152 protein-coding genes, 1 pseudogene and 2 riboswitches (1 of these 155 running past the window's edge) are annotated in these 180,986 nt (G+C 41.1%); of the genes and pseudogenes, 128 read left to right on the top strand and 25 right to left on the bottom strand.

The features are described 5' to 3' along the window. Positions 1-452: 452 nt before the first annotated feature. Together J4G36_RS11625 and J4G36_RS11620 are read right to left on the bottom strand one after the other, a co-directional pair. Positions 453-791 (bottom strand): hypothetical protein, encoded by a 339-nt coding sequence (locus J4G36_RS11625; protein WP_210470346.1) that lies wholly within the window; start codon positions 789-791, stop codon positions 453-455. Positions 792-971: 180 nt separating this feature from the next. Continuing rightward, a complete protein-coding gene (locus J4G36_RS11620; RefSeq protein WP_210470345.1) occupies positions 972-2,324 on the bottom strand; it encodes a YjiH family protein in 1,353 nt (450 codons plus the stop codon). Positions 2,325-2,535: 211 nt separating this feature from the next. Between J4G36_RS11620 and fabG the strand changes: the two genes are divergently transcribed. Further along, entirely contained in the window at positions 2,536-3,273 is a 738-nt protein-coding gene (fabG, locus tag J4G36_RS11615) for a 3-oxoacyl-ACP reductase FabG (protein WP_210470344.1), read from the top strand. 54 nt (positions 3,274-3,327) lie between these two features. On the opposite strand, the gene bshB2 is transcribed toward fabG, so the two are convergent. The 4 genes from bshB2 to J4G36_RS11595 all read right to left on the bottom strand — a co-directional run bounded on the left by bshB2 (position 3,328) and on the right by J4G36_RS11595 (position 5,639). Beyond that, entirely contained in the window at positions 3,328-4,008 is a 681-nt protein-coding gene (bshB2, locus tag J4G36_RS11610; protein ID WP_210470533.1) for a bacillithiol biosynthesis deacetylase BshB2, read from the bottom strand. A 17-nt stretch (positions 4,009-4,025) separates the two neighbouring features. After that, entirely contained in the window at positions 4,026-4,376 is a 351-nt protein-coding gene (locus tag J4G36_RS11605; RefSeq protein WP_210470343.1) for a YojF family protein, read from the bottom strand. Between the two features lie 105 nt (positions 4,377-4,481). Further along, positions 4,482-5,312, bottom strand: coding sequence for a bifunctional hydroxymethylpyrimidine kinase/phosphomethylpyrimidine kinase (thiD, locus tag J4G36_RS11600; protein ID WP_210470342.1), 831 nt, complete (start codon positions 5,310-5,312; stop codon positions 4,482-4,484). A 60-nt stretch (positions 5,313-5,372) separates the two neighbouring features. Beyond that, the gene (locus tag J4G36_RS11595) at positions 5,373-5,639 is read right to left on the bottom strand and encodes a hypothetical protein (protein ID WP_210470341.1); all 267 of its coding nucleotides are present in this window, start codon (positions 5,637-5,639) and stop codon (positions 5,373-5,375) included. Between the two features lie 103 nt (positions 5,640-5,742). Here J4G36_RS11595 and J4G36_RS11590 point away from each other — a divergent pair, with 103 nt between their 5' ends. The 15 genes and pseudogenes from J4G36_RS11590 (at position 5,743) to J4G36_RS11520 (ending at position 21,281) form a co-directional block, all read left to right on the top strand. Further along, on the top strand, positions 5,743-6,495 hold the full coding sequence (locus J4G36_RS11590) for a DUF4230 domain-containing protein (RefSeq protein WP_210470340.1): 753 nt from the start codon (positions 5,743-5,745) through the stop codon (positions 6,493-6,495). Positions 6,496-6,500: 5 nt separating this feature from the next. Beyond that, entirely contained in the window at positions 6,501-6,710 is a 210-nt protein-coding gene (locus tag J4G36_RS11585; protein WP_210470339.1) for a uracil-DNA glycosylase, read from the top strand. 219 nt (positions 6,711-6,929) lie between these two features. Beyond that, a complete protein-coding gene (locus J4G36_RS11580; protein WP_210470338.1) occupies positions 6,930-7,646 on the top strand; it encodes a hypothetical protein in 717 nt (238 codons plus the stop codon). 746 nt (positions 7,647-8,392) lie between these two features. Next, positions 8,393-9,331 carry a tyrosine-type recombinase/integrase gene (locus tag J4G36_RS11575; RefSeq protein ID WP_210470337.1) on the top strand — a complete coding sequence of 313 codons (939 nt, stop codon included), beginning with the start codon at positions 8,393-8,395 and terminating at the stop codon, positions 9,329-9,331. Between the two features lie 7 nt (positions 9,332-9,338). Beyond that, complete coding sequence (locus J4G36_RS11570) at positions 9,339-11,777, top strand: tyrosine-type recombinase/integrase (protein WP_210470336.1); 2,439 nt, start codon at positions 9,339-9,341, stop codon at positions 11,775-11,777. A 9-nt stretch (positions 11,778-11,786) separates the two neighbouring features. Further along, a complete protein-coding gene (locus J4G36_RS11565) occupies positions 11,787-13,340 on the top strand; it encodes a tyrosine-type recombinase/integrase (RefSeq protein WP_210470335.1) in 1,554 nt (517 codons plus the stop codon). Positions 13,341-13,347: 7 nt separating this feature from the next. Beyond that, a complete protein-coding gene (locus tag J4G36_RS11560) occupies positions 13,348-13,821 on the top strand; it encodes a DUF6262 family protein (RefSeq protein WP_210470334.1) in 474 nt (157 codons plus the stop codon). A gap of 650 nt (positions 13,822-14,471) precedes the next feature. Continuing rightward, positions 14,472-14,960: a GNAT family N-acetyltransferase gene (locus tag J4G36_RS11555; RefSeq protein WP_210470333.1), complete on the top strand. Its 489-nt coding sequence runs from the start codon at positions 14,472-14,474 to the stop codon at positions 14,958-14,960. 171 nt (positions 14,961-15,131) lie between these two features. Then, positions 15,132-15,806 (top strand): ABC transporter ATP-binding protein, encoded by a 675-nt coding sequence (locus J4G36_RS11550; RefSeq protein WP_210470332.1) that lies wholly within the window; start codon positions 15,132-15,134, stop codon positions 15,804-15,806. 62 nt (positions 15,807-15,868) lie between these two features. Further along, positions 15,869-18,244, top strand: coding sequence for an ABC transporter permease (locus J4G36_RS11545; protein WP_210470331.1), 2,376 nt, complete (start codon positions 15,869-15,871; stop codon positions 18,242-18,244). A 573-nt stretch (positions 18,245-18,817) separates the two neighbouring features. After that, a complete protein-coding gene (locus J4G36_RS11540; protein WP_210470327.1) occupies positions 18,818-19,045 on the top strand; it encodes a hypothetical protein in 228 nt (75 codons plus the stop codon). Positions 19,046-19,258: 213 nt separating this feature from the next. Beyond that, the gene (locus tag J4G36_RS11535) at positions 19,259-19,972 is read left to right on the top strand and encodes a uracil-DNA glycosylase (protein WP_210470325.1); all 714 of its coding nucleotides are present in this window, start codon (positions 19,259-19,261) and stop codon (positions 19,970-19,972) included. A 70-nt stretch (positions 19,973-20,042) separates the two neighbouring features. Further along, a pseudogene (ung, locus tag J4G36_RS11530) lies at positions 20,043-20,549 on the top strand (uracil-DNA glycosylase); the annotation flags it as partial. Between the two features lie 66 nt (positions 20,550-20,615). Beyond that, positions 20,616-20,876: a YwdI family protein gene (locus J4G36_RS11525; RefSeq protein ID WP_210470321.1), complete on the top strand. Its 261-nt coding sequence runs from the start codon at positions 20,616-20,618 to the stop codon at positions 20,874-20,876. A 24-nt stretch (positions 20,877-20,900) separates the two neighbouring features. Then, entirely contained in the window at positions 20,901-21,281 is a 381-nt protein-coding gene (locus J4G36_RS11520) for a DUF423 domain-containing protein (RefSeq protein ID WP_210470319.1), read from the top strand. Positions 21,282-21,321: 40 nt separating this feature from the next. Here J4G36_RS11520 and J4G36_RS11515 read toward each other — a convergent pair whose 3' ends face one another. Together J4G36_RS11515 and J4G36_RS11510 are read right to left on the bottom strand one after the other, a co-directional pair. After that, positions 21,322-21,729 (bottom strand): spore coat protein GerQ, encoded by a 408-nt coding sequence (locus tag J4G36_RS11515; RefSeq protein WP_210470317.1) that lies wholly within the window; start codon positions 21,727-21,729, stop codon positions 21,322-21,324. A gap of 53 nt (positions 21,730-21,782) precedes the next feature. Further along, on the bottom strand, positions 21,783-22,202 hold the full coding sequence (locus J4G36_RS11510; protein ID WP_210470315.1) for a cell wall hydrolase: 420 nt from the start codon (positions 22,200-22,202) through the stop codon (positions 21,783-21,785). A gap of 99 nt (positions 22,203-22,301) precedes the next feature. Here J4G36_RS11510 and J4G36_RS11505 point away from each other — a divergent pair, with 99 nt between their 5' ends. Continuing rightward, positions 22,302-23,162 (top strand): aminopeptidase, encoded by an 861-nt coding sequence (locus tag J4G36_RS11505; protein ID WP_210470313.1) that lies wholly within the window; start codon positions 22,302-22,304, stop codon positions 23,160-23,162. 307 nt (positions 23,163-23,469) lie between these two features. Here J4G36_RS11505 and hemQ read toward each other — a convergent pair whose 3' ends face one another. Beyond that, positions 23,470-24,219 carry a hydrogen peroxide-dependent heme synthase gene (hemQ, locus tag J4G36_RS11500; protein WP_210470311.1) on the bottom strand — a complete coding sequence of 250 codons (750 nt, stop codon included), beginning with the start codon at positions 24,217-24,219 and terminating at the stop codon, positions 23,470-23,472. Between the two features lie 177 nt (positions 24,220-24,396). On the opposite strand from hemQ, the gene pta reads away from it, so the two are divergent. Then, complete coding sequence (gene pta, locus J4G36_RS11495; RefSeq protein WP_210470309.1) at positions 24,397-25,368, top strand: phosphate acetyltransferase; 972 nt, start codon at positions 24,397-24,399, stop codon at positions 25,366-25,368. A gap of 15 nt (positions 25,369-25,383) precedes the next feature. Further along, positions 25,384-26,223 carry an octanoyl-[GcvH]:protein N-octanoyltransferase gene (gene lipL / locus J4G36_RS11490; protein ID WP_210470302.1) on the top strand — a complete coding sequence of 280 codons (840 nt, stop codon included), beginning with the start codon at positions 25,384-25,386 and terminating at the stop codon, positions 26,221-26,223. 25 nt (positions 26,224-26,248) lie between these two features. Here the strand turns inward: lipL and J4G36_RS11485 are convergent, their stop codons facing one another. Continuing rightward, a complete protein-coding gene (locus tag J4G36_RS11485) occupies positions 26,249-26,881 on the bottom strand; it encodes an RsfA family transcriptional regulator (RefSeq protein WP_210470300.1) in 633 nt (210 codons plus the stop codon). 171 nt (positions 26,882-27,052) lie between these two features. Here J4G36_RS11485 and J4G36_RS11480 point away from each other — a divergent pair, with 171 nt between their 5' ends. Then, positions 27,053-28,351 (top strand): HD domain-containing protein, encoded by a 1,299-nt coding sequence (locus J4G36_RS11480; protein ID WP_210470297.1) that lies wholly within the window; start codon positions 27,053-27,055, stop codon positions 28,349-28,351. Positions 28,352-28,365: 14 nt separating this feature from the next. Further along, positions 28,366-28,869, top strand: coding sequence for a YwgA family protein (locus J4G36_RS11475; protein ID WP_210470295.1), 504 nt, complete (start codon positions 28,366-28,368; stop codon positions 28,867-28,869). 207 nt (positions 28,870-29,076) lie between these two features. Here the strand turns inward: J4G36_RS11475 and J4G36_RS11470 are convergent, their stop codons facing one another. Next, entirely contained in the window at positions 29,077-29,262 is a 186-nt protein-coding gene (locus J4G36_RS11470; RefSeq protein ID WP_210470293.1) for a 2-hydroxymuconate tautomerase, read from the bottom strand. Positions 29,263-29,328: 66 nt separating this feature from the next. Between J4G36_RS11470 and J4G36_RS11465 the strand changes: the two genes are divergently transcribed. Then, on the top strand, positions 29,329-29,844 hold the full coding sequence (locus J4G36_RS11465; protein WP_210470286.1) for a YwhD family protein: 516 nt from the start codon (positions 29,329-29,331) through the stop codon (positions 29,842-29,844). A gap of 278 nt (positions 29,845-30,122) precedes the next feature. Here J4G36_RS11465 and J4G36_RS11460 read toward each other — a convergent pair whose 3' ends face one another. Then, entirely contained in the window at positions 30,123-32,171 is a 2,049-nt protein-coding gene (locus J4G36_RS11460) for a transglycosylase domain-containing protein (RefSeq protein WP_210470284.1), read from the bottom strand. Positions 32,172-32,316: 145 nt separating this feature from the next. Here J4G36_RS11460 and J4G36_RS11455 point away from each other — a divergent pair, with 145 nt between their 5' ends. The 20 genes from J4G36_RS11455 (at position 32,317) to J4G36_RS11360 (ending at position 52,160) form a co-directional block, all read left to right on the top strand. After that, positions 32,317-32,772, top strand: coding sequence for a YwiB family protein (locus J4G36_RS11455; RefSeq protein ID WP_210470282.1), 456 nt, complete (start codon positions 32,317-32,319; stop codon positions 32,770-32,772). Continuing rightward, positions 32,769-34,433: an arginine--tRNA ligase gene (gene argS / locus J4G36_RS11450; protein ID WP_210470281.1), complete on the top strand. Its 1,665-nt coding sequence runs from the start codon at positions 32,769-32,771 to the stop codon at positions 34,431-34,433. The genes J4G36_RS11455 and argS overlap by 4 nt, the downstream gene beginning before the upstream one ends. Before the next feature lie 201 nt (positions 34,434-34,634). Continuing rightward, entirely contained in the window at positions 34,635-35,219 is a 585-nt protein-coding gene (locus J4G36_RS11445; RefSeq protein WP_210470279.1) for a class D sortase, read from the top strand. Between the two features lie 90 nt (positions 35,220-35,309). After that, a riboswitch (cobalamin riboswitch) is annotated at positions 35,310-35,498 on the top strand. A gap of 161 nt (positions 35,499-35,659) precedes the next feature. Continuing rightward, a complete protein-coding gene (locus J4G36_RS11440; RefSeq protein ID WP_210470277.1) occupies positions 35,660-37,681 on the top strand; it encodes an LPXTG cell wall anchor domain-containing protein in 2,022 nt (673 codons plus the stop codon). Between the two features lie 25 nt (positions 37,682-37,706). Then, a complete protein-coding gene (locus J4G36_RS11435; RefSeq protein WP_210470276.1) occupies positions 37,707-38,636 on the top strand; it encodes a DUF4430 domain-containing protein in 930 nt (309 codons plus the stop codon). 88 nt (positions 38,637-38,724) lie between these two features. Beyond that, positions 38,725-39,603 (top strand): energy-coupling factor transporter transmembrane component T, encoded by an 879-nt coding sequence (locus J4G36_RS11430; RefSeq protein ID WP_368668773.1) that lies wholly within the window; start codon positions 38,725-38,727, stop codon positions 39,601-39,603. Beyond that, positions 39,585-41,270, top strand: coding sequence for an ABC transporter ATP-binding protein (locus J4G36_RS11425; RefSeq protein ID WP_210470272.1), 1,686 nt, complete (start codon positions 39,585-39,587; stop codon positions 41,268-41,270). Before J4G36_RS11430 ends, J4G36_RS11425 begins: the two co-directional genes overlap by 19 nt. Then, a complete protein-coding gene (locus J4G36_RS11420; protein WP_210470270.1) occupies positions 41,243-41,962 on the top strand; it encodes an ECF transporter S component in 720 nt (239 codons plus the stop codon). The genes J4G36_RS11425 and J4G36_RS11420 overlap by 28 nt, the downstream gene beginning before the upstream one ends. Positions 41,963-42,365: 403 nt before the next feature. Further along, positions 42,366-42,550, top strand: a riboswitch (cobalamin riboswitch). Positions 42,551-42,668: 118 nt separating this feature from the next. Beyond that, the gene (locus tag J4G36_RS11415; RefSeq protein WP_210470261.1) at positions 42,669-43,646 is read left to right on the top strand and encodes an ABC transporter substrate-binding protein; all 978 of its coding nucleotides are present in this window, start codon (positions 42,669-42,671) and stop codon (positions 43,644-43,646) included. Positions 43,647-43,692: 46 nt separating this feature from the next. Then, positions 43,693-44,634: a FecCD family ABC transporter permease gene (locus J4G36_RS11410; RefSeq protein ID WP_483315899.1), complete on the top strand. Its 942-nt coding sequence runs from the start codon at positions 43,693-43,695 to the stop codon at positions 44,632-44,634. Position 44,635: 1 nt separating this feature from the next. Next, complete coding sequence (locus J4G36_RS11405; RefSeq protein ID WP_210470257.1) at positions 44,636-46,108, top strand: heme ABC transporter ATP-binding protein; 1,473 nt, start codon at positions 44,636-44,638, stop codon at positions 46,106-46,108. Beyond that, a complete protein-coding gene (gene cbiB / locus J4G36_RS11400; RefSeq protein WP_210470255.1) occupies positions 46,096-47,064 on the top strand; it encodes an adenosylcobinamide-phosphate synthase CbiB in 969 nt (322 codons plus the stop codon). The genes J4G36_RS11405 and cbiB overlap by 13 nt, the downstream gene beginning before the upstream one ends. Further along, on the top strand, positions 47,051-48,130 hold the full coding sequence (locus tag J4G36_RS11395) for a pyridoxal phosphate-dependent aminotransferase (protein WP_210470253.1): 1,080 nt from the start codon (positions 47,051-47,053) through the stop codon (positions 48,128-48,130). Before cbiB ends, J4G36_RS11395 begins: the two co-directional genes overlap by 14 nt. Then, positions 48,112-48,702: a bifunctional adenosylcobinamide kinase/adenosylcobinamide-phosphate guanylyltransferase gene (locus tag J4G36_RS11390; RefSeq protein ID WP_210470251.1), complete on the top strand. Its 591-nt coding sequence runs from the start codon at positions 48,112-48,114 to the stop codon at positions 48,700-48,702. Before J4G36_RS11395 ends, J4G36_RS11390 begins: the two co-directional genes overlap by 19 nt. A gap of 15 nt (positions 48,703-48,717) precedes the next feature. Beyond that, positions 48,718-49,482 carry an adenosylcobinamide-GDP ribazoletransferase gene (cobS, locus tag J4G36_RS11385; RefSeq protein WP_210470248.1) on the top strand — a complete coding sequence of 255 codons (765 nt, stop codon included), beginning with the start codon at positions 48,718-48,720 and terminating at the stop codon, positions 49,480-49,482. Then, positions 49,455-50,072, top strand: a complete 618-nt coding sequence (locus tag J4G36_RS11380; protein WP_210470246.1) for a histidine phosphatase family protein — start codon at positions 49,455-49,457, stop codon at positions 50,070-50,072. The genes cobS and J4G36_RS11380 overlap by 28 nt, the downstream gene beginning before the upstream one ends. After that, positions 50,012-50,404, top strand: a complete 393-nt coding sequence (locus J4G36_RS11375) for a bifunctional adenosylcobinamide kinase/adenosylcobinamide-phosphate guanylyltransferase (protein ID WP_210470244.1) — start codon at positions 50,012-50,014, stop codon at positions 50,402-50,404. The genes J4G36_RS11380 and J4G36_RS11375 overlap by 61 nt, the downstream gene beginning before the upstream one ends. A gap of 3 nt (positions 50,405-50,407) precedes the next feature. Further along, entirely contained in the window at positions 50,408-50,995 is a 588-nt protein-coding gene (locus J4G36_RS11370) for a cob(I)yrinic acid a,c-diamide adenosyltransferase (protein ID WP_210470242.1), read from the top strand. Between the two features lie 2 nt (positions 50,996-50,997). Next, positions 50,998-51,483: an ECF transporter S component gene (locus J4G36_RS11365; protein ID WP_210470240.1), complete on the top strand. Its 486-nt coding sequence runs from the start codon at positions 50,998-51,000 to the stop codon at positions 51,481-51,483. Further along, positions 51,480-52,160, top strand: a complete 681-nt coding sequence (locus J4G36_RS11360) for a hypothetical protein (protein WP_210470231.1) — start codon at positions 51,480-51,482, stop codon at positions 52,158-52,160. The genes J4G36_RS11365 and J4G36_RS11360 overlap by 4 nt, the downstream gene beginning before the upstream one ends. Positions 52,161-52,211: 51 nt before the next feature. Here J4G36_RS11360 and hpaB read toward each other — a convergent pair whose 3' ends face one another. After that, on the bottom strand, positions 52,212-53,666 hold the full coding sequence (gene hpaB, locus J4G36_RS11355; RefSeq protein WP_210470229.1) for a 4-hydroxyphenylacetate 3-monooxygenase, oxygenase component: 1,455 nt from the start codon (positions 53,664-53,666) through the stop codon (positions 52,212-52,214). Positions 53,667-54,001: 335 nt separating this feature from the next. Between hpaB and J4G36_RS11350 the strand changes: the two genes are divergently transcribed. The 10 genes from J4G36_RS11350 to J4G36_RS11305 all read left to right on the top strand — a co-directional run bounded on the left by J4G36_RS11350 (position 54,002) and on the right by J4G36_RS11305 (position 67,758). Then, a complete protein-coding gene (locus tag J4G36_RS11350) occupies positions 54,002-56,152 on the top strand; it encodes a (Fe-S)-binding protein (protein ID WP_210470227.1) in 2,151 nt (716 codons plus the stop codon). Between the two features lie 165 nt (positions 56,153-56,317). Beyond that, positions 56,318-57,514 (top strand): acetyl-CoA C-acetyltransferase, encoded by a 1,197-nt coding sequence (locus J4G36_RS11345; RefSeq protein WP_210470226.1) that lies wholly within the window; start codon positions 56,318-56,320, stop codon positions 57,512-57,514. 15 nt (positions 57,515-57,529) lie between these two features. Continuing rightward, positions 57,530-58,378 (top strand): 3-hydroxybutyryl-CoA dehydrogenase, encoded by an 849-nt coding sequence (locus J4G36_RS11340; protein WP_210470223.1) that lies wholly within the window; start codon positions 57,530-57,532, stop codon positions 58,376-58,378. Between the two features lie 33 nt (positions 58,379-58,411). Then, positions 58,412-59,548 (top strand): acyl-CoA dehydrogenase, encoded by a 1,137-nt coding sequence (locus tag J4G36_RS11335; protein WP_210470220.1) that lies wholly within the window; start codon positions 58,412-58,414, stop codon positions 59,546-59,548. Between the two features lie 190 nt (positions 59,549-59,738). Beyond that, on the top strand, positions 59,739-60,881 hold the full coding sequence (locus J4G36_RS11330; protein ID WP_210470218.1) for an acyl-CoA dehydrogenase: 1,143 nt from the start codon (positions 59,739-59,741) through the stop codon (positions 60,879-60,881). A 163-nt stretch (positions 60,882-61,044) separates the two neighbouring features. Next, positions 61,045-61,698, top strand: coding sequence for a TetR/AcrR family transcriptional regulator (locus J4G36_RS11325; RefSeq protein WP_210470216.1), 654 nt, complete (start codon positions 61,045-61,047; stop codon positions 61,696-61,698). Positions 61,699-61,702: 4 nt separating this feature from the next. Continuing rightward, complete coding sequence (icmF, locus tag J4G36_RS11320) at positions 61,703-64,960, top strand: fused isobutyryl-CoA mutase/GTPase IcmF (RefSeq protein WP_210470214.1); 3,258 nt, start codon at positions 61,703-61,705, stop codon at positions 64,958-64,960. Between the two features lie 128 nt (positions 64,961-65,088). Continuing rightward, positions 65,089-65,253, top strand: a complete 165-nt coding sequence (locus J4G36_RS11315; protein WP_210470213.1) for a hypothetical protein — start codon at positions 65,089-65,091, stop codon at positions 65,251-65,253. Positions 65,254-65,455: 202 nt separating this feature from the next. Then, complete coding sequence (gene rpoE / locus J4G36_RS11310) at positions 65,456-66,019, top strand: DNA-directed RNA polymerase subunit delta (RefSeq protein ID WP_210470211.1); 564 nt, start codon at positions 65,456-65,458, stop codon at positions 66,017-66,019. Between the two features lie 149 nt (positions 66,020-66,168). Then, on the top strand, positions 66,169-67,758 hold the full coding sequence (locus tag J4G36_RS11305) for a CTP synthase (protein ID WP_210470203.1): 1,590 nt from the start codon (positions 66,169-66,171) through the stop codon (positions 67,756-67,758). A 269-nt stretch (positions 67,759-68,027) separates the two neighbouring features. Here J4G36_RS11305 and J4G36_RS11300 read toward each other — a convergent pair whose 3' ends face one another. Further along, positions 68,028-68,540, bottom strand: coding sequence for a DUF2529 family protein (locus J4G36_RS11300; RefSeq protein WP_210470195.1), 513 nt, complete (start codon positions 68,538-68,540; stop codon positions 68,028-68,030). 219 nt (positions 68,541-68,759) lie between these two features. Here J4G36_RS11300 and J4G36_RS11295 point away from each other — a divergent pair, with 219 nt between their 5' ends. The 38 genes from J4G36_RS11295 (at position 68,760) to J4G36_RS11110 (ending at position 100,602) form a co-directional block, all read left to right on the top strand. Further along, on the top strand, positions 68,760-69,119 hold the full coding sequence (locus J4G36_RS11295; protein WP_368668754.1) for a response regulator: 360 nt from the start codon (positions 68,760-68,762) through the stop codon (positions 69,117-69,119). 122 nt (positions 69,120-69,241) lie between these two features. Beyond that, the gene (locus J4G36_RS11290; protein WP_210470192.1) at positions 69,242-70,099 is read left to right on the top strand and encodes a class II fructose-bisphosphate aldolase; all 858 of its coding nucleotides are present in this window, start codon (positions 69,242-69,244) and stop codon (positions 70,097-70,099) included. 81 nt (positions 70,100-70,180) lie between these two features. Then, the gene (gene fsa, locus J4G36_RS11285; RefSeq protein ID WP_210470190.1) at positions 70,181-70,828 is read left to right on the top strand and encodes a fructose-6-phosphate aldolase; all 648 of its coding nucleotides are present in this window, start codon (positions 70,181-70,183) and stop codon (positions 70,826-70,828) included. Between the two features lie 17 nt (positions 70,829-70,845). Further along, positions 70,846-72,123, top strand: a complete 1,278-nt coding sequence (locus J4G36_RS11280; protein ID WP_210470187.1) for a UDP-N-acetylglucosamine 1-carboxyvinyltransferase — start codon at positions 70,846-70,848, stop codon at positions 72,121-72,123. A 93-nt stretch (positions 72,124-72,216) separates the two neighbouring features. Then, positions 72,217-73,182: a class II fructose-bisphosphatase gene (gene glpX / locus J4G36_RS11275; protein WP_210470185.1), complete on the top strand. Its 966-nt coding sequence runs from the start codon at positions 72,217-72,219 to the stop codon at positions 73,180-73,182. A 135-nt stretch (positions 73,183-73,317) separates the two neighbouring features. After that, complete coding sequence (gene rho / locus J4G36_RS11270; RefSeq protein WP_210470183.1) at positions 73,318-74,601, top strand: transcription termination factor Rho; 1,284 nt, start codon at positions 73,318-73,320, stop codon at positions 74,599-74,601. A 576-nt stretch (positions 74,602-75,177) separates the two neighbouring features. Continuing rightward, complete coding sequence (gene rpmE / locus J4G36_RS11265) at positions 75,178-75,408, top strand: 50S ribosomal protein L31 (protein ID WP_210470181.1); 231 nt, start codon at positions 75,178-75,180, stop codon at positions 75,406-75,408. Positions 75,409-75,698: 290 nt separating this feature from the next. Then, on the top strand, positions 75,699-76,301 hold the full coding sequence (locus J4G36_RS11260) for a thymidine kinase (protein ID WP_210470179.1): 603 nt from the start codon (positions 75,699-75,701) through the stop codon (positions 76,299-76,301). A 143-nt stretch (positions 76,302-76,444) separates the two neighbouring features. Further along, complete coding sequence (gene prfA / locus J4G36_RS11255; protein ID WP_210470178.1) at positions 76,445-77,521, top strand: peptide chain release factor 1; 1,077 nt, start codon at positions 76,445-76,447, stop codon at positions 77,519-77,521. After that, a complete protein-coding gene (gene prmC, locus J4G36_RS11250; protein ID WP_210470176.1) occupies positions 77,514-78,368 on the top strand; it encodes a peptide chain release factor N(5)-glutamine methyltransferase in 855 nt (284 codons plus the stop codon). The genes prfA and prmC overlap by 8 nt, the downstream gene beginning before the upstream one ends. 43 nt (positions 78,369-78,411) lie before the next feature. Then, positions 78,412-78,981, top strand: coding sequence for a stage II sporulation protein R (locus tag J4G36_RS11245; protein WP_210470174.1), 570 nt, complete (start codon positions 78,412-78,414; stop codon positions 78,979-78,981). Between the two features lie 59 nt (positions 78,982-79,040). Next, positions 79,041-80,066: an L-threonylcarbamoyladenylate synthase gene (locus J4G36_RS11240; protein ID WP_210470173.1), complete on the top strand. Its 1,026-nt coding sequence runs from the start codon at positions 79,041-79,043 to the stop codon at positions 80,064-80,066. Positions 80,067-80,130: 64 nt separating this feature from the next. Further along, positions 80,131-80,631 (top strand): manganese efflux pump MntP, encoded by a 501-nt coding sequence (locus tag J4G36_RS11235; RefSeq protein ID WP_210470164.1) that lies wholly within the window; start codon positions 80,131-80,133, stop codon positions 80,629-80,631. A 57-nt stretch (positions 80,632-80,688) separates the two neighbouring features. Next, positions 80,689-81,144: a low molecular weight protein arginine phosphatase gene (locus J4G36_RS11230; RefSeq protein WP_210470161.1), complete on the top strand. Its 456-nt coding sequence runs from the start codon at positions 80,689-80,691 to the stop codon at positions 81,142-81,144. A gap of 307 nt (positions 81,145-81,451) precedes the next feature. After that, positions 81,452-81,889 carry a ribose 5-phosphate isomerase B gene (rpiB, locus tag J4G36_RS11225; protein WP_210470159.1) on the top strand — a complete coding sequence of 146 codons (438 nt, stop codon included), beginning with the start codon at positions 81,452-81,454 and terminating at the stop codon, positions 81,887-81,889. A gap of 18 nt (positions 81,890-81,907) precedes the next feature. Continuing rightward, positions 81,908-82,489 (top strand): TIGR01440 family protein, encoded by a 582-nt coding sequence (locus tag J4G36_RS11220; RefSeq protein WP_210470157.1) that lies wholly within the window; start codon positions 81,908-81,910, stop codon positions 82,487-82,489. A gap of 15 nt (positions 82,490-82,504) precedes the next feature. Next, entirely contained in the window at positions 82,505-83,773 is a 1,269-nt protein-coding gene (locus J4G36_RS11215) for a serine hydroxymethyltransferase (protein WP_210470155.1), read from the top strand. Positions 83,774-83,980: 207 nt separating this feature from the next. After that, a complete protein-coding gene (gene upp, locus J4G36_RS11210) occupies positions 83,981-84,610 on the top strand; it encodes a uracil phosphoribosyltransferase (RefSeq protein ID WP_210470153.1) in 630 nt (209 codons plus the stop codon). 22 nt (positions 84,611-84,632) lie between these two features. After that, positions 84,633-85,733 carry a non-hydrolyzing UDP-N-acetylglucosamine 2-epimerase gene (gene wecB, locus J4G36_RS11205; RefSeq protein ID WP_483315898.1) on the top strand — a complete coding sequence of 367 codons (1,101 nt, stop codon included), beginning with the start codon at positions 84,633-84,635 and terminating at the stop codon, positions 85,731-85,733. A 747-nt stretch (positions 85,734-86,480) separates the two neighbouring features. After that, positions 86,481-86,852 (top strand): ATP synthase subunit I, encoded by a 372-nt coding sequence (locus J4G36_RS11200; protein ID WP_210470151.1) that lies wholly within the window; start codon positions 86,481-86,483, stop codon positions 86,850-86,852. Positions 86,853-86,903: 51 nt separating this feature from the next. Further along, positions 86,904-87,623, top strand: coding sequence for a F0F1 ATP synthase subunit A (atpB, locus tag J4G36_RS11195; RefSeq protein ID WP_210470149.1), 720 nt, complete (start codon positions 86,904-86,906; stop codon positions 87,621-87,623). Positions 87,624-87,705: 82 nt separating this feature from the next. Beyond that, positions 87,706-87,930, top strand: coding sequence for a F0F1 ATP synthase subunit C (gene atpE, locus J4G36_RS11190; protein ID WP_210470147.1), 225 nt, complete (start codon positions 87,706-87,708; stop codon positions 87,928-87,930). Between the two features lie 195 nt (positions 87,931-88,125). Then, positions 88,126-88,632 carry a F0F1 ATP synthase subunit B gene (atpF, locus tag J4G36_RS11185; RefSeq protein WP_246880585.1) on the top strand — a complete coding sequence of 169 codons (507 nt, stop codon included), beginning with the start codon at positions 88,126-88,128 and terminating at the stop codon, positions 88,630-88,632. After that, entirely contained in the window at positions 88,629-89,168 is a 540-nt protein-coding gene (locus J4G36_RS11180) for a F0F1 ATP synthase subunit delta (protein WP_210470146.1), read from the top strand. The genes atpF and J4G36_RS11180 overlap by 4 nt, the downstream gene beginning before the upstream one ends. Positions 89,169-89,193: 25 nt before the next feature. Continuing rightward, entirely contained in the window at positions 89,194-90,702 is a 1,509-nt protein-coding gene (atpA, locus tag J4G36_RS11175) for a F0F1 ATP synthase subunit alpha (protein WP_210470143.1), read from the top strand. A 38-nt stretch (positions 90,703-90,740) separates the two neighbouring features. Beyond that, positions 90,741-91,595, top strand: coding sequence for an ATP synthase F1 subunit gamma (atpG, locus tag J4G36_RS11170; RefSeq protein ID WP_210470141.1), 855 nt, complete (start codon positions 90,741-90,743; stop codon positions 91,593-91,595). Between the two features lie 222 nt (positions 91,596-91,817). Next, on the top strand, positions 91,818-93,233 hold the full coding sequence (atpD, locus tag J4G36_RS11165; RefSeq protein ID WP_210470139.1) for a F0F1 ATP synthase subunit beta: 1,416 nt from the start codon (positions 91,818-91,820) through the stop codon (positions 93,231-93,233). Positions 93,234-93,254: 21 nt separating this feature from the next. Beyond that, entirely contained in the window at positions 93,255-93,659 is a 405-nt protein-coding gene (locus J4G36_RS11160; RefSeq protein ID WP_210470137.1) for a F0F1 ATP synthase subunit epsilon, read from the top strand. A 77-nt stretch (positions 93,660-93,736) separates the two neighbouring features. Continuing rightward, positions 93,737-93,973, top strand: coding sequence for a DUF1146 family protein (locus J4G36_RS11155; RefSeq protein WP_210470135.1), 237 nt, complete (start codon positions 93,737-93,739; stop codon positions 93,971-93,973). Between the two features lie 373 nt (positions 93,974-94,346). Continuing rightward, positions 94,347-95,651 carry a UDP-N-acetylglucosamine 1-carboxyvinyltransferase gene (murA, locus tag J4G36_RS11150; protein ID WP_210470126.1) on the top strand — a complete coding sequence of 435 codons (1,305 nt, stop codon included), beginning with the start codon at positions 94,347-94,349 and terminating at the stop codon, positions 95,649-95,651. A gap of 124 nt (positions 95,652-95,775) precedes the next feature. Then, a complete protein-coding gene (gene spoIID, locus J4G36_RS11145; RefSeq protein ID WP_210470117.1) occupies positions 95,776-96,732 on the top strand; it encodes a stage II sporulation protein D in 957 nt (318 codons plus the stop codon). A 30-nt stretch (positions 96,733-96,762) separates the two neighbouring features. After that, entirely contained in the window at positions 96,763-97,422 is a 660-nt protein-coding gene (locus J4G36_RS11140; protein ID WP_210470115.1) for a M23 family metallopeptidase, read from the top strand. A 180-nt stretch (positions 97,423-97,602) separates the two neighbouring features. Further along, positions 97,603-97,872, top strand: a complete 270-nt coding sequence (locus J4G36_RS11135) for a sporulation transcriptional regulator SpoIIID (protein ID WP_210470107.1) — start codon at positions 97,603-97,605, stop codon at positions 97,870-97,872. A 183-nt stretch (positions 97,873-98,055) separates the two neighbouring features. After that, positions 98,056-99,048 carry a rod shape-determining protein gene (gene mreB / locus J4G36_RS11130; RefSeq protein WP_210470105.1) on the top strand — a complete coding sequence of 331 codons (993 nt, stop codon included), beginning with the start codon at positions 98,056-98,058 and terminating at the stop codon, positions 99,046-99,048. A 62-nt stretch (positions 99,049-99,110) separates the two neighbouring features. Beyond that, positions 99,111-99,428 (top strand): DNA-directed RNA polymerase subunit beta, encoded by a 318-nt coding sequence (locus J4G36_RS11125; protein ID WP_210470103.1) that lies wholly within the window; start codon positions 99,111-99,113, stop codon positions 99,426-99,428. Between the two features lie 17 nt (positions 99,429-99,445). Continuing rightward, positions 99,446-99,883, top strand: a complete 438-nt coding sequence (gene fabZ / locus J4G36_RS11120) for a 3-hydroxyacyl-ACP dehydratase FabZ (protein WP_210470100.1) — start codon at positions 99,446-99,448, stop codon at positions 99,881-99,883. 126 nt (positions 99,884-100,009) lie between these two features. Further along, a complete protein-coding gene (locus J4G36_RS11115) occupies positions 100,010-100,339 on the top strand; it encodes a hypothetical protein (RefSeq protein WP_210470098.1) in 330 nt (109 codons plus the stop codon). Positions 100,340-100,386: 47 nt separating this feature from the next. Next, positions 100,387-100,602 (top strand): hypothetical protein, encoded by a 216-nt coding sequence (locus tag J4G36_RS11110; RefSeq protein ID WP_210470096.1) that lies wholly within the window; start codon positions 100,387-100,389, stop codon positions 100,600-100,602. A gap of 349 nt (positions 100,603-100,951) precedes the next feature. Here J4G36_RS11110 and J4G36_RS11105 read toward each other — a convergent pair whose 3' ends face one another. Continuing rightward, positions 100,952-101,392 (bottom strand): YwpF family protein, encoded by a 441-nt coding sequence (locus tag J4G36_RS11105; protein WP_210470094.1) that lies wholly within the window; start codon positions 101,390-101,392, stop codon positions 100,952-100,954. Between the two features lie 275 nt (positions 101,393-101,667). Here J4G36_RS11105 and J4G36_RS11100 point away from each other — a divergent pair, with 275 nt between their 5' ends. Both J4G36_RS11100 and J4G36_RS11095 read left to right on the top strand, forming a co-directional pair. Beyond that, positions 101,668-102,105 carry a single-stranded DNA-binding protein gene (locus tag J4G36_RS11100; RefSeq protein ID WP_210470092.1) on the top strand — a complete coding sequence of 146 codons (438 nt, stop codon included), beginning with the start codon at positions 101,668-101,670 and terminating at the stop codon, positions 102,103-102,105. Positions 102,106-102,341: 236 nt separating this feature from the next. Next, positions 102,342-102,500, top strand: coding sequence for a hypothetical protein (locus J4G36_RS11095; RefSeq protein WP_210470090.1), 159 nt, complete (start codon positions 102,342-102,344; stop codon positions 102,498-102,500). Between the two features lie 46 nt (positions 102,501-102,546). On the opposite strand, the gene J4G36_RS11090 is transcribed toward J4G36_RS11095, so the two are convergent. Further along, positions 102,547-105,288, bottom strand: coding sequence for a DEAD/DEAH box helicase (locus J4G36_RS11090; protein ID WP_210470089.1), 2,742 nt, complete (start codon positions 105,286-105,288; stop codon positions 102,547-102,549). Further along, complete coding sequence (locus J4G36_RS11085; protein ID WP_210470087.1) at positions 105,285-106,868, bottom strand: hypothetical protein; 1,584 nt, start codon at positions 106,866-106,868, stop codon at positions 105,285-105,287. Before J4G36_RS11085 ends, J4G36_RS11090 begins: the two co-directional genes overlap by 4 nt. Positions 106,869-107,108: 240 nt before the next feature. Between J4G36_RS11085 and J4G36_RS11080 the strand changes: the two genes are divergently transcribed. The 8 genes from J4G36_RS11080 to J4G36_RS11045 all read left to right on the top strand — a co-directional run bounded on the left by J4G36_RS11080 (position 107,109) and on the right by J4G36_RS11045 (position 126,412). Then, on the top strand, positions 107,109-107,570 hold the full coding sequence (locus tag J4G36_RS11080) for a transcriptional regulator (RefSeq protein ID WP_210470085.1): 462 nt from the start codon (positions 107,109-107,111) through the stop codon (positions 107,568-107,570). A gap of 392 nt (positions 107,571-107,962) precedes the next feature. After that, positions 107,963-108,652 carry a hypothetical protein gene (locus J4G36_RS11075; protein ID WP_210470083.1) on the top strand — a complete coding sequence of 230 codons (690 nt, stop codon included), beginning with the start codon at positions 107,963-107,965 and terminating at the stop codon, positions 108,650-108,652. Then, a complete protein-coding gene (locus tag J4G36_RS11070) occupies positions 108,652-109,956 on the top strand; it encodes an efflux RND transporter periplasmic adaptor subunit (protein WP_210470081.1) in 1,305 nt (434 codons plus the stop codon). Before J4G36_RS11075 ends, J4G36_RS11070 begins: the two co-directional genes overlap by 1 nt. 228 nt (positions 109,957-110,184) lie before the next feature. Next, complete coding sequence (locus J4G36_RS11065; RefSeq protein WP_210470078.1) at positions 110,185-114,192, top strand: S8 family serine peptidase; 4,008 nt, start codon at positions 110,185-110,187, stop codon at positions 114,190-114,192. Positions 114,193-114,282: 90 nt separating this feature from the next. Further along, positions 114,283-116,088 (top strand): cell wall-binding repeat-containing protein, encoded by a 1,806-nt coding sequence (locus J4G36_RS11060; RefSeq protein WP_210470076.1) that lies wholly within the window; start codon positions 114,283-114,285, stop codon positions 116,086-116,088. A 181-nt stretch (positions 116,089-116,269) separates the two neighbouring features. Then, complete coding sequence (locus tag J4G36_RS18760; RefSeq protein ID WP_210470074.1) at positions 116,270-120,217, top strand: S8 family serine peptidase; 3,948 nt, start codon at positions 116,270-116,272, stop codon at positions 120,215-120,217. A 355-nt stretch (positions 120,218-120,572) separates the two neighbouring features. After that, the gene (locus J4G36_RS11050; RefSeq protein WP_246880581.1) at positions 120,573-125,261 is read left to right on the top strand and encodes a S8 family serine peptidase; all 4,689 of its coding nucleotides are present in this window, start codon (positions 120,573-120,575) and stop codon (positions 125,259-125,261) included. 242 nt (positions 125,262-125,503) lie between these two features. Next, entirely contained in the window at positions 125,504-126,412 is a 909-nt protein-coding gene (locus J4G36_RS11045; RefSeq protein ID WP_210470070.1) for a DMT family transporter, read from the top strand. A gap of 198 nt (positions 126,413-126,610) precedes the next feature. Here J4G36_RS11045 and J4G36_RS11040 read toward each other — a convergent pair whose 3' ends face one another. After that, entirely contained in the window at positions 126,611-126,754 is a 144-nt protein-coding gene (locus J4G36_RS11040) for a hypothetical protein (protein WP_210470069.1), read from the bottom strand. Positions 126,755-126,847: 93 nt separating this feature from the next. Here J4G36_RS11040 and J4G36_RS11035 point away from each other — a divergent pair, with 93 nt between their 5' ends. Beyond that, a complete protein-coding gene (locus tag J4G36_RS11035; RefSeq protein WP_210470067.1) occupies positions 126,848-127,798 on the top strand; it encodes a nuclease-related domain-containing protein in 951 nt (316 codons plus the stop codon). 2 nt (positions 127,799-127,800) lie between these two features. On the opposite strand, the gene J4G36_RS18715 is transcribed toward J4G36_RS11035, so the two are convergent. Next, a complete protein-coding gene (locus J4G36_RS18715; RefSeq protein ID WP_256439584.1) occupies positions 127,801-127,935 on the bottom strand; it encodes a hypothetical protein in 135 nt (44 codons plus the stop codon). 95 nt (positions 127,936-128,030) lie between these two features. On the opposite strand from J4G36_RS18715, the gene J4G36_RS11030 reads away from it, so the two are divergent. The 8 genes from J4G36_RS11030 to J4G36_RS10995 all read left to right on the top strand — a co-directional run bounded on the left by J4G36_RS11030 (position 128,031) and on the right by J4G36_RS10995 (position 148,682). Continuing rightward, on the top strand, positions 128,031-129,635 hold the full coding sequence (locus J4G36_RS11030; RefSeq protein WP_210470065.1) for a gamma-glutamyltransferase family protein: 1,605 nt from the start codon (positions 128,031-128,033) through the stop codon (positions 129,633-129,635). Further along, complete coding sequence (locus tag J4G36_RS11025) at positions 129,629-129,904, top strand: YhdT family protein (RefSeq protein ID WP_210470063.1); 276 nt, start codon at positions 129,629-129,631, stop codon at positions 129,902-129,904. Before J4G36_RS11030 ends, J4G36_RS11025 begins: the two co-directional genes overlap by 7 nt. Next, the gene (gene panF / locus J4G36_RS11020) at positions 129,901-131,343 is read left to right on the top strand and encodes a sodium/pantothenate symporter (protein WP_210470061.1); all 1,443 of its coding nucleotides are present in this window, start codon (positions 129,901-129,903) and stop codon (positions 131,341-131,343) included. Before J4G36_RS11025 ends, panF begins: the two co-directional genes overlap by 4 nt. Positions 131,344-131,428: 85 nt before the next feature. After that, entirely contained in the window at positions 131,429-132,406 is a 978-nt protein-coding gene (locus tag J4G36_RS11015; protein WP_210470052.1) for a nuclease-related domain-containing protein, read from the top strand. A gap of 462 nt (positions 132,407-132,868) precedes the next feature. Then, on the top strand, positions 132,869-134,065 hold the full coding sequence (locus tag J4G36_RS11010) for an aminotransferase class I/II-fold pyridoxal phosphate-dependent enzyme (protein WP_210470045.1): 1,197 nt from the start codon (positions 132,869-132,871) through the stop codon (positions 134,063-134,065). A 1,126-nt stretch (positions 134,066-135,191) separates the two neighbouring features. Then, complete coding sequence (locus J4G36_RS11005; RefSeq protein WP_210470043.1) at positions 135,192-140,843, top strand: S8 family serine peptidase; 5,652 nt, start codon at positions 135,192-135,194, stop codon at positions 140,841-140,843. A gap of 1,197 nt (positions 140,844-142,040) precedes the next feature. Beyond that, entirely contained in the window at positions 142,041-147,695 is a 5,655-nt protein-coding gene (locus tag J4G36_RS11000) for a S8 family serine peptidase (protein ID WP_210470042.1), read from the top strand. Positions 147,696-148,007: 312 nt separating this feature from the next. Beyond that, a complete protein-coding gene (locus tag J4G36_RS10995) occupies positions 148,008-148,682 on the top strand; it encodes an N-acetylmuramoyl-L-alanine amidase (RefSeq protein WP_210470041.1) in 675 nt (224 codons plus the stop codon). A gap of 516 nt (positions 148,683-149,198) precedes the next feature. Here J4G36_RS10995 and J4G36_RS10990 read toward each other — a convergent pair. From J4G36_RS10990 to J4G36_RS10965, 6 genes are all read right to left on the bottom strand, one after another. Continuing rightward, positions 149,199-150,278: a C40 family peptidase gene (locus J4G36_RS10990; protein WP_210470040.1), complete on the bottom strand. Its 1,080-nt coding sequence runs from the start codon at positions 150,276-150,278 to the stop codon at positions 149,199-149,201. A gap of 120 nt (positions 150,279-150,398) precedes the next feature. Next, complete coding sequence (locus tag J4G36_RS10985) at positions 150,399-151,484, bottom strand: CapA family protein (protein ID WP_210470039.1); 1,086 nt, start codon at positions 151,482-151,484, stop codon at positions 150,399-150,401. Between the two features lie 29 nt (positions 151,485-151,513). Continuing rightward, positions 151,514-152,671: a CDP-glycerol glycerophosphotransferase family protein gene (locus J4G36_RS10980; RefSeq protein ID WP_210470038.1), complete on the bottom strand. Its 1,158-nt coding sequence runs from the start codon at positions 152,669-152,671 to the stop codon at positions 151,514-151,516. 338 nt (positions 152,672-153,009) lie between these two features. Beyond that, positions 153,010-155,007 carry an N-acetylmuramoyl-L-alanine amidase family protein gene (locus J4G36_RS10975; protein WP_210470037.1) on the bottom strand — a complete coding sequence of 666 codons (1,998 nt, stop codon included), beginning with the start codon at positions 155,005-155,007 and terminating at the stop codon, positions 153,010-153,012. Between the two features lie 199 nt (positions 155,008-155,206). Continuing rightward, positions 155,207-156,388, bottom strand: a complete 1,182-nt coding sequence (locus J4G36_RS10970; RefSeq protein WP_210470036.1) for an O-antigen ligase family protein — start codon at positions 156,386-156,388, stop codon at positions 155,207-155,209. Positions 156,389-156,524: 136 nt separating this feature from the next. Continuing rightward, the gene (locus J4G36_RS10965) at positions 156,525-158,651 is read right to left on the bottom strand and encodes a bifunctional glycosyltransferase/CDP-glycerol:glycerophosphate glycerophosphotransferase (RefSeq protein ID WP_210470035.1); all 2,127 of its coding nucleotides are present in this window, start codon (positions 158,649-158,651) and stop codon (positions 156,525-156,527) included. A 219-nt stretch (positions 158,652-158,870) separates the two neighbouring features. On the opposite strand from J4G36_RS10965, the gene J4G36_RS10960 reads away from it, so the two are divergent. From J4G36_RS10960 to J4G36_RS10870, 19 genes are all read left to right on the top strand, one after another. Further along, entirely contained in the window at positions 158,871-161,807 is a 2,937-nt protein-coding gene (locus J4G36_RS10960) for a CDP-glycerol glycerophosphotransferase family protein (RefSeq protein WP_210470034.1), read from the top strand. Positions 161,808-161,943: 136 nt separating this feature from the next. Next, complete coding sequence (locus J4G36_RS10955; RefSeq protein WP_368668753.1) at positions 161,944-162,987, top strand: acyltransferase family protein; 1,044 nt, start codon at positions 161,944-161,946, stop codon at positions 162,985-162,987. A 170-nt stretch (positions 162,988-163,157) separates the two neighbouring features. After that, complete coding sequence (locus J4G36_RS10950; protein WP_246880482.1) at positions 163,158-165,545, top strand: SH3 domain-containing protein; 2,388 nt, start codon at positions 163,158-163,160, stop codon at positions 165,543-165,545. A gap of 202 nt (positions 165,546-165,747) precedes the next feature. Further along, positions 165,748-166,146, top strand: coding sequence for a glycerol-3-phosphate cytidylyltransferase (tagD, locus tag J4G36_RS10945; protein WP_210470031.1), 399 nt, complete (start codon positions 165,748-165,750; stop codon positions 166,144-166,146). A 172-nt stretch (positions 166,147-166,318) separates the two neighbouring features. Continuing rightward, positions 166,319-167,497 carry a CDP-glycerol glycerophosphotransferase family protein gene (locus tag J4G36_RS10940; RefSeq protein ID WP_210470030.1) on the top strand — a complete coding sequence of 393 codons (1,179 nt, stop codon included), beginning with the start codon at positions 166,319-166,321 and terminating at the stop codon, positions 167,495-167,497. Between the two features lie 28 nt (positions 167,498-167,525). Beyond that, positions 167,526-168,332 (top strand): ABC transporter permease, encoded by an 807-nt coding sequence (locus tag J4G36_RS10935; protein ID WP_210470029.1) that lies wholly within the window; start codon positions 167,526-167,528, stop codon positions 168,330-168,332. An 18-nt stretch (positions 168,333-168,350) separates the two neighbouring features. Continuing rightward, a complete protein-coding gene (tagH, locus tag J4G36_RS10930; protein WP_210470028.1) occupies positions 168,351-169,160 on the top strand; it encodes a teichoic acids export ABC transporter ATP-binding subunit TagH in 810 nt (269 codons plus the stop codon). A 358-nt stretch (positions 169,161-169,518) separates the two neighbouring features. Further along, a complete protein-coding gene (locus J4G36_RS10925) occupies positions 169,519-170,598 on the top strand; it encodes a Gfo/Idh/MocA family protein (RefSeq protein ID WP_210470027.1) in 1,080 nt (359 codons plus the stop codon). After that, a complete protein-coding gene (locus J4G36_RS10920; protein ID WP_210470026.1) occupies positions 170,546-171,874 on the top strand; it encodes a nucleotide sugar dehydrogenase in 1,329 nt (442 codons plus the stop codon). Before J4G36_RS10925 ends, J4G36_RS10920 begins: the two co-directional genes overlap by 53 nt. A 1-nt stretch (position 171,875) precedes the next feature. Next, the gene (locus tag J4G36_RS18710; protein WP_210470025.1) at positions 171,876-172,289 is read left to right on the top strand and encodes a lipopolysaccharide biosynthesis protein; all 414 of its coding nucleotides are present in this window, start codon (positions 171,876-171,878) and stop codon (positions 172,287-172,289) included. Further along, positions 172,189-173,181 carry an oligosaccharide flippase family protein gene (locus J4G36_RS18540; RefSeq protein WP_256439582.1) on the top strand — a complete coding sequence of 331 codons (993 nt, stop codon included), beginning with the start codon at positions 172,189-172,191 and terminating at the stop codon, positions 173,179-173,181. The genes J4G36_RS18710 and J4G36_RS18540 overlap by 101 nt, the downstream gene beginning before the upstream one ends. Next, entirely contained in the window at positions 173,178-174,380 is a 1,203-nt protein-coding gene (locus tag J4G36_RS10905; RefSeq protein WP_210470023.1) for a glycosyltransferase, read from the top strand. The genes J4G36_RS18540 and J4G36_RS10905 overlap by 4 nt, the downstream gene beginning before the upstream one ends. Continuing rightward, entirely contained in the window at positions 174,381-175,529 is a 1,149-nt protein-coding gene (locus J4G36_RS10900) for a glycosyltransferase family 4 protein (RefSeq protein ID WP_210470022.1), read from the top strand. Beyond that, on the top strand, positions 175,526-176,629 hold the full coding sequence (locus J4G36_RS10895) for a DegT/DnrJ/EryC1/StrS family aminotransferase (RefSeq protein ID WP_210470021.1): 1,104 nt from the start codon (positions 175,526-175,528) through the stop codon (positions 176,627-176,629). Before J4G36_RS10900 ends, J4G36_RS10895 begins: the two co-directional genes overlap by 4 nt. After that, positions 176,626-177,696: a non-hydrolyzing UDP-N-acetylglucosamine 2-epimerase gene (gene wecB / locus J4G36_RS10890; protein WP_210470020.1), complete on the top strand. Its 1,071-nt coding sequence runs from the start codon at positions 176,626-176,628 to the stop codon at positions 177,694-177,696. Before J4G36_RS10895 ends, wecB (J4G36_RS10890) begins: the two co-directional genes overlap by 4 nt. A gap of 48 nt (positions 177,697-177,744) precedes the next feature. Next, positions 177,745-178,452, top strand: coding sequence for an acyltransferase (locus J4G36_RS10885; RefSeq protein ID WP_210470019.1), 708 nt, complete (start codon positions 177,745-177,747; stop codon positions 178,450-178,452). A gap of 12 nt (positions 178,453-178,464) precedes the next feature. Beyond that, a complete protein-coding gene (locus J4G36_RS10880) occupies positions 178,465-179,700 on the top strand; it encodes a glycosyltransferase family 4 protein (protein WP_210470018.1) in 1,236 nt (411 codons plus the stop codon). A 34-nt stretch (positions 179,701-179,734) separates the two neighbouring features. Beyond that, positions 179,735-180,721, top strand: a complete 987-nt coding sequence (locus tag J4G36_RS10875; RefSeq protein WP_210470017.1) for an NAD(P)-binding domain-containing protein — start codon at positions 179,735-179,737, stop codon at positions 180,719-180,721. Beyond that, on the top strand, positions 180,657-180,986 hold the 5' portion of the coding sequence (locus J4G36_RS10870; protein WP_210470016.1) for a sugar transferase. The gene runs 345 nt beyond the window's last position; 330 of the gene's 675 nt are visible here — the first part of the coding sequence; it begins with the start codon at positions 180,657-180,659; the stop codon falls past the right edge of the window. The genes J4G36_RS10875 and J4G36_RS10870 overlap by 65 nt, the downstream gene beginning before the upstream one ends.

Here is a 180,986-nt window from a genome sequence, read left to right as displayed (position 1 = left end):
TGAAATGGATTTTACTCATAGTATTTTCCCGCTCCTTCAAGTTAAGTCTAGTATAGCGGGTTTTTTCCATAGAAAAAACCCCGAAAGGGGTCTTTTTTAAAGTGTCCGCTTTTCGGGGTTCAGTTCAAAGCACTCACGGTTTTTTATTTTTGGCGAAACGACCAAAGCGAGCCTTCAAACGACTAATGCCACTCTCAAAAAGACCAAAGCCTGCGCTAAACGACTAATACCACTCTCGAAACGACCAAAGCGCACCCAAAAACGCCCAAAGTGGCTTTCAAAACGACCAAAACACACTTCTACGAACAATCCCAAAACTGATAACATGCTTTTCTTCACTTAAATCGCGCCTTCATTCCATAAAATTGAAATAAAAAAGACCTAGCTAGTCATTCAGCAAGGTCTTCATGCAATATATCAAGGCTCTTAAAAAGAACCGTCTCATTAAGTTATTAAATCGCTAGGAAAGTAGTTACAACCATAGCAAGCGCAAGCACGCGTGCAAAGTGTTGTTTAATTTCAATCGTTAAATGTCGTGCCTTAATGGTCAGCCGAACATCTAATTTATCACCAAGTTGTTGCAGTTGATGTCCTAATGCAATGATTAGAAATCCTACAATCAAGTTAACCCAACTACTAACCCCAACAGCCATATAAATCAGGCTCGCAGCCATATACACGACACCAATCATCGTTGTCAGATGTCCTACACCCTTTAGCAAGATAAACATCATTTGGCTAAAGCTGATCCGTTCATTTCGTGTTTCCAAGTTCTCATTTAGTAAATACACTAAATAAATATCCCCTCTCTAATTGTGTTTTCCTTATAGTGGTTCCAAAGGAAGGCTATACATACAGCATACACTAAGTTTTCTCGTTGTGCACACAATTAGATTTCTTTACAGGGATATAGAACTACATTAGTAATGAAAAAAGTACCTGAATAATGAATCATTCAGGTACTCGAAATGTCAAAACAACAAATGCGCAACACCCGCTACAATTGGCAATGCAATCAGCGTACGCAATAAGAAAATCATGACTAAATCCAAGAAATTCACAGGTATTTTAGAACCCAATAGCAATCCGCCAACTTCCGCCATGAAAATAAGTTGTGTAACGGAAATCGTCGCAACTACGAACAATGTGAGTTCAGAAGTGATCATGCCTTCTGCTAAAATCGCTGGCAAGAACATATCCGTAAATCCGACTACCATAAGTTGCGCGGCATCCGCAGCTTCAGGAATGCCAAGAACCGATAAGATGGGTTCGAATGGCTTACCAAGAATCGTAAACACAGCCGTATATTCGGCCAAAATGAGCGCGACCGTACCAAACGCCATTACAACAGGAATAACGCCAATCCACATATCCAGTACGTTTTTAAAGCCGTCCGCAAACGTCTTGCCGAATGAGCGATTTGTCTCTGCCTTCGTCAATGCATTTTCCAATCCGTGAGAGAAAGAATTATACCCCTCAGGTAATTTTTCCTCATCGCCAGTAAATGGGCGCCCATCGATATACTCGTCTTTTTTACCTCCAAGCGGGTAAATCCGCGGCATGATAAATGCTAGGATTAGACCAGTTAAAATAACGGTCCCGTAAAACTGCAAGAAGTAAGAGCTTAACCCAACGTAATCAATAATGACAATCGAAAACGTAATCGAAACAACCGAAAATGTCGTACCAATAATCGCTGCTTCTTTTTTCGTATAATGACCTTCTTCATATTGCTTCGATGTCAATAAAACACCAATCGTGCCGTCACCAATCCATGATGTCAATGCATCAATGGAAGAACGACCTGGAAGTTTGAAAACAGGGCGCATGACTTTTACCATCATCGTCCCGAAAAACTCAAGCAAACCAAAATTCAGAAGAAGTGGCAATAGCAATCCTGCAAATAAGAAAATCGTGAACAGAAATGTAACAAGTCCATCTTCACTAAGAAGAAGTCCACCCGTGTTCTCATTCCAAATCCACTCTGGCCCAATTTGTAAGACGACAAGTAAAGCAAGCACTGCGCCGATAATTCGCGTAATCACCCAAAAAATCGATACGCTAAATAAATTTGTGATGAACGATGTATCTTCTTCATCTTTACCTTTCATTAGAAAATAGATAGAACCCAATGCAGCGATAATGAGAATCACCGTAGCAGTCCAAGGCATAATCGGTGCAATGTAACCCGAAAGAATATCGGCTAACGTCGCAATCGGAACTTTCCAATCCTCCGTAAGTTTTATCGGGATCATAAATAATAAGATTCCAAGAATAGATGGAATTAAGAATAATAACCATGTTGATAAACTATATTTCTTCATTTCAAAAATCGCCCCTAGTTGTAGTTTCTCGTTTGTATATTAATACAATATAACTGCTTTATATGCATAAGTAAAGAGTGAAAATATGTAAGCGGTTACAACATTTATTCTAACAGATAGTATAAGTAAGTGTGTAGTATTTACGGAAGATTGACTAGTCTCAAAACTTGACGTATTGTGAAACTAATAGGCAAGCAATGGGGGAATGTAAATGAAATTAAAAGATAAAATTGCTTTAATAACCGGTGGGGCAAATGGTATCGGGAAAGTAACGGCAAAAAGATTCCTTGAAGAAGGCGCAACAGTCGTAATCAGCGACGTAAATGAAGAAGCCGGGAATGAATCAGTAAACGAGCTTCAACAATACGGTAAGATATCTTTCATTCAAGCGGATGTATCAAAATCTGAAGATGTCGTATCGATGGTCCAAAAAATCGTAAGCAAGCATCAAACAATTGATATTCTCATTAATAATGCAGGAATTACAATTGATGGTTTTTTAACAAGTATGGACGAGGAATCTTGGGAGAGAGTAATCGCGGTTAACTTATCAGGTGTTTTTAATTGCACAAAAGCAGTCGTTCCTGTCATGATGGCCCATCAATCAGGCGTGATCTTAAATGCTTCATCAGTCGTCGGCATTCATGGAAATATTGGCCAAACGAATTATGCCGCAACGAAAGCCGGCGTTATCGGAATGACAAAAAGTTGGGCAAAAGAATTCGGTCCCAAAGGAATTCGAGTGAATGCCATTGCACCAGGATTCATCGCGACAGAAATGACAGCGAAAGTTCCACCAAAAGTCATCGAATTAATGAAAGCCCAAACGCCGTTGAGAAAACTTGGACAACCAGAAGATATTGCAGCGGGTTACCTGTATCTAGCTTCAGATGATGCAAGTTTCATCAATGGAACGATTCTCACGATTGACGGAGGATTAATTATGTGAATAAAAAACCGTAAAAGCGTGTCGCAACGCTCTTACGGTTTTTTTACATAGCTATTATTCAAAATCCTTATCCCATTTATAAGAGAAGAATCTTTCATAACGAACCCATTTCATGCGCTCTGGATCTTTCGCTGCAAGCTTTTCATCCAATTCTTTCATCATCCATACAGTTTGAGATTCATGCGCGCGCAATGCGGCAAGTTTCTGTTCAATCGTATCTTGGATGTCATGAATAATATCGGGTGTGCCTAGTTCTGCTTCCGTATTATTCGCGAATGCAACTGCATAAAGCTTCGGACGTTTTGCCTCATCCATCCGGCGAATGGCTCGAACAACCGCACGTGCGCTTGCTTCATGGTCAGGGTGAACAGAATAGCCAGGATAAAACGAAATGACGAGTGACGGATTCGTTTCCTCGATTAAATCTTCAACGAGTTTAACCATTTTCTCATCATCTTCAAACTCTATTGTTTTATCCCGAAAACCCATTAGTCTTAAATCATCAAGTCCCATCGCTTTGCACGCTTTTTCAAGTTCAGCTTTGCGAATTTGTGGCAATGTTTCCCGTGTCGCAAATTGTGGATTCCCCAAATTACGACCCATTTCTCCTAAAGTTAGACAGGCGTATGTAACGGGAACCCCCATTTTACGATACGCTGCGATTGACCCTGAAATTCCGAACGCTTCATCGTCTGGATGGGGAAGGACAATAAGTACGTGGCGTTCTTTGTTAATCATGAATTTGTTCCTCCTTAATATGTGAACGGTGTTTCGCTTATATGCAAGGCAACCGAAAGTTTCCCTTCATGATCAAGCCCCGCGAGTAACAGTCGGTCATGTTCGTCGACTGTATAATGTGTAATTCCTTGTGCATAAATCCAACCAGAGGGAAGTTTCAAGCCGACCCGATGCGGAGAATCTCCAACAATCTTTCCGAGCTCGAATTTAATAACGATATTGCGAATAAATGCCCCGGCATTTAAAAAACCTTCTTTAAAATGGCTTGCATACGACCCATTTGTCGTTTCTAAATGGATGTAAACATCTTTATTTGCGAAGGATGTGAGTAACTCCTGTACATGTTCTTGGTTCACAATTTCCATAATATATCCTCCTAAACGAAAATCACAACTCTACTTAGTATATAGATAAACGCACGATATGATAAAGAAAACGACCTCGGAATCGGGGTCGTTTATTTGAAAGTATTAAACTTCTGTTGTCGTAATCTCAGGTCCGCCGAATTTGTTTTTCGCACCATGATAGACAGGGCCGACATATTCATTCAGTTGCCAACCATTCGCGATCGCAGCTGAAACGAATTTCTTAGCCTCAGCGACAGCTTCTTTCACTTCAAGTCCATTTGCAAGATTTGCTGTAATAGAAGCGGCAAGCGTACATCCTGCACCGTGGTTATAATGGTTCTCGCTCTTTTCTGCTTCAAGCAGTGTAAAAGTTTCACCATCAAAAAGTAAATCCGCTGCAGCATCATGCTTAATGCTTTTTCCGCCTTTGATGAAGACATTTTTTGCACCATGCGCATGAATTTTCTTCGCAACCTCTTTCATATCTTCGATGGTCTTCGGCGTTTTCATACCTGCCAGTTGCCCAGCTTCAAATAGATTTGGCGTGACAACAAGTGCATTTGGAAGTAGATGTTCGATCATCGCATCGACCGTTCCGGGATTCAGCACTTCATCTTCACCTTTACAAACCATAACCGGGTCGATCACAACTTTAGAAAGTCCGGCTTCTTTTATCGCGTTACCCGCGGTTTCAATTACTTCTTCAGTGCTAAGCATACCTGTTTTAATCGCGTCGATTCCTGTCGATAAGGCCGTCGCAATTTGCGCTTTTAGCACGTCTACAGGTAGCGAGTAGACATTGTGGCTCCAATTCGTTGGATCCATCGTGACCACGACAGTCAATGCCGTCATACCGTATGTACCGTGTTCTTGAAAAGTTTTTAGGTCAGCTTGAATACCTGCGCCGCCTGAAGTATCTGATCCTGCTATAGTCAAAATCTTTTTCAATGTCATTTTTGATGTCCCCTTTTATTGGAATGGAATCAACCTTCATTTTATCAAATTAATCGCAAACTACAAATTTCGGATATCATCCGCGGTGATTAGTTTAAACAAAACGTAACTAAATACAGTAGATGTGAGGAAAAAGATACCAGCGCTTAACCAATGTCCATAGAAAAGTAAAGCTGTGGAAAGCCCGATGAGCGCGATTATTCCGAGCACAATGAAAGCCAAAAAGACTGTAAATCCGGCACTCTTCGATCGTTCAGTAATATGTTCGCCATTTTTCGCAGCTTCGGTAACTTTAGTCAATTTATTCCGCATATTCATATCGGACATGTCGAATCCCTCCAAAGATAGTTTAGCATGATTTTCTAGTTGTTGAAACGTCGAATTTGCTATAATGTGAGGAGAATAGATTTAGATGAAAAGGAGGGCACTTATGTCGAAAAATGAAAGAATGGATGAAATTGAACGGCTTTTGAATGAAATAAAAGCAAGTGAAGAAGAAACAGCCGTCACAGTAGAAGAAACAGGAAATCATCAATCAGGCTTTTGGAAAGTCGGAAAAATATTCTTTTCGGTCTGGAAAAAATCTTTTTTGATCATAGCCCTTCTGATTCTCACGTTAATCATCGCGTTGCCCTTTGCGACGTTTTATTTCTTAAAAACTGGGAGCACATTCAAGGAAGAAAAAGGTGTGTTTTTGGAGCAAATAAAAGACCTGAATGAGCTCGCGACAGCAGAAGCATATACCAAAGTGATTATCGAACGCCAAGACAATACATTATTTGGTAAAGACATCGGATTGAATCTTCCTGGTACGAAACGACAACTCTTAGTCGTTATTCCTGGTGCTGTGAAAGCTGGCGTGGATATGTCCGGCATATCGAAAGACGATATCGTTTTCAATGAAGTAAAGAAAACGGCAAAATTGACAGTTCCGCATGCAACTTTTTTGGGCGGTCCCGAAATATTCTTCGATAACGTCGAAATTTATTCCTATGAAGGTTTATTCCGTGAAAAAGCCAATATCAAAGAAGCCTATGAATTAGCCGAGGAAGCTAAAAAGCTAATACTAGAAGAAACGGCAGGACAAGGTGTTTTGCAAATGGCAGAAAAAACCGCTGAAAAGACATTGCGAGAACTGTTTTTATTCGCCGGCTATGACGTGACGATCGAATTCAAGGAGTGACTGAGTTGAGCAGTATGATTTTCGAAAATGATTGGGATGAAGTTTTGCTTGAAGAATTTACAAAACCGTATTATGCAAAGCTTCACCAGTTTTTGATAAAAGAATACGCTGAGGAAACGATTTATCCCCAGCAAGAAGATTTATGGACCGCTTTCAAATTAACACCGTTCAAAGACGTAAAAGTCGTCATTCTCGGACAAGTTATATGTACTTAGTACAAATGATTGACAAAGTATACTATAGTAATTGGAATTTTATCCTTATATATAAGGGTCCAGCTATCGTGAATAAGAGGACTAGGAGATATTGAGCTAAAGGGCAGATTAGTGTGGAAGGATACCCCATAAAACCAAATTATAAAATAAAGAGGAGATATATCATATTAAGCCGAATATACCTATATAAACTCTTTTTTGAAATTGGAGGGATAATAGATGAGAGCTCAACTTTATTTGTATGATTCACTGCGATTTAAGTACAAGGAACCTTATAGATTATATATTGATACATATACAAAAAGAATAGCCCCAGTATTTGATAACATTGAAGAGGAAGCAAACCAAATTGCAAATGAACATTACAGAGGAATGGGTGCATATTTCAATCCCGATTATCATGATGAAGGAGATTTCGCTGATGCCGCTTTGGAAAAAGGATTAGAGCATTACGAAGGGTTATCCCTAATTCGATATAATACTGAATTAATGTGGATTTCTACAATGTATCAGTTTTGGGAACAGCAAGTAAGAAAATTTTTATTTGAAGAAATATCTCGTACGCATAAAATGTACGACAAAAAAAATAATGAAATCACTTTTAAAAGTTTCTGTACCAGAGGTATAGGTGAAATAAAGGAAACATTTTTAGAATTCAATTACAATTTAGAATCGCTTACTATATGGTCTGATATTGATGAATTAAGATTATTAGCAAATGTGATTAAACACGGAGATGGGCAATCAGCGTCACAATTGGAGCAGTTGAAACCCAGTTTTTTTACAAGCCAAATATCAAATTCAAATTTATTAGAGCTATATAAAAGCACATTAACAGAAATAGTCTTAAATATTGATGAATCAGACTTTTCAAGATATGGCGATGCTCTAATGAAATTTTGGGACGAACTTCCCGAAAGGTTGTATTCAAAATAATGAGCTGTCATTGAGGCAACTTTACTTATTGTGCTAACGGGGGTTAGTTGAAGACATGTTGTAAATAAAGTGTATAACGAGTTTGGTTTATATAACAGAGTATTGCTAAACTATCAGTGAATGCTGCACAGTGCCTTCAATTATATTGGGGGCATTTTTTAATTTCTGAAGGATACGATTATCTCACGACATTCGTTCTTTTGGAGACACTGTTTATAAATGTTCCATAAAGACAAGTACAACGCAATAATAGAAGGTGTTACAGAAACGACAACAGCCCCCCAAAAGTTTAGGTTGGAGAAGGACTGTAGAAACACGATGTTTAACGATGGTTTTCCAATCACCAATATTTTGCAGAAAAACTACACCATTTACTATAGTCAATACACACGATACCATTGACTATAAAACGTTGATATATCAATGGTTGCTATATCGTGAGTAGTGTAATATATTTGAGGTAAGCCACTTAGTTAAATCTAAGAGGACTTACCTCTTTTTTTATTGGGGGAGAGTATATGTATAAGGTACAAAAAATCACCTTATTAACAATTGAGGGAGAGCAGTTAGAAAGGTATCACCTCTTAAAGAACAATATACCGATGTTTAGGGTGAATGGATTTCTTGATAGTGCGGGAAGGAACTCAATCAATACAGGAAAACAATATGCTTATAGACTTCGTAAGTATTTTGACTTCTTGGAAAGTAGGGGGAGAACGTACACGAAGGCGACTGTAAAAGATATTTTGAAATTCGTTGATTCGTTATTGTTTGATACGGGGGATGCCTTCTACATAGGAAGTGGAAGGGTGACTTATAACACTATTGGTCACTATCTTACCGTAATCAAAGAATTTTATAAGTATCTTGAAGATGAAGCTGATATAGATATAAAAGTTCATGTGAAAAGAGAAAAGAGATCGGGTAACAGATCTTATCTTTATGGGCAAATATGGAGCATGGAAATATCAAAAATACTTGAGAAGAGAATAACAAGAACAAAAAGTACAAGGGAATATGATAAATGGTATACGGAAGAGGAGAAAGAGGCTCTGCTCTCTAATTTCAGAACGTTGCGTGATCTTTCTGTATTTTTGCTAACACTGGAAGGTCTAAGAATAGATGAAGTATTAAGTTTGCGGGAAATTGATTATGATCCTATGACACAGGAAGTAAGCCTTTATCAATCAAAAGGTAAGCAGAAAGGAGACGTTGGGGCAAGTGTACTTTTATCTTCAAGATCAGTTAAAGCAATAGACGATTATCTTTACAATGAAAGAGACGTTGTGTTGATGTTATTGGCAGAAAAGAAATCAGAGTGGGAGTGGGAGTACCCCGAGAAGTTATTTATTAATTTAAGGGATGATGCGTATTTGGGTAAGCCGCTAACTTATAGAAACTTTGAAAAGATATTGAAAAGAGTTGGCGGGAAAGCGGGAATGGATCCAAGCAGAATCAGAACTCACAGCGGAAGAAGCACGAAAACGATGGAGTTGTTACATCATCAAGTGGAACATCCAGAAGATAATATTACGGATGAACACATACGCCAATTAATGCGTTGGTCAAATGGTAATAGCATTCAACCATATATTAATCAACATGATAAAAGGTTAGCAATTGAGTCCGCCAAGAAAATTCATAAACGAAAAAAGGAAGGGATGAAGGATGGACAACAGGACTAAGCTAAAAATGGATCAGATCAATTCCACTTTACAGGAAATACGAGAACATATGGATAAATCAGTTTCATTAGAAAAACCGCTAACAAAGCATTATCAGTATTTAAAATTCATCGAAGTCTACCTTATTTCATGCGTAGGAGAAGAAGAGTTTGTTAAATATCTTAAAAAAATTGTTTTAAAGTCTTTGGAGGCAGGATCCATTGAAAGTTCAAGAAAACTGAATTTTACATCCCTTTGTAGGGTTGCTTTTAACTCCTCGGCAAATGTTAAGAGATACATGTTGAATCCTTATCCCCATTTATCCAAAGTTCTTTCGGAAGTGATTGACGATGTTAAGAATGAGGAGAAGTACAACAGTGAAACGATTATAAAGATGTGTAAGGAAAAGATTAATAATCGAGAATCGTTGAATGTTCCTCTGAAATTATACAAGGAAAATGTAGATTGGAGGTATTTACATTTTGCGGAAAACATAGTATTGCCAAGCGTTGGTGAGTCCGAGTTTTGTCTCTATGTGAAGGAGTTTCTATTGAGAGAGCTAAAAAAGGGAAACATTAAAAATTATACCCCTTCGGAGGCATTTCGTTTGTTGTTAGAAGAAGGTCGGTCCAACAAGGGTGGCACTATCACCAAACACAAAGACAGATATCCCAAAATTACTAAAGCAGTTGAACAAGCCATAGAAAGCATTATAAGCATAGGTACTCAGGGAAAAAGAAAAGTAGTAAAAGCTCATCTACAAAATAAGATAAATGAATTCAATAAAATATCGTCAATAGAATTTTTAAAGCATTGCCGAAAGGTTCTTCTTGAACAATTTCATGAGCGAAGAAGGAAAATTAACAAGGTTGGTTTTTTTAAAATTCTATTCCAAGAGGAGTCGTTGACAAGGAATTGCCCCGGTAGAATCATCGCTCCATTTCTTATACATGTTAAGGAATTGAATGAGTTATTGGAAACTGAAATCCTTGGGCAAATTAAATACTTGGGAAGTTGGAACGAGCAATCTATGAAACTTGAAAAGGATGAATGGATTATTTATTTTAAACGTGGTTTATCATTACACAGCATAAAAATCAATTTTACATTAGTACAATCCCCTAAATTAAGAGAGGAGTTAAAGATGTATCTCTTTGATAGTTACAATGCTGGTAATTCATACGCTACATATAAAGATTTTAGTAATATGATTAGGGGATTGAAAATACTTCAAGAGAAATTTAATATAGGTAAAATAGCGGATTTTAATAGGTTTCATGTTGCTTATTTATTTCAATACTTGGAATACGAATCCGAGTATTCTGTTTTAAGCATAAAAAAAACGATTGGTGCTTTATCTAAGTTCGCAGAGTATGTTCTTGACAAGAAAAGTTATGGCTTCAAACCAAAAGAAAATGTCTTTAAAACAATTTCAATCCATAATGCGGAAGCAATGTCTAAGAATACGGAATTCATCCCAGATGAAGTTATTAATCAGTTGCAACTGCATGTTGATGAATTAGATCCAGTTTATAGGTTAATGTACGAAATCTTTTCGTATACAGGCTTACGCCCAAAAGAGGTAATAGAATTAGAGATTGATTGCTTTGAAATCAGCAAAGAGCATGCTGGATATGTAAAGATGAACTATATTCCTCATAAAATCCTAAAAGCAAGAAGAATGCGTGGACTAAGTGATGATGATTTTGTTTATATCCCCATGGAAATTTACGAGAAAATAAAAGAACGCATATCTGAAAGCAAAGATATTTATGTGAAACATGGTTTGAAATATCTTTTTGCACGCAGGAGTAATCACGGTGTTTTCATTCCTAAAACAAGGGATTTCTGTCTGGCTATAAACAGGCTTATAAAAGCCCACCATATTTGCGACATAGAAGGAAGGCTATGGCATTTTACAGCAAAACAAGTGAGAAAGACAGTGGCTGTAAATCTTATTGAAAATGATGCCACACCGCAAGAAGTTGCAAACCAATTGGGGCACTTAACTCAAAGTACAACTGAAAAGTATTACATTGAAGTAAAGAAGGCGAAGTTGGCTGATCTGAATACTGAGTTTTTCAAAAAGAAATTCGAATTAAATGTTGGGAAAGAAAATTTAGATTTATACGGCGAGGAAGAGAGAAGACAGCTTTATGTAGATTTTTGCTTAAATAAAAGAGAAGTAGAACTTGGTACTTGTACAAAGCATCATAGTGAAGGGCCATGCGGAACAAGGGTTGGTGCTTCCAGTTGTGCAGTTTGTCCAAAACTATGTACTGGGAAGGCATACTTAGACAAATGGGACGGGCTTAAAGAATCACAAATTCAAATAATTGATGAATTGCATAGGGTCTACGAGGAGAATGGGATTGATGATTACCAAGATTTTATAGAATATAAAAAAGAAACTACATTACTAAAAAGGTACAATACGGTTGTTCAAGAAATAATCAATTTTGGGTGAGGTGTTGTGATGTTAGCGAATAATTTACCAAATGCAAAAATTGTGCAACAAGAAGAAATGAAAGAAATTACCGAGCTCAAGAAGATTTTGCTCATTCATTCAAAAAGTTGTAGTTTTGAAGACGAAAAGTGGGTTTTGGATAACTCACTCAAAAAACAAAGCGTAGCAAAGGGGGTAAAAACTTTATATTTTACATCTATCCCATTAAAACACAGGGAAGTCGTTAAAATATTTGCACTCGTTAGGCTCTCATCGAATAAGAGTGTTCGAACAATCGCAACCAATATCCACGGCATCTCGAAATTCTTTAACTATTTATTGGAAGAGTTAGGGGATCTACCATTGGAGAAGGTGAATAAAAAAGTCATTTACGATATTCAAGAGTATCTGGACTCTCTTCCAATTGCCCATAGAACTAAAGAATCTATATGGACAGGAATGTCTTCCTTTTGTCTAACCCTTGCAGGTTACGAGAAAATCCCGCATATTCGATTTGGAAGCAATCCGTACTCAATTCCGAGACATAAAAGAACGACTAAGAGCAAATATATCGAAGAGGGTATTTTGAAGCAATTAGATATTATTTTCGAAGATGAAAAAATTCCTTTAGTTTATAGAACTGCATATTGGATTTGCAGGCTTATTCCAAATCGTATAACAGAAGTTGCTTCTATGCGTTTTGGATGTATAAAGCCATATATGCAGGAAAGGGTCATTTCCATACCTACCTTCAAACAAAATGGTGGTCATCTGGAGCCAGAGATTAAGCAAATAGCCGTAAAAGAAGAGGGGAAGGGCGAATATCTTTTAAACCTCATTAGAAGGCAAGAAGAAGCGTCTAAGGCTATTCAGAGGCATATGGAGGGCGAGGACAAGAATTATCTATTTACCTATTTTAGTTCGCAATACATTCCTACCCAAAATAAGTATAAAGAATTGGTAGGGAACATTAATAAAATAGCGATTTTAAAAGAAGGTACTTTTAATCACATGATTAAGGTAATGTGCAAAAGATATAATGTATTAGACGAAAAGGGAGAACCAGTTAACTTGTCCTCCCACATGTTCAGGCATAATGCAATTACCGATAGGCTTTATGAAGGGTTTAGGATTATTGATATAATGGCTATGACAAATCATAAATCTTCCGAAATGATTACAGGAAGTTATGTTCATGTACAAGAGGATGAATTGCGAAAGAAGTCGGAGAAAATTTTAAATGAAGATAAATCAGAAGTTCTTTTTAGAGGGAAAATTATCAATACGGAGAACCCGACAAAAGCAGCCCAGATATTGCGAAGACCTTTTGCACATAAAATCGGCAGACTTGGTTTATGTAGCGATATAAGAAATTGTCCAAGTGAAATGTTTGAATGTTTATCATGTAAGAATTTTGTTCCTAATGCGGATGAATTAGATCATTTTGTGGATCAGGTAGAACAATGGGAAACGAAATTAAACATGTTTAAGAATCATCCATTCATGAAAGAGAATGCTGAATATAATTTAAAACTTCATAGAAATATAGTGGAAAAGATTGTTGGAACAATTGAAGGGGTGTAACAAATCTATGAAAAAGAGAGATATTCCTGCCGGCCTGAAAGAATTACAGATGGCTAAACGTGCCGAGACTGCTAATAAGGTGCAGGAAGCAATTGATGACATTCAGAATGACGGTGGAGTTGTTACGAAAAAAAGGCTAATTGAATTAACCGGACTTTCAAATTCAACCTTCAGTAAAGACCATGTTTTAAAGGTGTTAAAGGTAAATAAGGTTTGTCAATTCAAGGTTAGTAAGAAAAAAGAAATAGATCACAAAATTGTCGTAACGGATCAATTATACAGGAAGATTGAAAAGCTGGAACAGGAGAAGAATTTGCTACAGTCTAAAATACAGGACAAAGACATTGCAATTGATAAAATCAAGAAAGATTACCAAACACTTAATGAGAATTATATGTTAATCCTTGGGAAGATCCATCTGCTCATGAAGAAAATCGAGATGCTTGATATTGACCTGGGCATTGATTTGGATAACTTGTAACTTTGGCATTCACCTTTTATAATGCGTTACCAAATCCAAATCTGTTTGTCTATGGGAATTAGGAGACGCATGTTGTAATGAAAAAGGGGTTCAGATGTACACTGGAACCGTAGATAACAACCGGTTAGCAAAGATTTCATAGAAAACTATGTTATTGCTCTTACATCTATTTAAAAGCAATACCGAATTGTAGAAAAAGTAAATACCATTTGGGAAACCATTAACGAGATTGAAAGCAAGATCGTTTCAGAAAAATAAATAATTCAACCATCAGAAAGAGGATAAGTATAAGGCTAACGGGTTCTCGTCAGATGAACAAACAAGCAAATACCAATTTCGCATTAGAATAACATCATATTAGAGGATCAATTGGCACTGCAGTTCGCAGTGTTTTTTTTATAAAACACGAAAGTTCGTTTTTGACGAAATGATAAAAAACCTTCCAATTCATAATCGGACAAGCTGCTCACTTATAAAAAACTGAGAATTTTAACTTGTATTGAAATTAGTGAGTGTTGACGGTATAATGAAATTATTTGATTATTGAACTAACGGGGCATTTTAGTTCAATAAGGAGTATTATCCAAATATATAAAAATTCGGATTATTGACATGCTATAATATAGAAAAAAGCCAAGGGGTATTGTACGATGACTGTTAAATTTCAAGAAGTTTTGGAATCAGAAAAATCTATCTTGCGTAACTTTTACTCACTGTATCTTCATGAGCTATCGAATTTTACCACGAATTTGGATATTGCAGAAGATGGTGTTTTTCATTTTGAGGAATTGGATAAACTCTGGGAAGTAGATGGATTATCCCCCTATTTTATAATGTTGGATGATAAAATTATCGGTTTTATATTACTATTAGAACGTCCAATCTTGAAAAAAAGCAATGATTATGGAATAAATGACTTGTTCATACTTAATAAGCATAAAGGTAAAGGATTGGCTGTGCAGGTTGTAAAAAAATTATTTGAAGAGAAACCAGGGCAATATATTGTAATGCAAGTTGTTGAAAATAAGCGTGCGGTTGCATTTTGGAAAAAAGTTTATAATGAATTAAATATTGAGACTCAAGAAAAACAAGACCTAATTGAGGATGAGCTATGTCTAATTCAAACATTTAAGGTTTAATTCAACAAAAGGGTGCGTTTCTTCAAAAAAATCGCACCCTTTTTTATTGAAGTATAGGGCACAAGAGTTGAAGAAGAATGATTATATAAAATAACAGCCTTATCAACTTACTTGATAAGGCAAAGGTTCACATGTAAAAGTAAAATTATCTAAAGTTGAGGGGGAAGTTAAATGTTAGTAGTAAATAACATAGAAAAAAGTTTATTACATAATAACGAGGGGTTTTTATTCCGAAATGTTTCATTATCTGTACAATCAGCAGAATGGATAAGTATTGTAGGACCTTCGGGATCAGGAAAAACAACATTATTAAACTGTATTGCGGGTATTTATAAAGTTGATGAAGGAACGATTGAATTGGATGCTAGTCCAATTCATAATTTGTCGGATAGTCAGAAATCAGACATTAGAAGATTACAAATCGGATTTGTATTTCAGGATTTTAAATTATTACCATACTATAGTGTTTTAGAAAATGTCATCCTACCACTATCGAAAGATAAAAAAAGTGACCAGTTAAAACAAAAAGCTGCACTTTTATTAGAACAAGTGGGGATTAATAAAAGCTATTATAATAGATTGCCATCGAGTTTATCCGGTGGAGAAAAGCAAAGAGTCGCTATTGCAAGGGCATTGATAAGTGACCCGAAGTTAATCATATGTGATGAACCGACTGGTAATTTAGATAACGATAATAAAATACAAGTACTACATATTCTGACGAAATTAAAAGAAAAGGGCCATTCTATTATTGTAGTTACACATGATGAGGAAGTTGCTAATGAGGGCAATAGAATATACGAATTGAAGAATAGTTCGTTAAATGAAGTGGAGAATAAATTATGATCTCTATGAGCTGGAAGAGGATTCGTAATCAAAAGTACAAATCTCTAATGACTCTAGTCGCTATGATCGCAATCATTCTCCTAACATCATATGGTATACAAACTTCAAAGGAAACAAATTCAATCGTCACTGAGAATTTAGAAAATTACAGTAGAGGAAGCTATGATATATTAGTTCGACCTGAAGGTGCACGAACCACTATAGAAGAGAGTTTAAAGACTGTTGAAGAAAATTACATAGGGGATGGAACAGGGGGCATCTCTATTTCTGAATGGGAAACTATTAAAGGACACCCAGAAATAGAAATTGCTGCACCAGTTGCGTCTTTAGGATATTTTACAAGTAGCACAGCTTCTATACGCTTACCTGCTTTCGACTACCCTGCACATTTTGAGTACAAATTTTTCACTAGTGATGGAGTTAATCAATATCCCGTGACTGCAAGCCATGGGTTTTACTACTTACAAGTTTTGCTTAATGGAAATTATCAATATGCAGATACTTACTTTGACGTTAGTAAAGAACATCGTATGTTCGACAGTGGGTTAGATATTTCTTTTCCTCAGAGCTATAACTTATTAACAGCGATAGATGCAGAGAGTGAGCGTTTACTTACAGGAATTGACTTTTCAGATCTATTTAGAGAACTATCGGCTGAAGAAAAACGGGACATAGATGTCTTTTCTAATTACAGAGATAACGCACCTGTGGTTCCTATTTTGCAACGAGAAAACTTTCAAATTCCTCTGTCACTACAGGTATCTGTAGAAAGATTAGACTTGTCCCTTGATGGGCTTTATGAAAGATATGACATATCAAAAAATGAATCCATTACGTCAAATATTTTTTCTGAAGAAGAAAAAATGAAAGAATTTGAAAATGATTTGATGTCGTCGCAAAGTCTTAGCCAGGATACTTACGAACTTGACTTAACTAATTATCAAAGCCCTTTTGATGGTCAGCATTTAGCGGTAGACGAAGATTTCAATTTGAAAGTTTCAAGTCAAGAAGAAGGCGGTACTCTATACAATGATTCAGGAAAGTACTATACCGCTTCAAAGATTGATTACACATTTAAAGATAATAAGATACATATAAATATTGTTGAAGAGGGATCACCACCCGATTATAAAGAAGTAGAGGAGTCAGGGAAAAGCTATTTATATGATTGGGAAGCTCCTTTTATGATTTGGCAAATGGGGAAATTTACGGCCGAAGAAGAGAATAACTCCCTTACTTCAAGTCCATTAGGAATATATAGCACAAATGAGGTGAAGACCTTAGACAATACGGTTATAACGTCAACAATTAGCCCTGGTAGTTTTATAGTTGCACCTACTGCCGGCGTAACAACTTTAGAAGCAGCTAGTCTTATAAAAGGCGATCAACCAATTGATGCAATTAGAATTAAATTAAATAATATTACTGCATATGATGAAAAGGCTCAAGATCGAATTGAAGCGTTAGCTACTGACCTATCTAATGAAGGTTATGTAGTAGATATTGTTGCTGGATCCTCTTTTAAAAGTGCAAATATGATTGTTGAAGGTATTGGTGAAGTTACTTCACCATGGACTACACTAGGCGTATCGCAGCTATTATCCAATGCTTGGGATATAGATACTGCTCTTAGCATAAGTTTATTTATTCTGTTTGGTGTGTTCTGGTTTTTTAGTCATCTCGGTTTTGAGCGTAATCGTTTAGACAAAGAAAATGATATTTTGACTTTTCTTGGGTGGCAAAAGAGAAGTATACGAGTCAAAAACATGACAGAGCAGCTAATTCTAGTATTAATATCTATTCTAATCAGTACTGTAATCGCACTCGTTTTAGGATTAAGTACTCTAGCATTTATAGTAATAGGAAGTTTCATGCTTATAAGCATCTTCCTTATCGCTGTTGTATTTTACTTGAATCCTGGTCAAAGTACTCGTTCAAAAATGTATAGGTTTTTCGCCAGTATTCAACATTATAAATCGTTATTGATACCTACGATGCTAGTTTTAATGTTAGCAGTTTGTATAACACAACTACAAATATCGTCAATTTACGAACTATGGGTCAAATCCACAGAAACAACATTAGGGACGTTTATTTTAAAAGAAGGGTTATATATTCGGTTACTCATAGTGATTGCCACTATCTTTTTAAGTATATCCGTTTTGGTAGAAGCGATCCAAGGAATTATCCTGGCACGTCAGGATGAATTTAATATGTATTTTGTAATTGGTTGGACTAAAAAAATGATAAAAATTCACTTTCTTAAAGAAGTGGCAATATGGGCAACTTTATCGTTATCCATTGGTATCATAGTGAGCACTATCGTTGCAATTCTATTAGACATATCATTATTAGGCATTGTTATAGGTGTCATTACCTCAAGTACCATTTACTTAATTATTGTATTAGCAACAGTTAATTTTAGAAAATATCGCTAAACTGACAATAAGAAAACTAAAATTGTAAAAAAGAAATTAGTTATATGTACTAAGTCTGGTTATGTTAATTAAACTATCGGGTGCATTATTTCAATTAGAATGAGGGAAATGCTGAACATTTTATTTAGCACTTTTTATCGTTTATATATAATATTATCGGACCTATACACTTGCCTAGTGATCCCGGGCCGTTATGCGGGTGTATCTTTTTATCTTTGGTTAACATGTTTAGTATGTCAATTTGTAACCCTACACCAGCCATTGTACTCCTACCAGTTAATATGCGATTTGATCACCAATTCATTACAAAAACGCCGACAAACCCTAATACAACAATAAAAAGAAGGGACCAAAACCATTGCGGTTTATTGTCCCTTTTCGTATGTCTTTTAACGTTTTGCCCCCCAAGAGAACGGGTTAGTATAAGGCTTGTCCTCTTTATCTGTATAATGTACAGTAATAAAATGATAGGTTCGAATACACGCCTAATGTTGAACAAATGGTGGAAAAGGCAGGAATGTTAGTTTTATACACGAAGACTATGGAGCCTTATCCAAGTTTGTCCATAGTAATATGAGTATAGAAAACTTCTATTTATATGAGTCTAATAATAAAACCGATTACTACACAGAAGAGGTAGATAATTCCAACAACGGTACAGTTAAAGGTGATATACTTTATTGTTTCTATCAAATTATTGCCAAGCATTGTTCGGAATTAAATGTTTTTAACGAACCGATAGAACTGTTCAATAATGAATTCTTTTTATTTGTATCAATGGATTCGGTTACAGGAAAGTAAAAACCTAATGTAGATGTGGGAATAAGTTTAATCAAACATCTTACTGGCATTGATATAACAAAAGAAGAGGATGATTTAGAACATGAGGTATTGGTAATGTTTGTTGATGCGATGTATTGGCTTTAAATGACAGTTGGACTGAGTTGGAAGATTTAATCAGTCAGATGGAAAGTGAATTGAAAAATCTTTAATTTTTGGAAGTGAGGTGGATAGATGATACTGCCAAAAGAAGTTCACTCCTCTTGGGATTCTTTTATTACTGAGGAGATTTTAGCTGAATTGAAAGTGATAGAAAATGAAATAGGAAACAATTTCAACCCAAGTGATCCAGATAAACTTTTAAGGTTTTTGTCTGTGGATGTAGATAATGTAAAAGTCATTTGGCTTGGTCAAGATGTTTATCCAGCTAAAGGTGTAGCGACAGGTAGGTCGTTTGAGGTTGGAGGTCTAAATGATTGGTTAGAACCTTTTCGTCAGGTTTCTTTAAAAAATATTGTTCGATTGATTTATAAAAATTATACAGGGATTAGTGATTATAAGGACATAAAAAAGTTTAGTGAAATTCAAAAGGAAATTAAGAATGGATCTTTCCAAATAAAACCGCCAAACAATATATTCGATTCACTAGAAAATCAGGGAGTTTTATTCTTAAACACTTCATTTACATGCGAAGTGGGGGAGGCTAATAGTCATAAAATAATATGGAGGGCATTCTCAAAAAAGGTGTTGAACTACATCTCTACCAAAAACCCAGATATTAAGTGGTTTTTATGGGGAAAAGAAGCAATTTCCACCAAAGAAGATATTCCCGAAGGTGTGTTTTTTGAAAGCAGGCATCCGATGATGTGTAGTGAGAAATATCAGGATGATTTTCTTAAATTTGACGGATTTAAAGCCACTATGAGTGAAATTAACTGGCTTGGCTGACATATCGTGGGTATCAATCATACAACGTCCATGTAGGACAAGGGTTCTATAATCGTGTGTGCTATTTAATGTTCATATAAGCTCTGATCCTTACCACGGACCTGGACAAGCGCACGGCCTAAGCTTTTCCGTAAAACCAGAAGTGAAAATACCGCCTAGTTTACGAAATATGTATAAAGAACTCGCAGAAGATATAGGGTGTCCCATTCCGCAAATTGGCACGCTTACTGGCTGGGCTAAACAGGGTGTTCTTATGCTCAATACCGTCTTAACAGTCAGAGAAGGGGAAGCGCATTCGCACAGAAAGAAAGGGTGGGAAGTGTTTACCGATGAAGTCATCCGGAAGTTATCGGAAAGAGAAGAACCTATTGTGTTCATCCTTTGGGGAAGACCTGCGCAGGAAAAGAAAAAACTAATTGATGTTTCGAAACATGCCATTATCGAATCCTTTCATCCAAGCCCATTAAGCGCAAGTCGTGGCTTTCTAGGCAGCAAACCCTATTCAAAAGCAAATACCATATTAAAGTCTTGGCATGAAGAGCCGATTGATTGGTGTCGAACAAGCGACATTCTTTAAATCGCATAGACCGCGTGATAAGGTAAAGTAACAAGATATTGACGACAGACAAAGGGATGATAATAAATGATTTCCTACAACCAAATTTTTCTTGAAATGGAGCGGCAACTTTCAGCCGCCAAGAAAACTGAAGATGAACGTGAAATGAGGGAAGCCCTTGCAGCAATTAGGTCACTTTGCGAAGTTGCGCTTGGGGGAAAACCTAGAAATGACGACTATGTAATTCCCAAAATGCATACACCACAAACAGTGCAACCCATCCAATCACTTGATGCTCAGCCGATGATTGAAGAAGGAGCGAACGGCGGCTCGATATTCGATTTTTAACTTAGATAGAAAGTGGGAATAGATATGCCATTTTTCATTATAGCCGGCGCGGTGAACGCGGCAATCGCAGTCATGCTCGGCGCATTCGGTGCGCATGCTTTAAAAGAGAAACTATCCGAACATTATTTAGCTATTTGGGAAACTGCGGTGCAATATCAAATGTTTCACGCAATCGGCTTAATAGCCATCGGGATTTTGATGAGTTCATCATTAATCGGTCCGGTTCCTCAACTAACATGGGCGGGTTTGCTACTCCTTGCGGGAATTATTATTTTCTCAGGTAGCTTATATATATTGAGCCTGTCGGGTATTGGAATTCTCGGTGCTATCACACCAATTGGCGGCGTCGCATTCATTATTGGATGGATTATGCTCATCATCGCAGCATTAAAAATATCAAATTAAAAAACTTCCGCTAGCCATTAACTGGCAAGCGGAAGTTTTTTCATACTTGACGAGATTGCATCGTTTGAGGGAAATATTCTACTTGGCCTTCAAACTCTGCATAATCAAAGTAAATCATTGGGAAAAGGAATTGGTGACCTGTCGCAGCTTCATTGATAATGACGTGATCTCGACCCGCCGCTTCCACGGACCCAGCAATATTCCTCACGTTCAATTCCTCTCCGATTGTATGTGCAAAGGAAAAGTGGAACACCCCGGGGTTACCGATATTTAACCGTAAAATATTCTCAATGTACGATTGTTCTCCCATAGGAAGATTCGTCGGCCTGCCGCTTGGTATCGTCACCGGGGGCGGAACCATTTGTTGTTGCATTGGTTGCATCTGCTGCATGTTCGGGTTTTGCATATTCGGTTGTTGAAAATTGGGGTTCCAATAATATTGGACCATTCATTCATCCTTTCATTGTATGAATAAAACAGGTGAAAGCCTCGTTGACATCGTTAAACGGTTGGACAATCACTTACTAGTGGAGAGTAAAAGCAGTGCGACTTGTAACGGCCTGTATTCCACTGACCATACCACTGGGCTGGACAAGAACCTGTAGGCATGAAAAACCATAACGACCGGCTAGCAGGATGAAAACGTTCGCCTGCGATAACTCGTCTGGCAAGCGCGATATCTTCCGGACGCGCACGTTGGTAGAAGTAACCCTTTGTTGTTGCTTCAAAGCCGCCGGGGCGCTGAAATACCATTTGTTCCAGGGTGCGAATGTCGTTAAAGTCTAGGCAATCACCAAGCACACGGTTGACACCAACATTCCCAACCATTAGCATGCCCTCCATACCATCTCCTTCCGCTTCGGCACGCATAAGCCGGGCAAGTAGTTCAACCTCTGCCTCATTGTACGCAATCACTGCCAAAGAAAAACCTCCTCACGTAAACGATATGCAAAGATTGCTTTAAAGATGACAGAAAAGCATGAACCCCTATGGTAAACTACAGGGAAAGGGGGATTTCTAATGCGCATAGAAAACATCATTCCAGACTTTTTAGAAGTATATGATACAAACCAAGATATTAGAATGACTGATTTAGAAATGTATATAAACAAGCACCCAAGTATATTTGATCAATACTTTCCGAATCACTGTCCAAAAACGGAAGAACGTCTACAACTGGCAATTAGTAAATATCCGACCCAAATGGACGCCATCCGTAGAATATCAGAACAGCTGCCAAGTATGATTAAAAAAATAGAAGCTTTGTTCAATAAAACCTTCAACATAGACCTAAACCTAGCACTTTCCTACAAACTGATTGTCGGCACATTCGGTTCGAACGCATTCGTCACACAAGATAATAAACGAGAAATCTACTTCGCAGTCGAGAAATTATCTGCCGACATCGAACACCTAAAAGTAATTGTCGCGCACGAAATCGGTCACGTCGCCCATTTTTCATTCGCATCAAACCAAGACATGAACTGGACAACAGTCGATTGGTTGAACGGACTTACAACACTATACACAGAAGGCGTTGCGACGTATTTATCTAAGAAGACTGTTCCAAATCTCAACGCATCCGTGTACTTTACATACGACGCGGAAGGGGATTCGTGGGTGGAATGTTACGAAAAGAATAAAATTGAAGTAAAAAGACGTTTTTTAGAAGATGTTTCCGGTGGTTGGGACATGGCCAAAGAAAAAGAGTGGTTTCGACTGTCCGGCGGTAGCTATTTCGACCACAACCGCCTTGGTTATTTACTAGGAACCGATTATGTAGAACACCTCGTCGACCGGATAGGGGAGGAAAAAGCACTGACGTTTTGGGTTGGGAATGACTTAAAGGAAGATATTTCGGCGTGGTTACGCGCTAAATAACTTGTGAAAACCATCAGGGGGGATTTGCTTGCAGTGTGACGGGTTTTCCTTGCAGTTCACAGTGTTTTGCTTGCACTAGTATGCCATTTGCTAGCACTTAAAAGAATTTGCTTGCAAGTCGGGACCTTGTACCCGCACGAAAAATGTTGCTCAAGCAACTTAGTGTATAAAATATCTATGTCCAGTGGAATTAGTTGATTGAAGCGGAGGGGTCGACTCCCGCGGGAAGCGGCCCCCGCAACGGAAATCAACGATACATATAAAAAACGAGTACTTGAATAATGAATTCAAGTACCCGCTCATATAATTAAATCTTGAAAAACTCAGTAGTCTTATCGCCATCTAAAATCGTGCCTACGAAAAACGATCCGAATTCAGCATAACGTGCGCTTACCTCATCAAAACGCATTTCATAAATAATCTTCTTAAACTGAAGCACGTCATCCGAGAACAACGTAACACCCCACTCATAATCGTCGAAACCGACAGACCCTGAAATGATTTGTTTAATCTTCCCAGCATAACTACGACCAATCATACCATGGTCATACATCAATTTTTTACGCGTGTCCATATCAAGCATGTACCAGTTATCATCACCGTCGCGCTTCTTATCCATCGGGTAGAAACAGATATACTGGCTGCGTGGCAATTCCGGATACAAACGGCCGCGAACATACGGGTTTTGATACGGATCTTCATCTGACTCGCCAGCAAGATAATTAGACAACTCAACAACTGAAACATAAGAATATGCCGGGATTGTAAAGTCCGCAATCGCAAGCTTATTAAACTCCGCCTCAAGTTCTTGTAATTCATCCATTGTCGGACGCAAAATCATCAGCATGAAATCTGCTTTTTGCCCAACAACTGTATAGAAAGCATGGCTGCCTGTTTTTTCATCATGTGCTTTTTGGAGTTTATCCAGATATTGATGAAACTCATCAATTACTGTTTGACGTTCTTCATTTGAAAGTATTTTCCAAGACGGCCAATCCATCGTGCGAAGATCGTGTAATGCGTACCATCCATCGAGCGTAACTGCTGCTTCATTCAAAATAATTCAGACTCCTTCATAAAGAATTTTGTTGCTAAAAACAGTTTAGCACAATTGAATAGAAAACTACCTGCCGAGCGGTCTTTGTCATGAATTTGACATGAGTGAGTTGCTGTATAACGTCAGCCAATTCGTGTATGCTATAGGTGTAAGATAAGCTTGAAAGGTGGACTATTCATGACTGATTTATTCAGTGAAATTCAAGAAAGTTTAAAAGGAACCGAAAAAACAATCGTATTGCCAGAGGGAAATGACGTACGCGTCCTACAAGCAGCAGCACGTTTACAAAGCGAAGGACTTGTGAAGCCGATTTTACTTGGCAACGAAGATGAAGTAAGAAGTGTTGCTACTACAGCCGCTATCAATATAGAAAACATCTCAATTATTGACCCTGCTACAGCGCCGTATTTCGACGAACTCGTTGATCAATTCGTCGAACGCCGACAAGGCAAAAACACAATCGAGCAGGCAAGAGAACTTCTTCAAACAGTGAATTATTTCGGAACGATGCTGGTCCATTCAGGTCGTGCTGATGGACTTGTTAGCGGTGCCGTGCATTCCACAGCAGATACAGTTCGCCCTGCACTCCAAATCATCCGAACAAAGCCAGGAATCTCTAGAACAAGTGGGGCTTTCATCATGATGAAAGGCGATGAAAGACTCGTCTTTGCAGATTGCGCAATCACCGTTGCGCCGAATTCGCAAGAACTAGCAGAAATTGCAGTGGCTAGTGCGAAAACAGCTCGTTCATTTGGGATAAATCCTCGTGTTGCGATGCTGTCATTTTCAACAAAAGGTTCAGCTGTGACGGAAGAAACAACAAAAGTTGCCGATGCAGTAGCGATTGCAAAGGACATCGATCCAGAGCTAGCAATTGACGGAGAATTCCAGTTTGACGCGGCATACGTACCAGAAGTCGCGCGCACAAAAGCACCCGATTCACAGATTCAGGGCGATGCAAACGTATTTGTTTTCCCTTCACTCGAAGCAGGTAACATCGGATACAAACTAACGGAAAGACTTGGTGGATACGAGGCAATCGGACCAGTATTACAAGGGTTAAACGCACCTGTCAATGACTTATCTCGCGGTTGTTCCGCAGATGACGTGTACAAACTAAGCCTGCTAACCGCAGCCCAAAGTCTTTAATCAGGAGCAAAAGTGATGTCATCATACGAATCTTTTTTACGCATCCCCGAATGGCGATTTATGGATGAATCAATCAGCGCAAAGAAACGTTCCGCGCTCGAATCATTCGCCGCGGATGATACGCTTTGCCATCTCGTTGGACAACAGATGAGCATTCCCGCGGTTCGAACTTGGGTTCACGATCATACAGTCGTCCTCGGGATTCAAGATCATCGGCTTCCGAACATTTCGGAAGCCACATCAATATTAGAAAACGCAGGTTATCAATCAATTGTCCGGAATTCCGGTGGTCTTGCGGTCGTCTTGGATGAAGGGGTTTTAAATATTTCAATGATCCTTTCCGAACAAAACACCTCGATTGATATTTCGACAGGTTATGAAATTATGCTTGAATTCGTTAAACTGTTATTTCCAGAAGCGGAAGGTCGAATACAAGCCTATGAAATTGTCGGCTCTTATTGTCCGGGCTCCTATGATCTTAGTATCGATGGACTAAAATTCGCGGGAATTTCACAACGAAGACTTCGACAAGGAATTGCCGTCCAAGTGTATCTATGTATTGAAGGAAGCGGTGCTGAACGCGCGGAGTTAATCCGCGAACTATATGATGTCGGGTTAAACGGTCAAGACACAAAGTTTGTTTACCCAACTATAAAACCAGAAGTGATGGCATCTCTCTCTGAACTCCTTAATCTCCAACTGACAGTTAGTGAGGTCAATATGCGTGTTCAGATGTTACTGCGTTCACTTTCTGAAAATGTTACAACAGGCGGTTTTCATGACGATGAAATTGAAATGTACGAGTTTTATTTAAAACGAGTCGTCGAACGTAATAAAAAAATGCTCATAACGTAATTTCTTGCAAAAAAACCACCAATCACTAGCTGATTGGTGGTTCTTTTGATACTAGATTTCCGTTTTGTTCCATTTGGAAAACAGGCGCGGTACGTTCATCTTCACCGTCAAGCGTGACAAGTCTGCGTGCGCGGTTCATAATTTGAACGAATGCTTCATAATCGGAGCGAAGCGTTTCATTCTCGTTTTTAAGCTTGTTGATTTCCTTTTCTAGCTGTTTGATCGTGTCATTTGCTGCTTTTGCTGTTTGACGCCAACGGAACGATTCGCTATCTCCCGCACCCGAATGATGAAGACGTACAAGGTAGGCGATGACCGTATCTAGCGTTAAGGCTGATAGTGGAACCGATACCCTATTATCCTCGTTACTACCTTGCGTAGGGGTGTATAATTGCTGACCGCGTCTCTTAAAATCTTTACCAAGCATACGAATCGCTTGTTTTCTTTCTTTCTTGGCATCTTCGAGTTCTACTTCATAATCGCGCCGAACGACTGCATTCCATCTAAAGCCGCAAGCAGCTGCCGTACGATTTAAAGCATCACCGACTTCTTCAAAAGCGCTTAATTGAGTACTGCCTTCACGAACGTGTCGAAGAACCGTCTCTGCCAATAAAACATCATTATCTTCCATCCAAGCATCCTGCCTAACTTTCACCATAGTAGTGCCTCCTGCCATGTTCATAGTCTCTTTCTATTGATAGTGTGTACATCCATTCACTATTTTATTCACACATTGCCTTCACATTTAAAAGTTTCTTATTTCGTTTCATGCTTTCGGTGCCATCTTTTTTTGAGTACAATAGAATAAGGGAGTCACGGAGGTGTAAAAATGGACTACAAAAATGAAAAGTTAATTGAAGAAAAAGTGTTTAAGGATCCGGTTCATCGCTATATTCATGTTCGCGATAGAGTTATCTGGGATGTGATCGGAACACGTGAATTCCAACGGCTTCGAAGAATCAAACAACTCGGGACAACGTATCTTGTTTTCCACGGGGCCGAACATAGCCGGTTTCATCATTCGCTTGGTGTCTATGAAATCGTTCGTCGCATCGTAGACGATGGGTTTAGCGGTCGACCGGAATGGGATGATGAAGAACGGCTCGTCACGCTTTGTGCAGCACTTTTACATGATTTGGGACATGGTCCATATTCACACGCATTTGAAAATGTCTTCGATCTTGATCACGAAAAGTTTACACAAGCGATTATACTCGGGGATACCGAAGTAAACGCGGTATTGAAGCGCGTATCACCGTCCTTTCCCAAAAAGATTGCGGATGTCATTGGAAAAACATATCCCGACAAACTTGTCGTTAGTTTAATCTCGAGTCAAATCGATGCCGATCGTATGGATTATTTACAAAGGGATGCTTATTTCACAGGCGTGTCTTACGGTCATTTTGACATGGAACGAATATTGCGGGTGATGCGTCCGTCAGAAGACCAGGCCGTCGTGAAATCAAGCGGAATGCATGCGGTGGAGGACTATATCATGAGCCGCTACCAAATGTATTGGCAAGTTTATTTTCATCCCGTTTCAAGAAGTGCGGAAGTGATTTTAACGAAAATCCTTCATCGTGCTAAATATTTATTTGAAACTGGGTATGAATTCAAGCAAAAACCGGTTCACTTTCAAACGTTTTTCGATAAAACATTACGATTGGAAGACTATATCGCACTTGATGAAGGCGTAATGACAACTTATTTTCAAATGTGGACAAATGAAACGGATTCGATACTCGCCGATTTAAGTATGCGTTTCCTCAACCGGCGCCTTTTTCAATACGTTGAATTTAACCCGGCTGTGGAATACGAAAAAATGCATGAAATCAAAGAACTTTTTATAGCGGCAGGAATCGATCCAGAGTATTATCTTGTGGTAGACTCATCATCAGATTTGCCGTATGACTTTTATCGACCAGGAGAAGAAAATGAACGGCTTCCGATATTTTTGAAAATGCCAAACGGCGAATTAAGTGAAATATCACGTTCATCGGATATCGTCGACGCAATTTCAGGAAAACGCAGGACCGATCATAAACTTTATTTTCCAGAGGATTTGCTAGAAGCGGGCAAAGCAGAAAATCCGTTGTATCATAAAATTTTACAGATGTTGAAAAACTAGAAAGGGTGGACAACTTGTTGCAAGAACACGCGAAAATCGTGCAATTTATTTCATTGGCGGAAGAAGTTACCGGACGAAAAAAGCTCCAAAAAATGATTTACATCGCAAAAAAGATGGATTTCCCTTTCTCGGAGAAATTCGAACTACATATGTACGGCCCCTATTCGGAGGAATTAACCTTGCGAGTAGAAGAATTATGCGAAATGGGTTTTCTCAACGAACAACGCATTGACAAAGGATCCTATGTACAATACCAATATGATGTATCCGGCGAGGGAGAGCGGTTTTTAGAAACAGCTGACAAAGTTCCCGACAGCCTTTCCGATTTCATTCAAAAAATGCAAGTGAAGAGTTCACGATTTCTAGAGCTGGTCTCCACGCTATTATATTTCGACCACTTCGAGAAAAAAGAACAAATTGAAAAAGTTCAAGTCGTGAAGAATAAGTTGAAGTTTTCAGAAGAAGAAATAGCAGATGCATTTGTGTTTTTAAAGGACCTGGAGTTAATTTCAAATTAAAAGGCTGGCTACCGAAGATGAAATGTCTCGGTGCCAGCTTTTTTCAATGCAATGTCTAGCTTCGGGCGCCAGATACTCGGGTCATAAGCCGTTCTAACAAGGAAGAATTGAACTGCATTCTTCCCGGGCCTAAAGAACGCCACGCCGTTAGATCATCTTATGCCTGTCGCATCTGAGCGGGCGCCCTACGCTTTTCTTTAGAATATATCACGCATCAACAGGACGTTTTCCAGCTACGGAGTAATCATTCTTCGACATTTCTTCGATGAACACTACAACATTCTCAGCTGGTGCACCCGTCGTTTCTGAAACAGCTTCTGTAACTTTTTCGCATAGCGCACGTTTTTGCTCATCAGTACGACCTTCAAACATTTTTACAGTCACATATGGCATTTTCTTTTCCCTCCTTCAAAGTATCCAGTATACTAATGATATTATCAGAGTTGGAGGGGTAAACAAATGGGGAATGAACAAAAGCCAAAGCCGAAAATTGGGTTTACAATCATAAAAGATGATCCGACTGACGGTCACAAAGGATTCGGAATTGGATCATTGTCATTGGAAAATGTATCGCCGGTAATAATCGACGTTGAAGAAGAAGTCGCAACGATTGAAATTGGCGCGATGCATGCGAGAAGCCCGCTCGAACGAGGCATTCGATTTTTACCAACACGTGAAGAGTCCGCGAACGGAAAAGCATACTGGCTAATTTGGGTGACGATTGATTATAAAGAAGAAGGTCCATATTATTCGGGCGTAACGGCATGCGAAATGGTAATCGACCGATCCATCCGCCGGGGTTATAAAAACTTCGTTGACCATATGAATCGCATGGATCGCTCTATGAAGGGGAAAATCATGGTAGATGACATGGACGACACTTCGAAACGCGTCCTGGCAGACTTTTTAAAAGAACATAACGAAGAAATTTGGAATCGCAGTAACGCGGAATTACATGACGGGTTGCGCGTATAATCGTCAAAGTTTTGAACCGTTATCGACGTTTTTCAGGTAACTTTCGTCAGTTATAGTTGAATGTCCGGTTAAAAGTAAGTACACTTATTAATAGCTTGCGAATGTAAGCTAGGACTACCAAATTAGTTATCGTGTATACATGGAGAGTCAAACCAACCCAAGCTTGATTTTCTGTGTGTATAACCGGTTCTAATAGGTAAAAAAAGCTTCCTTTCCCTTGATATCAGGGAGAGGAAGCTTTTTTAATATGTCGTTGAGTGAGAAACGACTAAAGCGCATTAATCAAAAAACGAAAAGGGGAATAGATTGAATCCGCCATCTTCTTTGCTATTTCGTTTTTCTTGCAACGATTTATCCGTGCATAACTTTTGCGGCATATCTTTTTCTTTCACATAGACGAGCCGCTGCTTCTCGCACTCCGTTACAGCAAGACCACCCGTTTCTATATCGATAATAACGCCGTTCACGCCATCAGGTGGAATAAATGCCTCAACCGGCTTTCCGCTATGCGCCGCCTCCATAAATTCAATCCATATTTTTTTAGACGCAGCTTTATCCTCCGCACTTTCCAACCTAAAGTCAACATCATAACCCGTCCAAATTCCTGCCGCCAATGAAGGTGAGTAGCCGATTAGATGTTGATCCCAAAGTGTCGTGCCCGACTTTGCTGCATAGGTTCTGGTCATTTTGGGGCGCATCGACAACCCAGTCGCCGATGAATAATCATTGAAGACAGGATCGAACATCCCGGTCATGAGATGCGTTAGAACGAATGCGTCTTGTTCAGAAAGTACACGTTTAATTTTTTTGGTCGGTTTTTCATAGACAACTTTGCCTTCTGCATCTGTAATGGAGTTAATCGTCGTCGCTTTTATATCCAATCCACTCGCAGCAATTCGACTGAATGCATTCGTGATTTTTAACAATGATACTTCTGTCGTGCCAAGGGCAGTCGCAGGCGCAGAAGCTAATTCAACATCTAATCCAAGTCGATTTGCCATGCCTTGATAGTTTTTTTCGCCGACTTCTTCCCAAGTTTTAACTGCATACACATTATCAGAAATGGCCAAAGCTTGAGCAAGCGAAATGGGATGAGACGCAAACTTACCATTCACATTTTTCGGTTCGTAAGTTTTTTTATCATCATACGTGAAAATCGTTCTTTCAGGAAGCAAAAACGTCAGTGGATTAAACCCGTTTTCCAAGGCGGCGGCATACAATATCGGCTTCATCGCTGAACCAGGTTGGCGTTTCGCCTGAGTTGCTCGATTAAAGGGGCTTTCATTATAATCCACGCCGCCGACAATTGAAGTTATGCCACCACTTTCAGGTTCAATGGAGATAAAGCCGACTTGAAGTCCGCTCTTGGGCATCCATTTCGCAATCACATCTTCGGCCGTTCGTTGATGATGCTGATCGAGTGTCGTTCGAATTGTCCATCCGCCTTCAGCAGGAGAGCGACCTTTCTCTGAGAGGATTTTTTCAGCTTCTCGCCACACTTCATCTAGAAAATACGGCGCAACTCGTTTGGCGTCAATCCATTCTTCAGCTTTCAATGCAATAGGAACTTCCATCGCGCGCTTTGCCTGATCTTCAGTGATGAAACCTTGATTTCTCATTAAAGCCAAAATAAGTTCTTTCCGTTCATTCGAATTATTGGGATGGTCAACTGGCGAATATACTGAGGGACCTTTTGCAATCGCAGTGATGACTGCAGACTCTTCTAAAGTCAAATCCTTCGCGGACTTACCAAAATAATACTTACTCGCAGCTTCCACACCATACATCCCATGACCGAAATAGACTGTGTTTAAATAACCTTCCAAAATCGTATCCTTGTCATAAAATAACTCCAACCGATAAGCATATAGTGCTTCATTAATCTTGCGCGTCCATGTTTTTGCATGTGTCAAATAGAGATTTCGGGCATACTGTTGAGTAATCGAGCTTGCACCTTCAGCTTTTCTTCTCGTTTTGACATCTTTCAAAATTGCACCAGCAATTCGTTTGAAATCAAACCCGTGATGCTCATAAAAGTTCCGATCTTCAGTTGCAATAACGGCATCCAATACAAAAGGTGAAATTTCATCCAAACCAACCCAATACCGTCGCTCAGCCGTGAACTTATCGCCAATTTGATGGTCATTATTATCTAAAAAAACCGAGGCTTTCGGAACACTAAGCGACGGCGCGCCAGTTATTTGCGCATAGAGTCGAAGTGAACCATATAATGTGAGTAAAGCTGTAAGCATTGTCAAAGTTAGTAATGAAATCCTGCGCCAAAAAAGACGTCTATTTTTCTTTTTTACATAAACTGTACGTCGCATAATATCCCCCGTTCCGACTATCTTGTTCTTTGTAGTATGCAACGCAAATCAATAGATTAAACGGAACGAATTACATTAATTAATAATAATGACTGCCTTAATTGGAATATTGGACAGAAAAACGCTATAATAAGAAGATATTTTTATGAAGAAGGTGAACGAGGTGGAATCGAAAAAGATAGGTCAACCTGTACGCATTCGGCTTCATTCATCAATCCGACATCCAGGACAGGAAATCGAGAAACATGAATTAACAGCAAAGGGTCGATTAATAGAAAAAGCCAATTCCTTCTATTTGAAATACGATGAAGATCATAATGGGGAAAACATCCAAACCACATTAAAAATGAGCGAACGAGATGCACTCATTATGCGAAGCGGCGCGGTAAAAATGCGACTCCCTTTTGATACAGAACAAAACAGGGTTGGTGAATACGGCAACGGTCCTGCAACATTTGCGTTACAAGTGAAAACGAATCATCTTGAATTTATAGAGGAAGCCAATGGTGGTCAATTCAAAGTTCAATATGAATTACATACAGAAGGATCGCTTCTCGGAACTTACAAATTAAACATCACCTATACGGAGGGAACAAAATGAACGCAGTCGAGCAAATCCAACAAAAAGTGAAATCAGCCATACACGAAGCAATCCTTCAGGCAAAACTAACAGAAGAAAATATACCATCCATCATGCTAGAAACGCCGAGAAATAAAGAGAACGGCGACTACGCAACAAATATCGCGATGCAACTCACAAAGATTGCGAAAAAGCCGCCTCGTGCAATTGCAGAAGCCATCGTTGAACATATCGATAAAGAAAGTGGATCTATTGAGTCCATCGATATTGCAGGCCCAGGCTTTATTAACATCACATTGAAAAAAGATTATTTACAAGAAGTCGTGAAAACTGTTCTTGACCAAGGCGCGTCTTATGGCCGTAGTAACTCTGGAAACGGGGAGAAAATTCAAGTCGAGTTCGTATCCGCAAATCCAACAGGTGATCTTCACTTAGGTCACGCGCGCGGTGCGTCAGTCGGGGATTCCCTATGTAACGTCCTTGACTTTGCGGGCTACGATGTCGAAAGGGAATATTATATCAACGACGCGGGCAGTCAAATCGATAATCTAGCGCTATCCGTTGAAGCACGTTACTTCCAAGCGCTTGGAGAAGAAAAAGAACTTCCAGAAGACGGCTATCACGGGCAAGATATTATCGATATTGCTGGAAAGCTAGTTGAAGACTTCGGCGACAAATATAAAAATATGCCAGAAGAAGAACGCTATGCATTTTTCCGTGAATACGGGTTGAAATATGAACTTGAAAAGCTTAAAACAGACTTGGAAAACTTCCGCGTGCCATTCGATAACTGGTTTTCAGAATCCACATTATACGGAAGCGGAAAAATTGAAAGCGCGATGAACAAACTTCGTGAGAACGGTCATATCTTTGAAGAAGATGGTGCCACTTGGTTCCGTTCGACGACATTTGGCGATGACAAAGACCGTGTGTTAATAAAAAAAGACGGCTCTTTCACATATATCACGCCTGATATCGCTTATCATGAAGACAAAATCCAACGTGGTTTTGAAAAACTGATTAACATTTGGGGCGCAGACCACCACGGTTATATTCCGCGAATGATGGCAGCGATCGAAGCATTAGGATACGGAAAAGATAAATTAGAAGTAATCGTTGCCCAAATGGTGCATCTATACAAAGACGGAGAGCGTATGATGATGAGTAAACGTACTGGAAAAGCTGTTACTTTACGCGAGCTTGTCGAAGATGTCGGCCTTGACGCCGTTCGTTATTTCTTCGTGATGCGTTCCGGCGATACACAAATGGATTTCGACCTCGATCTAGCAGTTTCCGAGTCCAATGAAAACCCAGTGTACTATGCACAATACGCACATGCGAGAATCTCTTCAATTCTTCGTCAATCAAAAGAATTGGAACTGAATCCATCTGCAGAAGGCGCTGCATTATTAACGGCAGAACGCGAAATTGATTTGTTGAAAAAAATTGGAGACTTCCCGCAAGTCATAGCGGACGCAGCGAGAATGCGCGCACCACACCGCGTAGCAACCTATATTCAAGAACTAGCAGCAGCATTCCATTCATTCTACAACGCTGAAAAAGTCTTGGATTCTGCTAACCGCGAATTGTCTGAAGCGCGTCTAGCACTAATCACAGCAACACGCACAACCATCGCGAACGCCCTAAAACTAATCGGCGTATCAGCACCAGAAAAAATGTAATCACTCTTACCACCACACCCGAGAAATTGTTGATGACAGTTTCTTGGGTGTTTTTTTGAAATTAAATAGTTAAATGAGTAATGGATAGTTCGGGAAGATTATGGTACTTTTAAATTTACGGTGAGTGTAGGTTGACGTAGAAAAAAGTCATTATTCTAGTATAAATTTTACTAGGTTTGTTGATTAAAAAGTACAAGGGGGATGTCATTGAGAAAGCTTTTATCGATACTACTAATAGTCGTTGGTGGGGGCTTTTGCCTTTTTGCAGCTTGGCAATTTGGAGACTCGTACTTTCAGCAAGATAAAATGTTGAAAGAAGCAAAAGCATTTGTTTCAGATGAAATCATCTCACGTGATGAATTAACACCTGAAAATACTGACGCTTATAACGACCTAATCGAAGGTGACTCAATCGGTATTTTATACATCCCGCGACTGGACCGTGAAATTCCAATTATTGAAGGAACCCATGAAGACGAATTAGCCAAAGGTGTCGGCCATTTCAGCAGCACAGCCTTACCCGGTCAAAACGACCAAATCCTATTGTCAGGACACCGGGATACGGTATTCCGCCAATTCGGGGAACTCGAACACGGCGACGAAATCCATGTCAAAATGAAAAACGGTACATTCGTCTACACAATTTTCGATACAGACATCGTCGACGCCGATGATCGCACAGTCATCCGTTCAACAGCCCCTGATGAAATTCTAACATTATCCACTTGCTATCCATTTTCGTATATAGGTAGCGCACCGGATCGATACATTATCTATGCGAAATAACACGGTGGCTTTTCACTGTAATTTGCTAATGTGCGTTTGCATTTATCTAATTATTCTTATATGCTTACATGGAACGTGGTAACTTATGACAATTAAATAGTAGATTTTGGTTCTTTTGCGTAAAGCAAAAGATTAAAAAGGAATCAGGTGAAAAACCTGAACGGTCCGGCCACTGTAAATGGAATGCGCTCTCTAGATTTAGCCACTGGTGAATAACTGGGAAGGCAGAGAAAGCGATGAACCATAAGTCAGGAGACTTGCCAAAGTCAGTATGCAAATAAACACCTTCCAGGAAAAAGGTATGCATCGTGTAGAATTCAATTCGTCTATTATGATTGAACATACATAGGCTCTATCTCTTTTTCTGGAGGTAGGCCTTTTTTATTTGCATAAAATCAGTAGTTGGCATAAAGGATACTTAAAAAGGGGAGAAAGAAAAGATGGATTTGCAACGATTGTTAAGGTCTGGATTATCGTTTTTATTAATCTTGGGATTAGCTGTGTCACCAATAACCGTAGTTTCTGCAAATGAAAACAATGAGCAGGACATTAATACGGAAAAAACAGTTGAGGATTATGCTGAACTGACACAAAATGCAATTGATTTGGCAAGCGCTAACATCATTGAAGCAGGCGTCCATAGCGAATGGGAAGCAATAGGACTAGCGCAGGCTGGGAAAACCGTTCCAACAAATTACACAGATACATTCAAACAAAACATTGAAGACCAAATAACAAAAGGTCTTGAAAATGGTCGATTTAAAATAACGGATAGCGAACGTCTCGCTATGGCGGCGGTCGCAATTGGAAAAGATCCTCGGGATGTTTATGGACATAATCTAATCGAATTGATTTACAACAGTCCAGACCGCGAACTTTGGGATGGTTCGGTGGAAGATACACTCACGTACCAGGGAAATAACGGCATAATATTTGCTTTAACAGCGTTAGATACAAAACATTTTTCAATTCAAGAAGGTGCCAAATGGACACGTGAAAAGTTAGTTGCGGAACTTTTGGGCAATCAAATTGAAAATGGTGCTTGGAGTTTGTTTACATCATCTACAGGCGCGGCGAGTTACGATATCACAGCGATGGCTTTAATTGGATTAGCGCCATACAATAATCAGCCTGCAGTGAAAGAAGCGATTAATAAAGCGGTTTCATTTTTATCTGAAAAACAAGGCGATACTGGCGGATTTAATGATCCATGGAATGGCGGCATTTCTGTAGAGACGACGGCTCAAGTAATTATTGGATTAACTGCGAATGATATTGATCCGCTTGGTGAACTGTTTACGAAAAATGGCATTAACCTAATGGATAACTTACTAAGCTTCCAGGCTAAAGATGGTGGATTTAAACATTTAATAGATGATACGAGGTCCAATGGAATGGCGACTGAGCAAGCTCTACAAGCCCTTGTCGCTTACAACTATTATGTAAATGGCCAAGGTAGACTTTATGACTTTACTGATAAAGTTATAGAACCGGAGCCAGAACCTGAGCCTGAGCCTGAGCCGGAACCGGAACCAGAACCAGAACCAACACCGGAGCCGGACCTTGAAAAAGTGATAAAGATCGGCAATGTTGTAGAAGTGTTTAAAGGTCAGAAAATTATCATTGAAGACAGTTCAACAACCCTTCAAATGCCGAAAGACCTGCCCGATGGGACAACATTGCAAGTCACGATGCCTTCGAAAGAGAAACAATCGCATGAAGGACTAACATTAGTTGGGGATTGGTTTGACTTCAATATTCAATATGCAGAAGGCGCAACAAAGGGGTCAGAAAGCTTTCAACTAAGCTTCGGGATTGACGACGGAGTAGACAGTTCGAAGACAGGAATATACATCTTTAATGAGCAGTCCAAACAATGGGGAAATGTAGCGGGTTGGGGAAATGCAAAAAACGGCGTGATTACGATTGAAGTCGATCACTTTTCAACCTATGGCGCTTTTATGGATGTGGAAGGGCCAACCAATGTTCAAATAACTGAGAAGGAAGTGACAGTTGAAAGTATCTCATTTAATCTGTCTGCAAATGATCCTTCTGGTATTAAGGAATATAGAGTTTCTCGAGATGGAGAAGAAATTGCTGTACTGATTGGCGCCGAAAAAGAATTCAGCGATATTCAATTAAAAACAAATCAGTCATATGAATATACGATTATCGCAGTAGATAATGTAGGAAACGAATCTGAGGAAGTAAAGTTGGCGGTCTCGACACTTCCTGAAGGTGGAAAAACTGAACCAGAAAACGAAGCTGACAAAAAAGAAACTCAAGTAGTTAAAAAAGAAAAGACTGAGGATAAGTCGCCAACAGTGAACGAAAAAACTGCTCAAAGTGGAAAAGACAAACTACCGAAAACTGCAACGAACACATTTACTTATTTATTGGTTGGGCTAGCGCTAGTATCGGTTGGTGGAATAACATTATTTATCCGAAGAAAAGCAGTCTAATTATGAAATGAAAGGTAGGTTCTCCATGAATGATTATCTAAAGAAAATTGTCGTGATAGTCTTTGCCTTAATGATTGTAATCGGCTTAAGTGGATGCGGTACTTCTTTGCAGAAACCATCAGGCTTAGAAAAATCCGCAGATCAAATGTCTGTTGAAAAAGAAGAAAAGCAGCTAGCGAGTGCCGATGAAACTGATGAAAAACAAGTACCAGATGATGAGGAAGCGAACCCTGTAGAAAATACAGAAGGTGCGGAAGTTGCGGTGTCCGAAGACGATATCGATATTGAAGTTGAAAAACAACCGGATAAAGTTGAATCATCTGTAAAAAGTTCTGAGAAAAACAATTCAACAATATCAAATGAAAAATCGGTGAAAACTACATCGGAAAGTTCATTAACATCTACAAAAAAATCGAGTAATCATGGTTCAAAAGTGTCGAATAAAACGTCGGTTTCTACATCTCCAAAGTCTGACAAAGAAACAAAAAAAGAAGCAAAAAAAGAGCCGAAGAAAGAAACTAAGAAAGAAACAAAGAAAGAACCAAAAGAAGAAGAGAAAACTGACGTAGATGAGGAACCACCACCGGTTAATCATAAAAGTAAAATTGTTCATTCAATCGTCATTTCTGGAAATGAAGTTCCATTGCCGCCGACAGAAATGGAAATTGAGGAATATGATACGGTACTGCAAGCCTTAATCAGCATTACGATGGAGAAGAAAATTCATATGGACTACCGCGGCGGTCAAGGGGCAACTGCTTATGTCCAAGGGATGGGGAATGTCTATGAATTTGATCGAGGTCAAGGCAGCGGCTGGATGTACCGTGTAAACGGAATTTTTCCTGACCGCGGTGCCGGAGTGGTTCCATTACTGGATGGAGACCGGGTTGAATGGCTTTACACAACGAATTTGGGCGTGGACTTAGGTGCAGATCTAAAACCTTTTAGACGCTAAATTACGATTTGAGTTTAATTATGCGATCTGTCGTTTTCTAACTTCAGGTCGCGTTTTAAGTTAATGAAATAAAAGAGGTGAATATCCAATAGAAACAGGTTATCACTCCTATCATCCAATTGTCCTTTTTAGTTATTATTTATCGATTGGAGTACTACTACTTTACTTCAATCATCCCTTGTTTTTACTTGTCGCACTCATCATTCTGGTTGCTGTGAATATTTCACATGATAAAGGAAGGGAATTGAAAAAATGGATTCCGATGCTCCTAACTATGAGTAGCTTTATTATTTTATTGAATCCATTTTTGGTTTCAAGAGGCACGAATATCTTGTTTTATTTTCGGGGGAAACAAGTGACGCTAGAAGCAAGCATGTACGGGATAGTGATGGCTTTATCAATTGTCGCGATTATAATAATGTTTATTTCTTTTAATATCATTTTAAACGGCAACAAGTTTTTATATATTTTTTCGCGTGTTTTACCTAAACTTGCATTTTTATCTATGCTAGCCATCCGTTTTGTCCCGCTCTTACGAATGCGCTTAACAGAAATCGCTGATGTTCAACGCGTTCGAGGAATCGATATAAAAACGGGATCGATTAGAAAACGAACGAAAAGCGGGATGGTCCTATTGCAAATTCTATTGACCTGGTCGCTGGAAGAAGCGTTAGAGACAGCGAATTCCATGCAAGCAAGGGGCTATGGCACGGGAAAACGTAGCACGTATTTGCCTTTTCGTTGGGGGAAACAAGATATCGGATGGGGGTTATTAATTATATCTCTTTTTATCGCATGCTTAATAGGCGGTCTATTAGGCTATGGGAAGATTTATATTTATCCTGAGCTGGGTACATTGCGATTGTATCCATTGGATTGGATATTGCTACTATTTTTAATCATTTTAGCTACCTTTCCATTGATTGTTGAAGGGAGAGAACGAATTCGATGGAAGTCATTAAAATAGAAAATCTTAAGTTTCAATTTCCGGATGCGACTGAGTGGGCGTTGCAAAATATTAACCTGACAATAAAAGAAGGTGAGTTCATCGTTATCTGTGGACCAAGTGGATGTGGCAAAACAACGCTACTGCGTTTATTGAAAAATGAACTGGCCCCAGTCGGTAATCAAAAAGGTGAAATTTACTATCAAGGTTTACCATTAACAGAATGGAATAGAAAAAAATTGATAGAAGAAATTGGGTTTGTATCCCAAGATCCCGAAAACCAAATTGTCATGAATGAAGTGATGCAAGAGATTGTTTTTGGATTAGAAAACCTGGGATATTCGAATTTTGAGATGAGAAAACGGGTCGCTGAATTGGTACACTTTTTTGGAATGAAGGACATGTTAGGGGCGAAACCTTCAGAGTTGTCGGGCGGTCAAAAACAAATGCTGAATTTGCTTTCAACGCTTCTGTTAAAACCAAAAGTTCTATTGTTGGATGAACCCACCTCACAACTAGATCCGATTGCAGCAAGAGAATTGCTGACGACGCTAGAACGACTTAATAAAGAAATGGGTATTACAATTATTATTGTGGAGCATCGCCTCGAACAACTATTTTCAATAGCGGATCGAATATTGTTTATGCAAGCGGGTCTGATTAAGTACAGTGGTAGCAGTCGAAAAGTGATTGAAGACATATATCAAAGAGAAGACGAGCATTTCATCTCTTATTTGCCAACATTGGCTAGGTTGTATATGGAAAGAACGGATACGATAACACATAAGGAAATCCCGCTAACAGTTAAAGACAGCAGGGATTGGATTGCTGGACTTCCTGAATTAATGGATCGTTCACATTCAACTGATAACAGCAAGACGATTTCACCCAAAAGAACCATTGCCGTAGACCTCCAAAATGTGTTTTATCAATATCGACGTGAAAACCCACTCGTTTTGAAAAAACTATCCCTATCTATATTTGAAGGTGAATTTTTTGCCCTCATTGGCGGAAACGGATCCGGAAAAACAACGGTATTAAAAACTTGTATCGGCAGTGTGAAACCACAAAGAGGAAAAGTATTTCTTCAAGGGGAAAATATTCATAAGCCGCGTGCAAAAGTGAATTTTGATCGTATTGCTTATCTTCCGCAAAATCCAAAAACCTATTTTGTTTACGATACAATCGAACAAGAGATGCAAGAAGCGGTCATTCGGCATGAAGTTCCAAATGGCGCAGCTAAAATCGAGGAACTTCTTCAAACTTTCGATATCGAACATTTACGTGGACGGCATCCCCATGATTGCTCCGGCGGGGAAATTCAAAAAGCCGCGCTTGCTTGCATGTTGATTGAATCTCCAACTCTTTTACTTATCGATGAGCCGACAAAAGGACTCGATTCAGCTTCGAAAAATCAACTGTCAACAATCTTGAAGGAATTACATAACGCTGGAATGACGATTATTATGGTTACGCATGATATAGAATTTGCCGCTCGAAATGTGGAAAAGTGCGCAATGATTTTCAATGGTGAAATTACGGTGAGTGGAACACCGAAGGAATTATTTAAAGACAATTACTTTTACACAACAACCATCAATCGAGCAACCCGCGTCAGTGAAACTAGAGAAGCCCTTACACTTGAGAAGGCTTTGGCAAAATGGCCATTAACAATAAGCGTTACCTAGCCATTGTCTCGATTGTTATTTTCGTTTTACTTGTCTTGTCCATTGCAGTATTTCACTACAACGCTTATTTGCTGCTCAGTTTTCTAATCATTAGCATGATCATGATTCCATTTTTTGTTCGATTTGAAATGCGAAATGTGGCTGTTCGGGAAATCGTTATTTTAGCCATGCTAGCCGCAATCGCTGCGGTAGGCCGTGTTCCTTTTGCAGGATTGCCAAGTGTTCAGCCTACTTCATTCGTCATTATTATGGCTGGTTTAGTTTTCGGTGCGGAATCAGGTTTTATCGTCGGTGCAGTTGCTGCAATCGTATCGAATATATTTCTCGGACAAGGTCCATGGACGCCTTGGCAAATGTATGCATGGGGTATGATGGGAATGAGTGCTGGTCTGTTGCGAAATGCTTGGTGGATGACTAAGCTTTGGGGCAAGTGCGTTTTTGGATTTATTTGGGGATATGTATTCGGGTGGTTTATGAATTTATGGATTATCGTCGGCAACTTGGAAAATATGACACGAGAAACCTTTATTGGAATTTATATGGCAAGTATTTATTTTGATCTAGCACATAGTGTCAGTAATGTATTTTTCATCATTGTTTTTGGTGCAAGTTGGTTAAAAATTTTACAACGTTTTCAGAGAAAATATGGTCTCTTGGAAACTAAGTTAGAGACGAAAATGGAAACAAATTAAACAAGATATAGATACAAGCGGCAGTCCAGCATTTATTAGGTGGTTATTTTCAATCTGTGTTACAAATTTATTTTGTTATTTACGTGTACGGCACTTTATTTATAAGTAATCTCTGTTGATTGGAGTGGAGAGCGGCGACTCCAGTGGGATTAGCGTGACAGGTTAGACCCCGCAGGAGCACGGTTTTCGCGACGAGGAGGCTAACCGCACGCCCCACGGAACGCGTCCGCTCGTAACGGAAATCAACATAGCTTATATGGTATTGATTAAAATGGAATACATAACGATCTAAGATGAGAAAAAATTTGCTTAACATAGTACCTACAAAAACTTGACGCAAGCAGTTCGTCACATTATCTCGACACGCTAGAAATTTATAAGTATACTAAAGGGTGAACTTAACTAACAGACCAAACATAAAGGTGCCTCGCTGTAACGAACGAGGTTAAAAGGGAAGTCGGTTTAATGCCGACGCGGTCCCGCCACTGTAAGTGTGAGCAATTCGCAGGAACGTCACTGGTAAATTCCGGGAAGACGCGAAACGCTGTGAACACGAGCCAGGAGACCTGCCTTTATGAAATCTGCCGAAACCTACGAGGAATAGGATTGGTGAAAATCTGCCCATTTGGCCATTAGATTTTTACTGATGACTTTCCTCCGTAGCAATACGGGGGATTTTTATTTGGAAATAATGGAGGAAAATAGAATGAAGAACTTATGGAAGTTAATGCTTACATCGATTTTGGCAGTATTTTTGCTCGCTGCATGTGGAGGAAATGCGGTCGATGATAAACCGAAAGAAAACGAATCCAACACAGAAAATGTAGCTGGAGAAGAAGTAGAAGCAGAATTCCCAGTTACATTGAAGGACGCTGTGGGCAATGAAGTAAAGATTGAAGTAGCGCCAACAAAAATTGTTTCTATGATTCCAAGTAACACAGAGATTTTATTTGGTCTTGATTTAGCGGATGAAATTGTCGGTGTGAGTGATTACGATGATTATCCGGCAGAAGCTGCTGAAAAAGATAAAATCGGTGCAATGGAATTTAATGTTGAAGCAATCATCGCTATGAATCCAGATATCGTTTTCGGACATGAATCAGCATACGGAATGTCTGAAGAAGGGTATCAGCAAATTCGAGATGCGGGAATTTCTGTATTTGTTGTGAAAGATGCGTTGAACTTTGAAGAAACGTACGAAACGATTGAAACAATCGGTAAAGCAACAGGGAAAACAAAAGAAGCAACTGAAATTATCGATAATATGAAAACAAAAGTAGATGAAGTCGTCGCAAAAGTAAAAGACGTCGATACGAAAAAAACGGTATTTGTTGAAACGTCACCGGCTCCTGAAATTTACACGCCAGGTGCGAAAACATTTGCACAAGAATTACTCGACTTAGTCGGCGCAGAAAATATTGCAGCAGACCAAGAAGGTTGGGTTCAAATGGATCCAGAAGAAATTATTAAACGTAACCCAGACGTCATTGTCGTTATGTACGATTACATAGACACTGCCGTTGAAGATGTTTACGCACGTGATGGCTTCGGCACAATTACAGCGATCAAAGAAAAAGCAGTCGTTCAAGTAGATGAAAACATCACAAGCCGCCAAGGTCCGCGTCTTGCTGAAGGACTTGAAGCTTATGCAAAGGCAATTTATCCAGAGGTTTTCGGTGAATAAATCAAGCGTTGCCTACATCGTATCCATCGCCACACTTGTTGTGGCGATGTGGCTCGGTGTATCAATCGGTACGGTGGATATCCCTTTAAGTACTTTATGGAATAGGGAAGCGGACGAAATCGCGACAAACATCCTATGGAAAATCCGTATGCCGAGGGTTTTATTGGCAGGACTTGTTGGTGCATCATTGGCGATTGCCGGTGCAGCATTCCAAGGACTTTTGAAGAACCCACTTGCAGATCCTTACACACTCGGAGTGTCATCCGGCGCCTCGGTTGGTGCTGTGATGACACTTTTTTTCAGTTTATCCATCCCGGTTCTAGGCAACTATACGCTACCGGTTTTCAGTATGATTGGCGCCGCGCTAACGATGTTTCTTGTGTTAGGGTTTGCGCGACTCGTTGACAGAGCGATGAAAATGGAAACCATAATATTAACAGGAATTATTTTTGGCTCATTTCTGGGGTCTGTATTATCCCTCATGATTGCCCTTACAGGCGAAGAATTACGGCAGATTATTGGTTGGCTTCTCGGCAGCGTTTCAATGCGTGGCTGGAACTACATCACAATGATTCTGCCTTTTGTCATCATCGGATCGACCATACTTTGGTTCAACCGTCGGGAATTAAATGCAATGTTATTCGGCGAAGAACGTGCGCATCACCTCGGCGTTAACGTCAAACGACGGAAATTCATGATCTTAATCGGCGGGTCAATTCTAACCGGATCAGCCGTTGCCGTATCAGGAACGATTGGGTTTATCGGTTTAGTAGTTCCACATATGACGAGACTCATGTGGGGAACGGATCACCGTCATTTATTAACATTATCCTTTATGAACGGCGCTTCTTTACTCATCATTTGCGATTTAGTCGCGCGCACCATCATTTCGCCAACAGAACTACCAGTCGGCGTCATTACCGCATTTATCGGTGCACCGGTCTTTGCATTCATCTTTTACCGTCAAAGAAGAAGAGGAGCGATGTAATATGTTACAAGTTGAAAACCTATCAGGCGGCTACGGCGATGAGTTAGTCGTAAACTCTGTCTCCTTCGACGTGAAAAGAGGCGAAGTGCTCGGCATTTTAGGACCGAACGGCAGCGGTAAGTCTACATTATTAAAAATAATATCGGGCATTTTATCTGCCGCGGGCGGTTCGGTAACGATTGACGGAAAAAAGGCATCCGATTACACGCAAAAGGAATTCGCTCGAAAAGTAGCGGTCTTGCCCCAACTTCATGCCCATGCATTTTCTCATTCAGTACGAGAAACAGTTGAACTTGGAAGATATCCGCACCAAACAGGAATCTTTTCATCTTGGTCAAATGAAGACGAAAGGGCCGTTACGGAAGCGATGAAAAGCACAGCTGTCACGCGCTATGAAAACCAGTCCATTGAATTATTGTCGGGAGGGGAACAGCAACGCGTTTTCGTCGCCCAGGCACTCGCCCAAGTCGCTCCGATTTTATTATTGGACGAACCGACAAACCACTTGGATATTGCCCATCAACAACAACTGATGGACACAATACGAAAAGAAGCGGTCGGAAAAGGACTTACCGTTATCTCAGTATTCCACGACATTAACTTAGCTGCATTATATTGTGATCGACTATTACTTATGGACAACGGCAAGATTTCAACAATTGGCCCGCCGCAAGAAGTCGTAAAAGAACAATCGATAGAAACCGTTTATCATGCGCGCGTAAAAACACAGCCGCATCCGGAATTGCCAAAGCCGCAAATCACATTACTTCCGGATGTTAATAGTGAAAAAATAGTTGCAAAAGTGACCAGAGAGAATTTTTTCAGCTCAGAAGAATTTGTCGTTTTCCGAGCCAGTCAACCGCTAAAAACTGTATCATCAGCAGTTCATAATGCGGGCATGGGGTGGTATCGGACTTTTGTAAACCGTCATGTGGACAGTACTTATAACCACGATGATGTGAAAAGCGAAATGGCAACGTATCTAGAAACAAAGGGGTTTCCATTAACTGAAACCGTGGCAATGATGACAGCCGTTACGACAGAACACGTTGAAATAGGCGAATATGCGGGCGACTTCGGAAAAGTATATATTGCAGTGACTGCTGGAATCGGCAATGCAGTCGATGTATCGCAAGCCATCACACGCGATGAAACACCAAAAGTAGGCACAATCAATACATGGGTCATCATCAATGGACAATTACCGGATGAAGCATTTATTCAAGCGATGATCACCGCAACTGAATCAAAGTCAAAAGCGCTTCAAGTAGAAAACATAAAAGATCCTTTAACCGAAACGATAGCAACTGGAACGTCTACAGACAGTATCCTTATCGCAGCTACTCAACAAGGAAAAATGCTTCCATACGCGGGTCCAATTACGGAACTAGGCAAACTCATCGCACAAGGAGTCTTCGATTGCACCGTGAAAGCGATTCAAGCGTATAAGAAAGCGAAAGGATGGTCAACTTGATACCGGCGCACTTCATAGCCATTGCAATTGGTTTTTTTCTGGATCGCCTCATTGGTGATCCACCGAAATGGCCACATCCCGTCCGTTGGATTGGCACGCTAATTACTCAACTGACGACTCGGTTCAATAAAGGGAAAAACCGTACGTTAAAAGGCGCAATCACGCTTATAATTACTGTGATTGTTGTTTTTTCGATTGTATTCGTCCTTGTCGAATTTGCATATTCTCTCCATTTATTGGTGGGCATTGCGATAGAGAGTCTTCTAATCGCCGTCGGTCTCGCACAAAAAAGCTTGAGAGATGCTGCAATGGACGTTTACAATCCACTTATCGCAGGTGAAATCTCCGATGCGCGGACAAAACTATCTTGGATTGTCGGCCGAGATACCGATAAGCTTGATGAAAGTGAAATTTCACGAGCAACGATTGAAACGGTATCGGAAAACATTGCAGATGGGGTCACATCGCCGCTTTTTTGGGCATTCTTATTCGGTGCACCGGGATTATGGTTGTATAAAGCAGTCAATACATTGGATTCAATGATTGGCTATAAAGATGAGCGTTATGAGAAATTCGGCAAGTTTTCAGCACGCGCTGATGATTTACTTAACTTCATTCCAGCACGAATCACCGGACTATTATTGATTCTTTATGCACCAAATAAAAGCCAGCTCCCATTTCTGAAACGATTTTCAGGTTGGCTAAAAGATGCCCGTCGACACCCAAGTCCGAATAGCGGATACTTGGAAGCAGCCACTGCCTGGCAACTAGGCGTTTCACTAGGCGGAAAAGCAACGTATCGGGGGAGGAATTCAGAGCGGCCAAAGCTCGGACCCGCTCTGGTTCCATTGGATGCGACGCATATAAAAGCATCTATATTTGAACTACATGTCATTTCGTTCTTTTTTTGGTTTATAGGTACAGTCTTAGGAGTGATGATCTATGCAATTACCTGAACATGGCGCAAATCCATTTAAACTATACAAAAAACTCGGTGTCATTCCGCCGGATAATGTGTTGGACTTTAGTGAAAATGTCAATCCAGCAGGTCCGCCGAGTAGCGTCAAAAAAATATGGGCCGATTTGTTGGGTCGAATAAATCAATATCCTGATCCTGAAGGGGAGCCGTTTTTAACGGCCGCTGAAAACTTCCATCAAATTGACAGGAAATCTTTGATCTTAGGAAACGGAGCAGCGGAACTATTATCACTGATTGCTGAAAGGTACAGAGGAAAAAGCGCAGTGATTGTCCATCCGACTTTTTCAGAATATGAGGCAACATTGAAAGCGAAAAACGTTGAAATCGTTCGTGTTCTATCCACTGAAGAAAGTGGATTCAAATTACCGATGAATGACATTCAACAAGCAATGGAAAATGCATCCGTACTCTATTTATGTACACCAAATAATCCGACAGGAATCTTACCTGGGCGGGAAGAACTGATCAAACTAGTTCGTCACGGCGCGAAAGTGAACTGCGAAATCGTCCTAGACGAAGCATTTATCGATTTTATAGATGAATCGCTATCATTCATATCAGGGATAAAAGAATTTCCACACGTAATCATCGTCCGTTCGATGACGAAAATGTATTCCATTCCTGGAATACGTCTCGGTTATGCCGTCGCAAATCCAACCATTATTTCAGAAATCAAAGCACATACTCCGCATTGGAATGTGAACGGCATTGCGGCGCAAATCGGCGCATTATGTTTGGGCGAAGCTGAGTACCGAGAAAAGTCGATTCGACAGAGCGATGCCCAACGAAGCAGTTTGAAAGTGTTTCTTGAAATGAACGGTTGTACAGTGACTGATTCCGTCGTGAACTTTCTTTCATTCAAACCAGGCGGGAACCGAACAACACGTCAACTCCATGAAGATTTATTACATAGAGGAATCGTCCTTCGACATTCAGAGAACTTCTACGGCATGGACGGTGAGTGGTTGAGAATCGGCATGAAGAACCCTGAAGAAATGGCTGTCTTAAAAGAGGAGTTGGCAAAATGGTTCGCGGAAAACTGACGTTCATAAGCGGTGGTGTTCGAAGCGGGAAAAGTGCTTTTGCCGAAAAGATACTCGTCGAACAAGCTGAAAGTTGCGATGGCCGGCTCATCTATATTGCATCCGGAACTGTGACGGACGCTGAAATGGGGCTACGCATAAAAACCCATCGACAAGACCGCGCTGAAAATAACTGGTTGACGATTGAACAACCGGTGAAGTTGGAAGAAGTCATTCCATTCATTCGGGAAAATGATTTCGTCCTCTGGGATTGTTTAACAACTTGGCTGGCGAATGAATTGTATGCTGGGTGGGAAACAGGGACGTCTTGTATCGAAGAAACAGGTTGCATGGAGCGGAAAGGAACGCAACTCTACAAAACAATCGATTCGATTTTATTAAAAGCCAGAGAGTTCGTCATCGTATCAAACGAAATACTCGATGATTTACGGCCAATCGATAAGGAAACAGAAACCTATCGTAAATGGTTAGGCCAACTTCATCAAAACATCGTGAAAAAAGCAAGCAATGCCATCGAAATGGAATTTGGTGTGGCCACATATTGGAAGTCGTCTCAACAACTCAAATCTTAAGCGCGGAGGATGAATATGAACGGGATTTTACTGGCACTTCAATTTTTCACTGTGCTTCCGATACGAAAAGAGTTGCCGCTTGGTCGAAAAGAAGTGACGGCGATGTACATAGCGCTTCCCTTTGTCGGTGCGACAATCGGACTCCTGATGTACGGTGTTTCTGAACTACTATTAAGCGGACTTTCGACAGGCACATTCCTCGCCGCTGTATGCATCGTGTTGACGGGAATCCTACTAACAGGCGGTTTGCATTTCGACGGATGGACCGACACCGGGGACGCATTCTTTTCCTATCAAGACAGGGAAAAACGTCTTGAAATTATGGAAGATCCAAGAATTGGCGCGTTCGGTACAATGGCGCTACTATTCCTTATCCTAATAAAAATTGCGCTGTTTAACGAAATCTTGGAAAAAGGTATCGCGTATTTTATATTGTTTCTCGCCATCCCTTTTCTTGCACGTGTTGGGATGACTATTTACTTTTCTAAGACACCTACCGCCAAAAGTTCAGGGCTCGCGTACTTTTTTCAAGAAAAACTTCATTCGAAAATCGTGGTCATCGTGTCATCACTAAGTGGAATCGCTATCTTAATCGCAGTCTGGCTTATGGTTGAAAGTGTTATCGTTCCACTTCTCTTATTCATCCTGTTGGCAATCGGAATTTTACGCTTTCGTCACTGGTCCTTAAAACATTTCGGGGGCGTAACAGGCGATTTATCAGGCGCATTTATTGAAGGGATGGAGGTCATTTTATGGATTGCGGTGTTACTGTTCATTTAATCCGTCATCTTCCCACACTTGGCAATCAAAAACGGCAGTACATTGGTTGGACAGACGAATCGATTTTACCAACCGACGAACCGGGTTCAGCGAGGCTGCCTCGGAAACCTACAATCGTTTATGGTAGCGACTTACTGCGCTGTCGTGAAAGCGCAGCACTGTATTTTCCTGAAGCGGTTTATGAAACTGACAAGCGGTTCCGTGAAAGTCATTTCGGTGCTTGGGAAGGAAAAACGTATGAAATGTTGAAAGATAACATGACGTATCGTTCTTGGATAGATGATCCTTATGAAAACAAACCTCCGAATGGGGAAAGTTTACAGGAAGTGAACAGACGAGTACTTGCTGCACTTACAGAATTACTTGAAGAACAATCGGAGTACTTTATCGTCACTCATGGCGGTCCAATCCGGTTGATGTTAACGCAGTTTTCACCTAAAAAACAAGACTTTTGGTTCTGGAGGATTCCACATGGATCGATTTGGTCATTGAAATGGAATCATCGTAACGACTTTGTGGAGGGGAAAAAATGCACGTCATTATCGGCGGTGCCCATAACGGGAAACGAGCGTTTGTTCAAAAATTACTAAGTAAGCAGCATGCAGAAGGCGTAAGTTGGCATGAGGGAGAAGTACCAGCGCCCGGAAAGCATGCCGTTGTCATAGCGGGACTAGAAAATTGGTTGGCGCAATGTGAATTAAGTGAAGAAAAAGCTATTGATCAGATAGTAGAAGCGGTAGAAAATCGTCCAGCTATTGTTATTTTAACCGATATTAGTCGCGGCATTGTGCCGATGGAGGCTGAACTTCGAAAACTACGTGATACATGCGGCAGAGTGTATCAACGACTATTCGCAGAAGCGAGTGAAGTAACAAAGGTTTGGTACGGCATTCCGCAAAACATAAAGAAAAGGGGAGAATAGAAGATGAAGATTTACACAAAAACTGGGGACAAAGGCAAAACAAGTTTAATAGGTGGACGTGTCGACAAAGACGATCTTCGCGTTGAAGCCTATGGCACAATGGATGAACTAAACTCATTCGTAGGAAAGGCAATGACGGAACTCGATCCAACTAAATTTGCAGATTTACTTGAAGACCTTGAAGCGATTCAAAATGAGTTATTCGACGGGGGCGGAGATCTTTCAAACGTCATGAAAGAACGCCATTATAAATTAACGGAAGAACCAATTGAAGTGCTGGAGAAGCGAATTGATGATTTAATGAATGAGGCACCGCCACTTGAAAAGTTCATTTTACCAGGCGGATCTCCTGCGGCTGCATCGCTACACATTGCGCGCACAGTTACTAGACGCGCTGAACGTCAAACGGTGACTTTGATGAAAGCGGAGGTAGATGTATCACCAGTTGTCAGTCGCTATTTAAATCGACTTTCCGATTACTTTTTCGTCGCAGCTCGCATCGCAAACTCACGCATCAACATTCCGGATAATGAATATGTACGTAGTGCGAAGGTATTTCGAACAGAGAATACCGATAAGAAAAAGGATTAAAAATGAAACTTAAACATCTAACACTAACCGCCATGTTTACTGCCTTATGTGCAGTTGGCGGGTTAGTGAAAATCCCGCTAGGCATCGGTTCAACTGCACTCGATTCTGCCCCGGCCCTTCTAGCGGCAGCATTTTTACCACCCATTTTTTCAGGAACCGCGGCACTTTTGGGTCATACGGCATCGGCTATGTATGCAGGATTTCCGCTCGGTCCTTTTCATCTGCTCATTGCACTTGAAATGTTCATCATCGTCTGGATTTTCGCGCGCCTTCATAAAGCAAAAAAGAACGTATTGAAATGGATTGTTTTTATCGGCGCAAACGGCTTACTCGCACCATTACCATTTTACTTTCTTATATCACCGGCATTCTTCATAGGCGCAGTACCAGCCATTTTCATCGCGACAGTGATAAATGCCGTGATCGCAGCAATTATATTCCCGGCACTAAAACATGTGAAAGGCAAAGGATTAGGTGGATTTCAATGAGAAACGCAATGGATATCGGCAATGGTTTTATGCTTACAACTGACAATTCAGGCGGCATCGGTGAAAAAGCAGGGGATTATGTATCAGTTCCAGACAATGTAACCGCATATTTTGCCGCCCGAGTCGCCTTACTAGAACAATGGGCAGCAAATGCCGAGCCTGTCACCGTATTGATTCATAATTTTAGCGGAAGCAAAAGCTGGGAAAAATACGTCCAAGGTGTAGAGGATTTATTCCGAGAGGCAGGCCTAAAAAAAACAACAATTACAGGTAGTTCAGAAACAAACATGGACCTGATCCAATCAGCTGTTGCGGTGACCATGATTGGGAAGAAAAATCCCGCGCCAAATCATGACGATATCCAATGGTTCACCTACGGAATCCCTCTCGTAGGCAGTGAAGTAACCGAACAAGCCCATAAAATAGCCAGCCTTCGAAAAATTCGTGAAGCAATGGACATCGGAATGATAGATAAACTATGGCCAGTAGGTTCCCGTGGGATTCTAGCAGAGGCACGAGAATTGACACAAAATGATAACCTGTCCGTTGAATCAATTGTTGATGTAGAAAAATCCGCCGGTCCCGCGACGGTCGTCATCGTCGGAATCCCCACATCCCAAATCCAAAATGCCTATGCACATTTTGGAGAGTTTTTTTATGAGCTACATATGAAATAACTCATTCTTCTTCAACTACACATGCGGTAGTTGAAGAAGAATGTAAGATATTCACTTACTCTTCTTTTTTAAATTTAAGAAATTGGTCACTGCCTTTACATATTCACTTTTTGGATATTTTTTATATAAATCGCTTGCTAAGCGAATGGGGTCGCCAAAAAAGTATCGCTCATATTGAGTTTGTCTCGTTCCAAATGAACTCATTGTTAGATCCCAAGCTAAACGAAATATTTTTACTCGTTCCTCTGCGGTCTTCGTGGCGCCTTTAAGATATAAATTTAAGTCAGTTCCAATAATAGATTGAAATGCTTTTTCAGTTGGCAACGTAACCATTCCACTTGCCCCGATTAGTTGGACAATTTCAATGAAACGAGGATAGATTTTAGGGAATATATTACTCGCAACTTGAAGCGGAAATATTTCTGGTCGCATATAACCCCATTCATCTAATTTTGCGTTGTTTTCCGATTTCTCCAACAAGGCTTTCATCGTTTCTAGTCCAATGATAATTTCTGACATCTTCTCTTGGATATGTTGATACTCGCCAATTTTAATCGTTTCGATCAGAAGTTCAGCGATACCCAGGACGAACTCCGTTTTCACAATTTGTCTGATTAACACCTGGTGCTTCGTAAAGGGATGGAAAGAGCTTTGAATTGGAAATTCTTCAGCTACCTTCGCATTGTTGTAATAAAACACTCGATTCCAAGGGACTAATACATTGTCAAAGACAATGATAGAATCCGTTTCTTCGAACCGCGAGCTTAAGGGATGATTAAAAGAAGATTGACCCCCGATGAATGTATCCCTACAAATAAACTTTATTCCTTTCGTGTTGGCAGGGATAGAAAAAGCGAAAGCTTGATCTTCATTAAATAGAAATTTCCCAACGCTAAATACTAAAACTTCATCTGTTAAACCACCCTGTGTAGCCAGAAGACGGGCACCTTTTATAATAATTCCTTCCTCATTTTTATCAACAACTTTTGCGGCAATGGGCTCTTCGCTATTTTCAAAGTAGATAGGAGAGCGATTCACTTGTGGAGAAATAAAGGTATGCGTAAAAGACAGATCATTTTCCCTGGCCAATTCATAAAACGTCTGTAAATTACTTGGAAAACAGTTTTCTTTATTTTTTAAAAAGGTTACTGAAGAAGCAAAACTCATTAAAACCGTGTTCAAATAATCCGGGCTTCGTCCCATGATCCCCCCTGAATACCTAGCCCAACGTTCAATCATCTTCCTTCTTCTGATTAAGTCCTCTTTCGTTTTTGGTTGCAAATAGGAAAGACCAATAGCCTCTCCCGATACTGGTGAAATAAATGTCATCTCGTCTTTTATTTTTGGGTCATGTTGCAAATCATATAAAGCCGCTTTTGACTGAATAAGTCCTTTAAAGGCAGGGTGTTTAGAGAGCAGTCCCTCAATTTTTTCACCATCGAACCAAATTTCATTCTTTAGCCGATTTAAACGGTTAATATAATCTTTACCAGTGATAGCCCCCATACTTCACCCCCTTAATTTAATCGATCTATCTATAAATATGCGAAGATAACAAGTATCAACACTGTAAATCCTGTATGCTTTTATTACGATATCTAAAATTAACTTATGAGAATAGCGCATGCTGATATTCCATCTTTACCCAAAGCGTTGATCCTAGTTTGCTCTACAAGAAAACATCCAGTATAAAATCAGAATCACATAATTTTTTCAATATTACCATTGACTGAATGCTCATTCATTATTATACTGAAAATAGATTATCGACATTAGCCTATTTTTCTACTACACTATTCACAACGTTAAAAGTTTCACTATTTTGAAAGGGGAGAAAACAATTGGACCCATTGCTCATTGCGAACTGGATTTTATTCCTCGCTGTCGTAGCCTATGCGTTAGCACTATTCACGCATTTAATTAAAACAAGAATACAATTTATCAAACTCGGAAGAAAAACAGAGTTCGATGAGAATGTTAGAGAACGTCTACGCAACATCTGGATCTATGTTTTCGGACAAAAGAAATTACTGAAAGACAAAAAGAGCGGAATCATCCACGTCCTGTTCTTCTACGGATTCTTGATGGTACAATTCGGGGCGATTGACCTTATTTGGAAAGGACTGAAACCAGGTTCGCATTTACCATTCGGACCGGTCTACGGATTCTTCACGTTCTTCCAAGAAATCGTCGTCTTTATGATTTTAATCGCCGTAGTATGGGCCTTCCACCGCCGTTACGTTGAAAAACTCGTTCGTCTAAAACGCGGTTGGAAATCAGGACTCGTGCTCATTTTCATTGGCGGATTAATGCTTTCGACACTATTAGCGAACGGCATGAATATGATTTGGCAAGGAAATGCATTAACGTGGACGGAGCCAATGGCATCTTCCATCGCATTCATTTTCGGCGGAATTCCAACTGTCGCCGCTGCAAGCGTTTTCTTTGTTGCTTGGTGGATTCACTTACTCATTCTATTAACATTCTTGATCTATGTACCACAATCAAAACACGCGCACTTAATTGCAGGTCCTGCAAACGTTTACTTTCACCGTCTTGATAACGTTGGAAGACTGATTCCAATCGATTTCTCAGCGCTGGAAGAAGAAACAGAAAACGAAGAAGACATGCCAGCACTCGGCGTAGGGAAAATTACAGACTTCACGCAGCTACAAATGATCGACTTTTACGCTTGTGTTGAATGTGGACGCTGTACGAATATGTGTCCTGCAACCGGAACTGGAAAAATGTTATCGCCGATGGACTTGATCACAAAGCTTCGCGATAACTTAACAAATCACGGTGCGCTTGTGACGAAACAAAAGCCTTGGGTGCCCGCACCGATGTTTGCCGAAACAAAAGGAAACCAAATCGCCATGGCTGCTGGACTTGAAGGCGCTACCATGGACGAAATTTATAACCCGTCACTCATCGGCGATGTCATTACCGAAGAAGAAATTTGGGCGTGCACAACTTGCCGTAACTGTGAAGACCAATGTCCAGTGATGAACGAACATGTCGACAAAATTATCGACCTACGTCGTCACCTCGTCATGGTCGAAGGGAAAATGGATCCAGATGCACAACGCGCGATGACAAACATCGAGCGCCAAGGAAATCCATGGGGCTTGAACCGTAAAGAAAAGGAAAACTGGAGAGATTCAAGACCGGACCTTCATATTCCGACTGTTAAAGAGATGAAAAAAGCGGACGAGGAATTCGAGTACCTATTCTGGGTTGGATCAATGGGCGCATTCGACAATCGTTCACAAAAAATCGCTCTGTCATTCGCACATTTGTTAAACAAAGCCGGTATCAAGTTCGCAATTCTTGGCAATAAAGAAAAGAACTCTGGAGATACACCGAGACGCCTTGGAAACGAGTTTTTATTCCAAGAACTTGCCGAATCAAATATTAAAGAATTCGAAAAAGCTGGCGTGACAAAAATTATTACAACAGACCCGCATGCATACAATATTTTCAAGAATGAATACCCGGATTTCGGATTCAAAGCAGAAGTGATTCACCATACCGAATTGCTTTTCGACTTAGTCCAAAACGGAACACTGAAACCTGTTCACCCGATCAATGAAACAATCACGTTCCATGATTCCTGTTACTTAGGCCGTTACAACGACGTCTATGACCCGCCTCGTGAAATTCTGAGAGCAATTCCAGGCGTCGAATTAGTCGAAATGAAACGCAACCGTCAAGACGGCATGTGCTGTGGCGCGGGCGGCGGACTCATGTGGATGGAAGAAGATACAGGACATCGCGTGAACGTAGCACGAACAGAACAAGCCATCGAAGTGAACCCGGGCATTATTTCTTCAGGTTGTCCATATTGCTTAACGATGTTGTCAGACGGCACGAAAGCGAAAGAAGTCGAAGATACAATCGGCACATACGATATCGCGGAACTGCTCGAGCGTTCAATTTTTGGCGAGGACTTCGTAGCAGCAACTGAAGAAGTCGATTCAGTTTTACAATAATAATAGACTATTGCGGCTAGTAAAAAGATACGATATACTAAGAGTAATTGGATGGGAGTGGAACTCACTCCCACTTTTCTTGAAATGTTGTCGAGCGAGCGTTCAGTCGCTGTAATTTCACAGTAAATGAAAGCGTTAACAAATAATGCAAGGGAGGCGTTCAACTTGAATAAAACAGTCATACTTGATGGAGCAAGAACGGCATTCGGAAGATTCGGAGGGGCCCTATCCACTCTTTCGGCAAGTGATCTCGGGGGAGTCGCCATAAAAGAAGCGTTAACTCGTTCCGGCGTGAAGGAAGATGAAGTCGATGAAGTCATTATAGGAACGGTATTGCAAGCTGGCCAAGGACAAATTCCTTCCAGGCAAGCAGCCACAAAAGCGGGACTTCCGTGGCGCACAAAAACAGAAACCATTAACAAAGTATGCGCCTCAGGAATGCGTAGCGTCACACTTGGCGACCAACTCATCCGTCTTGGCGATGAAGAGGTAATCGTTGCAGGCGGCATGGAATCCATGTCGAACGCACCGTATTATTTACCAAAAGCGCGATTCGGTTTAAAAATGGGCGATGCACCGCTCATCGACGGTATGGTTTTTGACGGACTTTCCTGTTCGTTTTCACCAGATAACGTCCATATGGGCACCTATGGCAATAAAACCGCGGATGAGTTTTCGCTTGGTCGCGAAACACAAGACGAATGGGCGCTACGCAGTCATGAACGCGCACTAACCGCAATTGACGATGGTTTATTCGCGGAAGAAATTGTTCCCGTTGAAATCACGCAGCGCCGCGGCGACCCGTTAAAAGTCGACACAGACGAAGCACCGCGTCGTGATACGTCCCTAGAAACACTCGCAAAACTGCGACCGGCATTCGGAAAAGATGGAACAATTACCGCAGGAAATGCACCTGGCATAAATGACGGCGCATGTGCACTCGTATTAATGAATGAAGAACGCGCAGAAAGAGAAGGCAAAAATGTGCTCGCAACAATTATCGGTCATGCAGAAGTCGCAATCGAGCCAGCAGACTTTCCGCAAACACCAGGGCTTGTCATTAATAAGATTTTGGAAAAAACAGGAAAAACCCTGGAAGAAATCGACCTTTTTGAAATCAATGAAGCCTTTGCAGCCGTTGCGCTCGCAAGTTCCAAAATCGCAAAACTCGATCCGGAAAAAGTAAATGTCAACGGAGGCGCAGTCGCGTTAGGTCACCCGATTGGGGCTAGTGGCGCGCGCATTATTTTAACACTTGCTTATGAACTTAAACGACGCGGCGGAGGAATCGGCATTGCCTCGATTTGTTCGGGCGGCGGTCAAGGTGACGCGATTATGATTGAAGTTCCGAAGTCGAAATAATACGGGGGAATTAAAATGAAAATCCAAAAGGTAATGGTAATCGGCGCTGGGCAAATGGGCGGGGGAATCGCTCAAGTATGCGCCCAGGCGGGATACGATGTGTTATTAAATGATATTAAAGAAGAATCCTATATAAAAGGACTTGCGGTCATCTCAAAAAACCTTTCACGAAATGTGGAAAAAGGACGCATGTCGGAAGAAGAAAAAACAGCAGTTCTCGGACGCATCACGAAATCGTTAAATCTACAAGATGCCAAGCATGCAGATATCGTGATCGAAGCAGCAGTTGAAAACATGGAAGTCAAACGGTCGATTTTCGAAAAACTTGATGAAATCGCGCTAGAACGTGCGATTCTTGCATCGAATACATCATCACTTCCGATTACAGAAATTGCAGCCGCAACCAATCGACCTGAAAAAGTAATCGGCATGCACTTCATGAACCCGGTACCTGTGATGAAACTTGTTGAAATTATTCGCGGACTGGCAACAGATGATGAGGTTTACGAAGCAGTCGAAACGATGACAAAAAAATTATCGAAAGTGCCAGTCGAAGTGAATGATTTCCCGGGATTCGTCGCAAACCGCATACTCATGCCAATGATCAATGAAGCAATTTATACACTCTACGAAGGCGTCGCGACAAAAGAAGCCATCGATGACGTGATGAAACTCGGCATGAACCACCCAATGGGGCCGCTGCAATTAGCGGATTTCATCGGACTCGATACATGCTTATACATTATGGAAACATTGCACGAAGGATTCGGCGATTCAAAATACCGCCCATGCCCATTGCTGAGAAAATACGTAAAAGCTGGTTGGCTCGGGAAGAAAACAGGCAGAGGATTTTACCAGTACTAAATTAGATTCTAAATTTAAAGGGGCAAGAATGCGATGGATTTAACACTTACTGATGAGCAGAAAATGATGCGTGACATGGTACGAAATTTCGCGAAAACTGAAATTGAGCCTTTCATTCCCAAAATGGAAGCTGGCGAATTTCCGCGTGAAATTTTAACGAAAATGGGCGCACTGGGCCTCATGGGAATTACGGTTCCCGAACAATACGGTGGTTCCGAGATGGATTTTGTTTCTTATATTCTAGCCATCGAAGAACTATCCAAAGTAAGCGCGGTTGTAGGAGTTATCCTATCGGTCCATACATCAGTTGGAACAAATCCAATCATGTACTTTGGGAATGAAGAGCAGAAGAACAGATACTTGCCGAAAATGGCGAGCGGGGAATATCTCGGCGCCTTTTGCTTAACGGAGTCATCTTCAGGGTCAGATGCAGGTGCACTTAAAACGCGTGCAGTCAAAGACGGCGACAATTATGTATTAAATGGGTCGAAAATGTTCATTACAAACGGCGGGGAAGCCGACGTTTACATCGTCTTCGCCTCGACAAGTCCCGCTGATAAAACATATGGCATCACCGCGTTCATCGTCGATAAAGATACACCGGGACTCATTATCGGTAAAGAAGAAAAGAAAATGGGATTACATGGTTCTCGCACCGTTGAATTAGTCTTCGACAATATGAAAGTTCCGGTAGAAAACAAGCTTGGTAAAGAGGGCGAAGGATTCAAAATCGCCATGGCAAATCTCGACGTCGGCCGAATCGGAATCGCTGCACAGGCACTGGGAATCGCAACTGCCTCACTTGATGCCGCCACCGATTACGCAAGAGAACGCGTCCAATTCGGAAAACCAATCGCGAGCCAACAAGGAATCGGTTTTAAACTAGCCGATATGGCAACCGCAGTCGAAGGTGCACGCTTACTCGTTTATCGAGCAGCTCAACTACGCGCTGAAGGCTTGCCTTGCGGAAAAGAAGCCTCAATGGCCAAACTATTCGCATCGAAAGCGGCTGTTGACGGATCGATTGAAGCGGTCCAAATATTCGGCGGCTACGGCTATACAAAAGATTATCCAGTCGAACGTTACTTCCGCGACGCCAAAGTAACCGAAATATACGAAGGTACCAGCGAAATCCAACGAATTGTCATTTCCAAGCATTTAACGAGGTAGGGATAAGGTCACAACTTGCAAGCAAAGTATTGGTTAGTGCAAGCAAACAGTGCTGGACTGCAAGCAAACACTCCAAAGCTGCAAGCAAACTCGACCGAACTGCAAGCAAATCCCAATCGACCAAACCGCTAGCCTATTTTCATAGAATCACCAATTAAATTAACTCAAAAAAAACAAGGTGGGAAATATAATGAATTTTAAATTATCCGAAGAACATGAAATGATTCGAAAAATGGTCCGCGATTTCGCAGAAAAAGAAGTGGCACCAACTGCTGCAGAACGCGATGAAGAAGAACGGTTCGATATGGTTTTATTCGAAAAAATGGCGGAACTCGGCCTAACAGGAATTCCTTGGCCAGAAGAATACGGCGGAATCGGTAGCGATTATCTGGCGTATGTCATAGCTGTTGAAGAACTATCACGCGTCTGTGCATCCGTCGGTGTTACGCTTTCCGCGCATACCTCACTTGCAGGCTGGCCGGTATTTAAATACGGGACTGAAGAACAGAAACAAAAATACCTTCGTCCCATGGCGGAAGGAACAAAAATTGGCGCATACGGATTAACTGAACCAAGATCCGGTTCCGACGCAGGTGCAATGGGAACGACTGCGAAACTTGACGGTGATGACTATGTGATTAACGGTTCGAAGATCTTCATCACGAACGGCGGCATCGCAGACATTTATATCGTTTTTGCCATTACCAATCAAGAAGAAGGAAAGCGTCCGGAAACAAGTGCTTTCATCGTAGAAAAAGACTTCCCTGGATTCTCAGTCGGCAAAAAAGAGAAAAAGCTAGGCATTCGTTCATCACCAACAACTGAAATCATGTTCGACAACTGCCGCGTACCGAAAGAAAACCTACTAGGCAAACTCGGTGAAGGATTTGTCATCGCCATGAAAACACTAGACGGCGGAAGAAACGGCATCGCAGCGCAAGCGGTTGGTATTGCACAAGGGGCCCTCGACGCTTCAGTCGATTACGCCAAAGAACGTAAGCAATTCGGAAAACCAATCGCAGATAACCAAGGCATCGGTTTCAAACTAGCCGATATGGCCACATCAATCGAAGCGTCCAGATTACTAACGCATCAAGCGGCTTGGCTAGAATCGAACAACTTGCCATATGGAAAAGAATCAGCAATGGCTAAACTAATGGCTGGAGACACGGCGATGAAAGTGACAACAGAAGCAGTCCAAGTTTTCGGTGGATACGGCTACACAAAAGACTATCCAGTCGAACGCTTCATGCGCGACGCAAAAATCACACAAATCTACGAAGGCACCCAAGAAATCCAACGCCTCGTCATCTCCCGCATGCTAACTAAATGATAAAAGTTACTGAAAAAACGTTCTTAATAAAATGAAATATCCAGTTGATCGTAGTGGAGGGGGCGACTCCAGCGGGAAAAGCTAGAAAGCGTCCCCCCGGAACGGAAATCAACGTTTTAAACGACACTTTTTCAACTGCCTTCAAACCAATCGGGGGTTTATTATGGAAACAAAACGTCAAATAAAATCATCCGTCAAAGACGAAAGTCTCATCGAAATGAGACGCGAACAAATGATACGCGGTGCAGTCAAACTCTTTAAAGAAAAAGGGTTTCACCGCACAACAACGCGTGAAATTGCAAAAGAAGCGGGTTTCAGCATCGGCACGCTCTACGAATACATTCGAACAAAAGAAGACGTATTATTTCTCGTCTGCGACAGCATCTACAACGAAGTAAACGATCGACTATACGTTCTAGCAAAAGAAGAAGGAACCGTCAAAGGACTTCGCTCAGCCATCCAACAATATTTCGAACTCATCGACGACATGTCAGACGAGTTCGTCGTCATGTACCAAGAATCTAAATCTTTGCCGAAAGACGCACTTCAATATGTATTGAAAAAAGAAATGGAAATGGTCGCTTTATTTGAAAATATTTTGCAGTCTTGCGTGGAGTTAGGGGAACTTCGCATTAACCAAGACGACATTCAAATCGCGGCGCACCACATCGTCGTTCAAGGCCAGATGTGGGCATTCCGGAGATGGGCTTTACAGAAAAACTATACAATCGAAAAGTTCATCGAAATTCAAACAGAACAAATTTTCAAGGGGATTGTGGGAACAGGGAATATTCACGAAGAAGGAAAGGGTGTTTAACTATATGGCTACAATCGAAGTATATAAACCGAAACACCATGTCAGAATGGTAACGGCATCGAGCTTATTTGACGGTCACGATGCATCCATCAATATCATGCGCAGAATCTTGCAAGCAAGCGGCGCAGAAGTCATTCACCTCGGGCATAATCGCTCAGTTGAAGAAGTCGTCAATGCAGCTATTCAAGAAAATGTTCAAGCAATCGCGATGTCGTCTTACCAAGGCGGCCACGTCGAATACTTCAAATATATGTATGATTTGCTAGCAGAAAAAGGGGCACCGCATATCCGCATTTACGCGGGCGGGGGCGGCGTGATCATTCCGAAAGAAATTAAGGAACTGCATGAATACGGAATCGCATGGATTTTCTCGCCCGAAGACGGTCGGAAAATGGGTCTTCAAGGCATGATTAACCGGATGATGGAAGAATGTGATTTTGAAACCGCGAATGATTGCAAAATCGAGGATTTGGAAAGCGTCACAACAGAAAATCCAGAAGTGCTCTCAAAACTCATTACGTATGCAGAAGAAACGTACGACAAAGACGATGAAACTGCAAAAGCTTTCTTGAAAAAAGCGAAAGAACTATCGAAGAACACACCTGTTTTCGGAATCACGGGTACGGGCGGAGCTGGAAAAAGTTCATTGACAGACGAATTGATTCGTAGATTTTTGCATGAGCTACCAGACAAAAAAGTGGCGATTCTATCGATTGACCCGACGAAACAAAAAACGGGCGGCGCACTGCTCGGAGACCGGATTCGGATGAATTCTATTTTTAATAAACGCGTATTCATGCGCAGTTTGGCAACAAGAGGATCACGTTCGGAACTATCCGGTGCGATGCAACATGTACTTGATATCGTCAAAGTCGCGGGGTACGACTTGATTATTATCGAAACAAGCGGTATTGGCCAAGGGGACGCCGATATTGCCGACATATCTGATGCATCGATGTATGTCATGACAAGCGAATTCGGCGCACCGACACAGCTTGAAAAAATCGACATGATTGACTACGCCGATTTAATCGCGATCAATAAATTCGAACGTAAAGGCTCTGAAGACGCAATGCGACAAGTCCAAAAACAATATCAACGCAGCCGGATGCTATTCGATCAAGAGCTGGACAAAATGCCGGTTTACGGAACAATTGCGAGTCAGTTCAATGATAAAGGAACCAACTCTTTATTCGCAGCGATTGTCCGCGTTTTGAATGAAACCTACAACCTTGATTGGACAACGTCTTATGACGATCTTGCGAAAGCGCAAAAAGAAAATGTCATTATTCCAGTAGACCGTATGCATTATCTGCGGGAAATTTCTGATGCGGTTCGCGGCTACCACCGAAAATCTGGCGTTCAAGAAGATTTGGCGCGAAAACTATTTCAATTAGAAGGTACGATTAATCTTGTAAAAGAAAAATCACCTGAGGATGGATTAGTCGAATCGCTTCAATTCCTGGCTGACAGTGTCCGTGAGGAATTAACGCCTGAATCGAAAAAAATTCTAGCAAACTGGGAGACATTGAAAGAGGCTTATGCAGGCGAAGAGTTCGTGACGAAAGTGCGCGATCGAGAAATTCGTACATTACTACGCACAACTAGTCTTGCTGGACTTAAAATACCGAAAATCGCGCTTCCAAAATATAAAGATTACGGCGAAATTCTCCGCTGGGTTTACCGTGAAAACGTACCGGGTTCTTTCCCATATACGGCTGGTGTATTCCCGTTTAAACGCGAAGGTGAAGATCCAAAACGGCAATTCGCTGGCGAAGGTACGCCGGAACGCACAAACCGCCGTTTTCACTATTTGTCGAAAGACGATGACGCGAAACGACTTTCGACAGCATTCGATTCCGTGACGCTTTACGGAGAAGACCCGGATGAGCGCCCGGATATTTACGGGAAAGTTGGCGAATCGGGCGTCAGCATTTGTACGCTTGAAGACATGAAAAAGTTATACGATGGCTTCGATTTATGCGCGCCTTCGACATCTGTCTCAATGACGATTAACGGGCCAGCACCGATTATATTAGCGATGTTCATGAATACAGCTATCGATCAGCAAGTTCGTATTAAAGAAGAAGAATTGGGTCGACCGTTGTCGATTGAAGAGTTTACGGAAGTGAAAGACGGCACGATGCAAGTCGTTCGCGGAACTGTTCAAGCGGATATTTTGAAAGAAGATCAAGGTCAAAACACTTGTATCTTCTCGACAGAATTTGCGCTTCGACTCATGGGCGATATTCAACAGTATTTCATCGATAAGAAAGTACAGAACTATTATTCAGTGTCGATTTCGGGTTACCACATCGCGGAAGCGGGCGCGAATCCAATTTCACAACTCGCATTCACATTGGCAAATGGTTTCACATACGTGGAGTATTACTTGAGCCGCGGCATGAACATCAATGATTTTGCACCGAATCTATCATTCTTCTTCTCGAATGGACTAGATCCGGAGTATACGGTCATCGGCCGTGTCGCCAGAAGGATTTGGGCAGTTGCCATGCGTGAAAAATACGGTGCCAATGACCGTAGCCAAAAATTGAAATACCATGTGCAAACATCGGGCCGCAGTTTGCACGCACAAGAAATCGATTTCAACGATATTCGTACTACGCTACAAGCGTTAATGGCGTTGCAAGATAATTGCAACTCGCTTCATACGAACGCATACGACGAAGCAATCACGACGCCGACCGAAGAATCCGTTCGACGGGCAATGGCCATTCAAATGATTATCACGAAAGAACATGGCCTGTCGAAAAATGAAAACCCGCTCCAAGGCGCATATATTATTGACGAATTAACCGACCTTGTCGAAGAAGCGGTTCTTACAGAATTCGACCGACTAAATGACCGTGGCGGCGTACTTGGATCGATGGAAACACAGTACCAACGTGGTAAAATTCAAGAAGAGTCTATGTATTATGAAATGAAGAAACATACTGGAGAGCTTCCAATCATCGGCGTAAACACCTATTTAAATCCGAATCCGCCGTCTGAAGAGGATATCGACAATATGGAAATCGCCAGAGCGACGAAAGAAGAAAAGGAAACGCAAATTATTAATCTACGCGCATTCCAACAAAAACACGCAAGTAAAACAGAAAAAGCACTGGAACAGTTACAACAAGTGGCGGTATCAGGCGGAAATATTTTTGCTGAATTAATGGAAACGGTCAAAGTTGCCAGTCTCGGTCAAATTACCAATGCACTTTATGAAGTTGGCGGGCAATACCGTCGAAATATGTAATAATACTTGGAAAAATAAATCCATGGAGCGAGTATATCTCTGTGGATTTTTTCCAATTACTGTGGGACAATAGAGAGTAACCAAAATGAGAATATGTCGTGAGTAAACGGGAAGGAAGAGGTGGCAAAATGAAAGTGTATCAACACATAATAATCATTATTGCACTCACCCTGTTTACAGTATTCTTTTATAAAGAAGGTCTTGGCGCGATTGCATTTTTACTAGCAGCTTTTTATTTGACTTCGCTTTTTATTCGAGAATTTAAACGCTCCAAGAAAGATAAGAAAGCGTAGGCCATTTGACGTTTTCTTTACGAAGAAAAATGCATGTGGTATAATCATCTAGATAAAGTTTACTTCAGGAGGACTGATAATTTGGTCCTTTTTTTAGAGCTTAAGCTGGATTACAAGCTAAATAATTGTATATAATAGTATGTAAAGTGGAAAAAGAGGAGAGAGTAAGATTACTCTAGCCTTCAGAGAGGGTGTGCATTGCATGAATATCCGTGAAATGACGAAAGAACAGTTAGCAGAAGAATCGATTATCGATATTGCATATGCGGTATTGGCTGAAAAAAATGAGAACTTGACATTAAGACAGTTAATGGATGAGGTTCGCAAACTAAATGGTATTACAGTTAGATCTATGGCTGAAAAACTACCAAGAGTAAATACAGATATTAATATTGACGGACGATTTCTATCAATTGACGACATTCGTTGGGGACTGCGCGAATGGTATCCGGTCGATCAATTAGAAGTAGAAACAGCGCCAGTTGTACGTACGCGTAGAAAACGAAAAGCTGTTGATGATGAGGATGACCTCGATTTAGATGACGATGAAGAAGTGGTGGACGAAGACGGATTCGATCTAATCGATCTTGAAGAAGACGAAGACGATGATGAGGAAGAGGGCGAACTACTCGTAGCCGATGAGGCAGAAGCTGAAATCGATGTCGACGTAGATTTACTTGAAGAAGACGAAGAAGATATTCTTCCAGAAGATCTCTTAATCGATGATGAAGATGACGAAGAAGATGAAGAAGAAGAAGAGGAATAATCCTGCTTGACTTCAGCGCAAAATCACGATAAGATTCTACTGGGCTCCTGAAAAAGGACAAATGACTCAGAGTATATGCGCTCCTACTGCGAAACGTTGCAGCGGGGCGCTTTTTTATTTTTACTAGACTAAATTCGGAGGAATTGAATATGACAAAATATATTTTTGTAACAGGTGGAGTTGTTTCTTCACTCGGAAAAGGAATCACGGCAGCATCACTCGGTCGCTTGCTGAAAAATCACGGACTGCAAGTGACTATTCAAAAATTCGATCCATATATCAACGTCGACCCGGGAACAATGAGCCCGTATCAACATGGAGAAGTCTTCGTGACAGAAGACGGTGCAGAAACGGATCTCGATGTCGGCCATTACGAACGCTTTATTGATATTAATCTAAACAAATACTCCAACGTAACAATGGGGAAAGTCTATTCTTCCGTACTGAAAAAAGAACGCCGCGGCGATTACAACGGTGCGACTGTTCAAGTAATTCCTCATATTACAAATGAAATAAAAGAACGCATTCTCGCATCTGGAAAAAACACCAATGCAGACGTCGTCATCACGGAAGTCGGCGGAAGTGTCGGGGATATTGAGTCTCTTCCAATTCTAGAAGCAATCCGTCAAATGAAAACGGACTTCAATAAGAATGACATCATGTACATTCACTGTACACTGATTCCATATATGAAAGCGGCAGGTGAAATGAAAACGAAGCCGACACAACATAGCGTTAAAGAACTGCGCAGTCTCGGAATTCAACCAGACGTCATCGTCGTTCGTTCTGAACAAACTGTTCCTCAAGAAATGAAAGATAAAATTGCGCTATTCTGTAGTGTGCGTCCGGAAGAAGTCATTGAAGCAGTAGACGCGGATATCCTTTATAGAATGCCACTCATGCTGAAAGAACAAAAAATGGACGATATTGTCATCGATCACCTCCAACTGAAAGCTGGGAAAGCGGACATGTCCGACCTGCACGCACTCATCGACTTAGTGAGTTCGGTTTCGAAAAAGGTACAAGTTGCCCTTGTCGGAAAATATGTCGAGCTCCCAGACGCTTATATTTCAGCGGTCGAAGCTCTTTCACATGCAGGTTATCCATTCGCTACGGAAGTAGAAGTGAAGTGGGTTGATTCGGAAAAAGTGACATCTGAAAATGTTGCTGAGCTTTTAGGCGACGTAGATGGAATCGTAGTTCCAGGTGGATTTGGTGATCGCGGAATCGACGGGAAAATCGAAGCCATCACATATGCGAGAGAAAACAAAGTGCCATTTTTCGGAATTGCACTCGGCATGCAACTGGCAACCGTTGAATATGCACGTAATGTGGTCGGCTTGAAGGATGCACATTCAACTGAATTTAATCCAGAAACGAGCCACGCAATTGTACAAAAAGACGCAGACCAAAATGGTACGATGCGTCTCGGCGTATCCCCATGTAAATTGGAGAAAGGAACAAAAGTGGGCGTGGCATACGGCGCAGAGTTAATCTACGAACGTCACCGTAACCGCCACGAGTTCAACAATGAATATCGTGAACAACTCGAAGAAGCAGGCATGATTTTCTCTGGAAACAGCCCAGACGGTCAATTTGTCGAAACCATTGAGCTTGGAGATCATCCATTCTTCGTCGCATGCCAATTCCACCCAGAATTCGCATCACGCCCAACACGTCCGCAACCACTAATCAGCGCGTTCGTCGAAGCAACGTTATCACATCAATCGGGTAAATAAGTTCCAACAGTTCAATTCTTCTCCACTGATTACTAGTTTAAAAAAAGCTACACGAGAATGGAAAACAACCCATTCCGTGTAGCTTTTTCTAATTGCGAATTAAAATCATGGTGAAACGACTAAAGTAGACCTCCGAACGACCAATAATGGTGGTGAAACGACCAAAGCCGCGGTGAAACGACCAATGTGCGCATCCAAACGACCAAACCCTACCTCCGTACGACCAATAATGATTCTGAAACGACCAAAGCCGATATTCTAGAACCAACCTAATCCTCCAACACCATCTCATCATAAGAAATCTTCACAGCTTCATAAATAAACAACGCGGCCAACGCCTGTGGCTCGACGATTCGCTCGCCGTCTTCACCCGGTAATAAACCGCGCGTAAGCCTAGTAGAAATATATGTAGTCGCCAATTCCGCAAGGTCATTATCTTCCGCATTCACAGATGAAACAGCCGCAAAAGGAATAAACGCATCAGCAAGTGTCCGTGCAAGCAATAAAGCCTCTTCATTCTGGTGTGATCGAGTTACAATCCATACACGATCCTGAGACTCAATTTTCATTCCAGGTTCATAAGCAATCGCACCGACCAATTTGTCGACGCCTTCCGTAGCGACAAGCTGAACAGCCTTCATTTCACCAAAGCAAGCTAAAATAACGCGACCTTCTCCAATCGTCGCTTGCGCGAGAAGGCGGGCAGTCTCTTCAATGGAATCTTCATTATTTCCTATAATTCGTTGCAATAAACCACTAATTTGTGTCGTTAACATCTTCATGCGAAGCACCTCCATCCCCATTATAGAGACAAATTCGGGTAATTGTAAAATGAAGCCTAGCAGGAATGTAAATTTTTCCAACTGCGAACATATCAACAAATTTTTAATTTTCTGTGTATAATTCAAGATAAATAGAGGGTATTTGATACTAGATGTCAAATACTACTTATGAATCTAAACATATAAAATATATACATGTATAGAAAGGAGACCGATTATGTGAGAAGTATCTTAATTGTAGTTGATCAACCTGGAATTCGATTATTACTTGGAGAGTTGTTTCGAAAAGAAAACTACTCAGTTAGACTAGCGAAAAACGGTGTAGAAGCATTTATAAAAATTGAAGCCGAACAACCCGATTGTGTACTCCTGGATATGAAAATGGCAGGCATTGACGGAATGGAAGTATTAAAAAAGATAAAAAAGAAGTGGCCGGCAGTCCCTGTTATTATGATGACTGCATATGGCGAATTGGAAAAAATCGAAGAAGTACTCGCTTTAGGCGCAGAAAAATATTTTACAAAACCGTTTGATATCTATGAAGTTCGCGATACCGTCAATGAGATAATTACTGGTTAATAAACTGGGCAGTGGCAAACACTGCCTGATTTTGATATGATAATAAGCGTATGTAGGATTACATTTACATAATAAATAAACAAACAAATTAAAATGTTTATTATTCTGAAGGAGGAATTATCATGGCACTTGTTTCGATGAAAGAAATGATGATTAAAGGTAAAAAAGAAGGCTATGCAATTGGTCAGTTCAACCTGAACAACTTAGAATATACGCAAGCAATATTACAGGCGGCTGAAGCAGAAAAATCCCCTGTTATTCTTGGGGTTTCAGAAGGCGCGGCTCGTTACATGGGCGGTTTCACAACAGTAGTAAACATGGTGAAAGGACTTATGCACGATTATGAAATCACAGTTCCAGTTGCGATCCATTTAGATCACGGAACTAGCTTTGAAAGTTGTAAAGCAGCTATCGACGCTGGATTTACTTCTGTCATGATTGACGCATCATCCAAGCCACTTGATGAAAATATTGCAATTACAAATACGGTTGTTGAATATGCACATGAACGCGGCGTATCTGTCGAAGCTGAACTTGGAGTTGTTGGCGGAGAAGAAGATGACATCATCGCAGACGGCGTAATCTATGCAGATCCAGCTGAATGTAAAGAACTTGTTGAAAAAACAAATATTGACTGTCTCGCTCCAGCACTTGGATCCGTTCATGGTCCTTACAAAGGAGAGCCGAACTTAGGTTTCGAAGAAATGGAAACTATTTCAAGTCAGTCTGACTTACCACTAGTTTTACACGGCGGAACAGGCATCCCGCTTAAAGATATTCAACGTGCGATTTCACTTGGTACTGCGAAAATTAACGTGAATACAGAAAACCAAATTCAAGGAACAAAAGCGGTTCGTGATTTCCTAGCATCGGATGCAGAAGCTTATGATCCAAGAAAATACCTAGCACCAATGCGTGAAGCAATCAAAGAAACAGTTATCGGGAAAATGCGCGAATTCGGAAGTTCACAAAAAGCATAATGTAACGTAAAGAGGAGAAGCATTCCGCACAACACGGTGAATGCATTCTCCTTCTTTAACATTGACTTGGAGGAATAACTTATGAAGTTTTTTATCGATACAGCAAATTTTGAAGAGATTCAAGAAGCACATAGCTGGGGAATCATTTCTGGAGTTACGACAAACCCATCATTAGTAGCAAAAGAAGACGTTCCTTTTCATGAAAGACTGCGCCAAATCACGGAACTCGTTGATAGTTCTGTAAGTGCAGAAGTTATTTCACTAGATGCTGAAGGCATGTTGAAAGAAGGACGCGAACTTGCCAAAATCGCTCCGAATATTACAGTAAAACTTCCAATGACGCCTGAGGGCTTAAAAGCGTGTTCAGTATTTGCCGCAGAGGGTATTAAAACAAACGTAACACTGATTTTCAGTGCAAATCAAGCACTACTTGCAGCCCGTGCAGGTGCTACGTACGTGTCTCCGTTCCTAGGCAGACTCGATGATATCGGATCAGACGGTATGGACTTAGTCGAAACAATCGCAAATATCTTTGTGATTCACGACATAAAATCAGAAATCATTGCAGCCTCCATCCGCAGTCCTCAACATATTACAGATGCGGCACTAGCAGGTGCGCATATTGCAACAACACCTTTTAATGTACTAAAACAACTATTCAACCATCCATTAACTGACAAAGGAATCGAAGCATTTCTTGCGGATTGGGAAAGTAGAAAGAATAAGTAATGCCAAAGGGGAGCAACATGGACGTTTATAAAATCAAAGGCGGTAAACCGCTTCAAGGTACAATTTCGGTAAGTGGAGCGAAGAATAGCGCGGTCGCGCTCATTCCAGCATCTATCTTGGCAGATTCACCCGTCACACTCGAAGGGTTACCGGAAATCTCTGACGTGCTGACTTTGCAAGCGCTTCTCGAAGATATTGGCGGGAAAGTGATTCTCGACGGCAAAACAATGGTCATTGATCCAACCGAAATTATTTCAATGCCATTACCAAACGGGAATGTGAAAAAGCTTCGTGCTTCGTACTATTTAATGGGTGCGATGCTCGGGCGTTTTAAGCATGCCGCGATTGGATTGCCAGGCGGATGTCACCTCGGCCCTCGTCCGATTGATCAACATATTAAAGGATTCGAAGCGCTTGGGGCAACAGTCACCAATGAACACGGTGCGATTTATCTGCGAGCGAAAGAATTGCGCGGCGCCAAAATTTATTTGGACGTCGTCAGTGTCGGTGCTACCATTAATATTATGTTGGCAGCCGTTCTGGCAAAAGGACGGACGACGATTGAGAACGCAGCGAAAGAACCGGAAATCGTTGATGTGGCGACATTATTATCCAATATGGGTGCGAAAATTAAAGGAGCCGGAACGAATATTATTCGCATCGACGGTGTTGAAAAATTGCATGGTACGCGCCACACGATTATTCCGGACCGCATTGAAGCCGGGACATTTATGATTATGGCAGCTGCGGCTGGAGACGGTGTGACCATCGACAACGTCATTCCTTTTCACCTAGAAGCGTTAACATCGAAGCTTCGTGAAATGGGTGTGGATATCGTTGAAAAAGATGAACAGATTTTCATTCCAAAAACAGAAAAACTGCAAGCGGTCGATGTGAAGACGCTCGTATATCCTGGTTTCCCAACGGATTTACAGCAACCTTTTTCAGTGCTCCTAACGCAAGCAGTTGGTTCGTCCATGATTACCGATACTGTATATTCCGCAAGGTTCAAACATATTGATGAAATTGGACGGATGAATGCAATCGCACGTGTCGAAGGTAGCTCGGCGATTTTGTCCGGCCCGACCCCATTAGAAGCAGCAACCGTTCGTGCATCAGATCTTCGAGCAGGGGCGGCCCTCGTACTCGCGGGTTTATTGGCAGACGGTGAGACTGAAATTCGGGAGATTCAACACATTGAACGCGGATATAGTTCTCTTATTAAAAAATTACAAGGACTTGGCGCTGAAATCAGTAAGGTGAAAATCTCTGAAAGTGTCTCACTTCGCGAATAAATTACAAGAGTAGTTATGTTATAATTAAACCGTTCAGTAATGTAAAACGTTGTTTATTTTACAGGTGGAATCGAAAATCGGGGGGAACCATACATGGAACGCAGTTTATCGATGGAATTAGTCAGGGTTACTGAAGCAGCCGGCGTAGCAGCAGCACGCTGGATGGGGCGCGGATTGAAAAATGAGGCAGACGATGCAGCAACAACTGCAATGCGAATGGTCTTTGACACAATTCCAATGCAAGGCGTCGTCGTGATCGGCGAAGGTGAAATGGATGAAGCACCTATGCTTTATATCGGTGAAGAACTTGGCATGGGAAATGGCCCGCTTGTTGACGTCGCGGTTGACCCACTCGAAGGAACGAACATCGTTGCATCGGGCGGTTGGAATGCGCTTGCAGTTTTAGCAATTGCGGACCAAGGCAATCTTCTAAATGCTCCGGACATGTATATGGACAAAATTGCAGTCGGTCCGGAAGCGGTTGGCAAAATTGATATTGATGCTTCAGTCACAGATAACTTGTTTGCAGTCGCAAAAGCTAAAAACAAAGATATCGAAGACGTTGTCGCCACGGTATTAAGTAGAGATCGTCATTTAGCGATTATTGAAGAAATTCGCGCTGCAGGTGCGCGCATTAAACTCATCACAGATGGCGATGTAGCCGGTGCCATTAATACTGCGTTTGACGGAACGGGTGTCGATATTTTATTCGGCCATGGCGGTGCTCCAGAAGGTGTAATTTCGGCTGTAGCGCTCAAATGTTTAGGCGGAGAAATTCAAGGTCGCCTCGTACCTTCCAATCAAGCTGAAATTGATCGATGCAACAGAATGGGTATCGATTTGAAAAAAGTGCTGTACATGAATGACCTGGTGAAAGGCGACGATGCAATTTTCGCCGCAACAGGTGTAACAGATGGGGAGTTACTTCGCGGTGTTCGGTTCAAAGGTTCTTACAGTGAAACACACTCAGTCGTAATGCGTTCCAAATCAGGAACTGTGCGCTTCGTAGAAGGTCGTCATAGTATGAAAAAGAAACCTCACCTCGTTATGCAAAACTAATGAATCTTGCTTTTCATGGACTAGCTTCTGCCAGGTCCTCGCCTTGGCAGAAGCTCCCAACATGATTTAGCATTGCTTTCCTAAATAAAACCTCGAAAAATTAAACTCAAAAACTAAAAGAGTGGTGCCAATAAAATGAAAATATTAACGATGTCGGCGCTTGAAAATATGACTTTAAAAGAGTTATATGAACATGCCCGTGAATTTAAAATTGCTTACTATGCAAAAATGTCCAAAAAGGAATTGATTTTTGCGATTTTGAAATTAAGAGCAGAAAAAGAAGGCTTTTTCTTTATGGAAGGCGTTCTTGAAATTATTCAATCGGAAGGATACGGGTTTTTAAGACCAATCAATTACTCATCCAGTTCCGAAGATATTTATATTTCTGCTTCACAAATACGTCGCTTCGACCTTCGTAATGGCGACAAAGTTGCTGGCAAAGTCAGACCGCCAAAAGAATCGGAACGTTACTATGGTTTACTACAAGTTGAGGCAGTTAACGGAGAAGATCCGGAAGATTCACGAAATCGAGTTCACTTCCCGGCACTTACCCCACTTTACCCTGATCGCCATATTAAACTAGAAACAGATCCAACAAAACTATCAACGAGAATTATGGATTTAGTCGCCCCCGTAGGTTTTGGTCAACGCGGATTGATTGTCGCACCGCCGAAAGCCGGGAAAACACTACTCTTAAAAGAGATTGCAAACTCCATTGCAACCAATTATCCTGATACAGAACTTATTGTTCTATTGATAGATGAACGACCGGAAGAAGTAACAGATATCGAACGTTCTGTGAAAGCGGACGTTGTTAGCTCAACATTCGATGAGCTTCCGGAAAACCATATTAAAGTTGCAGAACTTGTTCTGGAACGTGCAATGCGACTGGTCGAACATAAAAAAGATGTTGTGATTCTAATGGACTCGATTACAAGACTAGCACGTGCTTACAACCTAGTCATTCCACCAAGCGGCCGAACATTATCCGGAGGAATTGACCCAGCGGCATTCCACCGACCAAAACGATTTTTCGGTGCCGCAAGAAACTTGGAAGAAGGCGGCAGTTTAACAATCTTGGCAACTGCGCTTATTGACACGGGATCAAGAATGGACGATGTCATTTACGAAGAGTTCAAAGGAACAGGTAACCTAGAACTTCACCTTGACCGCAATCTCGCAGAACGCCGTATTTTCCCGGCGCTCGACATTCGCCGTTCAGGAACACGAAAAGAAGAACTACTCTTACCGAAAGACCAACTCGAAAAGTTCTGGGCTATCCGGAAAACATTCTCCGACGCACCAGACTTTGTCGACCGCTTCCTAAGAAAGCTTCGCCAAACAAAAACAAACGAAGAGTTTTTCGAAAAACTAAACTCAGAAATGAAAGCCCACCGCAATGGGAAAGGGTTATTATAAAAATAATTGGTCCCAGCTCAGGTAATGAGCTGGGGCTTTTTTGAATTAATTGATACTACTGAAAAAATCTCTATTACATTTCAGTGATATAAACCGTCGTTTTGCATTCTGGGCGGACGAGTTCCACGAAAATCGACTAATTTCATTAAAATAAGTGTTGTTTTATCTGTTGTGTAGGATGAGAATCGTTTTTCATACAGGTATAAGGTCCCAACTTGCAAGCAAATCTGTTTAAGTGCAAGCAAAACACTCCCAACTGCAAGCAAAACCCGGCGAAGTGCAAGCAAACTAGCAACAACACTATTCTATCAGGCTTATTGCGGGAGGCATCCACAAGTGCGGAAAGATACAGTTCAATCTTTCCCTAGCGCAGAAACGTTATTCAAGGAAAAATCTTATTTTTGATTTGATTTAAACCGTCAAAACAATAGTGTTGCACGACCAAGTAAAATTTGATATACTAACTTAAGTTTCAATAAAACGATCTGCTGCATATACGGCTGACTATCGGGTCGTGTAAGGCATCAGTCTAATATATTCTGTTCCAGATGGTTCAGAGCGAGAGGAGATAGACCGATGAAAGCAGGAATTCACCCAGAATACAAATTAGCGACCGTTACTTGTTCATGTGGAAACACATTTGAAACAGGCTCTGTAAAAGAGGATATTCGCGTTGAAGTATGTTCAGAATGTCACCCATTCTACACTGGTCGTCAGAAGTTTGCACAAGCAGACGGACGTGTCGACCGCTTTAACAAGAAATATGGCCTCAAAGAAGAAGGACGCGAAGAAGAAGAGGAAGCTTAAGCTTTCAGTAAATACCCGTCATGGTGCAACAGCGCCGGGCGGGTATTTTTCATTTTCGCTTTATTGGTCGTTTCGGGATGTGCATTAGTCGTTTGCACGCCGTTATGGTCGTATCGACATCGACTATAGTCGTTTCGAGGTGTGCTTTGGTCGTTTCGCCCAAAAACCCTCTAACATATTTCACGAATAAAATAAAGACGTCAAATTTAGTCGTTTTTCGGGTATGATAAAGATTCACTTACAAATAATTGCACGATACATAAAACGTTTCATGAGAAAGGTGATTAACTATGTACCAAGCAGTACAAGGCGGATGGATTGAAGTCATCTGCGGAAGCATGTTTTCAGGAAAATCTGAGGAACTAATTCGCCGCGTCAAACGGGCGCAATTCGCGAAACAAAAAATAGCTGTCTTCAAGCCGGAAATTGATGACCGATACAGCGACGAAGCCGTTGTCAGCCATAACGGCACGACGGTCATCGCGAATCCTGTCGCGAGCTCATCTCATATCGATGAATTCGACAAATCCCCGTACGACATCATTGCCATCGATGAAGCGCAGTTTTTCGATGAAGAAATTGTCGACACGGTTATGAAACTGGCTGATGAAGGTTTTCGAGTGATTATCGCAGGCCTCGATCAAGACTTCCGCGGAGAACCATTTGGCCCGATGCCACGTTTAATGGCTGTCGCGGAACATGTGACAAAACTTCAAGCGGTTTGCACGCAATGCGGTTCTCCAGCAAGTCGCACGCAACGGCTCATTAACGGCGTGCCAGCAGGTTATGATGATCCTGTTATTCTGGTCGGCGCAAAAGAAGCGTATGAAGCAAGATGCCGTAAACATCATGAAGTTCCACACGGCATTTCCGAAGCAGTTGCCCAAATTTAATATAAATCCTGTGAAATGAAATGTGAGACGCCGTGATGCGTTTCACATTTTTTAATCGCCATCTAGTAGGGAAAAAACTGTATTAAACGAAGGAATTCCCGTACAATGAACATACAAAATAGACATAAAATGAGGTGTGCCCAATGTTTGAACGACTTCAAGCAGTAGAAGATCGCTATGACCAATTAAACGAATTACTCAGTGACCCTGAAATCGTCAGTGACATATCAAAACTTCGCGATTATTCAAAAGAACAATCAGGTATCCAAGAAACGGTTGACGCGTACCGCCAATACAAGCGCGTAAAGGGAGAATTTAAAGACGCCAAAGAAATGTTGAACGAATCCCTTGATGAAGAAATGAGAGAACTCGTGAAACTGGAACTTTCGGAACTTGAAGACCAAGTCGAAGAGCTCGAAGCGCAGTTAAAAGTGCTGTTAATTCCCAAAGATCCAAACGATGAGAAAAACGTTATTATGGAAATCCGCGGCGCAGCGGGTGGTGATGAAGCGGCTTTATTCGCAGGTAATTTGTTCCGTATGTACAGTCGTTATGCGGAAATGAACCATTGGAAAACGGAAGTTATCGAGTCTTCGCCGACAGAACTTGGTGGTTTTAAAGAAATTATTTTCATGATAAACGGAAATGGTGCTTACTCAAAATTGAAATTTGAAAATGGAGCGCACCGTGTTCAACGCGTGCCAGAAACAGAATCCGGCGGAAGAACACATACATCGACTGCGACTGTGGCAGTCTTACCAGAAGCCGAAGATGTCGATATTGAAATACTCCGAGAAGATTTGAAAATCGATACGTACCGTTCAAGTGGTGCGGGTGGTCAGCATGTTAACACGACAGACTCTGCTGTTCGTATTACGCACTTACCGACGGGAATCACCGTATCCATGCAAGATGAAAAATCACAAATTAAAAACCGTGAAAAAGCGATGAAAGTATTAAAAGCGCGTGTCTATGATGCAGCACAACAAGAAGCGCAAGCTGAATATGCTGCAAGCCGTAAATCGGCGGTTGGAACAGGCGACCGTTCAGAAAGAATCCGGACATATAATTACCCACAAAACCGGGTAACGGATCACCGAATTGGCTTGACCATTCAAAAGCTCGACCAAATTATCGAAGGAAATCTAGATGAAATTATCGAAGCACTAACAATAGAAGAACAAGCGCATCATCTAGAAAGTTTAAATTCAAATGACTGAACGAATTTTCGAAGCCCGAAATAGGGCCATATCTTTATTAGAAGAAAAAGGCCTGGATTCGGGAGCGGTGCGTTTCGTCCTCGAATACGTAACAAACAAAAACCACGCCGCCTTACTTTCAGACCTTCGGGAACAACTGACCGAAGAACAACAAAAATTGTTTTGGCGTAAAATTGACGAACTCTTAGATGGAAAACCTGTTCAATACGTTTTAGGAACCGAAAGTTTTTACGGAAGACAATTCGAAGTGAATGAAAATGTGCTCATTCCGCGTCCTGAAACCGAAGAGCTAATTTACGGTGCACTTGAACGCGTCAGGAATTTATTCACCAATAAAAACGTAACAATGGCCGACATCGGTACAGGTAGCGGGGCAATCGCGATCACATTCAAAAAAGAATGGCCAGAAGCAATTGTTACCGCGACCGATATCAGTAAAGAAGCGCTCGCTGTCGCCAAAAGAAATGCCGAACAGCTCGGTGCAGACATCACATTCGAAGAAGGAGATATGACTGCCCCGATTAAACACTCGAACTGGGACGTCATTTTATCCAACCCGCCCTATATCGCTCGCGTTGAAGCTGAGTCGATGTCGGAATCCGTATTGGCTTTCGAACCGCATCGCGCTTTATTCGCGGAAGAGGAGGGGCTTTTCTTTTATAAAAAACTTGCAGAAAATCTACCAAAACTTATGAACAAACCGGCATTAATCGGATTAGAAATCGGGTACCAGCAAGGCCCGGCTGTGCATAAGTTATTTACAGACGCTTTTCCCAACGCCAAAGTCGAAACGGTAAAAGATATCAACGGAAAAAATCGTTTACTATTTTGTGAGATTTATGAATAAAAAAGAACTTCCCCGGCAACAATGCGTTTAAGGGGGAATCGATATGTTACAAGATTACGAGATTAAACAAAAAACAACGAAAATTGAACGTGTGATACCGTTCGCGGAATTTATACTAATCCTAATTATGATTCAGTGCATCCTCGCATTATTCACAGGTGCGGAGGCAGCGGAAGATACGATTCGTTTCAGAATGCTCGCTCACTCAAATAGTACGGCCGATCAAGCGATAAAAGAAGAAATTCAACTGCAAATTCAACCGCTTGTTGAATTTGCAGTCAATACATCAACTTCGAAAAAAGAGCTTGGCGAGAACTTGGCCGCTTTAGAATCAACCATTCTCCAAATTGCTTCGTCAATCGCGGGCGACAAAGCGGTCACATTAGAACGTAAAGAAGCTTTATTCCCAGCAAAAAGATCCGGCTTCGTTATTCATCCACAATCCGAATATGACGCCTATCTATTAACAATTGGGAGTGGACGTGGGGATAACTGGTGGTGCGCTTTATTCCCGAAAATTTGTTTTGTGGATGAAGCAGAAAAGAAAGAAAAGAAAGAAGAGGAAAAAGTCACTTTTTTCGTCTGGGAGTGGATAACTGGACTGTTTGCTTAAGGTTACTCACAATAAATGTGGATAAATCAAATAAACTGTGAATAAATGAGGTTTAAAAGATGAAGACGACAATAATAACTGTGGATAGAAATCTGGATAACATAAAAAACTATGAACAAGCTGTGGACATTTTGAAAAGTGGGGGAGTCGTCGCCTTTCCGACCGAAACGGTTTACGGACTCGGCGCAATCGCTACAGATGAAAAAGCGGTTGATAAAATATTCAAAGCGAAGGGACGACCTTCCGATAATCCACTTATCGTACATATTGGAAACAAAGATGAAGTTGCGCAGTATGCAACTGAAATTCCGGAAAAAGCACACAAGCTCATGGATGCATTTTGGCCCGGCCCACTGACACTCATTTTCAACGCGATACCGAACATCATCGCGGAAAATGTAACACCAGGCGTAAAAACAGTCGGAATTCGAATGCCCGATCATCCTGTCGCGCTTGACCTTCTTCGCGCATTAAAAGCACCGCTCGCTGCACCTAGCGCAAATCGAAGCGGAAAACCAAGTCCCACTGAAGCGTTCCATGTAAAAGAAGATCTCGACGGACTCATACCGCTCATTTTAGACGGTGGTCCTACTGGCGTCGGGCTTGAATCCACAGTAATTGATATGACTGTTCAGCCTCCGGTTATTTTAAGGCCTGGGGGAGCGACACGAGAAATGATTGAAGAAGTGATTGGCTTCGTCGCAGTAGCCGATGAAAAAGCACCGGAAAACACCCCGCGCGCCCCTGGCATGAAATACCGCCATTATGCACCTGAAGCGCCTCTGTACATCATCGAATCCGATAAAGAAAAAATAGAGCATGCCGTTAAAATGCTTCAAAAAGAACATAAAAAAACGGCCGTCATTGGACCGGATAGCTTGCGCGTTTCAAACGCAGATTGGTATTTCGCAATCGGTTCAAGTGACAGCACGGAAGAAATGGCCGTAAATTTATATAAAGCGCTTCGCCAATGCGACTTGATCGATGCGGATATCATTCTCGCAGTCGAAACGGACTTGGTCGGAGTCGGCGCCGCATTTATGAATCGACTCGAAAAAGCTTCAGAAGGAAAACGATTTATCTAATAACTAGAATACGTAAATTTCTCCCGCATACGATTACTATATGCGGTATGCGGGAGGTTTTACATTGAACGAATTGATTGCTGCCAGTATCACAACACTCGATATCATCGTCGTATATGTTTTATTGGAAGTAAAAGAAGGAAAGTTCGCTTTAGTGATTTGGACGGCTCTCCTAAATATGTTATTGCCTTTCCTCGGATTTCTGACCGGGGAATTTTCGGCAGGCTTTTTCTCCGGCTTCAGCCACTTACTGTCCGGGGTCCTCCTCGGGTTGATCGGTCTTCATATGTTATTGGAAGATAATGATACGAAAACTTCACGAAAATTACCCCCGGGAATCCTTGCACTTGCTGTCAGCATCGATGCGTTTTCAGTAAGTGTTTCGTTTGGCATGCTCCATTTGAATAAAATCCTATTTATTTTAGCGTCTGGAATATTTGCATGCGTATTCGCTTATATCGCACTTACATTTAAAAATCGCCTTGGGATTAAAAGTGGGAAACGAATCCGTCAATTTGCGGGGATTGCGTTAATCATTATGGGAATTGTTTCGGCTATGCAATAAATTCGCCCGTTCCTTAAAAATCGGCTATTCTTATAGTAAGAAGGAGGGCATTCAACGATGAATATTTATTTATTATGCACAGGTAATACATGTAGAAGTCCAATGGCAGAGGCAATTCTGCGTTCAAAAAACATAGCGAATGTATCCGTTCGATCTGCCGGCATCCATGCACAAGATGGATATCCAATCGCAAATAATGCAAAAACGCTTATTGAAGAAGCGGACATGCCCTATACGAACCAATCCAGAACGCTATCCCGCGAAGACGTGGAATGGGCAGATTACATATTGACAATGACCGAATCACATAAAAGCGTTTTACATCATTTGTTCCCGGAAAATCGAGAAAAGATATACACATTAAAAGGTTTCATATCCCCCGGCACAAACGAAGATGTCCACGATCCATTCGGTGGCAACCTAGAAACTTATCGCGAAACGTTTAATGAGTTGACACAACTCATGGACCAACTTGAGAAGAAATTGCTTGAGGAAGATAGTGAACGTGGATAAATTTAAGGCGTACTTGGATAATCTATTATTCGAGTACTTTTTTTATTTGGTACTTTGATTTCTGCTGGCGGGCAGCTAAAGCATCGATTTTCTCACAGGTATTAGGTCCCGACTTGCAAGCAAAATAGAAATAACGACTTTTATACAAAACCCACCTTCATTAAATGGATTCCACTTCATACTGATAAATAAAGCAATTAATCATCCCAATTTCACAAGGAGTTCAAAAGATAGTATTATCTTAATAACATTTCTCGTCGAAAAATGTTAGAATAAATAATGAATATATGAAGAAAAGAGGGGCGCCATGAAAATCGCAATATCTTCTGACCACGGAGGCAATCGCCTGCGACAAGAAATAATGGATTTATTGACCGAACGCGGGGTAGAATTTGAAGACTTCGGACCAAAAAACGATGATTCAGTCGACTATCCGGACTACGCTACGCCTGTTTGTGAAGGTGTCGTAGAAGGACGATTCAACCGCGGCATTCTCATTTGTGGAACAGGCATTGGCATGTCAATCGCTGCCAACAAAATAAAAGGCATTCGTTGCGCACTCGTCCACGACGTTTTTAGCGCAAAAGCAACACGCGGACACAACGACACAAACGTGTTAGCGATGGGTGAACGCGTCGTAGGAGCAGGGCATGCGAAAGAAATTGTTTCAGCATGGCTTGATACATCCTTCGAAGGTGGCCGCCACGCAGTACGAATCGAAAAATTAATGAAGCTAGAAGACTAAAACGAGGAGGGGAAGTACGTGGACGCGCTAAATTTATGGAAACTTCAGTTGGAAGAACTGCTATCCGAAATCTCCGATCAGGTATATCTCGAACCAGGTGGATTTTTTGTGGTCGGTTGCTCAACATCCGAAGTCGCTGGAAAACGCATTGGAACGGCTGGTGCTATGGAAGTCGCCGAAAACTTATACGAACCCTTAATAAAGTTCGCCGATAGACACCACCTACACCTTGCGTTTCAAGGATGCGAACATATTAATCGCGCACTGACCATTGAACGAAAATCGGCAAAGGTATTTAATCTGGAACCTGTAACCGTCATTCCAGCACCGCATGCTGGAGGTTCAATGTCAGCATACGCCTACGAGCAAATGTCCGATCCCGTCGTCGTTGAAGGAATTGAAGCACAAGCCGGTATTGATATCGGGCAAACATTGATTGGTATGCATTTAAAACGCGTCGCCATACCGATTCGAACATCTATCGAAAAAATTGGCAATGCAGTCATCACAATTGCAACGACTCGTCCAAAACTAATCGGTGGAGAACGGGCAATTTATTCCAAAATAGAGCCTGAAGAAGACGAGAATATTACAACCTAAAAAGGGGACTAACTAATGGGACACGTTAAAACGCAAACACTTACAGCTGAACTAAATCACGTAAAAGAAGACGAAGTAATCTACAACGCAATCATGGCGGAAAGAGGTCGTCAACAAGCCAATATCGAACTGATTGCATCCGAAAACTTCGTCACTGAAGCAGTGATGGAAGCACAAGGATCAGTACTAACGAATAAATACGCAGAAGGTTATCCGGGCCGACGTTATTATGGTGGTTGTGAACATGTTGACGTTGTGGAAGAAGTTGCAATCAATCGCCTGAAAGAAATTTTCGGCGCTGAATATGCAAACGTCCAACCGCACTCCGGTGCACAAGCGAATATGGCTGTTTATTTCGCGGCATTAGAGCCAGGAGACACAATTCTCGGTATGAACCTTTCACACGGTGGTCACTTAACGCATGGTAGCCCGGTTAACTTCTCCGGAAAACTATACAACTTCGTAGAATACGGCGTTAGTAAAGAAGACGAGCAAATCGACTATGAAGATGTACGTCAAAAAGCGCTTGAACATAAACCGAAAATGATCGTTGCGGGCGCAAGTGCTTATTCAAGAACAATCGACTTTGCGAAATTCCGTGAAATTGCTGATGAAGTTGGCGCATACCTATTCGTTGACATGGCGCATATTGCAGGTCTTGTTGCGGCTGGCGAACATCCGAACCCAGTTCCACACGCACACTTTGTAACATCAACGACGCATAAAACATTACGCGGACCACGTGGAGGTATCATCCTAAGTACTGAAGAGTTTGGCAGAAAATTGAACTCATCTGTATTCCCAGGCGTTCAAGGCGGCCCATTAATGCACGTAATCGCTGCAAAAGCAGTCGCATTCGGCGAAGTACAGAAGCCTGAGTTTAAAGCCTATGCAAAACAAGTGAAGAAAAACGCTGCAGCACTTGGTGAAGCACTGATCGCAGAAGGCATCGACATTGTTTCAGGTGGAACAGATAACCACTTGCTTCTATTGAACCTTCGTTCACTAGGAATTACTGGAAAACTTGCAGAAGCTGTACTTGATGAAGTAGGAATTACAGTAAACAAAAACACAATTCCATTCGACACTGAAGGTCCTTTCATCACATCAGGTATCCGTATCGGTACACCTGCAGTCACAACGCGCGGTTTTGGAGAAGATGAGATGAAAGAAATCGCATCCATCATCGCGAACCTTTTAAAAAATCACGAAGACGAAAACGTGAAAAAAGAAGCCCGTGAGCGTGTTACGGCATTGACGAACAAATTCCCTTTATATGCATAATTAACAATAAGCCACTTTCCTAGAAAGTGGCCTATTTTCTGACCTCTTGAAAATTTGTTATATTTAAAATAAAACCGATGAGTCTACGCCAGTAAATAAAAGTGGATTGATTCGCAAGGGGAAATAGATCAAAGTTTAGATACTTATGTGTTAGGATATAACCAATTCTGTTATACTAAATTGGATATTTTAAAAGGAGCGATTCAGATGCCAAAAGTACATGTTTTAGATCATCCATTAATTCAACACAAATTAACCTACATACGAGATATAAATACGGGAACAAAAGAGTTCCGTGAGCTAGTTGACGAAGTTGCAACGCTCATGGCTTATGAAATCACACGTGATCTGCCATTGATGGAAAAAGAGATTGAAACACCTGTCCAAAAAGGCATGTCTAACGTATTAGCAGGAAAAAAACTCGGAATTGTTCCTATTTTACGTGCAGGTCTTGGCATGGTCGAAGGAATTCTGAACTTAATTCCGGCGGCGAAAGTAGGGCATATCGGACTTTACCGAGATCCAGAAACACTTCTTCCGGTAGAATATTACGTAAAACTTCCTTCAGACATTTCAGAACGTGACCTAATTCTAGTCGACCCGATGTTGGCAACAGGCGGCTCTGCAATTGAAGCAGTCAACTCCTTGAAAAAGCGCGGCGCAAAGAAAATTCGTTTCATGTGTTTAATCGCAGCTCCTGAAGGCGTAAAAGCAATGACCGATGCACATCCTGACGTTGACATTTACATCGCGGCACTTGATGAAAAATTGGATGAAAAAGGCTATATCGTTCCAGGACTCGGCGATGCAGGCGACAGATTATTTGGAACGAAATAATTTGAAAAAGAAATGGAAAGTCATGACTATTTTTGGCACGCGACCAGAAGCGATTAAAATGGCGCCGCTCGTATTGGAACTTGAAAAACATCCAGAAGACATCGAGTCCATTGTGACAGTGACAGCCCAACATCGTGAAATGCTCGACCAAGTCCTTGAAACATTCAAGATTTCGCCGGACTACGATTTAAATATCATGAAAAACCGCCAGACGCTCATAGACGTTGCAACGAGAGGGCTCGAAGGACTCGATGCGATCATGAAAGAAGCGGGGCCGGATATCGTTTTAGTTCACGGCGATACGTCAACAACATTTATCGGCAGTCTTGCGGCTTTCTACAATCAAATCGCAGTCGGGCATGTCGAAGCTGGACTGCGCACATGGAATAAGCACTCGCCTTATCCAGAAGAGATGAACCGTCAACTGACTGGCGTGCTGGCTGATTTGCATTTCTCGCCCACTGAAAAATCGGCAGAAAATCTAATCGCTGAAGGCAAACCGGAAGAGCGGATCTACATCACTGGAAATACAGCAATCGATGCACTCCAAACGACAGTGCGCGAAAACTACTCGCATCCGATACTCGAAAGTCTCGGCGACGATAAGTTAATTTTATTAACAGCCCATCGACGAGAAAATCTTGGGGAACCGATGCGCAATATGTTCCGTGCGATCAATCGTTTGCTCGACAAACACGACGACATTCAAGTGGTCTACCCAGTTCATTTAAATCCAGTCGTCCGTGAAATTGCTGATGAAATACTAGGGAACAACCGGCGTATCCATCTCATACAGCCACTCGAAGTGATCGATTTCCATAATTTCGCAGCAGCTTCGCATATCATATTGACCGACTCGGGCGGCATACAAGAAGAAGCGCCATCACTCGGCAAACCAGTCATCGTGCTTCGCGACACAACCGAACGCCCAGAAGGCATCGATGCGGGCACTTTGAAACTCGCAGGAACTGACGAAGAAACCATCTTCTCACTAACAGATGAACTTCTAACAAACCCTGACGAATACAACGAAATGGCCCAGGCCTCAAACCCATACGGCGACGGACACGCTTCCGAAAGAATCGTCGAAGCATTGAAGAAATACTTAACTTCATTAGAATGAAATCAAAGAAGGCAACTTTCCTCTAGAGGAATTGCCTTCTTTTTCTAATTAAATCAAGATATCCGCACATTTTGCGTATATATCCGACACATCGCTTTGGATATCCCTCATATAAAACTTTATATCCGACAATGCTATATAGATATCCGTACTTTCCACACAGATATCCGCTAAACAGGACTATCCGACTAACTTATTCCATCTAAATAACTTTCCCATACAGTGGAAGTAGTTGATTGAAGTAAACGCGTCAAAATCCTCCCACTCTACCATTACCGGCAATAGAAAAAACATAGAAAAAGCAACTTTTCTCCTAGTATAAAGTCGAAACCCCGCTCCAAATGTATGAAAATGTAAGTTGGTGGATACGCTATACACATTAGTTTTTCAAATTTGTCTTTTGTTTGACAAAGTGTTTTGTGAACTGAAAAAGTCGCGGGAATCAATTGACATCAATTTTTAGCTACTGTATGATTACTAAGGGTAAGAATGATAGTTGTTTCATACATATGAAACTTGATTTACCGGATTTATCGAATGCAAATTCTATCATCTTTTCACCAAATTTCGATTCTGCAACCCATCATTAGTAAATGTGGGGACATGGCAGTTCACTCGCAACTCTAATAGGTTCCAATATTTTCGGAGTCTACGCCGGTTAAAGGCAGGACAGCGAAACGGGAACCACCCCGCAATTCTAAGAGCTAATTCCAAAAACAGTAAAACAAAACAGGAGATTAAACAGTTATGCAAACATTGCAGGAAATCCATAAAAGGCAGAGAAGAGCTCTCTATTTCTTACTGGCTTTTTTCGTACTTGGATGGGCATTTACTGAATGGAAAACTGTTTTCGCAGGACTAATACTTGGTTCACTCTTTGGATTGTATAACTTTTGGATACTCGTCCGACGGTATGAGAAGTTTGAACAAGCCGTTATGGAAGGGAAAAAGCGCATATCACTTGGGACTGCGATGCGTTTCGCATCTGGTATTGCGGTAGCGGCAATTGCAACTGCAATGCCCGAACAGTTCGACCTGATCAGTGCGGTTATTGGATTCGGAATACCGTACCTCCTGTTATTAGGAGAAAGGATCATTTACCACGTACGACATCAATGAAGCTTATCAGTAGAAGCTTAAATCCGAATGGACAAGGGAGGTGAACGAAACATGGACCATGGAAATCCGTTATGGACAGCAGACCTTTTCGGGATTACATTAAGATTTAATCTATCGAACGTTTTGATGGTCTTCATAACATGTGCAATTGTATTCTTAATCGCAATTCTCGCAACTCGCAAATTAGAAGTTAAACCGACGGGAATGCAAAATTTCTTTGAATGGATCATGGATTTCGTCAAAGGGATTATAAGGAACAATATGGACTGGAAAACAGGTGGACGTTTTCACGTACTAGGAATTACGCTCATTTTATTCTTATTCGTGTCGAACGTACTCGGACTACCTTTCGCTATCGTTTGGAAAGGTGACCTATGGTGGAAATCACCAACCGCCGATCCGATGGTCACGATGACGCTTGCAGTAATGATTATTGTGTTAACACAATATTACGGTTTGAAGGCAAAAGGTGCGAAAGGTTACGGGAAAGATTATTTACAACCGCTTCCGTTTTTATTGCCACTTAACATTGTCGGTGAAGTTGCCAGTACGATGACACTCGGTCTTCGTCTTTACGGTAACATTTACGCAGGTGAAATTCTAATCGGATTACTTGCAGGACTTGCAACATCTAGTATCTTTGGCTTTGTAGGAGCAATTATTCCTTCAATCGCTTGGATGGGCTTCTCCATATTTGTTGGTGGAATCCAGTCGTTTATCTTCGTTATGTTAACAATGGTCTATATGTCTAACAAAGTTAGAACGGACTAGTAAACATATATAGCTTATATGGTTAGAGTTATTGACTTTGACCGGAACAAATAAAACAAGAAACTTTAGGAGGAAATATACTATGGTAGGTTCAGTTGGTCTATTAGCAGCAGCAATCGCAATTGGTTTAGGAGCACTTGGAGCAGGTTTAGGTGCAGGTCTAGTTGTTTCAAAAACACAAGAAGGAATCGCACGTCAACCAGAAGCACGTGGCGTTCTTCAAACAAACATGTTTATCGGGGTAGCACTTGTTGAAGTTGTTCCGATTTTCGCAGCAGTAATCGCGTTTATCGTTATGAACCGCTAATTATAGGTACAATTACAATGGCGAAGAGCGGACATCATTTCCTTCGCCATTGCTTTATGTCAATAAATAATCAAATGATAAAACTTGGATAGAAAGTCCATATTCAAAGAGACAAGTGCTCTTGAAGGGAGTGAAACAATCGTGTTTTTTGATACCTTCGTCCTCTTAGCTAACACTACAGCTGAAGCAGGATTTTTGCAGAAATTAAACGACCCAAACGGTTTAAACCTTGGTGATATTATTGCAACGGTAACAATGTTCCTTCTACTCATGCTTCTATTAAAGAAATTTGCATGGGGTCCACTTATGGGCATCATGGATCAACGTGCCGAAATGATCGCAACTGAAATTGAAGCGGCTGAAAAAAGTCGTCTTGAATCACAAAGCCTTCTTGAAGAGCAGCGCAATCTGTTGAAAGAGGCACGCAATGACGCTCAGGCGATTGTTGAAAATGCCCGTGAACAAGGTGAAACGCAACGTGAAGACATCATCATGGCAGCGCGAAACGAAGTCGCGCGTTTGAAGGATGCAGCAGCACAAGAAATTGCATCTGAGAAAGAAAAAGCTGTTGCGGCAGTCCGTGAAGAATTCGTATCCCTCTCAGTTCTTGCAGCGTCTAAAGTACTTGGAAAAGAACTTTCCGAAGAAGATAACCGCGCATTAATTGAAGAGACGATTGCGAAGGCAGGCGATGCACGGTGAGTAAGTCCATAGTAGCTAATCGCTATGCCCAAGCACTTTACGAACTAGCAGTAAAAAAGGGACAGACTTCAATTGTTCAAGAAGAACTTCTTGAAATACAGAAAGCGTTCCTTGCGAATCCAGGTCTTGGAGAATTGCTTGAAAATCCAAGGTTCCCTTTCGCTAAAAAGAAAGCGCTACTTACAACACTGTTCAAGGATGCAAATTCACTTATCCAAGACACATTGTTCGTACTGCTCGAAAAGAAACGTTTAAATGAAATTAATAACTTCGTCGACGAATTCGTTGACTTTGTGAACGACGCAGCAGGAATCGCGGAGGCAACAGTGTATTCAACACGTCCGCTAACCGAAAGCGAAAGCGCGGCGATTTCATCCACTTTTGCAAGAAAAGTCGGAAGAATATCACTGCGGATTAACAACATCATTGATCCAACTCTAATCGGGGGCATTCGTGTCCAAATTGGAAACCGTATCTTTGACAATAGCCTAGTGAACAAACTAGAGCGCTTGAAACGAGATATGATTGGATCGTAAATTTGAAATTTGAGGGGTGACATACATGAGCATCAAAGCTGAAGAAATCAGCGTTCTCATAAAACAGCAGATTGAAAATTATCAATCTGAGATGGAAGTAAGTGACGTTGGTACAGTTATCGCAATCGGTGACGGTATCGCACGTGCTCATGGCCTCGATGACGTCATGGCTGGAGAACTTTTGGAGTTCTCTAACGGTGTTATGGGTATGGCACAAAACTTGGAAGCGAACAACGTAGGTATCGTTATCCTTGGACCATACACAGACATTAAAGAAGGCGATGATGTACGTCGTACGGGCCGTATTATGGAAGTACCTGTTGGTGAAGCATTAATTGGCCGTGTTGTAAATCCGTTGGGGCAACCTGTGGATGGACTTGGTCCAATCGCAACAACTAAAACTCGTCCAATCGAAAGTCCAGCACAAGGAGTCATGGCGCGTAAATCCGTTCATGAACCACTTCAAACTGGTATTAAAGCAATTGACGCACTCGTACCAATCGGTCGCGGACAGCGTGAGTTAATTATCGGAGACCGTCAAACAGGTAAAACGACTGTTGCGATTGATACGATTCTTAACCAAGCTGACCAAGATATGATTTGTATTTATGTGGCAATTGGACAAAAAGAATCGACTGTTCGTGGCGTAGTTGAAACGCTACGTAAAAACGGTGCACTTGATTACACAATCGTAGTAACAGCCTCGGCATCAGAACCGGCTCCATTACTATACCTTGCACCATATACAGGAATCACTATGGCAGAGGAATTCATGTTTGACGGCAAGCATGTGCTAATTGTTTATGATGACCTATCTAAACAAGCAGCGGCATACCGTGAACTTTCCTTACTACTTCGTCGTCCTCCGGGTCGTGAAGCATACCCAGGTGACGTATTCTACTTGCACTCACGTCTTCTTGAACGTGCAGCTAAGCTGAACGATTCACTCGGCGGAGGTTCAATTACGGCACTTCCATTCGTTGAAACACAAGCCGGAGATATTTCCGCTTATATTCCAACAAACGTAATCTCGATTACGGATGGACAAATTTTCTTACAATCTGACCTATTCTTCTCGGGCGTACGCCCTGCTATTAACGCAGGACTTTCAGTATCTCGTGTTGGTGGATCAGCACAAATTAAAGCAATGAAAAAAGTTGCGGGTACACTACGTCTTGACCTAGCTGCTTTCCGTGAACTTGAAGCGTTCTCTCAATTCGGTTCATCCCTTGATGCGTCAACGCAAGCAAGACTTGACCGTGGAGTTCGTACAGTTGAAATTTTGAAACAAGATTTAAACAAACCAGTTCCAGTTGAAATCCAAGTTGTTGCATTGTATGCACTAACTCGCGGATTCCTAGACGATGTTCCTGTTAAAGATATTTTACGTTTTGAGTCTGAAATCGCAGCATGGCTCGAGTCAAACCACACAAACGTTTTAGAGCATATCCGTCAAACGAAGGATCTTCCAACAGATGAAGAGATGGCAGCAGCTATCAACGAATTCAAAACGAAATTCGCAATTTCTGAGTAAGACGATTTACTATAAAACAAAAAGGTGGTGAATGACCAATGGGATCATTACGCGATATTGAAAACCGCATAAAATCTACGAAGAAAACGAGTCAGATAACACGCGCAATGCAAATGGTATCTGCTTCGAAACTAAACCGTGCTGAACTTAAAGCAAGAGCATTCGTTCCATACATGGAGAAAATCAAAGAAGTTGCTGGTGCAATCGCTGCAGGAACGGATGCAGAACATCCAATGCTCGTAAATCGTCCAGTAAAGAAAACCGCATATGTTGTCATCACAGCAGACCGTGGACTTTGCGGGGCGTATAACAGTAATATTATACGAGCAGTTTCCAAAGCAATCGAAACACGCCATGCGTCAAAAGACGAAGCAATTATTTTTGCTATCGGACGAATCGGCTCTGAGTTTTTCTTGAATCGTGGATATAATGTAATCGACAGTGTAATCGGATTATCCGACCACCCGTCATTCGCCGAAATTAAAGAAATCGCTAATAAAGCTGTTGGTATGTTCGCGGATGGTACATATGATGAAATTTATATGTACTACACCCATTACATTAACGTCATTTCCAACAAAGTAAAAGAAGGGAAAGTGCTCCCACTTACCGATATTGCCCAAGAAGGATCATCAACTTCTTACGAATTCGAGCCATCCGGCGAAGCAATTCTAAAAGTACTGCTACCGCAATACGCGGAAAGCTTAATCTTTGGCGCATTACTCGAAAGTAAAGCAAGTGAACATGCTTCAAGTATGACAGCGATGCAAAGCGCAACCGATAACGCAGGCGAATTAATTGATTCATTAACGCTTCAATTTAACCGCGCACGTCAAGCAGCAATTACACAAGAAATCACAGAGATAATTGGAGGAGTGGCCGCGCTAGAGTAGGAAGGAAAATCGAACTTTGATTTTCCCGCTCTGAAAAAGTCGGCAAGGAAAGTTTGAACTATAACTTTCCCGCTCGAAAAAGTCGGCTTTTGGACTTTTTTGACCTTAGAGCGCGGACTTTTTTGCTCTGAGCAATGGAACATTAAGGAAATCATTGTTCAACTTCCTTCCAGCGCTCCACCCTTCATCAGCACGGCATATAGTAAGACAGGAGGAAACAAAATGAACAAAGGACATGTTCTTCAAGTAATGGGTCCAGTTGTCGACGTCAAATTTGATAACGCACAATTGCCTCAAATCTATAACGCATTGACTGTTACAATTGAGCGTCCGAACTCAGAGCCTGAAGTATTAACACTTGAAGTTGCACTTCACCTTGGCGATGATGCAGTTCGTACAATTGCGATGTCATCTACAGATGGACTTAAACGTGGAGCCGAAGTACTTGACCAAGGAGCTGCTATTTCAGTTCCTGTGGGGGATGTAACACTTGGCCGCGTATTTAACGTACTCGGTGAAACGATTGACCTTGCGGAAGAAATTCCAGCGAGTGAACGTCGCGACCCGATTCACCGTAGTGCACCAACTTTTGAAGAACTATCTACAGAAGTTGAAATCCTTGAAACGGGCATTAAAGTCGTTGACTTATTAGCTCCGTATATTAAAGGTGGTAAAATCGGTCTCTTCGGTGGAGCTGGTGTAGGTAAAACAGTTCTAATCCAAGAATTGATTAACAACATCGCACTCGAACACGGTGGAATTTCCGTATTCGCAGGTGTTGGAGAACGTACACGTGAAGGAAATGACCTTTTCTTCGAAATGACGGACTCTGGTGTTATTAAAAATACAGCAATGGTATTCGGTCAAATGAACGAACCACCTGGCGCACGTATGCGTGTTGCACTAACAGGATTGACGATGGCAGAATACTTCCGTGACGAACAAGGTGCGGACGTACTTCTATTCATCGACAATATTTACCGTTATACGCAAGCAGGATCTGAAGTATCGGCGCTTCTTGGCCGTATGCCATCAGCAGTTGGATATCAGCCAACACTTGCAACGGAAATGGGTCTTTTACAAGAACGAATCACTTCAACAAATAAAGGTTCAGTAACGTCAATCCAAGCAATCTATGTACCAGCGGATGACTATACGGATCCAGCTCCAGCAACGACGTTCGCTCACCTTGACGCGACGACGAACCTTGAGCGTAAACTTTCTGAAATGGGAATCTACCCAGCGGTTGACCCGCTCGCATCAACATCACGTGCACTAAGCGCGGAAATTGTTGGCGCAGAACACTATAGCGTAGCACGTGAGGTTCAATCAACACTGCAACGTTATGCTGAATTACAAGATATAATCGCAATCCTAGGTATGGATGAATTAGGCGAAGAGGACAAACTTGTTGTTGGTCGCGCACGTCGTATTCAATTCTTCCTATCACAAAACTTCCACGTAGCTGAACAGTTCACTGGACAACCAGGATCATACGTACCAGTAGCGGAAACGATTAAAGGATTTAAAGAAATCCTTGACGGTAAATTCGATCATATTCCAGAAGATGCATTCCGTCTTGTTGGACGTATTGAAGAAGTTATCGAAAAAGCGAAAGCTATGGGTATCGAAGTCTAAGAAGGGACCAGGAGGGAAAAAATGAAAACTGTAAAAATTCATATCGTGACTCCCGACGGCCCTGTTGTTGAAACTGAAGCGGACATGGTTATCGCAATGACAGAAACAGGCGAATTGGGAATTCTTCCAGGCCATATTGCAACTGTCGCACCGCTTCAAATCGGCGGGCTTCGTATTAAAAAAGGTAATGACACCAAAATCATTGCTGTTCACGGCGGATTTATTGAGATTCGTCCTGAAATTATTACAGTTCTTGCTCAAAGTGCTGAAACTGCTGAAACCATCGACCTTGCAAGAGCTAAGCATGCTGCAAAGCGGGCTGAAATTGCGCTACAAGCGAAGAAAGATGAAGCAAGCTTTTTGAGTGCTGAACTACAACTGAAACGAGCAATTAATAGAATTAATGCTGCAGAAAACAGATTTTAATGTAATATGATGAATACTCGGACAGAGGAAGTAGTTTCTTCTGTCCTTTTCTTTGAGTAACGAAAGGAGTCAAGATTATGGATGGCATGTTCGGTTACCAACCATTACTTGCAATCGTTTCCCACATATTTTTTATTGGGGTTTCTTTTTATGCACTTCAAGCAATATTGCCGGAAAAGATTATTCGAAAAAACAAAGTGTTCCAAGCGCAAATTTTATTTATATTTTTAAGTATAATGATCGGATCTTCCGTATCAAATTTCTTTCTTGAGATATCCTATTGGTCAGGAAGAATTCCTACGATGTTTCGATAACATTCGACTAATTTATAAATAATTTTGGTATACTATTCTAGTCGGTACTTGTTATCGCCGCATGTACATTGGCTTAAGACACTGTACATGTACATGGGGCGATGGCATGTAAAACCGTCAATGTTTAAAAAGCATATTGCAGGGAATTAAACAAACAGCTAACCTGTGCAGAAAGTATAAATTAACGGTGACACAAAAATTCAAATAAATACATACGATAGACTACATCAAGATAGTTATTTCGTAACTTGTAAATAAAGGTCGAACGCTGTAAACTTATGTGAGTTTTTGTTATTACTATACAACACTTTAATTAAAATATAAGCGCGGTTTTATGATTAAAAAGCACAATTTAAAGTCGGAGGGACTAATTATGGATAAGATTATTATAAACGGGGGACGGGTTCTAAAAGGAACTGTCCGCGTTGAAGGCGCGAAAAATGCTGTTTTGCCAGTATTGGCAGCTGCACTTCTCGCATCGGAAGGCGTTAACGTCATTCGGGATGTACCAAATCTGTCGGATGTCGGTACAATCAGTTCGGTTTTAAAAAGCTTAAACGCAAATGTTGAAGCTAAACCAGAAAGAAACGAAGTCATCATTGATTCATCGGGGACGTTGTCAAGCGAGGCCCAATTTGAATATGTACGTAAAATGAGAGCTTCAATTCTTGTCATGGGTCCAATTCTTGCACGAAACGGTTTTGCACGTGTCGCATTACCTGGTGGATGTGCGATTGGTTCACGTCCAATTGATCAGCACTTAAAAGGTTTCGAAGCAATGGGCGCAGAAATTTCATTCGGTCACGGTTATGTTGAAGCAAAAGCTGAAAATGGTCTAAACGGTGCGAAAATTTATCTTGACTTCCCAAGCGTCGGTGCAACAGAAAACATCATGACTGCCGCAGCCCTAGCAAAAGGCACGACAGTAATTGAAAACGCAGCGAAAGAACCGGAAATTGTAAACTTAGCGAACTTTATTAATGAAATGGGCGGTAAAGTTATCGGTGCTGGAACCGATATGATTCGTATTGAAGGCGTAACGAAATTATACGGTACTACACATCATATTATCCCGGATCGTATCGAAACAGGCACATTCATGGTAGCTGCCGCAATTACTGGCGGAGACGTTATTATTGAAAATGCTGTCCCAGAACATAACGCGGCACTTATTTCGAAAATGGGTGAAATGGGCGTCAACATCATAGAATTGGATGAAGGCGTTCGCGTTCACGCGGAGTACCCGCTTAAATCAGTCAACTTAAAAACTATGCCGCACCCAGGTTTCCCGACAGATATGCAATCGCAAATGATGGCGCTTATGCTAACTGCTACTGGAACTGGCGTCATTACGGAAACAGTTTTTGAAAACCGCTTTATGCACGTAGAAGAATTTCGTCGCATGAATGCAACTGTGAAGATTGAAGGTAAATCGGTTATTTTAGAAGGCCCTTCAAAGCTACAGGGCGCAGAAGTAGCTGCAACAGACCTAAGAGCTGCAGCAGCACTTATCCTTGCTGGATTAGCCGCAGATGGCGTTACACGCGTCACAGATCTGATTCACCTAGACCGCGGATATGTTGACTTCCATAAAAAGCTCGAAGCATTAGGGGCCGATATTGAGCGCGTCTCATCTGAAGAAGAAGTTGAAAGCAAAACTGAGCAAGAACTCGTATAACGAACTGTGAAATTTGAAATACGAAGGGTCATCGATGATATTATCGATGGCCCTTTTGTAATTTAATCGTATAAAACCACCGATGGGACATGCATAAAAAGGAGGGTATTTCATATAATCGACTATGACAAAATTATGGGCGAGTTCAATATTATTACTCATTGTAATGTTCATTATTCCAGTAATTTTACTAAGAGGACCGGGTGCTGAGCCACAGAAGGAGGAGAAAAAAATAGAACAATCTTGTCCGATCGACATCAAAGTTGTCGGGGAGGACGAGCCATTAGCGCTTGAGGAATATGTAAAAGGCGTCGTTGCAGGGGAAATGCCAATCGGTTTTCATCCGGAAGCATTAAAAGCGCAATCGATTGCAGCAAGGACATACGCACTCAAAACGACAAACTTTGGTGAAATCCCAATTGCCCGTGATGTCTCCGCTCAAGTATATAAATCACAAGAAGAGCGGAAAAAACAGTGGGGGAAAAAGTTTAAAGAAAATGAAAAGAAACTTGCAGCTGCAGTTGAAGCGACAGCTGGCGATGTTTTGCTTTATAACGATGAATTGATATCAGCGATGTTTTTTTCGACTTCGAATGGCCAGACAGAAGCCGCAGAAAACTTTAGTGGCAGTGACGTGCCTTATTTGCAGAGTGTCGACAGTCCTGGCGATAAGGAAGTTGCGCCTACATTCGAAGTGAAAACAGAATTACCGCTAAACAAATGGAACGAAGCACTCGGGATTGAGTGGAATGCGGATATGTTCAAATCTCTTCAACTCGTGAGAAATCCAACAGGACGCGTTCAACGCGTAGCAACAGCTGGATTCGAATCGAATGGACGTGAAATAAGAGAAATACTTGGACTTAGGTCTACGGATTTCGATATTGCATTCGATGTTACGAACGAAATCGTCATCATTAAAACGCTCGGGTATGGCCATGGCGTCGGCATGAGCCAGTACGGCGCGGAGGCATTTGCACAGGATAAGTGGACGGCAGATAAAATTGTTCAACACTATTATACTGGTACAGTAATAAAAAATTTGATTAACCTTGAGAATGTATGTTTAAAAGCACCTTAACTTGCAAACAATAGCAGTGAGGTGATGATTATGCGAGAAGAAAAAACGAAATCTCCTTCTCAAGCGAATAAACGTAAACAAACAAAGAGTTGGTTTTGGCCTGCTATCTATTCGGGTATCGCAATCGTATTTGTAGGGATGATCTGGGGGTACACTGCACTAATAAAAGATTCCCCGGGTAAAACAGACACTGCGAAAGCTCCGGATAATAGCGAAGTAGTCGTGGATGTTAACGCATCAAAGGAATCTTTCAAATATCCTTTTTCTGAAGAACTCCTTAATGATGTGGCCATTCTACAAGATTACTATGACATGGAAGCCGACGAAACCATGCGCGAAAATGCACTACTTGTCTTTAATCAGTCATACGTAACGAATTCCGGCGTCTCTATTTCGATAGACGGAAAACCGTTCGAAGTGCTCGCAGCAATGAGTGGTGTCGTCGAAGAAGTGGTTACAGATGTCTTCAGCGGGGATAGTGTCGTCCTCAAACACGCGGATGGCATGCAAACTGTCTATAGTTCAATGACCGGTGTTCTAGTAAAAGAGGGCGATGAAGTAGCTCAAGGCGAACCACTCGCAATGACGACACAAAACGAATGGAATCCAGCAGCCGGTGTGCATCTTCTATTTGAAATCCACGTCGACGGCGAACCGGTCAATCCAGGTAAGCATTTAGCATTCAAGTAAACATTTAAACGGAAAAAAGCCACTCTTCGGAGTGGTTTTTTTAATTTTCTAAATTTATTTTTAAAAAAAGTCCTTGAAACAGCCATAAACCAAGCCTTCTCGCACGAAACGCGAGCATAACGCCCTAATCTATCGCATACAGTAAGACAGGATTCGGAGTCGATAGGAAAGGAAGAGGGCGTGCACGAGCAAATACGGAGGCGATGCGTGCGCCTCGGGGAGCTATTGCTGGAAACTGAGGTTACCGTGCGAGGACTAGCGAAAGTAACGGGGTATTCGAAAAGCACTGTGCACAAGGACTTGACAGAACGATTGCCAAACATCGATGTAGGATTGGCGGAAGAAGTTGCAAAAATACTTGCATATCATAAATCTGTCAGACATTTAAGAGGCGGTGAGGCAACCAGGCTTAAGTGGATGAATGAGGCAAAAAAAATTGAAGAGGAATAAGTGAAGGAGCGGAGCCAGATCCGAATTGAGGCGCCGCTTTTTTTAATTAAGAACGAGATTTCAATATAAGAAGAAATTAGTTCTTAAGTATGTTCATTTTCCACTTACTATGGTAAAATCATGAATTAAGAGCGTAAAAATGGAAGAGAAAATGCCACGCAGTTGGAAGGGGAAGCGGGAATAATGTTTGCAAAAGATATTGGGATTGACCTTGGTACGGCTAACGTCCTAATTCACTTGAAAGGAAAAGGGATTGTTTTAAACGAACCGTCAGTTGTCGCGTTAGATAAAAGAAATAATAAAGTGCTTGCTGTCGGCGAAGAAGCCTTTCAAATGGTCGGAAGAACACCAGGCAATATCACGGTTATTCGTCCTTTAAAAGACGGCGTAATCGCAGACTTCGATGTGACAGAAGCAATGCTCAGTCATTTCATCGATAAGCTTAACGTTAAAGGCTTTTTTACTAAACCTAGAATACTTGTCTGTTGCCCGACGAATATTACAAGTGTTGAACAAAAAGCGATTCGCGAGGCAGTCGAAAAGTCCGGCGGCAAGAAAGTATTTTTAGAAGAAGAACCAAAAGTTGCCGCAATCGGTGCTGGAATGGATATTTTTCAGCCAAGTGGTAATATGGTAATTGATATCGGCGGCGGAACAACCGATGTAGCTGTTTTATCGATGGGTGATATCGTCACATCCGAATCTATTAACATCGCCGGAGACACATTAGACAACGACATAATCCAATACGTCAAAAACCAATATAAATTGCTTATAGGACTGCGCACTGCGGAAGACATTAAATTTAACGTGGGCACGGTTTTCCAAGGATCACGTAATGAAAAGATAGACATTCGCGGCCGCGATATGGTTTCTGGACTTCCACGCACAGCGACAATCGATTCTGAAGAAATTAGAATTGCCTTGAAAGAATCTATGTATCTTATCGTCCAAGCGGCACGCAATGTCCTTGAGAGAACGCCACCCGAACTTTCTGCCGACATTATAGACCGCGGCATATTCTTAACCGGCGGCGGCGCACTGATTCACGGGATTGACCAACTATTAGCTGAAGAATTAAAAGTACCCGTATTTGTTTCAGATAATCCACTCGATTGTGTTGCAAGAGGGACAGGCATTTTATTAGAAAACATTCAAAAAAGTTCAAAGAAGTAATCATTCTACATAAAAAAATGAGTTGGCAATTATGCAATTCGTTTGTATAGGGAGTACTGACAATGGGTAATTTTAATTTTCGACGTTTACTAAAATTAGATTCAAATAAAACTGACGAGCCAAGCGTTGAAACCAGTTCAAGAAGAGAACTAAGAAAGGCTAAACGTGGTGAAGCCACCGAACCTAAAAAAACTTTATGGGTTCAAATACGGATGATTCCGATTTGGCTACGTCTAATATTGATCATTTTACTAATGGCTATTGTTGCCGTAATCGGATTGCGAATCGGCTATAGCTATATTGGCGACGGGAATCCTGAGGATGTACTCAAAAAAGAAACATGGACACATATTGTTGATATCATTAAAGGAAAAGAATAAATTTGCAGGAGGATCACATGCTTACAGTACAACAAATTCAAGCGATTTTACCACATCGGTATCCATTTTTGATGATCGATAAAATTCTAGAAGTTGAAGAAGGCAAACGTGCCGTCGGTATAAAAAACGTCACAATTAATGAAGACTTTTTCAACGGGCATTTTCCAGGCTACCCGGTAATGCCAGGCGTTCTCATTGTTGAAGCGCTTGCGCAAGTAGGTGCTGTTGCTCTATTGAAGAAAGAAGAAAATAAAGGCCGTCTTGCATTTTTTGCGGGCATCGACAATTGCCGTTTTAAACGTCAAGTAGGTCCTGGCGACACATTGACACTCGAAGTTGAAATTACGCGACTGCGCGGTCAAATGGGCAAGGGGAAAGCAATCGCAAAAGTCGGCGATGAAATTGCTTGTGAAACCGAAATCCTATTTGCACTCGGCCCAGTTGTTGAAAAGTAGTATGTCTTAATCGTCAAATAAAAATCAATATAAAAAATAATGGATAGTTCCCTTTTTTTCGTACAACCTACAAAGACCATACAGATTCGTGTGGTAAACGGCTTGTGGAAAGGAGGGAATCTTTTCATGTTGAAAAAAACGATACCATTTTTTCTGATATCGGCGCTCGTACTAGGTGGCTGTAATATGAACGACAGGAACGATACAGTGCCTAATAATAACGAAACACCGATGCAGGACAATATGCAAGATCGTGATAGAAACTGGACTCCTAATGCCAACGATAATAATGAAGGCGGAATGGATCTAGATGGGATTGACGAACAAAACGGTAATGGTGGAAACAACGGGTTCATCAATGGCGACAACGGCGATAATGGCGTCAATAATGGAAACGGAGCACCGAACGACACAATTATCGATGAAGAAATGGATAGAAACGGAAACAACCGCTAACCGCAAGCCGCAAACATCGCCTCGAAAATCCGAGGCGGTGTTTTTCTATGAAAAAATGGGAAACGACCAAAGTACGCCTCCAAACGACTAAAGCGGACCCTTATGCGACTAATGCCGCCATCGAAACGACCAAAGCGCACCCCAAAACGACCAAAGCCGTATTTTTTATACATCAACAAGTCCAAGAAATTCAAAAGAGCGCTTTAATTGTCGAAGCCGGAACAACCTACAATCACAACACTCAGCGACTTGTACAATCTTGACAGCTCCCCAAACAACCATTGCTGCCGGCAAAAGACTAAAACTCAAACGACCAAAGTACGCCTCTAAACGACCAAAGCGGACCCTTATGCGACTAATGCCGCCATCGATGAGACCAAAGCGCACCCGCAAACGACCAAAGCCGTATTATTTATACATCAACAAGTCCAAGAAAACATTATAGTGCTTTAATTGTCGAAGCCGGAACAACCTACAATCGCAAAACATACCGACTTGTACAATCTTGACAGCTCACCAAACAACGAAAGCAGCCGGCAAAAGACTAAAACCTTTCCACAAAAAACATAAAAAAATGCCACCCTTTCACAGGGCAGCACCACAACATTAAATTCATTCATCTTCCGAAAGGTCTCGCTTCAACCGCGGCCGCGATCGCATATCCGATTCAAAACGCTCAAGCAATGTTTGGCCTTCTAAGCCTTCCCCGATCAACTCCTCCAACAAGTGCTCGGCATATTGCGTACGCGCTCGTTTTAATCTACCTTTCAACAAAACTGAAATATTATTTCCGATTTGTTTCACCGCACTCACAGCTACGCGAAAACCGGCGGGTTCATTTTCTGGGTAAGAAATGACGACTTTTGCTTCGAGCAACTCGTCTGTACCTTGAAAGGATTCAAAAAACGCCTTATGCTTTTCCTCGATAAACATCTCAAGAATCCACATCCGGTGGCTATTCTCTTGATTTATAATAATTCCATCAATAAGCGGGAAATCTATAACTTGTTCATCGTGCAAGATTCCAACTGACAACATCTTAAATGTTTTCATCATGCGCACCACCTTCAAATTTCCTTTGATTATACCATATTTCTTGACTTGGAATAAATAATCAACAAACCTGCCAAAGTTAATTTATCCAAAAATCGACACCATGGGGAAAAATGCATACCACTGTCGTTTCGTGGAAAAAACAATCACATTTCATATCTTAAAAAAATGAAAATCACCGTGAAAACCTTATCAAAAGTGAAAAACCAGCTTTTGCTAAAAATCGACGCGGTGTCGTATTATCAAATTAATTCAAAAAGAAAGGAGGGCATTGGGTGAATCAAGTCGCACTTGTAGGGCGCATAACAAAAGATCCCATCTTGCGAAAATTATCTCAAGATCGGGTCCAGACAAGTATTATCATCGCAATAAATCGCAACTATAAAAACACGAAAGGAGAAATCGAAGCGGATTTCATATTATGTTCTTTATTCGGCCGACTTGCGGAAAATACAGCAAAGCATTGTGGAAAAGGTTCGTTAATCGGTCTAAGTGGTCGGATCCAGTCGAGAACGTATGAAAGAGAAGATCAAAGTCGTGTTTTTGTCACAGAAGTGATTGGAGATGAAGTTAGGTTTCTATCAACAAAATCCAGATTGAATAATGATTTATACGCAAACTCAACTGTGTCGAAACAACAGGAAGTTGCTGAATCAGAAACAAATCACTTTGAACTACCTGTACAAGAAAGCAAAGAACTACCAATCATGTAATACAAGGGGGGATTGACCGGATTACAAACCGGAGCTGAAAACTACAATTATATGAATAGCTGTGAAGGAATCTACTTAAACGTTTGAAAAGGCCTTTTGGGGGATCGGCCTTTCGGTTATACGGAAAAATATCATAGGGAAAAACTTAATTGCTAATTAAAAAACCGCGTGTCGGTGCCTGAGAGATGACTGCCTTTCAGGTGCCGTATCCGCGGAACTAAAAAGGAGATGTTGTGATGAACAAAATTGAAAAGGAAGTTGTGAGAATGGAGCTACAAATTAGCGAATTAATTCGAGTCGTGGCGTATTTAAACGAACGAATAAAAAGGATTGAGGACAACAATACAGGAAAAGAAATTATCAGGAAAGTGCCGATTGTACAAAAGATAACGTAAAAATCCCAGAGTAGAAACATTTCAACTCTGGGACAAAAATATATGGTTATCCAAATGATAGTAAATCATCAAGTTCTCGGTCAGATAGCTCAGTCAACCACTGGCTAGATTGAATTAAATCAGCAGATAAAGCCGCTTTTTCGGCAAGCATCTTATCAATCTTTTCCTCAATCGTTCCAATCGTCACGAACTTATGAACATGCACGAACTTGGTTTGCCCAATTCGATACGCGCGGTCTGTTGCTTGATTTTCCACCGCGGGATTCCACCAACGATCCGCATGCAAAACGTGATTGGCAGCGGTCAAATTCAACCCAGTTCCACCTGCACGAAGTGATAATATGAAAACGGGAAATTCACCGTTTTGAAAAGCATCGACTAAATTATCACGTTGTCCTTTCGGCATGCTTCCAGTCAAGAAAGGAACGTCAATCCCATGGAGTTCAGACAAACAATGCTGGATGAGTTTTCCCATCCCGATATACTGTGTGAAAATAATGCATTGTTCTCCGTTTTCCGCGATATTACCAGCCATTGACACGATACCGCTCAATTTGTCAGAACGTGCAACTAATTGCGCAGCAGGACCATGTGGCTCTTTCAAAAACAGCGCGGGGTGATTACATAATTGTTTCAACCGGCTAAGCATCGTCAAAATAAGTCCTTTTTTCTCAAAACCAGTCAATGTCTGCAATTTAAACTTGGTCTCATCAAGGAAACTTTCATATAAAGCGGCTTGTTCAGTCGTTAAAGGAACATATTCGTTTTGCTCCAACTTCTTCGGTAGATTCAATAATAAATCCGGATCATTTTTTGTTCGACGCAATAAGAAAGGTCGGATTTTCGCACGAAGCTTTTGTTTATCGCGCTCAGAATCATCTCGCTCAATCGGAACGATAAAGTTATCCGTAAACGTCCGGAAATTTCCGAAATACCCTTTATGAACAAAATCAAAAATCGCCCACAGCTCAGACAAGCGGTTTTCAATCGGCGTACCCGTTAACGCAATATGATGTTGCCCGTGCAACTTGCGAATCATACGCGATTGTCTCGTTTGCATATTCTTGATATTTTGAGCTTCGTCAAGTGTGATACTCGTAAACTCAGTCTCGGCAAGCATCTCGCCATCTTGGGAAGCTGTGCCATAGGTCGTTAAAATAACATCAGGACGCAACTCAGCAATCAGCTCGGTAAACGCTTCGTCTTTCTCGCGGGACGGTCCGTAATGCGTATGGACAGAAAGCGACGGCGCAAAACGTTCAATTTCTTTTTGCCAGTTACCAAGCACACTTGTGGGACAAATGATGAGCGAAGGCTTTTCAGAGTCGGGACGCGCATGGACATTCAACAAATATGCGATAAGCTGCACCGTTTTCCCAAGCCCCATATCATCGGCAAGAACAGCTCCGAACTGATTATCGCGCATGAAAATGAGCCAATCATATCCTTCGACTTGATAAGGACGAAGCTCTGCATGTAGCTGCTCAGAAACACCAGCAGACGGCAACCCTTTTTTATCCGCAAGTATTTCCATATAGACTTTCAATGATTTTTGCATTGAAAATTCAAATAGCGGATCTTCTTCGTCTTCATCGCTTTCAATCGGAACTATTTCCTCGGGGATGTCATGGAATAAAAGATCTTTTACAGTCCACTCACCAGAATCGGCACGGTCCATAATATCTTTAATCTTTTTCAGCCAAAGCGGGTCAATATGAAACCACTCATCACCCGATCGAATATACTCGCGATTTTCTTCAACAAGCTTTTGGAAGGCATCGCGACCAATCTCTTGGCCACCAAGCGCGAAATTCCAGTCGAAATTAAGAACTTCGTCGAGATTTGTAGCCGAGTTATAAGACTGGACACTTGCACTTGTACGAACCCTCATTTTAGATTCCGTAATCGATTTTAACCAAGCTGGTAAAATGATTGTGTAATTAAAGGACTGTAATAACGGCAAATCTTCTTGAATAAACAATCGGACCTCAGAATCATGGATAGGTACCGACAAGAAGCTACCATCGGACTCAATGTCAACAGAACGCAGAAAAGAAATCATTTCAGACTGTTTTTCAGCAATTTCTTCTGCGTATTCTGCCCATCGGTCAGGAAGTGCTTCCGCAACAGGAAGATTTCTTTTTCGAACGGCCGGCGTCCAGTGTCGTTCACGTTCGCCGACTACGACCGTTTCAAGCATCCATTCAGCAGAGTCCGAATCTTCTTCGGGCTCCGTTAGGCGGAAAGCTACGCGCACAGGAATCGTCGATACTGACTCTCCCGGCCAACCATATTTCCGCAAATGGGGAAGAAGTGTCGGCAATTGTTCAGGACTTAGCGAAGAATCGATGAGTCTTCCATATACAGCCGATTGAATAATTTGCACGGCCGCATCCGTTAGGGAAATCTCATCCGTATTAAAATGGATGCCCGTTTCATTCGTCTCGACATAGTTCCAGATTTTAGGATTGCGCCAAGCATCAGCAGCTTCTCGAATCGATTGAAGTGTCTGGTCATCTTCTTTCGTTTGTCCTTCAAATTTCACATACGGATGGGATTCTGGAAATGACAACAGCAATTGGTCGGCTCTCAGATGTAGTTGATCATCATTGATTTCGGTCAGTAAACCAAAAAATGTCCGTTCATCGTTAAAAAACAAATAGGAAACAAGCTCATCTGGATCGATGTGATAACCGTTACTATCTACTGCAGAAACGGCGTATGTGTTTCCGTCAATCGGTTTTATTCCTATACGGAGAAGGTGTTCCAATGTAAAAGTTTCACTCATAAGTACAAATTCCCTTTCTCCATTTCTTCCATAAGTGCACGAAGGCGGCGGTTTTTCTCGCGCACTGTATCAATATAGCGGTTCCAAAATTCATGTTTACCGCTCTTTTTACTGCCGTTCTTCATTTTTCTAAATAAATTCACGGCACGGCGATAACTTTGTCGGTTGCGTTCCTTCACAAAATTCGTTGCATACACGTGAAGAAGCGGAAGGACGGCCGCGGGATCTTCGGCCAACGCAATTTTCAAGCCGCCCGCTTCAGCAACTTCATAAACAACACGATAGCGGTGCATCAAAGCAGCCCATTCTCGGAAGCGACTACGTTCGACAAGGAAATCGGCATAAACATCAACGCCGATTTCGCCGTAATACGTGAACATTTTTTCACGCTCATCCTCTGGGAAATCCGCTGCTTCTAACAACCCGTCAATCTTTCGAACAAAGGCGGCTCGTTGTGAAAGTGATACCTTATGCACTAAATAATCGCCAATAAACGGAAGCAACGCCGACATGATAACAGCAAGAGAATCCATATTATCATCCCGTTCTGCCAGATACGCTAACGGCAACCATTTCGATAAGTCCTCCATCGTAATATCTTTCGAAAGCTCTTCTAATTTATCCTTCCGCCCTTGGATGACATAGAAAAAGGCGACTAAAGTTGGCGCATCGGGAGAATCACTATTCTCAAGTAGCTCCAATTCATGTTCTCTAGTAAATTTATCGGCAAATAACTGTTGCCAAAACAGTTGATAAACACGGAAACGTTCGTCAAAAAGTCCCTCGTAGTTTAAAGCAAATTCTCTAACGAACACTTTCAACTGATCGTGAAATGGGTCTGTTTCGAAAAGCCTTGGTTTTGATGAAATGGATTTAACGCCATCAGCTAGTTTTCCAAGTTGATCGGTCAACCAGTTCTTGACGTACCACTTCCCGTAAGTGAAATTGGAGCCGCTACCTCCTAGATGGAAATAAATATAAGGCCAAGCAGCTTCAAGCGCATGCAACCTATAATAAACATCAAATAACGGTTTCCATTCATACTCAAAAGGTGATAAAGAACGTGATTTCTGGTCTATCAACTCGAATTTATGGATAAAGACCGCTGGATTTTCATTTAAACTTATGATTCGAATCGGGTTCATTAAACGTGATAAGACGTCACTCCATGCTTCGGGAGTGCGATCTGTGATTTTAAAAGCCATTTGTTCCGTTTCCATCCTCCTCCAATCGTGCATCCATTCAGTTAAGGAATTAAATTGCAGATATAAATGGAAGATAACTGCAACCCGATGCGCACACCACTCAGGTTCGTCGCAAGTACATGTAGTGACCAAGTTGCTAAACGATAAAGTCACTTCATCAAAATCATCGGTTCCAGTAACTTCTGCGTGAACGGTTAATATTGAAGAATCATACGAATAGGATTCAACAGAACCACTTCGAACCAGTGTTACCGCTTTTTGAATTTCTAATGCTTCTTCTGGTTTATCAGCTCGGAATGAATGTTTAATTTCATTCATAAAATTATTTAATTCGGCTTCGTGCAAGTAGGATACACGTTCAACTGTCATGTGCATCAATCCACGCTCCTCAAAAATGCATTCCCTCTAGTATAACGCTTTTTGCTCCAATACGTAAATGATTAAATTCGAATTCTTTTTACTAATTTATTTTTCGTCTTGAAATTCACCTAGACACTCTAACTGGTTTCTCGTAAAAGGAGGAATAGAAATATTCGTATAAACAATTCACATTTACCGTCGCAATGTGATAGAATGATAGTAATAATCAGAATACTTAACGAGGAGGGAGAATAAATGCTATCAGTTCAACGTATGACGCCGTTTTTTACAAGGAAAGAAGAATTCCGATTACGTCTCGTATTTGCATATCAATACTTTTCAATTGTAAAAGGAGACGAATTATTTCACTTTATACCGACAGAAGGAAAAGAAATCGTTATTAATATGAAAAGCCTTCAAGTAGAAAATCTTGGCGAAGTGTTTGTCTTCCAACGGGGAAACCGATTTATTCGCTTGCCACTCTATCAATTACTTCTGATATCAGATATTCATGAGCACCTAAAAAATATTATGGAAGGGAGCCTCGATGTAGGCATGGAGATAGAAGTAGAAATACCCGAAGAAGTGCTTGTGGAATCCAAGGAATTAATTGAGAGTCTAGAAACGGAAAACCGGCGCCGAATGATCGACTACGCATTAGAAACGAATGATTTGATACTTTTTAATGAACTAACGGAAGGAATGCAGCAAACTTGAATATGAAAGCATAAAGAACACCCATCGTAGTCTAAACGATAGGTGTTCTTATTTTAATTGCTATATAATAGAAGTTCATTAGATTATAAAAGCTTGGAGAATAAAAACGGCAATGGCAATCCCTGTTAAGCCAAACAGAAAGTCTGTCCAAGTAAATGTCTCGTTATCGAACTCATTTATTTTTTCCATTTTCAACACTCCTTTGTCGATTTCCCGGGAAATCTGCAAGATTTTGTCTAGTAATAACATCCTTATAGATATAATAGACAGAAATCACCAAAACTAAACCTGAAACCGGGGATAAAGTAACTTTTTGGCATTAAAAGTTACAATTGACGGAGTGTTTGGTAGTATAAAGAATAATGATAGATTCTTAGGAAGGGATTGTAGTTATGTTCTTTAATTTTACTTTTCGGCAGTACTTAACTAGTCCACATCGCTTAGCCGATGATCTTCAAACTTCAACAATTCGTGGATTTAGAAAACGAATCATTTTCGTTTTTCTAGCGGGGCTACTATTGTTCGGAGCCCGAAACTGGTGGGGAATGGGGACGGAATCACTAACGCCTTTAGTCGCAACAATGACGACCGCAGATTTCACATTAGCAAGATTCGCATCATTCATCGGTTCGCTCATTTGGTCAATCATCTACATATCGTTTCACTTTTTAGGATTCGCATACATAATTCATTTTTTGATGAAAATCCCTTATAAAAAGATTCTACCGTTACAGCTCCTTGTAACAGGGTTGCTATTGGCAGAAAAAGCACTTATTTTTCTAGTATTCTTGGCGAAGGGCGCTACAGCCAACTACTCGTTTCTATCATTTGGCCCATTAGCTGCCACTTATCTAGAATCACGTTACCTGATATTATTTTTAAATCAATTAACCCTAACAACCGCGGTTATAATCGCGCTCCAATATAGCTTTATTCGCGCTTTTACGGACGAACCAAAAGGTAAATCACTATTATGGACGTTAATAGGAATCCATCTAGTACTCGCTTTATTGACAGCATCAGTTGGATTTATTCCGTTGGAAAACTTATTTGACTTGATCTTTGATGGAGGTGGCGTCTAATGAGTAAATTAGGGAACATCACCGTTGCCGTCGTGATTAGTTCATTTTTAGCATTCAATTTCTATTTGTTATTCAATAAAGAAAGTAAAATTAGTAAATCTCTATATGTTAGCGAGTTTGAAAGAGTAACCGCTGGAGATTACACTGAAGAAATGCCGAAAGAAGGACTTATATCGCCCCAAGAAATAGCGACGGTGTATGTCGGAAACGAAGACGAAGTCGAAAGTTGGCTTATTTCAGAAGGCGATAAGATCAATATTGGAGACGAACTTGCATTATTGAATACAGAGCGTTCCGATGAGGAAAGCGAACTTTTAAACACGAAACAGCAAGCGCTTCTTCAACAAAGAAGTGAAATCGAGGCATTGATCAGGGATTTGAATACTTCAAAATCCCAGGTGGGAACAGGCAGTACATCAAATGTAGACCGCGGCGAAAATGTAACTGAAGTTGAAGGCGGCGCAAAGATCGAACTTGATTTTAAGGTAGATTTCACTGTCGATGTGACGCAAGAAGGTTCATACGCACAAGCGCACGCAGCTGCAGAACAACAATTAGCGGAGATTGCGAAAGAACTTACCGTTGTGGAGGCACAACTGGCACAAGATTCTTCAAATACCGCAATCATAAGCCCGGTATCAGGAGTTGTCTCCAATGTCATTCGACACGGTTCGAAATTGGCCGTTGATATTTATAGCACTGAAAAAATTGTCACAACGTACGCTAAAGATCATGAGTGGCAATTGATTGAAGAAGGCGACCGTGTAACGATTCAAGGTAAAGGTCTTGATGGAATCATAGAAGGCATTGTCCTCTCCGTGTCAGAATTACCTGCCACTGACAATGAACTAATCGATACGTATAAGAAAATTGACGACGAAAAGACCGTTAATCCACTCGCATATTATGAAGTACAGATCACAACGCCCGAGGAACTCGGGGCAACACCATACGGACATAATGTTAATACCACGATTATCATTGACGAAGTGTCAGGCGCAGTTGCTGTTAATGAAGATTGGGTCAGTCGTTCCGACAAAAAATCAGCAAAAGCAAGGATCATCGACAAATCCGGCAAAGCAGTCACCTCTAAACTTACGACACCGTTCATTGAAGATACGCGTATTATTGTTACAGAAGGCCTCGCATCTGGACAAGTTGTTTTTCCGATGCCAAAGCCAACCCACGATATCCATAAAGGCAATCCAACAGTTATTCTAAAAATGCCGACGGATATCCCAACGAAAAAAGAATGGAAATCATTGACTTGGAAGGAATATTTAAAATACATGATTCTGAATTAATGAAGGGAAGACCACTGCAGTTTAGTGGTCTTTTTTATTTAAATTTATATAATTCGTCGTTATGGACCTTTAGTCTTTTGCATTACGACCTTTGAAACTTATTGGTTAAAAAGGACCATCTTGGCAAAATTATCTAAATAGTGACCATTTTATACTTAATTGTGGTAAATTAATAGTGTCGCACTATTCAGTTGAGTGTGCGAACTATATCAAAAGGGGATATGTAAATTGCAAAAAAGTAACAGGATCGTAAAGTTTTTAAGCGCATTTTTGTCATTTGCCTTAGTGCTTTCGTTGCTCGTGCCTTATGCATCTGCAACGACAAATACTACAGCGAATCCGTTTAAATCGGATAGGCAAAACGAAAGCATTATTCAACAAAAAATGGCAATTACCGAACAATTACAATTGCTTAAACAAGCTCCTAGACTACATAAAGACTTGGAGAATTTGAAAGGCGAAGAGAACGTAGATGTTATTATTATGCTCTCTGAAAAGCCGGTTGCGCTAGAGCAAGGAATTAAAGAGCTTGCTGGAAAGAAATTTACAAGCTCAAATGCAAAAGCAGCAAAATCAAAAGTACAAGCGCAACATAAACTCCTTAAAAAAGAAATGTCTGCAAAAAAGATTACCTTCAAAGAAGGATTTTCTTACAGTACGGTTTTGAATGGTTTTTCAGCTAGCGTAAAAGCGAATGACCTTAACAAACTTCTAGAAATTGAGGGTGTCACTTTAGTAGAGCCTGATTCAGAAGTTCATGCTTACGAAGACACATCTGCAACTTCGACAAGCGAAAATGGTTTAGCAATGGATACAAGTATTTCATTCCTAGGAGTTGAAGACATTTGGAATGAAGGATTCGAAGGGGAAGGCATTAAAGTTGCTGTCCTTGACACTGGAATCGACTACGAACATCCTGAGTTCGATGGAATTTACAAAGGCGGTTTTAACTTCGTACCGCATACAGGAAGTGATTACGCAGCGCCGCGCGCAGATGATGATCCATATGAAACGACACCATCTGAGCGTCCAGCTAGCAAACCTGAATTTAACGCAAACGGTAGCTCGTTCTATACATCTCATGGTACGCACGTAGCGGGTACAATTGCTGCAATCGGTGCCAATGGATACGGGATTAAAGGAATTGCTCCCAAAGTAGACTTATACGCTTACCGTGTCCTAGGGGCTTATGGTAGCGGATCAAATGCAGGCGTTATTGCAGGCATTAACAAAGCTGTTGAAGAAGGAATGGACGTTATTAACCTTTCTCTTGGCGGCGGTTCTAACGATTCTACAACAGCAGATACAATTGCAATCAACAACGCAATGCTTGCTGGAACAGTTTCAGTTTTAGCGACTGGAAACTCTGGTCCTAATCGTGGAACAATCGGAACGCCGGCTGCAGCAGCTCTTGGAATTGCAGTTGGAAACACGACAAATCCTGAAACGACACACAATGGTACTGTTTCAGTTGAAGCTGGTAGCTTTGAATTGTCAAAAGACTTGAAATTCATGGGTACAACATATGGTACTGATTTAGCTGAACAGCTAGCAGGTGAATTTGACCTTGTTTCAGTTCCTGGCGTTGGTGCCGTAAAAGATTTTGATGGTATTGATGTTAATGGTAAAGTTGCGCTAATTTCACGCGGGGAGATTGCATTTGTTGATAAAATTGCAAATGCCAAAAAAGAAGGCGCAGTTGCAACGATTATTCACAACTCTTCAAACGGATCAAACGCACCAGGCATTTCAGATGTTTTCCTTGGGGATGACTTTGAATTCCTTCCGACAATTGATATGTCTTACACGGATGGAGCTGCAATTCGTGCTGCACTTGCAGATGCGGATGGAACGGTTACATTTGGTGAATTTGGCAGTGAATCTTCATCAGGCGACGCAGTAAACAGTTCAAGTTCACGCGGACCTACAAAGCCGCATTTCGATATTAAACCGGATGTTTCCGCACCAGGAACGAACATTATGTCATCAGTTCCTCGTTATGGAAAAGAAATTCCAGATGCAGACTATTCAACAGCATTTGAGCGTTTCACAGGTACATCAATGGCAACGCCTCACATTGCAGGAGTTGCAGCATTAATCATGAATGCGAATCCAGAATGGGATGCATTCGATGTTAAAGTAGCATTATCTAATACTGCAAAAGTACTCGACACTGAAAAGTTCGATGTATTTGCACAAGGACCTGGACGTGTTCAGCCATATAAGGCGGCATTCCCAGCAGCACTTGCATATGCAGAAGATACAGTAGTTACTGATGGTAACGAAGTTGCGAACGTTAAAGGGACTGTCACATTTGGTCACCATCCAGAAGTAGTGGACGGCGATGTTTCTTCTACGAAACAAATCCGTGTTGAAAATCTATCTGGAAATTCTAGCGACTACGATGTAACAGTTGAAGTAACAAAAGCATTCGGTGACGCTAAAGTAACTGTTGATACAACTTCCTTCACATTGGAAGATGAGAAACTACTAAACGTTACGCTAGAAGCGCCACAAGCTGTCGCGCCGACAGGAAGCGAGCTTCTTGGCTACATTCATATTACTGATGGTGTAACGGATCTTTCATTACCATTTGCGGTTGATTTCTCCCCCGCAGTTCCTGAAGCGGTAACGGATTATCATCTAACTGAAACAGATCTATCATTTAATGGTGATGGGGTTAAAGATGAAGGAGAACTGAAATTTACATTAAGAAACATCGTATTAACAAACTACATTGAGTTATTTGATATTCAAAATCAAGATGCCGGAGAATATGGAGATGGCTACATTGGCTATCTACATGCTAGTGACTATTTATTCCCTGATAGCTACACGCTTCCGATTGATGGACAATATGTACCTTGGGGTGGAAATCAACTTGAGCAAATCCCGGACGGTATTTACACTGTCGATTTCACAGCGCAAAACGCTGGTGCAGGCCCTTCTGTACTCCAGTACTGGGATGGACCACTCTTCGTTAAGAGCACATCCGCTGAAATTGTTTCAGCAGAAGAGCATGTTGCTGATGACTCAACATATGAGTTTACAGGTAATCTTGTAGACAAATATATTGAGTATCAAACAGTGCTTGAACAATTTGGACTTGGATATAACTTAAACACAAAACTTCAAACAACATTTGAAGCAAAAGATGAAGCTGGTAACGTAGTATCAAATGGTCCAGTAAATCTTGCACAAAATGGTACGTTTGGTTTTGATGTGACGGGACTTCAAGACGGCAACAACAATGTAACTATTTCTGTTATCGATGCTGCAGGTAATAGTGCTGAGGCAACGTTTGTAGTCTCGTACGAAGCACCTGAAGAACCAGGTGAACCGGAAGATCCAGAAAAAATGAGCAGAATCTCAGGTATTGACCGTTATCAAACGGCACTTGAAATCAGTTCCGAAGGTTGGGAATCAGCAGAAACGGTAATCATTGCACGTGGAAATGATTTCGCTGACGCATTAGCTGGTGTTCCATTAGCACATGCATTTGAAGCACCAATTCTTCTAACGCTAACTGATGAACTGTCAGATAATGTACTTGCAGAAATCGAACGCCTAGGTGCAACACAAGCAATCGTACTAGGTGGAAATGCTGCTGTAAGTGAAAATGTGTCAAAAGAGCTTGTGAATGCGAACATTCATGTAACACGTGCTGGTGGAGACGACAGATTCGCTACAGCGGCAGCAATTGCGGAACTGATTGCTCCAGATGGCGCGGATGAAGTTGTTATTGCGAATGGTATGGATTTCCCAGACGCACTATCTGTTGCATCACATGCGGCACAAGCAGGAACGCCGATTCTATTAACATTAAAAGGCTCTGTACCTGCAGAAACACAGGAAGCGCTTGAATCACTTGGCACTACAAAAACAGTTGTTGTCGGCGGAACATCAGTCGTTTCAGACGCTGTTGCAAGCGAACTTCCAAGTGCGAACCGTCTAGGTGGAATCGATCGTTACGAAACAAATACTTTAATTGCAGAGTACTATAACGTTGACAACGATCACTTATACGTAGCAACTGGAAAAGATTACGCTGATGCATTAACTGGTGCAGTATTAGCTGCTAATACAAATAGCGGAGTACTTCTTGTACACGCAATCGTTCCAGAATTTACATCAAGCTATATCACTAAGAATGAAGTTCAACGTCTAACAATCTTCGGTGGGGAAAATGCGGTAAGTGAAAAAGTATACAGCGAGTTAGAAAGACTGATTGATTAATAGTAGATAGGTTGAGATAGAGCCCAAATTTCTTAGGAAATTGGGCTCTATTTTTTAAAAAATTAATAATTGATAGAGGAGAGATATAAAATGCAACCTAAAAGACTAATGAAGTTTCTAAGTGCTTTTTTATCAATGGCTCTAGTGTTTTCATTGTTAACACCAATCGCGTTAGCAACATCTTCTACGTTAGTGCAATCAACTGAACAGGTTTCTGAAATTGTTAAACAGAAAGCGAATCATGCAAAAGCCCTTGATGGAGCCAGTGGTAATTCTGAGTATGCAAACGAGTCTGGAATTATTGACTACGAAATCGATAGTAGAGATATAGCATTTAATCGAGAAGGGTCAACGGAATCCGCTCAAATTACATTTACACTTGAAGATTATTTCGGAATTCACTGGATTGAAGTATTCGATTATTTGAATCCTGAAGGTGGTACATATGGCGATGGTTACCTAGGCTATATTTATGCAGACTATGAAATCGATCCAGGTTCTTACAAACTTGATTTTAATGGATTGTATATGCCATGGGACTTAGATGCTGTTGAGGAACTACTTTTACCTGATGGTGTATACGGTTTTGATTTCTTAGGGGAGAATTTGTCAGGTGAAGAAGAGGAATCTACTGCTTCACTCGGACCTGTATTCATAAAAAGTACATCAGCAGATATTGTTGCAGAAGAAGGGCATGTTGCCGAAGATTCAACGTATAAGTTTACAGGTAGGCTTGTAGACAAATATATCGAATATCAAAAGGAACTTGTAAAACATGATCTGGGTTTCAATATCAACACTAAACTTCAAACAACATTTGAAGCAAAAGACGCGGCCGGTAACCTAGTATCAAGCGGATCTGTAAATCTAGCACAAGATGGTACATTTTCTTTCGACGTAACTGAACTTCAAGACGGTGACAACAAAGTAACCATTTACGTAGAAGACGCAGCGGGCAACAGTGCGAACGCAGCGTTCACGGTTTCGTATGAAACTCCTGAAGAACCAAAAGAAAAAATAAGCAGAATATCAGGTCTCGACCGCTATCAAACGGCACTTGAAATCAGTTCCGAAGGTTGGGAAACAGCAGAAACGGTAATCATTGCTCGCGGCAACGACTTTGCTGACGCATTAGCTGGTGGTCCACTTGCACATGTACTAGAAGCACCAATTCTTCTAACGTTAACGAATGAATTAACAGATGATGTCCTTGCAGAAATCGAACGTCTAGGCGCGATGCAAGCAATTGTGCTCGGCGGAAACGCGGCTGTTAGTAAAGAAGTTGAAAATGAGTTAGTAAACGCGAAGCTCAGTGTCACGCGTGCTGGTGGGAACGATAGATTCGCTACAGCGGCAGCAATTGCGGAACTGATTGCTCCAGAAGGCGCGGATGAAGTTGTTGTTGCGAATGGCTTGGACTTCCCAGACGCACTATCTGTTGCATCACATGCGGCACAAGCAGGAACGCCGATTCTATTAACATTAAAAGATTCTGTACCTGCTGAAACACAAGAAGTGCTTGAAAGTCTTGGCGCAACGAAAACAATCGTAGTCGGCGGGCACGCAGTTATTTCTGAAGCTGTCGAGAGCTTACTTCCAAGCGCGAATCGTCTAGGTGGAATCGATCGTTACGAAACAAATACTATAATTGCGGAACACTATAACGTCGACAATAATCACCTATACGTAGCAACTGGAAAAGATTACGCAGATGCATTAACTGGTTCAGTATTAGCTGCAAAAACAAATAGCGGGGTACTTCTTGTACATGCAATTGTTCCAGATTTCGTATCTAGCTATATCACTGAGAATGAAGTTCAATATCTAACAGTATTCGGTGGGGAAAACGCGGTAAAGGCAGAAGTATACAACGAATTAGAAAGACTGATTGATTAATAGTAGAAAAGTATTCAATGAGTTGTATCTTTAGATCTAATCCTTGAGAAAAAATCCAGCTATAAAGAATCGTTTCGACAAAATTATTCAAATATTTCCCGTTGTATAGTTAATTGTGTTAATATGTAATTGTTGCGCAATTTAGTAAGGTGTGCGAACTATATCAAAAGGGGATATGAAATTGCAAAAAAGTAACCAGATTGTTAGATTTTTAAGTATGTTTTTATCATTTGTTTTGGTACTTTCGATACTCGTGCCTTCTGCATCAGCCAGAACGGACAGTCCAAGCGAAAGCATGCTTCAGCAAAAACAGGCAGTTGCAAATCAATTACAATTGCTTAAACAAACTCCTAGACTACATAAAGATTTGGAGAATGTTAAAGATGAAGAGAGTGTAGAAGTTATTATTCTGCTTTCTGAAAAACCAGTTGCGCTAGAACAAGGAATTAAAGCGCTTGCTAAACAGGACTTATCAAGTTCAGAACAAGCAGCTGTTAAAACAAAGGTAGAATCTCAACAGGTATTTGTTCAGAAAGAAATGAAAACGAAAGGGATCTCATTTAAAAAGGGACATTCATATAGCACAGTGTTAAACGGCTTCTCAACAACGGTTAAAGGGGAAGATCTTCCAAAACTTCTAGAAATTGAAGGCGTACAGCTTGTTGAACCAGTTGTAGAAGTCCATGCACTTGAAGATCTGTCAACAAATATAGATGGACAAGTCAGTCCGGCCATGGATACTAGTCATTCATTCCTTGGCATTGAAAGAATTTGGGACAAAGGATTTAAAGGGAAAGGAGTTAAAGTAGGCGTAATTGATTCCGGAATTGATTATCATCACCCTGCATTTGAAAACATTTATAAAGGTGGTAATAACTTTATTCCTCCTGCAGGTTACACAGTACCACGTGAATTTAACGATCCATATGAAACAATGCCATCTGAAAGACCGGATGGAGTGCCTGAGTATAATGGGAATGGTTCATCGTTTTTCACATCACACGGTACCCATGTAGCCGGTATAATTGCAGCACTCGGGAACAATGATTATGGTATTTCAGGACTAGCTCCGGAAGTTGAATTGTACGCTTATCGCGTTCTTGGTGCTTACGGTTCCGGCTCAAATGCTGGCGTTATTGCAGGCATCAATAAAGCTGTAGTCGATGGAATGGATATCATCAATCTATCTCTGGGAAGCGCATCTGATTCGTCAACTTTAGCGGATGCAATCGCTGTTAATAACGCGATGCTAGCGGGAACTGTAGCAGTGTCAGCGACGGGTAACTCAGGTCCTAATCGCGGAACAATCGGATCACCGGCAACTGCAGCACTTGGGATTGCTGTTGCAAATACAACAATCCCTGAAGCACAATTCGATGCGAAAGTGTCTGTAGAGGCGGCGGATTATGAACTAACATCTAGTATTGCACTAATGGGAACAACGTTTGGAATAGAACTTGAAACTCAACTTTCAGGAGATTTTGAAGTCGTGGCTGTTCCGGGAGTTGGAAAGCCTTCGGATTATGAAGGTTTAGACCTAGACGGAAAAGTAGCATTGATTTCACGTGGCGAAATCGCATTTGTCGATAAGATTGCAGCAGCAAAAGATGCTGGAGCAGTTGCAACGCTCATTCACAACAACAGCGGAACAGGGCCATCGAATGTTTTCCTCGGGGATGATTTCGAATTCATTCCATCATTCGATATGTCTCGAACAGAAGGCGATGCACTACGCGCAGCCCTTGCATCGAACGAAGGGACAGTTTCATTTTCGAAATTTAATGTTGAGTATACAGCGGGAGATGAGGTAAACACTTCAAGTTCACGTGGACCGTCAACTCCACATTTTGATATTAAGCCTGATGTATCAGCACCAGGAACAAACATTATGTCGACAATTCCGATGTACGGAAAAGAAAATCCGGATGCGGACTATTCAAAAGCGTTCACACGTAAAACAGGAACTTCAATGGCAACACCGCAGGTCGCGGGGATTGCGGCACTAATTTTGAATGCAAATCCTGATTGGAATCCATTCGATGTAAAAGTTGCGCTCTCCAATACAGCGAAAGTGTTGGATACTGATAAGTACGACGTCTTCGCGCAAGGTTCTGGACGTGTCCAGCCGTATGAAGCGGCATTTCCAAATACACTTGCTTATGCGTTAGACACAGTCGAGTCTAGTGGTGTTGAAGTTGCGAACAAAAAAGGAACAATCACATTCGGCCATTTCCCTGAATTAGCAGATGGCGATATTTCTTCAACGAAGCAAATTAACGTGAAAAACCTTTCTGGAAACGTAAGTGATTATACAGTTTCCGTTGAAGTAACTAAATCATTTGGCGATGCCAAAGTAACGGTCGATAAGCCGGCGTTCACGTTGAACGACGAGCAGTTACTAAACGTAACGCTCAGCGCATCACAAGTCGAAGCGCCTGAGGGCAGTGAAATTCTTGGTTACATTCACATTTCGGATGGAGAAACAAGTTTATCATTACCATTCGCAGCTGATCTATCAGAGAAATTCCAAGACATAAAGAATTTCCGTTTGTCAGAAACAGATCTATCCTTTAATGGCGATGGAATTAAAGATGAAGGAGAAATTAAATTCACCTTAAATACCGAGCTTTCGACAAACATAATTACATTATGGGATTATCAGAATCCGGAAGGCGGAAGCAACGGAGACGGCACTCTTGGCTATTTACATGAGGGGTACATGATGTACCCTGGCGAAATTAGTATTCCAATTAATGGCCTATATACGCCGGTGAGTACTAATAAACGCGAACAAATCCCTGAAGGTGTTTATTCTGTAGATTTCTCAGCCTTCGTTATTGACGGTGGAACTTTCTGGTTTGCTTCGGCGACGGATGGTCCATTTTTCGTGAAGAGTACACCCGCAGAAATCGTAGCGGCAGAAGAACATGTCGCTGTAGACTCGAAATATGAGTTTACAGGTAAACTTGTAGATAAATATATTGATTACAAAACAGTTCTTGCAGACTATGATTTAGATTACGACTTGAATACAAAACTTCAAACAACATTTGAAGCGAAAGATGAAACTGGTAACGTTATATCAAGTGGTCCAGTAACTCTTGCACAAGACGGAACATTTGCATTCGACGTAACTAGACTAAAAGATGGTGAAAACGAAGTTACCATTTTTGTTGAAGACGCTGCGGGCAATTCTGCAGACTCAACATTTGTGATTTCGTATGATGCACCGGAAGAGCCAAAAGAAAAAATGAGCAGAATTTCAGGTATCGACCGCTTCCAAACAGCACTTGAAATCAGCTCTGAAGGTTGGGACTCAGCCGACACGGTAATCATTGCACGTGGAAATGACTTCGCTGATGCATTAGCCGGGGTTCCACTGGCACATGCGCAAGAAGCACCAATTCTTCTAACGTTAACGAATGAATTATCAGATGGTGTCCTAAAAGAAATCGAACGCCTAGGAGCAACAGAAGCAATTATCCTAGGTGGAAAATCAGCTGTAAGTGAAGCAGCTCAGGAAGAACTTGAAAAGGCAGATATCACTGTAACGCGTGCAAGCGGAGTTGACAGATTTGCGACAGCTGCAGCAATTGCAGATTTGGTTGCACCAAATGGTTCTGACGAAGTCGTCATTGCCAATGGCCTAGATTTCCCGGATGCATTATCTGTTGCATCACATGCTGCAAAAGTTGGAACGCCGATTCTGTTAACGCAAAAAAATTCCGTGCCTGTGGAAACGGCGATTGCGATTGGTAAGCTGGGCGTGAAAGAAACGGTCGTAGTTGGTGGAAAAGCAGTTGTTTCTGACACTGTTACAAAGAAACTTCCAAACGTGAACCGCTTAGGTGGATACGATCGTTACGAAACTAACACGCTGATTGCAGAGTATTATAACGTTGACAACAAACACCTCTATGTAGCAACTGGAACAGCTTACGCAGACGCACTAACTGGTGCAGTTTTAGCTGCTAACACGGATAGCGCAGTACTTCTAGTACACGCAATCGTTCCAGAATACACATCAAGCTACATCACGAAGAATGAAGTTCATCGTCTAACAATCTTCGGTGGAGAAAGTGCAGTAAGTGCGAAAGTATACAAAGAGTTAGAAAAGTTGATTGATTAATTAATAACAGAAAATAATCAGAGTCCAATTCCCAATGGGAATTGGACTTCTTTTTTTCGGACATTTGATGAATTGAGGAAAGAATAGACGAAAATATATGCCGCAAACTAGAAGGAACTACAAAGTTCGCGTTATTTATCGTCGGTTTTTCTTTTTAACTTCTAATGCGAACCTAACTATAGACCTATTTTAAATTAAGAATAAAACTAGTTCAATAAGGGCATAAAGATGCATTTTTTGAAATTATAGGAATACTTTTGCCTATTCTATTAACATTAATTTATCTTATGTTATGATTCTAGTGTTGCATAATTTAAACTAATGCGAATAGAAGGCAAAAGGGGACTGAGAATTGATGAGAAAAATTTTCAAGAAGTATTGTAGTACTTTGCTAGCATTCGTCATGGTTCTTTCTTTATTGACACCGATTTCATCTGTGTCGGCAATGAAAACAGAACCATTTAAAGCGGAAGAGCAAAATGAAAGTGTATTACAACAAAAATTGGCAATCGCAGAACAGCTACGATTGACTGAACAGGCTCCGACATTACATAAGGGTCTAGAAGAATTAAAAGGGAAGCAAGAAGTGGATGTGATAATCCATCTTTCTGAAAAACCTGTATCACTTGAAAAAGGGATTAAGGAAGTAGCAGGAGGAAAATTTACTAAAGCTGATGAAAAGTCAGTAAAAGCTCTCGTTGTTAGACAACAGAACGTACTGAAAAAAGAAATGAAAGCAAATGGAATTAATTTTAAAGAAAGCTTTAGTTATGGCACTGTATTAAATGGATTCGCAGCAACAGTTAAAGCGGATGATCTCGAGAAAATACTCGGAATTGAAGGTGTTACACTTGTTGAACCAGACGCTGAAGTCCATGCATATGAAGACAATTCAGCATCTTCGGACGGAAAAGTCAGTCCAACAATGGATACAAGTACTTCATTCCTCGGTATTGAACCGCTTTGGGCTGAAGGCTATGAAGGCCAGGGAATCAAAGTCGCAGTTCTCGATACGGGAATCGATGCGCATCACCCTGATTTCGCGGGGATTTATAAAGGCGGAAAGAACTTTATTCCAAACTCATCAACCTATTCGAAAACGCGTGCTGATGATGACGCATCTGAAACATTGCCATCGGAACGACCAGCAAGTACGCCAGAATTCAATGCCAACGGAAGTTCGTTCTACACATCCCACGGGACGCACGTGGCAGGAACAATCGCAGCAATCGGCAATAACGAATTTGGTATTAAAGGAATCGCGCCAAAAGTAGACCTCTACGCATACCGCGTACTCGGCGCTTATGGTAGCGGATCGACTTCGGGCATCATCGCTGCAATCGAAGAAGCGGTTATCCAAGAAATGGATGTTATCAACCTTTCTTTAGGTGGCGGATCTAACACTGAAACAGATGCGGGTTCGTTTGCGATTAATAACGCAATGCTCGCTGGAGTTATTTCAGTAATCGCAACGGGCAACTCTGGTCCGAAACGCGAAACGATGGGAACGCCGTCAACTGCACCATTTGGCATTGCAGTTGGAAACACGACAAACCCAGAAAAAATGTATAACGTAAATGTTTCAGTCGAAGCGGGAAATTACAACCTTTCTTCACAATTGAACCTAATGTCAACAACGTATGGTACAGATCTATCACAACAACTTGCAGGTGAGTTCGACCTCGTGGCTGTACCGGGAATTGGTAAACCGGCTGACTTTGACGGACTTGACGTCGACGGAAAAGTTGCGTTAATTGCCCGCGGAGAAATCGCATTCGTTGAAAAAATTGAAAACGCTAGAGCGAATGGTGCTGTGGCAACAATTATTCACAACTCTCATAACGGATCAAACACGCCAGGTATTTCCAATGTCTTTTTGGGTAACGACTTTGCATTCCTTCCGACTGTAGATATGTCATATACAGATGGAGTAGCAATTCGCACAGCACTCGAAGGCGCAGACGGAGCTGTAACATTTACAAATGTTCAATCGACAACTACTAAAGGCGACGAAGTAAATGACTCGAGTTCACGCGGACCTTCCGTGCCGAACTTTGACATCAAACCAGACGTCAGTGCACCAGGAACAAATATCATGTCAACAATCCCGATGTACAAAGCGGATTTCCCGGATGTGACTTATGAGCATGCGTATACAAGAAAAACGGGTACGTCTATGGCGACACCACACATCGCAGGGATTGCAGCACTTGTACAACAAGCAAACCCTGATTGGAACGCGTTCGACGTCAAAGTTGCGCTATCCAACACAGCTAAAATTTTAGACACAGATAAATATGATGTATTCGCACAAGGCGCGGGTCGTGTAAATGCATACGCGGCAGCACATGCGAATGTTCTGGCTTATGCAGTGGACGAAGCATTACCAGATAGTCAAAGTGGTAAAATAGAAAATTTAAAAGGAACCGTCACTTTCGGTCCGCAATCACTTAAAGAAAACCTTACTGTTACCAAAGAAATACTCGTTAAAGACCTTAAAAAGGTCGGTGGAAACTTCGACGTGTCAGTTGACGTAACAAAAGGATTCGCAGACGCAGCAGTGACAGTAGACAAATCTTCATTCACATTAGACGGGGAAGAAGTAATCACTGTGACGCTAACAGCTTCACTAAACGAAAATACGAAACCTGGCGATGAAATTCTAGGATACATCCACATCAACGGTGGCGATTCCGAACTTTCATTACCATTCGCAGCAGATTTCGGTGGAGTCGCAGCGGCAACTATCGAAGGTATGAGCATCTCAGAAACTGATCTCTCATTCGACGGTGATGGCTACAAAGATTCTGCAACACTAGCATTTAAACTAACAGGCGATGTTCAAGCGAATTTCATCGAACTTTGGGATATTATGAATCCAAAGGGTGGTCAATATGGCGATGGGTACATCGGTTATATTCATGCGGGAGCATCACTGGGCGCAGGATCCTACACGCTGAATGTCGCGGGGCAATATAAACCATGGTCCTCGAATCCAGCAACAACAATTCCTGACGGTTTATACACAATTAACTTTAAAGCGGCTACGGCTGCAGGTTCAATTGGTGATTATGCAGGTCCAATCGTAGTTAAATCTTCTCCAGGTACCATTGAAAGTGCAGTCGAAGGCACAAAAGTTACTGGTAAAGTCATAGATAAATACGTAGACTATCAGACTGAACTTGTGAAATACGGGCTTGGATTCAATATTAATACGAAACTAACAGCAACATCTGAAGTGACAAACGATGGGGAAACAGTTTCAACACCTATCACTCTTGAACAAGACGGTTCATTCACATTTGATATTGGCAATCAAACACCGGATAACGTAGTCGTTAAATACGTTGACGCAGCTGGCAATAAAGCCGAAAAAATTGTAATCGGTGATGTCGAAGAACCAGAAGTGCCAGGTGAGGGAATTGAAATTACACCGCTCGATCCGGTTCCAAGTGAGCCAATCGCAGCGGACAATCCCTATGTAGAATCATTCGGTTTTGACAGCATCGCAATCTCGCCAAATGAAGACGGAAAAGGCGATGTCTCAAATTTCTCTTATGAATTTAAACAAGCGCCAAATTCATCAGTCTATATCAACGTCTTCGATCCTACGCAACCAACAGCGGGCAGATACGGCGATGGTATTATAGGCGACATACACTGGGATTATAATAGAGCTCAGAGTGCAACAGGAACGTTTGATGGAGTATTTACCGATGCCGATTCATTTGATAAAAAACAATTAAAAGACGGCGTTTACGGTATGGAGCTTTACTCATTTTCAAAAGACTACCGCACGATGAACGCATGGGTTAAACCGTTTTTCGTTAAATCAACAGCACCAGAAATCACATTCGAAGCTGACGACAAAACGATAACAGGTTCTATCAACGACCAGTTCATCGGATTCAAATCTGTTGTAGAAGAAGGATTTGAACAAGAATACGACGTCAACAACTATTTAGTTGTCACAGCTTACGTTAAAAATGCGGATGGTGAGCTAACAGAAAATGCAATCACACTTGAACAAGACGGAACATTCACTTCAACACTTGAAGGCGTTTCCGGATTAAGTAAAGTAACAGTAGTTGCACAAGATATTGCACAAAACGACGCTCAAGAAACAGTATCAGTTGAAGGCGAAGAACCTGTAGTGCCTGAAAAAATGAGCAGAATTTCCGGTAGCGATCGTTATCAAACGGCATTAGAAATCAGTTCTGAAGGTTGGGAATCAGCAGAAACTGTCATAATCGCTCGAGGCAACGATTTCGCTGATGCACTAGCTGGTGTTCCATTGGCATATGCAATGGAAGCACCAATTCTTCTAACACTAACTAATGAATTGTCAGAAGATGTGCTTGCAGAAATTGAACGCCTAGGTGCAACAGAAGCAATTATTCTAGGTGGAAAAGCAGCTGTAAGTGAAGATGTTCAAGTAGAACTTGTAAATGCAGATATCACTGTAACGCGTGCGAGCGGGAAAGACAGATTCGCAACAGCTGCAGCAATTGCAGATTTGGTTGCCCCAAATGGTTCTGACGAAGTAGCCATTGCTAATGGGATGGATTTCCCAGATGCGCTATCTGTTGCATCACATGCAGCAGAAGCAGGCACACCAATTCTATTAACACTCAAAGATACTTTACCTGCAGCAACAACTGAAGCACTTGAAAAACTAGGTGCAACGAATACAGTTGTAGTCGGTGGTACGGCAGTTGTTTCTGCTACAGTAGCAAACGCACTTCCAAGCATGAATCGTCTAGGCGGCCTTGACCGTTACGAAACAAACACTTTAATCGCAAAACATTATGGTGTTGATAATGACCACCTTTACGTAGCAACTGGAAAAGATTATGCGGACGCACTAACCGGAGCAGTATTAGCTGCTAACACGAATAGCGCAGTACTTCTAGTACATGCGGTTGTTCCGGATTATGTATCAAGCTATATTACTAATCAAGACGTTCAACGTTTAACAATCTTCGGTGGAGAAAATGCAGTGAATGCAGAAGTATACAAAGAGTTAGAAAGATTGGTTGATTAATAACAAAAAATAATGAGAGTCCAATTCCCCTTGGGAAATGGACTCCTTTTTTCTGAAGATTACGCTACTGGTACGTTTATTCTGATTGGGAAAAATTCAGACTACCACACACATAAAACGAACAATTGCTCACTTGTTGGCTACATAGTCTGGTAAGATGTATACTTAAGTCTTTCATCATTCACTGTTTGGATTTGAAATACGGAATTATTATATTGAATTAAGGAGGCGACTCACCCTCAATGTGGAAAATATATGCACTACTCACAACAGCAATGCTCATTTGGGGTTTGAACTTACCTCTCCTCAAGTATCTTCTCCTTTATGTAGATCCTGTAACAATGACAGCTTTTCGACTATTACTTGCGGGTATAGCCGTATTCGTCATTTTATTTGGATTCAAATTAGTTCGTCTACCAACGAAAGTTGAATGGAAATACATCGTACTAGGAGCACTTTTAAACGTAGTCCTTCATCATTACTTCCTAAACATGGGACTATTCCGAACCAGTGGGACGAATGCTGGACTTATACTTGGTACCGGACCAGTTTTGACAGCAGTATCCGTCTCATTACTCCTTCGAAATTATCCATCTAAAATACAGTGGATTGGTTTCGTTCTCGGTCTCGTAGGCGTTGGCTCTGTTGTTCTTGCAGGCGGTGGGAGCACAGGGCTCGCAATAGGTGACGTTTTCGTGTTCATTTCAATTATGGCGCAAGTACTTTCATTTCTAGTCATTTCAAAAGCGGCCAAAACACTTGATCCACGCTTATTGACCGCGTATATGATGGTTGTCGGAAGTATTGTTTTACTAATCATCGCTGTCATTCAAGAACCGGGTGAAGTGAAGGCGTTCGCGGAAGTACCAAGAATCTTTTGGTTAGGATTTGCTGCAAGCGGAATTATCGGAACGGCCGTGGGACATATGCTGTACAATTATTCAGTCGGAAAAGTCGGTCCAGCCAAAGCCGGCATATTTATTAATTTTAATACAATGTTCTCCTTAATGGGATCTGCCTTGTTCCTAGGCGAAATCATCACCAGTCGCCACCTAATCGGCCTTTTCATCATCATCGCCGGCGTAATCTTAGGTTCAGGCGCCGCAGAAGATTTATGGAAACAACGAAAGAAACAAAAAAACCCTTCCTAATTCGAAGATAGAAACCACTGGTTGGTAATCAATAACAACCAGTGGGCTATTATGCAAACTACCTAATACACATAGGTGCTAAAGTACTTTATTTGTTGAAGCCGGAACAAAATACGATGGCAAAACTTATCATTGCGTATAAACTATCCAACATCATCAAACAACCAAAACAGCCGTCGAGACGACTAAAAAGCCACCCTAAACGACCAAAGCAGGAAGCAAACGACCAAAGTCGCTCCCGAAACGACTAAAGCGATCATCCAAACGCCCAAAGCGGTGTCCCATAACATCTAAAAACCCCCACAATCCAATTTCAACCCCATTTACTCCACGAAAATTCACTTATCCCTCCAATAAACCCTCCAAAAATCAACCTTCATCCACACTATAGGCAGCACCAGCCCTATTTGGTATTCTTACAGTAGAGGTGATGTCATGATTTACAAAAACAGGGGAAAACCAAACGATCTCCTAGGATTAACCGCACTAAAAAATCGTCTTCATTCAAACCCCAAAAGCATGAGAGAGGTATCTGATCAGCTAAATCGAGCGAAAGCTGGTTATGAAGGCGAAGTTAATTTCGACAAGCATTTACGAGAATTCATGCCCAAGTATCCGCATGCAATTCTTCATGATGTGTACCTGAACTATGGCGGCGTCTATTTTCAAATGGATTCAATCCTCATCACACCGGCAACCATCATCATTTTTGAAGTGAAAAATTTTGTCGGGAAGTTGATATTTATGGGGAATCCCGACAGGTTTGTACGCAAACTGCATACCGGTGAGGGAAAACCGATGGAAAGTCCGATTGCACAATTAGACAGGAAGGAATATTTCCTCAAAGAATGGCTCGGCAAACGTGGAATTCAAGCGTATATTCAGGGCGTCGTCGTTCTGGCCGTCGAGAATGAACTTCAACTCGACTCCACGCCGAAAAAACCAATCATTTTTGCATACCAAGTTCCAAATTACTTGTATTCGCTCCCTTTACAAGCCGGAGAGTTAAGCGCCATGCGTATTAAACACATAGCGACGGATATGAAACGACGTCATTCAGACTACAATCCGTTCCCAATGATTAGAACATGGGACATATCACCAGAAGATTTCAAACGGGGGGTTCAATGTCAAAGCTGCAAATTATTCGGCATGCAGTGGAAGAACCAAAGATGGAATTGTCCCAAATGTAAAAGTTTCAGCCTAGATAGCCATATCGCGACAACTAAAGATTGGTTCTATCTAATTGACAATAAAATAACAAATCGTCAATTCCGTAACTTCGCATTGATCGAAAACCAACAAGTTGCCAAACGACTCCTAAAAAGAGCCGGATTGCAACTACACGGTAAACGCAGGACGAGCTATTATGTATTGAAAATCTAAATTTAACGCCAAACGACCAAAGTCGATCCCCAAACGCCTAAAGCTGCACTCGAAACGACCATAGTAGATTCCCAAACGCCCAATGCCGTATCCCAAACGACCAAACCCGCCAACCAAACGACCAAACCCCATCCCAAATTTCCCGCCCCACACCCCCAGCTCTTTCTGTATAATGAAAGACAACTACATAAATCAAAATCACACAATCAAGCATAAAAACGGAGGAATCAAAATGGATTACCTATATAACCCGTACCCTTCAATCAAACACACCGCCTTCGCGAAAAACGGCATGGTTGCAACATCACAACCACTCGCCGCACAAGCAGGAATTGAAATCATGCGTAAAGGCGGAAACGCGATCGATGCTGCAATCGCAACAGCCGCGGCACTCACCGTTGTTGAACCGACATCCAATGGGATCGGCGGCGATGCATTTGCCCTCGTTTGGGTAAACAACAAACTTCACGGCCTAAATGCATCCGGTCCATCACCAGATGCCCTAACAATCGACGCCGTCACCGCAGCTGGTCACGAAAAAATGCCAACTCACGGTCTAACGCCAATCACGGTCCCAGGCATCCCGGCAGCTTGGGCGGAACTAGCGAAAAAGTTCGGGAAACTATCGCTAAAAGAATCACTCGCACCTGCAATTCGCTATGCCGAGGAAGGTTACCCACTCACACCAATTCTCGGTAAGTACTGGAAACTAGCATACAAAAGATTTAAGAGTTCATTCACAACAGAAGAATTCAACGCTTGGTTCGAAACATTTGCACCTGACGGCCGTGCGCCGGAAATTGGCGAAGTGTGGAAATCACCAGATCACGCCGAAACCTTGCGTTCCATTGCCGAGACAAATGCAGATTCCTTCTACAAAGGGGAAATCGCCGATAAAATCGACGACTTCATGGTAAAGCACGGTGGATATTTAAGAAAATCAGATTTAGAAAAGTATAAAGTCGAATGGGTAGAACCGATTTCGACAAATTACCGCGGCTATGATGTATGGGAAATCCCACCGAATGGCCAAGGCATGGTAACGCTCATGGCGCTTAATATTTATTCCAAATTAAGCCCGGCAATCCCAGAAAATACGAAAACGCTTCATGAACAAATTGAGGCTATGAAACTAGCATTCATCGACGGAAAAGCGTTCATTACCGAAGAAAACGAAATGCCAATCGATGTCGAGCATTTACTGTCCGATGAATACGCCGAAAAACGCGCAGAAAAAATCACAAACGAAGCATCAATTCCAGAGCCATACGAACTGCCAAAAGGCGGCACGGTTTACCTGGCGACAGCGGACGGGGAAGGCAATATGGTCTCTTTCATCCAGTCCAATTACATGGGGTTCGGTTCCGGCATCGTCATTCCGGGTACAGGAATCGCGCTCCAGAACCGCGGTGCAGATTTCTCGCTTGATCCAACATATCCAAATGCGTTAAAACCAGGAAAACGGTCCTTTAACACGATTATCCCAGGCTTCCTGACAAAAAATGGACAGGCAATCGGGCCGTTTGGTGTCATGGGTGGTTACATGCAGCCGCAAGGACATTTCCAAATGATTGTAAACACCATTGATTATCGATTAAATCCGCAAGCCGCGCTTGATTCACCGAGATGGCAGTGGATTGAAGGAAATACCGTTCACGTCGAACCGAATTTCCCAAACCATTTAGCGCAAGCACTAACGAGATTAGGTCACGATATTAAGCCAACTCTCGATAACGGTTCATTTGGACGAGGCCAAATCATATGGCGTAATCCGGAAACGGGTGTATTATCAGGAGGAACTGAAACAAGAACAGATGGAGCGATTGTCTTATGGTAAATAAAAGCAATACAGATTGGCGGTTCAAAATTGCGCATCGTGAAGCACTTATCGGCGTCGGACTCGCAATTTTCAACTTCATATGGTGGTTCGGATTCGCCTACGGACTCGGATCACGTCCAGTGGAAGAGTACACGTATGTTTTCGGACTCCCGGCATGGTTTTTCTACAGTTGCGTTGTCGGATTTGTCTTAATCTCAATACTCGTGATAATCATTACAAAGTTCTTCCTCACAGAAGTACCTTTTGAGGAGGAAGACGAATTATGAACATAAGCGTAATTGCGCCATTAATCATCCTAATCATTGCGATTTTCGCAATCGGTTTGATTTCATCTAGAAAAATGCAATCGGACAAAGGTTTCCTGCAAAATTATTTCCTAGGCGGCCGCGAACTCGGCGGTTTCGTCCTAGCGATGACAATGGTTGCCACATACGGAAGCGCATCGAGTTTCCTCGGAGGTCCCGGTACCGCCTATACGGTCGGATTTGGTTGGGTCTTACTCGCCATGACTCAAGTCGTCACGGGATATTTCGTACTTCTAATTCTAGGAAAGAAATTCGCAATACTAGCACGAAAATACAATGCAGTAACGATGATTGACTTCTTAAAAGTTCGCTATAACAGCCCAGCTGTCGCGATTTTATCAGCAGTTGCCATTATTATATTTTTATTTTCTGCTATGACTGCGCAGTGGGTCGGTGGCGGTCGTCTCATCGAATCGCTCACCGGACTTAAATACACATCCGCGCTCTTCATTTTCGCGATTTCAGTCCTCGTATATGTCGTCATCGGCGGTTTCCGCGCGGTTGCGGTAACGGATGCCGTACAAGGAGCAATCATGGTCATCGGAACGCTAGTGTTACTCATTGGCGTCATTATCGCAGGCGGCGGCGTGCCAACCATCATGCAAGATTTGTTGAATGAAAACCCGCGTCTCGTCACGCCATTCGGTGCGGATGGAAGTCTAACAGCGGCCTACGTTTCCTCTTTCTGGATATTAGTCGGTGTCGGCGTCGTCGCGCTCCCGCAAATGGCCGTGCGCGCAATGAGTTACAAAAACTCTCGCTCCATGCACCGCGCACTTATCATCGGAACGCTCGTCACGGGATTCATTATGCTAAACATGCATTTAATCGGGATTTTCGCACGTCCTGTTTTACCAGGAATCGACGTCGGCGACAAAGTAATTCCGCTGCTGGCGCTCGAAGTATTACCGCCATGGCTTGCGGGTCTCGTTCTAGCAGCCCCAATGGCAGCCATCATGTCGACTGTGGATTCACTACTTTTGCTTGTTAGTTCAGCAATTGTCAAAGATGTCTATTTGAACTTTATCAAACCAGACGCGAAAGAGAAAACCGTTAAATGGATGAGTTTCGGCGTAACAGCAATTCTCGGAATCATCGTATTCCTACTTGCATTACAGCCACCTGAACTCTTAATATTCTTGAATTTATTCTCATTCGGAGGACTCGAAGCCGCCTTCATCTGGCCAGTCGTCATGGGCCTCTATTGGAAATACGGCAACAAATACGGCGCAATCGCCTCGATGATTACAGGAATGGTTACCTACATCGCGCTCCATTTTTACAACGAAGCAAATGGATTCTTATTCGGCGTACACACCGTCACATTCCCAATTGTCTTCTCGTTCGTCGCGTATGTAGCCTTCAGCTTGCTAATTAAAAAGAAAGAATTTGTGTACTAAATCAGGACTCTCTTCTATAGAGAGTCTTTTTTGATATTGCTAGAGTAATTTGATATTATTTAAGTGAACATTCAGAAAAGGAGGCTTGTATATTCACACTAAACGAAATCCACCGAACGAACTTATTCTATTGCAGCGGTTACTAGCAAGGATTTCCGAAGACCACCCACAGCACAAAACAATTAGTGAAAAGTTGTACCAAGTAAATGCCGGATATTCCGGCGAAGTTGACGTTGATCGAATTCTTCCCGAAATCGGTCTCCCCCAAGACGTCATTGTAATCAAGGGCATCACGATAGAAATCCTCCCCAATTTCTTCGCCCAACTAGACACCCTAATTCTAACCCGAAAAAGAATCATTTTATTGGAAATTAAAAAATATGCGGGTACTGTCATTTTTGATGTTGAATCAGGCAAAACAATGAAAGTTTCTATGAATGGTGAAGTCGAAAAATTCGACTGCATCCTACATCAACTCGATCGAGCCGCCCACGGACTTAAAAGCTGGCTTGAGAAACGGCAAGTTCATATTCCAATAGAACCAATTCTAGTCATGGCCAATCAGCGAACGATAATAGAAGAAATACCAAAACCCTTCACAGTGAAATACGGCAAGCAATTGCCAAAATATATTCGTGAATTACCAAAAACAGCTGACATCCTGACCCAGCAACAAATTAACAATCTTGCCAATCAGTTCCAAAGCAGTCAAATCCATTGGAGGCGAAAGACAGCATGCGAACTATATAAAGTTCCTCCGGCGGACTTAGAAATCGGCATACTTTGTCTTAATTGTAATGTAAAAATGAAAAGGGTTCGTGGCCGCACATGGCTTTGCGAACCATGCAAAAAATTGAGCAATGCCTCAATCGGACAAGCAGTCGCCGATTGGTTCCTTCTAATCAGCCCAACTATCACGAATAAACAACTAATGTACTTTTTGGAATTAAAATCGAATACCGCAGCCAGCAAACTATTCAAAAAGCTATACCTAACTCGAACTGGAAAGCCGCCAAAGACCATATATACATGGAACTATAAAATGCCGATATACAAACAGTAGAAGAAATAGATTTGTTAAATGTAGCCGTCTAGAATGCTAGGCGGCCTCTTTACGGTTAATTTTGGGGAGAAGGAAATGCTTTCGCTAAAGAAAGAAACATTCTCCCGAAAGAAGGAAACGCTTCACCGGTAGAAGGAAACGTTCTCGTCAAAGAAGGAAACACTTTCTTCAGAAGGAAACGTTTCTGGCGGAGAAAGCAACGTTCTCCTGAAAGAAGGAAACGTTTTCGTCAAAGAAGGAAACACTCTCTCGAGAAGGAAACGTTTCCGGCGAAGAAAGCAACGTTCTCCCGAAAGAAGGAAACGCTTCACCGTTAGAAGCAAACGTTTTCGTCAAAGAAGGAAACACTCTCTCCAGAAGGATACACCACACAAAATTCCGTCTACCATTCATACCAAATATTCTATAAACTATACTTAAGTAAGCGACCAAAATAGTCGCTTCGTAAAAGGGGGAAGTGTATTGACGTTATCAGCTAGCACACGGATTCAGGCAATTGAATTATCCGGAATTCGAAAAGTCGCAAACATGCTTAGCAACTATCCGAATGCCATTAATCTCACGATCGGCCAACCCGATTTTACAACGCCCGAGTTAATCAAAGACGCTGGAATTGAAGCAATTCGAAACAATAAAACGACGTACACGCCAAATATAGGCATCTTGGAATTGCGTCAAGCGATCAGTGATTTCTTCACCAATAAATACGGATTTACTTACAACCCACAAACAGAAATTATTGTGACAGCAGGGGCAAGTGGAGGGATGGATGCAACATTTCGCGCGATTTTGAACGAAGGAGACGAAATAATCATACCCGCGCCCATTTTTGCCGGCTATGATCCGCTTATTTCATTAACAGGGGCGAAGGCAGTCTATTTGGATACGACAAAAACGAACTTCATACCAGATCCAACCCAACTCGAAGCGCTAATAACACCGAAAACGAAAGCAGTGGTCTTTAGCTTCCCATCAAATCCAACGGGCGTGATTATTCCAAAACGAACAATGGATGAACTTGTCGAAGTTCTCACCAGACATGATATCTTCATCGTTTCAGACGAAATCTATAGTGAAAATACATTTGAAGGCGAACATATTTCATTTGCTCAGTACCCACAACTGAAAGAAAAACTTTTCCTAATTCATGGTCTGTCAAAATCACATTCGATGACTGGATGGCGCGTCGGCTTTCTATTAACCGACGAAAAGTGGATGAAACACGCCGTGAAAGCCCATGCGCATAATACGCTTTGCGTCAATGCGCCCGCTCAACACGCGGCAACAATCGCGCTTACAAAATGCCAAGACACACCGACAACAATGAATAAAGAATATATCAAACGCCGAGACCTCGTTTACAATCGTCTAATATTCATGGGACTCGAAACCGTCAAACCGAACGGCGCATTTTACATTTTTCCATCGATTAAAGAATTCAATATGTCGTCCGAACAATTTGCCCTCACGCTCCTAAAAGAAGCTGATATTGCAGTTGTCCCAGGCAGCGCATTCACGCCGCTCGGTGAAGGATACATCCGAATTTCATACGCCTACGCCTACGACCAACTCGAAATTGCAATGAATCGCCTGGAAAATTGGATTACAAATTGGCGAAAAAACGAACGCCACATCGTACCAGATCCACCGCTTATTTGAAGTTTAATACCCACACACCCCAGCAATTTCAAACTGGGGTATTTTTTTATGTATGACGGGGGAAACGACCAAAAGGCTACCCAACCGACCAAACACACCCCTCAAACGACCAAAGTGGCTACCAAAACGACCAACCTAAAAGGTACCTGTGCATGGTTGATTTATGACAATTCGATACAGTGTATAAATAACCATTAAATATTTTATGGATTCAGGTATGACTGGTTCCTAGTATCGCGTTATGCAATTGTAGTGTATAATCTGAATCGTGTCTTGCACAGGTACCTAAAAGTGACACCTAAAAGGGGCATCCAAAAGGGGCATCCAAAAGTGACACCTAAAAGGTTTTCACGATGTCAAATCTCGTAGGAATCGCAAGAAATATACACTATATTTTCCAGTGGATTTCCAAATGAGTTTTTACTATCTAAAAAATGATAGGATTTATGGCACTGGTATAAATCTAAGAGTTTAGCTTGATTTAATTTGAATCGTTGAATCATAAATTTATTAATAATTAGAAGCCGAAGTAACTCAGAAAATCCAGTAAAGACCACATTCCAATGGTCTTTTTTTGTTGGCATTAAACTATGAAAGCCTCGCCTAATGAAATGGGAAACTCACAGACCTTTAGCTTAGGAACAACGCCTAAAGCGCACAAACCCAACAAAGTCACGATTAGTTGATAGTCCTATTGGCTAAAAAACATGCCATATTTGTTTTATTACTGCAATAAAAGTCGAATTATTAGTCTAATAATACTGATTTAACAAAATAATCCATGAATTGTATTGACTTATGAATATATGTTATTTAAGCTCTAGTTGGTCAGAGAATAGATTTTAGTAGAAAAAGGAGGGTAAGTCCATCTGGTAAAGAAATTGTAGAAAGGAGGGAAATTAGAGACTTAAACTTCGAAATTCTTTGATCCATTAAAAATTAGGTAGTAGCATAAAATTGACCAACACCTCGAGAACCTTACTATCAAGCTTGCTAAAGGTTTTAGGTGTTTTTTTGTGCGCTTTTATCTAATTAAATTCGAAAATAAAAGCTACTAACTAAAAAATGAACACAACTTGCACCAACATTTTCGACTCACAGTTACTGTAAAAGGGAGGAAATTTTATTGGGGAACAAAAAACGCGCTCAGAAAAGGGCGTTTAGCATATTCGCTACTTTTCTTATGGTTCTTTCATTAATCACACCCGGATTTGCTGCAGCGGAGTCATCAAGTGGGAAAATACATCAATCAGTAAATGAAACTCAAGCAACACCTAAAGAAAAAATGAGTAAACGTTTATTAAGTGAATTCGAAAAACAAGAGAAAATAACCTTTCTTGTAAAGTTTAAAGAGAAATCAGATTCGGCAAAAGTTGCGAAAGAAGCTCGGACAAAAGCACAAAAGAATAACTTGTCCATGCATGATATGAAATTTCAACAGCGTTCGGCTGTCGTATCGGACCTGAAGTCCGTTTCTATCGAAGCACAGCAAGGCGTTGTCGAGTATTTGGAAGGCGAGATGGATAGCGGCAACGTTGATAAATTTGATTCATTCTTCGTTGTAAACGGAATGGCAGTAACGGCGACAAAAGAGGTTGCGGAGAAAATTGCAGCTTTTGCGGAAGTTGAAAAAATCTTACCAAACGAAGAACGTCAATTACAGGAAACAACTGTAAAAACTGATGCGGTTGCACCGAAATCAGAACTTGCAAACGTTGAATGGAACGTCGAACGTGTCAATGCACCAGCAGCTTGGGATCTTGGAATTGATGGTTCCGGAACTGTAGTAGCAATTCTAGACACGGGCGTTCAGTGGGATCACCCAGCTTTAAGAGAAAAATACCGTGGATATAATCCAGGGACGGGTTCAGTAGATCACACCTATAGTTGGTTTGACGCTTCAACTGGAGAAGCAACGCCATATGATGATCACGGGCACGGAACGCATGTAACCGGAACAATGGTTGGTAGCGAACCAGACGGATCCAATCAGGTTGGCGTAGCGCCTGGTGCTGAGTGGATCACAGCAAAAGTCTTTAATTCAGCGGGAAGTACGAATGACTTGATATTATTGAACGCTGGAGATTGGGTTATGGCTCCGGGCGGCGATGTAAACATGGCTCCGGACGTTGTCAATAACTCTTGGGCTGGCGGACCAGGTTTAGATGAATGGTATCGCGACATGGTAATTGCTTGGAGAGCGGCAGAAATTTTTCCTGAGTTTTCGGCTGGGAATATTACGTCAATGAATCCAGGTGGACCAGGATCAGTTGCTGCACCAGCAAACTATCCTGAAGCCTTTGCCACAGGTGCAACTGATGTAAATAACGAGGTTGCTAACTTCTCATTAAGGGGACCTTCTCCTTACGGTGAGATTAAACCAGATATCTCAGCACCTGGGGAAAATATTCGTTCAACTGTACCAGGAAATGGCTATGAAGGCGGTTGGAACGGGACTTCAATGTCAGGACCGGCAGTAGCGGCCGTTGCGGCATTGTTGCGTCAAGTAAATGCCGACATAACCGTAGATGATATGGAACAAATTTTATTGGATACAGCGACTCCTTTAACGGATTCCGATTATCCTGAATCACCAAACCATGGCTATGGATATGGACTTGTCGATGCATATGAAGCAGTATTGGCCATTCAAAATGGCCTTGGAACGCTAAAAGGGCAGGTCATGGTAGAGGGTGAAGATACAGAGGAACCCATATTTGAACATGAACCACTAGCGGAAATATATGCAGGGAAGGATTTAGACTTATCCGTCTTTGTAAAAGACAATGTCAGTATTACTGGCGTTCAAGTGATGTACAAAACAGGTGATGATTGGACGACTGTCGATGCTACACGTGAATCCGGAGACCATAAGTCGGGAGAGTACGCGGTAACAATTCCGGGGGCTGACATCGCAACACCATCATTCACATATAAATGGGTCATTAATGACTTCGGCAATAACATAGTTGAAAGCAGTGAGTATTCAATCGAAGTGAAAGATGGTATTACGCTTGGCTATTTTGAAAACTTTGATGCAAGTCACAATCCAGTGGGCTGGTATTCCGAGGGATCCAACGATGCTTGGGAATGGGGAGCGCCAACTTCTGGACCGGGTGAAGCATATTCTGGTATAAACGCTTATGCAACAAATCTAGCTGGAAACTACAATAGCAGTATGAATGCAACACTCATGATGCCGCCAGTTGATTTGCCAGAAGGGCCATCTTACTTGCAGTTCAATCACTGGCATGACTTTGAAGAATCATCACAAGGTAGGGCTTGGGATTTTGGACATGTCATGATTTCCACGGACGGAAAAAAATGGACAGACCTAGAAATGTTCCAAGGTTTATCAGATGGTTGGTTAACGATGGAGATTGACTTATCGGAATATAGTGGACGCGTCTACCTAGGCTTCAATATGTTCTCTGATGGAAGCAATCAAAAAGACGGCTGGTATATTGACGATGTAGGTTTATCAGAGACATCTATATATGGTGATGACAATGAAGCGCCAGTCATCAACCATGAAGCACCACAAGAAGTTTATTCTGAAGTGGATATACGATTACAAGCAGATGTAACAGATAACTTGAGAATCGATTATGTTAATCTCCACTATAAAGATACAAACGGCGATTGGCAGGAAGTTCAAGCGACACAAGATTCAGGAGGGATAAAAAGTGGGACTTTCTCTGGCGTGTTTCCCGGAGACCAAGTTGCTGGCGAATCAATCACCTATTACTTCGAAGCAAGTGACTTCGGTGGAAACGTTATCGCAACCGAGGCGTACACGGTAGAAGTGAAATCAGGTGTCGGCATCGGGTATTTCGAAGATTTTGAAGGATTGGCTTCCGGCTGGTATTCATTCGGAGACCACGATACTTGGACAATGGGCGTTCCGACTTCGGGTCCAAACAGTGCAGCCTCCGGTGAAAATGTCTATGCAACCAATCTGACAGGTAGCTATCTATACGATATGAACGCGACACTAGTTATGCCTCCACTCAATTTGCCAGAAGGAGATGTCTTCCTAACGTTCAAAAATTGGAATGACTTCGAATTGGGGCCAACAGGTATAGCTTGGGATTACGGACATGTCGTGATTTCCACGGATCAGGAAAATTGGGAAAGATTACAAAAGTTCCAAGGGTATACACCTGATTGGGAAGATGTTGAAATCGACCTTTCCGCATACAGCGGTCAGCGCGTCTATGTCGGTTTTGAAGCATTTTCCGATGGCGGCATTGAGCGACCTGGTTGGTATATTGATGATGTCGGGCTTACCAACACATCGACTCAATCAGCTACTGCAAAAACAGTCGCTAATGCAGCTTCCAATAAACTTGGAATTGAATTAGGAAAAGAAAAAGTAGAAGTAGGCGTTGAAAAAGGAAATACAGCACCAACAACCCTTCCAATTCGCGCACAAGTTAGCGTTCTCGAAACCGGAAGAAGTGTTTATTCAAATCCGGCAGACGGTTCCTATAAGTTAATGCTTCAAGTAGGAGATTTCACAGTTGAAGCTGGCGCTTATGGATATGAAACAAAACAACAAACCGTATCCATCGCGGACGGCGAAGAAACACTCGCTAATTTCACTTTAGATGAGCTGCCAAAGGGCACTATAACTGGACAAGTGACAAACAGTGAAAATGGCAACACAATCGCGGATGCAACACTTCTATTGATCGAAGATGCAAATATTCAACCAGTCGAGACAGATGAAAACGGAAACTTCTCACTAACTGCGTATGAAGGAACCTATACGCTAAGAGTAATGGCGCTTAATTTCCACAGTCAAGAAGTCGAAATCACCATCGGTTCAGACCCATCTGAAGTTAACCTGGAACTAGACCCGTATTATATTTATCCAGGTGGCGAGATTGGCTATGACGATGGAACTGGTGAAAACGCACGTGTTTTCAATAATGTAGGAGATGGTTGGGCAGTTAAAATGTCCCTGCCTGAAGGAACAGATTCCGCCATTGTAACAGACGGTGTATTCCGTTTCTGGGATACAGAATGGCCAGTACCAGGCGGAACTGAATTCGCGGTCGAAGTTTGGGATGCAGGTCCTAACGGCATGCCAGGACAGAAACTAGCAGGTCCAATTGACGGCACGGCATTACGTGACGGCACATGGACAATTGTAAATCTTAGGGATCACAACATCGTTGTCGATGGCGATTTCTATATGGTTTACATCCAAACTAAGCTGTTTCCAAATGCACCGGGTTTAGCAATGGATGAAAGCAGTCCAAACGCAAACCGTAGCTATCAATTTGTTAGCGGGGCATGGTCAGCTACACCACCCCAAGAAGGAAACTACATGATTCGTGCGCGCATAGGTTCAGAAATCACCCCGCCAATCATCGCAAATCCGGCAAACGGTGACTTTACGAATGAAGAAGCAGTAACAGTCGAAGGAACAGCTTCACCAAACACGACAATTCAACTGAACAACAACAGTGAAGAAGTCGCGACAGCTGAAATTGGTGATGAAGGAACATTCTCATTCGAGACAATCTTAACAGAAGGCGAAAACGAATTAGTTGCGAAAACATTATTTAACGGAGAAGAGGCTGGCTCATCCGAACCAGTGACGATCACGCTAGATACAGTAAAGCCGACATTAACAATTGCGAACCCAGTAGACGGAGATGTCACAAAACGTGAATCGGTTACTGTTGAAGGAACCGTAGCAGACGAAAATCTAGACTACGTCGAAGTAAACGGATCGAAAGTAGCTGTTAATGAAGGTAACTACTCGAAACGAATTCTTCTAGACGCAGGCGCGAATGAAATCACAGTCGTCGCACACGACTTAGCTGGAAACACAGAGACGAAATCAGTCACAGTCACAGCGAAGTGGCATGCACCGACAATCGAGAATCTACAACCATCAGCGAATCAAACAGTCAATCCTGGCGATGAAGTAGACATTTCATTCACAAGTGATGCGGAAGGCGGAACAGCAAGCTTCACTGTACAAATTCCAGCACAAGCGAATATACAGTCATCAACAAGCTTGCCAATCGAAGAAGTCTCACCAGGCGTTTACAGCACAACATGGGTTGTTCCGAACATCACTGTTGACGGAGCAGTCATCGTTGTCGAACTGACAGACGCTGCGGGCAATACGACGAGACAAGAAGCAGACGGCAGAATTACAGTCGAATCAATCGATGACGGCGGCGGTGCCAATGAAGGCGACGTTGGTTGGTTCCACAAAGACGGTAAAACGTATTATCTAGATTCAGACGGTAAAAAAGTCAAAGGTTGGTACGAAGTTCTGTCCAAATGGTACTTCTTTGACAACAAAGGCGTCATGCAAACGGGCATGGTAAAAATAAAAGGCGACACTTACTATCTCGGTGATAACGGCGTCAGACAGACTGGTTGGGTGGATTACGAATCGAACAGATATTACTTCAACATCCACAACGGCATCATGAAAACCGGCTGGATTTTCGTTGAAGGCGATGCCTACTACGCCGACAACAAAGGCGTTATACAAACCGGCATGTTGAAAATCAAAGGCGACACTTACTATTTCAACGATGACGGCGTTAGACAATCCGGTTGGGTAGATCATCAATCGAACAGATATTTCTTCAACCACAACAACGGTGCCATGCAAGTCGGTTGGATTTACGACAGTGGAAACACGTACTACACCGACAACAAAGGCGTCATGCAAACGGGTTGGGTGAAAATTAAAGGGAAAATGTATCACTTCGATAGTGATGGCGTACTAATCGGAACAGCTTAAAACAGAAAAAGAGACTATGCCAAAGTGGCATAGTCTTTTTTCATTCATTACCAATACAACCGCGAAACGACCAAACCCACCCCTCAAACGACCAAAGAGGCTACCAAAACGACCAACCTAAAAGGTACCTGTGCATGGTTGATTTATGACAATTCGACCCAGTGTATAAATAGCCATTAAATAATTTGTGAATCAATGTACGACTCGTTCCTGGTATCGCATTATGCAATTGTAGTGTATAATCTGAATTGCCTCTTGCACAGGTACCTCACCCCCTGTAGCTCTCCCTCAAACCCCCTCAAAAAAAGCATCCCAATTAACACTCAACCCAACCTACAAAAAAGCAAAAAATCACCATATTACGCGCTGTCAAATCACGTAATAATCACAAGAACACACACTAATTTTTCATGCGGATTTCAATAAATCCCACGTTATTTTACAATTGCTACGAAAATATAACTTCCAGTAATCTGTGAAATATCAAAATGAATAGGTTATAAGATACCGACCATTGACTAGGACTTTAGGGTTGAAAAAAAATCCTCAAGCGACCCATTAACAATAATTCCCAATGAAAATAAACCCAACAAATCCAATAAAGACCTACACATTATGATCTTTTCAGCAAGTAAAACCCCGAAAACCAAAATCCATAAAATGGAAACAACCACAGTCTTACTGTCTAGGGACAACGTCTAAATGCCGTAAACACAACATTTTCGGTATTTTCACATGGTTCTTTTCTCTATAAAAACACGTTATATTTGTTATATTACTGCAATAAAAGTCGAATAGTTAGTTAAAAAATACTGATTTGTCCAAATAGTCTACGAATATCATTGACTTATATAGATATGTATTTTAAGCTTTGGTTGGTCAAAGAAGAGAGTTTAGTAGAAAAAGGGGGGTAACATGCAACTGGTAAAGAAAATGTAGAAAGGAGGAAAATCAGAGAGGAGAAATTCAAAATTCTTTGATCCGTTAAAAATTAGATAATACCATAAAATTGACCGACACCCGAGAACCTCACCTATCAAACTAGCTTAGGATTTTAGGTGTTTTTCTGTGCGCTTTTATCTAATTGAAAACGAGCACACGAGCTACCAACTCACTAGCAACTCAAAAAAACTTACCAACAAACAATAAACAGACACAACAGTCTCACAATCATTGTAAAAAAGGGAGGAAATCTTATTGAGGAACAAAAATCGTGCTCAGAAAAGGGCATTTAGTATATTCGCCACTTTTCTTATGGTTCTTTCATTAATCACGCCCGGATTTGCATCAGCAGCGTCACCAAGTGGGAAATTGCATCAGTCTGTAAACGAAACCCAAGCTACTGCAAAAGAAAAAGTGGGCAAACGTTTACTAAGCGAATTCGAAAAACAAGAAAAAACAACATTTCTCGTAAAGTTTAAAGAGTCATCAGATTCGGCAAAAGTTGCAAAAGAAGCCCGGAAAAATGCAAGCAAGAATAAATTGTCCGCGCATGACGCGAAATTTCAACAGCGCTCAGCTGTTGTGTCGGATCTAAAATCCGTTTCAATTGAATCACAACAAGGCGTTGTCGAGTATTTGGAAAGCGAAATGGCGAGCGGCAATGTTGATGAATTCAATTCATATTTTATCGTCAACGGAATGGCAGTAACAGCAACAAAAGAAGTTGCAGAGAATATTGCAGCTTTTGCGGAAGTTGAAAAAATCTTACCAAACGAAGAACGTCAATTACATGAAACGATTGTAAAAGCTGATGAAGTTGCACCACAATCAGAACTTGCAAACGTCGAGTGGAACGTCGAACGTGTGAAAGCACCTGAGACTTGGGCGCTCGGCATTGACGGATCGGGAACTGTAGTTGCAAGTCTAGACACGGGTGTTCAGTGGGATCACCCAGCATTAAAAGAAAAATACCGCGGCTATGATGCAAGCACTGGCACAGCAAATCACCAGTATAGCTGGTTTGACGCTTCAACTGGACAAGCTGTACCATTTGATGACCACGGACATGGAACGCATGTAACCGGAACAATGGTCGGTGGCGAACCAAATGGATCGAACCAGGTAGGGGTAGCGCCAGGTGCCAAATGGATTGCAACAAAAGTATTTAACGCAGCGGGCAGCACGACCGATGCGATTTTATTGAACGCTGCACAATGGATTATCGCACCGGGCGGCGATGTGAACATGGCGCCTGACGTTGTAAACAACTCATGGGGCGGTGGACCAGGTCTCGATGAATGGTATCGCGACACGGTTAGAGCTTGGCGCGCAGCAGAAATCTTCCCTGAATTCTCAGCTGGGAATACAACGCTGTCAAATCCAGGCGGACCAGGATCAGTTGCTGTACCGGCAAACTATCCTGAATCCTTTGCAACAGGTGCAACAGATATCAACAACAAAGTAGCAAGTTTCTCGCTGAGAGGACCTTCTCCATATGGCGAGATTAAACCGGATATCATAGCGCCTGGCGTAAATATTCGTTCAAGCGTACCAGGTGGCGGTTATGAAGGCGGATGGAACGGAACGTCAATGTCTGGCCCTGCAGTAGCGGCGGTCGCAGCATTGTTACGTCAAGTCAATGCCGACATATCCGTTGATGAAATGGAACAAATCTTACTGGATACAACGACTCCTTTAACAGATTCCCAATATCCTGAGTCGCCAAACCACGCGTATGGATACGGACTTGTCGATGCGTATGAAGCGGTATCGTCAATCCTTGATGGGCTTGGAACGTTAACAGGACAAGTTATGGTAGACGGTGAAGATGCTGAAGCGCCAACATTTGAACATAGCGCACCGGCTGAAACATACGAGGGCATGGACCTTAACTTATCCATCTTTGTCAGCGATAACGTCAGCGTTACCGGCGTTCAACTGATGTACAAAGACGGTAATGATTGGACAACTGTAGATGCAACACGTAAATCAGGAGACTATAAGTCTGGTGATTACGCAGTTAAAGTTGCAGGTGGAGACGTCACGGGTCCTTCATTCACATACAAATGGGTGATAAATGACTACGGACAAAACACAGTTGAAAGTGACGAGTACGTAGTTGAAGTTAAAGGTGGCATCACAACTGGCTATTTCGAAAACTTCGATGCTAGTTACGCACCAATTGGATGGTATTCCGAGGGAGCAAATGATGCGTGGCAATGGGGCGCACCAACTTCCGGACCAGGTGAAGCCTATTCAGGTGAAAACGTTTATGCGACAAATCTAGCTGGAACTTACAATAGCAGCATGAACGCAACGCTTGTTATGCCTCCAGTAGATCTACCAGAAGGGCCTTCCTTCTTGCAGTTCAAAAACTGGCATAACTTTGAAGAATCAACAGCAGGAAGAGCATGGGATTATGGCCATGTCGTCATTTCCACAGACGGCGAGAATTGGACAAACCTAGAAATGTTCCAAGGCCTGTCAGATGGTTGGCAAGCAACTGAAATTGACCTATCAGAATACAGTGGACGGGTCTACCTTGGTTTCCATACGTTCTCCGATGGAAGCGTCGTACGAGAAGGTTGGTATATTGACGATGTAGCTTTAGCCGAAACTTCGCAATACAGCGATGACAGCGAAGCACCAGTCATTAACCACACAGCACCCGGACAAGTTTATTCTGAAATGGATTTAGTACTGAAAGCAAACGTAACCGATAATTTGAGAATTTCTTACGTGAATCTTCATTACAAAGATGCAGACGGCGCTTGGCAAGAAGTTCAAGCGACACAAGAATCCGGAAATGAATTAAGTGGAACATTCAGCGCAACAATTCCTGGAGATCAAATTACCGGCGAATCAATCACTTACTACTTCGAAACAAGTGACTACGGTGGGAACGTCGTAGCAACTGAAGAACATACAGTCGAAGTAATACCAGGTATCACAGTCGGGTACTTTGAAGACTTTGAAAGCTCACCGTCGGGTTGGTATTCATTCGGAGCGAACAACACTTGGGCAATGGGCGTTCCGACATCCGGTCCAAACGGGGCAGCATCCGGTGAAAATGTTTATGCAACAAACCTAGCAGGCGACTATCTAGCGAATATGAACGCAACACTAGTTATGCCTGCAATCGATTTGCCTGAAGGAGATGCCTTCCTGACATTCAAGAACTGGCATAACTTCGAGCAATCTACATCGGGCACAGCTTGGGATTACGGTCATGTCGTGATTTCCACGGATCAAGTAACCTGGAATCGACTACAAAAATTCCAAGGCGTGACAACAGAATGGACGGATATAGAAATCGACCTTTCCGCATATAGCGGTCAACGCGTCTATGTCGGTTTCGAAGCATTCTCTGATGGCAGCGTCGTCCGACCGGGTTGGTATATTGATGATGTAGGTCTTTCCAACACATCAAGTCAAACAACAGCCTCGTCAATGAGCGTTATCAAGGCATCTGCCAATAAATTGGGAATTGAATTAGGAAAAGAAAAAGTAGGCATTGAAAAAGGAAAAGAAAATACAGCACCAACAGCACTTCCAATTCGCGCACAAGTTACTGTTCTCGAAAACGGAAGAACTGTCTTTACGAATCCGGCTGACGGATCCTATAGACTTACACTCCCAGTTGGAGAGTTCACAGTGGAAGCAGGAGCCTACGGATACGAAACGAAACAACAAACTGTATCCATCGCGGACGGCGAAGAAACACTTGCTAATTTCACATTAGATGAGCTGGATCAAGGCACTGTCACTGGACAAGTTACAAACAGTGAAACAGGCAACGCAATCGCAGATGCAACACTTCTACTAATCGAAGATGCAAATGTTCAACCAGTAGAAACAGATGCAGATGGAAACTTCTCACTGACTGCGTACGAAGGAAGCTATACGCTAAAAGTAATGGCGCTTAATTTCCACAGTCAAGAAGTTGAAATCACCATCGGTTCCGATCCGACAGAAGTCAATGTCGAGCTTGATCCGTATTACACGTATCCAGGCGGCGAAATTGGCTATGACGATGGAACTGGTGAAAACGCACGTGCTTTCTACGATGCAGGAAATGGTTGGGCAGTTAAAATGTCTCTACCTGAAGGAAGAGATTCTGCAATCGTAACGGACGGCGTATTCCGTTTCTGGGATACAGAATGGCCAGTACCAGGCGGAACTGAATTTGCAGTCGAAGTATGGGATGCAGGTGCAGATGGCATGCCTGGCACGAAATTAGCAGGTCCAATCGACGGCACGGCATTACGTGACGGCACATGGACAACGGTAGACCTAAGAGATCACAACATCATTGTCGATGGCGATTTCTACATGGTTTACATTCAAACAAGAGCAAATCCGAATACACCAGGTCTTGCAACGGATGAAGACAGTCCGAACGCAAAACGCAGTTACCAGTTTGTTAGCGGTACTTGGTCAGCAGCACCAGCAGAAGAAGGGAACTACATGATCCGTGCACGCGTGGATTATGAAATCACGACTCCGGTCATTACGACACCAGAAGAAAGCTATATCACGAATGAAGAAACAGTCACAATCGAAGGAGAAGCATCACCAACAACAACAATCCAGCTGAACAACAACGGCGAAGAAGTCGCGACAGCTGAAATTGGTGACGATGGCGCATTCTCAATCGAGACAAACTTAACAGAAGGCGATAACGAATTTGTGGCCACAACACTATTTAACGGAGATGCAGCTGGCTCATCCGAACCAGTAACCATCACGCTAGATACAGTTAAGCCGACATTAACAATCACGAATCCAGTAGACGGAGACGTCACGAACCGTGAATCAGTCACTGTTGAAGGAACTGCAGCAGACGAAAATCTCGACTACGTCGAAGTGAACGGATCGAAAGTAGCTGTTAACGAAGGCAACTACTCGAAACGAATTCTTCTAGACGCAGGCGCGAATGAAATCACAGTCGTCGCATACGACCTAGCTGGAAACACTGAGACGAAATCAGTTACGGTTACAGCAAAGTGGAATGCACCGACAATCGAAAATCTACAACCATCAGCCAATCAAACAGTCAATCCTGGCGATGAAGTAGACATTTCATTCACAAGTGATGCAGAAGGCGGAACAGCAAGCTTTACTGTACAAATTCCGGCACAATTGAATTTACAGTCTTCAACAAGCTTGCCAATCGAAGAAGTATCACCAGGCGTTTACAGCACAACATGGGTTGTTCCGAATATCACTGTTGACGGAGCAGTCATCGTTGTAGAATTAACAGACGCAGCTGGCAATACAACAAGACAAGAAGCAGACGGCAGAATTACAGTCGAATCGATTGATGACGGCGGCGGTGCCAATGAAGGCGACGTTGGTTGGTTCCACAAAGACGGTAAAACGTATTATCTAGATTCAGACGGTAAAAAAGTCAAAGGCTGGTATGAAATCCTGTCTAAATGGTACTTCTTTAACAACCAAGGCGTTATGCAAACGGGTATGGTAAAAGTAAAAGGCGACACTTACTATCTCGGCGATAACGGCGTCAGACAGACTGGTTGGGTGGAGTATGAATCGAACAAATACTACTTCAACATCCACAACGGCACCATGCAAACCGGCTGGATTTTCGTTGATGGCGATGCGTACTACGCCGACAACAAAGGCGTTATACAAACCGGCATGTTGAAAATCAAAGGCGACACTTACTATTTCAACGATGACGGCGTTAGACAATCCGGTTGGGTAGATCATCAGTCGAACAGATATTTCTTCAACCACAACAACGGTGCAATGCAAGTCGGTTGGATTTACGACAGTGGAAACACTTACTACACCGACAACAAAGGCGTTATGCAAACGGGTTGGGTGAAGATTAAAGGGAAAATGTATCACTTCGATAGCGATGGTGTACTAATCGGAACAGCTTAAAACAGAAAAGGAGACTATGCCAAAACGGCATAGTCTCCTTTTTCATTTTTTACCAATAAAACAACGAAACGACCAAAGCCGCCGCTCAAACGCCCAATCCACCCGTCGAAACGACTAAAGCCCGCTTCCAAACGACCAAAGCGCCCGTCTAGCCGACCAAACCCACCCTCACGAATAACCCCAGAGACGAATCCACACTAAATCTTGTCTAGTTTCCAGACAACGTTGTATAGTTAAAGTTAATTGTGATATTCCTACCTAAGTTGCAAAAAGGTTCATTAAAACAGTTAATAGAAAGGACTCAGATAGTAAATGAAGAAAACCCTATATACTGTTTTAATCACACTGTTATTAATCATCATGGGCTGCTCTCATGAAATCGTACCAAGTAAAGAAGTAGAAATACTTGCTTATCCGATAACAGAAACGAGCCTACCAACGATTAATTACCTTCTTCCACTGAAAAATTCTGAAGAGAGAACCACACCAATCACAAAAGTAATGATTCATTTTACAAGTAATGCAGCTGAAAATCCTGTGGACCCTTATAACGCTAACGATGTTCGTGAAATCTTCATCGATTACGGCGTTTCAGCCCATTATATAATCGGAAGAGAAGGCGAAATCTATCTTCTGGTACCAGAGAATCGCATTGCCTATCACGCGGGGAAAGGTAATTTAAAGAACTTTCCACACTATGAAGATCAGCTAAATAAGTATTCAATTGGAATCGAAATGATGGCAATTGGAACAAAAGAAGAAATGAGTTCAATTTTACCTACCGAGGATTATGAATTAATTCCCGAGTCACATATTGGATTCACCGAAGCACAGTACGAAACTCTACATAATTTAATCACTGACATAGTTAAAAGATACCCAGCAGTAAAGAATGATAGAGAACATATAATTGGTCACGATGAATATGCACCCGACCGAAAATCCGATCCCGGCTCATTATTCGAGTGGGCAAAAATTGGATTTTGACTGGGGAAGGATTTGCACCTACAATTTACCGTGTAAATCCTTCCACGCCAGCATCGCACACCTCGAAACGACCAAACCCACCATCAAAGCGGCCAAAGTGGTTCCCTAAACGATCAACACCATCGTCTAAACGACTAAAGCCATATTTTTATACATGAATAGGTTCAAGAAAACAAAAAAATGCTTTTAATTGTTGAAGCCGGTACATACTATGCGCGCAAAACTTATCCACTTGTGCATACTTCCCAACGCCACTAAACAATAAAATTGCCGGCGAAAAGACCAAAACCCACTTCAAACGACTAATGAGTGTACCCAAACGACCAAAGCCTACTCCAAACGACTAATGAGTGTACCCAAACGACCAAAGCCTACTCCAAACGACTAATGAGTGTACTCAAACGACCAAAGCATACGCTGAAACGACCAAACCCACAACCCACCCCACAAATAAACCACAAAAAAAGGCCCACAAACGGAATCACCCGTCCATGAACCTCTATAACCTTCACTTAATCAATCAGCAACACTATAAAATCGCTTATAACTATCAAACTTATCTTTCCAATAGGCATCATTTACATTATTAATCGCAATACCTTTAGAACCCGCATGAATGAAGTTCCCGTTTCCTAAATAAACGCCCAAATGAGAAATACCCTTTTGGTATGTATTTTTAAAGAATACCAAATCACCCGGTTGTGGATTGTCGATATAAAACGATCTGCTGAAATAGCCAATCGAATTCGTACGCGTCATGGAAACGCCTGCTTTATTATAAACATAGTGAATGAACCCGCTGCAGTCGAACCCGCTAGGTGTCTGGCCGCCCCATACATAAGGAACACCGCGCAAAGATTGCGCTGTAGCTATAACGTTTGGATAAGCACTAATACCCGAAGCAGATGCAGGAGGTGTAGTCGGTTTAGGATTCGAAACCTTATCCGTACCGCCGTTCAACTTAAGTTTTTGACCGACATGAATGATATGTGACGTAATGCCGTTCGCTCTCATAATCTCGCTAATTGGCACACCAAAACGTGCACTAATATGCGAAAGCGTATCGCCGCGCACAACTGTATACGTCGTCGCCTTAGTAGAAGGGGCCGCCGGTTTAGCAGGCGCTGTCACATTAGGTTTTGTTTGTGCAGGCGGAGTCGTTCCAGCCTTTGCATTCTCAACCTTCAACACTTGTCCGATACTAAGGACATTGACATTTCTAATATTATTCAACGACGCCAACTTCGCAACGGTCGTTTTATGAGCTGAAGCAATCGCGCCAAGCGTATCGCCACGTTTAACCGTGTACGTACTGCTCGTCGTCGCAACAGGCGCTGAAGCAGCTGGTGCCTTCGGCGTAGTTATTGCCGTCGAACCCGCAGTCACAACAAGTTTTTGATTCGGGAAGATTATATCCCCATTTAAATTATTCCAAGCTTTTATATTATTAACAGAAACATTATGATTCAAGGCAATCTTCCATAGGGAGTCACCAGATTTTACTTTGTATGTATCTGTTGAAGCATCCGCGTCACCAACAGCAATCATCGTTGCAAGGGCAGTAGTTGCCATTACAGAAAAAACGGTTTTTTTCAATCATGTTCCCCCTCATAAATTTTCCGATATCTCTATCATTCTCTCATTCTACCTCAAAAGGAAAATTTAACAAGAACATTTTCATTACAATTATATTACAAATAGTGTGAGTTCGACAGCTTACTCCGCGAATAGGACAGCATTCATATGATCGATGACCCAATCATTCGATACAATCTTTTCCGCCTCGACACTCTTCAGCGGCACAACTCGAAACACACCCTTCGCATCTTTCACAACAGCCGTCGGAAAAAAGGAAGGTTCACTAATTGTAATTGGGGAAACCGCATTCGATGGATTCTTTTCCACAGTTAAACGCGCAATGCCGCCGATATCCGTATACTCAAACTTTTGCCCTGAAAAGAAATTCCCTAACGAATAAAAAACATGCGTCGAATTACCATTTTCGCCTTCCAACAAATCGAACTGCTGCAACACATGAGGATGATGGCCGAAAATAATATCTCCACCCGCATCCGCAATCACCTGTGCCAGGTCCTTCTGCGTTTGGTTGGGAGAAAGCTCGTACTCATTTCCCCAATGCATCGAAACAACCGCAACATCCACCAACTTTTTCATCGCTTTAACCTCACGTGAAATACGCTTCGGATCAATTCGCGCAACCAAATAATCTTTCCCCTCAGGCGTCGGAATCCCGTTCGTCCCATACGTATACGCTAAAAAACCAATCGTAATGTCATTTACGGTCATAATCCGCAGCTCGTCTTGATCCTCAAAGGACGTATACGCACCGACATAAGGCATGTCATAAGATTTAATGTTTTCAATCGCCGCCAACGTCCCTTTTTCCCCACGGTCCAACGTATGATTATTTGCAATCGAAACCATATCCACACCAACATCTTGCAACCCTTTAATGATATGCGCTGGACTATTAAAAGCCGGATACCCACTATAGTCGAAAATATCCCCCGCAGGCATCGACTCCTGATTGGCCAATAAAAAATCAATTGACTCCAGAGAATCCTTTACTTCCGCGAATGAATAGGCATAATCATCGTATGTGAATAGCGGATTATGCAATAATATGTCCCCGATCATGCCGATGGTCATTCGGGAGGGAGGGGTGTGGTAAGACACTTCGGTTGTCGCCTTTCCAGAAAAATCATCCGGTACAGAAACCACTTCTTTATCAGAACAGCCAACTAAAAACAAAAGAACTAAGAACAATATTATCCTTTTCATTTGATTGCCCCCCTTTAGATAGATATTTATTATTTCTTTAAATAATCAACCAGCTCACGCGCAGATCTTCCCGCAGAATAGCGATTCCATCGACTAGAAAACGCAGCAATCTCTTCTAGATCAAAATCATCCTGGCGAATTAATTCGATAATCTCATCCGTCGATTGCACAATGGGTCCCGGAACGACTTCGTCATAAGAAGACCAAAAGCCGCTTTCTTCCTCATAAGACTCCAAATCATACGGAAAAAAGATCTGTGGACGATTCAATAACGCAAACTCATACGGCATCGACGAATAATCAGAGAGTAAATAATCCGTCACCAACAACAAATGATTGACATTTCGATACGCCGAAACATCAAGTACACCAGCCAACCCAGTGTCCACAAAATTCATTTTAACAGCCGGATGCATGCGTATTAACAACAAATACTCAGGTCCTAGCTCGGCTGTCATTTTCTCAACCTCAAGTCCAATTTCCTGACCTTCCAACTCATCACGGCGAAACGTAGGTGCATATAAAATAACCTTCTTCGATGCAATCTCCGGATAGGCAGCATAGACCTCGCTAATCGCAGTAGACTTTGCCGCTTCATCAAAGAAAAAATCCGTCCGTGGAATCCCGGTCTTCAAAAATTGCTCATCTTTTATATTAAAAGCCTTTTTAAAAACAGGTATCATCGCATCAGATCCGACAACAACCTTGTCAAACCGCGCATACACTTTCTTGAATCGTTTCTGTGCAGAAACAGTCCGGTCATAAAAAGTCGGATCTTCCATTCCAAACCTTTTCACAGCCCCCGCAGCATGCCAAAGTTGAATACACTCAACACCAGTCTTAAAATTCATCACACTTAAAAATGCAAAATAATTATCAACAAAAACATGCCGAGCTGTCGCCAAATGATAAATACTCTTCACATACTGAATTATATTCAAGCTATCAAAAGAAATGATTCGTCGCGCATCTATATCCAACTGACCAAACGAATAATTACTTTTACGTGACCGCAAAATCACCACATCAGCCGATTGCTGACGAAGAACCTCACGCGCCACATAATCGACGTTATCCCCAAAACTAGAAACAAAAACGAACTTGTTCCGAATGGGGAAGAGCTTAGCAATCGCGAAGACTGATTTTGTTAGAAACAAATAGGTAGCGATTAGGAATTCTTTAAACAAATAGACACCTTCTTAAAATATTAATGAACGTATTTAGTATACCAGATGGGACTATCCAAATAGTCAAAAACCTCAACAACACCCATTCCAACCTTCATTTCGGTCCCTTTATTTAGGCACCATCTATAAGTACCTCTTTGTAGGTACCTGTGCAAGACACTACTCAGATAATACACTACAATTGCATAAAGTAGAAAGGGGGTATCGACTGTATAACACTTTGTCGATACCCCCTTGATTGTTTATCCAGCGCCGTGAATTGTCATAAATGAACCTTGCACAGGTACCGCTAAAAGGTACCGCTAAAAAGAGGCCCCTCTAAAAGGTACCTCTAAAAGTTACCTAAAATAATCCAATGCGCCAAGCATAATTCCCTCAGCAGCTAATTGCCTATATTTACTTTGTTTCAACTTTGCTGCATCACTTGGGTTATCGATAAATCCAACTTCTAAAAGAGCGCTCGGAACTTTCGTTTCTCGAATGACATGAAAATTACCTTCAGCAACTCTTCGATAGGACATATTCATTTTACTAACCACATTGTTTTGCAATGCGTGCGCAAGTCGCATGCTATTCGCTTTTTCGTACTTGCCATACCAGAAAGTTTCGACACCCTGTGTAGCGCCGTTAAACGAATTTCCATGAATGCTGATGAAAATATCGGCATTTGAACTGTTCGCTATTTCAGCTCTTCCTGCTAATGAAACAAATACGTCCGTTGTTCTAGTCATGACGACACTAAAGCCGGCACTTTCCAATAAGTTCTTTGTTCGAAGAGCGATATCCAAGTTCAGTTCCTTCTCAACAAGACCTAATGCTTGTGCACCGGGATCCGAACCGCCGTGACCAGGATCTAAGACTATCTTCTTCCCGGTAACATTAACGACATGACTCTTATGAATATATCCTGTACTAGGTTTTCCGTTCACGTAAACCGTCGCTTCATACCAACTATCGGTAAATGTGCGATAAATGAGCGCTCTACCAAACGAATAGCTTTTCAAGGTTGAAGCCGAAGTAGATGCCTTTGAATAAACCCGTGTCGGACTATTAACTGCAACTCCTCTAACGGTTACTTGGTTAGTCACAATATTTTCAACATCATTACGATTAATATACCCTTTTCGAGCCTTTCCGTTCACATAAACCGTCGCCTCGTACCAAGCGCTATTATATGGACGATAAAGAAGAATATGTCCTTGAGAATATGATTTCAAAACGGATGAGTTCGTTGATGTAGAACTATATACAGAAACAACTTTAGAAACAGCCAATCCTCTTATAGGAGCCTGAGTTACAGGTAATTCAGGACCGACATCATTCACATGAATATACCCAGTCCGCGCTTGACCGTTAATAATAACTGTCGCTTGATGCCACTGAGAAGAAAAAGTGCGATAAATTAGCTTAGCTCCGCGATTATAACTCTTAAGAACACCGTTGTTTTGCGTGGGACTTTGATAAACATGCACCGGTTGAACGGCCGCGTACCCGACAAGTCGCTTTTGCTCGATTAGGAGATCCACGTCATTCAGATGAATATACCCAGTTTGCGGTTTTCCACTTATGTAGACTGTAGCAATATACCAATCAGCAGTATGTGATTTAAATTTAAGGATGTGTCCTTGTTTATAAGCTTTCAAAACAGAAGACCCCGTTGACATCCCAGAGTAGATTTTTGTCGAACTTTTGAGAGCCACACCTTGTAAAGTAGGAGTGGAAGCTACCGCTAAGGAAGTCATGCGTTTTTCGACTTGTTGATCTTCTGCTTCAGGTATCGAAGGCATTGATGTATCAATTTCTTCTTCTAGATTTATCTCTTCTTCTTCAAGTAAGTTCTCTTCGTGCTGAATTTCAAGCTCGGTATTATCGGTCGAATCGGTTGAATCGCCTGGTTCATCGATAATTACGTTGTCTTCACTGTCAATTTCTTCAAGATCGGTTTCTTCATGATCCTCTAAAATAATCCCCTCATTATCCCTTTTTTGTAGAAACGCTTCTACATCATCGGGATTGACGATATGAACGTTTTGAACAAAACCAACTATCGAGGAATTGGCTTCATCATCAGGAATTTTAGGAATAAATAGAACCTGTGAGTACCCCTCTTGTGAATTAAGCAATTCAACAGAAGTGGAATCGGGAATATAAGCCAATACTTTCTCAGCACGCTCATCTTCGTAAAGTGCAATTTGTCCACCTTTTTCTGATGCATACAACAAGACTTCCGTAGGTTCTTCGACCAATTCATCTTCCGCGAAAGATACAGCAGGAAATAGTTGTATAAGTAAGGCAAAAATCATTATATAAATACTTGTTTTTAAATATCGATCCATTCATAATCCTCCATAAAAGTAATATTGCAATGTTAACGCTAGACAGAAAACTCTTAATGAAATAGTGGTTCTTTTCTCCTTTTTAAAGCTCCCTTCGAGTAATAGTCTATTATACTACAAGAATCTCACTTTTTGGGAGGGAAATTATAATCTTAGTAATTGAAGGATTTATTGATAATCAAACAAAAAAGCGACCCTATTAGAGTCGCTTTTCATTACTATTAAAATTCATCAGTAGCGTTTTATTGACAAACAAAGCAATTATGATCCAACACAACATAGAAATTAGTTCGAATTTATAAATGAGATGTCCTTCGAATATTTGTAAGAAAAGTATGCCGACAAAATAGGCGAATAAAATCTTATAACTATGATCAATCGTGTCTCTTTTAACTTTCATCGCAACATATGCAATTGCCAAAAGCAGTGCGGACATTAATAGCAAACCAATAATTCCAGATTGATAAAATAATTGTACGTAAAAGTTATGTAAATAACCGTTAAATTCGCCGTGTTGAGTGTTATTTCCAAGGCCCGTCCAAATGTTTCCGGAATTGGTAACGTCCTCAAGGGACTCTTTCCAAACCCGGTCTCTCCCTGAGAAAAACCTTTTCCCGGTATACTTTTCCGTTAATGCATTCAATTTCATCCCTATAGTTGTGCCTTTCGCTTTTAAATAAAACAATGTAAAGGCTTGGCTACCGACAATGAGTAGTGCGATGAACGGAAAAACGAATCTATGCGATTTCTTCACGACTAGGTAAATAAAGACTGAAACTAGAAATGCCAGCATCGCTGCACGCGAAGTGGCAACCATGAAAAGTGCATAGAGTAAAAACAAGGTATTATAAATGTTTATGATTCTAAGAATCCAATTCGATTCTCTAAAATTAATAATACAAAAAAACAACAATAAAAATGCGATAATACCGTTTGAATTCGCATTCGTTAAACTCATATGTGTGAGGATCCTAGGCAAGAATAGTAGATTTACATATAAGAACACAAAAATAATCGATGCTGGATAGAAAAGGACTTTATTTTTAAACGTGCCTATGAAAAGAAAAACTGCAAAAATAATGGCTAAATAAATCATATAAGCAGGCTTCAAAGGAACCCGCGCAGTAATGTTTGCAATATAATACATAAAGAAAAGTGCAGAAAGAGCAGCGATTAACAGTGAATTTTTCGTGATGATTATTTCTCGATTAAAAATTAAATAGTAGATTAAAATGGCCGTCAAAATAATGAGTGGTCCAATTAAAGCTTCTTTATCCATAAATCGAAACGGTGTAAATTGCATGCCCATAATGAAAAGACTAGAAAAAATAATGCCATTGAAAACAAGTTTAACTTTTAAATTTCGATTCCGCGTTTGCATCTTCATCCTCCGTTATCTCTGAATCTTGTAAATGTTATAAACAAGAATACACTAAAAAAGTCCATTGGTAAATGCTAGGAAAAGCATAGGTAAAAGAAAAAAAGTATGGAAGCAACCAACTTCCATACTTTGGTGATTATTTAAAAACGGCCTTTACGGTATTCTCAGAAGCCTTCCCATCATCCCACTTACAAAATCGTTCATAAAAAGCATCATATCTAGTCGCGTAATCTTTTTGGACATTTTGAATATCGGAGATTGCATGAATAACTTCTTCTGTATTACGAAGCAGAGGACCCGGGACTTCTGTTTCAATATCAAGATAAAATCCTCTAAGCTTATCCCGGTAATTTTCTAAATCGTAAGTATAAAAAAGAATTGGTCGTTTTAAATTCGCAAAATCAAAAAATACGGAAGAATAATCCGTTATCAAAACATCCGAAACTAAGTAAAGTTCGGCAATGTCATCATAACTTGAAAAGTCGTAAACAAAACCGCTATATTCCGATATGTCCAATTGATTGGCAATGAAATAGTGCATTCTGAGTAAGACGATATAGTCATCACCGAGTTCGGCCTGTAACTTATCGAGTTCAAGCTGAAGTGTAAATTTGTATTTACCGGCTGAATAGAACTCATCATCCCGCCAAGTAGGCGCATACAAAACAACCTTTTTATCTGTTGGAATTCGCATAGAAACTTTCAGTTCATTTATATTGTCTGGATTATTTTTTGTATATAAAATGTCATTTCGAGGATAACCAAACTCTAGCATTTCTTTATCGTATTTAAACGCACTGCGGAATATTGCAGATGAATATGCATTTGGTGAACTTAAGTAATCCCATCTTCTAGATTGTCTATAAAAATTCGATTTATATTTTGGGTCAGCGGAATACACGTCAACCATATCAAACACTAATTGTTTTAAGGGAGTCCCATGCCAAGTCTGTAAATACACATTGCCTTCTCTTTTATTTAAAGTGATCGGAAGCCGTGAATTACTCACCCAGTACTTAGCTCGAGCTAGGTAATAAAAATACTTTAAACTAAATCTTTTTACTTGAGACGCATTGCCAGGGATATTCTTCTTCTCATTAAATATCCAAACGTAGTTGTAGTCCATTTTATTTTCAATCATGTATTCGTAAATATACTTGGGGCTATCTGAATAAGATTTCCCTAAAAAGCTCTCAAAAACAACTGTTTTTTTCTTTAAAGGCATCTTCATAAAGAGGGAACGGTATAGTTGAATATAAAGTCGTCTACGCCCTTTTAAAGCTGTTTTAAGATTACGAAGTCGCTGATGTTTTAAGTTTACTTTTTTATAATGTATTAGGTTACCTGTTTGAATCGCTTTGATCTCTTTTTTTGTTCGAGATGGACTTTTCTGAACAAGATTGGAATTCAATCTCACCATTGCGTCACTTAAAACAGAGAAAACCTCATCTACATTTTGATTGTTTCTGAAGTAGGCGACAATTTGCCTACGATAAAAGTTGAATAATTGACGATCCAAAAACAAATTAACCTTTTCATCACTAGAGTAATTATCTTTTAAATGCATATACACATGAGTAAAGTCATTAATTCGCCCCGGCATGCCAGTTTGAAGGAGAGAGGGGTTCGAAATAGGATCGTTACGCCTTCTTTTAAAGTAGATGCTCTCTTTTGTATAGGGAACTTCCTGAACAATTGAGAATGCATGAACCAAAAATGATAAATCCGAATAATTCTCTACGTCTTCGGAAAACCTTATATTGTTATCTGCCAAAAAACGTTTGGTAAATAAACGGTTCAAAACGGAATTGTTTCGAATTAATCTGTATTTCCTGTTTGTATATATTTTAATATCCTGGTTGTCTTGGTCGTTGCTAATAGCAGCATGTTCTAGACTAACGTTTGCCCTCATCAGTCTTCCGGATATTAAATCAAAGTTATGAATGTTTTCAATCAGTATCTGTAAAGTGCTTGGAGCCAAATAGTCATCACTATCAAGAAAGTAAATATAATCCCCGGTAGCCATGTTAATGCCGAAATTCCGCACAGCACCTACACCATGTCTATCGGTGAAGTGGTGTGCTTTAATTCGATGATCATTTTTCATGTAATTCTCGATAATTTCTTTGCTATTATCTTCACTATTATCGTTCAGTAAAAGCAGTTCGAAGTTTTGATATGTTTGTTGAAGCACAGATTGAATACTATGAACCAAAAATTCCTCGGTGTTATAAATAGGCATTATTATTGAAATAGATTTCATGGTGATTCTCCTTGTACATAAATTATTGATACATGTAGAATGAAGAGTTGAATTTAGTATTGTAGGCGAAAAAACAATTTTTATGGTATTCTTCTATGAGTAAAATAAAAGTGGATTAAGTATATCATTAGTATTTAATAATTAAAAAACATGATCAGTGAATCAATTTAATGTAGAGTAATTGGTATTTCTGTGTTGGGGAATTATAGGAGGATGAACATGATAGGCAGACGCAGCATAGTACATATAGCAAAAAAAGTACTAAGAATCATGAACAACCAAGTTCGTCATTTGACAATCGGTGATATTAAAGTGTCTTCACTAGATTTTAATGGCAATTTGATGCAAGTAAGATTAACAGGTCGCGGAGTGAAAAATAACGATAGCAATTATAGATTTGTTGTGAAAGACATGTATAACTCGAATAAGACTTATAAATTTAACTGCACGCTCACTGAGGAGAATGTGTTAACTACTGAAGTAAATTTGACGGAAATAACTAGCTTATTGGAAAAAGAAATAGGCAAATGGAGTTTTTTCATAGCTATAAATAACTTTGAAATTCGTCTATCGACTGAAGCTAAAGCCCAGATTGACCTACAAAAACATTCTATCATAGAAAATAATCATGAACTAACAATTCAACCATACATCACTAAATACGGAAACATAAGTATAACATCGTTGAAAGTTGATGAATCTGGACATTTAAATGAAATGAATGACGTGTTAAACAGCTTTACTTCAAAAAAAATCACAAACCATGTGAAAAAGATTTCCAATAGTGACGAAGGTATACTAATTGAAGGTTCGGCTAAGGTTGAGAAGGAATTGCAAAAGTATGTTTCGTTAGTAGTAAAAAAACGTGCGTCAACCTTGCAATATGAATTCCCAATCAGATGGCTAAATGAAGATTCATGGCAATCAAAAGTGGATATTCATGTGCTTGAGTCGCTAAAAGGTATTTATGACTATTATTTACTGTTAGCCGATAAACGAACTTTTAGGGTGAAATTACATGAGAATGCAATGATTGATAAGGACCCATTGTTTCGTGAAACTGAAAAAGAGTCTAGACAACTAATTAGTTACCGAACGAAAAATGATTCATTATCGCTTCAATGTAAACTATCTAATATCTCTGTACAAAACTTGGTTGGAAAGGTTCAATCTGACATCGTTTCGCTCCAGGGAGTCATAAAAAAAGAAAATTTACCAAAACATAAAAAGCAGCAGAGTTATCTTTTAATATTAAGGCAAAGAAATACAGATGAATTATCGTCATTTCCCGTCACTTTGAATGAATCGGAAAATGGCTATGAACTTAGTTTTAAATTGGATTACAAAGACCTTTTACCAAGTGAAGAACTTGAAAATTCTCGTTGGGATATCTACTTGCAACTTAATATCCGCGGATCCGACCATTTATTTAGATTTCTGGTTAAAAAAGATCAGGAAACAGATTCACTTGCATATGATACACGTAAAAAAATTGAAGACGAAAACCTTTATCAATTGTTCTTTTATCGAACACTACATGGACATGTGTCGATTTCATTAAGTTCTTTGACGATAAATCGCGATTTAAGTTCATATCGAATTAGAAATAAAAAGTTATGTATAGGTGGATATGCATACCTTGAGGCGATAAGTTTCAATGAGAAAAATTCGATGAATCGCTTCCTAATTATTAGAAACAGAGAAAGTGATTCAGAGTTGAACATACCGTTAGAAAATATCATAGGCAAAAAGAAGTTGTCAGGCGGGGGATTCGACTATAAATACGCTGGGTTCTATGTAGAAATCCCACTCGAAAATATTTGCGGGCTCCAACAAAACAATAAAGATATTCTTGATTTGTATATTCAAATTCACTACAAGAATGAAGTAGTTGAACGGAAATTGGGATTACAAAAGTATAAATACTATAAAGATGACTATCGTCTGAAGTATTCATATCAACAAAATCACCAATACTATAAAAACTATTTAACGCTAACACCACGAGGAAATATAAAAATCGAAAGCTATACGTATACCAAAGAAATGATGCGATATATTAAGTACGGCGTTCATCTGGACAGATTCAAAAATCGGAATGAAGATGTGTGGATAATCGGAGAACGTCCAGATACCGCACAGGATACGGGTTATCATTTCTTTAAATATTGTCGGGAAAATCATCCGGAAAAAAAGGTTTACTATGCAATTGATGAAAACTCGGCAGACCTGAAAAATATTGAGGATTTAGGCAATGTGTTACTTCTAGGATCTATGGAACATTTAAAAACGGCCTTACTTGCCACGACTTTTATTGGCTCACATGATATAGAATATATATTGCCGGTGAAAAGCACTGTGATGGATAATTATCGGAAAGGGAAAAGGGTTTTCCTCCAACACGGTGTACTTGGACGAAAAAATGTTGAATACCATAAATATTACTATATTGACCCATTTCAAATGTTTTGCGTGAGTTCGGAATCAGAGAAAGAAATGGTAAAAGATGAAATGGGTTATGAGGACGACGAAGTTATGATCACAGGACTTTCACGTTTCGATGCATTACTTGAAAAGAATGATGCAGATAGATCCATTTTGTTAATCCCGACATGGAGAGAATGGTTGAATACGGAAGAAGACTTTATGGCATCGGAATATTTCGAGCGTTATAAAGGCTTGATTTCAAATGAAAGGCTTTTGAATTTGCTGAACAAGCATGATGTGAATTTGAATGTTTACCCACATTACCGTATGCAGCAATTTATCGAGCATTTCGAGGCGTTGGAAACAAACCGTGTGTCTATTATCGAGTTAGGTGAAAGAAACGTTCAAGATTTATTAATTGAAAACAAATTAATGATCACAGATTATTCGTCCGTCTCATTCGATTTCAATTACATGTCTAAGCCAATTATATTCTACCACTTCGACTCAGATACATTTTTCAAAAACGGTATTTTAAGACCGATTGAAGAAACATTTTTAGGTGATATTTGCAAAACAGAAGAAGCGATAATCAACGCCATCGAATATTATTTGGTCAATGAGTTTACGGAAAAACAAGAAATTACCGATAAAAAACACTTAGTATTCGACCAAATCGACGCCTCTAACAACGAAAGAATTTACAACGAGATCATAAGTTTGCGCTAATGGGGCAGCAACTCCAGCAGGATCATCGTCCGCAATGGAAAACAATGATTCGGATAAAAACGAGTGCTTGAATAATGGATTCTTCAAGTACTCGTTACTAATTATAAATATACCTCTTGCAGGGAGATACAAACTAGTGAATACACCAAAACAACATTTAAATGAAATAAATATAATACGAGCAATCGCATGTATTTTTGTCGTTGCCACACATGCTATTTCAAACTACTTAAAAAACGTCGAAGTGGATTTAACATCTGATCAATATATTGTGTTCATTCGATATGCGCTACTATGTTCGACACCGATTTTCATTTTAATCTCAGAGACTTTGATTTCCAGAAGCTATCCAACAAAGCTTCCAAAAGGGTTCTTCCGAAAAAGACTGCGATACATATTTATCCCTTATGTTCTCATAGGTGCAATCGTCAGTTACCGAGCATCGGCAAAAGACTGGACTTCGTTTTTAGAAGTCTTCACCCATAAAGTAGTATTTGGCCATTGGTACGGATTTTTCGTACTAGTTATATTCCAGTTTTACATATTACACTGGTTAATAGGAAAATACTTAGCCAGGGTAAAACCAATAATCCCTTTAATCTTGTCGTTTATTATCTCATTCATCCACATATATTCATATGTACATACGCCTGGATATAAGGAATTCATTGAAACGAACTTTCCATTTTGGTATCGAGTTCATATTTTCTCATGGCTGTTTTACTTTGTAGTCGCCTTTTACATCGGGCAATACTATGACCGGATATTCAGTTTCTTGAACAATAAAATCTGGATTCCTATCGCAGCTACTATATTCTCGTATTGTCTAATTCTTTATGATATTAAAGTGCGAGGCTACACAAGAATTTCCAGTGATCGGTACGATATGATGCTATTTGCAGTATGTGTCTTTTTCTTGTTAGTCGCGTTAATTCGAAAGTTTAATTACAATAGTAAAATGCTTGTTATGATTAGTCATTTTTCCTTTTTCATCTATTTGACCCATATGATTACCATCTCATACTTCGTCAGGCTTTCATTGACGTTTGGCGAAAACTTTTTCAGCTATGTCATCATAATGGTTTTCCTAACAATCTCAACCTCAATCGGCTGGGCATTTCTATTTTATCAAACAAAACTTACACAGTTCTTTACAGGTAGAATTAAGTATTTGGACTAAATGGAAGAATGGAAGCGGGGGTTTAGTCAAACTCCCGCTTTTATAATACGGAAAATCAACTTTTTTTGATGGAAATCTGCGAACTTCAACAAAAACCCTTTACATATTGAGTATTCCTTTCCATAATGAATCTAGTAAGAGATTCTAAGATGGAGGAGGCGTTTTACTTTTTGAGTAATGTTAAAAAAAGAATAATAGTATTCGTTAGTTTTTTTATGATTATCTTGTCATTGGTGTTATCTCCAATAGGAGGAAGCACAGCGCAAGCATCCCAAATCTTAAAAGGGGTGGCGTTGAAAAGTCCAACATACGTTTATGATGAAGCTAAACCAGGCTCAAATGTGTTGAAATCGTATAGCGAAGGATCCATTATGCTGTACAGAGCGCATAACGCGGATTGGTATACGACGTCTGTCACGGTGAAGGGGAAAAAACATAGCGGATTTATAAGTAAAGCAGACGTTGACACTTCGGTTGAGACTCAAACATTATTGCAGGGGATTGGTTTACAAGCTTCAACGGCGGTTTATGCAACTGCATCTACGGGCTCCAAGAAGTTGAAAACTTATTCAGTTGGATCCCTGCTACACTATAAAACTTTTACTAGTGAGTGGTATGAAACGTCTGTAATAATTAATGGGAAGCGAACTCCTGGATATATTCATAAATCCCATGTTGAAAACGGGGTAGAATCTGATGAGATTTTGAAGGGACTTGCTATCCTTAACCCGACAGCTGTTTACTCCAGAGCTTCTACCAATTCGGCTGCATTAAAATCCTATAGTGGCGGAACAATTCTACAGTATAGAAACTATACAACTGATTGGTACAAAGCGACCGTTTATGTTGGCGGAAAAGCAAGAACCGGTTTTATCCATAAAAGCCACGTTGATGCAACTGTAGATAATCAGATTAGCTTACGAGGAATCGGCATTCAAAATAAAACGTCTGTCTATTCCAGCCCGTCAACGGGTGCACCAGCACTTAAATCGTATGCGGAAGGTACAATTTTGCAATACAAAACACTATCAAGTAATTGGTATGAAGCAACCGTTGTTATAAGTGGTAAGCGTGTAAAAGGTTATATTCATACAAGCCATGTAGAGGGAATTTTTGATGAGAGTGAATCACTTGAAGGAATTGCAGTAGCATCGCCTACTAATATTTATTCGAGAGCATCTAAAAAATCGGGTGTACTACAGAGTTCTACTAAAGGGACTTATGTGCAATTTAGAACTTTTTCACCGAATTGGTACTCGACGACAGTTACTGTAAATGGTAAGTCAGTTACCGGATACATACATCAAAAAGATGTCAGTACAGACCGCGTGATCACCAAAACAACACAATATGATACTGACTTTAACAGAGCTGTTGATATTCAAATGGGCAGAGCGCCCCAAGTTTCCGGCAAAAGCGGTGGATGGGTAAATGCTTCAAGACCACAAGTTGAGTATTATATTAACGCGTCGAACTTTAATATTAATTCAGCAGACTATTATCAATTTCTAGTATTATCGCAACCAGCAGCGCTACATGCTGAAGAAGTAAACCTTAAGATTTTGAATAATCATGGAACACTTACAGGTAAGGCGCAAGCATTCATTAATGCTGGTACTAGCTATGATGTCAACGAGGCGTATCTGATTTCACACGCTTTATTAGAAACAGGAAACGGTAGCTCCGATCTGGCGCAAGGAGTTCCGGTTGATAGTAAAGGAAAGGTCGTTGCGCCGAAAGATGCGGTATTTATGGTTTACAATATGTACGGTATCGGTGCTGTTGATAGCTGTCCTTTAGACTGTGGTGCGAAAAAAGCATTCGATGAAGGATGGTTTACACCAGAAGAAGCGATTATTGGTGGCGCAAAATTTATCAATACGTATATTGCAAGAGGTCAAGATACTTTGTATAAGATGAGATGGAACCCAATTAATCCAGGGCATCCACAATATGCAACAGATGTCGCTTGGGCGCTAAAACAAACCTCTAACATTAAACGAATCTATGATTTATTGGATAGATATGTCCTGATTTATGATGTTCCACAGTATGTCAATCAACCGGCGAAATCAGGTGACCCTGATTATTATGACGGCGGCACACCAAATCCAGGAACGACGATTGATTATCCAAGTGAAGTTTACGGGTTGACAGAAACGCCAAATAATTTAAATTTACGTGAAGGACCGAGTACAGGTTCAAAAATTGTTGGCAGTATTCCAAATGCCTCCAAAATCGAAATGCTTGGAACGAACGGAATTTGGTACAAGGTTAAGTACGATGGGAAAACTGGTTGGGTTCACGGTAGCTATGTAACAATGTTGAATTTACTAGAAGTATCAACAGGTAGTTCGACATTAGCGATTCGTCCAGACCCGAACACATCAAATACACCTATTGCGCGAGTGAATAGCGGAACTTTATTAGCAGGATCTTTGGATAAAAACAATAAACTTCTACGAAGTAACGAATGGTATCAAATCTCTTACAATGGCAAAAAAGCTTGGGTAAGTGGCGGTAAAAACGGAACGGAGTTTATTAAAATTAATAACTAAAAGTCTATGACCATACACAATTGTCGTGTATGGTCATTTTTTGTCGAATGACTTGGAGATTCTTGCTATATGATTTTAGGTATAAATCATGTATAATAGAAATGTATGTTAATATAATAGGTGCCAATTTCATTTAAAAGTCTACTAATAACACAATATATATATATTTCGAAAATCATACAAACTAACGGAGGTTTAAAACGTGAGAAAAGTTATCACATACGGAACATTCGATTTACTTCACACTGGCCATATAAACATTCTCCGCCGCGCGAAAGAATACGGCGACTATTTAATTGTTGCAATTTCATCTGATGAATTCAATGCGCTAAAAGGTAAAAAAGCATACTATAGCTTTGAACAACGTAAGCTAATTCTTGAAGCAATCCGTTACGTCGATGAAGTAATTCCTGAAGATACATGGGAGCAAAAAGTACAAGACGTTAAAGATCATGACGTTGATGTCTTCGTAATGGGCGATGATTGGAAAGGGAAATTCGACTTCTTAGAGGAAAGTTGTGAAGTTATCTATCTCCCAAGAACTGTCGGTATTTCAACAACTAAAATTAAGCGAGATTTAACAAAAGTTAACAAAGGTTAAAAAGTGAAGAATTAAAGCCTACCCGTATCCTCGTTACTTTTTCGAAAGCAACGAAGATGCGGTTTGTTTTTGTTTTTTATACTTAAATTGTTTACTGCTTTAAATGAAACATGATAAATTCTCTGTTATAATTAGCTTTGCGCTTTAGACGTTCGGAATTGAGGGATTAAATGTGTTAACAAAAATTAAAAAATCCAAAATAACACTATCGTTATTTAAAATTGTCTTTCTAGCACTTGGTTTATTGCCAAAAAAGAAAGACTTGATAATTTTTGAAAGTTTTCATGGAAAACAATACAGCGATAGTCCTCGTTCTATTTATGAATATCTAGCCAAAAAACATCCGAACTATAAATTGGTATGGAGTATTGACCGCGGCAGCGTACCTCTTTTTACTGCGCTTGGAATTCCTTATGTTAAACGCTTTTCACCGAAATGGTTTTTAATGAAGCCAAGAGCAAAGTATTGGGTGAACAATGTGCGGCTACCCATTTGGATGCCAAGACCGAAAGGGACAACTTATTTACAAACATGGCACGGGACGCCCTTAAAAAAGTTAGGTCTTGATATTGATGAAGTTCATATCCCGGGATCGACCCGAAAAACTTATAAAGAAGATATACTAAAAGAATCAAAAAATTGGTCCTATCTCATTTCTCCAAACAACTATTCAAGTGGAATATTTAGGAGTGCATTTGGGTTTAATGGGGTAATGATAGAGAGTGGCTATCCACGGAATGACAAACTATATACGGCTAGTGAAACCGAAGTTGCTGACATTAAAGAGACGCTTAAAATTCCGAAGGATAAAAAGATTATTCTTTACGCACCTACATGGCGGGACGATGATTATTTCAAGGTAGGCCAATATAAATTTACATTTCAATTTGAATTAGATAAGATGAAGGAACGTTTTGGGGACGAGTTCGTTCTATTGACGAGAATGCATTATCTTGTCGCTGAAAACTTTGATTTTACCGCATACGGAGACTTCGTGAAAGACGTTTCATCCTATCCCGATATAGCGGAATTATATTTGGTGAGTGATATATTAATTACGGATTATTCTTCGGTCTTTTTTGATTATGCGGGCCTGAATCGACCGATTATTTTTTATATGTACGACATCGAAGATTATCGAGATCGTCTAAGAGGTTTTTATTTTGATATTGAAAAAGATGCACCGGGACCCATTGTTGAAAATGAGGAAGACTTATTTGAAGCAATCGATTATGCGCTAGAAAATGGACATGTTTCACCTGAAGCGTTTAAAAGTTTCCAAGACCGTTTCTGTTACCTAGAAGATGGGAAAGCTACAGAGCGAGTCGTTAAACAATTATTCGCTAGATAAAATGATAAAAGGCAAGTGAGGAAGATATATGAAATCTTCAATCATCGTATTGAAAGAACAAATAAAAAATTTCCATCTCCTGAGAAGACTCTCTTGGTATGAAATAAAAAGCCAAACAAGCGGAAATTATCTAGGGGCAGCTTGGGAAATTATTAACCCAGCGATCCAAATAATGATTTATTGGTTTGTATTTGGTTTTGGAATTAGACAACGAGAACCAATCGGAGATGTTGAATATTTCCAATGGTTATTTGCAGGGATTTTAGTGTGGTTCTTTCTGAACCAAGGGTTAATGAAGGCGACTAGGTCGATCTATCAAAAAATTAGAATGTTATCGAAGATGAACTTTCCGATGAGTGTAATTCCTAATTATATTGTCGTTTCGCAGTTTTACCCTCATCTATTTTTGTTGGTTATTGGCATCATCATTTTGCAATTTATGGGTTTTCCGATATCCATTTATTATTTGCAATTACCCATTTATACTTTTGCGGCTGTAGCGTTACTATTTAGCTTGTCACTGATTACATCAACCCTTGCAACGATTGTTCGAGATGTTGCGATGATGTTGCAAGCTACGATGAGAATGCTGTTGTATTTATCGCCAATCCTTTGGCCGCCAACCTTGCTTCCTGAAAGTTGGCAACCATGGTTAAAACTAAATCCTTTCTACTTTATTATAGAAGGGTATAGAAATACATTATTGGGTCAAAGTTGGTATTTCTTAGAGAATCCAATGTACACGCTGTACTTTTTCGGGTTACTGCTCGTTCTATTCATGATTGGATCTTATTTGCACGTAAAGTTCAGAAGTCAGTTTATTGACTTTCTGTAAATATGGAAGTGAATTTAAATGTCGAAATCAGTTGTTGTTAAAGATTTGTCGAAAGAATATAAATTGTTTTCAAGCAAGTCTGAGCGTATTCTTGACTTGCTTCTTCCTCATAAAGAATACGGGGAATCTTTCTACGCGTTAAGAGATGTGTCTTTTGAAGTCGAAAAAGGCGATATTATTGGTTTTGTCGGAGTTAACGGCTCCGGGAAGTCTACTCTTGCAAACTTATTGGCAGGAATCGTTCCGAAAACATCCGGCTCTATAGAGATTGATGGTGATGTTGCATTAATCGCTGTGAATGCCGGACTAGATAATAAACTGACTGGACGAGAAAATATTGAGTTGAAATTATTGATGCTCGGTTTTTCTAAGAAGGAAATTTTGGGAATGGAAGATGAAATCATTGAGTTCGCTGAGCTGGAAAAGTTTATTGATCAACCAGTGAAATCCTATTCGAGCGGGATGAAGTCCCGACTCGGGTTTTCAATTTCAGTTAGAGTCAATCCCGATATACTCATTATTGATGAAGCTTTATCTGTTGGTGATAAAGCATTCGCAGAAAAAAGTTTGGCGAAAATGCATGAGTTTAAAGAGCAAGGTAAAACAATGTTTTTCGTCAGTCACTCAATTGGGCAAATGAAACAGTTTTGTGAAAAGGTCTTGTGGCTCGAATATGGCGTCCTAAAAGAATTCGGAGACGCACAGGAAGTCCTTAAAAACTACGATAATTTCCTGAAGGAATACGGGAAAATGAGTAAAAAAGAGAAAAAGAAACACCGCGATGATGGAATGGCTAGAAGACTAAATAGCAAAGCTGAAGTGAAATAAGCGACAGAATGAAAAGTGTAAGAGGAACTTCCTCTTATGCTTTTTTTGTTCTTAATCAAAAAGATACTAGCGTTTCGTGAGGGGGAAAGGTCCTGACTTGCAAGCGAAATCTTTTGAGTGCAAGCAAAGGTCGTATATGTGCAATCAAAACCTATTTTACCATCAGTTTATTCAGAGAACCCCCTCCAGATGACTCCATATAATAACACCGTTCGCCATCCCTCTAATCTATTATGTATAAATTTACAATCATCGTAAAAACGTGATAACATGTCAGCGAAACGAGATACTATGATATAATTATAATATTGAAGAAACGCATCACCTAAAATTATCAATAACATTGTGAGGGTTATACATGAATTTTGCTATCATCGGATGCGGTTTTATTTCAATAAAACATGCAGAAACAATAAAAAAAATTAGCGGTTCGAAAATTGTGGCGGTTTGCGATAAAAATCCTGCGGCAATGAAACGTTATGAAATAGAATTTGGCGCGACAGCGTATACAAATATAGAAGAAATGTTGGCTTCTGAAAACATAGATATCGTCAACATTTGTACGCCAAGCGGGTCGCATGCGAATATTGCTGAACTTGCAGCATTTTACGGGAAACATATAATAGTTGAAAAACCGATGGCACTATCTCTCGAAGATACGGACCGGATCCTCCAAGCAACCAAAACGAATAATGTGAAACTTGCGGTCGTCCATCCGAATCGGTTTCGTCCAGCCGTTATGAAGTTGCATGAAATTATGCAAGAAGGACACTTAGGTAAAATTAGTCACGCGCTCTGTGTCGTTAATTGGAACCGCGGGCAACATTACTACGACCAAGCACCATGGCGCGGTACAAAAGAACAGGACGGCGGCGTATTAATGAATCAAGCAATCCATAACTTGGATTTACTTTTGTCGTTCATGGGAACACCGACAGAAGTATTTAGTATGGGAGCGACTCGCCTTCGTGACATTGAGGTAGAAGACGTGTCGACGGGTGTCATTCGTTTTGAATCGGGTGCACTTGCGACAGTTCAAGCATCGACAACCGTTTATCCGCAAAACTATGAAGAATCCCTGACGATTTTCGGTGAAAAAGGAACCGTGAAAATAGGCGGAGCACATGCGCTTTATTTTGAAACTTTGGAAATTGAAAATTTAACTGAAAAAGAAATCGGTCAAATGATTAGTGAAGTTGAGTCGGATCCTTGGGGCACACCCGGACATGAGCGAATCATTCGAGATATGATTGAAGCGATTAATGAAGATAAAGCACCTGTAATTTCCGGCGAAGACGGGCGCAATGCTGTTGAAATCGTTCTAGCATTCTACGAATCCGCCGAGAAAAATAGGCTGGTTAAAATTAAGGAAAGAGGAGAGCCGAATGACAAAAACAAAAGCAAGACCACAAAATCTTATCAAGCAGTTCGAGTCTAAAAAAGCTACAATTGGTGTCGTCGGTCTTGGTTACGTCGGTCTCCCGCTAGCTGTAGAAAAAGCGAAAGCCGGTTTTACTGTGATTGGTTTTGACATACAAGAAGAAAAGGTCGGCATGGTAAACGACGGAAATAACTATATTGGAGATGTCGTTCAAGAAGATCTTCAACACTTAGTGAATAAGCAGCGATTGACAGCGACGAGCGACTACGCTTTTCTGCAAGATGTTGATGCAGTTGCAATTTGCGTCCCGACGCCATTAGATATCTATAAACAACCGAATATGCAATATGTCGAGAGTTCCGCTAGATCCATTGCGGCTAATATTAGTCCGGGCACACTGGTTGTCCTAGAAAGCACGACGTACCCTGGAACTACGGAAAAACTCATTAAACCAATCCTGGAAGAAGCGGGTTTTATCATTGGTGAAAATATCTTTCTAGCCTACTCGCCAGAACGTGTAGATCCTGGGAATAAACAATTCAACACGAAAAACACACCGAAAGTTGTCGGGGGTGTAACGGAAGAATGCACAAAAGTGGCGGCGGCATTATACCGCGCAGTTCTGGACGGCGACGTGCACGAAGTATCGAGCCCGAAAGTCGCGGAAATGGAAAAACTGTTGGAAAACACCTTTCGAAATATTAACATTGCGCTTGCCAATGAAATGGCAATCCTATGCCATAAAATGGACATTGATGTGTGGGAAGTCATTGATGCAGCAGCGACAAAGCCATATGGTTTTATGCCGTTTTATCCGGGACCAGGAATCGGCGGCCATTGCATACCAATAGATCCGTGGTATTTAACTTGGATTGCGCGAGAACATAATTACCACATGAAACTAATCGAATCCGCCGGTGAAATAAATGACAGTATGCCAGATTTCATTATTCAACGTTGTACCGAAGTGTTAAATGAACAACGAAAATCGGTGAATGGTTCGAAAATTATCGTACTCGGGGTCGCCTATAAAAAAGACATTGATGATTACAGGGAGTCGCCTATATTGCCTGTACTGAAAAAGCTCTCCGAACTTGGTGCTGAATGGGAAGTTGTCGACCCATATATACCGCAATTCGTAGTCAATGATGAGTTAGTTGAAACAGTGGCGCTTACGAAAGAGAAGCTAGTCGAAGCGGACCTCGTGATTATCGCGACGGATCATAGCGTGTTTGATTATGACTTGCTACATAAATACGCCAATTTAATCATTGATACACGCAATTCTGCGGTAAATCGCGCGGACATTAACCCGAGCTATCAGAAGATATAAAATGTCGACTAAAACTAGCACGAAAAGAAACTCATTATATCTACTAATCGGATTGTCTTTTTCGCAACTTATTAACTTCTTAACGTTGCCAATCATTACCCGGCTCTTTACACCGGATGATTACGGCGTTTTTACAATCGCAATGACAATTAGTACATTTTTTATTATCATATCGACATTAAATTACGATAAAGCGGTCATCTTGCCGAAAGAAGAAAATAAATCGAAAAAACCTTTTACGGATTATCGTTATCAATTCGTTTGCTTTATCGTTAATCAGCATTGCGGTAGTATTTCTCGCACAACTATACAAAATGCCGTTATTAAAAGAGAAGGGTTTGACGGGGACAGTCCTAATCCTTCTCATATGTATTACATTTTTCACGGCAATTTACCAAGCATTTTATTATTATAACAATCGTTTTGATCGTTATTTGAAAATGTCTATGTCTCGCATTATTATGTCAGTTGTTTTTGTCGGATTGGCGATACTGTTTCCGACGTTTTATAGGGATTCATCCGTGGAATATTTATTAATCGCGCAGCTAGTCTCCGTTTTTGGTGTCTGTTTATTTTTGTATATGCCCAAACAATTTCCACTATCAACATGGAAATTTAGAAAAAGTCGCGCTGGAATGATAGAAACCGCAAAAGAATATTCATCATTTCCAAAGTACAATGTGCCGCATGCTATTTTGGATATCGTATCCGCTAACTTGATTATCGTCATGATTACGATTCTCTATAATATGGCCTATGTAGGTTTATTTGCGGTGGTACTTCGCGTGTTGAAGGCTCCAATTAGTTTAATCGGAACTAGTTTGTCGCAAGTATACAATCGCGAAGTGGCTAAAATGCTACAAGAAAAACAATATGACCGGGTTCGTGCTAAAACAAAAGGATTAATCATAAAACTAATCTTTGTTTCGACACCGTTATTTATTGTATTCGCATTTTTCTCTGAAACGATCTTCGATTTATTCTTAGGTGAAAAGTGGATTGGTGCTGGGAAAATTGCGTCCATTTTGATTATCTGGATTTCGATTAACTTTATTTCATCGCCAATTTCCCAGACTTATATATTAGTCGGTGAACAAAAAAAGGCGTTAATGCTTTCAGGTGCTCAAAATATCTTGTTGACGATTTATTTTGGATTGTCATTTTTCTTGAAGCTAGAATTCATGACTTTTTTACTTTATTTCTCGCTTATTAGCGCATTTAATAATTTGGTGTTTGCGATTTGGACGTACAAAATTACAAACGGTGAATACTTAAAAAAGAAATTGAACACTGGAGGAATAACTTGAAGGTTTTAGTTATGTCTCATATGTACCCCCATCTTAATAATCCCAATTCAGGTACGTTTGTCCACGAACAAGTGGTTGAACTGCAAAGACAAGGGATTGAGGTTGTCGTACTATGCACATTGTCGAAAAGTGCGAAAGTTTTATCGTACATATCCCAGAAGTGGAAAAATTACTATGAACAGCCTTCATTTGTTGAGCTTGACGGAATACCTGTCCATTTCAACAATTATTTGGTTATTCCGCGCAACTTTTTTTACCATACATCGGGAACACGGATGTATAACGGAATTGTTGAGAAAGCGACGAGGTTGCATGAATTACATCACTTCGATTTGATCCACGCCCATGTCGCGCTACCAGATGGCTACGCAGCGATAAAGCTCGGTGAAAAACTGGGTATTCCCGTCATCACAACAATTCACGGGCAAGACGTTCAAACCGTCATACATAAAAGTGCAAAATGCAAAGAGAAAATCGAATTCGTCATCGAACAATCTGATGCGACTGTTTTTGTTAGCAATAAATTATTGCGACTTAAAGAACAACAATTATCGACAGAAAATGATCGGAGCGTCGTGATCAACAATGGTTTGCCTACACTATTTACTGATGCGTCAAGCGTAAAACGAAGTACTAAGCAGCCGATTCAATTAATCAGCATCTCGAATCTCAAACATACCAAAGGACTAAATTATAATCTCGAAGCTTTAAGTGAATTAAAAGCAGAAGGATTTACCTTTCATTATTCAATTGTCGGTGAAGGTGAAGAAAAAGAAAGTTTAAAAGCGCTTGTCACAAAGTACGATTTGGACAATGAAGTATCCTTTTTAGGTCTATTGAACAGACAAGAAGTTCTGCAACAACTGCAAAAATCGGATATATTCACAATGCCTAGTTGGCAAGAAGGTTTTGGAATGGTGTATGTAGAAGCGATGTCACAAGGTTTGCCGGTCATTGCATGTCTTGGCGAAGGAATCGAAGACGTTGTAAGTAACGGGGAAAATGGCTTTTTAGTTAAACCAAAAGATTATTTGGAACTAAAAGAAGTGCTCGCTCGACTATTCAATGACGAAGAATTACGTCATAACATAGGCAAAAATGCCGAAAGTATGATCAAAAGCAACTTTACTTTATCGAAAGTCGTTAAACAGTTAATAGACTTATATGATTCAGTTTTAAATCGAAATGGGGGAAATTGATTGGAAACCATAAACATGCTTCAATTGAACTCCTATTTCATAGCCAATAAACTTCATCAAAAGCTGACGTCGACAATGCTTTCAAAAAATGTCCAGCAAACGATGTACATTCCGATAAAGTCAAAAGAACTTGAAAATCGAAATATTGTCGACTCAGATCAACTTGAATTTCATTATGATTATATATTAAAAAAACAGGATCGCTTTTTATATAAAGGGAAGATAAAAAAACAGTTAAAAAGAATTGAAGAAAAAATCCCTGACATAAAAGAATTCGATCTAATTCATGCACATACGCTATTTAGCGACGGTGGAACGGCGTATTTATTGCATCAAAAGTATGGACTTAACTACGTAGTTTCGGTTCGCAGCGCGGATATTTATGCGTTTTATAAATATGCCTTTTTCCATCGACCATTTATTCATCAGGTGCTAAAACATGCGTCAGCCGTCGTTTTTATATCACATGCTTATAAAAAGCAGACTTTCGATGTATTGCCCAAAAAAGTTGTGAAGGCAATTGAACATAAAACAAAAGTGATTCCGAATGGCATCGATGATAAATGGTTCGAAACGACGCCTATTCAAAGAAACGATAGTATCAAACCGATTCGATTATTATTTACTGGATCATTAGATAAAAATAAAAACCTGAGTACCGTGCTAAAACTGGTGCATAGTCTTAAATACGATGACGATAAGGAAATCTTCTTAAACGTAGCGGGTGATGGACCGTTAAAAAAGAAATTGATGACCGAGTGCAAATGGCTCAATTTACAAGAAATGGTTTATTTCCACGGAAATGTATCTATTGAAAAGTTGCGCGCACTGGCGGATGAATCAGATGTCTTCATCCTGCCTTCATATAAAGAAACTTTCGGAATTTCCTATGTTGAAGCGATGTCACGGGGCTTGCCGATTATCTATACGCGCGGCGAGGGGATTGATGGATTTTTTCCTGAAGGCGTAGTTGGTTATTCATCATATCCTGACGATGTATATGATATGGCCGAAAGTATCGACCTAATCCAGAACAGTTATACCGAGATATCTAATAACTGCATCCAAGAATCTAAACGATTTAATTGGCATGATATTGCAAATGAATATAGAGCGCTTTATGAAGCTGTAAAGGAGAGCGGAAAATGATTGTTCCAATGCTAGATTTATCTGAACAATATTCGTCGATGAGGGATGATATTTTAACAAAGCTAGATGAAGTCATGTCTTCATCGCAATTTATTCTTGGAAGTCATGTTAAACAAGTGGAGAAATACATCGCCGAAATGAGCGAGACAAAACACGGAATCGGTGTGGGGAATGGATCCGATGCGATTCATATCGCCCTTCAAGCTGCGGGTATTCAAAAAGGCGACGAAGTCATCACGACAGCCTTCACCTTTTTCGCGACAGCGGGCGCAATAGCCCGTGCGAATGCGAAGCCTGTTTTCGTCGATATCGACCCAATTACTTTCAATATCGATCCGTCCAAAATTGAAGCGGCGATAACAGAGAAAACGAAGGCAATCTTGCCGGTTCATCTATACGGACAACTGGCAGATATGGATCCGATTATGGCACTCGCCGAAAAATATAATTTACATGTCATCGAAGATGCCGCGCAAGCAATCGGCGCGACCTATAACGGAAAACAAGTCGGTGAATTAAGCAGCGCGGCAACATATAGCTTCTTCCCGACGAAAAATCTAGGGGCGTACGGAGACGGCGGAATGATTGTGTCGAATAACGATGACCTGGCCGAACAAGCGCGAATTATTCGCGTTCATGGAAGCAAACCGAAATATCACCATCATGTTTTAGGCTATAACAGCCGATTGGATGAAATGCAGGCCGCGATATTAAGCGTGAAACTTCCACATTTATCGACATGGAGCGAAAAACGTCGAAAACATGCGGATTATTATACGAAAAGATTAACTGAATGCAAATCAGTTATCACACCGACTGAAGTTGAAGGAAATTATCACGTCTTTCATCAATACACATTACGTGTCGAAAATCGAGATGAACTACAACAATTCTTAAAAGAACAAGGCATATCAACGATGATCTATTATCCAATTCCTTTACATGTTCAACCTGTGTTCAAAGATCTCGGATATGAAGTAGGCGATTTGCCAGAAACTGAAAAAGCGGCGAAAGAAGCATTATCATTACCGATGTTCCCAGAACTGAAGAAAGACCAACAAGACTATGTCATTGAAAAAGTATTGGAGTTTTATTCATGAAAAAAGTGATGACGATTGCTGGAACCAGACCACAACTAGTGAAAGTGGCTGCAGTCTCCAGAGTGCTGCGCGAGTCTTTCGAAGAAGTCCTCGTAAATACAGGTCAACATTATGATTATCAAATGGCGGGTGTATTTTTCGATGAGCTTAATATACCGAAACCCGATTATGACTTAGGAATCGGATCGGATACGCATGGCCGACAAACAGGGAAAATGTTAATCGCTGTTGAAGAAGTGGTAGAGAAAGAAAATCCTGACATCATACTTGTCTATGGAGATACGAATTCCACGCTTGCCGGCGCAATAATTGCGAGCAAATTACATATTCCACTTGTGCATATCGAAGCTGGACTTCGGAGCTACAATAAAAAAATGCCGGAAGAAATTAACCGAATTATGACAGATCACGTCGCAACCTTATTATTTGCGCCTTCAGATTTGGCAGTAGAAAATTTGGCGAAAGAAGGAATCCAACAAGGCGTTCACCAGGTCGGTGATGTTATGTATGATGCTGTTCTTTATAACATGGAAATCGCAGAGCAGGCACATTCCCTAGAAAATTATCATTTAACAAGTGGTAATTATATACTTAGTACCATTCACCGTGCTGAAAACACGGATGATCCGAAACGTTTGGAAGCAATTTTGAATGCTTTTGCAGCCCTTGATGAAAAAGTCATTTTACCCTTGCATCCAAGAACGAAAAGTAAAATTGACACCTTCGGATTACATTCAATACTAGAAAGAGCATCGAAAATTGAAATAATCGAACCACTCTCCTATCTAGAAATGTTACTATTAGAGAAGCATGCAAAAGCAATCGTTACCGATTCGGGCGGCGTACAAAAAGAAGCCTATTTCGCCAAAGTGCCGTGTATCACATTACGCGATCAAACTGAATGGACGGAAACGATTGAAGCTGGGTGGAACCAATTAGTAAACCCATTAACCGACAACTTGCCAGAAATACTAGCGAATATCAAACACGGCAAACCGATTGAAGACTTATACGGTGACGGCGAAGCCGCAAAGAAAATTATCTCAATAATGAAATCTCATTTGTGAATAAAATAAGCTGGCTCGTATCGGAATCGCAGTTAGGAGCAATCTACTTTGACACTCAAAAAAGGACAAAATGTTGTCATAAGCGACAATGTGAAATTCGGGGAAAATGTAATAGTAGGAAATAACGTCGTTATTTATGAAGGAACAACGATAGGTGATAATTGTATCATCCAAGATAATGCAGTCATCGGGAAGCAACCGACACGGGCAAAAGCTTCTATTTTACCGGATGTTGATCAATTACCCCCTGCCCACATTGGAAACAGTGTGACAATCGGAACATCAGCCATCATTTATGCAAACGCGGAAATCGGCAATGATGTATTTGTCGCAGATCTGGCTACGGTTCGTGAACGGGTTCAGATCGGTGAGGCGACAATTATTGGCCGTGGTGTGGCTGTAGAAAATGATTGTACCGTGGGTAAACGTTGTAAATTGGAAACGAATTGTTATATTACGGCTTATTCTGAGCTCGGCGATTATGTTTTTATTGCGCCAAATGTTGTAACGACAAATGACAACTTCATGGGGCGAACAAAAGACAGACTCGACCAATTCAAGGGTGTAACGATAAAAGATGGTGGGCGGATTGGCGCGAATGCCACGATTCTTCCGGGGAAGACAATCGACGAAGACGGGACCGTTGCAGCGGGTAGTATTGTCTCAAATAACGTCGAAAAAGAAAGTCTTGTATTGGGCTCCCCAGCAAAAGAAATTAGAAAGGTTCCGAACGAGCAATTGTTAAGGAATCAGTAAGGAAGTAAATACATGAACCTTTGGATATTTAATCATTATGCGGTAGGACCGGGATCTTCAGGATTTACAAGACATTATGACTTGGCAAGGGAGTTAGTAAAGAAGGGTTATCAAGTTACAATCATCGCGGCCTCTTTTAATTACCAAACAAAAAAAGAGGAACGTCAGTATAAAAAAAGCGAATGGTATCAAATTGAAATGCTTGATGGCATTCAATTTGTGTGGATTAAAACTATAAAGTATAAAGAGAATGATTATAGACGCGTAATAAATATGTTTGAGTACTCGATAAAAGCTTACTTCATCAAAAATGTTCTAAAAGATCAACCAACTCATGTCATTGGTTCATTAATGCATCCCTTTGCGGCAATTACTGGAGCAAAAGTTGCGAAGAATAAAAAGGCGTTTTTTATCTTTGAAGAACGGGATTTATGGCCACAGTCAATGATAGACCTTGGGAATGCTTCACCGACAAGCTTCAAAGTCAGAATGCTACGGAAAATTGAACGTTGGCTGATCAATTCATCAGATAAAATACTCTTATTATTCGACAAAGCACAGCAGTATATGTTGCAAAACGGCGTAGCGCAAGAAAAACTGATGGTCGTATCAAACGGCGTCCAATTAGAAAATTACACGAATAACTTAACACATGAATTACCAGCAGAGGTAAGCGCAGTTTTTGAAAAACACGACGGGAAACTAATCGCAGTATATACCGGTGCTCATGGCATGGCGAATAATTTAGACATGGTGCTTGACGCTGCAAAGGAATTAGAAGTGCAACATGCAAATGATATCCATTTCATTTTCTTAGGTGATGGTGTACATAAACAAGAATTAGAGAAACGACAACGTGAAGAAAACATCGGAAATGTATCTTTTCTAAGTTCTATTAAGAAAGAACATATTCCTAATTTCCTAAAGAAGGCCGACGTCGGTCTCTTGCCTTTACACGACTCACCCGTTTTTAATTGGGGAATCAGTCCGAATAAGATGTACGATTATATGGCGGCGAAATTACCTGTTGTCATAGCAACAGACATTGATCAAGATGCGCTTCATCCGGAAAACCCAAGCATTCTAATTCGCGAAAACCAGGCTGAAAACTTAGTGAAACTGTTAAGTGAACTGCAATTGGATCGTCAGAAAGCGAAAGAACTTGGCGAACAAGGGCATCAATTCATCTTGGAATATTGCACTTGGGAGACGTTAGCTGAAGACTTCTTGCGCCAGTTAAAGAGATGAAAACAAACTAATTGTTGAATGGACGTGACATATAATGAATGATAATAATATTAATTACAGCGATTATAACTATTTATATGTCAGCACAACCGCGAAGCATAATACGCCGATGCTCAGATTGCCGGATCGTAAAATAGCGAATAAGCGCACATTGAATTTTATTATCACGGATGAAGCGACCGCCGTCGACTTTTTTCATCAAGTCGATGGGAAAATTCCTGTAATCGTTGTCGATTGCGAGTCTAAACAAAACATAGACTTATATGCACTCGCCAAACAACATATTCAAAAATCCGAAGTCTATACAAACAAACCAAATGATCTCGCGGTTGAATCGACAGACGTATTGCTTCAACACCATTTTTCAGGAAATCTTGCCGGGAAAAACATCTTAATCATCGGTACTGGAAATATCGCATTCAAACTAGCATTGCGATTAGCAGAGCGCAATATACAAGTATTTATCGATGGTCGAAATGAACAGAAAGTGCGTCAAATTGTCGATACGATTAATATGGTTATCCCATTCTATAGCAAATATAAAGTAGAGAAAATGGATACAAGTCGATTTGGAGGAATGCTAGATGCCATCATTCCATTCATATCTGCTGAAAAGGCAATCGGTGAAACTTATACAAAATGGTTGCATCCAGCATCGATTTCCATTGACGGCGGAATCGGGAATTTTTCGGAAGATTATATTGCATGCGCTTTGGCTAAAAACACTAAAATAATCAGGCTAGACGTTCGAATTGCATTACCATTCATGGAGGCATCGATTATTAGTCTGTTTCCTACTTTCAATTTCTTTGAACGAGTGAGCGGCGAAAAAGTGATAGAAGGCATTACCGTTGTAGCTGGTGGAATTATAGGAAAAGAAGGATCTGTCATTGTAAACCAAATCGAAAAACCCGACCAAATAATCGGCATTGCGAACGGCTACGGAGGCGTGAAAAATGAATCCGCATTATCAACAGAAGAGAGAAGAAGTATTGAACTTCTCGGAAAACGTATTCTATAAAATGGCTAAAAGGACGTTCGATATCATCTTTAGTGTCTTTATCATTATTGCGATAAGCCCTATATTACTGTTAATATCCTTGCTTGTGAAATTAGAAGATGGCGGTCCGGTCATTTTCCAACAACAAAGGGCAGGACAAAACGGGAAAACGTTCAATATTTATAAGTTTCGGACGATGAAAGTCCAACAGGAACAGAAGGAACCTAACGAGTCGAAATATAATTGGCCGACACGTGTTCCAGATGACTTCGTTTTTAAAATGACA

It is taken from the genome of Sporosarcina sp. 6E9 (assembly GCF_017921835.1).
GTDB lineage: Bacteria > Bacillota > Bacilli > Bacillales_A > Planococcaceae > Sporosarcina.
Note: the sequence above shows the minus strand (reverse complement) of the source record. Positions and strands in the feature narration are given on the sequence as shown.

What these genes read in the sequence shown, in the direction of transcription:
- J4G36_RS11565 (WP_210470335.1), top strand. Translation starts at nt 11,787, where the DNA reads ATGTTAGCGAATAATTTACCAAATGCAAAAATTGTGCAACAAGAAGAA.
- prmC (WP_210470176.1), top strand. Translation starts at nt 77,514, where the DNA reads ATGACTGAACGAATTTTCGAAGCCCGAAATAGGGCCATATCTTTATTA.
- J4G36_RS11425 (WP_210470272.1), top strand. Translation starts at nt 39,585, where the DNA reads ATGGAAGTCATTAAAATAGAAAATCTTAAGTTTCAATTTCCGGATGCG.
- fabG (WP_210470344.1), top strand. Translation starts at nt 2,536, where the DNA reads ATGAAATTAAAAGATAAAATTGCTTTAATAACCGGTGGGGCAAATGGT.
- J4G36_RS11370 (WP_210470242.1), top strand. Translation starts at nt 50,408, where the DNA reads ATGAAGATTTACACAAAAACTGGGGACAAAGGCAAAACAAGTTTAATA.
- J4G36_RS11335 (WP_210470220.1), top strand. Translation starts at nt 58,412, where the DNA reads ATGGATTTAACACTTACTGATGAGCAGAAAATGATGCGTGACATGGTA.
- J4G36_RS11540 (WP_210470327.1), top strand. Translation starts at nt 18,818, where the DNA reads ATGAGTATAGAAAACTTCTATTTATATGAGTCTAATAATAAAACCGAT.
- J4G36_RS11435 (WP_210470276.1), top strand. Translation starts at nt 37,707, where the DNA reads ATGAATGATTATCTAAAGAAAATTGTCGTGATAGTCTTTGCCTTAATG.
- J4G36_RS11230 (WP_210470161.1), top strand. Translation starts at nt 80,689, where the DNA reads ATGAATATTTATTTATTATGCACAGGTAATACATGTAGAAGTCCAATG.
- J4G36_RS11080 (WP_210470085.1), top strand. Translation starts at nt 107,109, where the DNA reads ATGCTATCAGTTCAACGTATGACGCCGTTTTTTACAAGGAAAGAAGAA.
- J4G36_RS11465 (WP_210470286.1), top strand. Translation starts at nt 29,329, where the DNA reads ATGGGGAATGAACAAAAGCCAAAGCCGAAAATTGGGTTTACAATCATA.
- J4G36_RS11410 (WP_483315899.1), top strand. Translation starts at nt 43,693, where the DNA reads ATGTGGCTCGGTGTATCAATCGGTACGGTGGATATCCCTTTAAGTACT.
- J4G36_RS11570 (WP_210470336.1), top strand. Translation starts at nt 9,339, where the DNA reads ATGGATCAGATCAATTCCACTTTACAGGAAATACGAGAACATATGGAT.
- prfA (WP_210470178.1), top strand. Translation starts at nt 76,445, where the DNA reads ATGTTTGAACGACTTCAAGCAGTAGAAGATCGCTATGACCAATTAAAC.
- J4G36_RS10995 (WP_210470041.1), top strand. Translation starts at nt 148,008, where the DNA reads ATGAAGAAAACCCTATATACTGTTTTAATCACACTGTTATTAATCATC.
- J4G36_RS11260 (WP_210470179.1), top strand. Translation starts at nt 75,699, where the DNA reads ATGTACCAAGCAGTACAAGGCGGATGGATTGAAGTCATCTGCGGAAGC.
- J4G36_RS11620 (WP_210470345.1), bottom strand. Translation starts at nt 2,324, where the DNA reads ATGAAGAAATATAGTTTATCAACATGGTTATTATTCTTAATTCCATCT.
- J4G36_RS11290 (WP_210470192.1), top strand. Translation starts at nt 69,242, where the DNA reads ATGGCACTTGTTTCGATGAAAGAAATGATGATTAAAGGTAAAAAAGAA.
- J4G36_RS11485 (WP_210470300.1), bottom strand. Translation starts at nt 26,881, where the DNA reads ATGGTGAAAGTTAGGCAGGATGCTTGGATGGAAGATAATGATGTTTTA.
- J4G36_RS11535 (WP_210470325.1), top strand. Translation starts at nt 19,259, where the DNA reads ATGATACTGCCAAAAGAAGTTCACTCCTCTTGGGATTCTTTTATTACT.
- J4G36_RS10925 (WP_210470027.1), top strand. Translation starts at nt 169,519, where the DNA reads ATGAATTTTGCTATCATCGGATGCGGTTTTATTTCAATAAAACATGCA.
- wecB (WP_210470020.1), top strand. Translation starts at nt 176,626, where the DNA reads ATGAAAAAAGTGATGACGATTGCTGGAACCAGACCACAACTAGTGAAA.
- murA (WP_210470126.1), top strand. Translation starts at nt 94,347, where the DNA reads ATGGATAAGATTATTATAAACGGGGGACGGGTTCTAAAAGGAACTGTC.
- J4G36_RS11515 (WP_210470317.1), bottom strand. Translation starts at nt 21,729, where the DNA reads ATGGTCCAATATTATTGGAACCCCAATTTTCAACAACCGAATATGCAA.
- atpA (WP_210470143.1), top strand. Translation starts at nt 89,194, where the DNA reads ATGAGCATCAAAGCTGAAGAAATCAGCGTTCTCATAAAACAGCAGATT.
- J4G36_RS11045 (WP_210470070.1), top strand. Translation starts at nt 125,504, where the DNA reads ATGTGGAAAATATATGCACTACTCACAACAGCAATGCTCATTTGGGGT.
- J4G36_RS11590 (WP_210470340.1), top strand. Translation starts at nt 5,743, where the DNA reads ATGTCGAAAAATGAAAGAATGGATGAAATTGAACGGCTTTTGAATGAA.
- J4G36_RS11440 (WP_210470277.1), top strand. Translation starts at nt 35,660, where the DNA reads ATGGATTTGCAACGATTGTTAAGGTCTGGATTATCGTTTTTATTAATC.
- tagH (WP_210470028.1), top strand. Translation starts at nt 168,351, where the DNA reads ATGTCGAAATCAGTTGTTGTTAAAGATTTGTCGAAAGAATATAAATTG.
- J4G36_RS11050 (WP_246880581.1), top strand. Translation starts at nt 120,573, where the DNA reads ATGAGAAAAATTTTCAAGAAGTATTGTAGTACTTTGCTAGCATTCGTC.
- J4G36_RS11560 (WP_210470334.1), top strand. Translation starts at nt 13,348, where the DNA reads ATGAAAAAGAGAGATATTCCTGCCGGCCTGAAAGAATTACAGATGGCT.
- J4G36_RS10985 (WP_210470039.1), bottom strand. Translation starts at nt 151,484, where the DNA reads ATGAAAAGGATAATATTGTTCTTAGTTCTTTTGTTTTTAGTTGGCTGT.
- rpoE (WP_210470211.1), top strand. Translation starts at nt 65,456, where the DNA reads ATGAATATCCGTGAAATGACGAAAGAACAGTTAGCAGAAGAATCGATT.
- J4G36_RS11555 (WP_210470333.1), top strand. Translation starts at nt 14,472, where the DNA reads ATGACTGTTAAATTTCAAGAAGTTTTGGAATCAGAAAAATCTATCTTG.
- J4G36_RS11115 (WP_210470098.1), top strand. Translation starts at nt 100,010, where the DNA reads ATGTTGAAAAAAACGATACCATTTTTTCTGATATCGGCGCTCGTACTA.
- J4G36_RS11110 (WP_210470096.1), top strand. Translation starts at nt 100,387, where the DNA reads ATGAAAAAATGGGAAACGACCAAAGTACGCCTCCAAACGACTAAAGCG.
- J4G36_RS11215 (WP_210470155.1), top strand. Translation starts at nt 82,505, where the DNA reads ATGGGACACGTTAAAACGCAAACACTTACAGCTGAACTAAATCACGTA.
- J4G36_RS11245 (WP_210470174.1), top strand. Translation starts at nt 78,412, where the DNA reads ATGTTACAAGATTACGAGATTAAACAAAAAACAACGAAAATTGAACGT.
- J4G36_RS11025 (WP_210470063.1), top strand. Translation starts at nt 129,629, where the DNA reads ATGGTAAATAAAAGCAATACAGATTGGCGGTTCAAAATTGCGCATCGT.
- J4G36_RS11315 (WP_210470213.1), top strand. Translation starts at nt 65,089, where the DNA reads ATGAAAGTGTATCAACACATAATAATCATTATTGCACTCACCCTGTTT.
- rpiB (WP_210470159.1), top strand. Translation starts at nt 81,452, where the DNA reads ATGAAAATCGCAATATCTTCTGACCACGGAGGCAATCGCCTGCGACAA.
- thiD (WP_210470342.1), bottom strand. Translation starts at nt 5,312, where the DNA reads ATGACATTGAAAAAGATTTTGACTATAGCAGGATCAGATACTTCAGGC.
- J4G36_RS11390 (WP_210470251.1), top strand. Translation starts at nt 48,112, where the DNA reads ATGGTTCGCGGAAAACTGACGTTCATAAGCGGTGGTGTTCGAAGCGGG.
- J4G36_RS11200 (WP_210470151.1), top strand. Translation starts at nt 86,481, where the DNA reads ATGCAAACATTGCAGGAAATCCATAAAAGGCAGAGAAGAGCTCTCTAT.
- J4G36_RS10935 (WP_210470029.1), top strand. Translation starts at nt 167,526, where the DNA reads ATGAAATCTTCAATCATCGTATTGAAAGAACAAATAAAAAATTTCCAT.
- J4G36_RS11405 (WP_210470257.1), top strand. Translation starts at nt 44,636, where the DNA reads ATGTTACAAGTTGAAAACCTATCAGGCGGCTACGGCGATGAGTTAGTC.
- J4G36_RS11240 (WP_210470173.1), top strand. Translation starts at nt 79,041, where the DNA reads ATGAAGACGACAATAATAACTGTGGATAGAAATCTGGATAACATAAAA.
- J4G36_RS11395 (WP_210470253.1), top strand. Translation starts at nt 47,051, where the DNA reads ATGCAATTACCTGAACATGGCGCAAATCCATTTAAACTATACAAAAAA.
- argS (WP_210470281.1), top strand. Translation starts at nt 32,769, where the DNA reads ATGAACGCAGTCGAGCAAATCCAACAAAAAGTGAAATCAGCCATACAC.
- J4G36_RS11580 (WP_210470338.1), top strand. Translation starts at nt 6,930, where the DNA reads ATGAGAGCTCAACTTTATTTGTATGATTCACTGCGATTTAAGTACAAG.
- J4G36_RS11550 (WP_210470332.1), top strand. Translation starts at nt 15,132, where the DNA reads ATGTTAGTAGTAAATAACATAGAAAAAAGTTTATTACATAATAACGAG.
- J4G36_RS10960 (WP_210470034.1), top strand. Translation starts at nt 158,871, where the DNA reads ATGATAGGCAGACGCAGCATAGTACATATAGCAAAAAAAGTACTAAGA.
- J4G36_RS11470 (WP_210470293.1), bottom strand. Translation starts at nt 29,262, where the DNA reads ATGCCATATGTGACTGTAAAAATGTTTGAAGGTCGTACTGATGAGCAA.
- atpE (WP_210470147.1), top strand. Translation starts at nt 87,706, where the DNA reads ATGGTAGGTTCAGTTGGTCTATTAGCAGCAGCAATCGCAATTGGTTTA.
- J4G36_RS11525 (WP_210470321.1), top strand. Translation starts at nt 20,616, where the DNA reads ATGATTTCCTACAACCAAATTTTTCTTGAAATGGAGCGGCAACTTTCA.
- rho (WP_210470183.1), top strand. Translation starts at nt 73,318, where the DNA reads ATGAAAATATTAACGATGTCGGCGCTTGAAAATATGACTTTAAAAGAG.
- J4G36_RS11070 (WP_210470081.1), top strand. Translation starts at nt 108,652, where the DNA reads ATGAGTAAATTAGGGAACATCACCGTTGCCGTCGTGATTAGTTCATTT.
- J4G36_RS11060 (WP_210470076.1), top strand. Translation starts at nt 114,283, where the DNA reads ATGCAACCTAAAAGACTAATGAAGTTTCTAAGTGCTTTTTTATCAATG.
- J4G36_RS11125 (WP_210470103.1), top strand. Translation starts at nt 99,111, where the DNA reads ATGGGTAATTTTAATTTTCGACGTTTACTAAAATTAGATTCAAATAAA.
- upp (WP_210470153.1), top strand. Translation starts at nt 83,981, where the DNA reads ATGCCAAAAGTACATGTTTTAGATCATCCATTAATTCAACACAAATTA.
- J4G36_RS11420 (WP_210470270.1), top strand. Translation starts at nt 41,243, where the DNA reads ATGGCCATTAACAATAAGCGTTACCTAGCCATTGTCTCGATTGTTATT.
- glpX (WP_210470185.1), top strand. Translation starts at nt 72,217, where the DNA reads ATGGAACGCAGTTTATCGATGGAATTAGTCAGGGTTACTGAAGCAGCC.
- J4G36_RS11160 (WP_210470137.1), top strand. Translation starts at nt 93,255, where the DNA reads ATGAAAACTGTAAAAATTCATATCGTGACTCCCGACGGCCCTGTTGTT.
- lipL (WP_210470302.1), top strand. Translation starts at nt 25,384, where the DNA reads ATGTCATCATACGAATCTTTTTTACGCATCCCCGAATGGCGATTTATG.
- J4G36_RS11075 (WP_210470083.1), top strand. Translation starts at nt 107,963, where the DNA reads ATGTTCTTTAATTTTACTTTTCGGCAGTACTTAACTAGTCCACATCGC.
- rpmE (WP_210470181.1), top strand. Translation starts at nt 75,178, where the DNA reads ATGAAAGCAGGAATTCACCCAGAATACAAATTAGCGACCGTTACTTGT.
- icmF (WP_210470214.1), top strand. Translation starts at nt 61,703, where the DNA reads ATGGCTACAATCGAAGTATATAAACCGAAACACCATGTCAGAATGGTA.
- J4G36_RS11280 (WP_210470187.1), top strand. Translation starts at nt 70,846, where the DNA reads ATGGACGTTTATAAAATCAAAGGCGGTAAACCGCTTCAAGGTACAATT.
- J4G36_RS10875 (WP_210470017.1), top strand. Translation starts at nt 179,735, where the DNA reads ATGAATGATAATAATATTAATTACAGCGATTATAACTATTTATATGTC.
- J4G36_RS11460 (WP_210470284.1), bottom strand. Translation starts at nt 32,171, where the DNA reads ATGCGACGTACAGTTTATGTAAAAAAGAAAAATAGACGTCTTTTTTGG.
- atpB (WP_210470149.1), top strand. Translation starts at nt 86,904, where the DNA reads ATGGACCATGGAAATCCGTTATGGACAGCAGACCTTTTCGGGATTACA.
- J4G36_RS10965 (WP_210470035.1), bottom strand. Translation starts at nt 158,651, where the DNA reads ATGAAATCTATTTCAATAATAATGCCTATTTATAACACCGAGGAATTT.
- J4G36_RS11095 (WP_210470090.1), top strand. Translation starts at nt 102,342, where the DNA reads ATGAACAAAATTGAAAAGGAAGTTGTGAGAATGGAGCTACAAATTAGC.
- J4G36_RS11605 (WP_210470343.1), bottom strand. Translation starts at nt 4,376, where the DNA reads ATGGAAATTGTGAACCAAGAACATGTACAGGAGTTACTCACATCCTTC.
- fabZ (WP_210470100.1), top strand. Translation starts at nt 99,446, where the DNA reads ATGCTTACAGTACAACAAATTCAAGCGATTTTACCACATCGGTATCCA.
- J4G36_RS11325 (WP_210470216.1), top strand. Translation starts at nt 61,045, where the DNA reads ATGGAAACAAAACGTCAAATAAAATCATCCGTCAAAGACGAAAGTCTC.
- wecB (WP_483315898.1), top strand. Translation starts at nt 84,633, where the DNA reads ATGACTATTTTTGGCACGCGACCAGAAGCGATTAAAATGGCGCCGCTC.
- J4G36_RS11140 (WP_210470115.1), top strand. Translation starts at nt 96,763, where the DNA reads ATGCGAGAAGAAAAAACGAAATCTCCTTCTCAAGCGAATAAACGTAAA.
- mreB (WP_210470105.1), top strand. Translation starts at nt 98,056, where the DNA reads ATGTTTGCAAAAGATATTGGGATTGACCTTGGTACGGCTAACGTCCTA.
- J4G36_RS10880 (WP_210470018.1), top strand. Translation starts at nt 178,465, where the DNA reads ATGAACCTTTGGATATTTAATCATTATGCGGTAGGACCGGGATCTTCA.
- J4G36_RS11305 (WP_210470203.1), top strand. Translation starts at nt 66,169, where the DNA reads ATGACAAAATATATTTTTGTAACAGGTGGAGTTGTTTCTTCACTCGGA.
- atpD (WP_210470139.1), top strand. Translation starts at nt 91,818, where the DNA reads ATGAACAAAGGACATGTTCTTCAAGTAATGGGTCCAGTTGTCGACGTC.
- J4G36_RS11455 (WP_210470282.1), top strand. Translation starts at nt 32,317, where the DNA reads ATGAAGAAGGTGAACGAGGTGGAATCGAAAAAGATAGGTCAACCTGTA.
- J4G36_RS11520 (WP_210470319.1), top strand. Translation starts at nt 20,901, where the DNA reads ATGCCATTTTTCATTATAGCCGGCGCGGTGAACGCGGCAATCGCAGTC.
- J4G36_RS11480 (WP_210470297.1), top strand. Translation starts at nt 27,053, where the DNA reads ATGGACTACAAAAATGAAAAGTTAATTGAAGAAAAAGTGTTTAAGGAT.
- J4G36_RS11300 (WP_210470195.1), bottom strand. Translation starts at nt 68,540, where the DNA reads ATGAAGATGTTAACGACACAAATTAGTGGTTTATTGCAACGAATTATA.
- J4G36_RS11365 (WP_210470240.1), top strand. Translation starts at nt 50,998, where the DNA reads ATGAAACTTAAACATCTAACACTAACCGCCATGTTTACTGCCTTATGT.
- hpaB (WP_210470229.1), bottom strand. Translation starts at nt 53,666, where the DNA reads ATGGGGGCTATCACTGGTAAAGATTATATTAACCGTTTAAATCGGCTA.
- J4G36_RS11035 (WP_210470067.1), top strand. Translation starts at nt 126,848, where the DNA reads ATGATTTACAAAAACAGGGGAAAACCAAACGATCTCCTAGGATTAACC.
- J4G36_RS10920 (WP_210470026.1), top strand. Translation starts at nt 170,546, where the DNA reads ATGACAAAAACAAAAGCAAGACCACAAAATCTTATCAAGCAGTTCGAG.
- pta (WP_210470309.1), top strand. Translation starts at nt 24,397, where the DNA reads ATGACTGATTTATTCAGTGAAATTCAAGAAAGTTTAAAAGGAACCGAA.
- J4G36_RS11415 (WP_210470261.1), top strand. Translation starts at nt 42,669, where the DNA reads ATGAAGAACTTATGGAAGTTAATGCTTACATCGATTTTGGCAGTATTT.
- atpG (WP_210470141.1), top strand. Translation starts at nt 90,741, where the DNA reads ATGGGATCATTACGCGATATTGAAAACCGCATAAAATCTACGAAGAAA.
- J4G36_RS18710 (WP_210470025.1), top strand. Translation starts at nt 171,876, where the DNA reads ATGTCGACTAAAACTAGCACGAAAAGAAACTCATTATATCTACTAATC.
- fsa (WP_210470190.1), top strand. Translation starts at nt 70,181, where the DNA reads ATGAAGTTTTTTATCGATACAGCAAATTTTGAAGAGATTCAAGAAGCA.
- J4G36_RS18540 (WP_256439582.1), top strand. Translation starts at nt 172,189, where the DNA reads ATGCCGTTATTAAAAGAGAAGGGTTTGACGGGGACAGTCCTAATCCTT.
- J4G36_RS11105 (WP_210470094.1), bottom strand. Translation starts at nt 101,392, where the DNA reads ATGAAAACATTTAAGATGTTGTCAGTTGGAATCTTGCACGATGAACAA.
- J4G36_RS11360 (WP_210470231.1), top strand. Translation starts at nt 51,480, where the DNA reads ATGAGAAACGCAATGGATATCGGCAATGGTTTTATGCTTACAACTGAC.
- J4G36_RS11375 (WP_210470244.1), top strand. Translation starts at nt 50,012, where the DNA reads ATGCACGTCATTATCGGCGGTGCCCATAACGGGAAACGAGCGTTTGTT.
- spoIID (WP_210470117.1), top strand. Translation starts at nt 95,776, where the DNA reads ATGACAAAATTATGGGCGAGTTCAATATTATTACTCATTGTAATGTTC.
- J4G36_RS10895 (WP_210470021.1), top strand. Translation starts at nt 175,526, where the DNA reads ATGATTGTTCCAATGCTAGATTTATCTGAACAATATTCGTCGATGAGG.
- J4G36_RS11545 (WP_210470331.1), top strand. Translation starts at nt 15,869, where the DNA reads ATGATCGCAATCATTCTCCTAACATCATATGGTATACAAACTTCAAAG.
- J4G36_RS10975 (WP_210470037.1), bottom strand. Translation starts at nt 155,007, where the DNA reads ATGGATCGATATTTAAAAACAAGTATTTATATAATGATTTTTGCCTTA.
- J4G36_RS11595 (WP_210470341.1), bottom strand. Translation starts at nt 5,639, where the DNA reads ATGTCCGATATGAATATGCGGAATAAATTGACTAAAGTTACCGAAGCT.
- J4G36_RS11155 (WP_210470135.1), top strand. Translation starts at nt 93,737, where the DNA reads ATGGATGGCATGTTCGGTTACCAACCATTACTTGCAATCGTTTCCCAC.
- J4G36_RS11505 (WP_210470313.1), top strand. Translation starts at nt 22,302, where the DNA reads ATGCGCATAGAAAACATCATTCCAGACTTTTTAGAAGTATATGATACA.
- cbiB (WP_210470255.1), top strand. Translation starts at nt 46,096, where the DNA reads ATGGTCAACTTGATACCGGCGCACTTCATAGCCATTGCAATTGGTTTT.
- J4G36_RS11090 (WP_210470089.1), bottom strand. Translation starts at nt 105,288, where the DNA reads ATGAGTGAAACTTTTACATTGGAACACCTTCTCCGTATAGGAATAAAA.
- J4G36_RS11330 (WP_210470218.1), top strand. Translation starts at nt 59,739, where the DNA reads ATGAATTTTAAATTATCCGAAGAACATGAAATGATTCGAAAAATGGTC.
- J4G36_RS11340 (WP_210470223.1), top strand. Translation starts at nt 57,530, where the DNA reads ATGAAAATCCAAAAGGTAATGGTAATCGGCGCTGGGCAAATGGGCGGG.
- cobS (WP_210470248.1), top strand. Translation starts at nt 48,718, where the DNA reads ATGAACGGGATTTTACTGGCACTTCAATTTTTCACTGTGCTTCCGATA.
- J4G36_RS11085 (WP_210470087.1), bottom strand. Translation starts at nt 106,868, where the DNA reads ATGCACATGACAGTTGAACGTGTATCCTACTTGCACGAAGCCGAATTA.
- J4G36_RS11380 (WP_210470246.1), top strand. Translation starts at nt 49,455, where the DNA reads ATGGATTGCGGTGTTACTGTTCATTTAATCCGTCATCTTCCCACACTT.
- J4G36_RS11030 (WP_210470065.1), top strand. Translation starts at nt 128,031, where the DNA reads ATGGATTACCTATATAACCCGTACCCTTCAATCAAACACACCGCCTTC.
- J4G36_RS10970 (WP_210470036.1), bottom strand. Translation starts at nt 156,388, where the DNA reads ATGCAAACGCGGAATCGAAATTTAAAAGTTAAACTTGTTTTCAATGGC.
- panF (WP_210470061.1), top strand. Translation starts at nt 129,901, where the DNA reads ATGAACATAAGCGTAATTGCGCCATTAATCATCCTAATCATTGCGATT.
- J4G36_RS11445 (WP_210470279.1), top strand. Translation starts at nt 34,635, where the DNA reads ATGTCATTGAGAAAGCTTTTATCGATACTACTAATAGTCGTTGGTGGG.